The following is a 229,808-nucleotide window of genomic DNA, read 5'->3' on the forward strand; positions in this document are numbered from 1 at the left end:
TGGCGCCAGAAGTCCCGCCTGCAGGACGCCCGCGTCACGTTTCTGCCGGCCGTGAACGAGGACCTCGCCGCGACCGCCATCCTCGGCTCTCAGCAGGTCGAATCCGACCCGGCGGCGCAGGTGCGGGGCGTGTTCGGGCTGTGGTATGGCAAGGGCCCGGGCGTGGACCGCGCGGGCGACGCGCTGAAGCACGGCAATGCCTATGGCTCAAGCCCGCATGGCGGCGTGCTGGTGGTGGCGGGTGATGACCACGGCTGCGTCAGTTCCTCGATGCCGCATCAATCGGACGTGGCGTTCATGGCCTGGTTCATGCCCGTGCTGAACCCCGCCTCGGTGGCCGAGTTCCTGCCGTTCGGCGAATGGGGTTTCGCCGCGTCGCGCGCAACGGGGCTGTGGGTGGGATTCAAGGCCGTCTCGGACGTCGTCGAAAGCGCGATGTCGGTGGACCTGCCCGCCGACCGCGTGTTTCGCGCGCCCGACCTGCCCCGCCATGCCGACGGCCTGCACTACCGCTGGCCCGACCTGCCCGGTTTCCAGATCGAGGACCGGATGCAGGCCAAGACCCGCGCCATCCAGGCCTTTGCCGAGGCCAACCCCATCGACCGCGCCGAATACGCCCTGACGAACGCGCGATTCGGCTTTGTCACCACCGGCAAGGCGCATCTCGACCTGATCGAGGCCCTGCGGTTGCTGGGTCTCGACCGGGACGCCTGCGCACGGCTGGGGATCGACCTCTACAAGGTCGGCATGGTCTGGCCGCTGGCCCGCCGCGACGCCCTGCGCTTTGTCGAGGGCAAGGACGAGGTCATGGTGATCGAGGAAAAGCGCGGCATCATCGAGAGCCAGTTGAAGGAGTATTTCTACGACTGGGACGGCCAGAAACCGCACCACATGGTCGGCAAGACCGACGAGACCGGGCAGCGACTGGTGCCCTGGACCGGCGAGCTGTCGCCGCGTCTGCTGCTGCCGCTGATCGCGCGGCGGCTTCACCGGCTGTTCCCCGATCAGGACTTTCCGGCCCGGGCCCGGGCGCTGCTGGCGCAGGCGCCGCGCCTGTTGCAGGTCCCGGGTGCGACCCGCACGCCGTATTTCTGCTCGGGCTGTCCGCACAACACCTCGACCCGGGTGCCCGAGGGGTCGCGCGCCCTGGCGGGGATCGGGTGCCATTTCATGGCCAGTTGGATGAACCGCGAGACGACCTCGCTGATCCAGATGGGGGGCGAAGGGGTGAACCATGCGGCCGCGAGCCGGTTCACCGGGAAACCCCATGTGTTTCAGAACCTTGGCGAGGGGACGTGGTATCATTCGGGGTCGATGGCGATCCGTCAGGCGATCGCTGCCGGGGCGAATATCACCTACAAGATCCTGTATAACGACGCGGTGGCGATGACCGGCGGGCAGCCCGTGGACGGGCCAGTGAGCGTGCAGGCGATCGCCGCCGTGTGCCGGGCCGAGGGCGTGCAGCACATCGCCCTGGTGTCCGACGCCATCGACAAGTTCCGCCGCGCCGATTTCCCCGCCGGGACCCGTTTCCACGACCGCGCCGAAATGGACGCCGTGCAGCGGGACCTGCGCGGGGTCGAGGGCGTCTCGGTGCTGATCTACGAACAGACCTGCGCCACCGAAAAACGCCGCCGGCGCAAACGTGGCACCCTGCCGCCGGCGCCCCGCGTGCCGATCATCAACCCGGCCGTGTGCGAGGGTTGCGGCGATTGCTCGGTCGCGTCGAACTGCCTGTCGGTGGAACCGGTCGAGACCGACCTGGGCCCCAAGCGGCGCATCAACCTGTCCACCTGCAACAGCGACCTGTCCTGCCTGGACGGGTTCTGCCCCTCGTTCGTCACCGTCGCGGGGGCCGCGCGCCGCAAACCCGCGCCCGACGCCCGCCCCGACCTGGACGCGGCGCTGGCCAGCCTTCCGCTGCCCGATCTGCCCGCCCGGTCGGTCTGGGATCTGTTGGTCACCGGCGTCGGCGGCACCGGCGTCGTCACCGTGGGCCAGATCGCCGCGATGGCCGCGCATCTGGAAGGGCGCGGCGTCTCGGTCCTGGATTTCACCGGATTCGCGCAGAAATTCGGCCCGGTTCTCAGCTATCTGCGAATCGCCGCCCGGCCCGCCGATCTGACGCAGGTGCGCATCGACGCGGCCTCGGCCGATGCGCTGATCGGCTGCGACATCGTCGTGTCCAGTTCGCCCAAGGCCTCGGCCTGCCTGTCGCCCGCGACCCGCGCGGTGGTGAACCTGGCCGAGATGCCGACCGGCGACATCGTGCTCGATCGCGACGCCTCGCTGCGGGTTCCGGACCGGGTCGCGGCGCTCTCGGGCGCGGTCGGCCAACTGGGCACGCTGGACGCCGGCCGCCTGGCCGAGGGGTTGCTGGGCGACACCGTCTTTGCCAACATGATGATGCTGGGTTTCGCGTGGCAGTCGGGCCTGGTCCCCGTAGGGCTCGACGCCTTGCACCGCGCGATCGACCTGAACGCGGTCGCGGTCGCGGCGAACCGGCGGGCCTTTGCGCTGGGCAGGCTCGCGGCGGCGGACCCGGCGGTCTTCGCCGAAAAGCCCGCCCCCGTCGAATCCGCCGACGCGCTGGTCGAACGCCGCGCGGCGGCGCTGACGGCCTATCAGAACGCAGCCCTTGCCACGCGGTTCCGCAATGCCCTGACCCCGGTTCTGGGCGACGCCGATCTGACCCGCGCCGCCGCAAACAGCCTGTTCAAACTGATGGCCTACAAGGACGAATACGAGGTCGCGCGCCTGCACCGCGATCCCGCCTTTGCCGCGCGGATCGCGCGGGATTTCGGACCCGACGCGCGCCTGACCTACCACTTGGCCCCGCCCCTGCTGCCCGGGCGCGACGGGCGCGGGCGGCCGCGCAAACGCCGCTTCCCGGGCTGGGCTATGGGACCTGCCTTTGCCCTTCTGTCGCGGATGAAGGGGCTCAGGGGCACGGTTCTGGACCCGTTCGGGCATACCGCCGAGCGGCGCATGGAACGCGATCTGATCCCCTGGTTCGAGGGGGTCATCGGCCAGGCCGCCACGCTGGCAAGGAGCGACCGGCGCAACGACGCGCTGCGCGTGTTGCAGGCGCCAATGGGGATGCGCGGCTTTGGTCCGGTCAAGCGGGCGGCCGTCGAACGGGTCCAGGTCGAGGTGGCGGCGCTGCTGCGCGATCAGACCCAGGTGTAGCCGAACACCAGCCCGAAATCGCGCGCCGCCAGCGGGTGGTTGCCGCGTCGGGCCCCGCGCAGCCACAGCCGGCCGTGCACCTGCGTGTCGTCGAACCGCGCCGCGCTGGCAAAGGCGGCGGACTGGGCCCAGAAGCCGCCCAGAAACTCGGACCCGGTGAAATCCACGGCGCCCCCCTGGACCCGCGCAAAGTCCGCGTTGCCAAAGCAGATGAGGTCGCGGAAATCGCCGGCCGGCAGGAGCGCCGCGTCGAATCGGGCGATGCCGCGGAACTCGGCGCCCCGGAACGCGGTGGCGTCGTCAAAGCGCGCGCCGTCGAAGCGCGCGTCGTTGACGAACAGCGCGCCCGAAAAATCGGCCCCCGCAAAGTGACAATTCGAGAACCAGCTCAAACCCTCGAACCGGGCACCGCGTGCGCACACCGGCGCGCGGAATCGGGTGCCCGTGAAATCCGCCCCGCGCAGGGTCAGTCCGCTCAGGTCCAGGGGTTCGTCCACCGTCAGGCCGCGCAGGTCCTCGGCCTGGCCGTGGACCCAGGGGCGTCCGAGCGCGGCGCGGATCTCGGCGGCCCGCATCACGCCAGCGCCGGTTCGGCCAGCGCGATCACCGCCTCGGCCCAGGGATAGGCCAGATCGTCGGCCATGTCGTCTCCCGAGGCGTCATGCGTGACGCGCGCGCCCAGCAAGGTCGCGCCGGCGGCCAACATCATCTCTTCCAGGCGTTTGCCGCCGAAATTGAACGTCTCGGGGTATTCGCTGTCGCCCATGCCGAACACCGCGAACTGCACGCCCGCAAGATCCGGCGCCTGCGCGGCCATCGCCGCGCCGAACGGTTGGGCCGAGGCCGGCAATTCGCCGTCGCCATAGGTCGAGGTGACGATCAGATACAGCGTGCCCGTGTCAAACGATGCGGGCGCGAAATCGCACAGGTTGGTCACCGTGACATCGTGGTCGGACAGATGCGCGGCGATGTCCTCGGCCAGCATTTCGGCATTGCCGGTTTCGGTTCCATAGAGAATGGCGATCTGCATCAGTGTTCTCCCGTCTGGCGTGCGAGGCGCAGCATCCCCGCAAGATCTGTCATCTTGGCGCGCACCCGGCCCTCGGGCGCGGCGGCGCGTTCGGCGGCGTCGATGCGCAGCCAACCGGCGTAATCGGTGGCGCCCGCAAGCACCAGGCCAGGCCGACCCGGTCCCTGCGGCAAGTCGGCGGCGATCCGGGCGGCAATCGTCTGGGCGTCGGCGCGGTTCTCGGGGATCGTGCCGCGCGGGCCACGCCGCACCCAGCCGACAGCATAGAGTCCCGGCCCCAGCACGCCGTCTTCGGACGGGGCCCAGCCTGGCGCACCATCGAAGCCGATCGCGGTCAGAACCGTGTCGGCCTCCAGGGAGGTGCCATCGGCAAAGGCGACGCCCTCGACCCGGTCGCTGCCCAGAATGCGCGTCGGAACCAGGCCAAAGCGGAAGGTCAACCGCTTGCGCGCGCCCTCCGGGGCGTGGCCGTCGATCGCTTGCAGGGCCTCGACGATCTTGCCCTCGCCCGTCAGGTCGCGCACCGCGATCGCACAGCTTTCAAGCCGGCCGAGTTCCTTCAGCATCACCGGATCGAACTTGGCCGCTTCGGCGCGCGAACGGCCGACGATGGTGATCTCCTCGACCCCGGCGCCCGGGTCCAGCGCCATGTCCGAACCGTGGAACTCGTCTGGCCGCTTGGCCAGGATCCGCACCAGGTCCACCGCGACATTGCCGTTGCCGATGACCACCACGCGGCGACCGATCTGCGGAACCGGTTCGCCCGGAAAGCCGTTCCAGGCGCGTGTCACGGCACCCGAACCAAAGACACCGGGCAGGTCCTGCCCCGCGATGCCCAACCCGCGGTCCTGCGACAGACCGGTCGCCAGAACCACCGCGTCATAGGCATCGCGCAGCGCCTCAAGCGTCACGTCGCGGCCCAGCGTGACATGGCCCGCAAAGCCGATACCCTGGCGTTCGAACAGCCGTTCGAACTGCCGGATGACGCTTTTCGTTCCCTGATGATCCGCCGCCACGCCGTAGCGGATCAGGCCATAAGGCACTGGCAAGGCATCGAAAATCGTGATTTCGGCATCCGGGCGCGATTTCGCCAGCGCCTGGGCGACATAGCAGCCCGAGGGGCCGGCCCCGATGATCGCGACGCGGGGCATCACAGCCTCGCCCAGGGGTGCGGGCGCCCGGTCAGATCGACGTAGAGCGACTTTTGCGCCATGTAGGCGCGGATCCCCTCGCGCCCTTTCTCGCGGCCCAGCCCGGCGTCCTTTTCGCCGCCGAACGGGGTCGAGATCGAGAATTGCTTGTAGGTGTTGATCCACACCGTGCCCGTGGTGATCGCGCGCGCGACGCGATACGCGCGGGGAAAATCCCGCGTCCAGATCCCGCAGGCCAGGCCATAGGCGTTGTCCTCGGATTGGGCGATCACGTCCGCCTCGTCGTCAAAGGGCAACACGGCCAGAACCGGGCCGAAAACCTCGTCGCGGCAGAGCGCGGCGGTGTTGGGCAGGCCCGCCAGGATCGTCGGCAGATAGTAGCTGCCCTTTTCGAACTCCGCGCCCTCGGGGGGGGCGCCGCCACACAGGACCTCGGCGCCGTCAGCCAGGGCACGGGCGACGTGACCGGCGACCGCGTCGCGGTGGTCGTGATGGATCAGCGGCGCGACCTGCGTGTCCGCGTCGAACGGGTGGCCCACCACCAGCCGCCGGGTCGCCGCGACCAGCCGGGCGACGAAATCGTCGAACACCGCGCGCTGCACGAACAGCCGCGAGCCGGCGATGCAGCTTTGCCCGGTCGAGCTGAAGATCCCGTAAAGAACCCCCGCGACGGCAAGGTCCAGATCGGCGTCGGCGAACACGATGGTCGGGGATTTCCCGCCCAGTTCCAGCGACACCGGCATCAGCTTTGCCGCCGCCTGCGCGGCGATGCCGCGCCCGGTCGTGGTGCCGCCGGTGAAGCTGATCTTGCGCACCAGGGGATGCGCGACCAGCCGGTTGCCGACCGCGCGCCCCGATCCGGGCAGCACCGAGAACAATCCCTTGGGCAGCCCGGCCGCGTCGATGATGCGCGCAAGCTCCAGCGCCGTCAGGGGCGACCAGCTTGCCGGTTTCAGCACCACCGCGTTGCCCGCCGCCAGCGCCGGCGCCACCTTCTGGGCGTCCGAGGCGATGGGCGAGTTCCAGGGCGTGATCGCGCCGACGACGCCCAGGGGCTCGTGCACCGACAGCGTCAGATAGTCGCCGCGCGGCACGGTCATCGTGTCGTCCAGCGTTTCCAGCGCGGCGGCCATGTAGCGGAAGGTTCCCGCCGCCGAGCCCGCCAGCGCCGCCGTCTCGCGCAGGGTCTTGCCCGTGTCGCGGCTCTGGATCTGGCTGATGCGCTGGATGTTGGCCTCGATCCCGTCGGCGATGCGGGTCAGCAGCCGCGCGCGCTCGTGCGGACGCAGGGCGCGCCAGGCGGGGTCGGCCTGGGCCCGCGCGCCGGCTTCGATCGCGGTATCGACCTGCGCCGCGCTGGCGCCCGCGAGCACCCGGTTCACATCGCCATCGGCGGGAAAAACAGATGTGATTTCATCGCCCTCGCCCGCCACCCACTGGCCGGCCAGAAACAGGCGCCCGTCCGGAAGTTCGGTCATATCGCCACCTTGCGGGTTCGGTTCAGGACCGCGCGCGCGACGGAATAAACGGTCGTCACCGAGGTCTTGGGATTGTCCGGCGAGGGGTTCCCCTCGATCCGGATGGTATAGTTCGCGGCGCCGGCGCGGACGGTGTATTCGTGGATGTTCCTGGTCACCTCGGGGTCGGCGATCAGGCGCACCTGCGTCGCCTCGAACCCCAGACCGGCCAGCGCCAGGGTCGCGGCGACATTGGCATTCTTGGGGTATTGCGTGGCCGCATCCCGGGCGTTGCCGGTGAAAAAGACCGCTTCACGGGTCAGCGCGGGCAGGTCCAGAAGATCCTCGGCCGGGGTGCCCGACCAGGCCATGGGCGGCTTGCGGCCCGAATAGGTGACGCTTTCGATCCCCGAGGGGCGCAACGCCGACAGGATATCGACCCCGCCGATGGCGCCCGCGGGCAAGGTGATGCGCGTGCCGCCCTCGGCCGCGGCCCGTTCCACCGCATCGAGCAGCGCCGCGTCCGCCAGCGCCCCGATCGAGACGATCAGAACCTCGATCCCGGCGCGCAGCACGGCGGTGGCATGGGCTTGCACGGCGGCGTGGCCCGCGCATTCGACCACCAGGTCGGGCCGCGCCTGGATCAGTGGCGCCGAATCCGTGTAAACCGCGCTTTCGCCAGCGAAATCCTGCGCCAGGGCGGTGCGGGTCGCGTCGGCGAATTCGGGCAGGGACACCACGCTGACGCGCGAGATGGCGGCGTTTTCGCGCGCCAGGACCCCCATCAGCGTGCGGGCGATGTTGCCATATCCAATGAGACCCAGATGCATCACGCCACCTTTCCCGCGGCGCCCGCCGGCGGTCCGGCGAAGCTTTCGGCAAAGGGACCGATGGCCAGCATGTCCACCTCGATCAGCACGGGGCCGGGTTCGGCCAGCGCCGCGTCCAGCGTGGCGGCGAAATCGGCGATCGCGGCGACCTTGCGATGCGCCAGCCCGATCGAGGCACAATGCGCCCCGAAATCAGGCGTGTGCAGCGCGGAATAGTGATACCGGCTGTCGTATTGGGCGTCCTGGATGTTGCGGATGACGCCATAAGCCTTGTCGTTCATCAGCACATAGACCAGCGGGGCCTGTTCCTCGACCGCGGTGATCATCTCGGCGATGCCCAGTTGCGTGCCCCCATCGCCCAGCAGCACGATGGCCTTGCGGTCCGACGCGAGGGCCGCGCCGATTCCCATCGCCACCCCCTGCCCGATGCCGCCCCCCAGCGCGTGCACGCCCAGATGCGGTTCGGCGACCCGCACATAGCGGTTGCCAAAGGTCGAGTTCGAGATCGTCACGTCGCGCACCCAGGGGTGCCGCCCCTCGGCCACGCGCTCGCACAGGGTTTCGGCCAGCGCCTCGTAGGGGCCCAGCCGGCTGCGCAGCGCGCCTTCGGACTGGGCGCGCGCGGTGGCCACGTCAAAGGCCAGGTTCGGGTCCACCTCGAGCCGGGCGGGCAGACGATCCAGCAGGCGGCGCAGGGTTTCGGCGGCATCGCCGTGGGCGAACAGGTCCACCGGATAGTTGCGCCCGCCCTGGCTGGGTTCGGCGTCGATCTGGGCCAGCGGCCGCGGCAGGCGCATGGCGTTGTTCAGCGTCTCGTTGCCCCTGAGGCGCGAGCCGACGACCAGCATGAAATCCGAACGCGCATACAGCGCCTGCGCCTCGGGGGTCATGTTGAAGGCCCCCAGATTGGCCGGGTGATCCTCGGGCACGATGCCGCGTCCCTGGGTCGAGGTGACACAGGCGAACCCGCGCGCGACCAGTTCGCGCGCCTCGGCGCAGGCGCCGCGCGCCCCCCCGCCCAGCCAGAGGATCGGGCGCCGGGCCTTCAGCACCATCGCCGCCAGCGCGTCCAGCGCCGCGTCCGAGGCCCGGGGCCGCTGCGGTTCCGGCGCGAACACCGGGGCCGCCCCCTCCATCCGGGCGCGCTGCACGTCCACCGGGATTTCCAGCGCCACCGGGCCGGCCGGGGCCGAAACCGCCGCCGAAACCGCCGCCGTCAGCGCGCCGATGGCGCCGCCCGCGCTCCACATCCGCACATAGGTCTTCGAGATGCCCTTGAGCATCTCGTGCTGGCGCGGCACATCGTGGATCGGCGCACGGTCGCGGTCGGCAAAGGCCAGATCCACGGTCGAGGTGATGTGCAACAGCGGCGTGCCGGCGGTCAGGGCCTCGACCTGGGCGCCGGCCGCGTTGCCCGCCGCCGTTCCCGTCGAGGTCAGGACCACCCCCATCTTGCCCGACACCCGCGCATAGGCGTCGGCCATGTTCATCGCCCCGGCCTCGCCCCGGGCGGGAACGAAGCGGATGCGCCCCTGGCGCGCCACGGCGTCCAGGATCGGCATGTTGTGGATCGAGATCACGCCGAACATGACCTCGGTGCCGATCTCGGCCAGATAGCGGGCGATGAATTCGCCGACGGTCTCGACCGTCACGCTGGTGTCCATTTTCATCGCTTCCCCCCTCAGATGTGACGCGACAGCCCGCCCGAAACCTCGAGCTGGGCGCCAGTGATGTAGCTGGCCGCCCGCGAGCCCAGAAAGGCGATGGCGGCGGCGGCTTCTGCCGGATCGCCCAGACGGCCCAGCGGAATACCTTTGGATCGGGCGAGATCGCCATACCATTCCTCGCGGCTGACCGACTGGTCGGCGCGGGCGGCAAAGCGGCGGGTCCATTGGCCCGAACTGACAAGCCCCAGCAGGATCGAATTGACCCGCACCTCGGGTGCCAGCTCGATGCTGAGGGATTTCAACAGGTTCTGCACGCCCGCGCGGGCCGACGCGGTGCAGACCATGTGCGGTTCCGGCTGGGTCGCCAGCAGGGAATTCACCGCGATGATGGCCCCCCGGGCGGCGCGCAGCATCGGCAGGAAGGCGCGCGTCGGGTTGATCTGGCTGAACAGCTTCAACTCGTATTCGGCGCGCCAATCGTCGTCCGAGGTGTCGGCAAAGGTGCTGACCCGGCCCTGACCGGCGTTGTTGACCAGCAGGTCGCAGCCGCCAAAGCGTGCCTCGACCGCGGCGGCAAAGGCGTTGACGCTGGCCGCGTCCAGCACGTTCACGGCCTGCGCCAGCACCCGGTCGGCGCCAAAGTCGCGGACCAGAACCGCCGCCACGTCCATCAGACGCCCCTCGCCGCGCGCGCAGAACGCGACCGAGGCCCCCTGCTCGAGCAGCAGCCGCACCGTCGCCAGCCCGATGCCCGAGCTGCCGCCCGTCACCACCGCGACCTGTCCCTCATAGGGCGGTTTCATGCCTTTGCCCCTTTCGCAAGTTCGGGAAAGCCCGGATCGGGGCGGCCCTGCATCACGGTGCGTTGCGCTGTCGTCGGCGCCCCGGCCGTCATCCACTGATCCATCTTTTCCGGCACGTCCCGCGGCCAGACCTGGGCCTGATGCGTGGCCTCGTCGATCTGCTGCAACTCGCTGGTGAACTCGATGCAGAACCCCGAAGGCGAGACGAAATAGGCAAACGGGTTGTTGCCCGGCCCGTGACGGCCCGGCCCCCAGGTGGGCACGATGCCCTTTTCGCGCATCCGCCCGATCGAGCGCATGAATTCATTGATCGACGGCAGCTCGAACGCGACATGGTTCACGCTGGCATAATGGCCGCGCACCAGCGCGATCGAATGGTGGTCCGAGGCACAGCGCAGGAACACCATCTGATCGGCGCTGTAGTCGGACACGCGAAAGCCCAGCGAGCGAATATACCAGGCTTCGAGCCCCTCCATGTCGGCGGTGTTCAGCACCACATGGCTGACCTTGCGCGGGCGCGCCCAGTGCGGGGCCTCGGGCAGGCTGCGGGCCTCGGCGCGGAATCGCAGACGGCGATGGTCGGGATCGAGGATCTCGAACCCCCAGCCACCGACCCAGTCGTCAAAGGCGGCGGGCGCGCCCAGCACGGTGGCGCCCTCGGCGGTCGCATGGGCGTGCAGGCGCGCGACCTGGTCGCGGTCGTCCATGGCGAAATCGACATGGTCGATGCCATAGACCGGCCCGTCCTTCAGGCCATAGAGAAAGGCGTTCGTGCCGGTGCCGCGCAGCCAGACGGTGCCGGGTTCCTCGGCTGCCAGGTCAAGACCCCAGCTGTCGGTATAGAACGCTTTGGTGGCCGTGATGCCGGGCGCGCGCATGACGATGCCACGCAGGGCACCCACAAGATGGTCGCTCATCGGATTGCTCCTGTCGGGGCGCAGGCAGCCTGCGCGAGAAGGGTTTCGGCCAGCGCCCTGGGCGCCTGCAACGGCAGCGCGTGGCCACAGTCGGGCACCAGGGTCAGCCCCGCGGGGTTCGGCAGGGCGGCATGGGCGCGCCGGGACTGTTCGGGCGGGGTGACGATATCCTCGGCGCCGACGATGACAGCCGTGGCTGTGGACAGGCTTGCGCAATCGGCCGCCAAATCGCCCGAGGCCAGCATCCGCATGGCCTGTGCATAACCCGGAAGGGTCACGCTCTTCATCGACGCCTCGACCGCCGCAACCAGGGCGGGATTCGCCTCGGGTCGGTGGATCAGGCGCGGCGCGCGGGATTTCGAAAATTCAACCGGACCAAGAGCTTGAAGATCATCGATCCGTGCCTGGTGACGCGACGCCAGGGTTTCCCCCGGGCTCACGCCGCCCCCTTGCGCGCAGGACACCAATGTCAGGCTTTTCAGCGCCTGTGGATAATTTCGTGCATAAGATGCGGCGATCAGCGTGCCGAGGGAGTGCCCGACACAATGAAAGTCTGACAATTCAAGAGCATTTGTCAGGCGTTCCAGCGCGGCGGCGTAGTCCCGCGCGACGGGCCAATCCTGCGCCAGCGGGGCCGAGGCGCCGTAGCCCGGTGCATCCCAGGCAATCAACCGCCAGCCGGGCAAATGCGTGGCCAAGGCCTGCCAACCCGCCGCGCGCGAGCCGATGCCATGCAGACACACCAGCACCGGCCCGGCCCCGGGGCGCTCGCGCCAGGCGATGCCGCCGGTGTGCTGATCGCGCCAGTCAGCCATTGAACACGAACCCGTTGTTCACCGGCAACACCTGGCCGGTCAACGTCAGCGCCGCCTCCGAGGCGAGGAAGACGATGGTGCCCGTGATCTCGTCCGCGGCCTGGGGGCCGGGAACGGCCCGGCCCTCGGCATAGAGACGGTGCCGGGCCTCGGGGACATAGTCGGTGCTTTCGGTGGTCAGGATGCCCGGCGCGACGCAGGTCACCCCGACGCGGTCCTTGCCCAATTCGCGCGCCAGGGACCGGGTCATGGCCATCACCGCCCCCTTGGACGCGGTATAGGACAGCAGGTTGGGCGCGCCCCACAGCGCGGTATCCGACGCCACGTTGACCACCCGCCCCGACCCCGAAGCGCGCAGCAGCGGCGCGACCGCCCGGGTCATCAACCAGGTGCCGCGCACGTTGACCCGCATCACCCGGTCCCAGAGTTCGAGCGCGATGTCCTCGAATCCCATGCCGCCCACATCGGTCGCGACGGCACCGTTGTTGACCAGCGCGTGCAGCACGCCCTCGCGCTCGGCGATCCGCGCGGCCAGCGCCTCGATCGCGGCGGGATCGCCCAGATCGACGGGTTCGGCCCGGCCGCCGACCTCGGCCGCGGTCGCCTGAACCCCGGCCAGGTCGATGTCGGCCAGCACCAGCCGGGCGCCCGCGGCGGCACAGGCGCGGGCGATCTCGCGCCCCAACCCGCGCGCCGCGCCGGTGATCAGCAAGGTGCGCCCGGCCAGCGTCATTCCGCCGCCACCTGGGCCTGCTCGGCCTCGATCTGCTCCTTGGCGGCGCGCGTCAGGATCTGGCGAATGCGGCTGACGCCGACGTCGTGCTGATACAGCATCTCGCGGCGGCGCGCGTCGTCCGGCATCCCCTCGAGCATGACGCGGTCCTGTTCCAGGACGTTCCAGTGATGCTCTTCCAGTTTGGCGCGATAGAGGAACCGCCAGCTCGAGGCCGCGAGGCCCGTCACCTTGCGCAGCCGCCAGAAGAAGACCTTGCAGGTGGTGGCATCGACCGGCGTCGCAAAGCCGACGATGCGCATGTTGCCCCCCGGCCCGGCGGCGGGCGGATAGGGAATGTCCAGGAAGCAATACATGTTGCCCGGATGCACCACGAATTCCGACCAGTCGAAATTGTCGCCGACCTGCCCCACGCGGGTGATGTGGAACCCGTGCTCGGTCTTGTCCAGCTTCATCAGGTCCTGCTTGGAACCATAGGCCAGAGTGAAGCTTTCGGAATGCAGGTAGCAGCCGTGCATCGGGTCGGCGAGGTTGTCCAGCGCGTAGCGGTAGTTCGCTTCCCAGACCGAGGTGCACAGGAACCCGGTCCATTCGCCGCCGGTCAGTTCGGGCGGCATGACCAGTTCGGGCGGTTCGGGCTGGGTCACCGAGGGGACATAGACGAAAACCGCGTCCGAATGTTCGGTCACATGAAAGGATTTCAGCGCCTTGCGCCCCTCGAGCGCGCATTCCGGCATGGCCGGAACGCGCACCACCACCCCCTCGCCATCGACGACGACGCCGTGATAGCGACATCCGATGTTGCCTTCGTGGATCTCGCCATAGCTGAGCGGGGCACCGCGGTGGGGGCAAAAATCCTCGATGCACTTGATCGTGCCGTCAACCGACCGCCACAGAACCAGTTTCTGGCCCAGAAGGACGGCGCCATAGGGGCGGGTCGATTTGATCTCGACCGATTTGGCGACGGGATACCACTGGCCCAGCAGGCCGGTATTCACGCGGTCTTCGATCAGGGCTTTCTTGTCGGGAAGGGCGGTCATGGGAACACCTCTGGCGAGAGTTGCGGGCGGCGGATGGGCCGGTTGCCCATCCGGCGGGCTTTCCAGGGTCGGAAGGGGCGGCACGCCCCTTCGCTTTGCGATCAGCCGGCGGCCTTGGACCCTTTGGGGCGCGGAATCTTGGCGACAGGATGCTCGGGCGGATAGGTGGGCGTCACCGGCTTGGGGTTGCCGATCAGGACGCACATCAGCGCCTCTTCGATCCCTTCGTTGCGCAGACCGCGATAGACACCCGGCGGCACCGACACCAGGTCGCGTTCGGTCAGCACGGTTTCCACCATCTCGCCCTTGTGCTCGATGAAGAAGCGGATCTTGTGGCCCTTGAGGATGAAGAAGATCTCCTCGGCGTCGCGGTGGATGTGCAGCGGCCCTTCGCAACCGGCGGGCAGCACCATGGTGGAAAAGGTGAAATGCTCGGCCGGAACCACGTTTTCGTCGGCATCGACCCCGGTCGCGCCAGTGCCGACATAGCGCATCTGCGCGCGCCGATAGACCGGGTCGTAATCGGCCTGGAATTTCAGCGCGTCCCAGTCGAGGGTGCGGGTCGCATAGGTCGCGGTGCGGCTCTGGATCCAGCTTTCCAGCGTCTTGCCCTCGGGGATGACCACGTCATCGGGTTCGATCGAGGGGAATTTCATGGGAGCGGTGCTCATGGGTGACTCCTGCGGTTTCGGAGGGGGCGCGGCGGGCTTTCAGGCCTGGCCGCGAGGGAATTCAGTGGTCCTTCTTGGGGATGTAGTGCAGCAGCCGCTCTTCCGCCCAGACCAGGACCGAATAGAGCGCGATGCCGATGATCGTCAGCAGCACGATGGCGTTGAACACCATCGCCGCGTTGGCCTGCCCGCCGCCGTAGCTGATGAGAAAGCCAAGCCCGGTGTTTCCGCCGACCAGTTCGCCCACCGTCACGCCGATCACGGCCAGCGTCGAGGCGATGCGCAGCCCCGCCATGAGGTTGGGCAGGGTCGAGGGGAATTCGACCTTCTTGAAGATCTCCCAGCGGGTCAGCGAATAGGCGCGCGCCAGGTTGACCATGTCGCGGTCCACCGTCTTCATCGCCGCCAGCACGTTCACCAGGACCGGAAAGAAGACGATCAGCACCGTGACCAGCAGCTTGGGCGTGGAATTGTAGCCGAACCACATGATGAACAGCGGCGCAAAGGCGACCTTGGGGGCGATCTGCAAGGCCAGGATATAGGGCGACAGGACGCGCTCCCAAAAGGCGGACAACCCCAGCAGATAGCCGATCGCCGCGCCCAGGCCCGAACCGATGGCAAAGCCCAGGACGGTGAAAATCGCGGTCGAGGCCAGGTTCGCGATCAGATTCTCGCGGCGATACATCCGGCCCAGTTCCGTCAGCATGTCGGACACCGTGGGAACGATGTATTTGGGCACACCCAGCGCCGGCGGCAGAAACTGCCAGACCAGCAGCAGCAGGGCCAGGATCGCCACGGCGACGAATTTCTGCGTGGTGGCTTGCGACATCGGGGGTCCTCGGAAGGCTTGGGGACAGGCAAGGGAACCCCGCCGCCATCGGTGCGCGATGGCGTGACAGCGGCGGGACGCGAGGGTGCGTGGCTCAGTTCGCGATGAACTGGTTGGTGTAGGCGTCTTCCACCGGGACGGCGCCGGTCACCAGATCGTTCGCGACATAGAAGTCGTCGGCGGCCTGCAATTGCGCCGGATCGAAGGCTCCCAGCGGGCGGTCCCCGTCGGGCGCGTAGACGCTGTCCACATACATGCGCATGATGCGTTCGATCTGATCGACGGCCTCGGCATGGCGCGGCACCAGCGTGACATAGTCGAGCGCGGCCTGGTGCGGATCGGCCATGATGTCACGCACCGCGTGCAGCGTGGCGTTGACAAATCCCTGCACCGCCTCGGGGTGGCTGGCGATATAGGCGTCCGAGGCGATGATCGCCTGGGCCTGCGACGGGAAGTAGTTGCGCGCGGGCGTCACGGTCAGCGGCACGCCGGCGTCCTCGATCGCGACGATCCATTCCGGCACGCCCGACATCGCGTCCAGGGCTCCGCCGATCATGTTCTGGATGATGCCGCCCGGGCCAAGCGCCTGGACGTTCGCGTCCGACCGGGTGATCCCCTCGGTCGCAAGCACCGCCACCAGGTTGTAGAAGGTCGTGTCCTGGAAGCCGATCACGCCGATGTCGCGGCCACGCAGATCGGCCACGCCGTTGATGCCGCGATCGTTGCGCCAGGCGATCTGGGTGATCCCCTGCCCGCCCAGCAGCGCGACGCCGCGAATGGCCAGCCCGTTGGCGCGCACGATCAGCGCGGTGTCGCCCATGCCGCCGCCCAGGTCGGCGTTGCCCACGGCCACCTGCGTCGCCACGTCGGCGCCGCCCTGCCCGGTGCGGAAGGTCACGTCCAGCCCCGCGTCGGCGTAATAACCCTTGCCCAGGGCCAGTTGGAACGGCGCAAAGGCCGGCAGGAAATCGGGCGCCGGGAACAGGTAGGTCACCGCCGTCTGCGCGGACGCGGCAAAGGCCGAAACCGCCAGTGTGGCGGCGGCGGCAAGGCCAAGGATCGTCTTCTTCATGGTTCGTTCTCCCGTTGGTTGGTCTTGAGGGGGTCAGGCCGCGCGCTGATCGAGGCGCAGCAGCGTGAAGATCTCGCTGGCGTGCTGATGAATTTCGGGCATCTGGCGGCGATGCAGCGGGTGCGCGCGGTCCGGCAGGTCGATCGGGATCTCGCGCATCACGGTGCCCGGACGCTCGGACAGGACCAGCACCCGATCGGACATGATGACGGCCTCGGACAGGTCATGCGTGATCAACAGCGTGGTAATCCCGGCCTCCTGGATCGTTTCCGCGAAACTGTTCTGGATCAGCAGCTTGGTCTGCGCGTCCAGGGCCGAGAACGGCTCGTCCAGCAAGATGATCGCGGGGTCGATCGCCAGCGTGCGCGCCAGCGCCGCGCGCTGCCGCATCCCCCCCGACAATTGATAGGGATAGTGGTCCTCGAACCCCTTCAGGTGGCAGCGGTCCAGTTCGAACAGCGCGCGCTCGCGGCGCTCGGCCTTGGGCACGCCGCGCGATTCCAGCCCGAATTCGACGTTCTTGATGATGGTCCGCCACGGCAGCAGAAGGTCCTTCTGCAACATGAAACCGACATGCGGGTTGGGTTTGGTCACCACCTCGCCCGACACGCGGACCTCGCCGCCGGTCGGTTGGTAAAGCCCCGCCGTCATGCTGAGGATCGTCGATTTGCCACAGCCCGAGGGGCCGACGACGGCGACGAATTCGCCCTCTTCGACCTTGAAATTGATGTCGCGAACGGCGGTCAGGTCCTTGCCGTCGGGCAAGGTGAAGGTCTTGGTGACGCCCTTGAACTCAAGCGCCATACCCGTGCTCCAGATAGGCGGAGTCCAGATCGGCATTCAGCGCGGCCAGCTCGGATTCGAGCAACCCGAGGTCCCAGTCGCTGCGCCCCGACAAGGGCGCGACCAGGCCACGCGCCTTCAGACCCTCGGCGACCCGGGCGAAATCGGCGCCCTTTTCGGCCAGAAGCTCCATCATCGCCTCGGCCAGCGCGGTTTCGGCAGCGGTCAGCGGACGGCCCAGCGACTGATGGGCCAAGGCCGGGCGGCTGGTGTCACGGGCGCGTTGCGAAAGGCGGTCCTTGAAACTGTCCATCGTGGCTCCTCCGGTCTCAGGGCGTGGGCGTCGGCCCATGTGTTCATATATTAACAGCATGTTCATTATTGGCTGGCTAGCGGCGCGGGTCAAGAAAAAAACCGGGCCCGCCACACATTCCTTCATAACCTGCTCAAATTCCAAGCGTCCCGCGCGGATTGCGGCGGACGGACGAAGCCCCTATGCTGGAATCTGTTCAATATTGAAGGCTTTGACCGTGCCCGATACCGATCTGTCCGAGACCGACACCGAGTCCGGCCCCGAGTCCGCCGCCTATTCCGTTCCGCCGGTGCACCGCGCGTTCACCCTGCTGCGCCACATCGCGGCCGGGGGGCGGTGCCGCAATGCCTCGGCCACGGCGCGCGAACTGGGCATCAACCGCACCACGCTGATCCGCCTGCTGCACACGCTGGAAGCCGAGCGGATGATCGAATCGGTCGATGACGGGCTGAGCTGGCAACTGGGCCCGGGCATGATCGTGCTGGCGGCCGAGGCGCTGAAGTCGCGCGATGTGGTGCGGGTGGCGCAGCCGGTCATGGCGCGGCTGGCGGCAGATCTGGGGCTGTCGTCGCACCTGGGCGTGCTGGACGGGCGTGACATCATCTATCTGCTGCGCGAGACGCCGAACACGCATCTGGTGTCCAACGTGCGCGAAGGCTCGCGCCTGCCGGCGCACGCGACCACCGTCGGGCGGGTGCTGCTGGGCCATCTCGCGCCCGAGGATCTGGACCGGCTTTACGGTGATGCGGTTCTGGCCCGGGCGACGGACAAGACCTCGACCACGCTGGCGGCGCTGCGCGCGCAGATCACCGCCGACCGGGCCCGGGGCGCGGCCTGGAGCGCGGGCAATTTCGAACGCGGCATCGGGTCTTGCGCGGCCGCGATCCGCGATCATCGGGGGCGGGTGGTGGCGGCGGTCAACGTGACCGGGCCCGAAGACCGCTTTGCACCCGACACGCCCCAGGCCGCGCTGATCGAAGCGCGGGTGCGCGCGGCGGCCGACGAGATCTCGCGCGGGTTGGGTCATTCGGGGTGACCCGCGCGGGGGCCCCGGCCGAACCGCCTGACGCGCAAGGACGCACGCAATTTTGCCCAAGAGGTGCCGCATGACCCCTGCCCTGCAAAGCCACGCAACGCTTGCCCTCTGCCGTCTGGCACCGGTGATCCCGGTTCTGGTGATCGAGGACCCGGCCCACGCGGTCCCGCTGGCGCGGGCGCTGGTCGGGGGGGGGCTGCCGGTGCTGGAGGTGACATTGCGCACGGATTGCGCGCTCGAGGCGATTTCCCTCATGGCGCGGGTGCCCGGCGCGCGGGTCGGCGCGGGCACGGTGCTGGGCGCCCATGACGCCGAGCGGGCCCGCGCGGCGGGCGCGACCTTTGCGGTGTCGCCCGGATCGACGCCGGGGTTGGTCGCGGCGTGCACGGCACTGGACCTGCCGCTGTTGCCTGGCGCCGCGACGGCGAGCGAGGTGATGGGCCTGCTGGAGCAGGGCTATCGGACGATGAAGCTGTTCCCGGCCGGACCGGTCGGGGGGCCGGACCTGCTGAAGGCGCTGCACGGCCCCTTGCCGCAGGCGATCTTCTGCCCGACGGGCGGGATCGGGGTGCAGAATGCCGGGGCCTATCTGGCGTTGCCGAACGTGGCCTGCGTGGGGGGCAGCTGGGTGGCACCGAAACCGGCCATGGCGGCGGGCGACTGGGCGGCGATCGAGGCGCTGGCCCGCACGGCGTGCGCCTTGCGGGTGCCGTAGAAAAGGGGCGGGAGACGGGGGGCGGCACGCCGCCCCTTGGGGCACGCCCCCCTTGAAAATCCCCGTCGCCAGCACCGCCCCCGCTGCATCGCGGCCGTCAATCGAAGCGGCCGCCCCGACCTGCACCTTTGGCGAAACGGGCGGCACCGGCGGTGCCCTCGGTCAGGGCCATTCCGGCGCTGCGCCATTCGCGGCGCAGCGCGGCCGCCAGGTCGGCGGGCGCCATCCGGGCGGACAGGAAATCGGCGCGGAGGCAGCCTTGCGGGAACCGGCACAGCGCCTGGGCGAGATCGAGTGCCTCGGCCAGCGCCCGACCGGGCGCGCTGACGCGGTCGGCCAGTCCGATCCGATGGGCCTCGGGCGCGGCGACGGGGCGGCCGGTCAGGATCAGATCGTTCGCGCGGCCCTGCCCGACCAGGCGCGGCAGGCGCACCGTGCCGCCGTCGATCAGGGGCACACCCCAGCGGCGGCAGAAGACGCCGAATTGCGCGTCGTCGGCCATGACCCTGAGGTCGGACCAGAGCGCAAGCTCCAACCCGCCCGCGACCGCCGACCCTTCGATCGCCGCGATCACCGGTTTTGCCAGCATCAGCCGCGTGGGTCCCATCGGCCCTGCGATCGGTTGCGTGAGCGGGTCCCAGTCACCGGGAATGTCGAGCCCTGCGATCCAGCCCGCGCCGTCGCCGGCCGAGACGGATTTCAGATCGAACCCGGCGCAGAACGACCCGCCTGCGCCCGTCAGCACGGCGACATCCACGCCATCGTCCGCATCGAAGGCGCAGAGCGCCTCGAAGAGCGCGCGCGCCAGCGCCGGGTTGACGGCGTTGCGCGCCTCGGGGCGCGCCAGTGTGACAATCCGCACCCGGTCGCGGGTTTCGAGCGTCAGCATGTCAGACCTCCTCGATTTCCAGCACGCCCTCGACGGCGCGCAGCGCGGATTTCAGCACCGGGGTCACCGGAACCTTCAACCCCGGGTCGATTTCGATCTCGCCACCGTCCTCGGGGTTGGGCACGCACAGGATCAGCGGGCCAAAGGCCTTGCGCGGGGCTTGCGCGGTCTGCGAAAGGATCGCGCGCAGCTCGTCGAGCGCCGCGGCCGTGTCGAGCCGCACCTTGAGCCCGGCGGCGCCCGCGTCCGCGACCAGATCGTCGATCGGCATCGCGCCGCGCGCCAGCAGCTTGAGACTGTCGCCCTCCATCGTCGCCTCGACCGTCAGCACGACGTTCATGCCCGGCTCGAGGTAGGCGCGCGCGGCCTCGAGCGTTTCCGAGAACACCGTCACCTCATAAAGACCGGTCGGATCGGACAGTTGCACGAAGGCAAAGCGGTTGCCGCGCGCCGACTTGCGTTCCTGGCGCGACGAGACCGAGCCGGCCAGCTTCCGGACCGTGCCGCCGGCCTGCGCCAGCCGCGTGAGTTCGGCCAGCGTCACGACATCCTTGCGCTTGAGCGCGGCCGCGTAATCGTCCAAGGGGTGCCCCGACAGGTAGAAGCCGATCGCCGCGTGTTCCTGCGTCAGGCGATCCATCGGCAGCCAGTCGCCCTTTGGCCCCAGCCGCGGCGGCGGCAGGTCGTCCCCGCCGGCAAAGAGCGACGACTGACCCGAACCCGCGGCCTCGTGCACCGCCGCCGAATAGGCGACCAGCCCGTCCAGCGCGTCGAACACGCGCTTGCGCGAGCGATCCAGCGCGTCGAAGGCGCCGGCGCGGGCCAGCATTTCCAGCGGCCGCTTGCCGACCCGTTTCAGATCGACCCGGGCGGCGAAATCGGTCAGGTCGGCAAAGGGGCGGTCCCCGCGCGCCTGCACGATCAGCTTCATCGCCTCGACGCCGACGTTCTTCAGCGCCCCCAGCGCATAGACCAGCGCGCCGTCCACCACGCTGAAGGTCGCCAGCGAGCGGTTCACGCAGGGCGCGACGACGGTGATGCCCATGCGGTCCACCTCGCGCTTGTAGACGGCCAGCTTGTCGGTCAGGTGGATATCGCAGTTCATCACCGCGGCCATGAATTCCACCGGGTGGTTCGCCTTGAGCCATCCGGTCTGATAGCTGACCACGGCATAGGCGGCCGCGTGCGACTTGTTGAAGCCATAGTTCGCGAATTTTTCAAGCAGATCAAAGACCTCGCCGGCCTTTTTCGCGTCGATTCCATGCGTCGCCTTGCACCCCTCAATGAACTTGGGACGCTCCTTGGCCATTTCCTCGGCGATCTTCTTGCCCATGGCGCGGCGCAGCAGGTCGGCGCCGCCCAGGCTGTAGCCGCCCATCACCTGGGCGATCTGCATGACCTGTTCCTGATAAACGATGATGCCCTGCGTCTCGGCCAGGATGTGGTCGATGGTGGGGTGAATCGATTCCAGCGGTTTCAGCCCGTGCTTGACCTCGCAATAGGTCGGGATGTTCTCCATCGGGCCGGGACGATAAAGGGCGACCAGCGCCACGATATCCTCGATGCAGGTGGGTTTCATGCGCCTGAGCGCATCCATCATGCCCGAGCTTTCCACCTGAAACACCGCGACCGTCTTGGCGTCGGAATACAGCTTGTAGGTCTTGGCGTCGTCCAGCGGGATCGCGTTGATCTGGTTCTCGGCCCCCTTGGGCGGATCATAAAGCGCGACACCGCCGGGCCCCACATGCAGATCGCGCCCCGAGGTGTGAATCAGGTCGATCGCGTTCTGGATCACCGTCAGCGTCTTCAGGCCCAGGAAGTCGAACTTGACCAGTCCGGCCTGTTCGACCCATTTCATGTTGAACTGCGTCGCCGGCATGTCCGACCGTGGATCACGGTAGAGCGGAACCAGCGCATCCAGCGGCCGGTCCCCGATCACCACCCCCGCCGCGTGGGTCGAGGCATTCCTGAGCAAGCCCTCGATCTTTTCGGCATAGTCCAGCAGGCGCGCGACGACCTCTTCCTTGGCCGCCTCGCGCAGGCGCGGTTCTTCGGCCAGCGCCTTGGTGACCGAGACGGGCTTCACCCCTTCGACCGGGATCATCTTGCTGAGCTTGTCCACCTGGCCATAGGACATCTGCAACACGCGCCCGACGTCACGCACCGCGGCCTTGGACAGAAGCGCGCCGAAGGTGATGATCTGGCCGACCTTGTCGCGGCCGTATTTCTGCTGCACGTAGCGGATCGTTTCCTCGCGCCGGTCCATGCAGAAGTCGATGTCGAAGTCGGGCATCGACACCCGTTCGGGGTTCAGGAAGCGTTCGAACAGCAGGCTGTAGCGCAGCGGATCGAGGTCGGTGATCGTCAACGCATAGGCCACCAGACTGCCCGCCCCCGAGCCCCGCCCCGGGCCCACCGGAATGCCGTTGTCCTTGGACCATTTGATGAAATCGGCGACGATCAGGAAATAGCCGGGAAAGCCCATCTGCTCGATGATGCCCAGCTCGAATTCCAGGCGCTTCTCATACTCGGCGACGCTGACCGCATGGGGGATCACCGCCAGCCGCGCCTGCAAACCTTCCCAGGCCTGCCGGCGCAGTTCCTCGACCTCGTCATCGGCGAACCTGGGCAGGATCGGCGCGCGCTTGTAGGCCGCAAAGGCGCAGCGGCGGGCGATCTCGACGGTGTTTTCCAGCGCCTCGGGCAGGTCGGCGAACAGCGCCGCCATTTCGTCGGGCGTCTTCAGGTAATGCTGGGGCGTCAGCCGGCGGCGCGGTTCGGCCTGATCGACATAGGCCCCTTCCTTGATGCACAAGAGCGCGTCATGGGCCTGGAACATGGCGGCATCGGGGAAGTGCACGTCGTTGGTCGCGACCAGCGGCAGGTCCATCGCATAGGCCATCTCGATCAGCGGGCGCTCGGTCGCCTGCTCGGCCTCGGTCAGGGCGCCGCCCTCGCCGGGGTGCCGTTGCAGTTCAACATAGAGCCGCCCCGGATAGATCCCGGCCAGTCGCGTCATCAACGCCTGCGCCTGGGCCTCGCGCCCCTCGCGGATCTCGCGCCCGATCAACCCGTCCGGCCCGCCCGACAGGCAGATCAGCCCTTCCGAGTGCCGCGACAGTTCGTCGGGGGTGACATGCGGCAAGGACCCGTCGGTGCGCAGATACAGGCACGAATTCAGCGCCATCAGGTTTTCATAGCCGCGCTCGGTCTGCGCCAGCAGGACCACCGGCGCGGCAGGGCGCGGGCGCTCGCCCGGCTGGCCCGGCGGCAGTTGCACGTCGATCTGGCACCCGACGATCGGCTGCACCCCGGCCCCCAGCGCCGAGACCGAAAACTCCAGCGCTGCGAACAGCGCGTTGGTGTCGGTGACGGCGATCGCGGGCATCGCGCGCTTCTCGCACAGCTTGATGAGGGACTTCAGCGGCACCGCGCCTTCCAGCAGGGAATACTCGGTGTGGACACGCAGATGGATGAATCGGGGATCGCTCATGTGCGCAGCTTATCCAGAGGGCAATCGGACGCAAGCCTGCCCTGATTTTCAACAGATCAGCGAAAATGCTTCTCGCCTTGGCCACCAGTCTGTGCTTGCTTGCAGGCCGGTCCCACTGTTCACTCGGATCAGGGACCACGGCTTACCCGAGGCTTTACGCCGCATCGGGCCGGGGGGCCAGTCCCAAGAACCGGATGACGATGACCAGACAGCGGCGGAACAACGCATGAGCGCGATCAGCTTTCTTCTGAACGGCACCCCGGTCACCCTGACCGACCCGCCTCCGACGCGCACGCTGCTGGACTGGCTGCGCGAGGAGCGCGGTCTCAAGGGCACCAAGGAAGGGTGCAACGAGGGCGACTGCGGCGCCTGCACGGTGATGGTGTCCGATGGCCACGGCCGCCGCGCCCTGAACGCCTGCATCCTGTTCTTGCCGCAGCTCGACGGCAAGGCGGTGCATACGGTCGAGGGGCTGCGCGCCCCCGACGGCGCGCTGCACCCGGTGCAGCAGGCGATGGTGGACCACCACGGCAGCCAATGCGGGTTCTGCACGCCCGGGTTCGTGATGTCGATGGCCGCGGGCCAGATCAACGGCGTCACCGATCACGACACCAACCTGGCCGGCAACCTCTGTCGCTGCACGGGCTACGCGCCGATCGTGCGCGCCGCCGAGGCCGCGTCGCAATCGCCCGCGCCGCAGTGGCTGCGCGAGCAGACCGATCCCGCATTCATCGCGCAACGCCTGCCCGGGGCGCCCGCGGGCGGCACCAACCCGCGCACCGCCGACGAGTTGGCCGCATGGTATCAGGCCAACCCCGACGGCCGGCTGATCGCCGGCGCGACCGACGTGGGCTTGTGGGTCACCAAGCAGTTGCGCGACCTCGGGCCCGTCGCCTTCATCGCCGGGATCGACGACCTGCGCGGCGTCACGGTCCGCGAGGACGAGATCCGCATCGGCGCCACGACGACGCTGGCCGACCTGCTGCCCGCCATCGCGCCCCATCACCCGGGCTTCGCCGCGATGCTGCGCCGCTTTGCCTCGGCGCAGGTCCGCGCGGCGGCGACGCTGGGCGGCAACATCGCCAACGGCTCGCCGATCGGCGACAGCCCGCCCGCGTTGATCGCGCTGGAAGCCCGCCTGCACCTGCGCAAGGGCGACAGCCGCCGCACGATCCTGCTTGAGGATTTCTTCCTGGACTACGGCAGGCAGGACCGCGCGCCGGGCGAATTCGTCGAAGCCATCAGCATTCCGCGCGGCCCTGCCGGTCAGCCCGACCGGCTGAAGTGCTACAAGCTTTCGAAACGCTTCGATCAGGACATTTCCGCGGTGCTGGGGTGTTTCGACATCGCCGTCGAAGCCGGGACCGTGACCCGCGCCCGCATCGCCTTTGGCGGCATGGCGGGCATCCCCAAGCGCGCCGCCCGGGTCGAGGCCGCGCTGACCGGCCAGCCCTGGACCGAGGCCGCCGTGCGGTCCGCCCTGCCCGCCTTTGCGCAGGATTTCACGCCGCTCAGCGACATGCGCGCCTCGGCCGAGTACCGGCTTGGTGCCGCGCGCAATCTGCTGTTGCGATATTTCCTTGAAGATCAGGGTATTGCCACCAGCGTTCTCGAGGTCGAGGCATGAGCATTCACAAACCCCACCCGCATGACGCCGCGCCGCTCCATGTGACCGGCGAGGCCCGCTATGTGGATGACATCCCGACGCCGGCGGGCACCCTGCACCTGGCGTTCGGCCTGTCCACCGTGGCGCATGGCGACATCACCGCGCTGGACCTTGCGGCGGTGCGCGCCGCGCCCGGCGTGGTCGCGGTGCTGACCGGCGCCGAGATCGGCCACGCCGACTGCTCGCCCTCGAACAACGACGAACCGCTGCTGGCGCTGGGCACGGTGCATTACGTCGGCCAGCCGGTGTTCCTGGTGGTCGCCGACACCCATCTGAACGCCCGCAAGGCGGCGCGGCTGGGCAAGATCAGCTATGCCGAGAAACCGGCGATCCTGACGTATGAGGACGCGCTCGCGGCCAACGCCCGGTTCGAGGACGGCCCCCGCATCTGGCAGCGCGGCGACGCCGAGGCGGCCATCGCGCGGGCCTCCCGGGTGATCGAGGGGCGGCTCGACATGGGTGGGCAGGAACATTTCTATCTCGAGAGTCAGGCCGCCCTGGTCAGCCCGCAGGAAGGGGGCGACATGCACGTCGTCTCCTCGACCCAGCACCCGACCGAAATCCAGCACAAGGTCGCCCACGCGCTGCACCTTCCCATGCACGCGGTCCGCGTCGAGACCCGGCGCATGGGTGGCGGTTTTGGCGGCAAGGAAAGCCAGGGAAACCATCTGGCCGTGGCCTGCGCGCTGGCCGCCCGGCTGACGGGCCGGCCATGCAAGATGCGCTACGACCGCGACGACGACATGGTGGTCACCGGCAAGCGCCACGATTTCCGCATCGACTATCGCGTCGGCGTCGCCGAGGACGGCCGCGTGCTGGGGATCGCGTTCACCCATTACACCCGCGCCGGCTGGTCGATGGACCTGACGCTGCCCGTGGCCGACCGCGCCATGCTGCACGCCGACAACGCCTATTGGCTGCCCGATGTGCGCATCGAAAGCCACCGGTTGCGCACCAACATGTGCTCGGCCACGGCTTACCGCGGCTTTGGCGGGCCGCAGGGGATGCTGGGGATCGAGCGGGTGATGGACCATATCGCCCACGACCTGCGCCTGGACCCGCTGGCCGTGCGCAAGGCGAATTTCTACCGCGCTGCCGCCACCGCCTGGACGGGCCCTGGCACCGCGAAACGCTTTGGTGGGGCGCACAGCCCGCAGCCGCCGGCAGACAGCGGGCCGCAGACCACGCCCTACGGCCAGCCGGTTGAGGATTTCATCCTGCACGAAATGGTCGCGCAGCTTGAGAAAACCGCCGATTACGCCGCGCGCAAGGCCGCGGTGGCCGACTGGAACGCGTGCAACCCGGTGCTGAAAAAGGGCATCGCGCTGACGCCGGTCAAGTTCGGGATCAGCTTCACCCTGACCCATCTGAACCAGGCGGGCGCCTTGGTGCATGTGTATCAGGACGGCTCGATCCATCTGAACCACGGCGGCACCGAAATGGGCCAGGGCCTGTTCCAGAAACTGGCGCAAGTGGCCGCGCATGGCTTTGGCGTGCCGCTGGACGCCGTCAGGATCACCGCCACCGACACCGCCAAGGTGCCCAACACCTCGGCCACCGCCGCGAGCAGCGGGTCGGACCTGAACGGCATGGCGGTCAAGGCCGCCTGTGACACGATCCGCGACCGGATCGCCGCGCATCTGGCCGAACGCTACCAGGTTCGCGCCGATCTGGTGCGCTTCGGCGACGGGGTGGTGATGGTCGATGACCACGAGATCAGCTTTGCCGAGGCCGCGAGTTCGGCCTATCAGGCGCGGGTCAGCCTGTCCGCGACCGGGTTCTACGCCACGCCCAAGGTCGCCTGGGACCGCATCCAGGGCCAGGGGCGGCCGTTTTTCTACTTCGCCTATGGCGCGGCGTGCAGCGAGGTCGTGATCGACACCCTGACCGGCGAGAACCGCATCCTGCGCGTCGATATCCTGCACGACGCGGGCGCCAGCCTGAACCCGGCGCTGGACAAGGGCCAGATCGAGGGCGGCTTCGTCCAGGGTGCGGGCTGGCTCACGACCGAGGAACTGGTCTGGGACGACAAGGGGCGGCTCAGGACGCACGCCCCCTCGACCTACAAGATACCGGCCTGCGGCGACCGGCCCCGCGTGTTCACCGTGGATCTGTGGAACCACGAAAACCGCGAGGACACGATCCACCGATCAAAGGCCGTGGGCGAACCGCCCTTCATGCACGGGATCTCGGTGCTGATGGCGCTGTCCGACGCCGTGGCGGCCTGCGGCGACGGCACGCGCTATCCCGACCTCGACGCGCCGGCCACGGCCGAGCGGGTTCTGGCCGCCGTGGCCCGCCAAAGGGGCCTTGCATGAGCCTGGATCGCCCCGCCCTGGGGCGCGCGCTGGCCGCGCATGGCGCGGTGATGCGTGTCGTGATCTGCGCGCATCAGGGGTCCGCGCCGCGCGAGGCCGGGACCGCGATGCTGGTCTGGGCGACAGGTCAGGACGGCACCATCGGCGGCGGCGCGCTGGAATTCGAAGCGACGCGCAAGGCCCGCGTGATGCTGGCCGAAGGCGCCGCGCCGCGGATCGAACGGATCGCCCTGGGCCCCGCGCTGAACCAGTGCTGCGGCGGTGCGGTGACGCTGGGTTTCGAGCTGTTCGCCGACCTCTCGGGCGTGCCGGAAACCGGCCTTCACGCCCGGCCGCTGGCGCGCGATGCCGCGCCCGAGATGCCGATGCCCCTGCGCCGTGCGCTGAGGGCCGCGCGCGGCGAGGGGGTGGCGGGCCTGCGCTTTCTCGACGGCTGGCTTGCGGAACCCGTGATCGACCCGGCGCGTCCCGTGTGGATCTGGGGCGCGGGCCATGTCGGGCGCGCCCTGGTGCAGGTGCTGGCCCCCCTGCCCGGTCTGGCGCTGACCTGGATCGACACCGCGCCCGACCGCTTCCCCGACCCCGTGCCCGACGGCGTCCGGGTGTTGAGCGCGGCCAACCCCGGCGCTCTGGTGCCCCAGGCCCCGGCCGAGGCGCAGCACCTGATCCTGACCTTCAGCCATGCACTGGATCTGGACCTGTGCCACCGGCTGCTGGGCCACGGCTTTGCCGCGTGCGGGCTGATCGGGTCGCATTCGAAATGGGCTCGGTTCCGCAGCCGCCTGTCGGCGCTGGGCCACGACCCCACCCGCATCACCAGCCCGATCGGCGACCCCGCCCTGGGCAAGCATCCGCAGGCCATTGCCATTTCCGTCGCCGCCGCGATCCTGCAGCGGTCCACCCCAGCCCTCGCCCGGGAGATCGCGTCTTGAGCACCCCCCTTCTGTCCATCCAGGGCCTGACCAAGGTCTATCCCGGTGTCGTCGCCAATTCGGACGTCAGTTTCGACATCGGCGAGGGCGAGGTCCACGCCCTGCTGGGCGAGAATGGCGCGGGAAAGTCCACACTGGTCAAGGCGATCTACGGCCTGATCCGCCCCAACGAGGGGCGGATGCTGTGGCGCGGCCAGCCCTATGCGCCGGGCGCCCCGGCGCAGGCGCGCGCCACCGGCGTCGCCATGGTGTTCCAGCATTTCAGCCTGTTCGACGCGATGGACGTGGCCGAAAACGTCGCGTTGGGCATGGACAACCCGCCGCCGATCCGCGAACTGGCCGCGCGCATCACCGAGGTGTCGCACAATTACGGCCTGCCGCTCGATCCCTCGCGGATGGTCGGCGACCTGTCGGCGGGCGAACGCCAGCGGGTCGAGATCATCCGCTGCCTGTTGCAGAACCCGCAGCTTCTCATCATGGACGAGCCGACCTCGGTGCTGACCCCGCAAGAGGTCGAGATCCTGTTCAAGACCCTGCGCCAGCTCAGGGCCGAGGGGCGCTCGATCCTCTATATCTCGCACAAGCTGGAAGAAATCCGGTCCCTGTGCGAGAACGCCACCGTCCTGCGCCTGGGCAAGGTCGTGGGCCGCGCCGACCCCCGGCAGGAAAGCGCGCGGTCGCTGGCCGAGATGATGGTCGGCCAGAGCCTGCACACCCCCTCGCGCGAGCCGGCGCAACCCGGCAAGCTGCTGCTCGAGGTGCGCGACCTGTCGGTCGCCTCGCCCGCCGCCTTTGGCACCGCGCTGAAGGGCGTCTCGCTCAAGGTGCATGCGGGCGAGGTGCTGGGCATCGGCGGCGTCGCGGGCAACGGGCAGGACGAATTGCTGGGGGCGCTGTCGGGCGAATTGCGCGCCCAGAGCGATGCGGTGCGGATGGCGGGCGAACCCGTCGGCCACATGGGGCCGACCGCACGCCGGGCCATGGGCCTTTTGTGCGCGCCCGAGGAACGCCTGGGCCACGCCGCCGCGCCGGACATGAGCCTGACGGAAAACGCCCTGTTGACGGGGGCCTGGCGTGAAAAGCTGGTGAACCGGGGCTTCATCAACTGGCCCAAGGCGCGCAGCTTTGCCGAAACGGTGATCCAGCGGTTCGACGTGCGCACGCCCGGCCCGCATGTGGCGGCGCGGGCGCTGTCGGGCGGCAATCTGCAGAAATTCGTCATCGGCCGCGAGATCTTGCAACGCCCCTCGGTTCTGGTGGTGAACCAGCCGACCTGGGGCGTGGACGCCAGCGCCGCGGCGGCGATCCGGCAGGCGATCCTGGATCTGGCGCAGGCCGGCGCCGCGGTCGTGGTCATCAGCCAGGATCTTGATGAACTGCTTGAAGTCGCTGATAATTTCGCGGCGCTGAACGGCGGCCGCCTGAGCGCGCCGCGCCCCGTCAAGGGGCTGACCATGGACCAGATCGGCCTGATGCTGGGCGGAGCTGCGGAAGGAGAGACCAATGCTGCGGCTTGAGAAACGGCCTTCGCCATCCAGGGCCTGGAACTATGCAACCCCCATCGTCGCGGTGCTGCTGACGATGATCGCCGGCGGCATCCTGTTCGTGATCCTTGGCAAGAACCCGTTCGAGGCAATCAAACTGATTTTCTGGGACCCGCTGTTCAGCGAACAGTTCGCGGCCTATTCGCGCCCGCAACTGCTGGTCAAGGCCGGGCCCCTGATCCTGATCGCGGTGGGGCTGTCGGTGGGCTTTCGCGCCGGCATCTGGAACATCGGCGCCGAGGGGCAATACATCATCGGCGCGCTTTGCGCGGCCGCGGTGGCGCTGGCCTTTTACCCGGCCGACAGCGTGCTGGTCTTTCCGCTGATGATCCTGGCGGGCGCGGCCGGCGGTTGGGCCTGGGCGATGATCCCGGCGATCCTGAAGACGCGGTTCAACACCAACGAGATCCTTGTCTCGCTTCTGCTGGTCTATGTCGCCGAGAAGCTGCTGGCCGCCGCCGCCACGGGGTTCATGCGCAACCCCGATGGCGCCGGTTTCCCGGGCTCGCGCAACATCCACCAATATGGCGCCGCCTCGAACATGGAGCTGATCGTGAATTCCGGCCTGCATTGGGGCGGGGTCGCGGCCTTCGTCGCGGTGCTGTTCACCTATCTCCTGCTGCAACGCCATATCCTGGGCTTTCACGTCCAGTTGGCGGGCCAGGCGCCGCGCGCGGCCCGGTTCGCGGGCGTGGCGCCCGCGCGGCTGGTGCTGATGTGCATGGGGCTGTCGGGGGCCTTTGCCGGCATGGCCGGGATGTTCGAACTGGCAGGACCGGCGCGGCTGATCTCGATCGACTTCAACGCAGGCTACGGCTTTACCGCGATCATCGTCGCCTTTCTGGGTCGCCTGCACCCGATCGGCATCGTGCTGGCGGGGATGCTGCTGGCGCTGACCTATATCGGCGGCGAACTGGCGCAATTCATGCTGAACCTGCCGGCGGCGGCGATCCAGGTGTTCCAGGGAATGCTGCTGTTCTTCCTGCTGGCGCTGGACGTGCTGTCAAACTATCGCATCCGGCTGGCCGCACCCAGCCGCAGCCCGGAGGGCGCGTGACATGGATTTCGGAGCAATCAACCCGGTCGTTCTGGTCGCCTCGCTGATGGTGGCGGCGACGCCGATCCTGCTGGCCGCGATCGGCGAACTGGTGGTGGAAAAGGCGGGCGTCCTGAACCTGGGGGTCGAGGGGATGATGATCACCGGCGCGGTGTCGGGCTTTGCGGTGGCCGTGACCACCGGCAGCCCGACGCTGGGGATGCTGGCGGCGATCGTCGCGGGCGCCGCCCTGTCGCTGATCTTTGCCGTGCTGACGCAGGTGCTGATGGCGAACCAGGTCGCCTCGGGCCTGGCGCTGACGCTGTTCGGGCTGGGGTTCTCGGCGCTGTTGGGGCAAAGCTTCGTCGGCATCGTGCCGCCCCGCACCGAAAAGCTGAACTTCGGCTTTCTCAGCGATCTGCCGGTGGTGGGACGGATCCTGTTCAGCCATGACGTGCTGGTCTATGCCTCGATCCTGCTGACCGCGGCGGTCTGGTACTGGCTGACCTACACGCGGGGCGGCCGGGTCCTGCGCGCGGTGGGCGAGAACCACGATTCGGCCCACGCGCTGGGCTACAAGGTCCGCCGCGTGCGCATTCTGGCGATCGCCTTTGGCGGCGCCTGCGCGGGGCTGGGGGGCGCCTATCTGTCGCTGGTGCGTGTGCCGCAATGGACCGAAGGCATGACCGCCGGCGCCGGCTGGATTGCGCTGGCATTGGTGGTCTTCGCCTCGTGGCGGCCCTGGCGCGCGCTGCTGGGCGCCTATCTTTTCGGCGGAATCACCGTGCTTCAGCTGAATTTGCAGGCTGCGGGCTTTCAAATCCCCGTGGAATATCTGTCAATGTCGCCGTATCTGATCACTATCCTCGTGCTTGTCGTTATGTCGTCGAGTCGAGCGCGGACCACGCTGTCGGCCCCCGGGTCGTTGGGTCGGTCCTTCCATGCCGCCGGGTGACCCCCGGTATCACGAAACGGGCCTTGCCCGGAAAACAGGGAGTATGTTCATGAAACGCAGAGAACTTCTGGCCACCTCGGCCGCCGCGCTGGGTCTCGCCGCGCTGACCGGCTCGGCCGCGCGGGCCCAGTCGCCGCTGAAGGTCGGGTTCATCTATATCGGCCCGCCCGGCGACTTTGGCTGGACCTATGGCCACGACCACGCGCGCCTGGCCGCGCAGGAGCATTTCGGTGCGGCGGTCGAAACCAGCTATGTCGACAACGTGCCGGAAGGCCCCGACGCCGAGCGCATCATGACGCAAATGGCGCTGTCGGGCGCGCAGCTGATCTTCGCGACCTCGTTCGGGTATGGCCCGTCGATGAACGCGGTGGCCGCGCGGTTCCCGAACATCGCCTTCGAACACGCGGCCGGCTATCTGCAGGAATCGCCCAACGTCGGGCTCTACAACGCGCGCTTCTATGAGGGCCGCGCGGTGATCGGCACCATCGCCGGCCGCATGACCCAGTCGAACAAGATCGGCTATATCGCCTCGTTCCCGATCCCCGAAGTCATCATGGGCATCAACGCGGCCTATATCCACGCCAAGAAGGTGAACCCCGACGTCGATTTCCGCGTCGTCTGGGCCTACACCTGGTTCGACCCCGCGCAGGAAGCCGCCGCCGCCGAGGCGCTGATCGAACAGGGCTGCGACATCCTGATGCAGCACACCGATTCGACCGCGCCGCTGACCGTCTGCCAGCAGCGCGGCGCGCTGGGCTTTGGCCAGGCGTCGGACATGCAGCACTTTGCTCCGGACGTGTGCCTGACCTCGATCGTGGACAACTGGGCGCCCTATTACATCGAGCGCATCCAGGCCAAGCTGGACGGCACCTGGAGCGCGGACAACGTGTGGCTGGGCATCCCCGAGGACGCGGTGACCTTTGGCCCGTTCAACGACCGCATCCCGGCCGAGGTTCAGGCCGAGGCGAACGCGCTGATCGAATCGATCCGCGACCGCAGCTACCATCCCTTCACCGGTCCGCTGAACAAGCAGGATGGCTCGGCCTGGCTGGCCGCGGGCGAAGTGTCGGACGATGGCACGCTTCTGGGCATGAACTTCTATGTCGAGGGCATCCAGGGCGAGATCCCCAGCTGATCCCACCCACCCGAACGCCGACGGAGGGGACCCGCCCGGGTCCCCTTTTTCATGGGCGGGCGGGGGTTTCGCCCTCGGCCGGCAGCCTTCCAGGCCGCAGCCCTCGGGCGACCGGGCGCGGCGCTGACGCGCCGCGCGCAGGGGGCTTTGCGCCCCCTCTGGGCTGCGCCCATTCACCCCCGCAGGATATTTGGGGCACAAAGACGGCACGGGCCGGGCCGCGCGGCGCGGGGCCTCTTGACCTTTCCGCCTGTGGGCGCAGGTTCAGGGGACCCACTGCAAAGGAAACGCGATGTCCACCGAAACCCCTTATGTGCCGCCGAAGGTCTGGACCTGGGACCAGCAGAGCGGCGGGCGCTTTGCCAGCATCAACCGCCCGATCGCCGGGCCGACGCATGACAAGGACCTGCCGGTCGGGGCGCATCCCTTTCAGCTGTATTCCCTGGGCACGCCCAACGGGGTCAAGGTCACGGTGATGTTCGAGGAGCTTCTGGCTGCCGGGCATTCGGGGGCCGAATACGATGCCTGGCTGATCAACATCAACGAGGGCGATCAGTTCGGGTCGGGCTTTGTCGGGGTGAACCCCAATTCGAAGATCCCGGCCCTGATGGACCGCTCGGGCCCGGAGCCCGTGCGGGTGTTCGAGAGCGCCTCGATCCTGATGCACCTGGCGGAACGGTTCGGGGCGTTCCTGCCAGCCGCGGGCCCGGCCAGAACCGAGGTTCTGAACTGGCTGTTCTGGCAGATGGGGTCGGCGCCCTATCTGGGGGGCGGGTTCGGCCATTTCTACGCCTATGCGCCCGAGAAATGGGAATACCCGATCAACCGCTTCGCGATGGAGGTGAAGCGCCAGCTCGACGTTCTGGACCGCCGCCTGGCCGAGACGCGCTACATCGCCGGCGACGCCTATACCATCGCCGACATGGCGATCTATCCCTGGTATGGCCGGCTGGTCGAGGGGGGCGCCTATAACGCGGGCGAGTTCCTGTCGGTGCAGGACTATACCCATGTCGTGCGCTGGGCGGCCGAGCTGGCGGCGCGGCCGGCGGTGCAGCGTGGCAAGCGGGTCAACAACAGCTGGTCCGAGGACGGCGTGCGCGAGCGCCATTCTGCGGCGGACCTGGACTGAGGGATCGCACAAAGCGCAACCAAAAGGGCCGGGGTTTCCCCCGGCCCTTTCGTCTGTCCGCCTTGGGCGCGGATCAGCTGCAGCCCGAGGTCGAGCCGCAGGTGTTGCACTTCATGCAGGTGCCGTTGCGCACCAGCGTGTAGTTGCCGCATTCGCCACACGGGTCACCCTCGTAGCCTTGCATCTTGGCCTTGGTGCGGGCGTCCATGCTGACCGACGCGAAGGCTTCGATCGAGGTTTCGCTGCGTGTCGCCACGGCCAGCCCGCCCAGCGGCGCAATGGCCTGCGGGGCCACGACCTCGACGCTGCGGGCGGTGGCACCGCCGCCTTGCAGCACCACCAGTTCCTGCGGCAGGCGCTTGCGCAGATACCCGGTCGAAGAGATCTGGCGCAACACCTCGAGCCCGCGCGAGGCGGCATCGTCGGACACAACCGAGACGTTGTTCTTTTGCCCTTCCTTGTCGCCCGCGCCGAGATCGTCGAACGAGGCGCCGGTGGGCTTCACATGCGCCAGATCGGTGCGGTCCAGGTAGCTGATCGCCAGTTCGCGGAAGATGTAGTCCAGGATCGACGTCGCATTCTTGATCGCCTCGTTGCCCTGCACCATGCCCGCCGGCTCGAACCGGGTGAAGGTGAAGGCGTCCACGAATTCCTCGAGCGGGACACCGTATTGCAGGCCCACGGACACGGCGATGGCGAAGTTGTTCATCATCGCCCGGAAGCCCGCGCCTTCCTTGTGCATGTCGATGAAGATCTCGCCCAGGCGGCCGTCCCCGTATTCGCCGGTGCGCAGATAGACCTTGTGCCCGCCGACGATGGCTTTCTGGGTGTAGCCCTTGCGGCGCTCGGGCAGCTTCTCGCGGCCGCGGGCGATTTCCTTGACGATGACCTTTTCGACGATCTTCTCGGCGATGACGGCGGCCTTTTCCTGGATCGAGCCGGTCAGCAGGATTTCCTCGGCTTCTTCGTCGTCCTCGATCAGGGCGGCGGCCAGCGGCTGCGACAGTTTCGAGCCGTCGCGATACAGCGCGTTCGCCTTGACACCCAGGGACCACGACAGTTCGTAGGCCGCCAGCGTTTCCTCGATCGAGGCCGAGTTCGGCATGTTGATCGTCTTGGAAATCGCGCCCGAGATGAACGATTGCGCGGCCGCCATCATGTGGATGTGGCTGTCCACGCTGAGATAGCGCGTGCCCTTCTTGCCGCAGGGGTTGGCACAATCGAAGACGCTGTAATGCTCGGTCTTCAGGTGCGGCGCGCCTTCCAGCGTCATGGTGCCGACGACGTGATCGTTCGCGGCCTCGACCTGGGCACGCGAAAAACCGAGATGCTTCAGCAGGTCAAAGGACGGATCGTTCAGCTTGGCCGCCGGGATGCCCAGCGTGCCGGTGCAGAACTCGGTCCCCAGGGTCCATTGGTTGAACACGAAGCGGATGTCGAAGGCCGTCGCCAGAGCGGTTTCCAGCTTCTTGATCTCGGCCGGGCCGAACCCGTGGCCGATCAGCGCCGTGTGGTTGATGTGCGGCGCCTGGCCCAGGCTGCCGTGACCGACGGCATAGGCGACGATTTCCTCGATCTGGGCGGGCTTGTAGCCCAGTTTCGCCAGCGCGGCCGGAACCGACTGGTTGATGATCTTGAAATAGCCGCCGCCGGCCAGTTTCTTGAACTTGACCAGGGCAAAGTCGGGCTCGATGCCGGTGGTGTCGCAATCCATCACCAGGCCGATGGTGCCCGTGGGCGCGATCACCGTGGCCTGCGCGTTGCGGTAGCCATGGGCCTCGCCCAGGGCCAGGGCCTCGTCCCAGGCGTTGCGGGCCAGCGCCACCAGATGCGCATCGGGGCAGTTGGCGGCGTCCAGTGTGACCGGGGCGACGTTGACCCCCTCGAAATCCGTGGCGCCGTGGGCGGCGCGGCGGTGGTTGCGGATCACGCGCAGCATGTGTTCGCGGTTGCGCGCAAACCCCGGGAAGGCGCCCAGTTCCGCGGCCATCTCGGCCGAGGTCGCGTAGCTCACCCCGGTCATCACGGCGGTCAGCGCGCCGGCCATCGCCCGGCCCGCGTCGCTGTCATAGCCCAGGCCCATGTTCATCAGCAGGCCGCCGATATTGGCATAACCCAGGCCCAGCGTGCGGTAGTCATAGCTGCGCTGCGCGATTTCCTTGGACGGGAACTGCGCCATCATCACGCTGATTTCCAGGGTGATGGTCCACAGCCGCGTGGCGTGCACATAGGATTCCGCGTCGAAACCGCCGTCGGTGTAGAACGTCAGCAGGTTCATCGAGGCCAGGTTGCAGGCCGTGTCATCGAGGAACATGTATTCCGAACAGGGGTTCGAGCCCCGGATCGCGCCATCCGCCGGGCAGGTGTGCCAGGCGTTCACGGTGTCGTGGAACTGAATGCCCGGATCGGCGCAGGCCCAAGCGGCGTGACCCACCTGTTGCCACAGGTCGCGCGCGGACACGGTCTTGGCGACCTTGCCGTCGGTGCGGCGCAAAAGCTCCCAGTCGGCATCGTCCTTGACCGCCTTCAGGAAGGCGTCGGTGACGCGGACCGAGTTGTTCGAATTCTGCCCCGAGACCGAGGTATAGGCCTCGCTGTCCCAATCGGTGTCATAGGTCGGGAATTCGATCGACGTATAGCCCTGCCGCGCGTATTGCAGCACGCGGTTGGTATAGGTGTCGGGGATCATCGCCTTCTTGGCCGCGCGGATCGCTGCCTTCAGGCCCGGGTTCTTCACCGGATCGACCGCGTCCTCGCTGGACCCGTCCCAGGCGCGAATGGCGGCGAAGATGTCGTTGAGGCGCGCTTCATGCGCCTTGGAACCGGCGACCAGCGAGGCGACCTTCTGTTCCTCGATGACCTTCCAGTTGATGAACTGTTCGATATCGGGGTGATCCACGTCGCAGATCACCATCTTGGCCGCGCGGCGCGTGGTGCCGCCCGACTTGATCGCCCCGGCCGCGCGGTCGCCGATCTTCAGGAACCCCATCAGACCCGAGGACTTGCCCCCGCCCGACAGCGTCTCGCCCTCGGCGCGCAGGCTGGAAAAGTTCGTGCCGGTGCCCGAGCCATACTTGAACAGACGTGCCTCGCGGACCCACAGATCCATGATGCCGCCCTCGTTCACCAGGTCGTCCGAAACCGACTGGATGAAGCAGGCGTGGGGCTGCGGATGTTCGTAGGACGACTTCGACTTGACCAGCTTGTGGGTAAAGGGATCGACGTAGAAATGCCCCTGCGACGGGCCGTCGATGCCATAGGCCCAGTGCAGGCCGGTGTTGAACCACTGCGGGCTGTTCGGCGCAGCCATCTGGCGGGCCAGCATCACGCGCATTTCGTCGAAATAGGCGCGGGCATCCGTTTCGGAGGTGAAATAGCCGCCCTTCCAGCCCCAATAGGCCCAGGCCCCGGCCAGACGGTCGAACACTTGCTTGGCCGAGCTTTCGCCCGTGAACCGCTCGCCTTCGGGCAGGTCGGCCAGCGCCTTGTCGTCGGGGACCGAGCGCCACAGGAACGCCGGCACGCCCTTTTCGGCGACGCGCTTGAGCCGCGCGGGCACACCGGCCTTGCGGAAGTATTTCTGCGCGATCACGTCCGAGGCGACCTGCGACCAACCTTCGGGCACCTCGACCTGATCGTTGCGGAAGACGATCTTGCCGTCGGGGTTCCGGATTTCGGAAACCGTCGTCCTGAAGGCCAGCGCCGCATAGGCGTCCTGGCCCTCGGCCGTGAATTTGCGCTCGATTTTCATGTGCCCTGTCCCGTGTGGTCTCTGTCGTTCCGACGGGCCCTTCGACGATATGGCGGGTCGCGGGCGGCGTCAGGCACAAGAAGACCGACCGCGGCGCAAAGGACGCCACGTCGCGCAACACCCTGAAAAGGCGTTGTCGAACCGGAACTCTCTGTGTTTCTCTGCCCCTGCGAGCCTTACTATATCTAGTGGCCCTTTTGTCAGCTTCCACAATCTGACGTATGTCGCGCCGCCGTGCAACGCCATTTTTCACGGGTTCGTAACGTTTTTCCGCTTGACCGGAAGCCACTCTCTCAGGGCGGGAACGACTCAAAGATTAACGATCGGCGTTTCCCCAATGATCCGGGACACTTGGCGAAACATGCTGACGCGGCGCATGAAAAACCCCGGCACATCGGGTGTGCCGGGGCTCGCGTTTTGGGTGATGCAGCTTTGCCTCAGTTCATGGCGGCGTCGGTGACGACATGGGTCCAGGCGCCTTCGGGGGCGCGGGTGATCACCGGGTCCGAGCCGCCGCCCAAGAGCGTATCGACAGTGCGCTGATAGGCCGCCTCATCCAGTTCGCCGGTCGAGCCCTCGGTCAGCAGAGCCATCTCGCGGACCATGCGCACCTGATGCTCCATCGTTTGTGCGCCGGTTTCGTCATTGTCGAGAACGATCTCGGCAGCCGCTTCCGGATTCGCGAGCGCCCATTGCCAGCCGCGCATCGAGGCACGGACGAATCGCGCCATGCGGTCGACGAAAGCCGGGTCCGACAGGTTTGCCTCGTTCACGTAAAGGCCGTCCTCAAGCGTTGACACGCCGTAGTCGTCATAGCGGAAAATCACGAGCTGGTCCGGGGTGACGCCGGCATCCATCACTTGCCAATACTCGTTGTAGGTCATCGCCGTGATGCAATCGGCCTGGCGTTGCAGCAGCGGATCGGCACTGAATCCGATGCGAAGAATCTCGACCCCGTCTTCGCCGCCGGTGGTCGGAATACCGAGCTGCGACAGCCAGTTCAGCAGCGGAATCTCGTTTCCGAAGAACCAGGTCCCAATCCGGTGCCCCCGGAAATCTTCGGGCGTCGTGATACCCGAATCAGCCCAGCAAACCAGCATCAGGCCAGATCGCGCGACGGGCTGGGCAATGTTGACCACCAGCGCCCCTTGCTCGCGCGCCGCCAGCGCCGAGGGCATCCAGTCAACCATGACATCCGCGCCGCCACCCATCAGCACCTGCACGGGTGCGAGATCGGGACCGCCGGGGAGAATCGTGACGTCGAGGCCTTCGTCCTCGTAATAGCCGTTGTCCAGCGCGACGTAGTACCCGGCGAATTGGCCTTGCGTCACCCATTTCAGTTGCAGCGTCACCGGGTCGTTTGCGCTGGCCATTCCCGCCAGCATCGCCAGCGCCGAGGTCAGCCCCGCAAGTTTCAACTTCGACATCTTCCACCTCCTTGTTGCCCGGCTTTGCGCCGGAATTACCTGCTGCGCTGCGACGGGTGCCAGAATGTCACCCGCCGTTCGAGCAGAGCCCAGACGCCGTAGAACAGCGTGCCAAGCAGCGCTGCCACGGCGATTTCGGCCCAGACCATGTCAAGCTGCAAGCGCCCGACCTCGGTCGAGATGCGGAACCCCATGCCATAGGTCGGCGAGCCGAAGAATTCGGCCACGATCGACCCGATCAGGGCCAGGGTTGCACAGATTTTCAGCCCGTTGAACACAAAGGGCATGGCCGCCGGCAGTCGCAGCGTGACCAACGTCTGCCACCAGCCGGCGGAATAGGTGTGCATCAGGTCGCGCTGCATCGCGTCGGTCGCGGCCAGCCCCTGCACGGTGTTCACCAGCATCGGGAAAAACACCATCGCCACCACCACCGCCGCCTTGCTGGGCCAGTCGAACCCGAACCACATGACGAAGATCGGCGCCGTGCCGATGATCGGCAACGCGGCCAGGAAGTTGCCCACCGGCAACAGGCCGCGCCGCAAAAACGGGTAGCGATCCACCACCAGGGCGAACACGATCGCGGTGCCGCAGCCGATGGTAAAGCCCGCCAGCGCGCCCCGGCCAAAGGTCTGCACCAGGTCGATCCACAGCGTGTCGGTCGAATCGGACAGCCGCGCACCGATCTCGCTGGGCGCGGGCAGGATGACGCGCGGCACATTCAGCGCGTCCACCACCACCTCCCAGATCCACAGCACCGTCAACCCGAACAGAACCGGGGCTATGAGCGCCAGCAGCCGCCCCCAGGGCCCGGGCCGCCGCGGCAGCGCGGCGACCCGCGAGACCAGCAGCCAGGCGCCCAGCCAGACCGCCACGACCTCCGCCCAGAAGGCCCCGCTCTCGGCCCCGGACTGGTGCAGCGCCAGCCCCGCCGCCGCGACCACGAGCGCGTTCCACAGCGCCAGAAGACCCAGCGCGCGCCAGCCCCGGCGGCGGCAGGCGTCAAGCGCCGAATCGATCACCAGCGCCAGCACCAGCGCCCCCAGCACCGCAACCGAGGGTTCGGCCCCGGCCGCGACCGGCACCCAGCACGCGGTCAGGACCGCCAGCGCATAAGCGACGCGCAACCCGGTCATGGTGCCATCCCCATCCGCTCGAGCACGCGCTTTTCGATCAGCGCGACGATCCAGACCAGCCCCGCCGCAAGGATCGCGGCGGCAAAGAGCGCGGCCCAGATCTGCACCGTCTGGCCATAGTAGCTGCCGCTGAGCAGCCGCACACCCAGTCCGCCCTGCTGCACCGGCAGCTCGCCGACGATGGTGCCGACCAGCGCCGCCGCCACGCCCACCTTGAGCGAGGCAAAGAGATAGGGCATCGACGACGGCAGGCGCAGCGTGCGGAACACCTGCCCGCCCGAGGCCGACCAGGTCTTCATCTGGTCCAATTGCATCGCATCGGGCGCGCGCAGGCCCTTGACCATCCCCACGACGACCGGGAAAAAGCTGAGATAGGCGGCGATGATCGCCTTGGGGATCAACCCCGAGATCCCCACCGAGTTCAGCACGACGATGATCATCGGCGCCAGCGCGATGATCGGGATCGTCTGGCTGGCGATGGCCCAGGGCATGACCGAGGCATCCATCGCCTTGTTGTAGACGATGCCGATCGCCAGCAGGATGCCCGCGCCGGTGCCGATGACAAAGCCCAGCATCGTCGCGCTCAGCGTCACCAGCCCGTGGTAGACCAGGCTGCGATTGGACAGGCTGCCCGACCGCCACAGGCCGCGCCGACCGGTGAATTCCTCGACCACGGTGGAATTCCACAACTCCTGCACCACCTGATGCGGGGCGGGCAGCACCGGGCGGTCCTGGCGCATCGTGTTCGCGACCAGGGTGCCAAAGGGCAGATCGGTGCCCGCGCGCGCGGCCTGGTCGCGTTCCCATTTGGCGTTCATCGGGATGACCAGCAGATACCACAGGCCCAGCAAGGTCAAGACGACGGCAAGGACAGGCAGGCTGCGTCTCATTCCCCCGCCTCCCCGGCTGCGACCACCGGCATCGCCAGCCGCATCGCGACGCTGCTGCCGGTGCCCCGGTCGGTCAGCCGCGCGCCAATGGCGACGATCTCGCCGGCAAAACTGTCGGGGATGCGGAAATCGAACAGATAGGCGGGTTGAATGGCGGTGCCGTCGCCCTCGACCGGGGTTGTCAGGCAGGGGCCGTCCTGCACCACCTGCCCCTCGCCATCGCGAGTCAGAAAGGCGACATGGCAGTCCAGCGTCGCGTGCTGGTCGTTCAGGCCCATGCCGGCGGCGAACAGCACGAAACTGACGACCTGGCCGGCGGTGGCAACGCTCATCTCGGGCAGATCGTCAGGGGTTTCGCGGGGTGTGTTCCAGGCCGACAGGAAATCCGCGCCGTCCATCGGCAGCAGCGCCGCCACGCCGATCAGGTCGCCGTCGCGACCGATCTCGCGGGTGGTGAACCCCTGCGCCAGGGCCGGCCCGGCCAGCAGCAGGACAAGGGCAAGGACCAGCCTACGCATCGCTGTCATACCCCGCCCGCAACCCCTCGCGCACCCGGTGCGCGATGGCGATGAACTCGGGCGTGTCGCGGATGTCGAGCGGACGCTCGCGCGGCAGGGTCGAGTCGATGACATCGGTGATCCGCCCCGGGCGCGGGCTCATCACCACGATTTTCGTGGACAGATAGACCGCCTCGGGGATCGAGTGGGTGACGAAGCCGATGGTCTTTTCGGTCCGCGCCCAGAGCTTCAGCAACTCCTCGTTCAGACGGTCGCGGACGATCTCGTCCAGCGCGCCGAAGGGTTCGTCCATCAGCAGGATATCGGCGTCAAAGGCCAGGGCCCGCGCGATCGAGGCCCGCTGCTGCATCCCGCCCGACAACTGCCAGGGAAATTTCTTCTCGAAGCCCTTCAATTCGACCAGCTCCAGAACCCGCGCCGCGCGCTCGGCCTGGTCGGCCTTGGAATACCCCATGATTTCAAGGGGGAGCTTCACGTTCCCCTCGATCGTGCGCCAGGGATACAGTCCGGCTGCCTGAAATACATAGCCATAGGCGCGGGCCTTGCGCGCGGCCTCGGGGGTCATTCCGTTGACGGTCAATCGCCCCGAGGTCGGCTGTTCGAGATCCGCGATCGCGCGCAGAAGTGTCGTTTTCCCGCAGCCCGAAGGGCCGATGAAGCTGACGAATTCGCCCTTGGCGACGGACAGGCTCACGTCCTTGAGGGCGTGCACCGGCCCGTCGTTGGTGTGGAACGTCAGGTTGAGGTCTTGCGCCGAGATCACGGGCGCGGGAACGGCCGCCTGCATCACACCCCCGTCGCCGGAATGCCGCTGCGCTGAACGGGCCGCGGGGCGGTCAACGCCTTCCACGAGGACAGCGCCTTGTTCACTGTCGCGTTGGGCTCGCGTTTCACGAACTTGCCGTGGCCTTCCTCGGTGCGGATCTCGCCGTCGTGCACGGCGACCTTGCCCCGGGTCAGCGTGAAGCGCGGCAGACCGGTGACCTGCTGGCCCTCGAACACGTTGTAATCAATCGCGGATTGCTGGCTGGCGGCCGAGATCGTCTTGGATTTGCCGGGGTCCCAGACCACCAGGTCGGCATCCGCACCCACCAGAACCGCGCCTTTTTTCGGATACATGTTCATGATCTTGGCGATGTTGGTGCTGGTCACGGCGACGAATTCGTTCATCGTCAGACGCCCGGTCGCCACGCCATGCGTCCACAGCATCGGCATCCGGTCCTCGAGCCCCCCGGTGCCGTTCGGGATCTTGGAGAAATCGCCCACGCCATAGCGTTTCTGATCGGTGGTAAAGGCGCAATGGTCGGTCGCCACGCACGACAAGGTCCCCGCCTGCAACCCCGCCCAAAGGCTGTCCTGGTGCTTCTTGTTGCGAAACGGCGGCGACATCACGCGGCGCGCGGCGTGGTCCCAGTCGGGGTTGAAGTATTCGCTTTCGTCCAGCGTCAGGTGCTGGATCAGCGGCTCGCCCCAGACGCGCTTTCCGGCCTGCTTGGCGCGGCGGATCGCCTCGTGGCTTTCCTCGCACGAGGTATGCACCACATAAAGCGGCACGCCGGCCATGTCGGCGATCATGATCGCGCGGTTGGTCGCCTCGCCCTCGACCTGCGGCGGGCGGGAATAGGCATGCGCCTCGGGGCCGATGTTGCCCTCGGCCAGCAGCTTTGCCGTCAGTTCCGCCACCACGTCGCCGTTCTCGGCGTGAACCAGCGCCGTCGCCCCCAGTTCCGCCAGCCGCTTGAACGAGGCGAACATCTCGTCGTCGTTCACCATCAAGGCGCCCTTGTAGGCCATGAAATGCTTGAAGGTGTTGATCCCCCGCTCGCGCACGACGGTCGCCATCTGGTCGAACACCGGCTCGCCCCACCAGGTCACGGCCATGTGGAAACTGTAGTCGCAATTCGCGCGGGTGGATTTGTTGTCCCACATCTGCAACGCATCGAGCAGCCCCTGCCCGGGGTTGGGCAACGCGAAATCGACGACCATCGTCGTGCCGCCGGCCAAGGCCGCGCGCGTGCCGCTTTCGAAATCGTCGCTCGAATAGGTGCCCATGAATGGCATCTCGAGATGCGTGTGCGGATCGATCCCGCCGGGCATGACATAGCAACCCGTCGCGTCCAGTTCGGTCGTTCCGGTCAGCCCCTGGCCGATCTCGGTGATGACGCCGCCCTCGATGCGCACATCCGCCTTGTAGGTCAGGTCGGCGGTGACGATGGTGCCGTTGCGAATGACCGTGCTCATGTCCTCTCCCCTTCTATACCGATGCGAAACAATCCAGCGCGCGCCCGTGCACGCCAATATCCAGTGGCCCGAAGTCGCTGTCCACGCACAGCGCGAAACACCCGGGCCCGGGCAGGAACAACACGCTATAGCACCCGTCCGACCGGGTGACCGTCCAGCATCGCCGCTCGATCCCGCCGGAAAACGTCACCGTCACCGCCCGGTTGCGGCGCACGCGGCGGTCCTCGAACGCGGCCAGCGTCATCCTTGCGGCCCTGGTCGAGGCATCGAACGCGTCGATCTCGGCCGCGATCAGGTCCGCGATCCGCGCTGTGGTCCCCTCGTCGTCCCAGGCCCGTCCCATCTTTGTGCCTCAAATATCCTCCAGGAGGGTCCGGGAGGATGGAAAATCCTCCCGGTCGGGGCGTGGGGGCCAGCCCCCACCGGCGCGAGGCCCCCTCGACGGGGGCCGAGCGCCGCGCGCCCCGTCAGCCGACGACCTCGGCCGTCTCCAGAACCGCGTGCAGCAAAACATCCGTCCCGGCCGCCGCCCAATCCTTCGAGATCTCCTCGGCCTCGTTGTGGCTCAACCCGTCCACGCAGGGGCACATGATCATCGCCGTGGGCGCGATGTCGTTGATCCAGCAGGCGTCATGCCCGGCGCCCGACACGATATCCATGTGCGAATAGCCCAGCCGCTCGGCCGCGCTGCGCACCCGCGCGACGCAGGTCTCGTCAAAGGCGGGCGGATCGAACTGGCCGACGATCTGCGCGTCGAAGCCGACGCCGATCCCCTCGCAAAGCTGCGGTGCCCGCGCCATCAACTCGGCCACCATCGCGTTCAGCGTGTCCAGCCGATGCGTGCGCATGTCCACCGTGAACACCACCCTGCCCGGGATGATGTTGCGGCTGTTGGGATAGACGTCGATATGACCGATCGCCCCCACCGCGCCGGGCTGGTTCTTCATGGCGATCTCGTGCACCAGTTCGGTCACCAGCGCCAGGCCACGGCCCGCGTTCCTGCGCATGTGCATCGGCGTCGAGCCGGTGTGGCTTTCCTTGCCCGTCACCGTGCATTCGATCCACCTGAGGCCCTGGCCATGCGTCACCACGCCGATATCCTTGCCCTCGGCTTCCAGGATCGGCCCCTGTTCGATGTGCAGTTCGTAAAGCGCGTGCATCTTGCGCGCGCCGACCGCCTCGTCGCCCTTCCAGCCGATCCGCGCCAATTCGTCGCCGAACCGCTTGCCCCTGGCATCCACCCGGTCATAGGCCCAGTCCAGTGTGTGCCGCCCGGCGAACACGCCCGAGGCCAGCATCGCCGGGGCAAAGCGCGTGCCCTCCTCGTTCGTCCAGTTCACCACGACGATCGGGTGCCTGGTCTTCACCCCCAGGTCGTTCATCGTGCGCACCGCCTCGAGCGCGCCCAGAACCCCCAGCACCCCGTCGTATTTGCCGCCGGTCGGCTGGGTGTCCAGGTGGCTGCCCATGTAGACCGGCAGCGCCGCCGGGTCCTCGCCCGGGCGGGTCGCGAACATGTTTCCGATCTGATCGACGCCGACGGTCATCCCCGCCGATTCGCACCACCGCCGGAACAGGTGCCGGCCCTCGCCGTCCTCGTCGGTCAGGGTCTGGCGATTGTTGCCACCGGCCACGCCGGGGCCGATCTTGGCCATCTCCATCAGACTGTCCCACAGCCGGTCGGGGTTGATGCGCAGATTCGCGGCGGGCGCGGTCATGGTCTCTCCTGTCGGTTGCGGGCGATCTGTCGCCGCCCTTGGCGGGGAATCGGCGCCGGGCGGACCCGACGCCGTGGCAAGTCAGTCCAGCGCGTCGAGCACGTCCTTGATCGTGCCCACCAACTGGTCGATGTGCGCCTTTTCGATGATGAGCGGCGGCGACATGGCGATGATGTCGCCGGTGGTGCGGATCAGGATGCCCTTTTCATAGGCCTTGAGGAAGGCATTGAAGGCGCGCTTGGTGGGCGCGCCCGGCATCGGCTCGAGTTCGATCGCGCCGATCAGGCCAAGGTTGCGGATGTCGATGACGTGGCGCGTGCCCTTCAGGGAATGCAGCGCCTCTTCCCAATAGGGCGCAATGGCGGCGCAGCGATCGAACAGCCCCTCGGCCTTGTAAAGCGCCTGTGTCGCCAGCCCGGCCGCGCAGGCGATGGGCGACCCGGAATAGGTGTAGCCGTGGAACAACTCGATCATGTGCTCGGGCCCGGTCATGAAGGCGTCGTGCACCGCCCCCGTCGCGAACACCGCGCCCATCGGCACCGTCCCCGAGGTCAGCCCCTTGGCCGTCGTCATGAGGTCGGGCATGACGCCGAAGTAATCCGCCGCAAAGGGCGTGCCCAGACGGCCGAACCCGGTGATGACCTCGTCGAAGATCAGCAGGATGCCATGCTTGCGGGTGATCGCGCGCAGCCGTTCCAGGTAGCCCTTGGGAGGCAGGATCACCCCCGCCGACCCGGCGACGGGTTCGACGATCACGGCGGCGATGGTGTCGGCCCCGTGCAGCGCGACGATGCGTTCCAGTTCGTCGGCCAGATCGGCGCCGTGTTCGGGCAGGCCCCGGGCCCAGCGGTTGGGATCGCCCAGATAGGTATGGCTCATGTGATCGACACCGTTCAGAAGCGTGCCGAAGACGCGCCGGTTGTTCACCAGCCCCCCGACCGAAATGCCGCCGAACCCGACCCCGTGATAGCCCTTTTCGCGGCCGATCAGCCGCGTGCGCGACCCCTCGCCCCGGGCGCGGTGATAGGCCAGCGCGATCTTCAGCGCGGTATCGACCGATTCCGAGCCCGAATTGGTGAAGAAGACGTGGTCGAACCCTTCGGGCGCCATGCCGACCAGAACGTTCGCCAGTTCAAATGCCGCCGGATGGCCCATCTGGAAGGCCGGCGCATAGTCCAGCTCGGCCGCGGATTTCTGGATCGCCTCGACGATCGTCGGGCGGCAGTGACCGGCGTTGCAGCACCACAGGCCCGCCGTGCCGTCCAGGATCTGGCGGTTGTCGTGGCTGGTGTAGTGCATGTCCTGCGCGGCGACCAGCAGACGCGGCGCCTGCTTGAACTGGCGGTTCGCGGTGAACGGCATCCAGAACGCCGACAGGTCATTGGGGGTCGAAGGGTGATCGAGGCTCATCGGTCTCTCCAGCGGCCCGGGCGGGCCGGGTTGTCACGGCGCGCGCCGGGGCCTATTCTCGGGCCGAAAACCGGACATGGGGCACCGGGCACAGATCGGACGCTAACAGACCTGACCAACCAGTCAAGGTTATTTCGGGACCGGCGAAGCGGGGGGAGCAGGGCGCGCATGGCTCAGAGCGAGGGCGCTGAAAAATCGGGCACGCGCGCCGAAATGCGCGAGGAAACCGAGCGACAGATCCTCGACGCGGCCGAGGTCGTCTTTGCCGAGGCCGGCTTCGGCGGCGCGACGATGCAGGCCATCGCGGACGCCTGCGGGCTGCCCAAGGCCAACCTGCACTACTATTTCGCCTCGAAGGAAAAGCTGTATCGCCAGGTGGTCGAGCGCATCTTCATGGTCTGGCTGGAGGCGGCCGACAGTTTCGAGACCGAGGCCGCGCCCGAGGTCGCGCTGCGCCGCTATATCGCGCGCAAGATGCAGTTGTCGCGCGAACATCGCTATGGGTCCAAGGTCTGGGCCAGCGAGGTGATGCACGGCGCGCCCATCGTCCAGGACTATCTGGAAACCACGCTGCGCACCTGGACCGAGACCCGTATCGCCGTCATCCGGCGGTGGATCGACGCCGGGGCAATCCGCCCCGTCGATCCGCGCTGGCTGCTCTACATGATCTGGGCGACGACCCAGCATTACGCCGATTTCGCCCATCAGATCGAGGTTCTGAACCATGGCGCGCTGTCCGATGCGCAATGGGCCGACGCCACCGACACGGTGTGCGGTATCATCCTGCGCGGCATCGGCCTGACGGGCGGGTGCGCCGACCGATGACCACACGCATCCAGCGCCGCAACCGGCGCAAGATCCTCGACGCGGCGCTCGACGTCTTTTCGGCCCAGGGTTTTCGCGGCGCCACGCTGGACCAGATTGCCGGCGTCGCGGGGCTGTCGAAGCCGAACCTGCTGTATTACTTCGACAGCAAGGAAACCATGCACCGCGCGCTGCTGGACAATCTGCTGGATGTCTGGCTGGCCCCGCTCCGCGCGCTTGATCCCGCGGGCGATCCGCGCGCCGAGATCATGGGCTACATGCGCCGAAAGCTGGAGATGTCGCGCGACTATCCGCGCGAAAGCCGGCTGTTCGCCAACGAGGTCCTGCAAGGCGCGCCCCGGCTTTCGGACGCGATCGCGGGCGATCTGAAGGCGCTGGTCGATGCCAAGGCCGCCGTCATCCGCGGCTGGAGCGCCGAAGGTCGGCTGACCGCGGTCGATCCCTATCACCTGATCTTCTCGATCTGGGCGCTGACCCAGCATTACGCCGATTTCGATGCCCAGATCCGGTTGATCCGCGGCGACACCGACCCGATGGCGGGGGCCGAGGCCTTTCTGGACACGCTGTTCACGCGCCTGCTGACCCCTTGAACGCCTCGCCGTGCGGCAATGGCTGCGCTTGCTCTCGGCACGCGATTTCGAAAGAATGGCGCCACAAACGGAAAGGCGCGTCATGAGTTTCCTGTGCTCCCTGCCCCTCGCGGCCTCGTTGCTCAGCCTGTGCGCGCCGCCGGCACCCTTCGCCACCGGCTATGTCGAAGGGGAATTCACCCTGGTCGCGCCCGTCGCCGTCGCGCAGGTGGCCGAGGTCGCGGTGGCGCGCGGCGATCGGGTCCCCGCTGGGGTGCGGCTGGTAACGATGGAATCGCGCGACGCCGAGATCGCCCTGGCCGAGGCCGAGGCCAATCTCGCCCGCGCCCAGAGCGCCCTGACCGATCTACTGCAAGGCGCCCGCCCCGAGGAAATCCGCGTGATCGAGGCCAATCTCTCGGCCGCGCGCGCCCGCCTGGCCGAGGCAACGCGCCAGCGCGACCGGCTGATCGGGCTGGCCGACCGGGGTGTCGCCTCGGACGCCCAGCGCGACGACGCCGAAACCGCGGTGCAGGTGGCCGAGGCCTCGGTCGCGCAGATCGAGGCGCAGCTTTCCGTGGCCCGCCTGCCCGCGCGGCCCAACGCCATCGCCCAGGCGCAGGCCTCGGTTCATGCCGCCGAGGCCGCCCGCGACCGCGCCGACTGGGCGCTGGGCCAGCGCGCCCTCAGGCTGTCGATGCCGGTGACCGTGGTCGATGTGATCCGCCAGCCCGGCGAGATCGCCGGGCCCTCGGCGCCGGTCTTGTCGGTGCTGGGCGACGGCGCGGTCAAGCTCAGGCTGTATGTGCCCGAACCCTCGTTCGCGCGGATCCATGTGGGCGATATGTTGCAGGTGCACTGCGATGGCTGCGCGCCCGGCATCACCGCCCGCATCACCTATATTTCCGACGAGCCCGAATTCACGCCGCCGGTGATCTATTCCCTCGAGAACCGCCAGACCCTGGTCTATCTGGTCGAGGCCGCGCCCGTGGGCGGTGACCTGAAGCCCGGGCAGATCGTCGATGTCGCGCTGCCCGGCGACCCTGCATCCGGCGCCATGGAATGACCCCCGCTTCCGGCTCCACCCCGCCCGCCGCACAGACCGAGGCGGCGATCACGGTCACCGGCCTGACCAAGCGGTTCGGCGACCGCACCGTGGTGGACAACGTGACGATGGAGGTCGCGCGGGGCGAGATCATGGGTTTTCTGGGCCCCAACGGTTCGGGCAAGACAACCACCATCCGCATGATGTGCGGCCTCTTGGAACCCGACGAGGGCCAGGGCCGCGTCCTGGGCCTGGACATCCGCCGCGCACGCGGAGCGATCAAGCGGCGGGTGGGCTACATGACGCAGAAATTCTCGTTCTACGAGGACCTGACGATCGAGGAGAACCTGCGATTCGTCGCCGGGCTCTACGGCATGAAACCCGCGCGCCGGGTGGTCAGCGACACGCTCGAGGATCTGGGCCTTCTCAGTCGCAAGGGGCAGTTGGCGGGCAAGCTGTCGGGCGGCTGGAAGCAGCGCCTGGCGCTGGCGGCCTGCGTCATGCACAAGCCGGACCTGCTGATGCTGGACGAGCCGACCGCGGGCGTCGATCCCAAGGCCCGGCGCGAATTCTGGGACGAGATCCACCGCCTGGCGCACGACGGCCTGACGGTGCTGGTCTCGACCCACTACATGGACGAGGCCGAGCGCTGCCACCGCATCGCCTATATCAGCTATGGCCACCTGATCGCCCGGGGCACCGTGGCCGAGGTGGTGCGCGACGCGGGGTTGACGACGATGGTGCTGACCGGCGCCGGCGTCGGCGAGGCCGCGCGGCGGTTGCGCGGCGCCCCGGGCGTGGATCAGGTGGCGCCGTTCGGGGCCACGCTGCACGTGGTGGGCCGCGACGGCGCGGCGCTGGCCGCCACGGTCGCGCGCGTCGCCGCCGAAACGGGCTGTGCCGCCGCGCCCTCGGAAACCAGTCTCGAGGATGTGTTCATCCAGCTCATGGGCACCGCGCAGGACAACATGGCATGATCGGGCGGTTCTTTTCCCTCGGGCGGCTCAGGGCGCTGCTGGTCAAGGAAACGATCCAGATGCGCCGCGACCGGCTGACCTTTGCGATGATGCTGGCGGTGCCGCTGGTGCAGTTGGTGCTGTTCGGCTACGCGATCAACACCGATCCAAAGGAACTGCCGGCCGCGCTGGTCGCCCCGGTGCAGGACCGCTTCACGCGGGCGATGGTCTCGGCGCTGGAACTGACCGGGTATTACCGGTTCATCGCCCCCAATGCCACCGCGACCGAGGCCGAGGCGATGATCGCGCGCGGCGATGTCAGCTTCGTCGTCACCGTGCCGTCGGACTTCGGCCGGCGGATCGAACGCGGCGACCCCGCGCAGATCCTGATCGAGGCCGACGCCACCGACCCCTCGGTCGCCTCGGGCGCGATCTCGACCCTGTCCACCGTCGCGCAAGAGGCCCTGCAACGCGAGGCCGGCACCGGCCCGCCCCCGGCGATCCCCCTGGGGATCACCGTGCATCGCCGCTACAACCCCGAGGGCATCACCCAATACAACATCGTCCCGGCCTTGTTGGGGGTCATCTTGCAGTTGACCATGGTCATGATGACCTCGATGGCGCTGACCCGCGAGACCGAACGCGGCACGATGGAGAACCTGCTGTCGATGCCCGCCAGCCCGCTCGAGATCATGCTGGGCAAGGTGCTGCCCTATCTCGGTGTCGGGGCGGTGCAGGTGATCGTCGTGCTGGTTGCGGCGCGGGCGATGTTCGGCATCCCCTTTGTCGGCTCTCTGGCGCTGATCCTGGGTGGTGTCCTGCTGTTCGTATTGGCGCTGGTGATCCTGGGGTATCTCATCTCGACCGTGTCGCGCACGCAGATGCAGGCCATGCAGATCACCTTTTTCTTCTTCCTGCCGTCGCTGATGCTGTCGGGATTCATGTTCCCCTATCGCGGCATGCCCGGCTGGGCGCAGACCCTGGGCGAGATCTTTCCCCTGACCCATTTCCTGCGCCTGATCCGGTCGGTGATGCTGAAGGGCGCGGATGCCGCGACGGTGGCCGATTCGCTCGCGGTGCTGACGCTCTTCGTGCTGGTGTTCTCGCTGGTCGCGCTGCTGCGATTCCGCCGCACCCTGGACTAGGCCGCCGCCCGCGTCGGCGGCGCTAGTCCTCGTCGCCGCCCTCGCCCGGTGGAACCGTCGCCGCCAGGTGATCGACCAGCCGGAACAGCACGTCGAAGAACACCGCGCGATCAGCCGGGGCGATGTCCTGGAACCAGGTGTCGTGGCGCGCGGTCATCGCCTTGCGCACCGCCACCGCCAGGCGCACCCCCTCGGGGGTCAGAGTCAGCCGGTTCGCGCGCCGGTCCTCGGTGCTGCGGCGCCGAATCAGGACGCCGCGTTTCTCCAGCCGCTGCACGACCCGCGTGACCGCCGATTTCTTCAGCACCAGCGAGGCCGCCAGATCGTTTTGCGTGACGCCGGGGTTGGTATCCACCACCGCCAGCACCCCGACATCCCCCGCGTCCAGCCCGAACTCGGCCCGCAGATCGTCGGCCGGCGCGCGCAGCAGGAAGCGCAGGCTGCGCGTCAGGAACGGCAGGTCGCCAGCCAGCCAACCGGCGCGCACCACCGCCCCCGACCGAAAGCGGAACGCCCGGTCGTCGCTCTCGTGTGGCTGTGTCGTATGATCGTTGCCCATGTCCGCACCCTGCCCATCGGGCCGGTCCGGCGCAAGGGCCCAACAACCGGTTTGACGCCCGGTGACGGTCGTTGTTAGCGTGGTTCGTTCCAAGCGAGTCGCCCGATGCCCGCCCAGATCCTGCTCTTTGGCCACGGCGTGCCGCTGTCCGATCCGGTGCTGGCCGGTCTGGCGGTGCGCGACGTGACACGCCTTTACCGCGCGCCGATCCCCGGCAGCCGGGTGGCCCCGCTGCTTGAGCCCTTTCTGGACCCTTTCGTGCGCGCCTTCCTGCTGGGGCTCGAGGCTGGCGCCTTTCAGGACGCGTCGCTTGTGGTGATCTGGCGGCAGGGCGCGGGCGCGCTGCATGCCTACCGCTACGCGCAGGAACTGCGCCGCCTGGGCCTGGTGCCGGCGCTGCCCAGGCTGCACCTGTGGAACCGCACCGGAGGCGAGACCGAGGCCGCGCGCGCCTTTGACGCCACCCAGGACGCCGCGCTGGCCGCGCTGACCGCCGGCCTGCCGCGCGGTCCCGTGCTGGACCGCGAGGGGCCGCTGGCGGTGCTGGACGCGCGCCAGGCGGCGGGGCTGATCTCGGGCAGTCTGGCCTTTGCGCATCGGCTCAAGGCCCGCGCGACGGGCCTGCCCGCCGCGACCGAAACCGCGGGTCAGACCAGCGGCCCCCGGCTGGCGCTGGCCGGGGCGCCCCTGGGCAGCGACCGGCTGCACCGCTGGCTCGATCGACAGGGCCAGTTGGTGCTGGACCTGCAAGGCCCCGACGTGCCCAACCGCTACCCGCTGGAGCGGATGCTCGAACGGCGCGGGGTCGAAATCCTGGTCTGGCAGGTCGATCCCCACGACGACCTGCACGGCTGGAAGGCCCCGGCGACGCACGCGCTTTGCCGCCGACTGGGCATCCGCTTTGTCGATCTGGGCTATATTCCCGCCTTTGCCAGCTTTCGCGACCTGCCCGAGGTGTTGCCGTGACACTGTCCTGCACCGCTCAGGCGGCCGCCTATCAACGCGACTGGACGAAAAGCCTGCGCGCCCGTCTGGCCGCCGGCGAGGCCTATGCCTTTGCCAATGCCGACACCCCGCTCGAGGTGTTCCACGCGCTGGGAATGCCGGTGGTGGTGAACCAGTGGTGGTCCTCGGTGATCGCCGCCAAGCAGCTCAGCGCGCTGCATCTCGATGCTTCGGAACGGGCCGGGTTTCACGGCCGGCTGGCCAAGTATTCCGCCCTGCCCCTGTTCGCCGCGCAGGACGGCCGCCCCGAATCCCAGCCCTGGGGTGGCCTGCCCCATCCGGGCCTGCTGTGCGCGCGCGCCAGCGCCGACGACCACCCGCTGATCTTTGCCGAATGGGCGCGGCTGACCGGCGCGCCGCTGCGCATCCTCTCGGCTCCCGGCCATGACGCGCCCGCGCCGGACTGGTGGACGCCCCTGCGCGACCCATGGGAGGACGAGGTCGGCACCGCGCGCCTGGACCTGATGGTGGCCGAGATCGCCGATCTGACCGCCCTGGCCGAAACGGTCGCAGGCCGCCGGACCGAGGACGGGGCGCTGGCCGCGCTCATGGCGCGCATCGACCGGCAGGAGCGGCTGTTCGACGAGACCGCGCAACTGATCGCCGACGCCCCGCGCCTGCCCGTCCGGATCTCCGAGATGATCCCCAATGTGATGATCCCGCAGTGGCACCGCGGCAGCGACTGGGCGCTGGCCCATGCCACCCGCTTCCGCGACGCGGTGGCGGCCCGCATCGCCGAGGGCGCGGCCGTCTGCCCCGATGAGCGCGTGCGCATGATGTGGATCGGCGCCGGGCTTTGGTTCGACACCGGTTTCTATACCCGGTTCGAGGACCAGGGCGCGGTCTTTGCCTGGTCGATGTATCTGCCCTTTGCCGCCGACGGCTACCTGCGCGCCGACCATGGCGACCCGATGCGCGCCCTCGCCGCGCGGGTCATCGACCTGAACGAACACCTGCACCAACCGCCCTGGGCTGGCGCCTGGCACGTCAAGGAGGCCTTGCGCCACCGTATCGACCTGGCGGTCATCATCGTGCCGGCCAGCGACCGCCCCTCGGGCTATGGGACGAATTTCATCGCCCGCGCCCTGAACGAGGCCGGAATCGCCTGCGTGATGATCGACGCCGACATGGTCGATGCGCGCGCCTGGGACGGCGAACGCGCCCACCGCCTGGTGTCCGAGGCGATCGACCGGGTCTTGCAAAAAGGTCGTTGACAGAGTCATCAAATAGTTCATCCTGTGAACCAATGCGGAGGACAGGATGACGACGCCACAGGCCCTGGCCGGTCTCAAGGTTGCGGATTTCAGCCATGTGGTGGCGGGTCCCCTGGCGACGCATTTCCTGGCCCTGAACGGCGCCGAGGTCACCAAGATCGAACCCCCTCGCGGCGACCCGTTGCGCAACTATACCCTGGACCCCGCCCAGCGCGGCCTGTCGCCGGCCTTTGCCGGGATCAACGCGGGCAAGCGGTCGCTGGTGCTGGACCTGAAGACCCCGCAGGGGCGCGAACGCGCCGAGGCGGTCATCGCCGGCTCGGACGTGGTGGTCGAGAATTTCCGCCCGGGCGTGATGGCGCGGCTGGGCCTCGGGGCAGAGGCGATGCGGGCGAAATACCCGCATCTGATCTGGTGCGCGGTGTCGGGGTTCGGGCAGACCGGGCCCATGGCCGATGTCGCGGCGATGGACCAGATCGTGCAGAGCCTGTCGGGCGTGATGCTGCTGTCGGGCCTGCCCGACGACCCGGCGATGCGCGTGGGCTTCCCGCTGGTCGATACCTTCACCGGGCTGCTTGCCGCCTTTGCCATCCAGACCGCGCTCTTGCAGCGCGAGCGGGGGCTGGTGCAGGGGCAGGAAATCGACGTGGCCATGCTGGACGCGGCGCTGGTGATGATGCTGTCGGTCGTGAACCCGCTGCTGATCGCGGGCGAGGAACCGGCGCGCACCGGCAACCGCGGGTTCAGCCGCGCGCCGACCTCGGACACGTTCGCCTGCGCCGAGGGCGCGATCACCCTGGGCGCGGTCGAGGACGGGCATGTCGCCCGGACCCTTGAGGTTCTGGGCCTGGGCGACCTGCTGGCGCGCCCCGAATTCGCCGACCGGGCGCAGCGGGCGGCCCATGCCGATGCGCTGGCTTCCCGCATGGCGGCGGTGCTGGTCACCCGCCCCGCCGCCGACTGGGAGGCCGCGTTTCGTGCCGTGGGCATTCCCGCGGCCCGGGTGCAGACCGCCGCGCAGGCGCTGGCGATGCCGCAACTGGCCGGGCGCGACCTGTTCCTGACGCTGCCCGACGGGCGGCGCATCCTGAATGCGGGGTTCCGTTTCCGAACGGGCGGCCCCGGAACGACCCGCCCCGCCCCCGCGCTGGGGGCGATGGCGGACCAAGACGCAGCATCGTGATCCAAGGGAGGAGGATACAGCATGACCAAGGCACTGACCCTGAGCGCGGCCCTCGCCGCCGCTCTGACCATCGCCGGCACCGCCGGCGCGCTGGATTTGCGCCTGTCGGTGGAAACCCCGCCAGGCCATGTCCGCAACCAGGCGGCCGAACATTGGGCGCAGGCGATCCATGACTTGTCGAACGGCGAGATCACGGTCGAGGTCTTCCCCTCGGGGCAGCTCTACAACTCGGCCGATGCGATCCGGGCGCTGGCATCGGGCGCGCTGGACATGTCGATTCAGGCCTCGCCCACGCTCAGCCGGCTTGAGCCGAATCTCAGCGTCATCACCCTGCCGATGTTCTTTGGCGCCTCGGTCGATCAGGTGCGCGGCGTCCTGGACGGCCCGTTGGGACAGGAATTGTGGGCGATGCTGGCCCGGCGCGGCATCACCGTGCCGACCGGCGGCCAGTTCGAATTCGCGCCGAACAACACCGCCTACACCACCGAGCCCGCGTCCAGCTACGAGGACCTGGTGGGCCGCACCGTCGCCACCCCGCCCAGCCCGGTGGTGGTGCAGATCATGGGCGCGATGGGGATCAACGGCGTCGCCACCCCGCGCACCGAGATCGTGCTGCAACTGACGCAGGGCCAGATCCAGGGCCTGGGCTCGGTCACCGACCTGACCATCTCGGGCGGTCGCCTGTGGGAGGCGGGCATCCGCTACGCCTTCAATGACAACGCCGGCTGGGGGGTCTACATCCCGCTGGTGTCGTCGCGCGCGCTCGACGCGATGACCGAGGCCCAGCGCCAGGTCGTCAACGACGCCTGGGCCGAGACCGTCGGCTGGGCGCGCGACGAAGCGGCCCGCGAACTGGCGCAGGCCCGGGCGACGAACGAGGCGCAGGGCATCACCTATGCCGACCCCTCGGAAGAGACCGTGGCGGCGATGCGGGCGCGGATGATGGACCTGCAAGGCGAGATTGTCGCCGCCTCGGGCATGGACGCGGATTTCGTCGGCCGCGTGCAGGCGTCGCTGAGCCAGTGAGCCACCGGGACCCCGGTGCGCCGGTGCGCCGGGGTCCCCATTCTTGCCGGAGCCGGGCATGATCGACCGAATCCTGACGATCTGGTCGCGGATCGAAACCGCGCTGATTGGCCTGCTGGTGCTGTGCGCGTTGGCGACCTTCCTGGGGGGCGCCGCGGTGCGGGTGCTGGCGCCGCAGCACGCGGTGGACTGGGCCGAGGAGATCGCGCTCTATTTCATCATCTGGGCGACGGCACTGGCGGGATCGACCCTGGCCGCCGAGGGACGCCACATCAACACCGAAATCGCCCTGTCCGGCCTGCGCCCGCCGGCGCGCCGGGCGGTCACGCTGGCCACCGGCGTGCTGACCCTGGCGTTCTGCGCCGCCGTCGCCTGGTATGGCTGGGAGGCCTTCCGCTTCTCGCTGATGCTCGATGACCGCTCGGCCTCCAGCCTCAGGGTGCGGCAGGCCTGGGCGCTGTTCCTGGCGCTGCCCCTGGGCATGGGCCTTTTGGTCGTCCGCATCCTGCTGCTGGCCCTGACGGGTCGCGCCATCACCGGCAACGAAACCCAGGGGGGCAACTGATGGAGGCGATCCTGGGTCTGGGCGGCATGTTGGTGCTGATGGCCCTGGGCGCGCCGGTCTTCGTCGCGCTGGGCACCGCCGCGCTGGTCATGCTGGCGTTCGAGGGGCGGCCGCTGATGGATGCGGCGATGACCTCGATCTCGGGCATCAATTCGACGACCTTCCTGGCGGTGCCCTTTTTCGTGATGGCCGCGACCTTCATGCAGCGGGGCGGCATCGCGCGCATCATCATCGACGCGGCCGAGGCCTGGGTCGGCCACATGCGCGGCGGGCTGGCGCTGGTCTGCGTGCTGGCGACGACCCTGTTCGCGGCGATCTCGGGCTCGTCGGTGGTGACGGCGATGGCGATGGGCACATTTCTGATCCCGGCGATGGTGGCGCGCGGTTACGACCGGCCCTTTGCCCTGGGCACGGTCGGGGCCTCGGGCACGCTGGGAATCCTGATCCCGCCGTCGCTCAGCATGATCCTCTATGGACTGATCGCCGAACAATCGGTGCCGCGCCTGTTCCTTGCCGGGGTCATCCCCGGGCTTATCCAGGCGGCAATCCTGGCGGTGGTGGTCATGGTGCTGTCGCGCAAGCGCGGCTATGCCTCGGGCACGCGGGTCAGCCGGGCCGAGTTCCTGCGCCGCAACCTGCGCGCCGTGCCGGCGCTGTTCATCCCGGTGTCGGTGTTCGTGGGCATCTACACCGGCATCACCACGGTGACCGAATCCGCCGGGGTCGCGGCGGTCGCTTCGGTGCTGATCGCGGTTCTGGTCTACCGCGAGATCACCTGGCGCGACATCTTTCCCATGGCCGCCGAGGCGATGAAATCGGCCAGCGCCGTGACCTTCATCGTGATGTTCGCGATGCTGTTCGCGCACTGGATCACCGGCAGCGGCATCCCGACGCAACTGGTCCGCTGGGCGGTGGGCGTCGGGCTGGAGCCCTGGCAATTCCTGATCGCGCTCAATCTCATCATGCTGGTGATGGGGATGTTCCTGGATGCTGTGGCGGTGCTGCTGATCGTCACGCCGATCGTGCTGCCGCTGCTGGGGTCGCTGGGCATCGACCCGATCCATTTCGGCATCGTGCTGATCGTCAACATGGAAATCGCCTTTCTGACGCCGCCGATCGGGCTGAACCTGTTCGTGCTGTCCTCGATCGCCAAGGCGCCGCTGTCCGAGGCGATCCGCGGCATCGTGCCCTTCATCCTGGCGATGATCGCCTTCCTGCTTCTCGTCACTTATGTCCCGGAGGTCTCGCTATGGCTGCCGACGACGGTCTTCGACCGATGATCCCGCATGATTGGGACCCGACCGGCCCGGCCAGCCTGGCCGATCCGCAGGCCGAGCTCGCGCGCCTGCGCCGCGATTGCCCGGTGGCGGGCTCGCACAACTGGGGCGGGTTCTACACGCTGACGCGCCATGACGACGTGATCGCGGCCTCGAAGGACCCCGAGCGGTTCACCGCGACGGTCCAGACAGTGATCCCCGCCTCGCCGCGCAAGGGGCTGCCGCGCCTGCCCCTGCAAAAGGACCCGCCGGAATCGATGCGGTACCGCAAGGGGCTGAACCAGTTCTTCAAGGAGAACCGGATTCGCGCCATCGAAGCCCCGATGCGCGCCCTCGCCGAGGGGCTGGCGCGCGATCTCGCCGCCGCCGCGACGCCCGAATTCGGCACCGGCTTTGCCGCGCCCTTTACCGTCGGCTCGCTGTGCATCCTGGCCGGCATGGACCTGTCCGAGGCCGACGAGCTGGGCCGGCTGGGGCACGACTATGTGGCCGCCGTGCAAGGGGGCGACATGGCCACCGCCGGCGCCATCAGCCGCGCGATCGACGGCTTTGCCCTGCGGCTGGTCGCCGACCGTCAGGCCGCGCCGCGCGACCCCGAGACGGACATCGTCTCGGGGCTGATGGCCTTTGACCCCGACGGCGGCCCCTACACGACCGAGGAACTGGCCGGCATGGTGCGCCTGATGCTGATCGGCGGGCATGTGGTGCCGCGCAACTTCCTGTGCTCGATGGCCTGGCATCTGGCGGGCGACGGCGCGCTTCAGGCCAGGCTGCGCGCCGACCGCCTGGACCGCCGCCTGCTGATCGAGGAGATGCTGCGGTGCTATTCGCCCAACCAGGCGCTGGTGCGGGTGGCAACGCGGGACACGCGGATCGGCGGCACTTTGATCCCGCAGGGCTGCCCGGTGGCGCTGAATTTCCTCAGCGCGAACCGCGACGAAACCGTCTTTGACGATCCCATGCGCTTTGACGAGACCCGCAATCCGAACCGCCACATCGCCTTTGGCATCGGGCCCCACATGTGCCTGGGGCTGTCGGTGGCCAAGTTGCAGGCGCGCATCACCCTCGATGTGCTGGCCGCCCTGCCCCCCTTCACGATCGGCGCGCGCGTCCAGTGGGCCCGCTGGACCGAATACGGCGTCACCCGACTGGAGTTGACCTTCGCATGAAACCCGCCGACTTCATCGTCCCCGAGACCGAGGATTTCGACAGCCCCCACGCGCTGTTCGCGGAGCTGCGCGGCCGTTGTCCGGTCGCCTGGGCGAACGAGATGGGCGGCTTCTGGGCGGTCACCCGACACGCCGACATCTGCCGCGTGCTGACCGACTGGCAGACCTTTACCACCACGGTGCAGAACGTGGTGCCCCCCGTCGCCACCACCCAGCGCCGCCCGCCGCTGCATCTGGACCCGCCGGGCAACATTCCCTACCGCAACGCGATCCTGCGCTTTCTCAGCCCGAAACGGATCGACGCATGGCGCCCGGTGATCGCGGACATGGTGGCCGAGCACCTCGACCCGTTCCTGGACGCCGAGGGCGGCGACATCTGCGCGGATTTCTCGTTCACCCTGCCGATCGCGCTGCTGGCCGCGTTCTTCCGGCTGGCCCCCGAACAGGCCGCGGAAATCCGCCGTGTCGGGGCCGAGTTCAACATGGCGCTGCAACGCCAGGACTTTGACACGCTGCGCGAACGCTCGGACGCGCTTTATCAGATCGCCGCCCGGCTGATCGCGGACCGCAAGACCAACCCGCAGGACCCCGACCTGGACCCGGTCTCGAACCTGCTGGCCGTGCGCATCGACGGCGAATCCCTGCCCGACGACAAGATCCTGGGCGCGCTCAGGCAGTTCCTGCTGGTCGGGATCATCGCCCCGACAACCTTCATCGGCTCGATGGCGATCCACCTGGCGCGCCACCCCGAACACCACGCCGAACTGACCGCGAACCCGGATCTGGTGCCCGTCGCGCTCGAGGAACTGCTGCGGCTCTACACCCCCTATCGCGGCTTTGCCCGCACCGCGCGCCACGACGTCGAGCTGGGCGGCAGGACGATCCGCGCGGGCGACGCGCTGGCCGTGGTCTTTACCTCGGGCAACCGCGACGGCGCGGTCTTTCCCGACCCCGACACCTATCGGCTGGACCGCGCGGACCCCGATCTCGTGACCTTCGGGCGTGGGCCGCACATGTGCCCCGGCGCGCCGCTGGCGCGGGTGCTGCTGGCCGAGGTGCTGCACCAGATCGTCACCAAGAGCCGGCGGCTGGTGCTGAACGGCCCGCTGGAAATGACGCGCTGGCCGGAATACGGGCCGTTGACGGTGCCTCTGCGCGTGCTTCGATAGGTTCGGCGCATCCCCCACCTTGCCCGACCCGGGTTTCTTTGCCAGAAGGCTGACAGAACGAGGTGGGGGACGTCCATGACACGGGTGATGATTGCCGGCGGCGGGATCGGCGGGCTGACGATGGCGCTGACGCTGCACCAGATCGGCGTGCGTTGCGTGGTCTTCGAATCCGTCCGCAGCCTGAAGCCGCTGGGCGTGGGGATCAACCTGCAACCCAACGCGGTGCGCGAACTCTACGACCTGGGCATCGGCCCCGAGGCACTGGACAGCGTCGGCGTCCCGGCAAGGGAATGGGCGCTGGTCGGGCGCAACGGCAACGACATCTACGCCGAGCCCCGGGGGCTGGACGCGGGTTATCACTGGCCGCAATACGCCGTGCACCGGGGCGATTTTCACATGCTGCTCTATCGCACCGTGATCGCGCGCCTGGGGGCCGAGGCGGTGCAGACCGGCCGCCGCGTGACCGGCTATCGCAACAACGCCGACGGCAGCGTCACCGCCATCTTCGACGACGGCTCCGAGGAAACCGGCGCGATGCTGATCGGCGCTGACGGTATTCATTCGGCGGTGCGCGCGACCATGCACCCCGCCCAGCCCCCGATCCACTGGGGCGGCGCGGTGATGTGGCGCGGCGTGACGCGGGCAAAGCCCATTCGCACTGGCTCCAGCTTTGTCGGGCTGGGAACCCACCGCCACCGGATGGTGATCTATCCGATCTCGCACCCCGATGCCGACGGCACCGCACTGATCAACTGGATCGCCGAGGTCACCTATGACGATCCGTCGGCGCATGAGACCACGGGCTGGTTCCGGCAGGTCGGGATCGAGGACTTCCGCCACCATTTCGATGGCTGGCGCTACGACTGGCTGGACGTGCCCGCGCTGCTCGATGGCGCCGAGATCGCCTATGAAAACCCGATGATCGACCGCGACCCCGTAGACACCTGGCGCGACGGCAACGTGGCGCTGATGGGCGACGCGGCGCATGCGATGTATCCCACCGGCTCGAACGGCGCCTCGCAGGCGATCATCGACGCGCGCGTGCTGGGCGCGAAACTGGTGGCCGAGGGCGTGACGACCGCGGCGCTGGCCGCCTATGACGCGGCGCTGTGCGGGCCGGTGTCGCAGTTGATCCTCAGGAACCGGGGCGCGGGGCCGTTTGGCCTGCTCAACCTGGTGGACGACCGCTGCGGCGGCGCGTTCGACGACATCGACACCGTCATCCCGCCCGCCGAACGGGCCGCGTTCATGGCGGGCTACAAGGCCGCCGCAGGCTTCGCCATCGAGACCCTGAACGCCGCCGCGCCGACGATCCCGGCCGGGGCGCGCGCCGGCAACGGGTTGGCGACGACGCGCTGAGGCCCGGACCCGGCGGCCGCGGCCGCGCTCAATCGGGGAAGTGGCCGGCAAACACCCGGGCGGCGTGTTCCATGCCTTCGGCCAGCGACGCGTGGAAATTCGCGAACAGGGCAAGGCGATCGCGCGTTTCGCCGGCGCCGTCCGGCAGGGTCCGGGCGATGTGGCCGACGGTTTCGGACATGTGGCGCATCCGGGCCGAGATGCCGTCCAGAAGCGCCTCATAGGGCTGGGCCGCGACGCGGAAGTAATCCTGACGATCGCCGCTGACGTTGAACTTTTCCACCAGCCCGCGCTGGATCAGCGTGCGTGCGTTCACGCTGACGCTGCCCCGGCTGACCCCCAGGTCGGTCGCGAGATCGCTGAAGGACCGCGCGGTTCCGTCGAACATCAACAGCCCCAGGATCCGCCCCGAGATCGGCGACAGCCCCTGCCCTTCCAGCGCCTGCCCCATGAAGGCGACGAATTCGGCGCGTTTTTCCGCGATCTGCTGATCCATTTCACCCATCCGTGACATGAACCGCTATAGAACCGGCTTTACGTTCATTCAAGACTGAACGCTTCTTGACGGGCCGTCCGATCCCGCCTATTTGCGTTCAGTTCAGAATAAACTTGGACAGCCGGAGTCCCCGATGCGCCTGTTGACCGCCCTTCCCCTCCGGCTGGCCGCCGTGGCCCTGTTCGCCCTGGGCCCCTGCCTGCCGGTGCTGGCGCAGGACCAGGCGCCCGCCGTGACTGTCGCCACCGCGCAGGAGCGCCCGCTACGGCGCATCGTTCCGGTCTCGGGCACGCTGATCGCCCGCAACGAGGTGCTGGTCTACCCCCATGTCGCAGGCTTCGCGATCACCGAACTCAACGCCGAGATCGGCGACCGGGTCGAGGCCGGCGCGGTGCTGGCACGGATCGACGACCGCACCCTGACGCTGCGCGTCACCCAGGCCGAGGCCGCGCTGGCCAGCGCCCAGGCGGCGATGCACCAGGCCGAAAGCCAGGTCGCCGCGACCGAGGCGCAGTTGCGCCAGGCCAACCAGGTGCTGGACCGGGTGCAGCGGTTGCGCGAAAGCGGCGCGGCGACGCAATCCTCGCTGGACGAGGCCCAGGCGGCGCAACAAGGTGCCGAGGCCGGCGCCCAGTCCGCGCAGGACGGCGTTCAGGCGGCGCGCGCCGGGCTTGAACAGGCGCAGGCCGCGCGCGACGTGGCGCGGCTGGACCTGGCCAACGCGGCGATCACCGCGCCGGTCGCGGGCATCGTCTCGGCCCGCAACGGACAGATCGGCGCCATTGCCGCGTCGAACGGCGAGCCCATCTTCCGCCTCATCGAGGGCGGCGAGGTCGAGGTTTCGGCCGAGGTGATCGAAACCGAACTGGTGCTGCTGCACGACAACGACCCCGCGACCCTGGTCATCGCCGGGCTGGCCGACCGCGCCGGGCACCTGCGCCGCATCGCGCCCGTGGTCAACCGCACCAGCCGCCTGGGAGAGGTCCGCATCGCCATCGACGACAGCGAGGGGTTGCGCCCCGGGCTCTATGTCGGCGGCCATATCGTGACCGAGAATCGCACCGGGCTGGCGGTTCCGGCCGGCGCGGTGCTGCGCGACGGCAACGGTGCGCATGTGCTGCTGCTGGGCGCGGACAACGCGCTGATCCGCCGTGCGGTGGACCTGGGCCTGACCTGGGACGGCTGGCAAGAGATCATCCGCGGCCTGAACGCGGGCGACGAGGTCGTGGCCCGCGCCGGCGCCTTCTTCGGCGAAGGCGACGTGGTGCGCCCGATCCGGCCCGACACGGCCGACACCCAGGCGACCGGCGCCGCGACGGGGGCCACGGAATGAACCTTTCGACCTGGTCGATCCGCAACCCGGTTCCGCCGATCGCGTTGTTCGTGGTGCTCTGCGTGGCGGGGCTGGTCAGTTTCTCGCGCCTGCCGGTGACCGAGATGCCGAACGTGGACCTGCCGGTGGTGCTGGTCGATGTCGCCGCCCCCGGCACCGCCCCCTCCGAGATCGCCTCGCAGGTAATCCAGCCGATCGAAACCGCGGTCAGCGACATCGCCGGCCTGCGCCACATCGAGGCCATCGCACGCGACGGTGGCGGGCATCTGACGATCCAGTTCGAGTTCGGCACCAACACGGACCGCGCGCTCAACGACGTGAAGGATGCCGTCACCTCGGCGCGCAGCCAGATGCCGGACACGGCCTCGGACCCGGTGGTGCAGCGGCTGGATTTCACCGGGCGGCCGATCCTGACCTATGCCGTGGCCGACCAGACCCGCAGCATCGAGGAGCTGTCCACCTTTGTCGATGACGTGGTGGCACGCGCGCTTCAGGGTGCGGACGGGGTCGGCAGCGTCTCGCGGCTGGGCGGCGCCGACCGCGAGATCCGCGTCGATCTCGATCCCGACCGGCTGCTGGCGCTGAACCTGACCGCAAGCTCGGTCAGCCAGCAACTGGCGCAGACCAATCTCGACCAGGGCGGCGGCCAGGGCGATCTGTTCGGCGCGCAATACGCAATCCGCGCGCTGGGATCGGCGCTGACGCTGGACCAGTTGGCCGAAACGCCGATCCGTCTGCCCACGGGCGACACGGTGCGGCTGAACCAGTTGGGCACGGTCACCGACGGCGCCAGCGAGGCGACCAGTTTCGCCCTCTACAACGGCCGCCCGGTGGTGGCCTTTGGCGTGTTCCGCGCGACCGGGGCCAGCGACCTGGTGGCCGCGGCCTCGGCCGAGGCCAAGCTGGACGAGCTGCGCGCCCTCTATCCCGATACCGAATTCTCGCTGATCGACGATGCCACCGTCCACACCGAGGCAACCTTCGAATCCGCGATGGAGACCCTCTACGAGGGGGCGCTGCTGGCGATCATCGTCGTCTTTCTGTTCCTGCGCGACTGGCGCGCGACGATCGTTGCGCTGATCGCCCTGCCCCTTTCGGCGATCCCGACCTTCATCGTCATGGACCTGCTGGGCTTTTCCCTGAACACGATCAGCCTGCTGGGCATCACGCTGGTGGTGGGGATCCTGGTCGATGATGCGATCGTCGAGATCGAGAACATCGTCCGGCACATCCACATGGGCCGGCGCGCCTATGAGGCCGCGATGGAGGCCGCGACCGAGATCGGCACCACGGTGATCGCGATTTCCATGACCATCGTCGCGGTCTTTGCGCCGGTCAGCTTCATGGGGGGCGTCGCGGGCGAATTCTTCAAGCAGTTCGGCCTGACCGTGGCGGTGGCGGTGCTGTTCTCGCTGGCGGTGGCGCGTCTCATCACGCCGCTGTTCGCGGCCTATTTCATGAAAAGCAAACCCGACGGGCACGCGGTCAAGGACGGCGTCATCATGCGGACCTATCTGCGCACGCTGGGCTGGACGCTGCGCAACCGCACCATCACGCTGATCTTCGGACTGCTGATCTTCGGCGCATCGATCTATTCGGCGACGCTGCTGCCGCAAGAGTTCATCCCCGAATCCGACACCGGGCGCGCGGCCGTCGCGGTGGAACTGCCGCCCGGCACCACCATCGCCGAGGCCCGCGCGGCGGGGCTCGCGATCACGCGCCGCATTCTCGAGGTGCCCGAAGTCCGGCGCGCCTTTGTGGACGGGTCTTCGGCGACCAGCTTCACCGTGCAGGTGAACTATGGCGACAAGTCCGAACGCAGCCGCGATTTCCGCGCCATCAACGCCGATCTGGAACGCCATCTGGCGGACCTGCCCGACATGCGGCTCTATGTTCTGGCGCAAGACGCGCAGCGCGACATCACGATCAACGTGCTGGCCGACACCGAGGCCGGCGCGGCCCAGGCGGCCGGGGCGCTGCTGTCGCAGATGCGCGCGCTGCCGTTGATCCGCCATGTGTCCAGCGAGGCCGCGCTTCTGCGCCCCGAGATCCAGATCACCCCCGACCCCGAACGCGCCGCGGAACTGGGTGTCACCTCGGCCACGCTGGCCTCGGCCATCCGCATCGCGACGATCGGCGATCTGGACACCAACCTGGCGCAATTCGACGCGGGCGACGAGCGCATCCCGATCCGCGTGCGCCTGAACGAGGCGACGCGCACCGACGTCTCGCGCCTGATCGGGTTCCGCGTTCCGTCCGCAAGGGGCACGATGGTGCCACTGGGGGCCATCGCCGAGGTGCGCCTGTCCTCGGGCGTGTCGGTGATCGAACGCTACGACCGCCGCTACCGGGTGTCGATTCAGGCCGATCTGGCACCAGGCGCCTATCTGGGCCCGGCGACCGCCGCGATCGAGGCCCTGCCCGCCGCCACCCACATGCCTGACGGGACCGAGATCCAGCCCTCGGGCGATGTCGAGACGATGAAGGACATCTTTTCCAGCTTCGCCCTGGCGATGGGCTCGGGCCTGATGCTGGTCTATGTGGTGCTTGTGCTGCTGTTCAACAGCTTCATCACCCCCCTGACCATCATGCTGTCGCTGCCCCTGGCGATCGGCGGCGCGATCTTTGCGCTCTATCTCTATGGATCGGGGATCGGCCTGTCAGTGGTGATCGGCTTCCTGATGCTGATGGGGATCGTCACCAAGAACGCCATCATGCTGGTCGAATTCGCGCTCGAGGGCGTCAAGGGGGGCATGGACCGCGCCACGGCGATGATCGACGCGGGGCACAAGCGCGCGCGCCCGATCGTCATGACCACGATCGCGATGGCGGCGGGCATGGTGCCCTCGGCGCTGGGAACCAGCTCGGGGGGCGAGTTCCGCGCGCCGATGGCGATCGCGGTGATCGGCGGGCTCTTGCTGTCCACGGCGCTGTCGCTGCTGTTCGTGCCCTCGGTCTTCAGCGTGCTCGAAGGGTTGAAGGACCGGATGCGCCGGTTGCTGCAATGGATGCTGGGCGGCGACAGCCTGTCGTCGCACCGCCGCCACTGACGGGACCGGGCCACCGCCTCCCCCGGCGGGGTCAGCGCAGAAGCCCCTCCATCGGGGCGATGGCGCGGCTGTCCGGAAAGACCGCAGCCTCGACAAAGGCCGGGGTCAGGCCAAGGTGCCGGATCAGGATCGCCTTGAAGATCCCTTCGTAGGCGTTGGCGGCCAGGACGTCGCGGTCCTCGAACAGGGCCGCGTCGTTCAGCCCGGGCCAGCGCCCGGCGATCCGCCCGCCGCGCACCGCGCCCCCCGCCAGCATGGCCAGCCCGCCGGTGCCGTGGTCGGTCCCCCCTGAGCCGTTCTGCGCGGCGGTGCGGCCGAATTCGGACCCGACCATGACCACGGTTTGCGCCCAGGCGGGGCCCAGCCGGTCGGCCAGCGTGCGCAGCCCGTCCGCCAGCGTCTCCAGCATCCGTTCGAGCCGCCAGGCTTGCCCGGTGTGGGTGTCCCAGCCTTGCAGCTCCATCACCGCGATGCGCGGCCCGTCGGCGCGCGCCAACAGATCCCCCGCGGCCCGCGCCGCCACCGAAAAGGCCCGCCGATCCCCCTGGGCACCGGCGGCGCCCATGCCCATGTCGGGTTCCGGCGCGCCCCGCGCGTCGCCCAGCGCCGCGGCAAAGAGCGGATCGGCCTGATAGACCTGCGCCAGGCGGGCCAGGAAATCCTCGTCCAGGTCGGGCAGTTGTTCATCCACCCAGGCCTGCACATGCGCCGGCCCTTGCAGGATCAGCGGCACCGCGGGCCCCAGCGCCAGCCCCAGCCGCCGGTCGCCCCCGTTCAGCCCCAGGATCGCCCGGTTCAGCCAGCCGTCGCGCGCCCCGAACGGCTGGCCCGAGCCGTTCTCGAGCATGTTCTGCCCGTCGAAATGGGACCGCTCGCGGTATCCGGTCGCGGCGGCGGGGACGAAACCGAGCGTGCCGTCCTGCCACAGAGGCATCAGCGGCGCCAGCGCGGGGTGCATCCCGAAATACCCGTCCAAAGACAGCACCTGATCGGCCTGCAACGCCAGCCCGGGCCTGAGCCGGTGATAATCGGCGTCGGCAAAGGGCGCCAGCGCGTGCAACCCGTCGAGCCCGCCGCGCAGAAAGACAAAGACAAAGCGGTTGTCGGTGGGCGCCGCGGCAAAGGCCAGCCGCGAGGCGGCCAGCGAACCCAGAAGCCCGGCGGCCCCGGTTCGCAGAAAGGCACGGCGGTTCAGCATTCGGTCACCTCCTCTGGAATTCCGGGCTGGTCCAGATCATCGTCAGCCCCGCGTCCTGCGAGGGGGCGCGGAACACCCAGGTGCGGGTCGCATCGCGCGCCACGGGGCCGATGGTGGCGTCGAACGCCTGTCGCAGGTCCTGCCCGCCCGCGCGCCGGGCCGCGAACTGATGCGCCCATTCCAGCCGGATCATCACCGTTTCCGGCCCGATCCAGTCCGACGCGCGGTCCCCCCAACCCTGCGGCGAGGGCGCCAGATAGGGGAACTGGCCCAGCAAGCGCAGCGGGCGGAACAGGTCGGGCACCTGCGGCGTGGCGTTTCCGGCCGCGCGGTTCACCGCCAGGACGAACTCCTGATGCGACTTGACCTTGGCCAGCGGATCGGCCCAGGCGGCGTCGAGCGCGGCGATCGCGCGCGTCACCTCGGCCAGGTCGCCGTCGCTGTCCAGATAGACCCGGGTAATGCGCGCCACGGCCTGGGGCGGCGGATCGTCGGCCACGAAATGGCGCACCAGCTTGGTCGCCAGGTGCTGCGCCGTCGCCGGGTGGCGCGCGAGATCGTCAAGGATGCGCGGCACCTCGGCCTCGCCGTCCTCGGGATAGGTGCGGCCCAGGATGGTCTTGGGCCCCGGTTCATGCTGTCGCGGGACAAAGACGAAGCGGCCGTGAATCTCCTCGCCCCCGCCACGCCTGAGGCCGCCATGGCTCCACCCGGTGAGGGCCAGCGCGAACTGGATCACGTCATCCTGGGAATAGCCGCCATCGACCCCCAGCGTGTGCAGCTCCAGCACCTCGCGCGCGAGGTTCTCGTTCAGCGTGGTTTCCAGCCCCTGCTGGCGCATCCGCACCGCGCCCGAGGCCGATCGCGGCCCGATCGAGGACGGATTGTCCAGATAGATCAACATGCACGGATGGCGCACCACGGTCTTCAGCATGTCCGCGAAACGGCCAAAGACATGGGGACGGATCGCCTCGCGCACATAGGCGGGGATCATGTTGGCGATCGGGCCGCGGCTGCGCGACACGGTGAAATGGTTGGCCCAGAAGCGCACCATCCGTTCGCGCAACGGCGCGGGCGTGGTGACCGCCAGCGCCGCCGCGGCCAGGACCTCGTCGCGGTAGGCTTCGAACTGGCGCTGGTTCACGGCGCGCAGGGACCCGTCGCGCGCCCGCCGCGCGGTCGCGTAATCGGCGATCATCGTCGCGCTGGGGGCAAAGCCGGCCAGCGCCGCCGGCAGGCCCGCCGACGGCACGATCTGCGCCCCCACAAAGCCGCGCGGGTCGCCACCGATCAGCGCCGCGTCGCCGGGCCCCGCGCCCATGCCGAACCGGTTGAGCGCGGTGAAACTGTCGATGTCGCGCATGGAGGCCTCCGGTTTTCGTGCTCAGTCTATGTCAGTCGGCCCCGCGCGCACAGCCCGCCGGCGAACACATTTGCGCGGGCCGGGCGGGCGGCGTATGGTGGCGCAGATCCAGATCCGGCGGAACGATGACCCAGACGATCCTTATCCTGAACGGCCCCAACCTGAACCTGCTGGGACGGCGCCAGCCGGACGTCTACGGCCGCGACACGCTGGACGACGTGGCCCGCGACTGTGCCGCCGTGGGCGCCGAGTTCGGGCTTGAGACCCGGCTGTTGCAATCGAATTGGGAGGGGCAGATCGTGGACTGGATCCACGAGGCCCGCGAGACCGCCGCCGGCATCATCATCAACCCGGCGGCGCTGACGCACACCTCGATCGCGGTTCTGGATGCGCTGCACGCCTTCGAGGGCCCGGTGATCGAGGTCCATATCAGCCAGGTGCACAAGCGCGAGGCCTTCCGCCACCAGTCCTATGTCAGCCTCCGCGCCGACGCGGTGATGGCCGGGTTCGGCATTCACGGCTATGCGCTGGCGATGCGGCATATGGGGCGGCTGCTGGCCAATCCCGATGAAAAGAATCGGGATTGACACCGCGGCCGGCCCGACGCATGGTGCGGCCAGCCCAGCCCCCTCGCGATGTCCCTGCGTCGAGCCAGCCCGGCACCGCCGCATCGCCCCGCGCCGGTCTGCGCCCCTTGCCAAAGGACCCTACCCGATGACCCGCCTTTCCGTTTCCACCCTTGCCCTTGCCGCCGCTCTGGCGCTGCCCGCCGCCGCCGCCCGCGCCGTGACCGAGGCCGAGGTCGCCGCGACCTATGGCGCGCTGGGCGAGGCCGTCTTTGCAGACACCGCGACGGCCGGCGCGGCGCTGCAATCGGCGGTGCGCGCGTTCCTCGCTGCCCCGTCGGCCGAGGGGCTGGCCGCTGCCCGCGACGCCTGGAAGGCTGCCCGCGTGCCCTATCTGCAAACCGAGGTGTTCCGCTTCGGCAACCCGCTCGTCGATGACTGGGAGCCGCAGGTGAACGCCTGGCCCCTGGACGAGGGGCTGATCGACTATGTCGATCGCAGCTATCTGGGCGGTGACGACAACCCCGCCGCGCGACTCGATGTGATTGCCAATCCGCAATTCTCGATTTCGGGGCACGCGGTCGATGCCAGCGTGATCGACGCCCATCTGCTGCGCGACGTGCTGCACGATGCCGAAGGGGTCGAGGCCAATGTGGCCACCGGCTACCACGCCATCGAATTCCTGCTCTGGGGGCAGGATCTGAACGGCACCGACGCAGGCGCGGGCGACCGGCCCTGGACCGATTATGCCACGGGCGATGCGTGCACCCATGGCCATTGCGACCGGCGCGGCGCCTATCTGGCGGCTGCGACCGGGCTTCTGGTGGACGATCTGCAACAGATGGCCGCGAACTGGGCGCCCGGCGGACCGGCGCGGGCGCGGGTCACCGACGACCCGGCCGTGGGACTGTCGGCGCTTGTCACCGGCATGGGCAGCCTGTCCTACGGCGAATTGGCGGGCGAACGCATCCGCCTGGGCCTGATGCTGAACGACCCCGAGGAAGAGCAGGACTGTTTCTCGGACAACACGCACAACAGCCACTATTACGATGGGCTGGGCATCCAGAACGTCTATCTGGGGCAGTATACCCGTCTCGACGGCACCGTGGTCACGGGGCCCAGCCTGTCCGCGCTGCTGGCGGCGACCGACCCGGCGCTGGACCAGTCGATGCGCGACGCGCTGGCGACCTCGGTCGGGGCGCTGCACCACATGGTCACGGTCGCCGTGGGCGGGATGCCCTTTGACATGATGATCGCTCCCGGCAACACCCAGGGCGAGGCCGTCATCATGGCGGCGGTCGATGCGCTGGTCGATCAGACGCGGGTTCTGGAACGGGTGATCGACACGCTGCACATCGGCGGCACCCGCATCGAAGGGTCGGACAGCCTGGACTCGGGCGGCGCCGTCTTCCACTGACGCCGACCCGGTTATCCAAGGGGGACACGACATGTCGCGAACCGGCCTCTTGCGGACGCGGGTCTGGCTGACGCGGGCTTGGCTGACGGTGGCGCTGCTGCTGGGCACCCTGCCCGTGCCGGCGCCGGCGCAGGCGCAGGACCTGCGAGACCTGCACCTGAACGCCCTGCCCCGCACCCCGTCCGAGGCCGCGCGCGTGGCCACGGTCGTCGCCCCGCCCCAGGACCCCACCCAGCCGCAACGCTTCGCGCGGCGCTCGGGCGGGGCGGCGACGGTGCGGGTGCGTCCGGGCACGGATGCCTTCTCGCAACCCTCGGCCAATCTGGCGTTCGAGGACCAGATGCGCTTTCGGCTGGGCAACGGGCTGTTCACCCGACTGTGGGTTTCGGCGCCCTCGTCCACCATCGCCTCGGACGGTCTGGGCCCGATGTTCAACGCGCGCGGATGCCAGAGCTGCCACCTGATGGACGGGCGCGGGCACCCGCCGGTTGCGGGCACGGACGGCGCCATGACGATGTTCCTGCGCCTGTCGATCCCCGCGCCCCAGGGCACCGCCGGCCCCTCGGGCATTGCCGATTGGCTGGCCACCCTGCCCGACCCGGTCTATGGCCGGCAATTGCAGGACCTGGCGATCCAGGGCCAGACCCCCGAGGGCCGCGTCGCCGTCACCTGGACCGATGTCCCCGTCACGCTCGAGGGGGGCGAGGTGGTCACCCTGCGCCGCCCGGACTGGCGGGCCGAAGGGTTGCAATACGGTCCCCTGGCGCCGCACGCGATGCTGAGCGCCCGGGTCGCGCCGCAGATGATCGGACTGGGCCTGCTCGAAGCCATCGCGACCGAGGACATCCTGGCCCTGGCCGATCCCCTCGACGCGGACGGCGACGGGATCTCGGGGCGGCCGGCGATCGTCTGGTCGCCCGAATTCGACGCCCCGATGCTGGGCCGATTCGGCTACAAGGGCGGCAGCGCGACGGTGCGTCAGCAAAGCGCGGCCGCGTTCCTGGGCGACATGGGGTTGTCCACCACCCTGTTCCCCGACGGCCAGGGCGAGTGCACCGAGGCCGAGGTCGATTGCCGCGCCGCCCCCGATGGCGGCGACCCGGAACAGGGCGGGGTCGAGGTCAGCGACGAGGCGCTCGATCTGGTCACCTTCTACGCCCGAAATCTGGGCGTGCCGGCGCGGCGCGACCTGGACGACCCCGAAGTGCTGCGCGGGCGCACGATCTTTCACCAGTTGCAATGCGCGGGTTGCCACCACCCCGCCTTTGTCACCGCCCGCTTGCAGGACCGTCCCGAGCAGAGCTTCCAGCTGATCTGGCCCTACACCGACCTTTTGCTGCACGACATGGGCGAAGGTCTCGCCGACAACCGCCCCGAGGGACGCGCCACGGGCCGCGAATGGCGCACGCCGCCGCTGTGGGGGATCGGGTTGACGCGGCAGGTCAGCGGGCACAGTTTCTTCCTGCACGACGGGCGCGCGCGCTCGCTGATCGAGGCGATCTTGTGGCATGGCGGCGAGGCCCAGGCCCCGCGCGACGCCGTGGTCGCCCTCGCCCCCGACGACCGCGCCGCCCTGATCCGATTCCTGGAGAGCCTCTGACATGCGCCTGCCCCTCGCCCTTTGCCTTCTGGCCAGCCCTGCCCTAGCCGATGCCGGGGCCGTCATGGACCGCCAGATCACCCCGGGCACGGCCGCCTTCACCGCAGCCGCCGCGACCCTGGCCCAGGCGGCCGGGGACGATTGCCTGCCCGCCAGCGTCGCGCCCGCCTGGAACGGCGCCTGGGACGCCTGGCTGGGCATCGCGCATTTCCGGCTGGGCCCGCAGGAAAACGCCGCGCTCGACATCGCCTTCTGGCCCGACGACCGCGGCACCGGGCGGCGCACCTTGGCACGCATGATCGCGGCCGGCGACCCGATGGGCCAGACCCCGCAGGGGGTGGCGCAGATCTCGGCCGCGGCGCGCGGTTTGTCGGGCCTGGAAACCCTGCTTTTCGACCCCGATTTCAACACCTACGCCACCGGCAGCTACAGTTGCACGCTGGTCGCCGCGTTGGCGCAGGACCTGGCCACGCAGGCCGCCGACCTTGAAACCGCCTGGGCCGCCTATGCGCCGCTGCTGCGCGCGCCCGGCGCGCCCGGAAACGCGACCTACCTGTCCCCGCGCGAGGCAGACGGCGCGATCTTCACGCAGGTGATGGCCGGGATCGAGTTCGACGCGGACCAGCGGCTGGGCCGTCCCATGGGCACGCCCGACCGCCCCCGCCCCGGCCATGCGGAAAGCTGGCGCGCCGGCCGCAGCCTGCGCAACCTCGTTCTGTCCCTCGATGCGCTGCGCCTGACCGCCGAGGCCCTGTCGGACGCCCCGATCGACAGGGTTGAGGCCGCGTTCGACACCGCCGCCTATTTCGCCGGGGCAATCAGCGACCCCGGATTTCAGGATGCCGCCGATCCGATGGGCCGCCTGCGGCTGGAATCCCTGCAAGGGCGCATCGCCGCGATCGGCGTCGCGCTGGAGCAGGATATCGGCGAACCGCTGGGCATCGCGCCCGGCTTCAATTCCCTGGATGGCGACTGACCGATGACCCGACGCAGAACCTTTCTCGCCGGCCTGCTGGCCGCAACGGCCCTGCCGGCGCCCGGCTGGGCCGATGTCGGCGCGCCGCGCTGGCTGGCGTGCGCGCGCGACCCGGGCGGCGCCTTTGCGCTTTATGGGATCGCGGCCGATGGTGCCGATACGTTCCGCCTGTCGCTGCCCGCGCGCGGTCATGCCGGTGCCGCCCACCCCCACCGCGCCGAGGCGGTCGTCTTTGCCCGCCGCCCGGGCAGCTACGCGCTGGTGCTCGATTGCGCCTCGGGTGCGGCGCTGCGCCAACTCGCGCCGCCCGCGGGAATGCAGTTCAACGGCCATGGCGCCTTCACCGGGGACGGGGGCCTGCTGTATACTGTCGAACAGCGGGCCGAAGACAGCGTGGGCTTCCTGGGGATCTGGGACGCCGACTACCGGCGCCTGGGGCAGATTGAAACCGGCGGCATCGGCCCACACGAAGTGCTGCGCCTGGCTGGCGACGTGTTCGTCGTGGCGAACGGCGGGATCGCCACGGCGCCTGACGATCGGACCAAGCTGAACGTGCCGCAGATGGCACCCAACCTTGCCTATATCGAACACGACGCCCTCGCCGAGACCGTCGCGCTGGAGCCCGGGTTGCACTTCAACTCGATCCGGCATCTGGCGCATGGGCAGGGCGTGACCGCCTTTGCCATGCAATGGGAGGGCGCGCCCGAGCGGACCGTGCCGCTGCTGGGCCTGCACCGACGCGGCGCGGCGCCCGTTCTGGCCAGCGCGCCCGCGACCGAACAGGCCCGGATGCAGGGCTACGCGGCGTCCTGCGCCTGGTCGGGCGACACCTTCGCCATCACCTCGCCGCGCGGCAACCGGCTGCATCGATTCACGGCAGATGGCCGCTTTCTGGGCGCCACCGAACGCACCGATGTCTGCGGGCTGGCGCCCTGCGACGGCGGCTTTCTCACCACCGACGGGCGGGGCGGCTTGCTCAGCATCCAGGCCGGTGTGCCGCACGCGCTGGGGCTGCGCGACCGGGCGTGGGACAACCACATCGTGACGCTGTGAGGCGGTTCTCGGCCAATCTCGGTTTCCTGTGGGCCGACCTGCCCCTGCCGCACGCGATCCGCGCCGCCCATGCGGCGGGTTTCGACGCGGTGGAATGCCACTGGCCCTATGCCACCCCGCCCGGAACGCTGCGCGCGGCCCTGATCGAGACCGGGCTCGCGATGCTCAGCCTCAACACGCGGCCCGGGGACACGGGGCGCGGCGACTTCGGCCTGTCCGCCCTCAAGGGCCGCGAGACCGAGGCCCGCGACGCGGTGGACGAGGCCTTGCGCTATGCCACCGAGACCGGCACGCGGGCGGTGCATGTGATGGCCGGCCGCAATGGCGACCTCGACACCTTCCTGGCCACGCTGGCCCATGCCTGTGACGCCGCCCTGCCGCTGGGGCTGACGATCCTGATCGAACCGCTCAACCGCTTCGATGCGCCGGGCTATCTGCTGGAAACCACCGATCAGGCGGCGGCGATCCTCGACCGGCTTGCCCGGCCCAACCTCAGGATCCTGTTCGACTGCTACCACGTCGCACGAACCGAAGGCGATGTGCGCGCGGCCTTTGATAGACACCGCAACCGCATCGGCCATGTGCAATTCGCCGCCGTGCCGGATCGCGGCCCGCCGGACCACGGCGCCATCGACTACCCGACGCTGCTGGCCCGGCTCGACTGGCCGCTCCCGTTCGGCGCCGAATACCGGCCCTTGGGGCCGACCGACACCACCCTCGGCTGGATGGCGGCGTGTCGATAGAGGCGCGGGGGGATTTTCAAGGGGTCCCCATGGACCCCTTGAAGCGGGGGGTTCGGGGGGCAGCCGCCCCCCGACGCCCGACAAACCCGACGCCCGACAAACCCCGATTCCTGGCGCGACGCTAGACCTGGCGCGCCTCGTTCAGCCACTCGGCCGTGGCCTTGATGCCCCCCAGCGGGAACAGATGCACCCGGTCGATCAGGCTGCCGGGATGCGCGGCCTTGTAATCGGCGACCTCGGTCAGCAACTCGGTCGGGGCAAAGGGCACCAGCAGTTTCGACAGGTCCAGCGCGCGTTTTTGCAGCACCGCCATCGACGGGCCGACACCGCAGGCGACGGCGTATTTGATCAGCGTCTGCAACTTGGTCGGGCCGGCCGCGCCCAAATGGATCGGCAAGGTCACGCCCATCGCCGACAACCGCTCGGCCCAGGCGATCACCGGCCCCGCGTCAAAGGCAAACTGCGTGGTAACCGCCATCGCGATACCGGTGCGCGCGGCGAAATCCTGCTTCCAGAGCAACGCGCGGTCCACCTCGGACGTGCCGCCCTTGCGGTCGATGTCCTTGTTGCCCTCGGGGTGGCCGGCGACATGCAGACGGCTGTAGCCCAGGTCCTGGAACACCCCCGTTTCCAGCATGTCCAAGGACGAGGCGAACGGCCCCGCCGGCGTCGCGTCGTTGCCCGCGAGCACCAGCGCCTGTTCGGCCCCGGCCGCGCGATAGCGCGTCAGACGGTCCACCAGCGCCGCATGCGAGGCGATCGCGCGCGCGGGCACGTGCGGCATCGGCGCGAACCCGTCCGCGGCCAGCCTGCCGACGGTCTCGGCCATCTCCTCGACCGAGGTGCCCTCGATATGCGCGACATAGACCCGGGTGCCGGCGGGCAGCAGCGGGGCGAAGCTGTCGATCTTGGCGGCGGTGCGGGGCATCACCTCGATCGAGGCCCCGTCGAGGAAACCCGCCAGAGTCTCGCTCTTGTCGGACGCGCCCTTGTTTGAGCGCAGGTTGAACAGGGCCATGTCGTCCTCCTTCAGACCGTCATGCGGGGGGAAATGCGATCGGCGGCGAAACTGTCCGCCAGCCGGGTCAAGGCGATCGTGGCGACGACCCCGCCGGTGACGAACGGATCACCGTCGAGATAGGCGCGCGCGGCCTCGGGGGTGGCGGCCTCGATCAGGCCCCAATGGCCGATGGCGACGCCCGCGTCATCCCACAGGGCCGAACCGTGGATCACCGACACGCGCCCTGCGCCGCCAGAGCGATTCCAGTCGCGATGGGCCGGCCTGAGCCGGTCGCGGGCGCCATCCATGCCAGGATGGTGATCGCAGCGCATCAGGAAGAACATGCACACACTCCTTCAGCCACGCCGGAACCGCCTCCGGCCGTCAGCCAGGCGACCCTCGGCAGGTTTCGCGTCGGTCAGTCCCGCAGGAACGGGACCAGGATGTCGGCCACCGCCCCGGGCCGTTCGACGGGGGCAAAATGGCCCGCGTCCTCGATGATTTCCAGCCGCGCCCCGGGCAGCAGCGCCAGCATGTCCTCGTGCTGGGCGACCGGCGACCACTGGTCGTGCCGGCCCACCATCAGCAGCACCGGACACGCGACCTGCCCCAGCGTCGCCGCCGCGTCGGGGCGGTTCACCAGCGCCCGGATCTGGCGGGCGTGCAGTTCGGGCGTCATGCGCAGCACCATCGCCCTGAGCCCGTCCATCAGCGCGGTGTCGGTCTGGTTCCCCTGCCAGACCATGGGCGGCAGCCAGCGGTCGGCCAGGGCCCGCATCCCGTTGTCAAAGGCAAAGCGCACGATCTCGTCGCGCTTTTCCGTCTCGCCCGCGCGCAGAGGGTGGATGCCGGTGTCCAGCAGCGCCAACCGCTCGATCCGGTCGGGGGCGAGACGCGCCATTTCCATGGCCACCCGCGCGCCCATCGAATGCCCGGCCACGCGCAGCGCGCCCGGGTGGCGTTGCAGAAGATCGCGCGCCATCTGCGTCAGGTCGTCCTGCGTGGACAGGTCCGCCACCTCGGCCGGCAGGCGCGCCAGAACGGCCTCCCAGCAGAAGCGGTCGCACAGAAGGCCGGGGATCAGCAGCGTCGTCGTCATGGCTCAGTTGATCATCGTATCGGGCAGATACAACGAGATCTGCGGGAATATCACCAGGATCACCAGCGTGACGATCATGGCCAGCCAGAACGGCACCACGCCCCGGAAGATCGTGTTCAGATCGACATTCGGCGCCACCGACTTGACGATGAACACGTTGACCCCCACGGGCGGCGAGATCAGCCCCATTTCCAGCGTCAGCACCACCAGAACGCCGAACCAGATCGGATCAAAGCCCAGTTGCTGGACGATCGGGAAGAAGATCGGCATGGTCAGCACCAGCATGGCAAAGCCTTCCAGGAAGCACCCCAGCACCAGGTAGCAGGCCAGGATCAGGCCCAGGACCGCCAGCGGCGGCAGGCTCAACCCGATCAGGAATTCGCCCAGCGCCTGCGGAATGTGGCTGAGCGCGAGGAACGGATTGATCATGTGCGCGGCGATCAGGATCAGCATCACCGTGGCGGTCGTCGTGACCGAGGATTTTGCCGCCGCCCAGAACGCCCGCAAGGTCAGGGTCCGGGCCACCAGGCCGATCACGATGATGAGCCCGGCCCCCACGGCCGAGGCCTCGACCGGCGAGAACACGCCCGTGTAGATGCCGCCGATGGTGATGAGAATGACCGCCAGGATCGGCACCGCGCCGATCATCGCGCGCGCCTTTTCGGACAACGAGGTGCGCGGACCGGCGGGGCCCATCGCCGGGTTCACCCAGCAGATCGCCGTCACCGTCAGCACGAACATCAAGAGCAGCAGCAACCCGGGCAGGACGCCCGCCAGGAACAGCCGGCCGATGCTTTGCTGGGTCAGGATCGCGTAGATCACGAACCCGGTCGAGGGCGGGATCAGGATCCCCAGCGTGCCGCCCGCCGCGACCGCGCCCGTGCTCAGCCGGGGGTCATAGTTGAAGCGGTCCATTTCCTTCAGCGACACCTTGCCCATGGTCAGCGCCGAGGCGACCGACGAGCCCGACAGCGCCGCGAACCCGCCGCAGCCGATCACCGTGGCCGAGGCCAGCCCGCCCCGCACCGATCCGATGACGGCATAGGCCGCATCATAGAGCCGCCGGCTCATGCCGGTTTCGGTGGCGACGTTGCCCATCAGGATGAACAGCGGCACCACGACCAGTTCCGCACTGGTGGACAGCGTGAAGCTTTCGGTGGCGAGATAGCTCATCGCCGCGTTCCAGCCGTTCAGGATGGAGATCCCCACGAAGCCAACCGCGAACATGGCAAAGGCGACGGGAATGCGCAGGGCCAACAGGACGAACAGCGCGCCCATGCCCCACATGCCGATGGCAAAACCGCTCATGTCGCGTGATCCCCGGTGGCCGTTTCCCTGACAACCCGTCCGCCGGTCAGCAGCACCAGAAAGCGCAGCGCCATGCCGAAGGCGGTAATCGCACTGGTCGCGACGATGTAGTATTTGAACCAGGCAAAGGGCAAATAAAGGATGTTGGTGGACTGGTGCAGCATCACCGACATCCGGGCGCTGAACCACATGTTGTAGGCAACCCCCGCAAAGATCGCCGCGCCCACCAGCGCCGCGGCCAGATCGCCCAGCCGGATCAACCAGCCGGGAAAGGCGCGCTCGAACACGTCAACGGCGATATGCCCGCCCTGACGGTCGCAGAGCGCCATGCCCCCGAAGACCAGCACCAGCATGGACATCTGCGTGATGTCCTGCGCACCGGTCAGCGGATGGCCGAAATAGCGCCCGGTGACGTCGATCAGGATCACCACGACTTCGGCGATCAGACCCACCGTCCCCAGAACCGCGGCCAGGGCTGTCGCCCTGGCCGCAATCATGTCGAGGATGCGAAGCACCTCAGTTTCCGCCCTGCATCACGGCCAGGACATGGGCGCCGTCATCGACCGAGGCGACGACCTGGTCGCGCACCGGCAGCGTCAGCGCGCCAAAGGCGGCGGCTTCGTCCGCGCTCAGGGTGTAGACGGTGTTGTCACCGGTCGCGCTGATCTGGTCGATCACCTGCTGCGCGCGGGCGTTCCAGCCGGCTTCGGCCGAGGCCGACAGCGGGCGCCCGGCGATCGCGTCGAGCGCGGCGCGCTGCCCTTCGGGCAGGCTGGCGTAGCGGTCGGCGTTCATCACCAGATAGAACGAGATGCGGCCCAGCGGCGCGCCCAGCGTGTAGCTGTTGGCGACTTCGTCCAGACGGAAGTCCCCGATCGCCGAGGCGCCGGTGATGACGCCGTCGATGAGGCCGGTCTGAAGCGCGTTGTAGATCTCGCCCGCGGGCATCTGCACCGGGGTCGCGCCCAGGGCCTCGACCGCGGCGGCGGCCGCCGAACCCGACACGCGGATCTTCAGCCCGGCCACGTCGGCGGGGGTGCGGATGTCGTGGTCGCGCATGATGAACACGTTGGGTTCCGACAGCCACAGCGCCAGCGGACGGGTGCCGGGGAACTCGTCGTTCAGCAGGCCCGCGTCATAGGCGTTCCACAGCATGTCATAGCCGTTCATGCCCTCGGGCAGCGCGCCGGGCAGCTCGGCGATCATCGTGCGCGGGAACTGCGACGAGGTGTAGCCCTCCAGCCCCCAGACGATATCGGCCACGCCGGTCAGCGCGCGGGCGTATTGCTCCAGCGGGCCGGCCCCCAGCTCGCCGCCGGGATACACCTGGATCTCCAGGCCCGAGGCCTGCGTCGCGGCGATCAGCGGTTCGATGGTCGAGGCCGTCAGCGTGTGCTGCGGCGGCACCCAGTGGGCCAGGCGCAGCGTGTCGGCGCCGGCCGGCGCGGCCAGCATCGAGGCGGCAACAGCCGCCGCACCGGCGGCGCGAAGGGTCGAGAAGTCGAGCATTGTATTCCTCCCAGGTATCGGGGCCTTGCGCCCCGGATCGAAAGACTTGCGTCCGGGTTCACTATGACCGAGTTCGCAAACCCGCCAAATCGTTTTCGCGGCGTGCGACATAAGGAAACACTATTATTGACCCGGATCGACGGGGTCGCCCAGAACGGCGGGGGACGCGCCCCCGCCGCAGGGTCTCGATGCTCAGCTGCGCGTGCGCCAGCTGTCCGCATAGTTGACGCGGGCCTCGGCCGAATAGGGCGTCGGCGCCACGCGCACGCGGATGTCCGCCTGCTTGTGCTCTTCAGTCGAGGTCTTGCCGGTCGGCGTCGGCTCGCCCCATTTCAGCGTCAGCACGTCGCCCACCTGAACGTCGTTGCTGACCACACCCAGGCTGAGCAGGCAGCGTTCGTTGAAGCTGTAGCCATTGAACATCGACATGCCGACCATCTTGCCCGCGTCGTTGACGATCATGTCGGCCGAGGACGAGGCATAGTTGGGCTGCGGGAAGTCGATCCACTTGTAGGGGGTGCCCTGCTCAAAGGACGAGGCGATGACCTTCAGCACGTCGTCGCGGTTCCACTCGAAGGTCACCTTCTTGCGCTTGGGTCCTTCGGCCTTGATCTTCTCCAGCGCGGCCTTGCCGACGAAGTCATCCTTCTTCCAACCGATGTAGAAGTCATAGCCCAGTTCGAACGGGTTGACGTAGTAGTCCTCGATGTTGTCCGAAACGAACGAGCCGCCGATCGCGCCCGCCGCTTCGTACATGTCGGTGCCCAGCCATTCGCGATAGGCCTTGGTCATGCCGTCGCCGGTGTAGATGCCGGGCAACGGCGAGGGAATCCAGCCCGATTCCAGTGTGTTGGTCGAATAGGCGCGGCTACCGCACTGGACCAGGTTGACGCCGGCGTCGCGCGCAGCCTGCAGGATGGTCGAGTGGATGTAGTCCTTGTCCTTGTAGGGACCCCAGACTTCCAGCCCCGGCGCGCCGGACATGCCGTGACGCAGCGCCTGCACCTTTTTCGAACCGATGTTGATCCATTCGACGTGGAAGAACTTGATGTCCGGGATCGGGCCGCCGTTCATCTTTTCAAAGATCGCCGGCGCATCGGGGCCCTGGATCTGATAGCGGTAATGCTCGCGCAGCACGCGCTCGCCCTCGGGGCGGCTGGGCGAACGGGGGTCATACCGCAGGCGCACGTTCCAGCTGCCATAGGCGGCGGCGAACATCAGCCAGTTAGAGGTCGGCGCGCGGCCGACCAGGATGTATTTGTCCTCGCGCTCGCGAAAGATGATGTGGTCGCCGATGACGTGGCCGGCGGGCGTGACGGGCACATAGTGCTTGGCGCGGTTCAGCGCGAAGTTCCCGAAGGCGTTGATGCCGTGATGGGCCAGGAACTCGGTCGCCTGCGGCCCCTCGACGATCACCTCGTCCATGTGGTGCGACTGGTCGAACAGCACCGCGGACTTGCGCCAGGCCTCCTGTTCGACGCGCCAGTTCGAGAATTCGGGCGCGACGACCGGATAGACATACATGCCGATCTTCGAATTGCGCAGCATTTCGACGGTCTTGCCGCCATTGGCCGCGATCAGGGATTCCAGGCTCGTGACAGCCATGTCGATTCTCCTCCAGGTGATAATGTATACACCCTGCGTTCAGGTTCAGCGAAACGCAAGAAAAATCGCCTGCATTGGCGGCGATTCGCTGAAATTTGTATGCATGATCCGTCAGCGCACGATCAGCGACAATCCGGGGACCCCGTCCGAGGCCTGCAAATCCGAAACGAAGGTGTCCTCCAGGTTGCCGCGCGCGATTCGCGCGTGCTCGCGGGCGATCGCCTCCGCCCGCGCGCCCTCGCGCGCCTCGATCGCCTGGACCATCGCCCGGTGCTGCGCCTGCGCCTGGATCAGCGACCGATGCGACCGCGCATTTTCCGCCTGCCCCAACACAAAGGCCGAAGGCGAGGCAAAGGGCAAAGACTTGACCCGCTCCAACTCGCGCAGGATCACCGGGCTCTGGCACAGGCCGGCCAGCCGGGCGTGAAACTGTCCGTTCAACTCGCTGTAGACGTCGAAATCGACCTGATCGCCATCGCGCGCGAAACACTGGTCCAGACGATCCAGAAGACCCTTGATTTCTTTTATTTTCAAAGGGTCGGCACCCTGTTCGGCGGCCAGCCGAACCGCCGTCCCCTCCAGAACGCCGCGCAACTCGATGGCGTCGGTCACGTCGCGCAGAGTAAAGCTGCGCACCTGGAACCCGCCCCCCGAGGCCCGCTCCAGCAGCCCCTCCTCGGCCAGCCGCGACATTGCTTCGCGCACCGGCGTGCGCGAAATCTGCAACTCCTCGGACAGCGCGACCTCGTAAAGCCGGGTGCCGCCGGGCAGACCGCCGTGAATGATCTTCTGGCGCAACTCGTAGGTCGCGCGCTTGGTCAGATTGACGCTTTTCGATTCCGTCATGCCCGCGGGACCCCTCTATGTATACACGCAATGTATACAACGCCCGCGTCAGCGTAAACATGTCCCTGCGCCCTCGGGGTCGAAATCCGCGAAGGGGGGGATTTTCAAGGGGTCCCCCGGACCCCTTGAAGCGGGGGGTTCGGGGGGCGGCAGCCCCCCGCGCCTACGGGGCCTAGCGGGCCTTCAGCCGCGCAGAACCGTCCAGCCGCACGCATTCTCCATTCAGATAGCGGTTCGTCGCCATGAAACAGACCGTGTCTGCGAATTCCGTCGGATCGCCCAGGCGCTGCGGAAAGGGAATGTCCGCCGCCAGCGCCTTTTGCGCCTCTTCGGGCAGGGTGTGCAGCAGCGGCGTCAGAAAGATCCCCGGCGCGATCACGTTGACCCGAACCCCGACCCGCGCCAGTTCCCGTGCGATGGGCAGCGTCATGCCGACGATCCCCCCCTTCGACGCCGAATAGGCGGCCTGCCCGATCTGCCCGTCAAACGCCGCGACCGAGGCGGTGTTGATGACCACACCGCGCTCGCCGTCTTCCATCGGGTCCATCTCCGCCATCCGCGCCACGGCCAGGCGCAGCACGTTGAAGCTGCCGACCAGATTGACCGTGATGGTGCGCTGGAACGCCTCCAGCGGCAGCGGCCCGTCGCGGCCCAGCACCCGCCCTGCGGTGCCGATGCCGGCGCAATTGACGACAATGCGCGGCGCGCCATGGGCGGCCGAGCCCCTGTCCAGCGCCGCGCCCACATCCGCCTCGGACGTCACGTCGCCCGCCGCCGACACGCCGCCGATCGCCGCCGCGACCGCCGCCGCCTTGTCGCCGTCACGGTCCAGGATGCAGACGCTGGCGCCGCGCGCCGCGAGCATCCGCGCCGTCGCCTCGCCCAGCCCCGAGCCGCCGCCCGTGACCAGCGCCGAAGTTCCCTCGATCCGCATCGCTTACCCTTTCTTTCCGTCGATGACCCGCTTGTCGCCGGCATAGAGCGCCGCGACCAGATCCTTGCGATGACTGCGCACCGCGCGCTGGTTGACCGAGCCCTTGTCCGTCACCTCGCCCTTGTCCAGGCTCAGCGGCGCCACCAGCATCATCACCCGCGGCACGCGCAGCGAGGACCCGGTGGCGGTGGCGTTGTAGGCTGCCAGCCGCTCGGCGATCACCGGGCGCAGCGCGGGGTGGCTGAACAACTGCTCGTCGGGCAGGTCGGCGCCGCCGGGCACCAGCTTCTCGATCGCCGGGCGGAACGGCACCAGCAGGGCCCCCAGCGAATCCTCGCCCTCGCCCACGATCACCGCGTCGCGCGCCAGTCCACCCAGCGCGTCCGTCAGTTTCGCGCGCAAGGCGCCGACGCCGACCCAGGTGCCCGTGGACAGTTTGAAATTCTCGGCCACGCGGCCATCGAACATGAAGCCTTTGGACGGGTCGCTTTCATCGACGAACTTGAACGCGTCGCCCAGGCAATAGAACCCTTCCTCGTCAAAGGCTTCAGCCGTCAGCCTGGGGTTGCGCCAGTATCCGGGCGTGACGTTCGGCCCCTTGACGCGGGCCTCCCATTTGCCTTCGGTCGGGACCAGCTTCAGCAGGATTTCCCGGGCCGGAACGCCGATGCAGCCCGCCGGCGCGGCCGGATCGGTGTTGAACAGCGCAAAGGGCGCGGTCTCGGTCGCACCCAGGCCGGTGGCCAGCAGAATACGCTCGCCGGTGGATTTCACCGCCAGCCGCTCCAGCGCATCCCAGGTGTGCCGGGCCATGGCCGCACCGGCGTAGTATTTCAGCTTGAGGTTCTGGAAAAAGGCGTCGGCCAGCGCGGGGTCGGCCTCCATCGCCTCGACCAGCATCTCGTAGCCGAAGGGGACGTTCCAATACCAGTTCGGCCTGACCTCGCGGATGTCGCGGATCGTGTTGGCGATCATGTCCCGCGTCGGACGACCGGAATCGTTGTAGAAGGTGCCGCCGTTGTAGATGGCGGTGTTGAAGCACAGGTTGCCGCCGGCGACGTGGTTCCACGGCGACCAGTCCAGGATGACCGGAGGTTCGTCGCGCAGATAGGCGTAGCAATCGGTCATCTGTTCCATGTTCACGCACATCATGCGCTGGGTCTGGATCACCGCCTTGGGTGACCCCGTGGTGCCCGAGGTGAACAGGAACTTGGCGATCGTGTCGGGCCCGGTCTCGGCGCGCGCGCGGTCCACGGCGTCGGTGGCGACGGTCGCCAGCAGCGCGTCCCAGCCCAGCGTGATCCCCGGCCCGCTGCGGCCGATCAGCGGCAGCCCCGCGAACACGGCGGCGATGGCGGGGGCGAAGGCGGTGGTGTCCTCGGCGAAGACGGCGCCGGGGGTGATCTGGTCGCGCACCGATTCGAGCTTTCCGAACCCGTCGCCCGCGGTCGCATAGGCCGGCGCGATGGCCGAGGACGGGATCCCTACATACTGCGCCCCCAGCGCCATCAGACCATGCGCGATGGAATTGCCCGACAGGATCACCAGAGGCCGGTCTGTCGTCAGCCCGAGGTCCAGCAGCGCCTGGCCGATGGCCCGGATGTGACCCAGCATCTGCGCATAGCTGACCCGGCGCCAGGGCCCGTCGCGGCCGTCGCGTTCGGCCATCCAGACGTGATCGGGGCGGACATCGACCCAGTGGTGGATGCGGTCCGACAGGCGCGCGGGATAGTCGCCCAGAGGCCCGTTCTGCCAGACCAGGACAGAGCCGTCATCGCGGCGTTCCCAATCGACATCGGGCGACCAGAGCTTGACGGGGCGCAGCGGTGATTCTTGCATGACGATCTCCTCCCGGCTCATAGTTTACTAGGAAACTTTTTCCACGGATAGCGATGATTTTGTTTACTCGGATACTTTTTGCAAGGATACTCAGTTTCAGAATCGACGCAACAACCAGCAAGACGACGGGCCCGGCGATGAAATATCTGACACTCGAATACGACGGCGACGTCGCCATCGTGGGCCTGAACCGCCCCGAGAAACGCAACGCCATCTCGGACGCGTTCATCGAGGAACTGGACACCGTCGTAACGCAGGTGAACGGGCGCGCGAAAGCTGCGGTGATCTTTGGCCATGGGCCGCATTTCTGCGCCGGTCTCGATCTGGCCGAACATGTCAAGAAGACCCCCTTCGAGGGGGTCCACGGCTCGCGTCGCTGGCACGAGGTCTTTGCGCGCATTCAACGCGGCAAGATGCCCTGGTTCGGCGCGCTGCACGGCGCCGTGGTGGGCGGCGGGCTTGAGCTGGCGTCGTCGCTGCATGTCCGGGTTGCCGACGCGACCGCCTTTTTCGCCCTGCCCGAGGGCCAGCGCGGCATCTTTGTCGGCGGCGGGGCCTCGGTGCGGACGGCGCGTCTGATGGGCGTGTCGCGGATGACCGATCTCATGCTGACCGGCCGTTCGATCGACGCCGACACCGCCGAACGCTGGAACACCGTCAACTATGTCGTCCCGGCGGGCGAGGCGCTGGCCAAGGCCGTCGCGCTGGCCAAACACGCGGCGACCAACGCCGAAATCTCGACCTACGCGATCCTGCACGCCCTGCCCCGCATCAACGACATGGCGACCGAGGACGGGCTTTTCGTGGAAAGCTTCATCGCCTCGTTCACCGCCACCTCGCCCGAGGCCGAAGAGCGCCTCAACGCCTTCCTGTCGAAGCGCGCGGGCAAAGTGACCAATCCGAACGGATGAGCGGATGAACGCACTCTACCCGACGCCCGAGGACGACACCCTGGACCTGGGCGCGCTGCCGCGGTCGCTGGGGTTCATGCTGCGCCTGGCACAGATCAGTTCGTTCGCACATTTCTTTCGCGAATTCGCCGATTGCGACGTCAAGCCCGGAGAGTTCACGGTCATCTGGGTGATCGGGCTGAACCCCGGCGTCAAACAGGGCGCGCTGGCCCGCACCTTGCACATCAAGCCTGCGCACATGACCAAGCTGGTGCAGCGCATGGTGCGCGACGGGCTGGTGCTCAGGCAGATCCCGCCCGAGGACCGCCGCTCGGTCCGTCTGTCGCTGACCCCCGCCGGCGAAACGCATCTGAACCGCCACCGGGCCAAATTCATGGCCGTGCACAGCGCCGAACGGATCGGCCTGACCGAAACCGAGGCCGCCCAGTTGCTGGCGCTGTTGAACAAACTGACATTGCAAGAGGCCCCCGAATGCCTGTGAACCTCGACGAGATCGTCGCCATCGACTTCCACACCCACGCCGAAGAGCCCTGCGACAGCTGTCGTGACGACGGCTACAACGAGTTCCAGGCGGGCATGGCGGCCTATTTCAAGAACCCGGCCGGCGCCGACGGAATGCTGCCCTCGGTCCAGGAAACCGCGCAGTATTACCGCGAGCGCAGGATCGCCGCGGTGATCTTTCCGGTCGATGCCGAACGCGAATCCGGCTTTCGGCGGTATCACAACGAGGAAGTCGCGCAGATCGCGGCCGAAAATGACGACATCCTGATCCCCTTTGCCTCGATCGACCCGCACAAGGGCAAGATGGGCGTGCGCGAGGCACGCCGCCTGGTGCGCGATTTCGGCATCAAGGGGTTCAAGTTCCACCCCACCTTTCAGGGCTTCTACCCCAACGACCGCATGGCCTACGATCTCTACGAGGCGATCGCCGACGAGGGCGCGATCGCGCTGTTTCACACCGGGCAGACCGGCGTCGGATCGGGGATGCGGGGCGGCATGGGGATGCGGCTGAAGTATTCGAACCCGATGTATCTGGACGACGTGGCGGTCGATTTCCCCGACATGCCGATCGTTCTGGCGCATCCGTCGTTCCCCTGGCAGGAAGAGGCCTTGTCGGTGTGCCAGCACAAGCCCAATGTCTACATCGACCTCAGCGGCTGGTCGCCCAAGTATTTCCCCGAGATCCTGGTGCGATACGCGAACTCGATGCTGCGCAAGAAGATGCTCTTCGGATCGGACTGGCCGGCGATCACGCCGGACCGCTGGCTGGCCGATTTCGAGAAAGCCGGTTTTCGGGACGAGGTGCGCCCCCTCATCCTGAAGGAGAACGCGAAGAGGCTCTTGAAACTCTGAGCGATCGGGCGTTTTTTTTGGGAGGAAGACCATGATGAAACTGACCAAACTTGCCGCGCTGACGCTTGCCGCGTCGGTAGTGGCGCTGTCGGCCGGCGCGCAGGAACGCGTGCTGCGCATCGCCCCCGCGGCGCCGCCCGCGCACCCCGCGAACGGCGTGCTCTACACCAACTTCGCGCAGTATCTGCCCGAGGAATCGAACGGCCGTCTGGGCACCACCATGCTTGGCCCGGAAGTCGTGAACCTGGGCCAGATGAAGGACGCCCTGCAAAGCCAGGTCGCCGAAGTCGGCAACTTCCTGCCGCTCTATTTCCCGGCGGAACTGCCGCACATGTCGCTGGCGGGCGAACTGTCGCTGACTTCGGGCAACAGCCAGGCCGCGGCCGCCGCCATGACGCAGTGGATCGTCGAATGCGCGCCCTGCCAGCAGGAACTGCACAACTTCGGCTTCGTCTATCTGGGTTCGGGCGCCTCGGACGTCTACGAGATCCTCTCGACCCGTCCGGTGCATTCGGTGGCCGATCTTCAGGGCCTGCGCCTGCGGTCGGGCGGCAGCCCCTGGGCCCGCTTCGCCGAGCACTTCGGCGCCGTGCCCGCGCAGATCTCGGTCAACGACACGTTCGAGGCGATCAGCCAGGGCGTGGTGGACGGCTCGATGGCGTCCATCGCGGACCTGATCTCGTTCCGGCTGGTGGACGTGATCCACAACGTCACCTTCCTGCCGCTGGGCCTGTATCAGGCGACCTCGAACTTCATGACCTCGGGTGTCACCTGGTCGGAACTGTCGGTTGACGACCGCGCCGCGATGGCCCGGGCCGCGAACCGTGCCAACGCGGACTTTACCGACCGCTGGGGCCGCTCGATGCCGCAAGAGGCCGAGGCCGCCGCGCAGGCCGCCGGGATCGAACTGTATCACGCCGACGCCGATTTCGTGAACGCGGTGACCGAATTCATCGCGACCGAACCCGCGACCGCCGCCGCGATCGGTGTCGAACGCTATGGCATCGCCGATGCCGCCGATCGCGTCGCCCGCTTCCAGGAGCTGTATGCCCACTGGCAGTCGGTCGCCGAATCGGTGAACAGCGACCCGGTGCAGATGGCCCAGCACGTCTATGACGAGGTCTGGTCGCACGTCGATTTCTCGACCTACGGTCAGTAACGACGCCAGGCGCCGCCCCCGAATTCCCGGGGGCGGCGTCGTGACCCAACGGGAGTTTCCGATGAACCGTCTGGAACGGATCGAGGACGGCGCGCTTGCGCTGCTGGCGGTGCTGGGGGCGGTGGCGACGCTGGCCCTGATGATGCACGTCGCCATCGACATCACGCTGCGCAATCTTGCGAACTATCCCATCCCCGCCACCTTCGAGGTGGTCACCAACTATTACATGGTCTCGCTTGCCTTCATCCCGCTGGCCTGGGTCGAAAAATCCGGCGGCATGGTGCAGGTCGAGATCCTCGAAGGGTTCCTGAGCCCGCGCATGAAGCGGATCTCGGACCGCATGGTCTCGCTGATCTCGACGCTGGTGTATGCGGTGCTGGCCTGGGTCACGTTGCAGGTGGCGCTGCGCAACGCGGCCACGGGCAGCTACCTGATGGCCAACAGTGTCCGCGTGCTGACCTGGCCGGCCTACTGGATCCCGCCCGTGGGCTTCGGCCTGGCCGCCCTCACCACCTTCATCCGTCTCGTCTCGCCCACGAAGGATCCCCGCGTATGAGCGTTACCGTAGGATTTGCCGGCGTCGCCGTGCTGTTCGTTCTGCTGGCGCTGCGCGTGCCGGTGGCTATCGGCCTGATCGGCGTCTCGTTCGGCGGGGTGGCCTGGATGCTGGGCTTCACCCCGGCGATCGGCATCATCTCGAACACACCCTTTTCGTTCATCGCGAACTGGACGCTGTCGGCGGTGCCCATGTTCCTGCTGATGGGCTTCATCAGCTACCACGCCGGCCTGACCGCCGGCCTGTTCGAGGCCGCCAAGGCCGTGCTGCGGCGGGTGCCCGGCGCGCTGGCGATCTCGTCGATCTTTGCCTGTTCGGGCTTTGCCGCGGTCTGCGGCTCGTCGCTGGCGACCGCCGCCGCGATGGGCCGCATCGCCATCCCCGAGATGGTGCGCTCGGGCTATTCGCCCAGCTTCGCGGCGGGTTCGATTGCCGCGGGTGGAACGATCGGCGCGCTGATCCCGCCGTCGATCCTGATGATCGTCTACGGTGTGTTCGCGCAGACCTCGATCACGCAGGTCTTCGTGGGCGGCATCACCATCGGCATCGTCACCGCGCTGTCCTATGCCGTCATCGTGCTGCTGACCACCTGGCTGCGCCCCGACATCGCCCCGCCGCGCCCGCTGGACGCCGACGGGTTGAACACGCTCGAAGCGATCGTCAAGATCTGGCCGGTGCTGCTGCTTATGGCCATGGTGTTCGGCGGGCTCTTTTCGGGCGTGTTCACCGCGACCGAGGCCGGCGCCGTCGGCGCGCTGGGGTCGCTGGTCATCGGCCTGGTCACGCGGCGGCTGAACTGGGCGATCTTCCGCATCTCGATGATCGAGACGCTGCAAACCTCGGCGTCGCTGTTCATCATCGGCATCGGCGCGTCGATGTTCACGCGCTTTCTGGGCCTGACCGGGCTGTCCAGCTTCCTGACGCAATTCGTCGCCGGGGCCGACCTGGGGTTCGTGCAACTCATGCTGGTGGTGGTGATCATCTACCTGGTCCTGGGCATGTTCATGGAGCCCTTCGGCGCGATGATGGTCACGCTGCCGGTGCTGCTGCCGATCTTTCAGCAAGAACACATCAACCTGGTCTGGTTCGGCGTGTTGCTGGTCAAGCTGCTGGAAATCGGCATGATTACCCCGCCGGTGGGGATGAACGTGTTCGTCATCCGAAACGTCGCCAGCCAGTATGCGACCGTCACCCAGATCTTCAAGGGCGTGATCCCTTTCCTGGCCGCCGACCTTGTGGTGGTGGCGATCTGCATCGCCTTCCCGTCCCTGATCCTCTATCTGCCGAGCCTGATGTGACCTACCGTTCCGACGTCGATGCGATGCTGGACGCCCTCGCGCGCACGCCCAACTGGGCGCGCGTGCGCGGTGCGCTGGACGATGCCACCGTAACCTCGATCCTGACCGAAGCCGCGAAAGTGGCCGAAAGCGCCGTCGCGCCGGTCAACAAGACGGGCGACCGTGAGGGCGCGCGCCTGATCGACGGGCGCGTGCGCCTGCCCGCCGCCTTTCACGCGGCCTTCGACGCCGTCGCCGAGGGGGGGTGGCTGGGCCTCGAACAGGCCGAGGCGTTCGGCGGCATGGGCATGCCCTTGACGCTGTTCGCCGCCGCCAACCCACTGTTCGAACGCGCCGCGCCGTCGTTCATGATGTCGGTGGGCGGCACGCGCTCGGCGGCGCTGTTGCTGACGGAATGGGCCGAACCGGCGGTGCGCGACGACTGGGTGCCCGCTCTGATCGCCGGGGACCGCTGCGCGACGATCTGCATTTCGGAACCCGGCGCGGGCTCGGACCTGGGCCGCATCCGCACCCGTGCCGAGCGCGACAGCGACGGTGACGGCTGGCGGGTCAGCGGCCAGAAGATCTGGATCAGCTTCGGCGACCACGACCTGCGCGCGCGGATCGGCCATTGCCTGCTGGCCCGCACGGGCGACCAGCCCGGCACCCGGGGGCTGAGCCTGTTCCTGGTCGAGCGCGGGCCCGGCGTCACATGCGAGCGCATCGAGGAAAAGATGGGCCTTCACGGCTCGCCGACCTGCGCCTTGCAGTTCGACAACGCCCCGGCCCGGCTGATCGGCGAGGAAGGGCGCGGCCTGCCGCAACTGTTCACCATGATCCGGCACATGCGGCTGAGCGTCGCCTGCCAGGGGCTGGGCACCGCGCTGGCCTGTCACGACGTGGCCGCGACGCACGCGCAGGACCGCCGCCAGGGGGGTAACCCCAAGGAACCGCCGGTGCCGATCATCCAGCACCCCGATGTGCGCCGCCAGTTGATCGCGATGAAAAGCCGCATCGATCTGTTCCGGCTGGCGCTTCTCGAGGCCGCGACCTCGGCCGATCTCAGCGCCGAGGATGCGGACCTGGCGCGGCTGAACGCCTGGATGCTGCCGCTCATCAAGAATTTCGGGGCGGAACTGGGCTTCGATACCGCCGGGCAGTCGATCCTGGTGCTGGGCGGCGCCGGGTTCACGCAGGATTACCCGCTGGAGCAGGCGCTGCGCGACAGCCGGATCTTTGCCATCTACGAGGGCACGACCGGGATGCAGGGGCAGGATTTCTTCCTGCGTCAAACGCTGAGCGACGGTGGCGCGGCGCTGGCGGTCTTTCTGGCCCGCGCCCGCGCCGAATGCGCCGCGCAGCCCCGGTCGCTGGCCGTGATCGAGGATTTCGCCGCCTTCATGGACCGCGTCATGGCCGAAACCGACCGCGAACGGCAGGCCTGGATGGCCGACGCGGTGCTGCGCGCGGGCTGGGTGGCGGTGCAGGCCTGGATGGCCGCGCGGATCGCCGAGACGCCCGAGGCGCGGCATTTCCTGGCCTCGGCGCGCGCGCAACTGGCGCTTCACGTCGCCGTGGCCGATGGCCCCGTTGCGAGCCCGGCCGCCTGACCCAATCCCTGCCCGACCTGGCGCAGGATCGCCACGACCTGATCCTGCGCCGCGGTCGGCAGCCAGTCCTGGCGCAGCGTGATGCCGATCGGCCGCATCGAGCCGGGCAACCGCACCGCCAGCGGCTTCAGGGCGCCCAGGGCGATCTCGGCCCCGGCCTGCAAGCGGCTGATGCAGCCGATATGATCCGTCATGCCCAGCAATTCGCGCATCAGGATGGGTGAGCTGCTCTCGATGATCGCGGGCCGCGCGCCGGCGGGCAGCGGCGCCATGAAGCGTTCGAAATGCGCCCGCGACGGCGTCCCCTCGGGCGGCAGAACCCAGGGATGGCGGGCCAGCGCCGCAAGATCGGGCACCGCGTGGCCGACCAGCGGGTGCCCGGGCCGCGCCACCAGCACCAGGTCGTCGGTGAACAGCGCCTGTTGCACCACATCCGCGACCGGCGCGGGATCGCGCAGCGCGCCGATCAGCAGGTCGATCTCGCCCCGTCTGAGGCCGGCCAGGAGGTCGTCATAGGGCCCGTCCAGAACCGCGACCGGCATCGTCGGGCGCAACCGGCGGAACTCGGCGATGACGCGCGGCAACACGATCGAGCGTGACAGCGGCATGGCGCCGATGACGATACGCCCGGCCTCGCGCCCGGACAGTTCGGCCAGCTCGGCGGCGGCCTGTTCCAGTTCGCGAAAGCACAGCCGCGCCGCGTCGGCCAGCGCCTGCGCCGCGCGCGCCGGCTGCATCCGCTTGCCGGCCCGGTGAAACAGCGGGCGGCCGGCCTCGGATTCCAGCTGCGTCACTGCCCGGTGGACGGTCGGCTGCGACAGCCCCAGGCGCTGCGCCGCCAGCGTGAAGTTCTCGGCGTCGCGCACCGCGATCAACGCCGTCAACTGGGCGCGCGTCGCCGTCAGAACCAGCCGCGGCGCCAGCGTCGTCAGCGCGGCATCGAGCCGCCCCAGCGCCCGGCGAACGCGCAGGCCATAGGCGCGGCCGGCCTCGGTCGGACCGGCGGCCTCGCGACCGTGATGGATCAGTGCCACGCCGGCCTCGGATTCCAGCCGCGCCAGCGCCTGCGAGGCGGCAGGCTGCGAAATGTTGCACGCCCGCGCCGCCGCGGTGATCGTGCCCTGATCCAGCACCGCCAGAAACACCCTGAGATGGCGCAGGCTGGGCGTCATGGATCGAGCCCGCGCAACAACCCATCCGCCCGCGCGGGGAACCCGTCCTCCATCGCGACCTCGAGCGTGGCGATCTGGTCCTGCCACGCGGCGGTGGCGCTGGCCATGCGGTCGGGCAGCCCCAGTTCGCGCAGCGTGCGGGCGACCTCGCGCATCTCGGCGGCGCGGCGGCGCCCGTGCACGGCCATGCGTTCCAGATTGTAGGCACTGCGCGCCGTCCAGTCGAAGCCGGGGTCGCTGGCCTGGAGACTGGCCAGCACCGCCGCATCGGCGCCGGCCCGGCGCGCAGCCAGCAGGCATTCGGCGGTCAGGGCCTCGATCCCCTTGATCATGACCGATCGCAACATCTTGACGGTCGAGGCCTGCCCCACCTGGTCCCCGGCCTCGTGCGGCGACATGCCCAGCGTGCGCAAGGCCGCGGCCGCCGCCTGCGTATGGGGCCCCGCGATCAACAGGGGCACCGCGACCCGCGCGGGGTATACTGGCGCCATGATCGCCACATCGACATAGCGCCCGCCCGCCGCTTCGATCGCCCGGGCGGCCCGCGTCTTGGTGCCGGGCGAACAGGAATTGCCGTCGAACCACAGCGCCCCCGGCGCGAGATGCGGGGCGCATTCCTCGGCCGCGGCCTCGGCGCGGTCGGCGGTGACCAGGCACCAGACCAACCCCGCGCCATCCAGTGCCCCGGCCCGGTCGGTGCCGCGCACGCCCTGGGCCCGCATGGCATCCTCGAGGCCGGGTTTCACGTCAAAGCCCCGGACCCCGGCCAGCCCGCCGCGCGCGAACGAGCCGGCAAAGGCGCGCGCCGCCTCGCCGAAACCGATGAAGGCCAGCGTGTCCGCCATGAGGTCCCCCCTGCGTTGCCCTGGAATCGACTATAGCACGCCCTTATGCCCGTGCACGGCTTTCCGATTTGCCAAGCGCGGGCCCGATCCGCAATCTTCCGGCAAGCTTCCGGAGGAGACATCATGTCGCAGAACAAGACCGCGCTCATCGTCAGCGCCCATGCCGCCGATTTCGTCTGGCGCTGCGGCGGCGCCATCGCCCTGCACGCCGAACTGGGCTACAACGTCACCGTCGTCTGCCTGTCCTATGGCGAGCGCGGCGAAAGCGCCAAGCTTTGGAAAGAGGGCAAGACCCTGGACCAGGTGAAGGCGATCCGCAAATCCGAGGCCGAGGCCGCCGCCAAGGTGCTTGGAGTGCACGATCTGGTCGAATTCGACCTGGGCGACTATCCGATGGACTTCACCCGCGAGACGCGCATGAAGCTGGTCGATGTGATGCGCAAGGTGCAGCCGTCGTTCATCATGTCGCATTCGAAATGGGACCCCTACAATTCGGATCACATGCAGACCACGCAGATCGTGCTGGAATGCCGCGCCACCGCGCAGGCCTGGGGCCATAACCCGGGCGAAAAGGTGCTGGGCGCGCCGCAGGTCTACCTGTTCGAGCCGCACCAGACCGAACAGATGGGCTGGAAGCCCGACGTGTTCCTGGACATCACCTCGGTGTGGGACAAGAAGCGCGCGGCGATGGAGGCGATGAACGGCCAGGTCCATCTGTGGGACTTCTACACCCGCGCCGCGCAGCAGCGCGCCAACCATTTCAAGCGCAACTCGGGCGGCCAGGCGGGCGGTCGTGACTGCAAATACGCCGAAGGGTTCGAATCGATCTTTCCGCGCACGGTGGACGTGCTTTGAAACGCGCGTCGCGCGGGGGCAAGCGCCGCGCGGCGTGACCGCGCACAGGCCGGCAAGCGGCCTGTGCGAACCTACTTCAGGCGAAAGGGCAAAGCATGGGCGTAGTCGTTCAGAAGATCGAGCGCGCGGACACGGGGCTGATCGAGGCCCTGGGCCGCGCCGGTGTCGCCACCGTGCACGAGGCGCAGGGGCGCACCGGGCTGATGGGCGCCAGGATGCGGCCGATCCAGCAGGATCTGACGATCGCGGGCAGCGCGGTGACGATCTCGGCGCCGCCTGGCGACAACTGGATGATCCATGTCGCCATTGAACAGTTGCAGGCGGGCGACGTGATGGTGCTGGCGCCGACCTCGCCTTGCGACATGGGTTATTTCGGCGACCTTCTGGCCACCAGCGCGATGGCGCGCGGCTGCCGGGCGCTGATCATCGACGCGGGCGTGCGCGACACGCGCGACCTGCGCTCCATGGGGTTCGGCGTGTGGTCCACCGCCGTATCGGCGCAAGGCACGGTGAAGGAGACGCTGGGATCGGTCAACGTGCCGGTGGTCTGCGCGGGGGCGCTGGTCAACCCGGGCGACGTGGTGATCGCGGATGACGACGGCGTCGTCATCGTGCCGCGCGCGAAGGCGGCCGAGGTGCAGGCGGCGGCGCAGAAGCGGCTCGATGCCGAGGAGGCCAAGCGCCAGCGGCTGGCCGCGGGCGAGCTGGGCCTCGACATCTATGCGATGCGGCCGCGGCTGGCGGACAAGGGGCTGACCTACATCTGACGGAGCGTCGGGGGGCTGCCGCCCCCCGAACCCCCCGCCCAAAGGGGGTTTTCCACCCCCTTTGGATACCCCCGAGGATATTTCGGGCACAAAGAGGAAAGGGCGCGTGATGGATCCGGTGCTGGACGGCATTCCCTGTCTGTGGATGCGGGGCGGGACCTCGAAAGGGGCGTATTTCCTGGCGTCGGACCTGCCGGCAGACGCGGCCCTGCGCGATGCGCTATTGCTCAGGATCATGGGCAGTCCCGATCCGCGGCAAGTGGACGGGATCGGCGGCGCGGACCCCTTGATGTCCAAGGTGGCGATCCTGGCGCCACCCTCGCGCCCGGATGCGGATCTGGACTATCTGTTCCTTCAGGTCTTTGTGGATCAGGCGTTGGTCTCGGATGCGCAGGCGTGTGGCAACATCCTGGCCGGGGTCGGCCCCGCGGCCATCGAGCGCGGACTGGTGGCGGCGCGCGGTGACGAGACGACGGTGCGCATTCACATGCTGAACACGGGCGAAGTATCGACCGCGCGGGTGCAGACCCCGGACGGGCGCGTGCGTTATGACGGCGACGCGCATATCGACGGGGTGCCCGGCACCCACGCGCCGATTCCGCTGATGTTCCAGAACATCGCCGGGTCGATGTGCGGCGCGCTGCTGCCCTCGGGGTCGGCGGTGGATGTCATCGACGGCGTGCGCTGCACGTTGATCGACAACGGCATGCCCTGCGTCATCATGGCGGCCGCCGATTTCGGCCTGACCGGGCAGGAAAGCCGCGAGGCGCTGGACGCCAACACCGACCTGAAGGCGCGGCTCGAGGCGATCCGCCTCAAGGTCGGGCCGATGATGGCCCTGGGCGACGTGACCGAGAAGTCGGTGCCGAAGATGACCCTGGTGTCGGCCCCCGCGCAGGGCGGCGCGATAAACACGCGCAGTTTCATTCCGCACCGTTGCCATGCCTCGATCGGGGTCTTTGCCGCGGTCAGCGTGGCCACCGCCTGCACCCTGCCCGGCTCGCCCGCCGCCGCCCTGGCGCGGGTGCCCGCCGACGGGCGCTTTCTGATCGAACACCCGACCGGCGCGGCCGAGGTGCTGATCGAAACCGACGCGCAGGGCCGCGTGACCGGCGCCGGCACGTTGCGCACTGCGCGCAAGCTGTTCGACGGGCGCGTCTTTCCGCGCGCGTGAAGAGGCTTGCGCAGCGCGGCAGGACGCGGAATAAGGGCGCGCAACCCACCCCGCGCATTGCCCGGACCCCCATGCCTGACACCGCCTGGATCGACCGCTTCGAGGGCCTCGCCAAGCTGCCCGAGTCGATCCGTGCCAGTCTGGCGGATCGCGGGCACATGCTGCATGTCGCCAGGGGCACCGTGCTGTTCGCACCGGGGATGGAGCCGATCAACCTGCTGCTGCTGCTGGAGGGCACGGTGCGGGTTCAGCAAAGTTCGGACAGCGGGCGCGAGATCGTGCTCTACCGGGTCGAGGCGGGGGAAAGCTGCGTGTTGACCTCGGCCTGTCTGCTGGCGCACGAGGATTACGCGGCAGAGGGCGTGGCGGAAACCGACGTGACCGCAGTCGCCATCCCGCGCGCGATCTTCGACGATCTGGTGGGCCGGTCGCGGCAATTCCGGGACTTTGTCTTTCAGGCCTATGCGCGGCGCATGACCGACCTGTTTCGCGTCATCGACGAAGTCGCCTTCGGGCGCATCGACGTGCGGCTGGCGGAACGCCTGCTGGCCCTGGCCCGGGGCACCGGCGCCGTGCAGGCCACGCATCAGCAACTGGCGGCAGAGCTGGGCACCGCGCGCGAGGTGGTGTCGCGGCAGTTGACCGAATTCCAGCGCCGGGGCTGGATCGGCCAGTCGCGCGGGCTGGTGACGCTGACCGATCCCCAAGCCTTGGCGACGGTGGCCGCCCCGGGCTGAAGCGCCGGTCCGAGGCCCCGCCCCTGCCCCGGGTTCGGGCCCCGGGTTCGGGCCCGGCCCATCGCGGTGCGGCGAGATCATTCATACATTTATTTTCTTGAATGTGACAAACTCACTGACCGCGACCGGCATAACCTTTACCTCAGCCCCAGCTTTTCGGACCGCGCCCGCGCGCGCGGCCGGGATTTCCCCTTTTGCCGATGAGGAATGCATGGATCCGAGGAAAATTTCCGACCTGTTGTCGGTCAGCCCGCAGATTGCGCCCGAAGATGTCGCCAAGGCCCGCGCGGCGGGGTTTCGCGCCATCGTCTGCAATCGCCCCGACGGCGAAGGGGCCGATCAGCCCAGCTTCGAGGAAATCGAAGCCGCCGCGCGCGCGCAGGGCATGGAGGCGCGCTATATCCCCGTGACCGCCGGCATGGTGCGCGATGACGACGCCGAGGCGATGGGCGTCGCCATGCGCGAACTGCCGGGCCCGGTGCTGGCCTATTGCCGCACCGGCACGCGCTCGGCCACGCTGTGGTCGCTGAGCGAGGCCAGGACGCGCCCGATCACCGACATCCTGGCGATGACCAAAGCCGCCGGCTACGACATGAACGGTGTCGCGCGGCGCATCGCCAATGGCGGCAAGACCCCCACCGACACGGGCGACGCGAAATTCGACGTGGTGATCGTCGGCGCGGGCGCCGGCGGGATCTCGGTTGCGTCCAGTCTGAAGGCGCGCAAGCCCGATCTGGACATCGCCCTGATCGATCCGGCCGACATCCACTATTATCAGCCCGGCTGGACCATGGTCGGCGGCGGTGTGTTCGACGCCGCGGTCACGGCCCGCACCATGGGCGAGTTGATTCCCCGCGGCGTGCATTGGATCAAATCCGCCGTCGCCGCCTTTGAGCCGGCCAACAACGCGGTCATCCTGGACGGGTGCCGGGTGGTGAAATACGACCGGCTGATCGTGTCCCCGGGGTTGAAACTGGACTGGGGGCGGATCGAGGGGCTGGTGGAAACCCTGGGACGCAATGGCGTCACCTCGAACTATCGCTATGACCTGGCGCCCTATACCTGGGAGCTGGTGCAGGGGCTGAAATCGGGCCGGGCGATCTTTTCGCAGCCGCCGATGCCCATCAAATGCGCGGGTGCGCCGCAAAAGGCGATGTATCTCAGCGCCGACGCCTGGTTGCGGCGCCGCGTCCTGAAGGACATCGAAATCCAGTTCAACAACGCCGGCGGCGTGCTGTTCGGGGTCAAGGATTACGTCCCCGCGCTGGAGGGCTATGTCGCGAAATACGGCATCAAGACCAATTTCTTCCACACGCTGATCGCCGTGGACGGGCCGGGCCGCACGGCGACCTTCCGCGTCGCCAGGCCGGACTCCGAGCCCGAGACGGTGACCACGGACTTCGACATGCTGCACGTCGTGCCCCCGCAGGTCGCGCCCGATTTCATCCGCGTCTCGCCCCTGGCCGACGCGGCGGGTTGGGTGGATGTCGATCAGAACACCCTCAGGCACAAGAGTTTCGACAACATCTGGTCGCTCGGCGACGTGATGAACGCGCCCAACGCCAAGACCGCCGCCGCCGCGCGGATGCAGGCGCCGGTCGTGGCGCAGAACGTGGCCGACGACATCGACGGCAAGGGCCCGACCTCCAGCTACAATGGCTATGGCTCGTGCCCGCTGACGGTGGAGCGCGGCAAGATCGTGCTGGCCGAATTCGGCTATGGCGGCGTGCTGTTGCCCAGTTTCCCGAAATTCGTGATCGACGGCACCAAACCTTCGCGCGCGGCCTGGCTGCTCAAGGAAAAGCTGCTGCCGCCGGTTTACTGGAAGGGGATGTTGCGCGGCAAGGAATGGATGGTGAAACCCGAAAAGATCACCGCCCGGACCTCGTGAGGCGCCCCGACCCGATACCCCGAGACTGAAAGAAAAGACCATGTCCTTCCGTTTGAGCCAATATGTCCCGGTGCTGGACTGGGGCCGCACCTACAACCGCGAGGCGCTGTCGAACGACCTCGTGGCCGCCGTGATCGTGACGATCATGCTGATCCCGCAATCGCTGGCCTACGCGCTGCTGGCCGGCCTGCCGCCCGAGGCCGGGATCTATGCGTCGATCGTGCCGATCATCTTCTACGCGATCTTCGGCACCTCGCGCGCGCTGGCCGTCGGGCCGGTCGCGGTGGTGTCGCTGATGACCGCCGCCGCGATCGGCAACATCGCCGAGACAGGCACGATGGGGTATGCGCTGGCGGCGCTGACGCTGGCGTTCCTGTCGGGCGCGTTCCTGTTGTTCCTGGGGGTGTTCCGGCTGGGGTTCCTGGCGAATTTCCTCAGCCACCCGGTGATCGCGGGTTTCATCACGGCCTCGGGCATCCTGATCGCGTCGAGCCAGTTGAAGCATATCTTCGGCATCAGCGGCGGCGGGGACAACCTGATCGAGGTGCTGGAATCGCTGTTCGCGCATCTGGGCAACACCAATCCGATCACCCTGGCCATCGGGATCAGCGCCACGGCGTTCCTGTTCTGGGTGCGCAAGGGGCTGAAACCCCTGCTGCGCAAGGCCGGTCTGGGGCCGAAACTGTCCGACATCCTGACCAAGGCGGGCCCGGTCGCGGCGGTCCTGGTCACGACGCTGCTGACCTGGGGGCTGGGCCTGGCGGATCGCGGCGTGTCGGTCGTGGGATCCGTGCCGCAATCGCTGCCACCGCTGACGATGCCGTCCTTCTCGCCCGATCTGCTGAAGCAACTGCTGATCCCGGCGATCCTGATCTCGATCATCGGCTTCGTGGAATCGATCTCGGTCGCGCAGACCCTGGCTGCGAAAAAGCGTCAGCGCATCAATCCCGACCAGGAGTTGATCGGCCTGGGCGCGGCGAACCTGGGGGCGGCCTTTACCGGCGGATACCCGGTGACGGGCGGTTTCGCGCGTTCGGTGGTGAACTTCGACGCGGGCGCCGAAACCCCGGCAGCCGGCGCCTATACCGCGGTGGGCCTGGCGATCGCCGCCGTCGCGCTGACGCCACTGGTCTATTTCCTGCCCAAGGCCACGCTGGCCGCGACGATCATCGTCGCCGTCCTGTCGCTGGTGGATTTCTCGATCCTGAAGAAGACCTGGGGCTATTCGCGCGCGGATTTCATGGCCGTCGCGGCGACGATCCTGCTGACGCTGGGGTTCGGGGTGGAGACCGGCGTGTCGGCCGGCGTCGTGCTGTCGATCCTGCTGCATCTGTTCAAGACCTCGAAGCCGCATGTGGCCGAGGTCGGCCTGGTGCCCGGCACGCAGCATTTCCGCAACGTGCTGCGCCACAAGGTCGAAACCGATGACCGGCTGCTGAGCCTGCGCGTGGACGAGAGCCTCTATTTCGTGAACGCCCGCTTTCTCGAGGACATGATCCAGGACCGCGTCACCCGCGACGGGCCGATCCGCCACGTGGTGCTGATGTGCTCGGCGGTGAACGAGGTGGATTATTCCGCGCTGGAAAGCCTGGAATCGATCAACACCCGTCTCAGGGATCTGGGCGTCGGCCTGCATCTGAGCGAGGTGAAGGGCCCGGTCATGGACCGCCTGCGCAAGTCGCATCTGATCGATGACCTCAACGGGCGGGTGTTCCAGTCGCAATTTGACGCCTGGCGCGTGCTGACCGGGGCGCCCCGTCCGGTTCCGGCGGCGGCCGAGTGAGCAGGCACCGGGGGGCTGCCGCCCCCCGGACCCCCCGCCCCAAGGGGGTTTTCCACCCCCTTGGGAATCCCCGGGAGGATATTTCCGGCACAAAGAAACGGACCGGGGTCTCAGTCGAGGCCCCGGTTTTCGTTGGCCTGGGCCATCCAGTCGGCCAGGGCCGGGTTGGCCCGGGCGGCGGCATCCGAAAGCGCGGGTTGCGCGTTCGCCGAAAGGGCGGGCGGCGGCGGCGGGCTGCCGGCCTCGCGGCGGTAATGGGTTTCGCGCGCACCGAAGTAGAAGGCGACGACCGCGCCCAGAAGCCACCACAGCGGTTCGGGCACTGTCGCAAGGCCGCTCATGCGCAGCGTGAAGCCCGCGGGATCGGCCATCGCATAGACGAACAGCCCCAGCGTGCCCAGCGCCAGCGCCGGGCGCGGCAAGCGGTTCAGCCCGTTCACGAAGGCGTCGAACCGCCCGCCGCGCCCGTGCTGGAATTCGGCCGCATAGGCGGCCTGGGTCGCGGCAAAGGCGTCATGGCCCAGTTCCATCTGCCGTGTGGCGTTGGGACGAAAGGCATCGGCGACCTGGGTCACGGCCTGGCCGGCCTCGACCAGCGAACCGGGGCGGAAGAGCCCGCGCAGCAGCGTGCGGATCAGGCCCATGACGCGGTCCTCTGGCGATGCTCGGCCTCGGTGAGGTGATACCGGGGGGCAATGAATTCCTCGGCGCGCAGGATCCAGCCGCCCTTGCCGCCGTCGCGGCGGCGCGCGTAGCGTCTCGAGGCCGGGCGGTGATCGGCGAGGCTGTAGTAATAGTCGCGCCGCGCGATGCCATAGGCATCGGCGATATGGTCGGGGGCGGCGCGCGCGGCCGCCTGCGCGGCGCGGATCGTCTGTGGCCCGATGACCCCGTCCACATCGAGGTCATAGCCCATCGCGATCAGCAGCCGTTGCAGCACCCGCACCGCGTTGCCGCCGGCATTCACATACATGTCGAAAACCGAGGGTTGCAGACCCTCGGGCAGCGCGGCGACGCCGGGGCGGCGATAGTAATGGTCGAGGAATATCTCGATCGCCTGCGCACGCGTCAAGGCGCGCACGTCGGCCTCGGTCACCTGCCCGTCGCGGGTCAGATCCAGCCCAAGGCGCCGCATGGTGTGGATGGTCACGCCGAAATTCGTGGCACCGCCCGGGTCGTTGGGGTCGTTCACATAGCCGCCCTCGCGGGCGACGATCTCTTCGGCCAGGTCGCGCGGTGTGCGCATGGCACCCTCCATTTCCAGGGAAACGGAGGCGAGGATGCGCGCGCAGGGCTAAGGGGGGCTGAGGGCTGCGTGCGTTGCGTCAGGTGCCCGAGGCCGGCGCGGCGGCACCCGTGGCGCCGTAATTGCCGTGATATTCGCATTCGGGGTGCCCCGCGGCGGCCGTGCTCTGCCCGTTGGTCGCCAGCGAATCCGCGACTTCGCGGGGCATGTAGGTCTCGTCGTGCTTGGCCAGGATCTCGGTCGCCTGAAAGACGCCGCCCACCAGCCGCCCGGTGGCCACGGTGCCCTCGTTCTCGCCGAACAGGTCGGGCAGGATGCCGGTGTAGCGCACATCCACGGTCGAGCAGAAATCCGTCACCCGAAACGAGATTTCCTCGCCCTGGCCGCGCACCAGAGAGCCCACCTCGACCATGCCGCCCAGGCGGAACACCTCGTTCGGGGTGGGTGGATCGGCCTGCACCTGGCTGGGCGAACGGAAGAAATTGATCCCGTCCTGAAAGGCGTAGATGATCAGCGAGGTGCTGAGAACCAGCGCCACCGCGGCGATGAGAATGATCTGCACGCGGCGCCGTTTCTTCAGGTTCTTCAATCCGGCCATCGGTGTCCTCCTGCTTGCGAGGGGGAGATAGGCATGCCGCCGCCCCGGGGCAACGGGCCCAAATGCCGCATCATGCGGCGCGGAAGGGAATCCGGCGGCGCAGGAATTGCGTCGCCTTGTGGCCGACCGCGACAGGATCGCCGGTGGTCAGAAAGGCGCTCTCGGTGCCGGGGCCGATCATCTCGGGGTGGCGCTTGAGATAGTCGTCGAGACTGGCCGCCACCAGATCGGGCTGGGAATAGACCTGCACATCGGGGCCGAGGGCGGCGCGAAAGGCGTCCTCCATCAGCGGGTAATGGGTGCAGCCCAGGACGGCGGCCTCGGGGCGGGGCATCCGGCGATGCAGGGCCTCGACATGGGAATGCACCAATGCCTCGGCCAGGATCATGTCGCCCTGTTCGATCGCATCGACCACGCCGCCGCAAGGCTGGGCCTCGACATCGACACCGATCGCGCGAAAGGCCAGTTCGCGCTGAAAGGCGCGGCTGGCGACGGTCGCCGGGGTGGCGAACAGCGCGACATGCTTGACCGCCACCTCGCGCGGCGGGGAATTGTCGCCCCATTGCCGTTCGGTCAGGGCCTCGATCAGGGGCACGAAAACGCCCAGCACGCGCTTGCCCTGCGGGATCCAATGTTCCTGCATCCGCCGCAGCGCCGCGGCCGAGGCCGTGTTGCAGGCCAGGATCACCAGATCGCACCCTTCGTCGAACAGGCGCTGCACGCCGGCGGTGGTCAGGCGATAGATGTCGTCTGCGTCGCGCGTGCCATAGGGCGTGTTCGCGTTGTCACCGAAATAGACGAAGGGCACGTCTGGCAAACGCTTGACCAGCGCATCCAGAACCGTGAGCCCACCGAGCCCGGAATCGAATACGCCTACTGCCATCTGCTGCCTCTATTGCCGGTAATGCGCCTCGAATTCGTGGCCCAGGCGGGCCGGGTCCGAGACCGTCGGCGACAAGTCATACGTCCTGCGACGCAGAAAATCCATGACCTGTTTCGCATCTGACACCGATGTGCGCAGCGCCTCGGCGGGGATCGGTTCGCCCACCGACAGGCGCACCGTGCTGTCCGTCCTGGCCGCGAATTCCCGCACCAAAAGGCCCATGCGCAGGGTCGTGCTGAGATGGCTGGCAACCTGGAACAGCCGCGAATTCTGCCCCTCGAAGCAGATCGGCACCACGGTGGCGCCGGATTTCGCGATCATCCGCGCGGTAAAGCCGCGCCAGACCGGATCCATCGCCTCCGCAAAGGGGCGCGCGCCCGTCGCCACGGTGCCGCCCGGAAAAATGCCGATCGCACCCCCCTGGCGCAGGTAGCGGATCGCAGCGGCCCGGGTTTCCAGATTGGCCGCCTGCGCCGCGCGGGTTCCCGCAAAGTCGATCGGCAGGATCACGCGGCGCAGGTCCTCGGCGCGCTGAAAGACCTGATGCGCCATGATCCGGAATTCGCCCTGGCGCACCGCCGACAGGATGTGCCCCAGGACCAGACCGTCCAGAATGCCGAACGGGTGGTTCGCGACCAGCACCAGCGGCCCGTCTGCGGGAATCGCGCCCAGCGAGCCCCGGATCACATCCAGCCTGAGGCCGAAGCGCTCCATCATCACCCGCCAGACATCGCGCCCCTGCGCCACATCGCCCTGATACCCGGCGGCGCGGCGCATCAGGGCCAGCCGCCCGGTGGCGTTCTCCAGCGCGCGGATCACCAGGCGCGCGGGCACGGACCCGGTGGAATGGGCATAGGTGAAGTCGCGCGTGACGTCCCGCGTGGGGCGCACGGCGGGCGGCTTGCGGGACAGGGTGCGGGGCGGGGTGTCGTGCAGCGCAAAGGTCATGGGGCAACCTCGGTTGGATTGCCCCTGCCCTAGCAACCTTGCATGACACTCACACGACGGCGATCATTCGGCCGCCATCCGTTGCGGCGCGCCGCCTTTCGCCAACGCATCGAGGATCGCCGCACGCCGTTCGGCCGCCCGCGCCGCATTCGCGGTCTTGACCGGACCATAGCCCCGGATCGACAGCGGCAGCAGCGCCAGTTCCATCAGCAGATCGCGGGTCGCCGGCCCGAGGGTTGGCAGATGCGCGCGCATGTCGCCCTCGAACTGGCGGATCAGCGCGCGCTCCTCACGCCGCTCGGCGCTATAGCCGAACGGATCGAACGGCGTGCCGCGCAGCGGTTTCAGCACAGCCAGCAGCTTGAACCCGGTCAGCATCCAGGGCCCAAAGGCACGCTTGCGCGGCCGTCCGTCCGGCCCCGTGCCACCCAGAATCGGCGGTGCCAGATGAAAGGTCATGGAAAAATCGCCCTCGAATGTTTCGCGCGCCATCTCGGCGGTCTGCAAATGAAGCCGGGCGACCTCGTATTCGTCCTTGTAGGCCAGAAGCTTGTAATAGCCCTGCGCCACGGCGTCGCGCAGCGCCGGGTCCTGCACCGTATCGACCAGCGCGAGGAACCGTTTTGTCAGACGTTTGTTCTGATAGGCGGTCAGCCGCGCGGCGCGGTGCGCGACGGGATCGGGGCCCCGGGCGGGGGCCTCGGGGTGCAAAAGCGCGGCCGCGTCTTGCGGACGGGCAACCGCCCAGCGGCCGATGTCAAACGCCCGCAAATTGCCGTCAACCGCGGCCCGGTTCAGGCGGATGGCCTCGCGGATGGCGTCCAGCGGGATCGGGATCAGCCCCTGCTGCCAGGCGCCGCCCAGCACCATCATGTTGGAATAGATCGAATCGCCCAGCGTCACGCGCGCCAGTTCCGACGCATCGAACAGCGCCAACCGATCCCTGAGACGCGCTTGAAGAGCGACCTCCAGATTATTGATAGGCAACCGGAATTCCGTGTTCCTGGTAAAGTCGCCGGTGATGATTTCGTGGCTGTTGACCACCGCGCCGGTGCGCCCCGTGGTCATCAGGCCGACCGTCCTGGCGCCCGCCGTGACGACCAGGTCGCCACCGATCACCGCGTCCGCCTCGCCGACCGCGACGCGCACCGCGCTGATGTCTTCGGGCCGGTTGGCGAGACGCAGATGGATATGCACCGCGCCCCCTTTTTGCGCCAGGCCCGCCATCTCCATCATGCCCGCGCCCAGCCCGGCGATCTGCGCCGCCTGCGCCAGGACCGCGCCCACCGTCACCACCCCGGTGCCTCCGACACCGGTGATGACGACGTTGTGGGTGCCTTCGATGACGGGAAGGTCTGGCATTTGAAGGTCAGGCAATTCCAGCGCGCGGGTCGCGCCCTTGCGCACCCGCGCCCCGGTCAAGGTGACGAACGAGGGGCAGAACCCGTTGAGACAGCTGAAATCCTTGTTGCACGAGGACTGGTCGATCGCGCGCTTGCGCCCCAGTTCGGTGTCAACGGGCACGATCGACACGCAGTTGGATTGCACGCCGCAATCACCGCATCCCTCGCAGACCTCGGGGTTGATGAACACGCGCTTGTCGGGATCGGGGAACTGGCCCCGCTTGCGGCGACGGCGCTTTTCGGCGGCACAGGTCTGCACATAGAGCAGCGCCGAGACCCCTTCGGTCTGCGCCAGGCGCTCTTGCACGGGCATCAGCTCGGCGCGTTCGTGACGCTCGATCCCGGGCGGGAACTTGCTGAAATCGACGTCTTCCTTGGCGTCGTAGACCAGCACCACGGGGTTCACCCCCATCGCCACCAGTTCGCGCGCGATCTGGTCGGCGGTCAGCCCCCCCTCGTTCCGCTGACCGCCGGTCATGGCGACGGCGTCGTTGAACAGGATCTTGTAGGTGATCGTCGTTCCCGCGGCCAACGCGGCGCGGATCGCCAGCAGGCCCGAGTGGTTGAAAGTTCCGTCCCCGAGGTTCTGGAACACATGCTTGCGTGTCGAGAACCGGCTTTCGCCGATCCAGTTCGCCCCCTCGCCACCCATATGGGTGAAGCCCTGGGTCGCGCGGTCCATCCATTGCACCATGTAGTGACAGCCGATCCCGGCGTAGGCCCGGCTGCCCTCGGGCACCTTGGTCGAGGAATTGTGCGGGCAGCCCGAACAGAACCAGGGCGTGCGCTGCGCCAGGTCCTGCGCGTTGTCGGCGCGCCGTGCCTCGGCCAGACGATCGAGCCCGGCGCGGATCCGGTCGGTCTCGCGCCCTTCCTCGATCAGGATCTCGCCCAGCTTCTCGGCGATCATCACCGGATCGAGCGCATAGCGCGTCGGGAACAATTCGACCTGCCGGCCGTGTTCCCAACTGTCGCCCTTGTGCCAGCCATAGACCCGCCGGCCCCGGCGGTCGTCAAAGATCGCCTCCTTGACCTGCACCTCGATCAGCTTGCGCTTTTCCTCGACGACGACGATCAGCGACAGCCCTTCGGCCCATTCGTGGAAGCCCTGCATGTCCAGGGGCCAGGGCTGGCCGACCTTGTAGGTGGTGATGCCCAGCCGCCCGGCCTCGGCCGCGTCGATACCCAGAAGCCCCAGTGCGTGCACCAGATCGAGCCAGTTCTTCCCCGCCGCGACCAGGCCGATCTTTGCCCCGGGCTGGCCCCAGACACGCCGGTCCATCCGGTTCACGCGCGAGAAGGCCTCGGCCGCGAACCGCTTGTAGTCGATCATGCGCGCTTCCTGCGCCACCGGCGTGTCCTGAAGCCGGATGTTCAACCCGCCGGGCGGCATGGTGAAATCAGGCCGCACCAGGGCCATCCGATGCGGATTGCCATCGACGACGGCCGTCGCCTCGATCGTGTCCTTCATCGTCTTCAGCCCGACCCAAAGCCCGGAAAACCGGCTGAGTTCATAGGCATAATGGCCGTAATCCAGGATCTCCTGCACGCCGGCCGGCGAGACGATGGGCATGTAGGCGTCGATCATCGCCCAGTCCGACTGATGCAGCACGGTCGAGCTTTCGCCCGTGTGATCGTCGCCCATGGCCATGATGACGCCGCCCTTGGGGCTGGTGCCGGCCATGTTGGCGTGCTTCATCACGTCGCCCGAGCGGTCGATGCCGGGCCCCTTGCCATACCACAGCGCAAAGACCCCGTCGTAGCGCCCCTCGCCGCGCAACTCGGCCTGCTGGCTGCCCCAGATCGCGGTGGCGGCCAGATCTTCGTTCATGCCGGGTTGAAAGGTGACCTGTGCGGCCCTCAGAAAGGGTTCGGCCCGCGCCATCTGCAAATCGACCGCGCCCAGCGGCGAACCGCGATAGCCGGTCACATAGCCGGCCGTGTTCAGCCCCGCCGCCGCGTCGCGGGCGCGTTGTTGCAGCATCAGCCGAACCAGCGCCTGGGTGCCATTCAACAGGATCGGCGATTTCTCAAGATCGAACTTGTCGTCGAGACTCACAACTTGCTTGTTCATCGGGCACTCTCCCCTGTGCTTGCCGATCTGTTGGGATGGGACCGAGTATAGGTCAAAAATGCTGACCTTCAAAGCCCGTTGCGACATTTCTTGTCTTTCCCCGGTTGCGCATCTGCCCTAGAAATATCCGCGAACCCCTAATCCCCTTCAGTTGTCAGATGGGTCCCCGATGGACTGGGACAAGCTCAGAATCTTTCACGCGGTCGCCGATGCGGGCAGCCTGACCCATGCCGGCGACGCCCTGGGGCTGAGCCAGTCTGCGGTCAGCCGGCAGATTCGCGGGCTGGAAGAGTCGCTGGGAACCACCCTGTTCCACCGCCACGCACGGGGACTGATTCTCACCGAGCAGGGGGAATTGCTGTTCGACGCCACGCGGTCGATGACCAAGCGGTTGGAAACCGCCGCCGCGCGCATCCGCGACAGCGAGGACGAGGTCTACGGCGAATTGCGCGTCACCACGACGACCGCCTTTGGCACGCTCTGGCTGGCGCCGCGCCTGCCGATGCTTTACGCCAAGTATCCCGAATTGCGCATCGACCTGATGCTCGAGGAGCGAGTCCTCGACCTGCCGATGCGCGAGGCCGACGTGGCGATCCGCATGAAGGAGCCCAGCCAGGCCGACCTGATCCGCAAGCGCCTGATGGGGGTGCGGATGCGGCTGTATGCCAGCCCCGAATACCTGCGCCAGAACGGCACCCCGACCGCCCTGCCCGACATGAGCGATCACCGCCTGGTCTGCCAGCACGCCGCCGCCCACCAGGTCGCCGCCGGCGCGGCGCTGGTGCGCGAACTCATGACCTATGCGGTGCGATCGACCTTTACCGTGAACAATTATTTCGGCGTGTTGCAGGCGGTGGTCAACAATCTGGGCGTCGGCGTGCTGCCCGACTACCTGACCGAGGATTTCCCCCAGCTGGTGCGGGTCTTGCCCCATGTGGAAAGCGCCGAAGTGCCGGTGTTCCTGGCCTATCCCGAGGAACTGCGCCATTCCAAGCGGGTGTCCGCGTTTCGCGATTTCGTGCTGGACGGCGTCATCGCCTATCGCCGCCAACGCTCGGCCATGAGCGACGAATGACGCCGCTGGCGCGGGTCCGCCTGACCCCGGGCGTGAGACATGCATGCAACGCATCGCGGCTATGATGCAGGCGCAGCAAAGAAATTGTTGAACGCATGTAGTGATTCGACTATCTCTATAGGCGAGATACATGGCTTTGGCCTGTATCTTTACCTCCCTGTTGGACTTGGGCCGAGCACTCGCTCGGCCTATTTTTTTTTTGTCCTTTACGCGCGCCCGGGGACTTTGTAGCCAGAAAAGACCGGTCCTCAGCGACCCTGACCAGGGGATGATCTCACCATGGCTCAAGACTTGTCCTGCCGCTGCGGGCATATGGGCTGGAGCGTCGAAACCGGCGCGGGCGGCACGCATGTGATCTGCTATTGTGCGGATTGCCAGACCTTCGCCCGCCATTTGGGCCAGTCCGAAACCGCGCTGGACGCGGATGGCGGGACCGAAATCTTCCAGACCCTGCCGGACGCCGTTCGCATCACGCGGGGCGCCGACTCGCTGGCGTTGCTGCGGCTGGGGCCCAAGGGGTTGATGCGCTGGTATGCGGGCTGCTGCAACACGCCCATCGCCAACACCCTCGCCAACCCGCGCACCTTGCCCTTCATCGGCATGATCCTGCCCCCGGGGCAGCCGGGCTTTGGCGCCGTCACCGCCCGGGTCAATACCGCCGCCGCGCGCCACCCGGTCGCGCAGCACGGGTTTGCCGCCACCGGCGCCGCCCTGCTGGGCCGGGCGCTGAAGGCGCGGCTGACGGGGCGGACCGGATCCCCCCTGTTTACCGCCGACGGCGCGCCCTGCGTCGCGCCGCGCGTCCTGACCCGCGAAGAGCGCGACGCCGCGCGCCCCTGAGGCCTTTTCCCCGGCCCCGGCATGGCCTAAGAAGCGCGCAGCACCCAGCCAGAGGACGCGCGCCCATGCAAGAGCCCGCCATCACCGACGACCTGATCGCCGCACACGGTCTGAAGCCCGACGAATACCAGCGCATCCTCGACATCATCGGCCGCGAGCCCACGTTCACCGAACTGGGCATCTTCAGCGCCATGTGGAACGAGCATTGCTCCTACAAATCGTCGAAGAAATGGCTGCGCACCCTGCCGACCAAGGGCCCCCAGGTGATCTGCGGACCGGGCGAGAACGCCGGCGTGGTCGATATCGGCGATGGTCAGGCGCTGATCTTCAAGATGGAGAGCCACAACCACCCGTCCTATATCGAGCCGCACCAAGGCGCGGCGACCGGCGTGGGCGGCATTCTGCGCGACGTGTTCACCATGGGCGCGCGGCCCATCGCGGCGATGAACGCGCTGAGTTTCGGCCTGCCCTCGCACCCCAAGACCGCGCATATCGTCAAGGGCGTGGTCGAGGGGATCGGCAGCTACGGCAACTGCTTCGGCGTGCCCAACGTGGGCGGCGAGGTGCGCTTCCATGCCAGCTACAACGGCAACTGCCTGGTCAACGCCTTTGCGGCGGGGCTCGCAGAGACCGACCGGATCTTCTACTCGGCCGCCTCGGGCGTGGGGATGCCGGTGGTCTACCTGGGCGCCAAGACCGGCCGCGACGGTGTCGGCGGGGCGACCATGGCGTCGGCGGAATTCGACGACACGATCGAGGAAAAGCGCCCCACCGTGCAGGTCGGCGACCCGTTCACCGAAAAGCGCCTGCTCGAGGCCTGCCTGGAGCTGATGCAGACCGGCGCGGTCATCTCGATCCAGGACATGGGCGCGGCTGGCCTGACCTGCTCGGCGGTCGAGATGGGCGACAAGGGCGGGCTGGGCATCAAGCTGCAACTCGACGACGTGCCCCAGCGCGAGGCCGCGATGACGGCCTACGAGATGATGCTGTCGGAATCGCAAGAGCGCATGCTGATGGTCCTGCACCCCGAGAAAGAGGCCGAGGCCCGCGCCGTCTTTGAAAAATGGGACCTCGATTTCGCCATCGTCGGCGAAACCATCCCCGAGGACCGCTTCCTGATCCTGCACGGCAATGCGATCAAGGCCGATCTGCCGCTGTCCAAGCTCAGCTCGGAAGCGCCCGAATACGACCGCCCCTGGGTGCCGACCCCGGCCGCCGCGCCGATGGACCCGGTGCCGCAGATCGACCCCGTGGACGCGCTGCGCGCGCTCATTGCCAGCCCGAACTATGCCCACAAGGGCTGGGTCTGGGAGCAATATGACCACATGGTCATGGCCGACACCGTGCGCGCGCCAGGACTGGGCGCGGGCGTGGTGCGGGTGCACGGCACGGACAAGGCCATCGCCTTCACCAGCGACGTGACGCCGCGCTATGTGCGGGCGAACCCGGTCGAAGGCGGCAAGCAAGCGGTGGCCGAGGCCTATCGCAACCTGACCGCCGTGGGCGCGCGACCGCTGGCGACGACCGACAACCTGAACTTCGGCAATCCCGAAAAGCCCGAGATCATGGGCCAGTTCGTCGGTGCGATCCAGGGAATCGGCGCGGCCTGCGCGGCGCTGGACATGCCGATCGTGTCGGGCAACGTGTCGCTTTACAACGAGACCGACGGCAAGGGCATCCTGCCGACCCCGACCATCGGCGCGGTGGGGCTTCTGGCTTCGCTGGACGAGCTGATCGCAGGCCGGCCCGAGTCCGGCGATTTCGCGATCCTGATCGGCGCGACGACGGGCCACCTGGGCCAGTCCGCGCTGCTGGCCGAGGTGTTCCACCGCGAGGACGGCGACGCGCCCGCCGTGGACCTGGACGCCGAGCGCCGAAACGGCGAATTCCTGCGCGCGAACCGGGCGCTGGTCAAGGCCGCGACGGACCTTTCGGACGGCGGGCTGGCGCTGGCGGCCTTCGAGATGGCCGAGGCCGCGGGCCTGGGGCTGACGCTGGACGAGGGCGAGACCGGGTTCCTCTTTGGCGAGGACCAGGCGCGCTATCTGCTCGCCTGCGGCTTTGACCAGGCCGAGGCGCTGATGGTCGCGGCGGCGTCGGCGGGCGTGCCGGTGCAGACCGTGGGCCGCTTTGGCGGCGAGACGGTCAGCCTGGGCGGGTCCACGGCGCCGCTGCGCGATCTGTCGGCGCTTTATCGCGGGGCATTCGAAGCCGCCCTGGGGTGAGCAGGCAGCGGGGGCTGCCGCCCCCGCACCCCCGCCCAAAGGGGGTTTTCCACCCCCTTTGGATACCCCCGAGGATATTTCCGGCACAAAGAAGGCGCCTGCGATGCCCCCGGGGCACGGTATTTCCTGGTCCGAAAACGAAACCGGGGGGCCACTGGCCCCCCGGTTCGATGGATCGTTTCGCGCCCGATCACTCGATCATGGGCAGCAGTGCATCGATCGACTTTTTTGCGTCACCGTAGAACATGCGCGTGTTTTCCTTGAAGAACAGCGGGTTCTCGATGCCCGAATAGCCCGTGCCCTGGCCACGTTTGGACACGAAGACCTGCTTGGCCTTCCAGCATTCCAGCACCGGCATGCCGGCGATGGGGCTGTTGGGGTCTTCCTGCGCGGCCGGGTTGACGATGTCGTTCGAGCCGATGACGATGGCGACATCGGTGTCGGGGAAGTCCTCGTTGATCTCGTCCATTTCCAGGACGATGTCGTAGGGAACCTTGGCTTCGGCCAGCAGCACGTTCATGTGCCCCGGCAGGCGGCCCGCCACAGGATGGATGGCGAAGCGCACGGTCTTGCCCTTGGCGCGCAGCTTGCGGGTCAGTTCGCTGACCGATTGCTGCGCCTGCGCCACCGCCATACCGTAGCCCGGGATGATGATGACGCTGTCGGCGTCGTTCAAGGCCGCCGCGACACCGTCGGCGTCGATGGCGATCTGTTCGCCCGAGATTTCCATCGCCGGGCCCGTGGTGCCGCCAAAGCCACCCAGGATCACCGAGATGAAGCTGCGGTTCATCGCCTTGCACATGATGTAGCTGAGGATCGCGCCCGACGAGCCGACCAGCGCGCCGACGACGATCAACAGGTCGTTCGACAGCGAGAAGCCGATCGCCGCCGCCGCCCAGCCCGAATAGCTGTTCAGCATCGACACCACCACCGGCATGTCGGCGCCACCGATGCCCATGATCAGGTGATAGCCGATGAAGAAGGCCATCAGCGTCATCAGGATCAGCGTCCAGCTGCCCGCGCCCTGGAAATAGAGCACCAGCAGGATCGCCGAGATCAGCGCCGCGCCCGCGTTCAGCATGTGGCCGCCGGGCAGTTTGCGGGCCTTGCCATCGACCTTGCCCGCCAGCTTGCCATAGGCGATGACCGACCCGGTGAAGGTGACGGCGCCGATGAAGACGCCCAGGAAGACCTCGATCTTCAGCACCGCCAGTTCGGCTGCGGTCTTGTGCGCGATCTTCAGGGCGAATCCGCCCAGGCCCTGCTCGTTCAGCCAGGCGGCCATGCCGGTCGCGCTGAGCGTGGTCGGCGCATCGGCCATCAGCGCGGCGACGCGCACCATCTCGATATGGGCGTTGTAGCCGATGAACACCGCCGCCAGACCGACCAGCGAGTGCATCGCCGCCACCAGTTGCGGCATCTCGGTCATCTGCACGCGCTGCGCGACGAACCAGCCGATGGCGCCGCCGGCGGCGATCATCGCCAGCGAGACGCCCCAGTTGCCCGCGCCTGGGCCGGCCAGCGTGGCGACCACGGCCAGAGCCATGCCGACGATGCCATACCAGACCGCGCGTTTCGCGCTTTCCTGGCCCGAAAGCCCGCCCAGCGACTGGATGAAAAGGACCGCCGCGACGACGTAAGCGGCCGTTGTGAACCCGTATTCCATTGAGGCGCGCTCCTTACGACTTCTGGAACATGGCGAGCATCCGCCGCGTCACCATGAAGCCACCGAAGATGTTGATACCGGCCATGAAGACCGACAGCGCGGCGAGGATCACGACCAGCCAGCTGCCCGACCCGATCTGCATCAGCGCGCCGAGGATGATGATCGACGAGATCGCGTTGGTGACCGCCATCAGCGGCGTGTGCAGCGAATGCGACACGTTCCAGATGACCTGGAAACCGACATAGCAGGCCAGCACGAAAACGATGAAATGCGCCATGAAGCTGGCTGGCGCAAAGGCCCCGGCCAGAAGCAGCGCCGCGCCGCCGACGGCCAGCAGGGTGACCTGGTTGCGGGTCTGCGCCTTGAAGGCGGCGACTTCCTGCGCGCGCTTCTCCTCGGGCGTCAGTTCCTTGGGCTTTTCCTTTTTCTGGACCGCGATCGCCTGCACCTTGGGCGGCGGCGGCGGGAAGGTGATGGCACCGTCGTGCGTCACCGTCGCCCCGCGGATCACGTCATCCTCCATGTTGTGGACGATGACACCATCCTTGCCGGGCGTCAGGTCCGACAGCATGTGCCGGATGTTGTTGGAATAAAGCGTCGAGGCCTGCGTGCCCATGCGGCTGGGGAAGTCGGTGTAGCCGACGATCGTCACGCCGTTGTCGGTGACGATCTTCTCGTCCTTGACGGTCAGGTCGCAGTTGCCGCCGCGTTCGGCCGCAAGGTCCACCACGACCGAGCCGCGCTTCATCAGGCGCACCATGTCCTCGGTCCACAGCTTGGGCGCGGGGCGGCCGGGGATCAGGGCGGTGGTGATGACGATGTCCACGTCGGGCGCGAGTTCGCGGAACTTCTTGAGCTGCGCTTCGCGGAACTCGGGGCTCGAGGGGGCGGCATAACCGCCGGTGGCGGCGCCGTCCTGCTGCGCGCCCTCGAAATCGAGATAGACGAACTCGGCGCCCATCGATTCGATCTGCTCGGCGACCTCGGGGCGCACGTCGAACGCCAGCGTGATCGCACCCAGCGAGGTCGATGTGCCGATCGCGGCAAGCCCGGCCACACCGGCGCCGACGACCAGCACCCTGGCGGGCGGAACCTTGCCCGCCGCCGTCACCTGCCCGGTGAAGAAGCGGCCGAAATTGTTGCCGGCCTCGATCACCGCGCGGTAGCCGGCGATGTTCGCCATCGAGCTGAGCGCGTCCATCTTTTGAGCGCGCGAGATGCGCGGCACCATGTCCATGGCGACGACGGTCGCGCCGCGCTCCTTGGCCAATTCCAGCATTTCCGCGTTCTGGGCGGGCCAAAAGAAGGAAATCAGCGTCTGGCCCTGGCGCAGGCGCGCGATCTCGGCGCGTTCGGGTTCGCGGACCTTGACCACCACATCGGCCGCGTCGAAAAGCGCGGCCGCGTCGGGCGCGATCTCGACCCCGGCGGCGACATAGGCCGAATCCTCGAAACCCGACGCCGCACCGGCACCGCTTTCCACGATGCAGGCGTGACCCAGTTTCTGCAATTGAAGCGCCGAATCCGGCGTCATCGCGACCCGGTTCTCGCCCGGGAATATCTCTTTCGGTGCCCCGATCTTCACGTTGGTCCTCCGTTTCAAGGGCCGGGCGAGGCGCCGCCCGATAGTTTCGTGCCGCAGGTGCATACCCCGCGCAAGATTATTTCACAAGGTGGTGAGCGCAATGGTCCTGAGACGAAAGGTCACGCAATTGTCGCATCCGCGCGCCGGATTGAGGCAGATCAAGGTCGTCCTCGCGCAATTGGTGTAGGACAACCTCGTGTTTTCCAAAGGAGTTCCGGCATGACCGACACCGCCGCCGCCAGCCCGACCGAATCTGCCACGCCCGAACCGGTCGAAACCGGATCGCAGCCGGTTGCGACTGACGTTGCGTCGGGGGCCGACGGGGACGCGCTTCAGCGCCAGACCGCGCCAAGCGGTGCGGCCTCGCCGCGCGACGCCGTGCGCCTGGCCGCCGAAAAGGGCGGGCCGATCAGCCCCGAGGTGCTGAAAACCGCGTTCGAAAGCGCGCATTACCCCTATCCGCACAAGATGGCGCGCAAGCCCTACGAGGCCGAGAAGGCGCGCTTGCAGGCCGAGTTGCTGAAGGTCCAGATCTGGGCGCAGGACACCGGCCAGAAGTTTGTCATGCTGTTCGAAGGGCGCGACGCGGCCGGCAAGGGCGGCACGATCAAACGCTTCACCGAACACCTGAACCCGCGCTTCGCGCGCGTCGTCGCGCTGAACAAGCCGACCGAGAGCGAGCGCGGCCAATGGTATTTCCAACGCTATATCGAGCATCTGCCGACCGCGGGGGAAATGGTGTTCTATGACCGCAGTTGGTACAACCGCGCCGGGGTCGAACGGGTGATGGGTTTCTGCACGCCCGAGGAATACCTGGAATTCATGCGCCAGGCGCCCGAGTTCGAGCGGATGCTGGTGCGTTCGGGGATCCGACTTTACAAGTTCTGGTTCTCGGTCACACCGGACGAACAGCGCCGCCGCTTCGCGGAACGCGAGACCGACCCGCTGAAACGCTGGAAACTGTCGCCGATCGACAAGGCCAGCCTGGATCTGTGGGACGAATACACCGCCGCGAAGGAAGCGATGTTCTTTTACACCGACACGGCCGACGCGCCCTGGACCATCATCAAGTCGAAGGACAAGAAGCGCGCGCGGCTGAACGCGATGAAGCATTTCCTGTCCACGCTGGACTATCCCGGCAAGGACCCCGAGGTGGTGGGCAAGCCCGATCCGCTGATCGTGGGGCACGCGCGCCATGTGATGCGCCACGCCGATTTCTGACGCTGTGCGATCGGGCGCGACGAGACCGGGCGCGGCGTGAGGGCGCGCGGGGGACGGGCGGGGGTTTCGCCCTCGGCCGGCAGCCTTCCAGGCCGCAGCCCTCGGGCGACCGGGCGCGGCGCTGACGCGCCGCGCGCAGGGGGCTTTGCGCCCCCTCTTCGCTGCGCGAATTCACCCCCGCAGGATATTTGGGGCACAAAGAAGCGGGCCGGGCTTGCCCCCGGGGCCCCTATGGCGGCAAAAGCGGGGAATGCGCCCCCTGCCCGCCCTTCGCGCCGATTGTTCCGCCTGCGCCGCGTTGTGCTGCATGGCGCTGCCCTTTGACGCAGGCGAGGCCTTTGCGCGAGACAAGCCGGCTTTGCATCCCTGCCCGCATCTTGACGGCGGATTCGGCTGCACGATTCACCACCACCTGACGGGGGCAGGCTATCGGGGCTGCGCGATTTACGACTGCAGGGGCGCCGGGCAGCGGGTGATGACCGAGGTTTTCCCCGGCGCGGACTGGCGGCGCGATCCGGGCCTGCGCGCGCCCCTGGCCGAGGCCTTTGCGCGCTTGCGCGGCATTCACGATGCGCTGGAGCTTCTGGAGGCCGCCGGGGCCCTGGTCCTGCCGCCCGGGCTGGTCGCCGAACGCCGGGCGCTGGTCGCGCTGTTTCACCCGCCCGCGGACTGGACGCAGGCCGGGCTGGCGGATTTCGACCTGGCGGCCGCGCGCCGTCGCCTGGCAGGCTTTCTGCGGGCGCTCAAGGACCATGTCCCGGGACCGGGTGCGGGCTAGCGCCCCTTGCACCCTGCCGTTGCGGGTTTTACATCTGTCCTCAGACCAAGGGAGACCCCGCGCATGGCCATGTCGGCAACCGAAATCGAAACCCTGCTGCGCGAATCCTTTCCCGCAGCGACGATCACCATCACCGACCTTGCGGGCGATGGGAACCACTACGCGGCGGAAGTGATCGACCCCAGCTTCAAGGGCAAGAACCGCGTGCAGCAGCAGCGCGAGGTGTATGCCGCCCTCAAGGGCAAGATGGACGGCGCGCATGGCGAATTGCACGCGCTGGCTCTGACGACCAAAGCCCCGGACTGACCCCTGTTCCGCGGCCGCTGCCGGCCTATCTGATCCCTATCCCCTATTGCGCGGCGCTGGCCGCGCCTGCGAAAGGACGAACCATGAGCGCCAAGGACACGATCCGCCAGACGGTCGACGGCAATGACGTCGTGCTGTTCATGAAGGGCACCAAGACCATGCCGCAATGCGGCTTTTCCAGCCGCGTGGCCGGGGTGCTGAACTTCATGGGCGTCGAGTACGCCGATGTGAACGTGCTGGCCGATCCCGAGATCCGCCAGGGCATCAAGGATTTTTCGGAATGGCCGACGATCCCGCAGCTCTATGTGAAGGGCGAATTCGTCGGCGGCTGCGACATTGTGACCGAGATGACCCTTTCGGGCGAGCTGGACGCGCTGTTCGACGCCAAGGGCGTGGCCTACGACAAGGACGCCGCCGACAAGATCCGCGAAGCCAACGCCTGACAGGCCGCCGCCAACCGCGAGGGGACACGGGCCGGTGCGTCGCGCGCCGGCCCTTTGTTCATGCCTGCTTTGACGGGCACGGCCACAGGGCGCAATGACGTCAGCGCGATTCCAACTGATCGGCCAGGGATTCCGCCCGGGCGGCGAGCTCGGACAGCGATTCCACGGCCGAGGCCGGGATGGCGGGAACCTCGATCCGTTCGCGCGGTGCGGACCGCAGGCGGGCGATCTCGGTCTGGGCGGCGGCGAGCTGATCCTCGGCGGCGCGGGCGCGGTCCTCGGCGCCGGCGGTCTTGTCGGCCAGCATGAGCCCCGCCATGAGCAGCATCCGCGATTCCGGCAAGCGGCCAATCTGACCGATCAGCGCGGTGGCCTCGGCGTCGAGCATGGCGGCGGCGGCGCGCAGGAAGTCTTCCTCGCCGGGTTGGCAGGCGACCTCGAAACTCTTGCCGCCGATGGTGATGGTTTCCTCGGGCATGGCTGGTCCTCTCTCAGCGCGTCTCGGCCGCGAGCAGCGGCTTCAGTTCGGCCAGGATCTCTTCCATCTCGGCCATTTCGGCGCGGCGCTCGGCCTGAAGGGCCTCCAGCTCGGCCGAGATCGACTTGTTGATGAGCGTCGTATCGGGGAAGGATTCGACCTGCGCGTCGCGCAACCCGGCGTTGGCCTCGATCAGCTTGGCATTGGCCTTTTTCAGGCGCAACATCTCGAGGCTTTGCAGATCGAGCTGTTCGGTCAGCCGCGCGAGGCGGCGTTCCAGTTGGGCGATCGTCGTCTCCTGGCGCTGCTTGACCTGCTGCACCCGCTCATTCAGTTGCGCATTCGCGGCACGTTCCTTTTCCAGCGCCTCGCGCAGGCTGGACACCACCGCCAGTTGTTCGGGATCGGGCGCGGACTCGGGGCGCGCGCCCAGTCCGAACACGCCGGACTTGGCTGGTCTGGCCGCCGCGGCACCCTTCTCGACCTGCCGGGCGATCCGCTCCAGCGCATCCGAGAGCCGTTTTTCCACCGGGGCCAGATCGCTCATCCATCTCTCCACAACTATGCCCGCACAGCCTCGCGAATCACAAGCTCGTGCCGCGCGGGTCGTTTTTCAGGCAGAATAGGGCGAAACATCGGGGTTTCCAACCAATCAGCGACGACCGGGCCGCCTGTGTGCTTGAACTCGCACCCCAGCCTGATAAGACGCCCGCAATCGCCCTCTTTCGAAGGAATGCTGCCTTGGAAATCGCTTCGCTTCGCGCCCAGCACCCCGATCACTGGCGTCTTGCCACCGCCATCCGTGTGCTGGCCATGGATGCCGTCGCCGCGGCGAAATCCGGACACTCGGGGATGCCGATGGGCATGGCCGACGTGGCCACCGTGCTGTTCCGCAACCACCTGAAATTCGATGCCAAGGCCCCCCATTGGGCAGACCGCGACCGGTTCATCCTGTCGGCGGGGCACGGCTCGATGCTGATCTATGCGCTGCTGCATCTGACCGGCTACGAGGACGTGACGCTCGATCAGATCCGCAACTTCCGCCAATGGGGCGCGATCACCGCCGGGCACCCGGAATACGGCCATGTCTCGGGCGTCGAGACCACCACCGGGCCGCTGGGCCAGGGGATCGCCAACGCGGTCGGCTTTGCCATGGCCGAGGCCCACCTGCGCGCCCGCTGGGGCGCCAAGATCCAGAACCACCACACCTATGTCATGGCCGGCGACGGCTGCCTGATGGAGGGCGTCAGCCAGGAGGCGATCGGCATCGCCGGCCGTCACAAGCTGTCCAGGTTGATCGTGCTGTGGGATGACAACGGCATCACCATCGACGGCGCGGTCGCGCTCAGCGACAGCACCGACCAGCGTGCGCGGTTCCGCGCCGCGGGCTGGCGCGTGCTGGAATGCGACGGTCACGACCCCGAGGACATCGACCGCGCCATCACGGCCGCCAAGACCTCGGCCCGCCCCGTGCTGATCGCCTGCAAGACGCATATCGCGCTGGGCTCGTCAGCGCAGGACACGTCAAAAGGCCACGGCGCGCTGACCGACGCCAAGCTGATCGCCGACACCCGCGCCGTCTATGGCTGGGAGCATGGCCCGTTCGAGATCCCGGCCGACATCAAAGCCGAATGGGAGGCCATCGGCACCCGCAACACGGCCGATCGCGAGGCCTGGGAAGCGCGCTTTGCCGCCCTGCCTGCCGGGCGCCAGGCGGAATTCGTGCGCATCTTCACCCGCGAGATTCCCAAGCGCCTGCCCGCCGCGATCCGCGCCGTCAAGAAGGCCGCGATCGAGTCCCCCAAGGCGATGGCCTCGCGCGCGGCCTCGGAAATCGTGCTCAAGGCGGTCAACCCGATCGTCACCGACACATTCGGCGGCTCGGCCGACCTGACCGGCTCGAACAACACCCGGACCGAGGATCTGGGCGTGTTCGACGTGGACAACCGCAAGGGCCGCTACATGTATTGGGGCATCCGGGAACACGGCATGGCGGCGGCGATGAACGGCATGGTGCTGCACGGCGGCGTGCGCCCCTATTCCGGCACCTTCATGGCCTTTACCGACTACGCCCGCCCCTCGATGCGCCTGAGCGCTCTGATGGGCCTGCCGGTGGTCTATGTGATGACCCACGATTCGATCGGCCTGGGCGAAGACGGCCCCACGCACCAGCCGGTCGAGCATCTGGCCATCTCGCGCGCCACCCCCAACACGCTGGTGTTCCGCCCCGCCGATCTGGTGGAAACCGCCGAGGCCTGGGAATGCGCCCTCTATCAGGTCGAGACCCCCTCGGTCCTGTCGCTGAGCCGCCAGAACCTGGCGCCGGTGCGCGACACCCATGTGCCGCGCAACCTGACCGCCCAGGGCGCCTATGTCCTGGCCGAGGCCGAGGGCAAGCGCCAGGTGATCCTGATCGCCACCGGCTCCGAGGTCGAGATCGCGCTCAAGGCTCGCGATCTGTTGCAAGCCGAGGGGATCGGCACGCGCGTGGTGTCCATGCCCTGCATGGAGCTTTTCGCCGCCCAGCCCGAGGCCTATCGCCGCCGCGTGCTGCCGGCGGGCCCGGTGCGGATCGGCATCGAGGCGGGCGTGCGCGCCGGCGGCTGGGACCGCTGGCTGCTGGGCGAACGCGGACGCAAGGCCGATTTCGTCGGCATGACCGGCTTCGGCGCCTCGGCCCCCTACGAACGCCTGTATCAGGAATTCGGCATCACCGCCGAGGTCGCCGCGACGAAGGCAAAGGCCCTGCTCTGAGCCTCGGACACCCGGTGGCACCGGCATGAGAAACGCCGCCCTCAGGGGCGGCGTCTGTCGTTTCGGGGTGCTGGGATTGCGGGGGAACGGGGATCGGACAGACCGGGTCTTAACGCATGGGTCCCGGTCGCGTTCCGGGCGGGACACCGCGCGACTGCGCGCGCGGCGCGAGGCCCCTCGACGGGGCCGAGCGCCGCCCCCACGACTACAGCAGCGCGCGCTCGTCCAGCGCCTTGGCGATCTCGGCGCGCACCAGCTTGCGCACCTGCAAGGTGATGCGCTCACCCAGTTGTCCGTGCAGTTCCTCGCGCACGATCTGCGCGACCAGCGCGCGCAGCGCCGCCTCGTCGATCACCGTCTCCAGGACCGCGTCGGCCTCGCCACCCTCGTCCGGCGCGACGGCCTCGTCGGCCCGCTCCGCTTCGCCCTCGGACGGTGCGACCGAGGCGACGACAGGGACCACGTCGGGGGTCACGTCATCGGGGGTCCCGTCGGGGGTCACATCGCCACCCGACTCGGCGTTGCCCGTGTCCGCCAGGGACAGGCCCACCTCGGTGGCGGCGACCGGCGAGGGTCCCTCGGCAGCGTCATCGGGTGTCGCGTCCTGCGGCCCCTCGCCCCGGTCCCTGGCCGCGTCGGTCTCCGGCGCCATGGCGCCGGTGGCCGGTGCCCCGGGCTGGGCCTTGCGGCTGCGATGGTTGAAGTTGAGCCGCCCATACAATTCCGTCACATTCGAGACGCGCGGCGCCTCCTCGACGGCCTCGCCCTCCCAGGCCTCGCCGCTGGCGGAAACCGCGGCCTCGAGTTCGGCGATCGTGGCCTCGAGCTTGCCGAAATCGGGTTCGGGCAGGGTCAGGTCCCCCTCGGCCCGGAGGCGCCGCGCGTCGCTCCTCGGCGCACCGTTCGGGCTGTCCGCCGGCGCGGCCGTGGCGGCGGGGATCTCTGATTCCGGGGCGGCGCTATCGGTCGCGACGCGCTGCGCCTCAGTCAGGATCAGCCGCCCGGCCTCGGCCCCGCGCGTGCCTTCCTGCGCCACCAGGCGCCGGATCGAGGTCAGGACATCCTCGATCTCGCGGTTCGTCATGGCGTCCGACATTCCGTTACCCCTGCTCGTTTTGGCGCACAGGATAGCGCCGCTCGGGCGTCGAAACAACATCCGATCAGGATGAACGATCCGTCAACGGCCGTTGGGCGGATCTCAGCGATCCACCTGCGGGCCGAAACGGCCCATGATGCGGTCCAGGCGGCGGCCCTGCTCGGACGGCGTCTCGCGCGGGGGTTCGCGGCGCAGGGTCGCGGAATAGGCCTCGACATCATAGGTCGGGATGCCCAGCCCCAGCGACTGCACCGTCAGTTGCCCGGTCGATTGCAGCAGTGCGTAGGCGGCCGTTTGCAGGCCGGCGGCGGCATAGATGCGGGCACTGCGCGCATTCAGCAATTCCTGCTCGGCGTTCAGCACATCGAGCGTGGTGCGCGAGCCCAGCTCGGCCTCGGCGCGCACGGCGTCATAGGCCGATTGCGTCGCGCGGATCTGCTGATCGCTGGCCAGAATCGTGGCGCGCGCGATCTGCACCTGCGCCCAGTTCGCGGCAACGAGTTGCTGCACGGTCGCGACCGTCTGGTTCAACGCCGCGCGCTGCGCCTCGGCCCGGGCGACCGCCTGCCGCTCGGAGGAATCGAGCCGCCCGGCGTCGAACAGGTTCACCTGATAGTTCAGCGACCCCGAGAAACTGGTGGCACCGCGTTCCGGTGTGCCGGAATAGCGGCCAAAGCCGGTCTGCGCCTGGATCGAACCGGTCAGCGTTCCCAGCCGCTGCGTCTGCACGATCTGCGAGGTCAGGTCGGCCACCGCGACCAGGTGCTGGGCCTGGGTAATCGACGGGTGATTGCGGCGCGCGGTCTCTTGCGCGGCCTCGAGCGAGGCGGGCAGGCGCGGCAGGCGCGGCGGCGGCGAGATGTTCTCGGGGTAGGCGCCGATGGTCAGGCGATACTGCTCGCGCGCGATCGCCACGTCGCCCTGCGCCGTGGCCAGGCTCGACCGCGCGGCCGCCAGCCGGGCCTCGGCCTGGGCGACATCGGTGCGCGTCGAATCGCCCAGTTCGAACCGCTCGCGCGCGGCGCGCAACTGCTCGCTGATGAGCGAGACGTTGTTTTGCTGAAGCTGCAAGGCCTGAAGCTTGCTGTAGAGCCCCAGATAGGATTGCACCGCCCCCATCAGCACGTTCTGTTCGATCGCCGACAACGCCGCGCGGGTGGCCAGAACGGTCTCGTGCGTGGCGTCCACGGCCAGCCGCCCGCGACCGAAATCCAGCAGCGGAATCGTCGCCTGCAAACCCAGGCTGAGCTGGTAATCGGGCGACCCGGTGGTGCTGGACAGGGCCGTCGCGGCAAAGTTCACCACCGGATAAAGCGCGGCGATCGACTGTTGCACGTCTTCGTCGGCGGCGCGCAGCAAGGCGCGGTTCTGATCCAGCAGGTTCGAATTGCGATAGGCCGAGGCCAGCGCGTCGGCCAGCGTATGCGCGCCCGCCGGCAGGGCCAGGGCCGAAACCACGCCAAGCGCGACGACGGCCGCGCGAATTCGTGTCAGAACGCCCATCGCGCCCTCCTTGCCAGTTGCGGCACTCGCCCCCCCGGGCCAGGCCCCGCGTGCCGCCCAGGCGGGCGGCGCGCCGCGTTACAGCGCGAAGACGCGCGCGGCGGTGAAACCGTCCAGCACCGGCGCTGCGGCGTTGAACACGTCCCGCCAGCGAATCGTTCCGGCGTGCTTGACCCCCAGCCGCATGGTGCCCAGCGCCCCGTCGAGGAACAGCGCGGCGACGCGCCCGCCCTCCTTGAGCTGCGCTTCCAGCGGTTGCGGGAAGACCTCGATCCCGCCCTGGACGACGATCGCGTCATAGGGGCCGTGCGCCGGGGCGCCATCCGCCAAGACGCCACGTTCGACGACGACATTGCTGGCGCCGATCGCCTCGAGCGCCGCCTCGGCGTCGTCGGCAAGCGCCGAATCGGATTCGAGCGCGATCACCGCCTCGGCCATGCGGGCGATCACGGCGCTGGAATAGCCCGTCGCCGACGCCACATCGAGCACCAGTTCGCTGGGCTTGATGTCCAGCGCGTCCAGCATCTTGGACAGCGTGCGCGGGTCCAGCAGGACGCGCCCGCCGCCCAGGGCGACGTTCTCGCCGACATAGGCGACCTCGGCCAGTGAACCGGGCAGGAAACGCTCGCGGGGAATGGTCAGCATGGCCTCGATGATCGGCAGCTTGGTCACGTCCGAGGGGCGCACCTGGTTGTCGACCATCATCGTCCGGCGTGCGGCGAAATCGGGCATCGAATGGCTCCGTCTGGGTCTGTCGGCCCCTCTTGCCACAGGGGCCGGGACCTTGGCAATGCGCTGTGCCCGGGCGCGCGTGCCGCGCGCGGGCGGTGTGGCTTCCTCGCACGCGGCGGCGGGCGATTCAAGCGGAATGTTCAGTTTCGACTGAACGATCAGACACGAGATCAGGATTCGGCCGGAACCGTCACGCCCCGCTGCACCGCCGGGCGCGCCAGGAACCGCTCGTACCAGGCGGGCACGTTTCGCAGCGCCTGCCAGCCCACAAGATCGGCGGCCTTGTAATGTGTCATCAGCGTGCGCACCCAGGGGCCGACGGCGATGTCGGCGATCGAATAGTCGCCAACGATCCAGTCTTTCCCTTCGAGCTGACCATCCAGGACCTTGAGCAGGCGCTCGGTCTCGGCGCGGTAGCGTTCGACCGGGCGGCGGTCCTCGATCTCCTTGCCGGCGAAGGCGTGGAAATAGCCGAACTGCCCGAACATCGGCCCCACGCCCCCCATCTGCCACATCAGCCATTGCAGCGTCTGCAACCGCAGGACCGGGTCCGTTGACAGGAATTTTCCCGTCTTTTCCGCCAGATAGACAAGGATCGCGCCGCTTTCGAACAGCGCCAGGGGTTGGCCGCCCGGACCGTCGGGATCCAGGATCGCGGGGATCTTGTTGTTCGGATTGAGGGCCAGGAATTCCGGCGTGAACTGGTCGTTGTCCGCAAAGCTCAGCCGGTGCCCTTCATAAGGAAGGCCGGTTTCCTCCAGCATGACGCCGACCTTGACGCCATTGGGCGTGGGGATCGAATACAGTTGCAGCCGGTCGGGGTGTTGCGCGGGCCAGCGGCGGGTGACGGGATGATCGAAAGCGTCGGACATGTCAGGCTCCGGGGAATGGGCGCACGAGTTTCACCTTGATTTGAAGGCGCGCGCAGGCATTGTTCGCGATACGGAAAGGTAAACCAGCTTCGCCCGGGGGGTTCAAGGCGCGTTCCGTCGCGCCTCCGTCAAGGGGGGAAGACAGGGATAAAGGGACAAGGCGTGTTCAACGAATTCAAGACCTTCATCGCCCGCGGCAATGTCATGGACATGGCCGTGGGGATCATCATCGGCGCGGCCTTCACGGCCATCGTCACCTCGCTGGTGGGCGACCTGATCAATCCGATCATCGGGTTGTTTACCGGCGGCATCGACTTTACCAACCAGTATGTCGTCCTGGCCGGGGATGTGCCGGCCGACGCCTCGCTGGCCGCCGCGCGCGAGGCCGGGGCCTCGGTCTTTGCCTATGGCGCTTTCCTGATGGCGGTCATCAACTTCCTGATCGTCGCCTGGGTGGTGTTTCTGATGGTCAAGGCCGTGAACACCCTCAAGGATGCCGCCAAGCGCGAGGAAGAGGTCGCCCCCGAGGCCCCCGCCGCGCCCGCGGGCCCGACGCAGGAAGATCTGCTGGCAGAAATCCGCGATCTGCTCAAGGCGCGCTGACAGCGCGATGCAACGCGTGCGGCAGGCCCCCGGAACGGGGCCTGTTCGCGTTCCGGCCGCCGGCTGACGGCTGGCGCCCGGGTCAGGGGATCTCGGGACCCGGGACCCCGGGTTGCGCGGTGCCGGCGGGGCCAAAGACTTCGTCACCCGCCCGCCACTGGGCCCAGAGACCGGCGATCGTTTCGTCGCCTTGCTGGCGCAGGCCCAGAACCTCGATTCCGATCAACGCACTGACCCGCCAGGCATCGCGCGCGGCGCGGCGCGCCTGCTGGCCGGCGCCCAGCATCTCTTCGATCGCACCGGCGGCCAGCGCAAAGGGCAAGGCCAGCGACAGGGCGGGCAAGCCGGGACGAACCTGCGCCAGCTCGGCCGCCAGGTCCACGGCGATCACGCGCGCCGGCTCGCCGTGAACCAGAAGCCGCGTCACCACCGCCTCGGTCAGGTCGTCAATCGCTTGCGCATCCCACACCCGAACTCACCCTGTCACAGCGCGCCGCGCACCCCGGGCGCGGCAGCGGACCCTTCTACACCGATTCGCCCGATGTCGAAACCGTCAGGGCCGCGCGGTCAGCGGCTTTCTGCGGTGTCGTCGTCCTCGTCCAGCGATTCGCGCACGCCGCGCGCCGGGGTCTGGACGGTGTAGCCCGCCCACCCCATGCCATCGCCGGGTTGCGGCAGGGCGGACTGGTCCTCGCGCAGGTGCAGGTGAACCTTGGCGATGAACAGCGCGGTGATGGGCGAGCTGAGAAACAGGAACAGCGCGATCAGCAGTTCGTGCAACGAGACCCGCCCCTCGGTCGCATAGACGAACAGCATCGAGGCGATCAACACGCCGCCCACCCCCAGCGTCGTCGCCTTGGTCGGGGCGTGCAAGCGCGTCATCGGGTCCGGCAGGCGCACCAGACCATACGAGCCGATCAGCCCGAAGACCCCTGCGATGACCAGGAACACGCTGACGGAAATTTCGGCCCAGAGCGGCAAGTCGGTCATGGCGTTATCCCCTCACTCGATGATGTCGCCGCGCAACAGGAAGCGGCAATAGCTGACGGTCGAGATGAAACCGACCAACGCAAACAACATCGACACCTCGAAGAAGATCGCCGAACCCAGCGCAATTCCCAGCAGGATCAGCAGGGCGATCGCGTTGATGGTCATGGTGTCCAGCGCCAGGATCCGGTCGCTGGCCTGCGGCCCCTTGACCACCCGCCACAGGTTCAGCAGCAGGCCCAGGGCAAAGCAGCCGATGGCGAAGCTCAAAGCATAGAGGATCATTCGAAGATCTCCTTCAGGCGGCGTTCGTAGCGGGCCTTGATGTCGTCGCGCACGGCATCGGGGTCGGGCGCGTGCAGGCAATGGACCAGGATCGCGTGACCATCCTCGGACAGGTCGCAACTGACGGTGCCCGGCGTCAGGGTGATGGTGCCGGCCAGCACGGTGATCGCCTCGGCGGCGCGGATTTCCAGCGGCACGCAGACCCAGGCGGGGCGCAGGTCGCGCCGGGGCTTGAACAGCACGATCAGCGCCACGTCGATGTTGGCCTTGACGATGTCGTAGATCACCACGACCACGTATTGCGCCACCAACAGCGGCCGACCGAGGCGCGGCATGTCGGGCCAATAGGGCCGCGTGACGGCGGGGATCGCCAACCCGAGAAGGGCCGCGAAGACCAGCGAGTTGATCGCCACCGAGTTCACCAGCAATAGCCAGGTCGCGGCCAGGGCCAGGGACAGCAGCGGGTGGGGAAAGAGGCGCTTGAGCATCTCAGTGTCCCTCTTGCGTGGCGCTATGGGCCGGAGCGGCATGATCGGCGCCGTGAACCTGGTCGGCCAGGGCCTGCTCGCGCGCGGCCCGTGCGGCGCGCTCTTGCGGCGTGCCCAGAACCGCGTCGATATAGGCCTCGGGCGTATAAAGCTGCGCGGCGGTGGCCCGGGCATAGCGCGAAACCGGACCCGCCAGGACCGTCAGCGCCACGATCAGCGCGATCAGCACCCCCAACGCCGCCTGCCCCCAACCGGACAGGGCCCCGTCCTCGGGGGTGAAATCGTCGGCCACGGGGGCGGCGTTGTCAAAGGGTTTCCAGAACAGCGCCGAGCCCGCCCGCGCATAGCCCACCAGCGCGATCAGCGAGGTGCCCAGCACCAGCGCCCAGCCCCAGACCCACCAGGACTGGTCGCGGATCGCGTCCAGGATCATCAGTTTGCCCAGAAAGCCGGACAAGGGCGGCATCCCGACGGCGGCAATGGCCGCCAGGAAGAAGAACGCCGCGACCAGCCCGCCGCCCGGCATCGGGGCCTGTGGGCTCAGCGCCGAATTGCCGCGCCGCGCGCGCACCTGATCGACGACCAGGAACATCGCCCCCGCCGTCAGCGTGGAATGGATCAGGTAATAGAGCGCCGCCGCGGTCGCCGTCTCGGTGAAGGTGCCGATGGCCAGAAACAGGGTCCCCATCGACCCGATGGCGGCAAAGGCGGCGATGCGCGCCAGCGTCCGCCCGCCCAGCACGCCGATCATGCCGACGCTCAAGGTGACCAGCGCCGCCGGCACCAGCACGCCGGCGACCAGCCCGTCCATGGCCGGCAGCGTGTCGGGGAAGATCAGCGTGTAGACGCGGAGCACGGCATAGGCGCCGACCTTGGTCATCACCGCGAACAGCGCCGCCACCGGCGCGGGCGCCAGCGCATAGGTGTTGGGCAGCCAGAAATGCACCGGGATCAGCGCGCCTTTCAGCACGAAGACCAGCAGCAGCAGCGCCGCCGTCACCCGGACCAGCGCCGCATCGCCCGCCGGCAGCATCTGCGCGCGCTCGGCCAGGTCGGCCATGTTGAGCGACCCGAACACCGCATAGAGCGTGCCCAGCGCGAACAGGAACAGGGTCGATCCCGCCAGGTTGAAGATGACGTATTGCACGCCGCCGCGCAGCCGCATCCGCCCGCCTGCGTGGGTCATCAGGCCATAGGACGCGATCAGCAGAATCTCGAAGAACACGAACAGGTTGAAGATGTCACCGGTCAGCATCGCGCCGAACAGTCCCATCAGCTGGAACTGATAGAGCGCGTGAAAATTGCGCCCCCTCTGGTCCCAGCCGGTGGCCACCGCATAGGCCAGCACGATCAGGCCCAGCACCGCCGTCAGCGCGACCATCAACGCGCTGAGCCGGTCCAGAACCAGCACGATGCCGAAGGGCGCCGGCCACGAGCCCAGTTCGTAACTTTCGACGGTGCCGTTCGCCGCCGCGACCAGCAGCGCCAGCGTCAGCGCAACCAGGACCGCGCTGGACGTCAGGCCGGCGACGCGCTGCAACAGCCGGTCGTGGCGCATCGTCAGGCCGATCATGGGGCCTACGATGGCGGGCACGACGATGGGGGCAATGATCCAGTGTTCCATCCCGTCGCCCCTTTATTGCGCGTGATCCGGGTCTTCGCCCGGTTTCTCGATGTCGATGGCGTCGGTGCCGGCGTTCAGGTAGCTGCCCAGCGCCATGATGACGACCAGCGCCGTCATGCCAAAGGAAATGACGATCGCGGTCAGCACCAGGGCCTGCGGCAACGGGTCGGTCATGACCTCGGCCGCGCCCAGGATCGGTGGCGCGCCGGCCAGCAACCGCCCCGAGGCAAAGATGAACACGTTGACCGCGTAGCTGAGCATCGACAGCCCCAGAACGACCGGAAACGTCCTGAGCCTGAGCAGCAGATAGACCCCTGCCGCGGTCATGGCGCCGATGGCGATGGCGACGAGCAGTTCCATGTCAGCGCTCCTCCCCGGTCTCGCGCCGGGTCTCGGCGTCGATCGTCGGGCTGCGTTCGATCATCGGGTCGATGTCGGCCGCAGTCAGGTTGATCCCCTCGCCCGCCCGCAAGCCGATCCGGCTGAGGCTGGCCAGCGCCAGCATCACCGCGCCGATCACCGTCAGGAACACCCCCAGATCGAACGCCGCGGCGCTGGCCAGGTGGATGTCGTCCAGCGGCCAGACGTGCACATGCACATTGGTCGAGGTCAGGAAGTTCCAGCCCAACACCAGGCTGGTGGTGCCGGTCAACACCGCGATCAGCACCCCCAGCGAAATCATCCCGTGATAGGCGAACCGCTGGCGCGCCTGGCTCCAGGCAAAGCCCGAGGCCATGTATTGCATCAGCAGCGCGATTGCCACGACCAGCCCGGCGATGAACCCGCCGCCCGGCTGGTTGTGCCCGCGCAGGAAGATGTAGACCCCGACCGTCAGCGCGATCGGCAGCGCGACGCGGGTCGCGACCACCATCATCAGCGGGTGGCGGTCATGGGCCTGGGGCATGTCGGGCTGCCAGTTCAGCAACCGGCGCGAGGCCGGGCCGCGCAGGATCACCTCGACCAGGGCGAAGATGATGAGCGCGGCAATGCCCAGCACGCTGATCTCGCCCATCGTGTCGAAGCCGCGGAAATCCACCAAGATCACGTTGACGACGTTGTTGCCCCCGCCCCCGGTATAGGAATTGGCGATGTGATAGTCGGCGATCGTCGGCAGGCTCATGTCGCGGGTCAGGATCGCATAGGCCAGCCCGCCGATCCCGCCGCCCGCGACCAGCGCAATCGCGCCGTCACGCCAGCGCCGGAACGCCCCCGATTCCACCGGGGTTTCCTTGGGCAGGTAGTTCAGCGCCAATAGCAGCAGGATGATCGTCACCACCTCGACCGTGAGCTGCGTCAGGGCCAGGTCGGGGGCCGAGAACTGCACGAAGGTCATCGACACCACCAGCCCGCAGATCGAGATCACGATCAGCGAGACAAAGCGCATCCGGTGCACCAGCACCACCCCCGCCGTCGCCACCATCACCAGCGTGAAGAAGATCAGCTCGACCGGACCGACCGGCAGCAGCGGCCGGGTGCCGGGGGCAAAGTCGCCGCCCAGAAAGGCCCAGGCCCCATAGGCCACCACCACGACCGAGAAGATGCCCAGATAGCGCGAGATCGCGCCATCGTGCAGCGTATCGGTCAGCGCCGTCGCGCCGCGCGCCAGCGGGTTGACGATGCCGTCGAAGATCGCCTTGGCCTCGGGTCGGGGCGCGGCATCCCAGAGCGGCGCCAGCGGCCGCTGGAGCATGAGCAACACAAAGCCCGCCGCCACCGCGATGCCCGACATGATCAGCGCGGGCGTGACACCGTGCCACAGCGCCAGGTGCACATGCGGATGCCCCCCAGTGACCGCGCCCGCGATCACCGCGACCAGATGGCCCACGGTCTGCTGCGGGAACAGCCCGATGACGACCACCAGCACCGCCAGCAGCGCCGGCGGGGCCCACAGGCCAAAGGGCGGGTCGTGCGGATGGCCGGGATAGTCGGTGCGCTCGGGCCCCAGAAAGGTGTGCGCCACGAATCGCAGCGCATAGGCGACCGAGAAGACCGCCCCCAGCGTCGCCGCCACGGCGATCCAGGTGCCGGTATCATGCGCGGCCTCGAGCATCATTTCCTTTGACAGGAACCCGTTGAACAGCGGAATCCCCGCCATCGAAAGCGCCGCCACGGTGCCGATGGTGAAGGTCACCGGCATCAGCCGGCGCAGCCCGCCCAACAGCCGCAGGTTGCGCGTTCCGGCCTCGTGATCGACGATACCGGCGGTCATGAACAGCGCCGCCTTGAAGGTCGCGTGGTTGATGATGTGGAACACCGCGCCGATCGCGGCGTATTCGGTGCCCAGACCCAGAAGGAAGGTGATGAGCCCCAGGTGGCTGACCGTCGAGAACGCCAGCAGCGCCTTCAGGTCGTCCTTGAACAGCGCGATCACGGCGCCCAGCACCATCGTGACCAGCCCCGCCCCGGCGACCAGCCAGGTCCATTCCGGCGTGCCCGACAGCACCGGCCACAGCCGCGCCATCAGGAACAACCCGGCCTTCACCATCGTCGCCGAATGCAGATACGCCGAGACCGGCGTCGGCGCCGCCATCGCGTGCGGCAGCCAGAAATGGAACGGGAACTGCGCGGATTTGGTGAACGCGCCCAGCAGGATCAGCAGCAGCGCGGGCAGGTAGAGGTCGGATTGCCGGATCGCCTCGCCCCGCGTCAGAATCACGTGGATGTCGTAGCTGCCCGCGATCTGCCCCAGGATCAGCATTCCGCCGATCATCGCCAGCCCGCCCAACCCGGTCACCGTCAGCGCCATGCGCGCGCCCTGCCGCCCCTCGGGCAGATGCCGCCAAAAGCCGATCAGCAGGAACGACGACAACGAGGTCAGCTCCCAGAAGATCAGCAAAAGCAGGATGTTGTCGGACAGAACGATGCCCACCATCGCACCCTGGAACAACAGCAGATAGGTGTAGAAATTGCCCATCGGATCGGATTTCGACAGGTAGAACCGTGCATAGGCGATAATCAGCAGCCCGATGCCCAGGATCAGCAGGGCGAACAGGAACCCCAGCCCGTCCAGCATGAAGTTGACGTTGAGCCCCAGCGCCGGAAGCCAGGTGTAGCCCTCGGTCAGGACCTCGCCGCGCAGCACGGCGGGGGCGTTCATCAACAGGCCGATCAGCGCCAGGCCCGTCACCGAAAAGGTGATCGTCGCGCAGGTGTTGCGGCCCGCGCGGATCATCAGGCCAGGCAGAAGGGCGCCCAGGAAAGGTAGTGCCGCGATCAAGGCAAGGGACATGCCGGTTCCGTTGTCTGAGGGCGGCCCGTCATAGGGCGCCGGTGATCGGAGACGGGCCTCCCAGACCCGTGAGGCCCTACCTTCGAAACCGGGGGCGCGGTGTCAAGCGAAAGTGACCGAGGCCGCGTTAACGGCCGCGTTATCTGCCCCGGCGCCATGCAAAAGGGCGGCCCAGGGGGCCGCCCTTTCGTCAATCGGCGTGCCGATCAGGCCAGCGCGAGGTTGGTCGCCGACTGGCGGCCGTCGCGGCTGGTTTCCAGGTCAAAGGTGACCTTCTGGCCGTCGTCCAGGCCGCGCAGGCCGGCGCGCTCCAGCGCGGTGATGTGCACGAACACGTCCTTCGAGCTGCCTTCGGGCTGGATGAAGCCATAACCCTTGGTGGCATTGAACCATTTCACGGTGCCGTTGGCCATCGTGAGAACTCCTGTCTTGATGCTGCCCACGGAATGCGACAGCCCGGCGCAGTCAAATCGGGATCGAATGCGCGGGTGTCCGGGAAGACAAGGCAGAGTCGATAGAGATAACGTCGCACCCCCCTTTTGCCTGAAATGCGGTTTTTCCACAAGAGGGTCGTGCCGGCGCCGGCGCTCAGGGGCAGACGCCGCCGATGCTCAGATACCGACCCGAGACCCAGCCGTTCGGCGACGGCGCCCCCCAAAGCGGCTGCATGCACCGCCCGCTCATGCACTGAACCCGATACCAGCCGCCGCTGCGATCCCAGACCGAAATCTCGTCACCGAGATACAGCTCGCCGATCTGCGTGTTCTGGCTGCCCGGCCCGCTGCGCACCGCCAGGAACCCGTTCCCGGCGGCATGGTTGTATTGGCTCAACGGCCGCACGCCGGTCACATGGCCCGTGCAGTCACCCGCCAGCGCGGGGGCGGCGGACAGCGCCAGGGCAAGCGCGGCGGCCAGGGATGCAATCTGTGTCATGGGTGCCTCCTTTCGATGTGTCGGGACTCTGCCACGGATGGCATGCGCGCACCTTGACCGGGGACAAACCGGCCGGCGTCAACACTTCATAAACCCTCTTTCCGCTAGGGTCGGGCAAAGACACGGAGTCGGCCATGACACTCTTTCGCCTGCTGTTCGTGCTGCTCTGGCTGACCGCCTTGCCCGCCTGGGCACAGGGGCCCGAACTGTGCGAAGCCGCCGCCAGCCGGGCCGCACGGGAAACCGGCGTGCCGGTGGACGTGTTGCAGGCGATCGCGCTGACGGAAACCGGGCGGATGCAGGGCGGTCGCCTGCGCCCCTGGCCCTGGACCGCCAATGCCGAGGGGCGAGGCCACTGGTTCGCCACCCGCGACGAGGCCCGGACATTCGCGCGCCAGTTGCTGGACCGCGGCCAGCGCCTGTTCGACCTGGGGTGCTTTCAGATCAACTGGCGCTGGCACGGCCAGGAATTCACCCGGCCCGAGGATCTTCTGGATCCCCTCACCGCCGCGCGCTACGCCGCCCGCCACCTTGCCGCCCTGCATGCCGAGTTCGGCTCGTGGGAGGCGGCGGCCGGTGCCTACCATTCCCGCACCCCCCAGCACGCCGCCCGCTACCGCACCCGCTTCGCCGCGGTGCGCGCCCGCCTCAACGCAACCGATGCCCGGGCCGATGCCCGCGCCAGCCCGCGCACGGGTCCCCGCCCGGTCCTGCAACCCGCCGCACGGACGGGCACCGCCCCCGACACCGGCCTCGCGCGGGCCAACGCCTACCCGCTGTTGATGGCCCGCGCCGATCCTTCGGGCCATGGCGTCGGCCCCGACGCGATCGCCCCGGGCGCCTCGCTGGTGCCCGCCACCCTGCCCCCGGCCCGACCGCTGTTCGAGATCCGCCCATGACCTTTTCCGCCGCGCGCCTGTTCCAACCCACCGTGCTGCTCGCCCTGGCGCTGATGGCGGTCATCGTCATGATGATCCTGCCGATGCCGTCGTGGATGCTGGACATCGGACTGGCGGCCTCGTTCGCGCTGGCGATCCTGATGTTCACCATCACGCTGTTCATCGAACGGCCGCTCGACTTCTCGATCTTTCCGACCGTTCTGCTGGCCTCGCTGATGTTGCGCCTGTCGCTCAACGTATCCTCGACCCGGCTGATAATCGGCCAGGGCCATACCGGGCCACAAGCGGCGGGATCGGTGATCCAGGGGTTCGCCAGCTTCATCATGGGCGGCAGCGTGTTCCTTGGGGTCGTGGTGTTCAGCGTGCTGCTGATCGTCAATTTCATCGTCATCACCAAGGGCGCCGGCCGCATGGCCGAGGTCGGCGCGCGCTTTGCGCTGGACGGGATGCCCGGCAAGCAACTGGCGATCGACGCCGACATGGCCGCCGGCGCCATCTCCCACGCCGAGGCCAAGGCCAGGCGCGAGCGCGAGCAACAGGAAACGACCTTTTTCGGATCGCTGGACGGGGCGTCCAAGTTCGTCAAGGGCGACGCGGTCGCGGGGTTGCTGATCACCTCGATGAACATCGTCTTCGGCCTGCTGATGGGAACGCTCGTGCACGGGATGCCCATCGGCGAAGCCTTTGAAACCTATGCCATCCTCACCGTTGGCGACGGGCTGGTCAGCCAGATCCCGGCGGTCATCATTTCGATCGCGGCGGCGCTGCTGCTGGCGCGGGGCGGCGCGAACGGCGCGACCGATACGGCCCTGATGGCGCAGCTTGGTCGCTACCCGGCGGCGCTGGTCACCGTGGCGCTTCTCATGGCCCTGTTCGCGCTGGTGCCGGGCCTGCCCTTCCTGCCTTTTGTGGCCGGCGCCGCCATCCTGGGCACCGCCGGCTGGTTCGCCCATCGCCACGCCACCCGTCCCGACGACCCGATCGACGATGCGCCGGTCGCGAAACTGGCGACGCTGGGCGATGTGCTGGACCTCGACGAGATTCACGTGACCTTTGCGCCCGACCTGGTGCCGATGGTGCTGGACCCGGCCACCGGGCTCGATGCGCGGATCGTCAACATGCGCAACCATATCGCCCGGAATTTCGGCCTGATCCTGCCCGAGATCCGGCTCACCGACGACCCTGCCCTCAGGCCCGGCGAATACGCCATCCTGGTGCAGGGCGTCGAACAGGCGCGCGACCGCCTGCACCCCGATCGTCGCCTCGCGCTGCTGCCGGACGGGGGGCGCACGCCCCCCGGGCTGGACGGTCTGGACGTGCACGAGCCGGTCTTCGCCGCCCCCGCGCGCTGGATCGCCCCCGCGGACGAGGAAGCCGCGGCGCTGGACGGGTTGACCGTGGTCGGCCCGGCCGAGGTTCTGGCGACCCATCTGCTCGAGGTGCTGAAAACCAATTTCGCGCGGCTGCTGTCGCTGCGGGGGCTCAGGCGGATGCTGGACGAGATGACGCAACTGACCGATCCCCGCCGGGCCGAGGCCAACCGCCGCCTGATCGACGAATTGATCCCCGACAAGGTCCCCGTGGACCTGCTGCTGTCCGTGCTGCGGCTCTTGCTGGATGAGCGGGTGTCGATCCGCAATCTGCCGATGATCCTGGAATCCATCGCCGAATTGCGGGTCCAGCAGATGTCGCCCGAGGCCGTGTGCGACCATGTCCGGCAGCGGCTGGGCTTTCAGCTGGTCGCCGGGCTGAAACGCGCGGACGGCACCCTGCCGCTGGTGCAGCTCGCCCCGGAGTGGGAGGATACCTTTGCCCGCTACCAGATCGAGGGCGAACGCGGCGGCACGGACATCGCCCTGCCGCCGGCCGATTTCGGCAAGCTCGCGAACGCCCTCGCCCAGACCTTTGCCGATCTCGCCGACAAGGGCACGCAGGCGGCGCTGGTCTCGCCCGCGCGCCGGCGACGGTTCCTGCGCACGGTCATGGCGGCGCGCGACGTGCCGGCGCCGGTCCTCGCCTTCGAGGAAATCGGCATGGAGGCCCGCCCCGCCCTGGTCGGGCAGGTTGCGGCATGACCCCCGATCTGATCGCCGCGTTGAGCGCGCTCCTGGAGCAGGCGCAGGCATGGCTGGCCGGCGGCGGGCTGGTCTTTGCCCGCGTCGGCCCGGTCTTTGCCCTGGCCCCGGTGTTGGGCGAACGCGCGATCCCGGTGCGCATCCGCCTGGTCGCGGCGCTGGCGATGACCGCCGTCGTCGCCCCGGCCGTGGTCGGCGCGGTTCCCGTGCCGCAGCCTGCGCCGATTCCCGTCGCGCTGTTCCTCATGCAGGAAACCCTTGTCGGCCTGATGCTGGGGCTGGCCCTGCGGTTCCTGATCATGGCGTTGCAGATGGCCGGCACCATGGCCGCGCAGGCGACCTCGTTCTCGCAGGCGTTCGGCGGCGCGGGCGTCGATCCGCAACCGGCGATCGCCCATCTTCTGGTCGTGGGCGGGCTTGCGCTGGCGGCCATTGCGGGTCTGCCCGAGCGGTTGGCGGCGCTGCTGGTGCTGTCCTATGACCTGTTCCCGCCCGGCCACTGGCCCACCCCGTCGGCGCTCGCGACCTGGGGAACGACCCGGGTCGCGCACGCCTTCGCGCTGGCGTTTTCGCTGGCCGCGCCCTTCGTCATCGGGGCCGGGCTCTACAATCTGGCCCTGGGCGCGATCAACCGGGCGATGCCGCAACTCATGGTGTTCTTTGTCGGCGCGCCGGCGTTGACGCTGGGCGGGCTGGCCCTGCTGGTGCTGACCGCGCCCTTGATGTTCACCCTGTGGGCGCCGGCCTTGTCGGCGGTGCTGGCCAATCCGGTCGCCGCACCATGAGCGCCGAGGATGACGGCGCCGACCGCCCGCACGAAGCCTCGCAGCGCAAGCTCGACGAGGCGCGGCGCAAGGGTGACCTGCCACGCACCGCCGATGTGACCGCCGCCGCCGCCATGGCCGGGTTCCTGGCCCTCACCCTGCTGCCGGGCGGCTGGGTGCCGCCTCGGCTGGGCACGATGGGCATGGCCTTGCTCGACCGGGCAGACGCGTTGGGCCCGGCTCTGCTGGGGGGCGGCACGGCGATGGCGGGCAGCGTGCTGGGCGCCACGGCGCGGGCCATGGCGCCGGTGCTGGTGATCCCCGGCCTTCTGGCATTGGCGGCGCTGATCGCCCTGCGTGGCCTGGTGCTGGCCCCGGACAAGCTGATGCCGAAACTGTCGCGCCTCTCGCCTCTGGCGAACGCGCGCAACAAGTTCGGCGTTTCGGGGTTGGTGGAATTCGCGAAAAGCGTTGTGAAGTTGGGGATTTACGCCAGCCTTCTATGGATCTTTCTGGCCCTGCGCCTTCCCCGGCTGATCGCCACGATGAGCCAGAGCCCGGGACAGGCCAGCGTCGAGATGCTGCAACTCATGGGCGAATTTCTGGGCCTCGTGGTGCTCATCATGGTGGTGATCGGCGGGCTCGACTATCTCTGGCAGGTTTTCGACCACCGGCGCCGTCAGCGCATGAGCCACCAGGAAGCCCGCGAGGATCACAAGGAATCCGAGGGCGATCCCCACATGAAGCAGCAAAGGCGCCAGCGGGCGACGGAAATCGCCACCAACCAGATGCTGGCCGAGGTGCCGCGCGCCGCCGTGGTCATCGTCAACCCGACGCACTACGCCGTGGCCCTGCGCTGGACGCCCGAGAGCAAGGGGGCCCCGGTCTGCGTGGCCAAGGGCGCCGACGAGATCGCCGCCCGCATCCGCACCGCCGCGACCGAGGCCGGCGTGCCGATCCATTCGGACCCCCCGACGGCCCGGGCCCTCCATGCCACGGTCGCGATCGGCGCCGAGATCGCGCCCGAACACTACGCCCCCGTGGCCGCCGCGATCCGTTTCGCCGAGACCATGCGCGGCAAGGCGCGCGCGCAACATCCGCCGCGGCGTCCGCGATGAGCCCGAGGCCGGATCCCGCGGCGCTGGCCAGACTGGCGCAATTGGCGGCGATGAAGCGCGACGCCGAACTGGCGCGGCTGGCGGGTGTGGCACAGTCGCGCGCCCGGCTGCAATCCGCGGTCGATGCGCTGAAACGGACCGAGGCCCCGCTCGACGCCGACGACACCGACCCGGCGCTGGTGCAGGCCCGCCTGGTGCACCGTCGCTGGACCGAATCCCAGCACCGCCGCCTCAACCAGCAACTCGCCCTGGTGACGGCGGACTGGCTGCGCCAACGCCCGGCGGCAGCCCGGGCCTTTGGCCGGGCGGCCGTGCTCTCGGAATTGACGACCCGGGTCGAGCGCCTGCGCGCTGCGACAAAGCCGCCACCCTGAGCTCCCGCACCACAATGCCCCCACCCCGTCCCGCGCGCGCACGGGGATTTTCAAGGGGGGCGTGCCCCCCTTGAAGCTGGGGGTTCGGGGGGCGGCAGCCCCCCGACCGCACCACTCTGCTAGGCGGGCATGCGCTGTTCGACGATCTCGGCCCACCACGAACACCCCGCGGGAATGGCGTTGTCGTCGAAATCATAGGCCGGGTGATGCACCATCGCGGTGTCGCCATTGCCGACAAGGATGTACGCGCCGGGCCGTTCCTCGAGCATATAGGCGAAATCCTCGCCACCCATGACCATCGGCGCGGGCGCGCACCCGCCCGCGACCTTCTCGGCCACGCGCGCCGCAAAGGCGGTCTGTTCGGGACTGTTCACCATCACCGGGTAGCCGTTCACATAATCGACCTGCGCCGTCGCGCCGAACGCGGCGCACAGGCCCTCGGTGATCGCCTTGATCCGCGTTTCGGCCAGCGCGCGGGTCGCGGCGTCCATCGTCCGCACCGTGCCGCGCAGCTCGACGTGCTGCGGGATCACGTTGTAGGCCTCGCTTTCCGTCCGGAACGAGGTGACGGACACCACCAGATGGCGGATCGGGTCGTGGTTGCGGCTGGCAATGGTTTGCAGCGCGCTGACCAGTTGCGCGGCGACCACGGTGGTATCGACCGTGTCCTGCGGTTTCGCGGCGTGGCCGCCCTTGCCCTCGAGCTTGATCGTGAACACGTCGGTCGCGGCAAAGAACGCGCCCTCGCGGATCGCGAACTGACCCACCGGAAGGCCAGGCATGTTGTGCATGCCATAGACCTCCTGGATGCCCCAGCGGTCCATCAGACCGTCGTCGCACATGGCCTTGCCGCCCGCGCCGCCTTCTTCGGCGGGCTGAAAGATCACCACCACGGTGCCGTCGAAATTGCGCGTCTCGGCCAGGTATTGCGCGGCGCCCAGCAGCATCGCGGTGTGGCCGTCATGGCCGCAGGCGTGCATCTTGCCCGGCGTTTTCGAGGCGTGCTCGACGCCCGAGGCCTCGAAGATCGGCAACGCGTCCATGTCGGCGCGCAGGCCGATCACCTTGCCCGAGGTGTTCGCCTTGCCCCGGATCACGCCCACGACGCCGGTGCGGCCGATCCCCTCGGTCACCTCGTCCAGGCCAAAAGCGCGCAGCTTCTCGGCGACGATGCTGGCGGTGCGGTGGGTGTCATACAGCAGTTCGGGATTCTCGTGGAAGTCACGGCGCCAGGCGGTGATGTCGGGCAACAGTTCGGCAAAGCGGTTCTTGACGGGCATGGGGTCCTCCGGGCTCAGTTCGACAAGGGCATCCGCTGTTCCGCGAGGGTCGCGAACCAGCTCGATCCCGCGGGGATCGCCTCGTCATTGAAGTTGTATTCGGGGTGGTGCAGGTCGGCCGAGGGGCCGTTGCCCAGGATGATGAAGGCGCCGGGGCGCTCGGCCAGCATTTCCGAGAAATCCTCGCCCCCCATCGACGGCGGCAGGTCCAGCGGTGCCTGGCCGGTCACCGCCTCGGCGGCGGCGCGGGCGTAATCGGTCGGGTCGGCCGCGTTGATGGTCGGCAGGACACCGTCGAAATAGGCGAAATCGACCTCGGCGCCATAGGCGGCGGCGGTCGATTCGGCGATCGCCTTCATGCGGTCGCGCACCAGCTCCTTGGTCGGAACGTGGAATGTGCGCACCGTGCCCGTCAGCTTGGCCGAGGCGGGAATCACGTTATGCGCCTGGGTTTCGGTCTGGAAGCCGGTCATCGACACGACCGCGGGCTGCAAGGGATCGACATTGCGCGACACGACCTGCTGCATCGCCATGACGATCGCCGCGCCGGCCAGCGTGGAATCGACGCTGACATGGGGTTGCGCGCCGTGGCCGCCCTTGCCGCGCACGGTGATCTCGAAAAAGTCCGCGGCCGCCAGCATCGGACCTTCCTTGATTGCGAACTGCCCGACGGGGATGCCGGGGAAGTTGTGCAGGCCATAGATCTCCTGAATGCCCCAGCGATCCATCAGGCCGTCCGCGACCATGGCACGGGCCCCGCCGCCGCCTTCTTCGGCGGGCTGAAAGGCCAGCACCACGGTGCCGTCGAAATTGCGCGTCTCGGCCAGGTATTTCGCCGCGCCCAGCAGCACCGCCGTGTGCCCGTCGTGGCCACAGGCGTGCATCTTGCCCGCGTGGGTCGAGGCATAGTCGGCCCCGGTCGCTTCCAGGATCGGCAGCGCGTCCATATCGGCGCGAAAGCCCAGAACGCGGCCCGAATCGGTCCGCCGCCCCTTGATGACGGCGACGATACCGGATTGGCCCACGCCCTCGGTCACCTCGTCCACGCCGAATTCGCGCAGCAAGCCGGCCACCTTGGCGGTGGTGCGGGGCAAATCGAACCGGAGTTCGGGATGGGCATGCAGGTCCTGCCGCCAGGCGGCGATTTCGGGCTGCATGTCGGCAATGCGGTTCTTGACGGCCATGTCGGTTACTCCAGTGGCATACGGCGTTCGGCGAGGGTGACGAACCAGCTGCATCCCGCCGGGATGGCGTCGTCGTCGAATCGATAGGCCGGGTGGTGGCACATCGGCGTGTCCCCGTTGCCCAGCAGCATGTAGGCGCCGGGCCGGGCCTCGAGCATATAGGCGAAATCCTCGGCCGGCATGGCGGGTTTCACGTTGCGATCGCAGGCACCGGCGACCTCTTCGGCGCAATCGGCGGCAAAGGCGGTCTGTTCGGGGTGGTTGACGGTGACGGGATAGCCCCAGTCGTAGCGGATCTCGGCGGTCGCGCCATAGGCCTGCGCGGTGGCCGGCACCAGGTCCATGATCCGGTCATGCGCCAGTTGCCTGAGCGCGGGATCGAGCGTGCGCACCGTGCCCTGCAACGTGACGGTGTGGGCGATCACGTTCGAAGCGACCGAATCGGTGTGAAAGCTGCCGACCGTCACCACCACCGCGCCCAACGGGTCCATGTTGCGCGCGACGATGGATTGCAGCGCGACGACGATGTGGCTGGCGACCAGCGTGGTGTCGATCGCCATATGCGGCACCGCCGCGTGCCCGCCGCGGCCGGTGACCGTGACCGTGAATTCGTCAGCCGAGGCCAGCAGCGCGCCCTCGCGGATCGCGAAACTGCCGGTCGGAAGGCCGGGCATGTTGTGCAGGCCATAGACCTCTTGCACACCCCAGCGGTCCATCAGACCGTCATCGACCATCGCCTTGCCGCCGGCGCCGCCCTCTTCGGCGGGCTGAAAGGCCAGGACCACCGTGCCGTCGAAGTTGCGCGTCTCGGCCAGGTATTTGGCCGCGCCCAGCAAGATCGCCGTGTGCCCGTCATGGCCGCAGGCGTGCATCTTGCCCTCGGTCTTGGACGCAAAATCGAGGCCGGTGATCTCGTTGATCGGCAGCGCGTCCATGTCGGCGCGAAACAGCGTGACCTTGCCCGAATCCGTCCGACGCCCCCGGATGACCCCGACCACGCCCGAGCGCCCGATCCCCGGCACGACCTCGTCGCAGCCGAAGGCCTCGAGGCGCCGTGCCACCAGCGCCGAGGTGCGGGGCAGATCGTAGAGCAGTTCGGGATGCTCATGCAGATCGCGGCGCCAGGCGGTGATTTCGGGGTGCATCTCGGCGAGACGGTTGCGAACGGGCATGAAGCTCTCCCTGGTCTTTGGTTCACCTGTGAAGTTGGTCCGTTCCGGGCCCGAGAGCAAGCCCCCTCACAACGCCGGACCCGGCGTCAGGCGGCTGCCGTCCGAAAACCGGGCCAGCCGGAAGCGATGCAGGTCGTGCGCCGCGCCGCGCCCCGTGACCAGATCCGCCAGCACCCGGCCCACGGCGGGACCGATGCCGAACCCATGCCCGGACAGTCCGGTGCCCAGCGTGAGCCCCGGAAGCGCGGCCACCCTGTCCAGGACCGGCACGACATCGGGCATGGTGTCGATCATACCCGCCCAGGTCGCGCGCAGCGGCGGCCGGCCCAGGGCGGGAAAGGCGCGGCCAAAGGCGATGGTCGCGGCCATGAGGGCGCGGGCGTCCGGTGCGGGATCGAGGGTGCGCATCCGCTCGAACGGGCCGGGGCGATCCGCGTCCCAGCGGCGCGGCGTGGTCCAGGCGTCGGGAAAGCCGCGCGGCGCGGCGGGCCGCAGCCGCGTCGAACGCCAGCTTGCGCGCAGGACCGTCGCGAAAGCGCGGGCGTGGCGCAGGGCGTCGGGCCCCAGGTGCATCCCATGCGAGGCCCCGGGTGCCAGCGTAACGCCACCGTCGGCGCGCCGCCGGACCGCAAAGGCGTCGTCCACCGCCGCGCCGTCGAAGGGCGCATCCAGGGCCCCGGTCGCCGCGACCGAGGACAGCACCGCCAGCTGTGGCAGCGCCACGCCGTGCGCGCGCAGGAACAATGACGACCACGCCCCGCCCGCCAGCACCACCGCGTCGCAGCGGATGCGCCCGGCCTCGGTCACGACTCCGGCGACGCGGCCGGCGGCGATGTCGAGGGCCCGCACCGCGCAACCCTCGCGGATCGTGACCCCGGCCTGCGCCACCGTCCGCGCGATCATCGGCACCGCGACCCAGGGTTCCGCACCACAGTCGCTGGCGGTGTGCAGCGCCCCGCACCAATCGGCGGCCGAGGGGATCAGCGCCCGGGTTTGCGCGCGCGTCAGCATCCGGCTGTCCAGCCCGTGGGCCCGCGCATGGACCAGCCAGTCGGCATGGGCGGCCGCGTCGCGCGGGGTCCGCGCCAGATAGGTCACGCCGACGCGCCGAAAGCCCAGCCCGGGGCCCAGCCGGTCGGACCAGCGCGCCCACAGGCGCCGGGCCTCCAGCGCCAGCGGGATCTCGGCCGGATCGCGGCCCTGGGTGCGGATCCAGCCCCAGTTGCGGCCCGATTGCTCGGCGCCGACGCGGCCCTTTTCGCACAGCACCACCGACAGCCCCTGCCCCGCCAGTTCCCAGGCCGCCGACACGCCCGCGATGCCGCCGCCGATCACGACCACGTCGGCGGCGGCCGGCAGCGGTCCCTGATGCTCGACCCCGGCGCCGGGGTGAAAGGGAAAGTCGCTCACACGAAGAACCGCGCGAGAAACGCCATGAACCAGCGGTCGATGGCCGCGTCCGCGGTCGCAAGCCGCCGGTCCTGTTCGTCCCGATCCTGCGCGCCGGGCGCATCCCAGGGCGCCATCGGATGGGCCTGCCAGCGGCGCATCCGCGCGGCCGTCACCTCGGGGTGGAACTGGAACGCCCAGGCCGAACCCAGCCGGAACGCCTGGTTGGGATAGAGCGCGCTCGACGCGAGCCGCGTCGCGCCCTCGGGCAGGTCGAACCCATGGCCGTGCCATTGCGGCATGACCACGGGTCCGGGGAACAGCGCCGCCCCGGCCTCGGTCGGGGTGAGGTCGTAATAGCCGAATTCCTTGACCCCCTGCGGGTGCGGGCGCACATCGGCGCCATGCGCCCAGGCGATGCACTGCGCCCCCAGGCACAGACCCAGAAGCGGCACGTCCCGCGCCACCGCGTCGGCGGCGAATGCGTGTTCGTCCGCGAGATAGGGATAGAGGTCGGTCTGGTAGATTTCCTGCGCGCCGCCATAGATCACGGCCGCGTCGAACCCTGCGGCCGAGCGCGGCACCGCGTCGCCCGCATGGGGGCGGATCACGCGGTAGTCACGCCCCGTCCGGTCCAGGAACATCCGCACGCGGTCCGGTTCGGGACCGTCGTCGAAATTCTCGATCAGCAGGATTCGGCTCATTGGCAGAGATCGGCGATCAGCTTGTCCATGAAGGCATCGCCCGCCGCCAGTTGCGACACCTCCAGGAATTCGTCGGGCTGGTGCGCCTGGGCGATGTCGCCCGGCCCGCAGATCACGGCCGAATAGCCGCGCACCTGGAACTGCCCGCCCTCGGTGCCGTAGCTGACGACATGCAGGCCGTTGTCGCCGGTCAGGCGGCGGGCCAGGGCCTCGGCCGGGCCGTCGTCCTCAGGGGTCAGGGGCGGCACCCCAAAGGCCGGGGTCATGGTCACGCCGGCCTCGGGGCGGATCTTCTTGATCCGCGCGTCCAGTTCGGCCCCGGCGGCCAGCATCTTGTCCGCCCATCCGGTTTCGCCCGGCACCGCGCGCACGCCCAGCATGAAATCGCAGGTCTTTGCCGTGATGTTGTTCGCCGTGCCGCCGCTGATGGTGCCCACGTGCAGCGTCGAATAGGGCGGATCGAAGGGGGCCGCCAGCACGCTGGGTTCCGCCGCCGCCATCGCGTCGTTCATGTCGTTCGCCCACTGGATCAGCCGCGCCCCCTCGTGGATCGCGCTGACGCCATAGGGCTGCAACGAGGAATGGACCTCGAACCCTTCGATATGCACCCAGAAGCCGGTGCCGCCCTTGTGGCCGGTCACGACCTTCATCATCGACGGTTCGCCCACGATGACCGATTCCGCGCGCGGCAGGTCCGACGCCTTGAGCGCCTCGACAAGCTCCACGACGGCCATGCAGCCGACCTCTTCGTCATAGCTGAGCGCCAGTTGCAGAGGGCGCTTCAGGGGCGCGTCCTTGGCCTTGACCATGGCGGCGATGGCCATGGCGTCGAAGCCCTTCATGTCGCAGGTGCCCCGTCCGTAGAGCTTGCCGTCGCGTTCGACCATTTCGAACGGGTCGCTGGACCAGTTCTGCCCATCGACCGGCACCACATCGGTGTGCCCCGACAGCGCCACGCCGCCGGGAGCGTCCGGGCCGATGCCGGCAAAGAGATGCGCCTTGGTACCGCAAGGCGACATCACCCGCTGGCTGGCGATGCCGTGCCCGGCCAGATAGTCCTGAACCCAATCCACCAGCGGCAGGTTGGTGTCGCGGCTGACGGTCGGGAACGCGATCAGCCTGGCAAGGATCTCGCGGGTCGTCAGCGTCGGGGTCTGGGGCATGGTCTTCTCCGGTTGAAAGCCGACGGGGTCGGCGCGCGTCGGCGCATGGGGTGCATCCTCGCCGCGCCGAGCGCACAGCGTCAAGGCCCCCGTCACCCCCTCCGCAACCCGGTGTGACGTCACGTCACGACGGCACCGGGGCGGCCTGCGCAGGGCTTGCGATCAAGCCGGGGCAGCGCGAAAGCCAAATTCTACAACTGCATAACAGGGCGGTTTTCATCTTGCGAGGTTGAAAGAATATTGCCAAGCTTCAAAAAAAACATGGCCCGACTCAAAAACGCTGGCGGGCCAATAACAAAACGGGGAGTTGCGCATGCCCGATGGGGCTACGCCGGTTCTTGATGTCAAGAACCTGAAAACGGTTTTCAGCACGCGTTCCGGCGAGGTTCATGCCGTCAATTCGGTCAGCTTCAATCTGAAGCCAGGCGAATTGCTCGGGGTGGTGGGCGAATCCGGATCGGGCAAATCGGTGACGATGATGTCGCTGTTGGGGCTTTTGCCCTCGCCTCCGGCCGAGGTGCGCGACGGCACCGTCATGCTGGGCGACCGCGACCTGCTGAAGATCGGCGAGGACGGTCTGCGCCAGGTGCGCGGCCGCGAGGTCGGCTTCGTTTTCCAGGACCCGATGACCTCGCTCAACCCGGTGTTCACCGTCGGCTTCCAGATCGCCGAACCGCTGCGCAAGCACCTGGGCATGAGCCGGGCGCAGGCGCGTGACCGCGCGGTCGAATTGCTGGAGCTGGTTGGCATTCCCGACGCGCGCCGCCGGCTGGGAGATTATCCGCACCAGTTCTCGGGCGGGATGCGCCAACGGGTGATGATCGCCATCGCGCTGGCCTGCGACCCCAAGGTTCTGATCGCCGACGAACCCACGACCGCGCTGGACGTGACCATCCAGGCGCAGATCCTGGAGCTGGTCAAGGAGCTGCGCCACAAGCTGGGCATGGGGATCATCTGGATCACCCACGACCTGGGCGTGATCGCCGGGATCGCCGACCGGGTGATGGTGATGTATGGCGGCCAGGTCGCGGAACAGGGCCCCGTGCGCGAGGTCTTCGCGAACCCGGCGCATCCCTATACGCGCGCACTGTTGCAGACCATGCCCAAGCTGCATGGCCCGCGCGAGGCCAAGCTGAAGGTGATCGAGGGCCAGCCGCCGATCCTGGGCCGGCATCCGACCGCCTGCCCGTTCATGGCGCGCTGCGCGCACGCGTTCGACCGCTGCGCGCAGGAAAATCCCGCCCGGCGCGACATCGGCACCGGCCATGACGTGGCCTGTCACTGGGATCACCGGGGGGGCACCGCATGACGACGGACAAGCGCAAGCTCGTCGAGGTCAGGGACCTGAAGATGCATTTCCCGATCTTCGGCGGGTTCATGCGGCGTCAGGTCGGCGCGGTCAAGGCGGTGGATGGCGTGTCCTTCGACATCTTCGAGGGCGAGACGCTGGGCGTCGTCGGGGAATCGGGCTGCGGCAAGTCCACGGTCGGCCGCGCGGTGCTGCGGCTCTACGAGGTGACCGACGGCTCGGTCGTGATCGACGGCGAGGACATCGCCACCCTCAGCCCCGAGGTGCTGCGCCGCAAGCGACCGACCATGCAGATGGTGTTCCAGGACCCGCAGGCGAGCCTCAACTCGCGCATGACGGTGGCGGGGATCATCGGCGAGCCGCTGGACGAACATACCAACTGGTCCCGCGCGAGAAAGCTCGAACGCATCTACGAGCTGATGGATGCCGTCGGCCTGAACCGCGATTTCGCCAACCGCTACCCGCACGCCTTTTCCGGCGGGCAGCGACAGCGGATCGGGATCGCCCGCGCGCTGGCGCTGAACCCCAAATTCATCGTCTGCGACGAGCCGATCGCCGCGCTCGACGTGTCGATCCAGGCGCAAGTCGTCAACCTGCTCGAGGAATTGCAGGCGGAATTCGGGCTGACCTATCTGTTCATCAGCCATGACCTGTCGATGGTGCGCCACATCGCCGACCGGGTGGCCGTGATGTATCTGGGCAAGATCGTGGAAGTGGCGCCCGTGCAGGTGATCTACGACGATCCGCGCCACCCCTATACCGAGGCCCTGCTGTCGGCCGTGCCCGAGCCCGACCCGTCGCTGGAACGGCGCAAGGATCGGATCGTGCTGAAGGGCGACGTGCCCTCGCCCGCCAATCCGCCCAAGGGATGCAATTTCTGCACGCGTTGCCACAAGGCGTTCGATCTGTGCCATCAGGTCGAACCCGCGACCGTGGAAGTGTCGCCCGGCCATTTCGTGGCCTGCCACCTGATCGACAAGAATTCGACCGCCGGAAGAACCGGCGGCGCCCGTGTCGAGCACGACGAACCAAATATCCAACAAGGAGAGGATGCATGACTCGCAGAATGGCCCTGTTCGGGGCGGCTGCCGCATTCGCCATGACGCCCCTGGCGGCGATGGCTGAGCGCGGCGATAGCGGCCACCTGAACCTGATTTACTGGCAAGCGCCGTCCATCATGAACCCGTATCTGTCGGGCGGCACCAAGGAACAGGAAGCGTCGAGCATCGTGCTGGAGCCGCTGGCGCGCTACAACGAGCGCGGCGAACTGGTTCCGTGGCTGGCCGAAAGCATTCCGACCGTGGAAAACGGCGGCGTGTCCGAGGACCTGATGTCGATCACCTGGCGCCTGCGCGAGGGCCTGCTGTGGTCCGACGGCACCCCGGTGACCTCGGCCGACGTGGCGTTCACGGCGCAGTATTGCATGTCGCCCGATGGCGGCTGTGCCCAGCTTCGCAACTTCAACGACGTCGAATCGATCGAAGTGGTCGATGACCGCACCGTCACCGTCCACTTCTCGGTGCCCAAGCCCGTGCCCTATGGGCCCTTCGTTTCGGCGACCTCGCCCATCATCCAGCGCGCGCAGTTCGAGAACTGCCTCGGTGCCAACGCGCCGACCTGCACGGACGCCAACTTCATGCCGATCGGCACGGGCGCGTTCCGTGTGGTGGAATTCCGTCCGAACGACGTGATCCAGATGGAGGCCAACCCCAATTACCGCGATCCGGCGCTGCCGCATTTCGCGACGCTGACGCTCAAGGGCGGCGGTGACGCGGCCTCGGCCGGCCGTGCGGTGATGGAAACCGGCGAGATGGACTACGCCTGGAACCTGCAACTGGCGCCCGACGTGATCGCGACCATGGCCCAGGGTGGCCACGGCGTGCCGATCTCGGCCTTCGGCACGCTGGTCGAACGGATCGAGATGAACCTGACCGATCCGTCGCCCGACCTGCCGCCGGAAACCCGCTCGACCCGCGCCGCGCCGCATCCGTTCCTGTCGGACATCCGCGTGCGTCAGGCGCTGTCGATGGCCATCGACCGCCCGCTGCTGGTCGAAGTCGGCTACGGCCAGGCGGGCCGCGTTGCCTGCAACATCGTGCCGAACCCGCCGGTCTTCCGGTCCGAGGCCAACGAGGGTTGCGCGGTGCAGGATCTGGACGGCGCCCGCGCGCTGCTGGATGCGGCCGGCTGGGTGCCCGGTCCCGATGGCATCCGCGTCAAGGACGGTCGCCGGCTGGTGGTCGATTACCAGACCTCGACCAACGCCGTGCGCCAGGACTTCCAGGCGCTGATCCAGCAGTGGTGGCGTGAGATCGGCGTCGAGGCCAACCTGCGCAACGTGAACGCCTCGGTGTTCTTCGGCGGCGACCCCGGTTCGCCCGACACGTTCCAGAAGTTCTATGCCGACGTGGAGATGTATGCGAACAACTTCACCGGCACCGACCCCGAGAACTATCTCGGCGCCTGGCGCTGCGACCACGAGCCGCGTCCCGCGACCCAGTGGCAGGGCGAGAACATCAACCGCTTCTGCGATCCGACGTATGACGCGCTGCACCTGCAAATGGCGCAGACCGCCGACATCAACGAGCGGGGTCGCATCGGCCGCGAACTGAACGACATCCTGGTCCAGAACTATGTCGTCGTGCCGCTGGTCGACCGGGGCCGCGTGGACGCGCACGCCAACTCGCTGGGCGGCGTGCTGCTGAACGTCTGGGATTCCGGCCTGTGGAACATCGCCGACTGGTATCGCATCCAGTAATCCCGTGATCCCTGCCCGCCTCCGGCCCCTCGGGCGCCGGGGGCGGGTCGCTTCCTCTTGCGGCCCGTCCTGGTCTGGCCCTGCCTGCGGCGGATGGCACGGGCCGAACCGAGAACGCTGAACAAAGGCGCCCCCATGTTCAACTACACGCTGCGACGGATCCTGCTGGCCATTCCGACGCTTTTGTTCATCGCTCTGATCATTTTCCTGCTGCTGGAACTGTCGCCTGGCGACCCGATGGCGGACATGCCGCTGACCATTCCGCCCGAGGTGCGCGAGCAGATGCGCCTGGCGCTGGGCCTGGGCGAGGCGTGGTATATCCGCTTCTTCAAATGGCTCTACCTGTTCACCATCGTCGAACCCAGCCACATGCTGGCCACGCTGACCGGCATCGACAGCCTGGCGATCGAGGGGCAGCGGATCATCTCGTTCCAGACGCGCTCGCCGGTGGCCGACATCATCTCGCAGCGGCTGCCGCAAACGCTGTGGGTGGTCGGGCTGAGCTATATCTTCGGCATCCTGATGGCGGTGCCGATCGGGGTCTATTCGGCCTACAAGCAATACGGCTGGTTCGACCAGGCGGGGACCTTCGTGTCGATGGTGGGCTTTTCGCTGCCGACCTTCTTCACCGGGCCGCTGCTGATGCTGATCTTCTCGATCTGGCTGGGCTGGTTCCCGATCATCTACGACACCACGCTGGTGGTGGACAGTTGGCACCACTTCCTGCTGCAGTTGCGCCAGATGGCGATGCCGGTCTTCGTGCTGACGCTCTACAACGTGTCGCAGATCACCCGCTTCATGCGCGCCTCGATGCTGGACAACCTGCCGCTGGACTATGTGCGCACCGCCCGCGCCAAGGGCATGACCGAGCGCGTCGTGGTGCTGCTGCACGTTCTGCGCAACTCGATGATCCCGGTCGTCACGGTCATCGCGCTGGGGATCCCCACGATCTTCACCGGCGCGATCATCACCGAAAACATCTTTCGCGTGAACGGCCTGGGGCAATTGCTGATCACCGCGATCTATGCCTCGGACGTGCCGATGGTGCTGACGCTGTCCGTCGTCTTTGCCATCCTGATCGTCGGCTTCAACCTGATCGCCGACCTGCTCTACGCCATTCTCGACCCGAGGATCCGCTATGACTGATACCGCCGCCTTCAAGCCGCCGCGCAACCAATGGTGGGACGTCTGGGATCAGTTCAAGGTCCACAAGGGGGCGATGATCGGGTCGATCGTGTTCCTGGCGATCGTGCTGTTCTGCTTTGTCGGCCCCTACCTGTGGCCTTATGACGCGACCTATATCGACATCCGGTCGCGCAACCAGGGGTTTTCGGTCGCGCATCCGTTCGGCACCGACCAGTTGGGGCGCGACATCTTCGCGCGGATGATGAAGGGCGGGCAGGTCTCGTTGGCGGTGGGTATCGTGGGCATGGTCCTGTCGGTGTTCATCGGCACGCTGATCGGGGTTCTGGCCGGGTATTTCCGCCGTCTCGACGGGCTGCTGATGCGCCTGACCGACCTGTTCCTGGCGCTGCCGCTGTTGCCCTTGCTGCTGGTCATGTCGATGCTGCTGCGCCAGCCCCTGAGCGCGGCCTTCGGGGTCGAGACGGGGATGTTCCTGCTGATCGTCTCGGCCATCGCGATCACTTCGTGGATGCGAACGGCGCGGGTGGTGCGGGGCGACGTGCTGACGCTGAAGGAACGCGAGTATGTGCTGGCCGCGCGCTCGATCGGGACGCCGCCCCGGCGGCTGATCGTGCGCCACATCCTGCCCAACGTGCTGTCGCCGGTGATGGTCTCGGCGACGCTGATGATCGCCACGGCGATCATCACCGAAAGCGCGCTGAGCTTCCTGGGGATGGGCTTTCCGCCCGATTTCCCGACCTGGGGGCGGCTGGTCGCGGATGGCGTGGACTATCTGCAGCAATACCCCTCGCGCGCGTTGCTGCCGGGGATCTTCATCTCGTTGACGGTGCTGAGCGTGAACTACATCGGTGACGGCCTGCGCGACGCGCTGGACCCGCGCATCCGGGGACGCTGAGACAGGGCCCTGCCCCCCGCCCCCGCGGCGGTGGCAAGCGTGGCGGCGCGAGACCTGCGGGTCCGGGGGCGGTTTCGCCCTCGGCCGGAAGCATTCCATGTTCCCGCCCTCGGGCGACCCGGGGCGCGGCGCTGAAGCGCCGCGCCCGGTCCCGCGTCACCGCGGCCCCTGCGCGCGATTGATGCGGCGGATATGCGTATTTCCGACAAGGTGAGACGGCATTCAGTCGCGAACGGGCGGCCGGAGGCGGCGCGACTTTGGCATCACGGCGCCGGGGGGCGTCAGGCGGCCCCTTTCCTTTCCCCCGCGGGCGACTTAGCTGATCCGCGGGGTTTGCGGAGGCGGTGTGATGGCGATCTTTCTGGGCGTGGACACGGGTGGCACTTTCACCGACGCCGTGCTGCTGGACGAGGGCGCGCAGCGTGTCATCGCCTCGGCCAAGGCGCTGACCTCGCGGCCGGATCTGGCGCAGGGGATCGGCGGCGCCATCGACGCCGTGCTTGCGCAGGTCCCAGCGTTGCCTCCATCGGGGATCGCGATGGTCGCGCTCTCGACGACGCTGGCCACGAATGCGCTGGTCGAGGGCCAGGGCGCGCCCGCCGCCCTGGTGATGATCGGCTTTGCCCCCGGCGACCGCGACCGCGCCGGGCTGGGCGAAGCCCTGGCCGGCGATCCGCTGATCGAGATCGCGGGCGGGCACAATCACGCGGGCAGCGAGGAGCGTCCGCTGGACCACGCCGCGCTGGACGCGGCGCTGACGGCCCTGCCCCCGGGCACCAGCGCGGTGGCCGTTGCCAGCCGCTTTGCCACCCGCAACCCCGCGCACGAGATCGCGGCCCGCAGCCTGATCCGCGCCCGCACCGGCCTGCCGGTGACCTGTTCGCACGAATTGAGCGCGGGTCTGAACGGGCCCAAACGGGCCCTGACCGCACTGCTGAACGCGCGGCTCATCGCCATGATCGACCGTTTGGTGCGGGCTTGCGAAACGCATCTGTCCGCGCGCGGGATCGCCGCGCCGCTGATGGTCGTTCGGGGCGACGGCGCGCTGGTCTCGGCGGCGCTTGTGCGCGAACGGCCGATCGAGACCATCCTGTCCGGACCCGCCGCCTCGATCGCCGGCGCCGCCTGGCTGACCGGCGCGACCGAGGCGCTGGTGTCGGACATCGGCGGGACCACCACGGATGTCTGCCTGCTGCGCGACGGCCGCCCCGCCATCGACCCCGAGGGCGCCCGCGTCGGTGGCTGGCGCACGATGGTCGAGGCTGTCGCCATGCGCACCACCGGGCTGGGCGGCGACAGCGAGTTGCACGTCCTGGCCGGGCTCGACGCCGGGCTGCGGCTGGGTCCGCGCCGGGTGATGCCGCTGTCGCTGGCCGCGCATCTGCATCCCGCGCTGGTGCACCGGGCGCTGGACACCGCGCTGGGGCGCGAACCGGCTCCGGACGAAAGCTGGCGTATCGCGCTGCCCCTGTTCACCGCCCTGCCCCCAGGCCTGCCCCCGCGCGAGGCCGCGCTGGCAGAGCGGCTGCTGGCGGGGCCGCAGCGGCTGACCGACCTGATCCACGCCAGGGTCGAGGCCCCCGCCCTGACGCGCCTCGTGCAGCGCGGCCTGGTGCTGTTGTCGGGCCCGACCCCCACCGATGCCGCCCATGTGCTGGACCGCCAGACCGGCTTTGACCGCGACGCGGCGCACAAGGCGTTGACGCTGCTGGCCCGCCAGCGCGGCGACAATGGCGAACGCCTCGCCCCCGATGCCGAGGCGATGGCGTATCGCATCGTCGATCAATTGACGCGCCAGACCGTCGATTGCCTGCTGGAAACCGCCTTTGCCGAGGACGACACCCCCTGGGCGGAGCCGCCCGAAACCCTGGCCCGCCACAGCCTGACCCGCACCGCGCTGCACCGCCGCGCCGCCGGCCTGGTCCGGATCGAGGCCCGGCTGGGCGTGCCGGTGATCGGATTGGGGGCCTCGGCCGGGTGCTGGTACGGCGCGGTCGGCGAGCGCCTGGGTTGCCCCGTGCTGGTGCCCGACCATGCCGGCGTCGCCAATGCCGTCGGCGCGGTCGTCGGACAGGTGTCGATGCCGGTCGAGGGCCAGGTCACCAGCCCCGCCCCGGGCGAATTCATCGCCCATCTGGGCAGCGGGCCGCAACGGTTCGGTGACCCCCAAGCGGCGGTGCGCGCCCTCGAGGACGATCTGGGCCAACAGGCCCGCGCCCGCGCCGTCGCCGCCGGCGTCGAGGATCCGCACCTGATCACCACGCGCGAGGATGCCGGCGCCGAGGTCGAAGGCCAGCGCGTGGTGATCGAGATCCGCCTGCGCGTCACCGCCTCGGGACGCCCAAGGATCGCCACCGGCTGACGCTTGCAGCGCCCCCCGCCCCGGGCTAGAACGCCGCAGACGGATGGGTGGCCGAGTGGTTTAAGGCTCTGGTCTTGAAAACCAGCGTGGGTGAAAGCCCACCGTGGGTTCGAATCCCACCCCATCCGCCATCATCCCTGTTGCGAACACAGACAGGCGCCCATCGCGGCGCGGAAATAGTTGTGTTTTCAAAGGGCTTTGCCTCCCCCATGCGAACCTCTGAGACTGTGCGCCAGGCTCGTTCCGGGCTCTGAACGGCGCTCCGTCTCTGTTCGGGCGAACCTCGCCGTATTCGGTTCGGTCGAATTTTTTCACGCTTTTCCAATGGCCTGAGCGTTAACCCCGCCAAAACTTCGCCCCCTGTTTCTATCGCCTTCGTGGGGAACAGAGCCGCGACGGGCGGTAGGCGCAGCCGCTGGGTGCGCAGGCCGAATGCCGCGTAGCGGTGCGGGTGATTTGCCCGACAAACTTCGTGACCCGTGCGCGAAAGTGGCCGATCGAGGTTGAGCTGTCTGCGCGCATGTTTTCGATAATCTCCTATAGACAAGCTCGATAAAGTCCGATAGGAAATTGCTTATGAACAAGCCATCGACCGATCTCGACCAATTGCGTGCTGTCGAAGCGGAGCTAGAGCGCCGCCTCTTCGAAGTCCGTCAGCAGATTTCCCACTCTGGGCGGAAAACCGAGCAAGTCTCTGGTGGCCGGCGCCGCCCCCTGCGCGAGGTTATGCTGGACCTTCTTGCTGAGGCTCAAGTCCCGCTTAACTCGCTCCTGATCGCGAGCATTTTGCGCCCGCTTCAGGGCCTATCCGTCGCATCGACACGCTTCGGGACGCTGTCCAACGACGAGGCGAAGTCCTTCGGCTCGTCGCGGGCGAGGCCTGTGTACCTGTGTCACTGCCTGAACCACGATGACGGGCAAGCTGTGAAGCGGTTCTGGGCACGATCCGACTGGCCCATTTCTCGGCGTATCCTCGGTCCGATGTCAGGGCGCGTACTCTTTCTTCAAGGCGCTGGCTGGACTATCGAGCTCGCCCGCGAAGCGAGCCTTGGAGAGCTTCCTGTCGCAAACGGCGAAACGCTGAACTTCGTGGCCGCTGATCAGGCGCGCGATGCCGGGCTCAAGGTCAAGCGCGGCGAGTTTCCCTATGACGATTGGCTGGAGGGCCTGCGCGATCTTCTCGGGCGATACAGCGTTGAGGATGAGGCGGTACGAGCGGCGGCGGCAGCGGAACTGTCGAACCAGTTGTCCGAACGTGAGCTTCTGTTCGGAGCTCGGCAGCCAGTGGTTGCTTCCCTTCCTGGTACCAAGGCGGGTTGGGGAGAACAGCTGTGAGTGTCAAGGGCAGCACCGCTCTTGTCCGCCTCGCCGGTAACCCCGCCTGCGAAATCCTCGGGGCAATGGTGATGCAGGAGGGGTCCGAGAGGCGCTTCTACGAACAGGTCGTCGGCCAGCCGTACGACAGGGAATTCGGCGAGCGCCAATCGTCCAAGCGCCGCGGAGCTCAGTTCGAACGAAATGCCTACGCGGGCGACACCCGTCTCCCGCGTGAAACTCTCAGTCCGTTAATCGATGTTGCCCCGGATGACATCCGGGTCCGCAACCTTATCGATGAATACCCCGGAACCAAGGATGACGCACGCATCGCGCGGCTCAACATCACCCGCAAGATCCTGCAGACAAGTATTGGCGGCGGTACCTTCCCGCACTTGATCATTCAGCCGCAACTGCTCATCCCGACCAGTCCCGGTCCAAGGCCCTACTTCTTTATCGCCCCGGATCTTCTGATTTGGTCGGCTCGACACGGTTGCTACCTGCCAGGTGATCTCAAGTCCTTCATTGTGCGCGAGAACGAGGTATCGAAGGGCGACCTCGCACGTGTCCGTCTGCAGCTCGGCGCACAAGTATTGGCCCTCCGTCATGAATACCATCGACTTGGCCTTATGGCGCTCCCGCCAGCGCAGGGGGTGCTCATGTTCTCTAAGCCAAACAGCTTGAGTCCGCATGCACCGCGTATCGAAGACCTCGGTGGCGCGGTCGAGGCTGTCCACATTGGAATCGACGCTTTCCTGCGCCATCGCCAGCGGATCGATGCACTCCGCGCAGGTGCAGCACCACATACAGTCGTCGCGGACCTCGATCCAAACTTTCAGGACGCCTGTCTCGCGAGTTGCGTGATGGCTCAATGGTGCCGCGACCGGGTCGCAGGTCGGGCTGCCGATCTCGGGGATGTCGCTTCAGAGGTGCTGGAAGACCTGCCCCTCGACCACCTGATCGGCTTGATGGAGGGCCGCGTCCAGCCTTCTAGCGAGCACGAACAGATAATCGCGGAACGGCTGCAGGCTATCGCCGAGCAACACCTTGTCGGGAGGGTGGCATGAGCGCGTTTGAGGAGTCTTTGCAGCGGGTCATTGCCCGTCATTCGAGGCGCGCGATCTCGAAGCGCACTTCAAGCAGCATCTCGCCTGATCCGGCAATCGCGATCGGAATCGCGACGATCAAGATCGTGACGGAAGAACATATCCAGGCGGTCGCATTCGGCTCGTTCGACACGGCGCCCCAAGTGGTGGAACGTCTGGATCCAATCGGACGCGACGTGACCGATCTACTTCCGTTCGCGCACTTCGTGAACGGTGTCGCGGACCGGGCGCTCCGGCGCGCCGAAGATCGCCATCCTGCCGCAGGAGGACCGCGCGTGAGCCTCCCCATCATCACGGCCGATCAGCGACTGGCAGAGACGCGGGGCGTCAAGGGCGTGATCTTCGGCCACTCAGGGATCGGCAAGACCAGCCTGCTCTGGACGCTGGAAGCCTCGACCACGCTGTTCTTTGACCTCGAGGCGGGCGACCTCGCCATCGAGGGGCTCCATATCGACGTGGTCCGACCGCGGACCTGGAAGGAGTGTCGGGACTTCGCGGTATTCATCGGCGGCCCGAACCCGGCGCTCCGGGCCGAACAGCCTTATAGCCAGGCGCATTTCGACGAGGTGTGCGGTCGGTTCGGCGATCCGCGCGTCCTCGCGAAATACGACACCGTCTTCATCGACTCGATCACCGTGGCCGGGCGGCTCTGCTTCCAGTGGTGCCGCGGTCAGCCGGAGGCGCATTCGGAGAAGACCGGCAAGCCGGACGTGCGCGGCGCCTACGGGCTGCACGGGCGCGAGATGATCGGCTGAAGTGCTTCGAACTCAAGGTGGATAAGGGCTAGCTGAACCAGCGGATCAGGCTGCCCCGATCGGCAGTGTAGGCAGCCCAAGTGTCCAACCCGCTGAGAAGATGCTCCTGCGGGATAGGGACGAAGCTCGGCGGTTTCCTCGAAGCCAGGCTGATAGACCCTCGCTGCGCCGCCGAAGACGGAAAGGCGCTTGCCCAACCGCTCGGTCAGACGCCAGGCGGCATCCGGACGGGCCAGAGCCACATGCGCCAGCCCCGTCAGCACACCCGCGAGCTTCTCGGCTTTGATGTACGGGGCAGATGCGCCGTCGGCCAAGGTCAGCACAATGGTTGGGAGCAGGCGGCCGGGATCGGTGAGGTGCTCGATCAGCGCTTCGGCGTCTTCGCCGTCGGCGTACACCGCTGGAGTTGCAGACGCTGCCTGCGAGCCAACCACCAGGCCGCACTTCTCCGCGACCTGCTGCACAAAACCCGGCACCGCCGGGTCAATGGAGAAGTCCTCCTCGGGCGTAGCGACCAGAAGGCGGGTGCTAAACTGAGCCTGCTTGCCCGGGACATGGCCGAGAACGACCTCGGTCGTCCACGCGCGCCCCGGTACGGTCTTGTCGGGGTCGTGGATCCGGAAGGCCCAGAGGTCGGATGCTCCGGCGCGGAGCCGGATGGCAGAGGGGTCGCGGCCAGGCAGCGGCAGCTCGAAGCTTTCGCCGTCCCAGGCCTCGCGTGGAAGGCGCTGTCCCGCCCGACGCTGAGCCCAGCGCAGCACCTCGCCAGCGGCCTTGTGCGCAACCGCATCGGGGTCTTCGCCCGGCATCCATCCGGCGACGCGCAGCACCTCGTGTTCGCGGACGATCCGGGGCATGCGGCTCGCCAGGTGCGACAGCGCTTCGGTCATGCTGTTGCTCATGCGGCCACCTCGGGGGTCTTGTTCGGGGCCGGGGCCGGACCCGAGGACAGCGCCGAAAGGTCGAGGTCGGACACCCGGATCTCCCCGGTCATCAGCTTGTGCAGCAGCGCCTTGAAAAGTTCGTCGAGCACGGCGCGCTTGCGGCGGTGCAGGTCGATTTTTCGGTCGATGGCGTCGAGGATGGCGACGATCTCTCGCTGTTCATCCAGTGTCGGAGGCACGGGAACAGGGAAGGCCTTCAGCTTGGTGCTGTTGATGCACGCCAGGTTGGTGGTCTTGTGAGCCACCTTCAAGAAATAGGCTTTGCCGTAGGGGCTCTGAGCGAGATAAGCGAAGAACTCGGGAACGAGCCTGTCGCGGTTAGGCCGCACTGCGAAGACGTGGTTCCCTTTCTGACGTCTTCAAAGATTGGACATGCCCAACGACAGGCCGCCGTCCACGACCAGCGCGGTGCCCGTCACCCATTCGGCGCAGGCCATGTAGGCGATGCCCTCGGCCAGTTCGTCCTCGGTCCCGATCCGGCCCAGCGCGTGCGAGCTTTCGAGCGCCTTCATCCGCACGCGCTGCTCGTCCTCGGTCACCAGACCGGCGCGGATGTTCAGTTCGGTGGACACGGCGCCCGGGATCACGCAATTGACCCGCACGCCCTGCGGGCCCAGTTCGGCGGCCAGAACCTTGGCCAGAACCTCGACCGCGCCCTTGGTCGCCGCATAGGGCGAGGCGCCGGGATAGGCCAGGCGGGTATGGACCGAACCCAGGAACACCACCGCACCCTGGCGCGCGCTCAGATGCGGCAGGGCCAGGCCGGTCAGGATCATGCCCGAGACCACATTGCTGTCGAAAACCGCGGTCAGTTGCGCCCGGGTCAGGGTGGCGATGGGTCCGCGCAGCATGTTGCCGGCGTTGTTGACCAGCGCATCCAGCCCGCCGCCATGGGCCACGGCCGCGGCAACCAGCCGGGCGCAATCGGCGTCCCGGGTGATGTCGGCGACCTCGTAATGGCAAAGCGCACCGATGCTGTCGGCAACCGCCTTGAGCTTGTCCTCGCGCCGACCGCAGATCGTCACCCGGGCGCCGTGGCGGGCGAAGTGGCGCGCCGTTCCCGCGCCGATGCCGGATCCGCCCCCGGTAATCAGCACGGACATTTCGCTCATCGGTTTCATGCAGTCGTGTCCCCCGTGGTGCCAGCGGCCCAGCGCGCGGCGCGGGCGATGAAAAGGGCCTGCCCCGGCTCGATCACCGAGGCGAAGTCGTGGCCCGTGGTCAGCGTCACCGCCCGCCCATGGACCCAGGCCAGCGGAAAGTCGGCCCCGGCGCTGTGGCCCTGGGCCAGCACCGTCACCCCGGGATCGAGGCGCAGCGCGCGGTAGTGTTCGTCCGTCACGGTAAAGGGCATCAATCCCCTGGTCACGGGATGGCCGGGCACCGGCATCGCGGTCACGGGCTCTGGGTCGGGCGCGTGAAAGCTCTGCCCCCAGACCCAGCCGCCGCCCAGCATGTCCAGCCAGCCGGGCCAGTCGTCGAAGCAGATGCAACCGGTGTGCAGGGCCATCAACCCGGCGCCCCGGGCGACATGCGCCTCAAGCGCCGCGATCAGGTCGGGTTGCGTCCGATAGGCCCAGTCGTCGCGGAACGGGTCGTATTTCGCGTGGCCCTGCATCCGCCAGCGCAGCGCGTGAACCACCACCAGATCGGCCGGCGCCGCCCCCAGCGCAGCGGCCAGTTCGTCCGGGTGGGTGACGACCTCGCACATGAACCCCTGCACTGCGAGGATCCCGGCCAGCGCCGCGCCGCTCCGCTCGAAATCGTGGAAGATGCCGCCGCTGAGGATCACCGCGCGCATGGCCTCATTCCCTCGGCAAGGCGCGCAAGAGGCTGTGGGTGACGCCGCCGTCAACGACCAGTTGGTGACCGTTCACATAGCGCGCCCGGTCGCTGGCCAGATACCACACTGCCTCGGCGATATCCGCGACAAGACCCAGTCCGCCAAAGGGCACCGCCCCGCCCCGCACCGCCCGCACCCGCGGGTCGGCGTAAAAGGGCGCCGACATGCCGCCGTCGATGAAACCGGGCGCGACGCAGTTGACCCGGATACCCAGCGGGCCCCATTCCACCGCCATGTGTTCCGTCAGCTTGGCGATCGCCGCCTTGGCCGCCGGATACGCGCCCGAGCCCGGCCCAGGCGTCACCGCGTTGATCGAGGTCATGTTGACGATGGCCCCGCCCCTGCCGGCATCGCGCAACGCGCGCGCGGCGATGCGGGCGCAGGTGAAGGTGCCCATGACGTGAACCTCGAGCACCTTGCGGAACTGCGCCGGGCTCTGGTCTATCAGCGCGCCGAGCGACAGGATGCCGGCGTTGTTGACCAGCACATCGGGGGTGCCAAAGGCGTCGAAGGCGGCCTGAACCGCGCCCTCGTCGGTGACATCCGCGACCAGCGCCACGGCGTCCGGCAGTGCCTGGGCGGCGGCGGCGGTGGTGGCGGGATCGAGGTCCAGCACGCCGACCCGGTAGCCCTCGGCCGCAAAGGTCTGCGCGATTCCGGCGCCCAGGCCCGCCGCCCCGCCGGTGATGATGACGGATTTCCGGCTCATTCGGCGGGCTCTGGGTTCAAAAGGACGGGATACGAGGAAAAGTTCTGCCGCTGCGTGCGGGTGTCCTGCACGGCCGGGTTTTCGGGGTCCGGGCGAACGTCGCGCGCCAGCAGGGACCGCACCAGTTGCGTGACGATGCCGTATTGATGCGTGGCGGGGTCCGTATCGGGGCCCGCCGGCAAGCCGCCGTCCAGATCGCGGCCAAGACACATGTGCATGCCAAAGCCAAAGGTCAGCCCCCAGCGCGGCACCCCCTCGGGCGCGGCGCGATCGGGGTCGAAGTCATCCGCCGTCGCGCCAAAAATGTCCTGCTGGCGGTTGGCGGCAGCGAAATTCAGTTCCACCCGGCCCTCGGCGGACCGCGGGCACGACCCTTCGGGCCGACGCCAGGCGACGGGGCTGGCCGGATGCAGCCGGAAGCTTTCGTGCACGCAGCGTTGCAGATAGATCGGGTCCTGCCGCAGACGCGCACGCGCCGCCACATCGGGCCAGCGCAGGAAGATCTCGTGCAGCGCGTGGACGGTCGAATTGGCCGTGGAATGCGACCCGGCCTGAAGGAAAAAGGCCATCTCGCGCAGGATCACCGCATCGCTGAGCCCTTGCTTTTCGCGGTCGCGCAGCAACAGCGTCAGCACGTCGCGCGGCAAATCGGCGTCGCCCTGGTCGAGCGCCGCCTGACGCCGCGCGATCGAGGGGGCGAGAAACGTCTCGCGCAGGTCTTCCAGCCCCGCGCGGACCTCGGCGCGGACCGCGTCCTTGTCGCGGGTCGAATGCACCAGCGTCGCCCCTTCGGAAAAGATCTTGACCAGCCTGAGCAGGCGCTCGGTCTCGTCGGCGGATTTCTCGGGCCGGTCGATCCCGGCAAAATCGGCGGTCAGGTTCATCGTCACCCGGTAGCCGAAATCCACCAGGTCCATGCGCCCGCCCGCCGCCAGCGGCCCCAGGACCTGCGCCAGAGCCGGCGGAAAGACCTGCGCCTCGTAATACGAGAAATAGTCCTTTCGCAGGATCGAGAATTCCAGCACCCGCCGCGCGTGATGCGCCCGCCCGTGCAGCGTCAGCAACACGTCGTCCATGACGACACCGCCCTCGTCATAAAGCGCCTGCCGCATCGAGCGATCCGCGAGGACGCGCGTGATTTCCTTGTAATTGGTGATGACCGTTCCTGTCATGTCGCCCCATCCCCCCCCCGCCGCCGTCTGGCGTTGATCGTGTCCGGCCCCGAGGGAACGCGGTGCCCGGCCACCATGGACCCGGACGCGTCGGCGCCGGGCGGCATGGCCGGACCGCTCCTCCCCAAGCGGTGATGAGGGCGAGTGTTCACGAGCCCCAAGACATGGTCAATTTCAATATTCTTAGATGTATCTTCTGAAAAACAGATACCTTGCCGCGGCCGCTCCGATGCCGCGGCCGGGCGTCAGGGCCGCACCCTTGGCCAGCCCTCGCGGATCGGATCCGTCCCGTCCCAATGCGCCGCCGCCGCCGCGACCTGCGCGAAGATCGAGCGCCGCTCGGGCCCTTTTCGGGTGATCTCGAAGACCACATCGGGATCGTCGGGGTGCTCCAGATAGGCGAAGGGGCCATAGGCTGAGCGGCCGTCCTGGATCGTCACCCAGCCTCGGGCCTGCGCCCGGGCGACGGCACCGTCAAAGTCCTCCTCCCACGAGGACACATGCTGAAGCGGCGCGTGGTCCGGAAACCGCGCCAGCCATTCGGTGTAGATGCTGGGCTGGGGGCTGACCTGCTGGATCAGTTCGACCTGATGGTCGCCGCTGTTGGCCAAGGCGGCGTGCATCTGCATCCGGATGTCGTGGCCGCGATAGCGGCAGGACGGCAGCACGACGTTGCGCGCCACGAACCACGGCCCGATGCCGGCCTTGTCGGACAGAAACCGCAGATGCGCGTCGATGTCGCGCACCACATAGCCCGATTGCCGGATCTCTCCGAATACCCTGCTCATGACCTGCAAACCCCCGGTTCGTTGCGCGTGCCCGGGCGTGATCCATCGATTTCGATAATTTCGAAAGCGATATTTTTCGGCCCCGCGCCGGGGTCAGGCGGCCGGCAGGCGATCCGCGCGCAACCGCCCGGCGGCGGCCCAACTGGCGGCGGCCATCAGACCCGCACTCGCCAGGCACAGCGGCAGACCGCCAAGCTGATAGCTGACGCCGGACAGCAGCGTGCCAATCAGGCGGCCGGCGGCGTTCGCCATATAGTAGAAGCCGACGTCACGGGTGATGCGATCGGCGGCGCCGAAGGCCAGGATCAGGTAGGAATGCAGCGACGAGGTGACGGCAAAGACAAAGCCGAACAGCATCAGCCCGCCCACCAGCAACCCCGTCAGCCAGGGCGCCGTGCCGCCGGCCAGCGCCGCCGCGGCGGCCAGGACCAGCGGGATCGGCACCAACAGGCCCGACCACCGGATCGCGTGCCGCACAGAGTCCGCCAGCGGCTGCCCCGCCCCCCCCAAGAGACGCGGCGCCAACGCCTGGACGGCCCCGTAGCCGATGACCCACAGCGCCATGAACCCGCCGACCAGGAAAAACGCCGCCCGCGACGCGTCGGGTCCGTCCGGGGACAGGGCGGCCTCGAAATAGACCGGGATGCCGACCACGAACCAGGTGTCACGCGCACCGAACAGGAACATGCGGGCCAGGCTCAGCCGGTTGACCCGGGGATCGGCCGAGCGCCAGCCCGACCAGCGATCCGCACCCTTCATGCGGCCGGGCAAACCGGCGGGCAGGAACAGGACAACGGCGACCAGGATCAGCGCCAGGACCGACGCCATCGCCCAGATCGCCCGGGTGAAGCCCACCGAGGCCAGCAGCGCGGCGCCCAGGAAAAAGCCCAGCCCCTTGACCGCGTTCTTGGACCCGGTCAGGGCGGCTACCCAGCGAAACAGCGCGCCCTCGCCCGGTGCCAGCAGCTTGACGGCGGATTTCGAGGACATCTTGGCCAGGTCCTTGGCCACGCCCGACACCCCCTGCACCGCCATCACATAGAAAACCGACGCCCCGATGCTCCACCCCGGATCGAGCTGCGTCAGCGCCAGCAGCGCGCCGATCTGCAACGCCAGCCCGCCGTGCAGCGTCGTCGCCAGGCCAAAGCGCGCCGCCAGCCAGCCCGCGCCCAGGTTCGTGGCGATGCCCGCGACCTCATACAGCACGAACAGCCAGGCCAGTAGCACCGGCGAAAAGCCCAGGCCGTTGAAGTGCAGCAGCACCAGCATCCTCAGTGCGCCGTCCGACAGCATGAACGCCCAATAGGCCGCCGTCACGGCCGCATAGGCGCGCAGGGTCGGGGCCACGCTCATGACCCCGCCGCGACCATGCGGGCGATGTCGGCCAGGCGGCAGGCATAGCCCCATTCGTTGTCATACCAGGCAAAGACCTTGACCTGGGTGCCGTTCACCACCAGCGTCGAGGGGCCGTCGATGATCGACGAGCGCGGATCGTTGGTGAAATCGCTGGACACGAGCGGGCGGGTTTCAAAGCCCAGGATGCCTTTCAGCGGTCCCTCGGAGGCGGCGCGAAACAGGGCGTTCACCGCCTCGGCGCTGGTCTCGCGCTCGACCTCGAACACGCAATCCGTCAACGAGGCATTGAGCAGCGGCACCCGGACCGCGTGGCCATTCAGGCGCCCCTTCAGTTCGGGGTAGATCAGCGTGATCGCCGACGCGCTGCCGGTCGTCGTCGGGATCAGGTTGGTCAGCGCCGCGCGCGCCCGGCGCATGTCCTTGGCCGGTCGATCGACGATCGTCTGGGTGTTGGTCACATCGTGGATCGTCGTGATCGTGCCATGGCGGATGCCCAGCGCCTCGTGGATCACCTTGACCACGGGCGCCAGGCAGTTCGTGGTGCAGGACGCCGCCGTCACCAGCCGTTGCGTGCCGTCGTAAAGCGCGTGGTTCACGCCATAGACGATGTTCAGCGCGCCGCCGTCCCTGACCGGGGCGCTGACCACGACGGTTCGCACCCCGGCCGCGTGATACGGGGCGATTCTGGCGGCGGTCTTGAACACGCCGGTGCAGTCGATGACCAGATCGACGCCCAGCGCGGCCAGAGGCAGGTCCTCGATCCGGCGTTCATGGGTCAGGCGGATTGGCTGGCCGTTCAGCACCAGCGCCCCGTCGCCGGCGGCGACCGGCGTGCGCCAGCGGCCGTGCACGCTGTCGAACTCGATCAGCAGCGCGTGTTGTTCGGCGTCCCCGACCGGGTCGTTCAGCAACACGATCTCGCCCCCGGACCCGGTATCGATCAGGTTGCGCAGCACGAGCTTTCCGATCCGGCCGAGGCCGTTCAGGGCAATACGGGGCATGGGTCAGTCCTTTGAGATGGCATCGACGCGGCTTTGCACCGCCAGCCGGTCCAGACGGTCCAGCGGCAACGCGACAAAGGCCGCGATCCGGCGGCGAAGGGCGGCATAGGTCTGCGCGAAGGCCAGCGCGCGCTCGGCCTCGGTGCCCGGGGCGCTGACCGGGTCGGGCAGGCCCCAGTGGCCGGTGATCGGCTGGCCGGGCCAGGGGGGGCAATCCTCGGCCGCGGCGGTGTCGCAGACGGTAAAGACGAAATCCATCCGGGGCGCGCCGGGGGCCTGGAACCCCAGGATCGACTTGGAGGCAAGGCCCGACACATCGTGTTCGTTGCGCCTGAGAACCTCGATCGCCATCGGGTTGGGGCCGGGGCCGGGCCGGGTGCCGGCGGAATGGGCGACGAAGCGCCCCTGCCCCAGGTCGCGCAAGAGCGCCTCGGCAAAGAGCGAGCGCGCCGAATTGGCCGTGCAGAGGAACAGGACGTGGCGGGGGGCATCGCTCGGGGGCCGGACCTCGGGCATCAGGGGGGCCGACAGGCCGGGCATCAGGTCGGGGCGCCCGCGCCCGACATCAAGGGCAAGATAGCCGATCAACCCCTCGGCCCGGTCGAGCGCGATGGAATAATGGAGCGACCGGCCCCGGCGTTCGACCCGCAGCATCCCGGCGGAAGTCAGGTCCGCCAGATGGTGCGACAATGTGTTCGGCTTGAACCCCAGCGCCGCGGCGATCTCGGTCGGGCGCGCGCCACGCGGGGCAAAGCGCATGAGCAGACGGTAGACCGCCAGGCGATCCGGGTGGCCGAGGGTGGCAAAGGCTTGGGCGGCGTCTGACTGTTCCATAATTCCCGAATACAGGAATTATTTCGCAAGTCGAGTGACGTTTTGATGACAGCCGCGCCTCAGCCCGGAAAGGCGCCGCGCGTGCGGTTGGCAAAGGCGACCAGCGACAGCATCACCGGCACTTCGACCAGCACCCCCACCACGGTTGCCAGCGCCGCGCCGGAATTCAACCCGAACAGCCCGATCGCCACCGCCACCGCCAGTTCGAAGAAATTCGACGTTCCGATCAGCGCGCAGGGCGCCGCAATCCGGTGCGGCACCCGCCAGGCCCAGGCCCAGGCATAGCCCAGTGCGAAGATGCCATAGGATTGCAGCACGATCGGCACGGCGATCAGCGCGATGACCAGGGGCTGCGCCAGAAGGACGGGCGCCTGAAAGCCGAACAGCAGCACCACCGTCAGCAAGAGCCCCAGCACCGAGGCCGGCTTGATCCGCGCGATGAAACCGGCGACCGCGCCCTCCCCCCCTTGCACGATCAGCGCCCGCCGCGTCAGCATCCCGGCGATCAGCGGGCTGACGATATAGAGTGCGACGGACAGGATCAGCGTCGCCCAGGGCACCGTGATCTCGGTCACGCCCAGCAGGAAGGCCACGATGGGCGCAAAGGCGAAGACCATGATGAGATCGTTCACCGACACCTGGACCAGTGTATAGGCCGCATCGCCGCGCGTCAGTTGCGACCAGACAAAGACCATGGCCGTGCAGGGCGCCGCGCCCAGCAGGATCAGGCCGGCGGTATAGTCGCGTGCCGCCTCGGGCGCGATCCAGCCGGCGAACAGATGGTGGAAGAACAGCACCGCCAGCGCCGCCATGGTGAAGGGCTTGACCGCCCAGTTCACCACCAGCGTGATGATCAGCCCGCGTGGACGCCGGCCGACCGCCGACACCGATCCCAGGTCGATGCCGATCATCATCGGATAGACCATCGCCCAGATCAGCACCGCCACGACCAGATTGACCGAGGCGAACTCGACCCCGGCCAGCGCCGCGAAGAGGCCCGGAAACACCGTGCCCAACGCAAGCCCCGCCAGAATGCCGAGAGCGACCCACAGGGTCAGCCACCGTTCGAACAGACTCATGCCGCCCCCATCGCACAGGGCACGGCAAGGGTCGCCGCGCCGGTCCAGGGTTCTTCGATAGACGCGCGGCGGGCGCGTGGCAACGACCCTGCCCCGGCCTGATCGCGACCCGACCCGACCCCACCGGCGCGGGTTATTCGGCGACGAAGCGCGCGACCTGCGTGTGGTAGTGCTGCAAGGCCGGTTCGTTGCGGCCAAAGACAAAGGCCTCGTTCGCCTTGGACGCCAGCGTCTTCTGGATCTGGAAGCCCATGTTGTAATCCTCGTCGCGCACGGCCTTGAGGGTCATCTGGCTGAAGGCTTCGGTCGCGGCCTTTTCGGCGTCGGTCCGCGGCACGCGGGCGGTCATGATCGACTGCCGGGTGATCGTCGTGTCGGGGGTCGGCCCGGGGAACACCTGGCTGACCAGGCAATGGTCGCCCACCACGCCCGAGATCGAGGTGTTGGGAAACACCGAATGGATGAGGCGGATGTGTTCGGACGGATCGCCCCAGTCGCCTTCGGGCTTTTTGGCGATCTCGATCAGGGACTTGCGGCCAAAGACCAGGCGTTGGTGCGGGCCATAGGTGTCGTGCAGCATCAGGTTGCCGACGGTGTATTTGCCAACCGTCTCGGCGTGCAGCGTGTTGTGGTGATAGGCCTCCAGGTAGCCGTCCCAGCAGACCTTCCATCCGGGGCCCTCGATCTCGCGCTGGGTGTGCAGATGCCAGTTCGCCAGATCGAGCGTTTCCAGCTCATAGGCGAAATCGCCCAGCCAGGCGTCGATGTCAAAGGTCTTGCCGGGTGTCAGGCAGACCCAGACCAGCCCCGCCTTCTCGACACAGGGCAGCTCGCGCAGGCCCAGCCTGGTCACGTCCACGTCGCCAAAGGTCTTGCCGCCATACATGCTGACCAGCTTGCCCTTGGTGTCGTAGACCCAGGCATGATAGGGGCACGAGAATTGCCGGGCCTGCCCGGTGCCATTGGCGCAGACCGGCGCACCGCGATGGCGGCAGGCATTGAGAAACGCGTGCGCCACCCCCTCGCCGTCGCGGGTGACGATCACCGGCGTGCCGCAGACCTCGGTCGCGCGGTAGCTGTTGGGCGCGGCGATCTCGATCGACAGCACCAGGGCCAGCGGCTTTTCGCGAAAGATCCGGTCAACCTCGCGGCGATAGCGGTCGGGGTCGGTATAGGCCGAGACATCCAGCGCATAGGTGGACGGCGCCTGATCGGTGGAGCGGTTGACGAAATGGGCGACGGCGCGGCGGGCCATGTCCATCGTTTCCTGCATCGGTCGGGTCATGACGATCTCCCTATTGGGTGCGGCGGCCCGCAAAGGCCCGCCAGGTGTCGGTCTTCTCGGGGTAGTCGGCGGCGATGCGCCCCTGGGCCACCACCACGCGGTCGGGCCGCGCCAGGGCTTCGGCGTAATCCGCCGCCGGAACGTAGTAGAAGAAGTTCAGCACCCGCCGCGCGATCCGCCAGCAGTCCCCGTCACGGCGATAGGCGTCGTCGTAGCGCAGCGCCGCCACGCTCTGGACCCCGTTGGGCGTGGTCTCGGCATGGCAAAAGATGGTGCCGGTGGCCTCGGTATCGGACAGAAAGCGGATGACCGGGTCATGGGTCCAGTGGAACCCCGGGCCGCGGATCGCCAGAACGCGCTCGAACAACGCCACGATCGCCGCGCGGCCGCTGGCCTGCATCGAGCCGTTGGGCGTGTCCAGCACCGCGTCCTCGGTGAACAGGCTGCCCAGAAGGTCCAGGTCGCGGACATCGCAGGCGACCGCGTATTGCGCGCTGAGTTCGGTGATGGCGTTGCGCGCCTCAAGCCGCGCCACGCGGGATTCCAGGCTCAAGCTTTGGGTCATCGGCACTCCTTACCGCTGATAGACGAGATCGGGCAGCCAGGTGGCCAGCCCCGGAAACACGATCAAAAGGACGATCAGAACCAGCATCGCCCCCAAAAAGGGCGTCGCGCCGATGCAGACATCGCGAAACGGGGCGCCGGTGCTGCGGATGCCCTGCACGACGAACAGGTTCACGCCGATCGGCGGGGTGATCAGCGCGGCCTCCATCAGCAGCACCACGATCACGCCGAACCAGATCGGGTCGTAGCCCATCGAGGTGACCAGCGGAAAGACGATGCCGATGGTGGTCAGCATCATCGAGAAGGTCTCCATGAACATGCCGATGACCAGATAGAAGACCACCACCACGACCATCAGTTGCCAGGGTTGCAGACCCAGGTCCGCGACCAGTTGCGTCGCCGCCTGGATCGCGCCGAAATAGCCCACCACGATGTTCAGGATCATCGCCGCCAGGATGATGAGCATGATCATCGAGGTCGTGCGCACCGTGCCCTCGAAACTGTCCAGCAGCATCCGGGCGCTGAGGGTGCGGTTGGCGGCGGCCAGGATCAGCGACAGCACCACCCCGATCGAGGCGGCCTCGGTCGGGGTGGCAAGCCCGGCATAGATCGTGCCGATCACGCCCAGGAAAATCACCATCGGCGGGCCCAGATCCTTGAGCGCGCGCAGCCGCTCGCCCCAGCTTGCGCGCACCGGCTGCCCGGCCAGCCCCGGGCGCATCACGCACAGCCCGCCGATCACCGCCGAAAAGAGCGCGGCCAGCAGCAGCCCCGGGATGATCCCCGCCATGTAGAGTTCCGGCACCGAGGATTGCGTCAGCACCCCGTAGACGATCAGCGTGACCGACGGCGGTATCAGGATGCCCAGCGTGCCCCCGGCCGCGATCGAGCCGAGGAACAGCGCCTCGTCATAGCCGTTGCGGGCGATCTCGGGATAGGCGACCGTCCCGATGGTGGCCGAGGTCGCGACGCTGGAGCCCGACGTCGCGGCAAAGATCGCCGAGGCGCCGATGTTGGCGTGCATCAGGCCGCCGGGCAGCCAGGAAATCCATTTCGCGACCGCGCCATACATCCGCGCGGCGATGCCGGACCGCAGGTTGATCTCGCCCAGCAGGACGAACAGCGGGATCGACAGCAGCAGATACTGGCTGGATTTTTCCCACAGGAAGCCGCCAAAGGTGCGTTGCAGCCGGCCACCGTTCCACAGCGCGTCCATGACGATCGCCAGATCGCCCAGGATCGCCGCGACCGGCAGCGACAGCGCGATCAGCAGGCCCAGGCCCAGGATGAAGCCGAGGCTCTTCATGCGTCCCGCTCCGCCGTGCCCGAGACATGCGGAATGCCGGCGATATGGCCCACCCGCCGCACCTGCCCGCCCATGAGCAGCACCAGCACATAGACCGCCAGGAACACCAGGCACAGCAGAAAGAAGGCCAGCCCCGCCAGCCACAGGGATTGCGGGATCCAAAGCGGCGTCTGCAACGCCGTGCGCGCGCGCGATCCGAACAGAAGCGTTTCGTCCAGCGTGGCCCAGGCGCGCCAGGTCAGCACGCCGACAAACCCCCCCAGCGCCAGCAACGATGCCAGGTCCAGCCAGGCCCGCACCGTCGCTCCGAGGCGTTGATACACCACGTCGATCCGCACATGGGCGCGGTGAAACAACACATAGGCAAAGCCCCAGGTCGTCGCCACCGCAAAGACGTATTCCGAGATTTCGTAGATCGCCGGTGTCGAGATGCCGAACAGGTTGCGGCTCAGCACATCCGCCGTGGTCGCCAGCGCGATCAGCAGATACCCGGCGCCGAACAGCCAGACACTGAACCGCGAGACCCGGTAGAGCCCCGAATAGACCGCCTGCATCGTGTTCTCCCCTTCGATACCCCGGCCCCTGCGTTCCAGGGGGCCGGGGCCGCGCGGACCCCCGTCAGGGCGTCGCGGTGTAGCCGACGATCGGGCCGATGGTGGCGTTCCAGGCCTCGGCGCAGCCGGGCGAGCGCGCCTCGCAGCGTTGCGCCCAGGTGCCGATCACACCGCTTTCGATGCTGGCGCGCAACTGTTCCATACCCGACTGGGACATGGTCATCTGGCGCAGATGCCCGGGCTCGCCGCGCGGGCACGGCCCGTCGGCCAGGCAGTTGATGCCGTCGGTGTCGTCGCGCGCGGTCGCGTCCCACATCTGGGTCTCGAGCCCCGCGACCTGGGTTTCGATCAGGCTGCGGTCGGCGTCGGTAAGGGCGTTCCAGGTGTCGTTGTTCACCGCCAGGAACGAGGCCGTATACCCCAGCGCGACCTGAAGGTCGGTGGTCGTGCCTTGCTGCCAGCTTGCGCTATAGGCCGACAGCACGCCCGTCGCGCCGCAATCCAGCGCGCCGCGTTCCAGGCTGGGCAGCACCTCGCCAAAGGCCACGGCGACCGGGACCGCGTTCAGCGAATGCGTGATGAAATCGGTCGCCGAGGCGCCGAAGCTGCGGATCTTCAACCCCTCGAAGAAGGACAGATCCACCTGATCGGGCGTATCCGCCGGGAAGCGGCAGATCAGATGCGTCTGCGGCCAGGCGTAGAGCATCAGGATGTGCGAATTGAAGAGGCGCTGGAACTCGCCCTCGAGCACCGGGCGATAGGCCTCCATCACGCGGTGAAAAGTCGCCAGGTCCGGCGTCACGCCGACCAGGTCCGCACCCTCGATCACCGGGCTGTCGGCGGCAACATACAGGAACACCCCGTGCGCGAAATCGAACGCGCCCGAGCGCAGCTCGCGCATCACGGTGGTGCCGTCCATGCCCAGTTCGGTCAGCGGCCTTGCGGTGGCGGTCAGCCGCCCGCCCGAGGCCTGGGGCAGCGTCTGGTTCCAGAACGGCCCTTCGTGATCCTGCCAGGGCGCAAGACCGCCCCAGGTGCCAACCACCGCAAAGTTATGGCTCTCCTGCGCCGAGGCGCTCAGCGCCAGACCGGCGGCCAATGCCGCGCCCAGCGCACCGATTTTCAGTCCCGTCATGAGTCCCTCCCAGACCTGGCGTTCCTTGTCGCTGCCCGTCTCGACGCGCCGGGCGGGGCCGCGGCGGGCGAATCTTTGGGCGTGTCCATATTGTATTGATTTCGATAAATTCGAAAGCAATAATTTCTCCGCAAGGGACGCGACCGGACGGGGCCGGACGCGACCGGATGGGGCCAAGCCGTCAGGCGGCGCCTTCCGCAAGGCCTGCCAGGACCCGCCGGCGGACAAAAGGGAGAGAGACATGGATCTGGGACTGACGGGCCGCTCGGCCATCGTTTGCGGCTCGACCCGGGGGCTGGGGCGCGCCTGCGCAGAGGAACTGCTGCGCGCCGGCGTCACGGTCGTGGTCAACGGCCGCAGCGCCGACAGCGTCGAAACCGCCGCACGCGAGATGCGCGCCGCCACGGGCGGCGAGGCGATCCCGCTGGCCGCCGACCTGAACACCGAGGGCGGCCGCGCCGCCCTGCTGGCCGCATGCCCCGCGCCCGACATCCTGGTCAACAACAACGGTGGCCCGCCGTTTCGCGATTTCCGCGCGCTGGACCGCGCGGCGCTGGAACAGGGGCTGGCGATGAACATGCTGGCCCCGATCCAGTTGATCCAGGCGGTTCTGGACGGCATGGCCGAGCGCGGATTCGGCCGTATCGTCAACATCACCTCGGTCACGGTGAAGATGCCGGTGGCCGGGCTCGACCTGTCCAGCGGCGCGCGCGCCGGGCTTACGGCCTTTCTGGCCGGGATCGCGCGCACGGTCGCGCACCGCGGCGTCACCATCAACCAGATCCTGCCGGGCTATTTCGCCACCGAGCGACTGCGCGAGGGGTTTCGGGCCTCGGCCAGGTCCACGGATCAGCCGATCGAGACCGTCGAGCAGGCCTGGACCGATCAGGTGCCCGCCGCGCGGTTGGGCGACCCGGCCGAATTCGGCAAGACCTGCGCCTTCCTGTGCAGCGCCCATTCGGGCTATATCACCGGACAGAACCTGCTGATCGACGGCGGGCTGTTCCGGGGCACGTTCTGAGAAAGGACCCCCGCCATGATCGTCGAACAACGGATCTATCGGTTCAAGCCGGGCGCGGTGCCCGATTTCATGGCCCGCTACGAGGCGCGCGGCCTGGCGCTGCAAAAGCGCGTGCTGGGCAATCTCATCGGCTATTTCGTCACCGAACTGGGGCCGCTCAACGAGACCGTGCACCTGTGGGGCTACGACAGCCTCGACGACCGCGCGCGGCGCCGCGCGGCGCTGATGGCGGACCCCGACTGGCGCGCCTTCCTGGCCGAGATCCTGCCGCTTCTGGAAACCCAGGAAAGCCGCATTCTGCTGCCGACCGCCTTTTCCCCCATCGGCGGCGCGGGTTGAACCGCACCGCCGCCGGGCGCCGGGCGCGCGCTCAGTGCAATTCCTCGACATGCAGCCCCGCGGGCGCGGCGGGCGGGCCAAAGGCCAGGTCGCGCGTCAGCCGCACGCCGCCGATCTGCGCAAGCCGCCAACCGGGGATCGGCTTGCGCGGGGGCGGTTCCGACAGGTCCTTGTCCACGCCGTCGATCATCACCCGGGTGATGTTCGCCGGATCGCCCAGCAGGGTCAGGTCGTCCTCGACCCGGCCGTTCACGACGATCAGGTCGGCCTTGTATCCGGGCAGGACCGCGCCGATTTCCCCCATCATCCGCATCCCGAAGGCGCTTTTGCGGGTGCCGCATTCGATGGCCTCCAGCGGCGAGAGACCGAAGTATTTCACGAAGACTTCCATCTCGCGGTAATGCCAATCGCCGTAGGGCACCAGCGCGAAACCGGCCTCGGAGCCCGTCAGCAGGGGCACGCCCGCCTTGTGCGCGGCGGCAAGGGTCGGCGCGCTTTCGGTGATCTCGCGTTCGAACAGCGCGATCAGGTCGGGCGAGGTGCCGATCCGGGCGCCGAAATCGACCATGTTCGCCTGAAAGGTCAGCGCCGGCACGATCGGCACCTTGCGCTCGACCACGGCCTCGAGCGCGGCCTCGTCCATTCCGGTGGCGTGCAGGATGAAATCGAACCCCGCGACGGCGGCGCGGCGCGTCGCCTCGGCGCCCCGGCAATGCCCCATCACCGGGGTCATCAGCTCATGGGCCGTGTCGCAGATCAGCTTCAGTTCCTCGAGCGTCCAGACGCACATCTCGCCGCGATGCGCCTGACGTGGCACGATGCCGGTGACGTGGACCTTGATCCAGTCGGCGCCATGCTTGATCTGGCGGCGGACCTCGCGGACGATCTCGTCCCTGGAGTTGACGACCATGTAATAGCCCGTCACCCCCTCGTCGCGGATCAGCCGCCCGGCGGTGCCGCCGACGCCCGTGATCAGCGCATAGGCGCCGCAGGACATGCGCGGCCCCTCGAACAGGCCCGCGTCGATGGCGTCGCGCACGTCGCCCATGTTTTCAAAGGTCGAATCCGGGTCCACCATCGCCGTCACACCCGCGCGCAGCAGCTTGCGCGCGTTGTAGGCCGCGATCAGCGCCGACAGGCCGTTGCGCCGCTGGTGGAAGATCTCGGCGTTCGATCCCGCGTCGTCAAACGCCAGATGGCAATGCGTGTCGATGAGCCCCGGCATGACCGTCTGCCCGGCCGCGTCGATGCGCCTGAGGTTCGGCCGGTTGCTGGCCCGGGCGTCGGCCTCGGCGCCCGTGGCGGCGATGCGTCCCCCTTCGACCAGGACCGAGCCCGCGTAGGCCGGCGCCCCGGTGCCGTCGATGACCCGCCCGCCGGTGATGATGAAATCCGTCATGCTTCCTCCTGCGTCAGGCGCAACAGGCGCCGTGCGTTATCGGCCAGCTTCGCCGCCGGCCGGTGCGCGCCCAGATCCTCGGGCGCGTCCCAGCCGGCGAAATTGGTGCCGAACACCAGCCGGTCGTCGCCAACCATGTCGGTCAACAGCGCCAGCGAGGCGTCCTTGTTCAGATGGTTGTCGAACCACAGCCGCGCGACGCGTTCCTCGAACGCGCCGTCATGGCGCAGATGCGCCGGCGACCAGGGCCGCTTGCGCATCGCCTGCGCCATGCGACCCGCCAGGAACGCCGTGGCGCCGCCGCCATGGCTGAGGCAGAGATCCAGCGCCGGGTGCCGGTCCAGCACCCCGCCGTAGATCAGCCGCGCCACCGCCAGCGTTTCCTGCGCGGCGAAGCCGATCACCACATCGAGATCGTATCCCTTGAGGTTCGCATCCCCCGCCGGGCCGTCGATTCCCGCCGGGCCCGGATGCAGGAACAGCGGCACGTTCAGCCGCACGCAGGCCTCGTACAGCCGGTCCATGGACGGATCGTCCAGCCGGTGCGGCATGTCGGTGCCGATGTAGCCGCCCAGCAGGCCCAGCGTGCGCACCGCGCGCTCCAGTTCCTCGACCGCGGCGCCAATGTCCTGCATCGGCAGCGCCGCAAAGCCCGCCAGGCGCGCGCCATGCGGGGCGATCCGTGCCGCCAGCGCGTCGTTGTGCGTGCGGCAAAAGGCGATCGCCCTGGGCGCGTCGATGAAATGCAGATACGTCAGCGGGTTCGGCGACAGCACCTGATAGTCGATCCCGGCCGCGTCCAGGCGGGCCAGGCGCACCGCGACATCCATGAACGGGCTGCCCTGGTAGCGCACGCCATCCAGCCGATACCCGCCGACGCGGAACCAGGGCGCATCCCCGTCCTGCCCGCCCATCTCGGGACCCAGCGCACCCGCCGCGCCAAAGCTTTCGGCCAGAACCACATGCGCGTGAACGTCGATCACGCGCGCTTCGGTTGCTCCTGCCACTGGCTCCCCCCATGAGACAGAATTCATTTCGATTTGAATATAATCGAATTCGATGCATACTGTCAAACTTGGAAACGGGCGGTTTTGGTGGCAATGGCGGCGCGAGCCGAATATGACGCGGGCGTGGACCAAGGAGCTGACGACATGGTGAAGGCCGACCTCCCCTTGCTGGAGAACCGCGTGACGTTCCTGACGCACCGGATCAACGCCCGCCTTCAACAGGTCAGTCACCCGGTGATTTCGCCCGTGGGGCTGGATCTCTACAGTTCGCGCATCCTGTTCGCTCTGGACCAGAACGGCCCGATGAAGGTGGGCCAGCTTGTCGAGCTGATGGCCCTGCCCCAGTCCACGCTGTCGCACCAGTTGAAACGGATGGAGAAGAACGGTCTGGTGACGCGCACCCGGTCGGATCATGACAACCGCACGGTCGAGGTCGCCGCCACCGACCAGGGCATCCGCGCCACCCGCGTCTGCACCGCGCTGAGCGACGCCATCGCGGAACGCCTGAACGCGGCCCTCGAACCGACCGAGATGAAGGCGCTGATCGACGGGCTCAATCGAATCTTCGACGCCCTCGCCGACATGCCGACCCTTGCCGAACGCTGCGCGGAACTGGTCGCGGAACGCTGACGCCGCGGCCGAGGTTCGGGCCTGGCCTGGGGGCAATCCGCGGGGATGCGGGTCTTGACGCTCACGCGCCCCGCGGGGTCATGTCCACGCTGTGGCGGCTGGCCTGCCCGCCGGCCGATCGCAAGGCCCCCAGAACCGGCGCCACGTCCAGATAATCGCGGCCCTGCGCCACCACCACATGGTCCTGCCCCGCCCACCGGTCGTTGGTCGGATCAAAGGCCACCCAGCCATTGGCCGGCCCGGCCCAGGCGCGCACCCAGGCGTGCATCGCATCCGCCCCCTCCAACCGGGGTTGGCCCGGCGGCGGCTCGGTGCGCAGAAACCCCGAGACATAGCCCGCCGGCACCCCCAGTTCCCTGAGCGCGGCGATCATCACATGGGCAAAGTCCTGGCACACCCCCCGGCGCTGTGCAAAGGCCTGCGCGGGGCCCGTCTCGACCGAGGTGGCGGCGGCATCAAAGCGCATTTCGGCATGGATCGCCCGGCCCAGCGTGCGCACGGTGTCGATCACCGTTGCGCGCGGGCGGGCCAGGTCGTGCGCGAAGCGGGCGATCTCGGGCACCGCCGGCACCCGGGCCGAAGGGCGGCGGAAATGGTGCGGCGCGTCCGGCCCCAGGTCGCGGTCCAGGGCCAGCACGCCGGCCAGATCCGCCAGCGCCGGCGACAGGTCCGCCAGGGGCGCCGGACTGAGCCGATCCACCACCAGCGAGACCGACAACCGCAAGCCCGCGATCGGCGCGTGCCAGACCGCCGCGGTGGTGGCATTGCCAAAGAAATCCGTCCAGTCGCGGCATTCGTCCGGGGCCGGGTCGATCCGCAGGCTGCGCGACAGCACCCGCTGTTCCCCCGGCAGGTCCGGCGGCGACAGGCGCATCAGCGTGCGCGACCGGTCCGAGCGCGCGGCATAGGCGTAGTCGATGCCGAGGGCGATGTCGTAGATCATGCCGCCCCCTACCGCAGATAGGCGTCGGTCAACAGGTCCGAGATCCGCGCCAGGTCACGGCGCAGGCGGCGCAGGCGGGCCTCGGTCACCTGTTCGGGCGCCAGGACGCTGACCAGCGCCTCGAGCGGAACCAGCGCCCGCGACAAGGGCGCGAGGCGGCCGTTCTCGAGCGCGCCCGGCATGGTCGCGGCCTGTTCGCGCAGGACCCGCAACTGGAACAGGATCGCGCGCGGATTGTCCCCGTCCAGCGCCAGCAGATCGACCACCGTGTCGCGCGATGTCTCGACCGCGTAGCGGCGGCGGTGGGTGATGGTGCTGTCCGCGACCTCGACCGCCAGGTCCAGCGACCCTTCGGGGGCGCCCGCGCCCGCCAGCCCGATCAGCAGCGTCGCCAGCGCATCGGCGCGTTCCAGCGCCCGGCCGAAGCTGAGGAACCGCCAGCCCTGGAACCGATACATGTTGTCTTGCACCAGACCGGAAAAGCCGGTGATCTTGCGCAGCAACACCGACATGCCGCGCGCCGCGTCGTCGCCCGGCCGGATCGCGCGCAGCGTGTTCTCGGCGGTGCGGTGCAGATCGACCAGCGCCGCCCAGCCATCGACCGAGAAGCGGTCGCGCACCTTGCCCGCGCAGGTCCGCGCCGCGCCGATCCGGGCCAGCAGCGCATCGGGCATGGGCTGGCCGGGGTCGATGCCGTAGCCCGGCAGAAAGGCCTCCATGCGCCTGAGCAGCGGATCGGCGGGGTTGTCGGTCGTGGCCAGCCGCGTGTGATAGGCGCGGATCAGGCGGATCGCATCCTCGGTCCGTTCGACGTAGCGGCCCAGCCAGAACAGGTTGTCGGCCGCGCGCGCGGGCACGACGGCCGGACTGGCACGGCGAAAGACGGCGCCGGGCTGCGGGCGCAGGGACAGGTTCGGCACCGGCTTGTCCGAGACGATCCACACATCCGCCACCGACCCGCCCTTTTGCATCGCCAGCGCGGTCGCATCGCCCGCCCTGCCGATGCGCGCATACCCGCCGGGCATGAAGCGCCAGCCCCGCGCGGTGCGCGCCGCGAAAACCCGCACGGTCATCGGGCGCGGCTCGACCCGGCCCTGCGCCAGCGGCTGGCCCTCGGCGGTGACCCAGGCCGGGGTCGTGGACAGCGCGACGGTTTCCTGCCCGACGTAGCCGGGCGCCGTGGCCTCGGACCAGTCGTCGGGCAGGCCCGGCGAGGCCCCGTCGGCGTCGAAGGGCAGGTCCGACGCCAGCGCGGGACCGACCAGCATCCGCGCCGCGTGGCGTTGCACATAGGCGCGCTCCTCGGGCCCGCCGCACCACCAGGTGGCGATGTTCGGCAAGGCCAGCGGCTGGCCGGTCAGAACCTGCGCGATCCGTGGCAGGAAGGCCATCATCGCGCGCATTTCCAGGACGCCCGCGCCCAGTGCGTTGACCATCGCCAGGCGTCCTTGACGCACTGCCTCGACCAGGCCGGGGGTGCCGATCCGGCTGTCGGCATCCAGCTCCAGCGGGTCGGCGAACTGTGCGTCGATGCGCCGCCACAACACGCCCAGCGGGTGCGGCCCCTCGATGGTGCGGATCTTGGCGGCGCCGTTCTCGACCAGCAGATCCTCGCCTTCGAGCAGCGGCAGGCCCAGGTAGCGGGCGATATAGGTGTGTTCGTAATAGGTGTCGTTCGAGGGGCCCGGCGTCAGGATCGCCGCGCCGCCATCTTGCGACAGGTCCGCCAGCGCGGTGCGGAAATCCTGAAAGAACCCGGCCAGCCGGTGGATATGCGCGCGCGGAAAGCGTTCGGGAAAGATGCGCCCGGTCGCCATGCGGTTTTCCAGCGCGAACCCGGCCCCCGAGGGCGCCTGCATGCGGTCGCCCAGCACCAGCCACGAGCCATCGGGCGAGCGCCCGATCTCGAACGCCAGGTAGTGCAGGAAATAGCCTCCCCGCGGCACCACGCCGACCAGCGGGCGCAACCAGTGCGGCGAGGCAGCGACCAGCGCGGCCGGCAAGTGCCCCTCGGCCACCAGCCGGCCGGGGCCGTAGAGATCCGCCACCACCCGTTCCAGCAGATCCGCGCGTTGCGCGAGCCCGTCGCAGATGGTCTGCCATTCGTCCTCGTGCAGGATCACCGGGACCGGCGCCAGCGGCCAGTCCCGTTCGGCCAGGGGATCGGCCGAATACTGACGGTAAAAGACCCCGGCATCGCGCAGATAGTGATTGCCGCGTTCGAACCGCGCGCCGATCTCGTCGGCGGACAGCCGGGCAAAGCGGTCCACGAAGCGCCGCCAGACCGGGCGCATCCGCCCCTCGGCGTCGAACAATTCGTCGGCCACGCCGGGAATGCGGCGGTAGCCGGCGAACAGGGGCGTGTCCGGGCTGGGCAGAGGGCTGGGCATCAGGGCCTCTCGGGCGTCAGGACAGGCCCGGCGGCCGCCTGAGGTCCAGCGTCAGCGGAAACTCGGGGTGCGGCGTTTCGGGCGCGGGGCGATACTGCCCCGGTGTATGGCCGGAAGGTTCGAACCGCGCAAGCCTGCGGGCCTCGGCCTCGTAGGCATTGACGGGAAAGGTGTCATACGCCCGCCCGCCGGGATGGGCGACGTGATAGGTGCACCCCGCCAGCGCCCGCCCCGTCCAGTCGTCATAGAGGTCGATCACAAGGGGCGTGTTCACCGGCAACACCGGGTGCAGCGATTCGGGCGGTTGCCAGGCCTTGTAGCGCACCCCGCCGACGCTGACGCCCGCCGTCGCGGTGCGCGTCAGCGGCACCGGCCGGCGGTTCACCATCAGGCGGAACCGGTCCTGATGCAGCGTCGTCAGCTTCAGTTGCAGGCGCTCGACCGAACTGTCGGTGTAGCGCACCGTGCCGCCGATGGCGCCGGTCTCGCCCAGAACGTGCCAGGGCTCCAGCGCCTGACGGACCTCCAGATGCGCGCCCTCGGCCTCGATCTGGCCGCAGAAGGGAAAGCGGAACTCGGCCTGGGCCTCGAACCAGACCGGATCCAGATCGAAGCCGTGCCCGCGCAGGTCGCCCAGCAGGGCGAGCAGGTCCTCCCACAGGAAATGGGGCAGCATGAACCGGTCGTGCAGCACCGTGCCCCAGCGCACCGGGCGGCCCTCGACCGGCGCCTTCCAGCACCGCGCGATGATCGCCCGCAGCAGCAATTGCTGCGCCAGGCTCATGCGCGGATGGGGCGGCATCTCGAATCCGCGAAACTCGACCAGACCCAGGCGGCCGGTCGGGCCATCGGGCGAATAAAGCTTGTCGATGCAGATCTCGGCGCGATGGGTGTTGCCCGTGACATCGGTCAGCATGTTCCTGAGCAGTCGGTCCACCAGCCAGGCCGGCGGCAACGCCCCGCCATGCACCGGGTCGCCGATCTGCGCCAGCGCGATTTCCAGTTCGTAAAGCGTGTCGTGGCGGGCCTCGTCGATGCGGGGCGCCTGACTGGTCGGGCCGATGAACAGCCCCGAGAACAGATAGCTGAGCGCGGGATGCCGCTGCCAGATCAGGATCAGCGATTTCAGCAGGTCGGGCCGGCGCAGGAAGGGGCTGTCCAGCGTCGTCGCCCCGCCGACCACCACATGGTTGCCGCCGCCGGTGCCGGTGTGGCGCCCGTCGATCATGAACTTGTCCGCGCCCAGGCGGGACTGTCGCGCCGCGTCATAGATCGCCTCGGTGGTGGCGACGCATTCGTCCCAGCTGTGGGCGGGGTGAATGTTCACCTCGATCACGCCGGGATCGGGGGCGACGCGGATCACGTTCAGGCGCGGGTCGTTCGGCGGCGCGTAGCCTTCGATATGGATGGGCAGCGACAGTTCCGCCGCCGTCGCCTCGGCCGTGGCGATCAGGTCGAGGTAATCGTCCAGCGTGTCGCACGGCGGCATGAACAGACACAGGCGCCCGTCGCGCGGCTCCAGCGCCATCGCGGTGCGCACATGGCCGCCGTCCGGGTCCACGCCGTCGCCCAGGTGCAGGTCCTGCGGCTGATAGGCCTGGCGCGGAGTGGTTTCGGTGGCGCCGGGACGGGCCGCCTGCGTGTGGCCCGGGCTGAGGGGCGGACGCCGCACGGCCGCGTCGGCCTCGTCCCGGGCGATGCGGGCCAGTTCGTCCTCCACGGCCTTGCGGCGTTCGGCCCGGCGCGCCTCGAAATCGGGCAGCGGACCCACAGGCGCGGTCGGATCGGCGGGAAAGGCATAGGGGTATTGCGCGGGCGGCACATAGGGCAAGGCGCCCAGCGGCAGGCGAAAGCCCACCGGGCTGTCACCGGGGATCAGGAAGATCTTGCCGCGCCGGGGTTTCCACAATTCGGACCGCCAGCGCGCCGGCCGATCGGCGGCCTGCCACCACCGCTGGATGGGCAGCACATAGCCCGACGGTTCGGTCAGGCCCCGGTTGAACACGCGGGCATAGCGCGCGCGGTCCTCGGGGTTCTTCAGGCGCGCATTCTCGGGGGTGACGTTGGGCGGCAGGTTCGCTTCCTTGAGGATCCATTCGGCCGGGTCCTCGAAGGCCGGTTGCGCAAAGCCGGGATCGAGGCCCAGGTTCTTTGCAAAAGCCGACAGGAAGGCCCCCGCCTGTTCCGCGCCGACCGCGGGCGCGCCGGTCTCGCGCGCGACCAGATCGGGGTTCTGCCAGACCGGCACCCCGTCGCGCCGCCAATAGAGCGAGAAGGTCCAGCGCGGCAGGCTTTCGCCGGGATACCATTTGCCCTGCCCGTAATGCAGGAACCCGCCCGGCGCGAAGCGGCTGCGCAGGCGGCGGATCAGATCGTCCGCCAGCCCGCGCTTGGCCGGGCCGACGGCCTCGGTGTTCCATTCCGCGCTTTCAAAGTCGTCCACCGACACGAAGGTCGGCTCGCCGCCCATCGTCAGGCGCACGTCGCCCGCCTCCAGCTCGGTATCGATCCGTCGGCCCAGTGCGTTGAGCCGGTCCCAGGCCTCGTCCGAGAAGGGTCTGGTGATGCGCGGATGTTCCGCGACCCGCTGGACCGTCATGTCGAATTCGAAGTCGGTCCTGGGCGTTCCGACGGCGGAAAACCCGCCCGAAATCGGCGCGGCGTTGCGGAAATGCGGGGTCGCGGCCAGCGGGATATGGCTTTCGCCGGTCAGCAACCCCGAGGTCGGGTCCAACCCGATCCACCCCGCGCCCGGCAAGAAGACCTCGCACCAGGCGTGCAGGTCGGTGAAGTCGCGCTCGGTCCCCGAGGGGCCGTCGAGCGATTTCACGTCCGGCGTCAACTGGATCAGATAGCCCGAGACAAAGCGCGCCGCGAACCCCAGATGGCGCAGCACCTGCACCAGCAACCAACTGGAATCGCGGCAACTGCCCGACTGGCTGCGCAGCGTCTCCTCGGGCGTCTGAACGCCGGGCTCCATGCGGATCGTATAGTTGACGGTGTTGGCGATGCGGGCGTTCAGCGCAACCAGCAGATCCACCGTGCGCGTGCGGCTGAAATCCAGCGACCCGATCAGTTGCGCCAGCTTCGGCCCCTCGGGCTCGGGCGTGCGGTAGATCGACAGGTCCTCGCGCAGGTCCTCGGGGTAGTCGAAGGGCCAGAACTCGGCGCTGTCCTCGACGAAAAAGTCGAACGGGTTGTAGACCGTCATGTCGGCGGTCAGATCGACCTCGATCCGGAATTCGGTCACGGGGTCGGGGAACACGAAGCGCGCCAGCCAGTTGCCATAGGGGTCCTGCTGGTGGTTCACGAAATGCCCGCCGGGGCTGACCTTGAGCGAATGCGCGATCACCCGGGTGCGGCTGTGCGGGGCCGGGCGCAGCCGGATGATCTGCGGGCCCAGCGTCACCGGCCGGTCATAGGTGTAATGCGTCAGGTGATGGATCGAGGCGAAGATGGCCATGCGCGGTCCCCGTGGGTGTGTCGCCACCATGTTAGGGGCCTGCGCGCCAACCGCCAGCCCCAAGCGCCGTTTCGGGGGGCCGGACCGCCCGATCGGCGGGCAACGGCCCGAAAAAGTGGCACAGGCTGTGCGCAAGGCGCCGCCGCCGGGGGTCCGGCGGCGGCGCGGGTCAGGTTGCGGGGCCCGCCCTCAGGGGATCAGGCGGGCGATGATCTGGTCCGCGGCCTCGTCGGGGGTCATCGCCGTTGTGTCGATGCGGATCTCGGCGTTGTCGGGCGCTTCATAGGGGCTGTCGATCCCGGTGAAGTTCTTCAACTGCCCCGCGCGCGCCTTGGCATAGAGCCCCTTGACGTCGCGCTGTTCGGCCACCGCAAGCGGCGTATCCACAAAAACCTCGAGGAATTCGCCGGGCTGCATCATCCCGCGCACCATGTCGCGTTCGGACCGGAACGGCGAGATGAAGGCCGTGACCACGATCAGCCCCGCGTCGGTCATCAGCTTGGCCACCTCGCCCACCCGGCGCACGTTCTCGACGCGGTCGGCTTCGGTAAAGCCGAGGTCCTTGTTCAGACCGTGCCGCACGTTGTCGCCGTCCAGCAGGAAGGTGTGCCGGTTCATCCGCGCCAGCTTGCGCTCCAGGGCATTGGCGATGGTCGATTTGCCCGACCCCGACAGGCCGGTCAGCCAGACCACGGCGGGTTTCTGGTGCTTCATCGCCGCGTGGTGGTCGCGGCCGATGTCGGTGGCCTGCCAATGGATGTTCTGCGCCCGCCTGAGCGAGAAGTGGATGATCCCCGCCGCAACCGTCCGGTTGGTCAGCTTGTCGATCAGGATGAACCCGCCCAGATCGCGGCTTTCGGCATAGGGCGCAAAGGGGATCTCGCGGTCGGTGGTCAAGGTCGCCACGCCGATCGCGTTCAGGTCCAGCGTCTTGGCCGCCAGGTGCTCCTGGGTGTTGACGTTCACCTCGTATTTCGGATGCCCGACCTTGGCCGAAACCGTCTGCGCGCCGATCTTCATCCAGTAGGCGCGGCCCGGCACCATCTCGTGCTCGTCCATCCAGATGATCGCGGCCTCGAACTGGTCGGACACTTCGAGCGGAGCCTTGGACGCCGTGAGGACCTGCCCGCGCGAGCAGTCGATCTCGTCCGTCAGGGTCAGCGTGACGGATTCGCCCGCCACCGCGATCTCCTTGTCGCCGTCGAAGCTGACGATCCGCGCCACGCTGGATGTCTTGCCCGAGGGCAGAACGCGCACCGCGTCGCCCGGCCGCACCACGCCCGAGGCAATGGTGCCGGCAAAGCCCCGGAAATCGAGGTTCGGACGGTTCACCCATTGCACCGGCAGGCGAAAAGGCTTGTCCTGGTCGGCGGTCGCATCGACCTCGACCGCCTCAAGGCAGGGCAGCAGCGCCGGGCCGCCATACCAGGGCGTGTTCAGGCTGAGGCCGGTGATATTGTCGCCCTTGAAGCCCGAAATCGGGATCGCGGTAAAATCGGCGATGCCGATCTGATCGGCGAATGCGCGGTAGTCGCTGACGATCCGCTCGAATGTCGCCTGGTCATAGTTGACCAGATCCATCTTGTTCACGGCCAGCACCACATGGCGAATACCCAAGAGGTTCACCAGATAGGAATGCCGCCGGGTCTGCGTCAGCACGCCCTTGCGCGCGTCGATCAGGATCACCGCCAGATCGGCGGTCGAGGCGCCGGTCACCATGTTGCGGGTGTATTGTTCGTGCCCGGGCGTGTCCGCGACGATGAATTTGCGCTTTTCGGTCGCAAAGAACCGATAGGCCACGTCGATCGTGATGCCCTGCTCCCGCTCGGCCGCCAGACCGTCCACCAGAAGGGCAAAGTCGATCTCCTGCCCCTGGGTGCCGACGCGCCGGCTGTCCGCTTCCAGCGCGGCCAGCTGGTCCTCGAAGATCATCTTGCTGTCGTAGAGCAGCCGGCCGATCAGCGTGGACTTGCCGTCATCCACCGACCCGCAGGTGATGAAGCGCAGCATGGTCTTGTGCTGGTGGGTTTCCAGATACTGCTCGATGTTCTCGGCGATCAGGGCGTCGGTCTTGTAAACGGGATCGGTCATCAGAAATAGCCCTCCTGCTTCTTCTTCTCCATCGAGGCGGCCTGATCGTGGTCGATGGCGCGGCCCTGACGTTCGCTGGTGGTGGTCAGCAACATTTCCTGGATCACCTCGGGCAGCGTCCGGGCGGTGCTTTCCACGGCGCCGGTCAGCGGGTAGCAACCCAGCGTGCGGAACCGGATCGAGCGCATCTGAGGCGTCTCACCGGGTTTCAGCGGAAACCGGTCGTCATCGACCATCAGGATCAGACCGTCGCGTTTCACCGTGGGACGCGGGGCCGAGAAATAGAGCGGCACGATCTCGATGCCCTCGAGATGGATGTATTGCCAGATGTCCAGCTCGGTCCAGTTCGAGATGGGGAACACCCGCATCGACTCGCCCTTGGTCTTGCGCGCATTGTAGAGGTGCCACAACTCGGGGCGCTGGTTCTTGGGGTCCCAGCGGTGATTGGCCGAGCGGAAGGAAAACACGCGCTCTTTCGCGCGGCTCTTTTCCTCGTCGCGGCGCGCGCCGCCAAAGGCCGCGTCGAAGCCGTAGAGGTCCAGCGCCTGTTTCAGCCCCTCGGTCTTCCACATGTCGGTGTGCAAGCTGCCGTGGTCGAACGGATTGATGCCGCGCTCCATGGCCTCGGGGTTGTGATAGACCAGCAGCTCCATCCCGGCCTCGCGCGCGGCCTTGTCGCGCAGTTCGTACATCGCGCGGAATTTCCACGTCGTGTCCACATGCAGCAGCGGGAACGGCGGCGGCGCGGGGTAGAACGCCTTTTTCGCCAGGTGCAGCATCACCGCACTGTCCTTGCCCACCGAATACAGCATCACCGGCTTTTCGGCCTCGGCGACGACTTCGCGCAGGATATGGATGCTCTCGGCCTCGAGCCGCTGCAAATGGGTGAGGGTCCTGACCGACATGCCCGTGTCCTTTGAATTGCTTCTTGACGGGCAGATAGCGCGGCGCTTATGCGAAGGAACCTCCCATTTGGGGGGTTATTACTTCACAACCGCCTGAGATCCCGCCCGTGACCAGCCCCAGCGAAGAAACGCGGGTGATCCGCCAGATCTACGCGGCCGCTGCCCGGCCCGCCGCCGACTGGCAGACCGCGTTGACCACGCTGGGCGCCGTGCTGCGCGCCGAGGGCACCTGCCTGCTGATCGAAAGCGCCGGCGCCGCGCATCGCTTCGCCACCGGAACGCCACCCGCCCTGCCCGCGCCCGAGGTCCTGCGCGCATTGCGCGACGACCGTCTCTATGCGCACGGCGACCTGGGCCAACCCGGCCCGCCGCTGCGCCTGATCGCCGTGTCGGCCCATGCCGACGCGCGGGCCTGGCTGGGGGTGGGCCACGCGCAGACCGACTTTCGCGCCGCCGATGGCGCCCTGCTGGGACGCCTGGCGCCGCATCTGGCGCAGGCGGTGGACCTGTGGCTGGACCGTCAGGCCGACGAGGCCCAGGCCCGCCAGACCACCGACCTGAGCCGCGCGCTGGGGGCCGGCTGGCTGTGGCTCGATCCCGCCCTCAGGGTGATCGAGGCCGACGCGACCGCGCGCGCCCTGCTGTCCGACACGCCGGCCCTGCGACTGGCGGCGGGTGGGCGGCTGGACGCGGGCGACGGGCTGGTCGCACGCGACCTGCGCCGGGCGATGGATCAGGCGCTGGCCGGGCGCGCCCAGCGGCTGACGCTGGCGCAGCCCCCGGCGCCGCTACATCTGGCCCTGTTGCCGGGGCTGTCCGCCCCCGCGCCGGGCCTGCGCCCGGTGGTGCGCGGGGTGCTGCGGCGCGCACCCCGGGCCGGCGCGCTGGACCCCGACGCGCTGGCGGGCGCTCTGGGGCTCAAGCGCAGCGAGGCCCGCCTGGCGGCGCTGATCTGCGACGGCGCGACCCTGGCCGAGGCCGCGCAGACCCTGGGCTGGACGCTGGAAACCGCGCGCAGTTGCTCGAAACGGATCTTCGCGCTGACCGGCACGCACGGACAGCCCGATCTGGTGCGCCTTGTGCAGACCGGCACCGTCTGGTTCACCCCCTAGCGTCCCGAAACACCGAACAGCGCGGCCAGCCCGCCGGCATCCAACCCGCCGGCCCGACCGATCACCACCACGCCGGGACGCGCGCCCTTGGGCGGCGGGGACAGCCGCACCCGCGCGCCGACGCCCTGCACCAGCCGCAGCGCGCCCGTGTCATCGACAAAGACCCCCTTGGCCCTGAGCACGCCCAGCGCCGGATCGGCCAGGCCCCGCGCCAGCGCACGCGCGTCGAGCGGGCGCGCCGGGCGAAACAGCAGGCTGTCGTGGCCGGGCGTCTCGGGCGCGGCCGCGTCCTCGCCCAGACGCGGGCGCGGCCCGAGGATCAGCGCGGGCGGAACCCGGCCCTCGACGGCCTCGACCACCGCCGCCGCCGGGTGCAGGGCCGCGACCAGCGCGCGCGCGCGGTCCAGACCGGCCGCCCCCGCCAGATCGGGCTTTGTCAGCACGATCAGGTCGGCCTGCTCGATCTGGCGACGAATCGTATCGCCCAGATAGGGGTCCTCGGCGCGCGCGGGCGCGGTTTCGGCATCGACCAGCACCACCACCGCCGCCAGCGCGACATCGCGCATCAACGACAGCGCGCCCGCCAGCGCCCCGGGCAGCGCCACACCCGAGGTTTCGATCAGCAACTGGTCGGGCCGGGGATCACGGGCGCAGAGGGCGCGCAGGGTCTCGCCCAGATCGTCACCGACCGTGCAGCAAACGCAACCACCCGCCAGGGTCATGAGGTCCTCGTCGCGGGCCTCGATCAGGTCGGCGTCGATGGGCAGGTCCCCGAAATCGTTGACCAGAACCGCCAGACGCTGGCCTTCGGCGTGGCGCAGCAGATGGTTGACCAGCGTCGTCTTGCCCGCGCCCAGATACCCCCCCAGCAGCGTGACGGGCAGCGGGCTTTCGCTCATACCGTGCCCGCCTGGAACGCCACGCCGCCCAGCACCGTGCCCCAGACCCGCACGTCCTTCAGCGCCTCGGGGGCGACGGCGGTCGGGTCCTCTTCGAGCACCGCGAAATCGGCCCGTTTGCCGGTCTCGATCGAGCCCAGCTCACCGTCCAGATGCAGCGTGTGCGCCGCGCCCAGAGTGATCGCGCGCAAGGCCTCGTGCACGGTGATGCACTCCTCGGGCCCCAGCACGCGCCCCTCGGACGAGATCCGGTTGACCGCGCACCAGGCGGTGAACAGCGGTCCCAGCGGCGTCACCGGCGCGTCGCAGTGAATCGCCAGCGGGGCGCCCGCGTCCAGCGCGGTGCGGCAGGCGTTCATGCGGCGCGCCCGCTCGGGTCCGACGGTCTGCGCATAGTGCTGCTCGCCCCAATAATAGATGTGGTTCGCGAACAGGTTCACGCACATCCCCAGACGGGCCGCCTGCCTGAGCTGGGCGGCATCCGCCAACTGGCAGTGCTGCAAGGTGAACCTGTGGTCCGGGCTCGGATGCTTTTGCAATGCGGCCTCAAGCGTTTCGAGCACAAGCTGCGTCGCCTGGTCGCCATTGGTGTGCAGATGCACCGGCACGCGTGCCGCCAAGGCGCGTTCCAGGATCTCGGTCAGATGTTCCGGCGCGATATACCACAGCCCGTTCGGCGCCCCGTTGAAATACCCCGGCCAGCGCAGGCGCGCGGTGAACCCCTGGATCGAGCCGTCCACATGGATCTTGATCCCGCCCAGCCTGAGCTTGTCGTGCGACAGCCCGGCGAGGCGCTGGACCTCGGCGATCAAGGCCTCGGGCTTCATGCCCAGGAAGGTGCGGAAGGGCACCAGCCGCACCGGCCAGTCCGGCTGTTGCGTGACGGCAACCATCGAGACCACGCCGGGTTCGGGCAATTGCGCCGCCAGGTCGGTGATCGTCGTCGTGCCGGTGCGCACGCACAGACGGGAAAAGGCGCGCAGGTCGGATTCGGCGTTGGTGGCGATGGCCTCGGCCATGCCGACGTGGCGGGCGATGGCAAGCCGCGCCTCGGGCCCCAGCAGGATGCCGGTGGGCAGCCCGTCCTCGCCCAGCGGATAGCTTTGATGATTGATCCCCTCGCGCAGCAACCCCGCCATCTCGAGCGCGACCGAGTTGGCCACCAGGATGTGACCCGAGGCGTGCAATACCGCCACCGGCCGCGTGGTCGAAACGCGGTCCAGTTCGTGGCGCGAGAACACGGCCCCCGGCATGTAGAGCGGGTCGAACTGCCACCCCGCAAGCGGCGCGGCGGGGTCGGACAGCGCCGCTTCGGCCGCGCGCAGACGGTCCAGCACCGCATCGACGGATTTCAGCCCCGACCAGACCTTGCCATCGGGATCCATCCGGTCGAACCAGCCGCAATAGACGCGGTTCCAGGCCGACCCTTCCATCGTGTGGGCGTGCCCCTCGACGAAACCGGGCATCAGCACCTTGTCCGCGAAGCGTTCGTCCAGCGCATAGGCACCCCACCCGGCCAGATCCTCGAGCGAGCCCGCCCCCAGGATGCGCCCCTCGCGCACGGCGACATGCGTCGCCTCAGGGCGATTCGGGATCATCGTCAGGATCTTGCGGGCCTTGAAGATGGTGATGTCGGACATGGCGGGCGCACCTTTGCGGCATGGAGGGGTGCCCCAGCCTACGCCCTCACCCGCGACAAGGATGCGACCAGAAACCCGCGATCAATGAGTCCAGACCTGGCGCCGGTTGGTGGCGAAATTCTCGCCGTATCCCTGCGGCCGGATGTTCGCCGCGCGCTCTTTCGGTTGCTGCACGACGTAATCGATCCGGTTCGCCTTGGCGTAGGCCTCGGCCTCGGCCTGGGTGGCAAAGCGCAGGCGCACCTGGGATTGCGTGTCGCCCGATCCCGTCCAGCCCATCAGCGGGTCGGTGGCGCGCGCCTCGGCCGGGGCGTAATCCAGCACCCATTGCCGGGTGCGGGCCATGCCCGATTGCATCGCGTTGCGGGCGGGGCGATAGATGCGGGCACGCATGGCCGGTCTCCCTTGTTCTGCGGCTGCTTTATCGGGGATTCGCGCCCCCGAGGCAAGAGGGATAGCCCACACCGACGCGCCCCTTGAACCGGAACAAAATAAGCACAATTCTAGGCAACGCGCCGCAAGCCGAGGTCCCCGATGCACAACAACCGCCCCGATGTCCTGAACGACATGCCCCTCGCCGCCGCCCCGCGCCGCGAGAAGCTGGAGGGCGGCAAGCGGTTCGTCATGCAGACGCCGTTCCAGCCGGCGGGCGACCAGCCCACAGCCATCGCCGAACTGACCGCCGGCGTGCGCGAGGGCGAGCGCAACCAGGTGCTGCTGGGCGCGACCGGCACGGGCAAGACCTTTACCATGGCGAAGATCATCGAAGAGACCCAGCGCCCGGCGATCATCCTGGCGCCCAACAAGACGCTGGCCGCGCAATTGTATGGCGAGTTCAAGGGCTTCTTCCCCGAAAACGCGGTCGAATATTTCGTCAGCTACTACGATTACTACCAGCCCGAGGCCTATGTGCCGCGCACCGACACCTATATCGAGAAGGAATCCCAGATCAACGAGGCCATCGACCGGATGCGCCATTCGGCCACGCGGGCGCTGCTGGAACGCGACGACGTGATCATCGTGGCCTCGGTCAGTTGCATCTATGGCATCGGCTCGGTCGAGACCTACTCGGCCATGACGCAGGACCTGGTCGTGGGGCAGATCTACGATCCGCGCCAGGTGATCGCGGAACTGGTGTCGCAGCAATACCGGCGCAACGATGCCGCGTTTTCGCGCGGGGCCTTCCGGGTGCGCGGCGACGTGATCGAGGTCTGGCCCGCCCACCTTGAAGACCGCGCCTGGCGATTGTCGTTTTTTGGCGAGGAACTTGAGGCGATCATCGAATTCGACCCGCTTACAGGTTCGAAAAGTGATACGTATGACAAAATCCGGATCTACGCGAACAGCCACTACGTGACCCCCCGTCCGACGCTGCAACAGGCGATCAAGGGCATCCGCGAAGAGCTGTTTCACCGTCTCAAGCAGTTCAACACCGAGGGCAAGCTGCTCGAGGCGCAGCGGCTGGAACAGCGCACGAATTTCGACCTCGAGATGCTCGAGGCGACGGGTGTGTGCAACGGGATCGAAAACTACTCGCGCTATCTGACCGGCCGCGCCCCGGGCGAGCCGCCGCCCACGCTTTTCGAATTCATCCCGGACCATGCCCTTGTTTTCGCGGATGAATCCCATGTCTCGGTGCCGCAGATCGGGGGCATGTATCGCGGCGACTTCCGGCGCAAGTCGGTGCTGGCGGATCACGGGTTCCGGCTGCCGTCCTGCACCGACAACCGCCCCCTCAAATTCGAGGAGTGGGACGCCATGCGTCCGCAATCGGTCTTTGTCAGCGCCACGCCCGCAAGCTGGGAAATGGAGCAGACGGGCGGCGTCTTCACCGAACAGGTGATCCGGCCCACGGGTCTGCTGGACCCCATGGTCGAGATCCGCCCCGTGTCGATGCAGGTCGATGACCTCCTGGACGAGGTGCGGCGCGTCGCGGCCAAGGGGCTGCGCGTTCTGGTCACCACCCTGACCAAGCGCATGGCCGAGGATCTGACCGAATACCTGCATGAACAGGGTGTGCGGGTGCGCTACATGCATTCCGACATCGACACGATCGAACGCATTGAAATCCTGCGGGATTTGCGGCTCGGGGCGTTCGATGTCCTGGTCGGGATCAACCTGCTGCGCGAGGGGCTGGATATTCCCGAATGCGGCCTCGTTGCGATTCTGGACGCCGACAAGGAAGGCTTCCTGCGGTCCGAAACCTCGCTCATCCAGACCATCGGGCGGGCGGCGCGCAACGCCGATGGACGGGTCATCATGTATGCCGACCGCATGACCGGCTCGATGCAGCGCGCCATAGACGAGACCAACCGCCGCCGCGTCAAGCAGATGGCCTATAACCAGGAACACGGCATAACCCCCCAGACCGTCAGGAAAAACGTCGAGGACGTGCTGGCCGGCCTGTGGCAGGGCGACACCGATCAGTCGCGCGTCACCGCCAAGGTGGACAAGGTTCTGGTCGGGGCCAACCTGGCGGCGCATCTCGATGCGCTACGCACCGACATGCGCAAGGCCGCCGAGAACCTGGAATTCGAAGAGGCGGCCCGCCTGCGCGACGAGATCAAGCGCCTGGAAGCGGTGGAACTGGCCGTCGCCGACGATCCCCTGGCCCGGCAATCGGAGGTGGACGAGGCGGTCCATGAGGCGGTGAGCAAGCGGGGGCGGTCCACGGCGGGCAAGGCCGGCTCGAACGCCAAATCGGCGGCCAAGGGCAAGGGCCGGCGCCGCTAGGCCCGGGTCGGAACCGCACGGGGGGCAAGACCGCAAGGGGGCAAACGGGCGCGGGGCCTAATCGAACAGGATGATATCCTCGCCCGGGGGCTGGATCGGCACGCAAAGGCGGGGCAAGGGCTGGTCCGGCGTGGCCTGGTGCAGCCGCGGATGGGGCGGCGCGGCCCTGGGCGACAGCGCGGGGCGGATCGGCATCCCGTCCTGGCGGGTGGCGTTGCCGGCCAAACGCTGGCGGCGGGTGGCCAGCGGGTCGTCGGCGCCGGCCCCATCGGGGCCCGTATCCGTGCCCAGCGAGTGCGCCTTGACGATCCGAAGATGTCGGGTCTGCCACAGCCGCGGATCGCTTTGCACCCAACCCGGAAGCCGGTCCTGCAACAGGACCCGCCGGCTGTGGCGCGCGACGACAACCTCGGCCCCTGAGGATCGCAAGGGCACCTCACCGGCAAGGAAGGCCGCGCGCAACTCGGCCGCGCGGGCCTCGAGCCGCCGGATATCGGCCCGCAACGCCAGGAATTCATCGACCGGGTGCATGATGCCCTCCCATCCCGCATAGAACGCGCATCGAGCCTAGGCGCGAAAGGTTAACGAACTCTGACCTTGCGTCTGTTGCGGTGTCGGCTATGCCCCCGGGTCATGGCCCTGCCCCCTCAGCCCCGAATCGCCGTGGTTCTCGGCGCTGCCGTCTGGCCGGGCGGCACCCCCTCGCCCACGCTGCGGCGGCGGGCCGCCCATGCCGTCGCGCTGTATCACGCCGGACGGGTGGACGCCGTGCTGGGTTGCGGCGGCACCGGACGGCACGGCCCGGCCGAAGCCGTGGTCATCGCGCGCCTTTGCCGCGACGCCGGGGTGCCCGACAGCGCGATCGGGATCGAGGACCGATCCGCCACCACGCGTGAGAACCTGACCCATGCGCGCGCCCTTTTGCCCCGGGGCGCGGCGGTGGTGATCGTCACCGACCCCTACCACGCGCCGCGCGCGCGCCTGCTGGCGCGTCAACTGGGCCTCGCCGCCACGCATAGCTGCCCTGCCGCGCGCCGGATCGGCCCGCGCCAATGGCTGCGTCACCTCCCGCGCGAGGCGCTGGCGCTGATCGCGACCCTGCTGCGGCTGCGTTAGCGCAGCAGGTGCACCGCGCATGTGGCGTGGCGCGCGACGCGGGTCGCGGTCGCGCCGACCAGCGTCCGGTCCGAGCGGTGCGAGGCCAGAACGATGCAATCCACGCCCTCGGCCTGCGCGAAATCGAGTAGCGCACCGCCCGGCTCGCCTTCGATCACCGCGACATGCGCCTGGTCCAACCCGGCCGCCTGCCGCGCCAGATCTTCGCGGATGGCCTCACGCAACTCGTCGCGCCAGCCCTCGGGCATGTAGTCGATGGCGTAGAAAGGCACCTTTTCCATCACATGCACCAGCAAGACCACCGCGTCGCGGGCCGACAGCGCCCGCGCGATCTGCAACTCGCGGCTGATGTCATAGCCAGGCTCATAGGCGACGGGGACGAGGATGCGGGTATACATGGCGTGTCCTTTCAGGCGCTGGATGCGGGGAACGGCCCCCCTGGGGATGTAGGCCACGGACGGGCGGGCCCCAAGGGCGCGGCCCCTCAGTTCTGCGGGATCAGCACCGAAAGGCCCAGCATCCGCCAGACCTGCATCCCGCCGCGATAATAGCCGATGTGATCGGCGGGAAAGCCGGCCTCGATCATGCGGCGGATGGCGGTGGGGGACTGTCCGCACCACGGCCCATTGCAGAACAGCACGACCCGGTTGGGGGCGTCGCAGGCAAAGCCGTCGAAATCGACCTGGCAGCCCAGCAGATCCAGCCGGTCGGCGGCTTCGGTATAGGGAATGTGGATGGCGCCCGGGATGGTGCCGCCCAGATAGTCGGCGCGCACGCGGCTATCGACGACGATCACCGCCGGATCCTCGAGCGCGGCGATCAGTTCCAGCTCGCCCAGCGTGGTCACCCCCTCGGCCGGGGTCATCGGCTGGATGCAGAAATTCGGGCAAGGCCGCGAGGTGCGCGCCCATTCGCCCGTCACCTCGTGCGCGTTGTCCTGAATGCGCGCGATCTCGACCGGGCCGGCGTCCGTCGCGACGGTGACCGAGGCGCGATCGGGGGTGATCCCGACGGGATCGGCCAGGGCCGCGCCGGCGGTCGCGGTGGCCAGAACGGCGGCGGTGAACAGGATGTGACGCATGGAACCCTCCTTCGACTGCGGCCCCCAGCCTAGCAGGCCGGGGCCCCGGGCCAAAGCGGGAATGCCCGCGCGGATCAGTCCTCCATCGCCTCGAGTTCGTCGATGAAGCCCGAGATCATGGTCAACCCCTTGTCCCAGAACGCCGGGTCCGAGGCGTCCAGCCCGAAGGGCGCCAGAAGCGCCTTGTGGTGCTTGGAGCCGCCGGCGCTGAGCATGTCGAAATATTTGTCCTGGAACCCGTCGGGCGCGTCCCGATACGCCGCGTAGAGCGCGTTCACCAACCCGTCGCCAAAGGCATAGGCATAGACGTAGAACGGCGAATGCACGAAATGCGGGATATAGGACCAGAAGGTTTCATACCCGTCCATGAAGTGGAACACCGGACCCAGGCTTTCGGCCTGAACCGACATCCACAGCGCGTTGATGTCATCGGGCGTCAACTCGCCCTGCCGGCGGGCGGCGTGCAGCTTGCATTCGAAATCGTAAAAGGCGATCTGCCGCACGACGGTGTTGATCATGTCTTCGACCTTGCCAGCCAGCAGGGTCTTGCGCTCGGCCAGGGTCCGGGCGTTCGCCAGAAGCCGCTGGAAGGTCAGCATCTCGCCAAAGACCGAGGCGGTCTCGGCCAGGGTCAGGGGCGTTGCGGACAGAAGCTCGCCTTGCGCGGCGGCCAGCCGCTGGTGCACGCCATGCCCCAGCTCATGCGCCAGGGTCATCACGTCGCGCGGTTTGCCCAGGTAATTGAGCATCACATAGGGGTGCACGGTGGTCACCGTGGGATGGGCAAAGGCGCCGGGGGCCTTGCCCATCTTCACGCCGGCGTCGATCCAGCCCTTGTCGAAGAACGGCTGCGCCAGTTCGGCCATGCGCGGATCAAAGGCGGCATAGGCGGACATCACCGTCTGGCGTGCCTCGGCCCAGCCGATGGTGCGCGGCGCCTCGATCGGCAGGGGCGCGTTGCGATCCCAGATTTCCAGCCGTTCCAGCCCCAGCCATTTGGCCTTGAGCGCATAATAGCGGTGCGAGAGGCGCGGATAGGCGGCGACAACGGCGTTGCGCAGCGCCTCGACGACCTCGGGCTCGACATGGTTGGACAGGTGGCGGCCATGCTGCGGCGTCGGCATCTTGCGCCAGCGATCCGAGATTTCCTTTTCCTTGGCCAGCGTGTTGTGGACACGGGCGAACAGGCGGATGTTGCCGTCGAACACCCGTGCGAGCGATTGCGCGGCGGCCTGGCGACGGGCCCGCGCCGGATCGGTCAGCAGGTTGAGGGTCGCCTCCAGCGGCAGCGGATCGTCGAGCCCCTCGACGGTGAAGCTGAGGCCGGCCATCGTCTCGTCGAACAGCCGGTTCCAGGCGGCAGCGCCGACGGTGGACTGGTCGTGCAGGAATTTCTCCAGTTCGTCCGACAACTGGTGCGGCCGCATCGCGCGCATCCGTTCGATCACCGGGCGGTAGCGGCCCAGCGCCGGATCGGCGGTCAGCAGAGCCTCCATCGCCGCGTCGTCGATGCGGTTCATCTCCAGCGAAAAGAACACCAGCGGCGTGGTCGCCACCGTGACCCGATCCTGCGCGTCGGCCATGAACTTGGCGCGTTCGCTGTCGGTGGTCGCCTGGTAATAGCGCAGCCCGGCATAGGACATGAGCCGCCCGGCAGTGATGTCGATCGCCTCATAATCGCGGATGCAGGTGAGCATCCCGGCCGCGTCCAGCGTCGCCAGCTTGCCCTCGTAGGCGGTCGCGAAATCGGCGCAGGCGGTGTCCAGCCAGTCGAGATCGCGCGCGACCTCGGGTGCGTCGGGCGCGGGATAGAGGTCGCTCAAGTCCCATTCGGGCAAGGCGCCCAGACCCGCGCCCGAGGGTTCGACATCGAAAAGGCGCGTATCTTGCAGGGCGGGCAGTCGAAACATCGGGGATCTCCGGGCTGGGTTGCCCGGGATGTAGCGGCAAGACCCGCGCAAGACAACCCGCGCGGGGCCTCTGCGGCGATGCGCCGGTCAGCGGCGCACGGTCAGATAGGCCTCTTGCGCGCGATTGAACGTGTCGGCCGCCTTTTGCGTGGCATCGGGATCATCGCCTCGGGCCGCCACCAACTGCCAGGCCACATAGAGCAGGTCGAGCGACTTGCCCATCCCGTCAACGTCGCCGTTCGCCATCGAGACGTCGAAGTCGTCCGCGAACCGCTGCATGAAATCGACGATCTCGGGCGAACGATACTGATCCAGTTCGGTCTGGACGGCCGTCGCGTCGTCGGCCGTAAGGGACTGAAGCTGATAGTCCGAGGTCGCGCCCGATCCTCCGCCACCGCACGCGCCGGAAAGGCCCGCAAGATCGTTGAAGGACGTCGAGCCTTCGGGCGTGCTCAGACCGCGGGCTTGCATTTCGTCGTTAAAGATCGACGCACGGTCCAGAACGCTGTTGATATAGTCGTCGGTTTCGTTCATCGCGCGGAGGTTTTCGACCTTGACGGACACTTCTGCATAGCCCGCCAGAAGTTCACTGTCAGACAGGTTCCCGACTTCCGAGGCGAAGCTGTCCGCCTCCCCGGCGAGATCGCCGGTCAGAACCTGCAACGTGTAGTCACCGGCGCAGTTTCCGGCGACCGTGGCCCCGGTCAGGGCCGCATTGATGGCCTCGCCCAAGGCATTGGTGCCGGACCGGACGGCCCCCACCGAGGCGACGCCGATCCCGACGATCGCAGCACTGAGAACCACCCAATCGACCGCGACCGCGCCACGATCGCAGAAAAGAAAACGTCGAATCACGCGCACCATTTGAAAACCCGCTCCTACACACGGAAACCCGGTGTATGAGCAGGAATTCAGGCAAATTAATGGCTGCGGTCAGCTTCTGCGGCGGCCCCGGCGTTCGCGCCCACCGCCGTGATTGTGGGTGGGATCGCCACAGCCCACGGGCTCGGTTCCGTCCGAGGCGGAACTGAATGGACCCAGCGCGGCGGTGATCTGCTCCAGCGTCGGACGCTCGCCGATCGGGCGGGTGTCCAGCGCCTCGCGCATGGCGCGCAGGTGCTCGGGCATCGTGCCGCAGCAGCCGCCGATGATCCGGGCCCCGGCGTCGCGTGCCAGCACCGCGTATTCGGCCATCAGCGCGGGCGTGCCGTCATACTTGATCGCGCCATCCACATATTTCGGGATGCCCGCGTTGCCCTTGGCGATGACCGGCAGTTCGGGGCCCAGCGCCAGGAAACCCAGGACGGTCCGCATCAGGTCCGACGCGCCGACGCCGCAGTTGGCGCCAAAGGCGACCGGCGGATAGTCCAGCTTGCCGACCAGCTTCACGAAATCGGCCGAGGTGACGCCCATCATCGTGCGCCCGGCGGTGTCGAAGCTCATGGTGCCGGCCCAGGGCATCCCCGCCAGTCGGCAGCCCTCGGCGGCGGCGGCGTATTCCTCGGGCGCCGAGATCGTCTCGACCCACAGGATATCGACGCCCCCCTCCTTCAGACCTTCGGCCTGTTCGTGGAACATCTCGACCGCGCCGGCATGGGTCAGCGTGCCCATCGGCGCCATGATCTCGCCCGTTGGTCCCATCGAACCCGCGACCAGCACCTTGCGCCCCGCCTTGTCGGCAACCGCGCGGCCGATCTCGGCGCCGACGCGGTTCAACTCGCGCACCCGGCCCTGGGCGCTGTGCAGTTTCAGGCGGCTGGCGTTGCCGCCAAAGGTGTTGGTCAGGAACAGGTCCGACCCGGCCTCGACCGCCGAGGAATAGAGCGTGGTGATCCGGTCGGGGTGATCGACATTCCAGAATTCGGGCGCGTCACCCGAACTGAGGCCCATGTTGAACAGATTGGTCCCGGTGGCGCCATCCGCCAGCAGAAAGCCGCGTTCGGCCAGAAGGGCGGACAGGGGATCGGACGAAAGGGGCATCGGTGTCCTCGGCAATGCAAAACGCGCCGCAAGGCGCGGCGCGTTCCGGTTGTCGCACAGATCGGCGCGGGGCGCAAATGCGCGCGCCTCATGACGATGATGAAGGGCTCAGCCCTGCTTCAGCAATTCCCGCTGCGCGGCGTGCAGGAACTCGACCATGCGGGCGCGCACGGTGGCCTCGTCGGCCTTGCCCGCCAGGTCCTTGACCAGCTTGCGCACCACGTCCTCGTCGCCCTCTTCCTCAAAGTCGGCGGCGATCACCTCCAGCACATAAGCCCCTTCGGCGTCGCCCGACTTGCCCAGCAGGCCCGCGGCCCAGTGGCCCAGCGCCTTGTTGCGCCGTGCGGTGGCCTTGAACGCCATCTCGGCGTCGTGGGCGAATTTCGCTTCAAAGGCGTTTTCGCGGTCGTCGAAGGTGGTCATGGGCAGGGCCTCTTGCAGTCTTGCGTGGGGTCGTTTCCGACCCAGATATGGGGGCAGACGGCCCGCGCTGCAAGCACTGTTTGCAGTTGCGGCGACCCGACCGGGCGCTGCGCTTGCGGGGCGGGTGCGCATGGCGTATAGGCACGGCTGACTTCAGCCGCCCGCGCCTTGCCGCGGGCCCTTCGGGGAATCACCTGACATGGCGAGACGCACCAAGGTTTACGAGGGCAAGGCCAAGATCCTCTACGAGGGCCCGGAACCGGGAACCTTCATCCAGTATTTCAAGGACGACACCAGCGCCGGCGACGGCGCCAAGAAGGCCCAGATCGAGGGCAAGGGCGTGCTGAACAACCGGCTGTCCGAATATTTCATGACCGGGCTGAACGACATCGGCGTGCCGACGCATTTCATCCGCCGCATCAACATGCGCGAGCAGTTGATCCGCGCGGTCGAGATCATCCCGCTCGAGGTCGTCGTGCGCAACATTGCCGCCGGGTCGATCTCGAAGCGGCTGGGGATCGAAGAGGGCACGCCCCTGCCCCGCCCGATCGTCGAATTCTACTACAAGAACGACGCGCTGCACGACCCGCTGGTCAGCGAGGAACATATCCTGGCGTTCGGCTGGGCCACGCATCAGGACCTCGACGACATCGTCGCGCTGGCGCTCAGGGTGAACGACTTCCTGTCGGGCGTCATGATGGGCGTCGGCATCAAGCTGGTGGATTTCAAGATCGAGATCGGCCGCATCTATGACGGCGATTTCATGCGCCTGGTTGTCGCCGACGAGATCAGCCCCGACAGCTGCCGGCTGTGGGACGCCAAGACCGGCCAGAAACTGGACAAGGACGTCTTCCGCCGCGACCTGGGCAACCTGTCCGAAGCCTATACCGAGGTGGCCCGCCGGCTGGGCGTGATGCCCGCCTCGGCCGCCACGCCGATGACCAAGCCGAAACTGATGAACTGAGAGGCCCTGCGATGAAAGCGCGCGTGCATGTCATGCTGAAAACCGGCGTCCTGGACCCGCAGGGCGAGGCCGTGCGCCACGCGCTGGCGGCGCTGGGCTTTGACGGGGTCGAGGCCGTGCGCCAGGGCAAGGTGATCGAGCTGGACCTGGCCGAAACCGACCGCGCGGCGGCCGAAACGGCGGTCAGGGCGATGTGCGAGAAGCTGCTCGCCAACACCGTGATCGAACGCTACGAGGTCGAGCTGGTCTGAGGCTGGCACGAACGCGCGACGAAAAAAGGGGGGCGCTGCCCCCCTCTTTGCTGCGCAAATTCACCCCCCGGGATATTTCCGGCACAAAGAAGGGGGCCGGTCCGCCGCCCCCCCGGGGACCCTGGGTCAGATCACCGCCGTCGGGTCCGCAAAGCCTTGTGGCAGGATCAGGTTGTGGCGGCCCAGGGCCTTGACGTCGCGCTCGCCGCACAGCGCCATGGTCATGTCCAGTTCCTTGCGCAGGACTTGCAGCGCCGTGGTCACGCCCTGCTCGCCCATCGCGCCCAGCCCATAGATGAAGGCGCGGCCAATATAGGTGGATTTCGCGCCCATGGCGACGGCCTTGAGGATGTCCTGTCCGCTGCGGATGCCGCTGTCCAGGTGCACCTCGGTCGTGTCGCCGACCGCGTCCAGGATCGACGGCAACATGCGGATCGAGGACATCGCCCCGTCCAGCTGCCGGCCGCCGTGATTCGACACCACGATGGCGTCGGCCCCCAGCTTCTGCGCCATGACCGCGTCCTCGGGGTCGTTGATGCCCTTGAGGATGAACTTGCCGCCCCACATGTCGCGCAGCTTCTCGATCTTGGACCAGTCGAGTTGCGGGTCGAACTGCTCTGCCGTCCATTGCATCAGCGAGGCGGGGTCGCCGACACCCTTGGCATGGCCCACGATATTGCCGAAGAAGCGCCGTTTGGTGCCCAGCATCCCCATGCCCCAGCGCCATTTCGTGGCCAGGTTGACCATCGTCGGCAGCGTCAGCTTGGGTGGGGCGCTGAGCCCGTTCTTCAGGTCCTTGTGTCGCTGGCCCAGCAGTTGCAGATCCAGCGTCAGCACCAGCGCCGAACAGCCCGCATCCTTGGCGCGCTGGATGATGTTGCGAACGAAATCCTCGTCCTTCATCACATAGAGCTGGAACCAGAAGGGTTTGCTGGTGGCCTGCGCCACGTCCTCGATCGAGCAGATCGACATCGTGGACAGCGTGAAGGGGACGCCGAAGGCCTCGGCAGCCCTGGCCGCCAGGATCTCGCCGTCGGCGTGCTGCATTCCGGTCATGCCCACCGGCGCCAGCGCCACCGGCATCGCGACGTCCTGGCCGATCATCTCGGTCCGGGTCGAGCGGTTCGACATGTCCACGGCGACGCGCTGGCGCAGGTGGATCTTCTGGAAATCGGATTTGTTTTCGCGGAACGTCTGTTCGGTCCAGCTTCCCGATTCGCAGTAATCGTAGAACATGCGCGGGGCGCGCCGACGGTAGAGGCGGTGCAGATCCTCGACGGTGGTGATGACGGGCATGGGCGTCCCTCCGGAAATTGGTCAGGTTTTCTTACCGCCACACGGCGTTTCGCGCAAGCGCGGGGCGCAAGGAATTCTTGCCCGCGGCACCGATCTGGCCTATGTGCGGGCTCTCGATTGAACGGGGTATTCCGATGGCACACAAGGTCTTCATCGATGGCGAAGTCGGCACCACGGGGTTGCAGATCCGCGCGCGGCTGGAAAACCGCGCGGATATCGCCCTGGTCCAGGTCGAGTCCGCGCGCCGAAAGGACCCCGAGGCGCGGCGCGCGGCGCTGGCCGAGGCGGATGTCGCCATCCTGTGCCTGCCCGACGACGCGGCGCGCGAGGCGGCGGCACTGGCCGCGCCCCATGGCACGCGGCTGATCGACGCCTCGACCGCGCATCGGGTGGCCGACGACTGGGTCTTCGGCCTGCCCGAAATGGCCCCGGGCCAGCGCGCGGCGGTGGCGGCGGCGACCCGGGTGTCGAACCCCGGCTGCTGGTCCACCTGCGCCATTGCCATGATCCGGCCGCTGGTGCAGGCCGGGCTGATCGACCGGACCGCGCCGCCGGCGATCTCGGGCGTGTCGGGCTACAGCGGTGGCGGCAAGGCGATGATCGCCGAGTTCGAAACGGGCGCGACCCGGGGCTCGTTCCTGTATGGCGCGGCGCAGGGACACAAGCACCTGCCCGAGATCACCCGTCACGGTCTGCTGGCGCGCGCGCCGGTGTTCGTGCCCTCGGTCGGGCAGTATGCGCAGGGCATGGCGGTGGCGCTGCACCTGCCGGATCTGGGCGCGGCGGGCATGAAGGCCGTGGACGAGGCGCTGCGCGCGCATTACGCGGGCGAGCGGTTTGTCGGTGTCGTGGACCCCGCGGTGCACGAGCCCCGCGTGAACCCCGAGCGGCTGAACGGCACGAACCGGTTGGAACTCAGCGTGCACGGAAACGCCGCGACGGGTGCCGCCACGGTGATCGCGGTGCTCGACAACCTTGGCAAGGGGGCCTCGGGGGCGGCGGTGCAGAACCTGAACCTGATGCTGGGCGTGGACGAGGCCACGGGCCTTTGACCCGCATCGCATGGTGACCCGTATCGCGTAGGGTGCGTGCTAGCACGCACCCTACCAAAGGCTAGGCCCGATGCGCGCCCTCGGCGAGCGCGGCCACGAAGGCCAGGATTTCGGCCACAGGTTTGCCCTCGCCGATCAGCTTGACAATGGCCGAGCCGACAACCGCGCCATCCGCGACCGAGGCGATGGATTGCGCCGCCTCGGGGGTGGTGATGCCAAAGCCCACGATCACCGGCAGGTCCGTCGCCGCCTTGATCCGCGCAACCTCGGGTCCGACATCGGCGGCCTGCGCCACGGCGGCGCCGGTGATCCCGGTGATCGACACATAATAGACGAACCCCGAGGTATTCTGCAGCACCTTGGGCAGGCGCCGTTCGTCGGTGGTCGGCGTGGCCAGGCGGATGAAGTTGAGCCCGGCCGCCTGAGCCGGGATGCAAAGTTCCGAGTCTTCCTCGGGCGGCAGGTCGACGACGATCAGCCCGTCGATCCCGGCTTCCTGCGCCTCGACCAGGAAGCGGTCCACGCCGCGCGCGTAGATCGGGTTGTAATAGCCCATCAGCACGATCGGCGTGAGCGCGTCGCCCGCGCGGAAGGCGCGCACCATGTCCAGCACCTGGTCCATGGTCATGCCGCCATCGAGCGCGCGTTGCCCGGCGCGCTGGATTGTCGGGCCGTCGGCCATCGGGTCGGTGAACGGCATCCCCAGTTCGATGATGTCCACGCCCGCGCCCGGCAGGCCCTGCATCACCCGAAGCGAGGTCCCGGCGTCCGGATCGCCGCCCATCATGTAGGCCACGAAAGCCTTGCGCCCCTCGGCGCGCAGGCGGGCAAAAGTGTCGTCGATCCTGGTCATGCCGCTCCCCGTCGAATGCCGGACAGGGCTTGCACCGGCGGGCGCGGGAAATCAAGGCCCCTCGCGCCCCGCCCCCTTGCGCCAGCGGCCCGCGCGGTGCATGTCTCGGCCATGGACTGGATCAAGATCATACACATTCTCTGCGTCATGGGCTGGATGACCTCCATCTTCGCCGTGCCGCGCGCGCTGATCTACTGGAAGCGCGATTTTGCCGCGACCGGGCAGCAGGGGCCCCTGGGTGACCTGACCTACCGGCTCTATCGCTTCTCGGCCGGGCTGGGTGTGATCGCGGTGCTGACCGGGCTGTGGATGGGCTGGCAGGTCTGGCATTTCGTGCCGTGGATCCACCTCAAGCTCACGCTCGTCGCCCTGCTGGGCGCGCATTACGTCTGGACCGGCGTGCTGGTCGGTCGCGCCCGACGCGGCGTGTTCCGCGAGGGCGAGACCTGGCTGCGGGTCTTCAACGAGGTCAGCGTGATCGCCGTGATCGCCATCCTGTGGGTGGTGGTGGTAAAACCCTTCTGACCCTTGCCTCGCCCCGGCGCCTGCCCTAGAAGCGCGAGCGACAAACGGCGGAGGGTCCGATGGGTTTCAGAATGGGTATCGTGGGGCTGCCGAATGTCGGCAAATCGACCCTGTTCAACGCGCTGACCCGCACCGCGGCCGCACAGGCCGCGAATTTTCCGTTCTGCACCATCGAACCCAATGTGGGCGAGGTCGCCGTGCCCGACGCGCGGCTGGACGCGCTGGCCGCGATCGCGGGATCGAAGCAGATCATCCCGACGCGGATGACCTTCGTGGATATCGCAGGCCTGGTGCGCGGCGCCTCGAAGGGCGAGGGGCTGGGCAACCAGTTCCTGGCCAACATCCGCGAATGCGACGCCATCGCGCATGTGCTGCGCTGCTTCGAGGACGGCGACATCACCCATGTCGAAGGGCGCATCGACCCGGTCGCGGATGCCGAGACCATCGAAACCGAACTGATGCTGGCGGACCTGGAAAGCATCGAGCGGCGGCGCGCCAACCTGCAACGCAAGCTCAAGGGCAGCGACAAGGACGCCGCCGATCAGGACCGGCTGCTGGCGCTGGCGCAAAAGGCGCTGGAAGACGGCCGGCCCGCGCGCGCCGTCGCCGTGGCCGAGGACGACCAGCGCGCCTGGCGGATGCTGCAACTGCTGACCGCGAAACCGGTGCTTTTTGTCTGCAATGTCGAGGAATCCGCGGCCGCGAATGGCAACGCCCAGACCGCGCGCGTCGCCGCGATGGCCGCCGCCCAGGGCGCGGGGATCGTCGTGATCTCGGCCCGGATCGAGGAGGAGATCAGCCAGCTCGATGCCGAGGAAGCGGCGCTGTTCCTCGAGGAGATGGGGCTCGAGGAGGCCGGGCTGGACCGGTTGATCCGCGCGGGCTACGAACTGTTGGGATTGCAGACCTATTTCACCGTCGGCCCCAAGGAAGCGCGCGCCTGGACGATCGCCAGGGGCACCCTCGCGCCGCAGGCGGCCGGGGTCATCCACGGCGATTTCGAGAAGGGCTTCATCCGCGCCGAAACCGTGGCCTTTGCCGATTACGTCGCCTGCAAGGGCGAGGCGGGGGCCAAGGAGGCCGGCAAGTTCCGCGTCGAAGGCAAGACCTACGAGGTCAAGGACGGCGACGTCCTGCATTTCCTGTTCAACGCCTGACCCGCCCCGGTTCGGCGCACGCTCCGCAGGCAGCGGAACGAAGGGCGGGTTTCGCCCTCGGCCGGCAGCCTTCCAGGCTGCAGCCCTCGGGCGACCGGGCGCGGCGCTGACGCGCCGCGCGCAGGGGGCTTTGCGCCCCCTCTTCGCTGCGCGAATTCACCCCCGCAGGATATTTGGGGCACAAAGACGGGCACGGGCGCGCGCCATGGCGCTGTGGAACGCCCGACGCGGCTAGGAGCCCATCGGGGTCCAGGGCCAGGGTTTCTTGTCGCTGGCCGCCGACTGATAGCGCGCGGCCTTGGCCACCCAGGCGCCGACCATGCTGCCGAAATCGCCCAGTTCCTCGTTCGGGCGGCCCCGGTTCGCGATCATGATGACGATTTGCAGCACGGCGATCGCGAACAGAAGCGACTGCGCGACCGAGATCAGCATGGTGATGACGACGATCCACAGGATGCGCGGCCAGAGTTCGCGGCTGCCCGGCTCGAAGTCTTCCGTGTCCTCGTCGAAGCCGTTCGGGCGCATGGGCGCCTCCGTTGTCGTTGACCGGGTCCAGACTGCGGCATGGCGGGCGACAGGGCAAGGGGGTGATCGCGCGCCTGCCCCGGCCCTCGGCATGGCCTCGGGCGTTCGGCGCTGACAAGCGTCCACTGGACGCTTGTCCGGGCGCGCCTCACCCCGCGCGGTAGTTGGGGCTTTCGCGGGTGATCTGGACGTCGTGGACGTGGCTTTCCTTGAGCCCCGCGCCGGTGATGCGGACGAACTGGCAGCCGGTGCGCATCTGCTCGACGGTGGCGTTGCCGGTGTAGCCCATCGCCGCGCGCAATCCGCCCACCATCTGGTGGATCACGGTGCCGACCGCGCCCTTGTAGGGCACCTGCCCCTCAATCCCCTCGGGCACCAGCTTGTCCGAGGCCGCGTCCTTCTGGAAGTAGCGGTCGGCCGAGCCGCGCGCCATCGCGCCCAACGAGCCCATGCCGCGATAGCTCTTGTAGCTGCGGCCCTGGTAGAGGATGACCTCGCCCGGGGCTTCCTCGGTCCCGGCGATGGCCGAGCCGACCATGGCGCAACTGGCGCCCGCCGCGATCGCCTTGGCGAAATCGCCCGAGAACTTGATGCCACCGTCGGCGATGATCGGCACGTCGCCCGCAGCCCCCGCCGCGTCCATGATCGCCGTCAGTTGCGGCACGCCGACGCCGGCGACGATCCGCGTGGTGCAGATCGACCCCGGGCCGATCCCCACCTTGACCGCATCCGCCCCGGCGTCGATCAGCGCGCGCGTCGCCTCGGCGGTGGCGACGTTGCCGGCCACCACCTGGACGGCGTTGGACAGCGCCTTGACCCGTTCGACGGCCTCGGCGACCGAGGCCGAGTGCCCGTGCGCGGTGTCGATCACCACCAGGTCCACCCCCGCGTCGATCAGCGCGGCCGAGCGTTCATAGCCCGCGTCCCCCACGGTCGAGGCCGCCGCGACACGCAACCGGCCCAGCTCGTCCTTGCACGCCATCGGGTGCAGCACCGCCTTTTCGGTGTCCTTCAGCGTCAGCAGTCCCGTCAGCCGCCCCTCGCCATTGACCACCAGAAGCTTCTCGATCCGGCGTTCGTGCATCATGCCGCGCGCCGCCTCGCGGTCGGCGGGCTCGCGCAGGATCGCCAGGTTGTCGGCCGTCATCATCGCCCGCACCGGCGTGCGCGGATCATCGACAAAGCGCATGTCGCGATTGGTGACGATGCCGACCACGCGGCCGCCCGCATCGACCACCGGAAAGCCGGTGACGTTGTAGCGTTCGGCCAGCGCCTTGGCATCGGCCAGGGTCTGGTCGGGGGTCAGGGTGACGGGGTTGTAGACGATACCCGATTCGAACCGTTTCACGCGGCGGACTTCCTCGGCCTGCTGGTCCGGGGTCAGGTTGCGGTGGATCACGCCCATGCCGCCCGCCTGCGCCATGGCGATCGCCATGCGGGCCTCGGTCACGGTGTCCATCGCCGAGCTGAGCAACGGGATGTTCAGGCGAATCGACCGGGTCACCCGGGTCGAGACATCGGCCTGCGAGGGCAGCACGCTGGAGGCGGCCGGAACCAGGAGGACATCGTCAAAGGTGAGGGCCTCGCGAATCTGCATGGGGGACTCCTGTGTCAGGGGTGCATCGCTTGGCACGGCCCTATGGCACGGGATGCCCGGAAAGGAAAGGGGCGCCGCCGCCGCAGCCACGCGCCACGCGCGGCCCGGCCGGTCTGCGCCCTGAGGCGGGGGCCCGGTGACGCGCCCCCATCATGCGCCCCCATTCCGCCCGCAACGCTCACGCGCGCGTCAGAAACGCTTCGAACGCGGCGAGCGTGGCGTCCGAAACGTGGTGCTCCATCCCCTCGGCGTCGAGTTCGGCGGTCTCGGCCGGGACCCCCACCGCGACCAGGAACGACACAACCACCCGGTGGCGCAGCCGCACCCTTTCGGCCAGTTCGGCGCCCGCCTCGGTGAGGAACACCCCCCGATAGGGGCGCGACACCGCCAGGCCCTCGCGCTTGAGCCGCGCCATGGCCTTGGTGACGGTGGGATGCGTGACCCCCATGCGCTGGGCGATGTCGGTGATCCGCGCCTCGCCCATCTCGGCGGTCAGATCGCCGATCAGTTCGACATAATCCTCGAGCAGGGCAACCGACTGCGCCGAGCGGGCCTGCACGAAGCGGTCCGGCGCGGGGGGCGTGTCGTCGTCCAGCGGCAAAAGGGGGGCTTGCATCGGGTGGGGCATCGAGAAGGCATCGTGGGGCGGTAACGGGCGGGGCGCGTGGTGCGGTCGGTCCCCCACCCTAACCGCAGACGCCGCTCGACGCAAACGGGGCGTCACTCCTTTGCCCCTTGCACTTTCCGTAGCCTTGGCTACATTTCGCGCAACAAAGGTCCAGTCATGCAACCCGGAACACTCAGCGACCGCACCCGAACCACGCTGTCCCATGCCCTCGCCGGGCGCCGGGGCGGACTGCGCACCGCGCTGGCCGTCGCCGGGCCCGCGGTCATTGCCTCGGTCGCCTACATGGACCCCGGGAACTATGCGACCAACATCCAGGCCGGGGCCGGCTATGGCTACGGCCTGTTGTGGGTGGTCCTCATGGCCAACCTCATCGCGATGCTGTTCCAGGCGCTGTCGGCGCGACTCGGCATCGTCACCGGCAAGAACCTGGCGGAACTTTGCCGCGACGAATTCCCCCGGCCCGTGGTCTGGGCGATGTGGGCGGTGAGCGAGGTCGCGGCCATGGCCACCGACCTGGCCGAATTCCTGGGCGGCGCCATCGGCCTCGCGCTGCTGTTCGGCCTGCCGCTCATGCAAGGCATGATCGCGACGGCGGTCATAACCTACGCGATCCTGATGGTCGAACAGCGCGGATTCCGGCCGATGGAACTGGTGATCGGCGCCTTCGTGGGCATCATCGGGCTATGCTACCTGGCCGAAATGGCCATCGCGCCCGTGGACTGGGGCCAGGCCGCTCAGGGGCTGACCTCGCCCGACCTGCCCGATGCCACCGCGCTGACCATCGCCGTCGGCATCATCGGCGCGACCGTGATGCCACACGCGATCTATCTGCATTCGGGCCTGACCCAGTCGCGGGTCCAGGTCGCATCCCCGGACGAGCGACGCCGGCTTTTGCGGTTCTCGAACATCGAGGTCGTGCTGGCGCTCGCGGTCGCGGGCATGATCAATATCGCCATGGTCATCATGGCCGCCTCGGCCTTTCACCACGGCCACGCCGAGGTCGCCGAGATCGAGACCGCCTATCACATGCTCACGCCGCTGCTGGGCGCCGGCGCGGCGGTCGCCTTCCTGGTGTCGCTCATCGCCTCGGGGATCTCGTCCTCGGTCGTGGGCACGATGGCGGGGCAGATGATCATGCAAGGCTTCCTGCACATCCGCGTCCCGGTCTGGCTGCGCCGCCTCGTCACCATGGTGCCAGCCTTTGCCGTGGTGGCGATGGGCGTCAATGCGACCGAGGCACTGGTGCTCAGCCAGGTCGTCCTGTCGATCGCCCTGCCCGTGCCGATGATCGCCCTTGTGATCTTCACCGGCCGGCGCGACCTGATGGGCGACCACACGACCGGCCTCGCGATGCGCGGCGCGGCAATCCTGGGCTCCACGGTGGTGCTGACACTGAACCTGGTCCTGCTGACACAGACCTTCGGCCTGCTCGGCTGACAAGCCCCATCATCTTGTCCCAAATACGCACTTGGGGGTCTCCGAGGGGATCGGGGGGTTCTCAGGGGGGCGCGCGCGTCCCCCTGAGCGGGGGGTGCGGGGGGCTGGCCCCCCGCCCTTCCCTCACCCGCTCCCGTCAGACCGGCGGGCGCACATCGGCCGGGATCGGGCAGACATAGGGCGTCTCGGCCAGCCGCGCGGCGTGCTCGGCTTTCGCCTCGGCCAGCAGCGCGGGGTCCTCGATCAGCCTCTGGCCGCAGCGCGCCATCGCCAGACCGGCGTGGACCATCCCCTTGTGCGCGCCCGCGCTCTTGCCTTGCGCCGTCACCTGCCAGGAATGGCCCGGCGTGCCGATCGCCAGGGTCGAAACCAGCACCTCGGTCGTCGGCACCGCCCAGGTGACATCCGCCACGTCGGTCGAACCGACCAGCACCTCGCCGCCGGGCCGCAGCTTCACCACCCAGTCGCACAGCGGCGTGTCGGCGCGCGGCCGCTCGCGGATCACACGCCACGGCGTGGCGATATCCTCGGGGCTGAGCGTGGCCTGGATGGCACGGGCATAGGCGCGGTCGGCGTCGTCGAACGGCACGCCGCCGATCTCCTCCAGCACCCCATGCATGGTGCGGTCCATGACCTCGTTCACCAGGTTCTCGGACACCGCCGAGAACACCTTGCCCTCGACCTGGGTGCCGGTCATCAGCGCCGCGCCCCGGGCCACGTCGCGCACCCGGTCCACCAGGGCCCGCATGTTGGCCGAGGTCAGCGCCCGGATCGAATAGCGCACCACCGCCCGGGCCTGCACCACGTTGGGCGCCCGCCCGCCGGCGTCGAGATAGGCGTAATGGATGCGCGCGTCCTGCACCATGTGCTCGCGCAGATAGTTCACGCCGACCGACATCAGCTCGACCGCGTCCAGCGCCGAGCGGCCCAGGTGCGGCGACATCGCCGCGTGCGAGGACCGGCCGGTAAAGGTGAAATCGATGCGCGTGTTGGCCAGGCTTTCGGGGTCGTCCACGCGCGTCATGTCGTTGGGGTGCCAGGTGATCGCCGCGTCCACGTCGCGAAACGCCCCCTCGCGCACCAGGAAGGTCTTGGCCGCGCCGCCCTCTTCCGCCGGGCAGCCGTAGTAGCGCACGCGCCCCGGCGTGCCGGTCTCCTCCAGCCAGTCCTTCAGCGCGCAGGCCGCCAGCAGGGCCGCCGCGCCCAGAAGATTGTGCCCGCAGCCGTGGCCGTTGCCGCCCGGTTCCAGTTCGCGCTGCTCGGCGATGCCGGCGACCTGGCTCAGCCCCGGCAGCGCGTCGTATTCGCCCAGGATCGCAATCACGGGCCCGCCTTCGCCCGCCTCGCCCATCACCGCCGTGGGGATGCCGCCCAGCCCCTCGGTCACCCGAAACCCCTTGGCCTTCAGCATCGCCGTATGCTCGGCGCACGAGGCGGTTTCCTGATAGAGCGTTTCGGGCGTGCCCCAGACCCGGTCCGCCAGACCCGTCAGGTCCGCGCGGTGGGTGGCGATATGGTGCTGGATCGGGTGGGTATTGCGCATGTTAACCTCCTGCGTCGGGCCGAGTTCACCCGAACCCGCCGCAAAAGGCAATGGGCGGCGCCAACCGGCGCCGCGCCGCCGGGGGTCAGAGCCGCGCCTTCAGCCAGGCCCCGATGCGGCGGACCGCGTCCACGCCCTGCGGACTGGCCCGCCGGATCGACACAAAGGCATGGATCTGCCCGGGATAGGGCAGCAGCGTGACGGGAACCCCGGCCGCCTCGAGCGCCTCGGCATAAAGGCGGCCGTCGTCCCACAGCGGATCGTGGCCGGCGTGGACGATCAGCGCCGGCGGCTGGCCCGCCAGATGGGGCGACAGGATCGGCGCAAGGCGGGGATCGTCACGGTCCTGCCCCTCGGGCAGGTATTGGTCCAGATACCAGCCGACGCGCTCGGTCGGCAGAACATAGGCGTCGTGCATCGCGCGCATCGAAGGCGTGTCCATCCCGGATTCGACCGCCGGGTAGATCAGCACCTGCGCGATGGGCCGGGGCTGCCCAGCCAGCAGATGCATAAGCGCCGCCGTCAGATTGCCGCCCGCGCTGTCGCCCCCGACCGCCAGCCGTGCGGGATCGACGCCCCAGCGCCCGGGATCGGCGCAGAGCGCGCGCCAGGCGGCGGCACAATCGTCCAGACCGGCGGGAAACTTGTGTTCGGGCGCCAGCCGATAGTCCAGCGCGATGACCCGGAGTCCGGCTTCCAGCGCGATCTGGCCGCACAACCCGTCGTGCGTGTCCAGACCGCCCTGAACCCAGCCGCCGCCATGCAGGAACAGCAGGCACGGGCGGTCGGTCCGGTCGGGGTGGGTGTCGTAGATCCGCGCCGGCCGGTCGCCGGCAGCGCCGGGCAGCACGGTGTCGCGGCGCGTCACGCCCGCGGGACACGGCCGGTCGAATTTCGCTGCCAACAGTTGCAGCGACGCGCGGCTTTCGGCCAGTGTCGGCACGACACCGGGCTTTCGCACGCTGTTGAACAACTCGCCCACGGCCTGCGCCTTGGGGTCGATCCGCCGACCGTCCACGGTCCGCAAGCGGCCTGCGAACCAGAGCGCGGCAAAGGGTTCGGGCAGGCGGGTCAACGCCAACAGGCCCAGCAGTGTCAGTTTTCCCATCGGCGCCCTCCGTTTGCCGCAGTTGGCCATGGCCGGGCCCCGGGATCAAGGGCGAACCGCCCCGGAAAACCGTCGCAGGCGGCCCCGGGGCATACAGCAAAACGGCCCCCGATCGGGGGCCGTGCCAAATTGTCAGGGGCTGCGGGTCTCAGCCGATGATCGCGTTCAGCGCCGCCGAAGGGCGCATCACGGCCGCCAGCTTGGCCGGGTCGGGCAGGTAGTAGCCCCCCAGATCGCCCGGCGTTCCCTCGCCGGCGTGCAGTTCGGCCAGGATCGTCGCCTCGCCGTCGGCCAGGGCCTTGGCGATGGGCGCGAAATGCGCGGCCAGCGCCGGGTCCTCGGTCTGCGCGGCCAGGGCCTCGGCCCAGTAGCGGGCGAACCAGTAATGCGAGGTGCGGTTGTCGTTCTGGCCGACCTTGCCCTGGGGGCTGTCCTCGTTGTCCAGGACCTTTTGCGTCGCCGCGTCCACCGCCGCGCCCAGAAGCGCCGCCTTGGGATTGTTGCGGCTTTCCGCCAGGAAGTTGAAGCTTTCACCCAGTGCGCAGAATTCCCCCAGGCTGTCCCAGCGCAGGTGGTTTTCCTCCTGCACCTGCTGGACATGCTTGGGCGCGGTGCCGCCGGCGCCGGTCTCGAACATGCCGCCGCCGTTCATCAGCTTGACGATCGACAGCATCTTGGCCGAGGTCCCCAGCTCCAGGATCGGGAACAGGTCGGTCAGGTAGTCGCGCAGCACGTTGCCGGTAATGGTGACGCAATCCTTGCCCGCGCGGATGGTTTCGAGCGTGAAGCGGGTCGCGGCGCGCGGGTCCAGGATCGGAATGTCGATGCCGGCTGCCTTCAGCGCGGGTTCGACGTATTTGATCAGTTCCGCGTCATGGGCGCGGTTCTTGTCCAGCCAGAAGGCCGCCGCCCCCGTGGCCCGGGTCCGCGCGATGCCCAGCTGGATCCAGTCCAGGATCGGCGCCTTTTTCGCGGTGGCCGAGCGCCAGATGTCGCCCGCCTCGACCGCGTGCTCGTGCAGCACCTCGCCCGAGGCCAGCACGATCCGTACGATGCCTTTGGACGGGATCTCGAAGGTGGTGGGGTGGCTGCCGTATTCCTCGGCCTTTTGCGCCATCAGCCCGACGTTCGAGGCCGCCCCCGCCGTTGTCACGTCAAGCGCGCCGGTTTCCTTGAAATACTTGATCGTCTCGTCATAAACGCAGGCATAGGCGTTGTCGGGGATGCAGCATTTCGCATCCGCTTCCTTGCCGTCCGGGCCCCAGCCCTTGCCGCCGGCACGGATCACCGCCGGCATCGAGGCGTCGATGATGACGTCCGAGGGCACGTGCAGGTTGGTGATCCCCTTGTCCGAGTTCACCATGTAAAGCGCCGGACGCGCGGCCATCGCGGCCTTGTAGTCGGCTTCCAGCGTGGCGTTGCCGGCGATCTTGCGTTCCAGGTCGCCCAGGCCCGAATTCGGATTCCAGCCCAGCGCGTCCAGCGCGGCGCCGTGCCTGGCGATGAAATCCTCCAGCCAGACGCTGACGAAATGGCCGAACAGGATCGGGTCCGAGACCTTCATCATTGTGGCCTTCAGGTGCACCGAGAACAGGACACCCGGCGCGGTGGCGGCGATCTGCGCCTTGATGTAGGCCCTGAGCGCGCGCGCCGACAGGAAGGTCGCGTCCACGACCTCGCCCTCGGTGTATTTCAGGCCCGATTTCAGGACCGTCTCGGTGCCGTCCGCCGCGCTGAACACGATCGAGGCCCCGCCGGCCTGCGCCGCGGTGATGGTCGCGGCCTTTTCATTCGCAAAGAAATCGTCGCCCGGCATCGAGGCGACATGCGTCTTGGAACCGGCGTCCCATTTGCCCATGCGGTGCGGGTGCGCCTTGGCATAGGCCTTGACCGCCTTGGCGGCGCGGCGGTCCGAGTTACCCTCGCGCAGGACCGGGTTCACGGCCGAGCCCTTGACCGCGTCATAGCGCGCCTTGATGTCCTTTTCGGCGTCGGTCGCGGGTTCGACCGGGTAATCGGGCACCGCGAATCCCTTGGATTGCAGTTCCTTGATCGCGGCGTTCAGCTGCGGCTGCGAGGCCGAGACGTTGGGCAGCTTGATGACATTGGCCGAGGGGGTCTTCACCAGTTCGCCCAGCCAGGCCAGGTCGTCGGAGACGCGCTGCGATTCGGTCAGGAAATCGGGAAACACCGCCAGGATGCGCCCGGCGACCGAGATGTCGCGCGTCTCGATGCTGACCCCCGCCGCCGAGGCAAAGGCGCGAATGATCGGTTCGAGCGAGGCGCGGGCCAGTTCCGGGGCCTCGTCAACCTTGGTATAGATGATGTCGGGCGTGTTCGTGTCGGCCATCGCTGGGTCCTTCCTGAAACGGGGTCATCGGGACGGCCAGCACGGCCGGACCCGGGCGCCTGAGAATCGACCGGCAAGCCTGCGGCCGCCGCTCGTTGCCCGCTCTCTCGCGCAAATGCGGCGCTGCGTCAAGCCTATTGTGTGCAATGGTATACACTTCGGGACGGCGCCCCGCGCGCCCCGCCGGAAACGGCGCCGCGGCGCCCGCGCTAGGTGTCCTCGCGGCCCCCGAATTGCAGCGCGTGCAGGCGCGCGTAGCTGCCGCGCAGCGCCAGAAGCGTGGCGTGGTCGCCCTCTTCGATGACGCGCCCTGCCTCCATCACCACGATCTTGTCGGCGCGCCGGATGGTGGACAGGCGGTGCGCGATGACCAGCGTCGTGCGCCCCTGCCCCAGCCCGTCCAGCGCCTGCTGCACCAGCGATTCCGAGCGCGCGTCCAGCGCCGAGGTCGCCTCGTCCAGCAGCAGCACCGGCGAGGATCGGAGCAGCGCCCGCGCAATCGCCACCCGCTGCCGCTGCCCGCCCGACAACGCCGATCCACGCGGTCCGACCCGGGTATCCAGGCCCTGCGGCAGACCGGGCAGGAACTCGTCCACATGGGCGGCGCGGATCGCCTCCATCAGGCGATCGTCGGGCACGTCGGTGGCATTCAGAACGATGTTGTCGCGCAGGGTTTCGTCGAACAGCGCACTGTCCTGGGCAACCACGGCGAATTGCGCCCGCAGCCCGGCCAGGTCCATGCGGCGGATATCCTGTCCGCCCAGGGTGATGCGCCCCGACTGCGGATCCGCCAGACGCGTCAGCAGCGTGAAGACCGTGGATTTCCCCGCCCCCGAGGGGCCGACCAGCGCAGTCGTCTTGCCGGCCTCGGCCACCAGCGAAAAATCGTGCAGAACCGGGTCCGCGCCATAGCCGAAGGTCACGCCCTCAAAGCGGATTTCCTCGTGCCCCGGCGCGGGCAAGGGGGCGCAGGGCGCAGCGGGCTGGGTGATCGTCGGTTGCACCTGCAACAGCCGGTGGATCCGCTCGAGGCTGGCCAGCACGTTCTGCCATGCCCCCGACAGCGCGCCCAGCCGGCGCAGGGGCTCGAACAGAAAGGCGATGGCGGCAAAAAAGGACATGAATTCGCCCACCGTGCGCTCGCCGCCGGCGATCTGGCTGCCGGCGAAGACCAGCACCAGCGCAAAGCCGGGCGCGGCCACCAGATCCGACATCGACCCCATCGCCGCCTGCCCGCCCGCGGTGCGGGTGCGCGCCTTGACAAAGGCATTCAGCGTGTTGCGCAGGCGGCCGGTTTCATGCGCTTCCAGCCCGCCGCGCTGGATCGTCACGACGCCGTGGAAGATCTCGTCCAGCCGGGTCGAGGCCGCGGCCGAGGCCTCGCGCGCGGCGATGCCCATGCGGCGCACCTGCTTTTGCAGCAGCGCCGCCGGCAGCACCAGCAGCGGCGCGCCGGCCAGCGCGATCACCGTCCAGCGCCAGTCCGTCCACAGCGCAACCGCCAGCAGCGAGGCAATCGAGATCACATCGCGCACCAGCCCGGGCAGGATCTGCGCGTAAATCACCGCCAGTTCCTGCGTGTCGCCGCGCACGCGGTCGATCAGATGGCCTGGGGGGTGTTCATGGTGAAACGCCTGGTCCAGCCGCACCAGATGCTCGGTCATCTGCGCCTGTAGCCCGGTGGTGGTGCGTTCGGCCGTATAGGCCAGGATCGTCTTGTAAAGGAACGCGGTGGTCGCGCGGATGACAAAGGTCCCGGCAAAGGCCAGCGCGATCCACAGCACGCGCGCCGACTGCCCCTCGACCAGGACCTGGTCGAACATCGGCTTCAACAGCGCGCTCAGCGCCCCGACCATTGACCCGTCAAAGGCCATGAACACGAAGGCGATCAGAAGCCAGGGGATCTGCGCGCGGATATGGCCGGACCACAACCAGCGCGCCAGCATCCGGTCATGCGCGCGATCGCGGTTTCGGGACGGGTCCTGTTCGGGCATGAAGGGGGGCCTCGGGCTGGGGTCGCCCGGGTCTATAGCGCGTTCGCCCGGCAAGGGGAACCGCTGCCGCGCGGACGGTGCGGAGCCGGGGGCCCGGCCGGGCGGGGGAACAGGGGCGCGCCGGGCGCGCCCCTGCCGGTGTCAGCCCTCCATCGGGCGGAAGGCGCCGTTCCAGTAGGCCAGCGCGCTGACCTCGTCGGCCAGGCGGATCGCCCGGACCTCGCCCACGACGATCGAATGCGTCTCGCGGTCGATCATCTCGGCCAGGGCACAGTCGAAGGCAATGACCGCATCCTTGAGCAGAAGCGCGCCGGTTTCCGCCGTCACCCACTCGGCCCCGTCGTAACGGTCGGCGCCCTTGACGCCGCCGAAGCCGGCGAAGCGCTGCGCCAGCGCCTGGTGCCCCGCCCCCAGCGACGACCAGCCGAAGCAGCCGTAGCGACGGAACAAGGGCCAGGCCGAGGCCCCCTTGTTCACGCAAAACAGCACCTGCGCCGGGTCCGCGCTGAGCGACACGCCCGAGGTCACGACCAGCCCCGAGCGGTCCTCGCCCGTGCCGACCGAGATCGCCGTGCAATGGCCGATCAGGCGGCGCATCGCGCGGGTGAAGTCGCCGGTCATGTCAGCGAATCCCCGCCTTGGCCAGCAGCGGCAGCACCTCGTCGCGGAAATAGGGGAATTCGGCGACGTAATCGACGAAGGACAGCGTCGTGCCGGCGAATCCGGTCTCGTGCAGGGCGATCATCCGTTCGGCCACCTGCGCCGGCGTTCCGATCAGCGGGAAGCCGCCGTGGCCCAGCGCCATCAGGTTGCGGATCTGGGCCAGCAGATCGTGCGGGAAGCTTTGCGCATGGGCGAATTGCAGGTTCACCAGATTGTCCACCGCGGGCCAGTCGATCTGGCTCATGATCTGGTCGTGATACTCCTGCGCCTCGGCCTCGGTCGGGCGGCAGATGACATGGCTGAAGGTCAGCACGCCGATCTCGCGCCCCTTGGCCGCCGCCTGTTCCTTGAGCGCCTGGATCTCGGTTCTGGACCGATCCAGGTCGATCGCCGGGGTGAACAGGTAATTGGCGTTGCGGGTGGCGAATTCACGGCCGAGTTCGGACCCGGCGGCGTTCAGGATCGGCACCGCGCCGTTGACCGGCCAGGGATCGCCCTTGACGCCCTTCAGGTGGAAATTCTGGCCGTCCCAGTCGAAATGCTCGCGGCTTTGCCACAGCTTGCGGATCACGTCATACCATTCCTGCGCGTAGCCATAGCGCGTCTCGTGATCGTCGGGCAGGGTCAGGCCCAGGGCCTCGTATTCGGGCTTGTTCCAGCCCGCGACGATGTTGAGCCCGGCGCGCCCGTGGCCCACCTGATCCATGGTCGCGATCTGCTTTGCGACCACGACCGGGTGGTTGGCCGAGGTGTGGATCGTCGCGAACACCGTGAGGTTGCGGGTCGAGGCCAGCAGCGCCGTCGCCCAGGTGACGGTCTCCAGCACGCCGCCGTGGAAATCCGTCTCGCCGCCGTAACCGATCCAGCGGGCGATCGGCAGCATGAAGTCGATGCCCGCGTCATCGAGCATCCGCGCCAGCGTCAGGTTGTTTTCCCAGCTGTTGACCCAGCGTTCGGGCGCCTTGCTGACGGTCATGCCCGACGAGCAGTTCGTCGAGAACGTGCCCAGCTTGAACCCGGCCTTCTGCATCATCTTGTTCGTTGTCATTGGTCGTCTCCCGTTTTGGTTAGAGTTTTGATTCCAAGTTTGCCTTGATTTTTTATTTGAAACCTAAAATTCGACTCGGCCTTGTGTCAACAGAATTTGCGAGGCACCCTGCCCCCGCGGGCAACGGAGGCGAAGGTGACGCGAAAACCGGCAGACAAGAACGCACCGAGGCCCGGCACGGTCGCGCGGTCAACGGACGACCGGGACGCAGCCGTGCGCGAAACGGGCGTGCGCGAAACAGGCGGGCGCAAGGCGGCGCGCGGCGGCGCGGCACCGGATGGCAAGGGCGGCAAGGCGCTGGATTTCACCTGGCACCTGTCGGCCGATCCGGCCGAGATCGCGACGACCGAACTGGAATTCGCCCTGATGCGCAGTTTCGAAAGTTTCGGGCGCTGGCAGGCGGAATGCCTGATCTCGGCCTCGGGGCTGACGCTGAGCGGGCCCGAGAACGCGATGCTGCACATCATCCGCATGAACGACCGCGCCAAGTCGATCAAGGAACTGGCGCGCCTGACGAACCGCGACGACATCCCCAACATCCAGTATTCGCTGCGCAAGATGGTGGCCGACGGTCTGGTGGTGAAACAGGGCACCAGCCGCACCGGCGTGACCTATGGCGCGACCGAAAGGGGGCGCGCGGCGACCGACGCCTACGCCCGCATCCGCCGCGCTCTGCTGGTCGGCGAACTGGACGCGCTGCCCGATTTCGCCGCGCGCATGGCCGAGGCGACGCGGGTTCTGAACACCCTGTCGGGTTTCTACGAAGAAGCCGCGCGCGTGGCCGCGACCCATCGGCGCTGAGCCGCCCCCCGAGGCACGGCCAAAGGGGGGGCAAGGGGCTCGGCCCCCCGGGGCGGCTTGCGGCGGTTGGCGGCGGCTTGCGGCGGCTTGCCGGGCGCGTGCCTTTCGCCTAGACAGTCCGCAATCCGTCAGTCCAGAGGCACGCCATGCGTTTGAGCCGCTATTTCCTCCCCGTTCTCAAGGAAAATCCCGCCGAGGCGCAGATCGTCTCGCACCGGTTGATGCTGCGTGCGGGGATGATCCGCCAGCAGGCCGCCGGCATCTATTCCTGGCTGCCGCTGGGCTACCGCGTGCTGCGCCGGATCGAGCAGATCGTGCACGAGGAACAGCAGCGCGCGGGCCATATCCCGCTGTTGATGCCGACGCTGCAACCCGCCGATCTTTGGCGCGAATCCGGTCGCTATGACGACTACGGCCAGGAAATGCTGCGCATCAAGGACCGCCACGAGCGCGACATGCTCTATGGTCCGACGAACGAGGAGATGATCACCGACATCTTCCGCGCCCATGTCGGCAGCTACAAGGACCTGCCGCTGACGCTGTATCATATCCAGTGGAAATTCCGCGACGAGGTGCGCCCGCGGTTCGGCGTGATGCGCGGACGCGAATTCCTGATGAAGGACGGCTATACGTTCGACATCGACAAGGACGCCGCGCTGCACGCCTACAACCGCCACATGGTCAGCTATCTGCGCACCTACGAGCGCATGGGCTTGACCGCGATTCCGATGCGCGCGGCCTCGGGTCCGATCGGCGGCGACAACACGCATGAATTCCTGGTGCTGGCCCAGACCGGCGAGAGCGAAGTCTTCTACGACGACCGCGTGGTGGACCTGAAACTGGGCGAGCGCAGCGTCGATTACGATGACCGCGCCGCGGTCGAGGCGGTCTGCGAGGAATTCACCACGCTCTACGCGCGCACCGACGAGACCCACGACCCGGCCCTGTTCGACGGGATCCCCGAGGCCCACCGCAAGGTCGGCCGCGGCATCGAGGTGGGCCAGATCTTCTATTTCGGCACCAAGTATTCCGAACCGATGGGCGCCGTCGTCGTCAACGACAAGGGCGAGCGGGTGCCGGTGCACATGGGCTCGCACGGGATCGGCGTCAGCCGGTTGCTGGGCGCGATCATCGAGGCCAGTCACGACGACAAGGGCATCATCTGGCCCGAGGGGGTGACGCCCTTCCACGCCGGCATCGTCAACCTGAAGCAGGGGGACGGGGCGGCGGACGCGGCCTGCGAGGCGCTCTATGCCGCGCTGGCGGGGCATGGGCTGGAGGCGCTTTATGACGACCGCAACGAGCGCGCGGGCGCGAAATTCGCCACCATGGATCTGATCGGTCTGCCGTGGCGCATCACCGTGGGTCCGCGCGGGCTGGAGCGGGGCGTGGTCGAACTGACCAGCCGCCGCACCGGCGTGAGCGAGGACCTGTCCCCCGAGGCGGCGGTCGCGCGGTTGGTGCAGATCTACGCGGCACATCGGTGAGGGCGCGGCGGGGGCTGCCGCCCCCGCACCCCCGCTTCAAGGGGGGCACGCCCCCCTTGAAAATCCCCGTGCGTATTTCGGACAAGATGATGGGGCGCCGTGCGGATTGCCCCGTTCGCGTTGCCCGGGTCAGTCCCTGGACGCGGGCAGAACGGCCGGGAAGCTGACCCGGAACGAGGCGCCGCCCTGCCCCGGGACATAGGCGATCTCGCCGCCCAGATTGTGCATGATCTCGCGGCAGATGGCGAGGCCCAGGCCCGCGCCGCCGGCCTTGTGGGTATCGGTGAGACGGGCGAATTTCTCGAAGATCAGGGCCTGGCTTTTCTTGGGGATGCCCGCACCGTTGTCGGTGAAATCGACACTGACGTGCCCGGCGCGCCGGCGCACGGCGATGGTCAGTTCGGGTTCGGCCGCGTCGCAGTATTTGCGCGCGTTCGACAGCACGTTGATGAACACCTGCGTCAGGCGGCCCGTATCGGTGGTCAGGGCGATCTGTTCGTCCGCGGCCTGGCGCCGGATGGCAAAGCGCCGCTGCGGCTGGACCGAGTTCGACGCCATCAGCGCGCGGTCGATGAGATCGCCCAGCCGCGCCGACTGGATGTCGAACTTGACCTGACCGTTTTCCAGCACGCTGAGGTCCAGCAGGTCATCAAGCAGCCGCGTCAGCCGGATCGATTCGTCGTGGATGATGCGTGCGTAGCGGCCGGTTTCCTCGGCCGTCACCTCGTCATCCATGAGGATTTCCGAGAACGCCCGGATCGAGGTCATCGGCGTGCGCAATTCGTGGCTGATCTGGCTGAGGAAGCTGTCCTTCTGCACGCTCAGCTTCTGGAGCATCTCGTTCGCCTCGCGCAGTTGGCGGGCGGTGCGGGCGAGTTCCTCGGACTTGGCTTCGATCTGGGCGGAATGTTCCATGATCTGCGCGGTTTCCGAGGCGACGGCCATCAGGTCATCGACCGTCACCAGCCGCCCGCCGACGATCTGCGCGATCATCGCGTGCGCGGTCGCCGCGCCGACCGATCCGGCCAGTTCGCGTTCCAGCCGGTCCAGCACCTCTGGCGTGGGGTCGGGCAGGAAGCCGCCCTTGCCCTGGCGGCGCGCCTCGGCGATGAAGAAGCCCTGCGCCTCGGTCGCGCCGAGGATGCGCTGGGACATCGCCAGCAGGTCCTCGGCCTCGTTCTCGGCGCCCTCGCGCGACCAGCCTTGCGCGGCGGGGCGGCCCTCGTCGCGGGCGAAGTCGTAGACATTGACGAATTGCGCCGATTGCACGCGCTCGACCGGGCCGGGAAAGCTGACCAGCGAGCCCAGGATGAAAGCCGCCGCGTTCAGGCTGAGCGACCAGAAAAGCGCGTGCAGGAGCGGGTCCAGCCCCTCGACCCCGAACAGCGCGTGGGGGCGCAGCCAGGACAGGCCGAAGGGGCCCAGCGCCATGAGATCGGCGCCCAGCACGACGCCCGGACCAAAGGACGGCAGGAACAGCGTATAAAGCCAGGTGAGCGCGCCCACCACCAGCCCGGTCGCCGCACCGACCCGGCTGGCGCCGCGCCAGTAGAGCGCGCCGACCAGCGCCGGCAGCACCTGCGCCATGCCGGCAAAGGCGATCAGGCCGATCGCGGCCAGCGCCCGCGAGCCCCCGGAGACCGCGAAATAGAGATAGCCCAGACCCAGGATCACCCCGATCGACAGCCGCCGCGCGTTCAGCACCAGCCCGCGCATGTCGCCCGCATCCCGGGCCGGGCCCAGCGCGGCGCGCTGGCGCGAGGCCAGCCACAACGGCACGACGATATGGTTCGACACCATCGTCGCCAGGGCGATCGCGGCGATGATGACCATCGAGGTCGCGGCCGAGAACCCGCCCAGGAACGCCAGCATCGCCAGACCGTTCTGCCCCAGCGCGTGCGGCAGGGTCAGCACGAAGAGGTCGGGGTTCGCCCCCTCGGGCAGGCGTTCGAGCCCCAGCACCGCGATCGGCAGGACGAACAGGCTCATGCCCAGCAGATAGAGGGGAAAGGCCCAGCTGGCGGTCGCCAGGTGGCTTTCGTCGGAATTCTCGACCACCAACACCTGGAACATGCGCGGCAAGGTCATGATGGCGACGGCCGACAGAAAGGTCAGCCCCATCCAGCGCCCCGGCTGGATCGCCCAGGCGGGGCGGTCGGCGGCGGCAATGCGGGCCATGATGTCGGCGGGGCCCTCGGCCAGGCCCCAGACCACCCAGACACCCACCGCCAGCAGCGCGACCATCTTGACGACCGCCTCGACCGCGATGGCGGTGACGACGCCGTGGTGCTGTTCGTTGGCGTCCAGATTGCGGGTGCCGAAAAGGATGGTGAACAACGCCAGGCCCGCCGCGACCCACATCGCCAGTTGCCGCGGCGCCAGCGAGCTTTCGGCGGCAAAGGCGCCAAAGCTGAGGGCGATGGATTGCAGTTGCAGCGCGATATAGGGTGTGGTCGCAAAGACCGCGAGCAGGGTCACGATGACCCCCACCAGGTTCGATTTGCCATAGCGCGACGAGATCAGGTCCGCGATCGAGGTCACGCGCTGCGCCTTGCCGATGCGCACCAGTTTCCTGAGCAGCCACCACCAGCCGACGAAGATCAGCGTCGGGCCTATGTAGATCGTCATGAACTCGAGGCCCGAGCGCGCGGCGTAGCCGACCGCGCCGTAGAATGTCCAGGCCGTGCAATAGACCGACAGCGAGAGCGTGTAGACCAGCGGTGAGCGCAGAAAGCGCGGGCGGCGCCCGGCCTCGCGCAGGGTTTCGGCGCGGTTCTCGGCCAGCGACGCGATGACGAACAGAAAGACGACATAGCCCAGCGCCGCCGGAACCAGGATGTTGAGGGTCATGGCCCCTCGTCCCCGGTCGCACCCGCGGGCGGCGTCGGGACCTGGTCACGCCGCAACGCCCCGCGCAGCGGGCGCGCCAGCAGGGCGGCAACCGCGACCAGCACGAACCAAAGCGCGAAAAGATAGATCGCCTCGGCGGCGGTGCCGGTCTGGGTGGCATCGGGCCCGCCCCGGGTCCACAGCACCGGCAGCAGGACCAGCACGAAGCCCGCGACCGGCAGGATGCGCGCGCCGTCCATGATGCGGCGCCGGCGATAGGTCGCGCGTTCCAGGAACAGCGGGGCGCGGGGCGGCTTCATCGCCTCAGACCCCCACCAGTTGCCGCACCGAGGCCAGGAGTTCGGCATTGGCGAACGGTTTGGCCATGAACAGCGAGGCCCCGGCCCCCAGCGCCATGTCGCGCGCCGCGTGTCCGCCGCGGGCCGTCAGCAGGATCACCGGCAAGGCGGCGCTGGCCGGCCGGGCGCGCAGGGCGCGCAGGATGTCCAGGCCGCTGACGCCGGGCAGCATCAGGTCCAGGATCACCAGGTCGGGCGCCAGGTCGTTCACCGCCTGAAGCGCGCCGTGGCCCGTGTTCATCACCGTCACGGTCCAGCCGTCGCGGCGCAGGATGAAGCGGATCGCCTCGGAGATGTTGGGCTCGTCCTCGACCACCAGCACGCGGCGCCCGGCGCCGTGCCCGTCCCCCTTGCCCGCGACGGGACTGTCGGGCGCTCCACTGCCGTCCTCGGCCATGCGCTGGTTCCCCCCTGCCCTGGGATCGCCCGAAAGCGCCCCTCCGCGCCGACTATCGCGTCAAATCACGATCCTGTCAAAGGCCGCGGTCGGCGCGATCGCGGGGCCCGTCAGGCGCCGATGATCGAGGGTTCGCGCCGGGCCGCGCAGCCCGCGCGCGGGCAGATGCGGCAGCTCGATCCAAGGGCGAGCGCGGGCTCTTCGCCGCCCGTCTCGCCAAGGGCCGAGGCCGGGGTCAGCAGCATCGCGGCCTCCCACACCACGGGCGGCTCGAAGCGCAGCGGATCGCGGGCACCGGCGATCGCATGGGCGACGAACCGGGCGGGCGGCCGGCCGGCGAATTCCACCTGGGCGCGCAACGGGCGCTCGGGTTGCACCAGCGCTTGATAGAGCGGCCACAGCGGGCAGGCCCCGCCAAATCGCGGCAGGGCGAACCCCTCGACCGGGCGGCGGAAGATCAGCGTGCCCGATCCGTCGCAAACCGCCAGCCCGAAACGCGGCACGCCGGCCGCGGGTGGCAAGGTCGCCAGGCGGCGGAACACCTGCGCCAGGCTGGCGCCGAACTGGCGCGCCAGGACCTCGGGGGCGAAGACCGCGCCCGGCGCGAACATCGCGGTCAGCGCGGGCATCAGCCGGTCCAGCGGCAGCGCGCGGGCGTCGGCATGGGCGCGCCTGAGCCAATCCCCGGCCAGCGCCCGCGACGCCGCCGAGGCCAGCTCGGCCTGCCCCGCCGTCAGCCGCGACCAGTCCGGGGTGTCCGCGCCTCCGTTGGCACCGCCCGCGCCGTGATCCTCGACCGCTTCGACGTGGAAACCCTGCCGTTCCAGCCAGCTTTCCAGCTCCTCTTGCGGCGCGGCCAGGCCGGTCTCTTCGCCCGAGGTGTCGAGATAGGCCACCAGCGCCTCGGCGGCGGTGGCCAGGCGCACCGAATCCGCGTGCACGTTGGCGTGGAACCGCGCGCGCCACTCCGGGGCGAGATCCTCGGACTCGGCCAGGATCGCCGCGGTCGATTGCACCGCCGTCACCGCCGAGACGATCTCGTGCAGGGCGGCCGACAGGTTGGGGTCGTGCGCCATGCGGTCGGACAGGCGGCCGATGGTCCGCTCGTGCCCCTCGGCGCGGGCGTGCAATTGCGCAAGCAAGGCCGCCCAGCCCGGGAACCGGCCGACGAATTCCTCGGCCCGGTCGGTCTCGGGGGGGGCGTCGGGTGCGGCGCGGGCGGTCGCCGCGCGCAGGGATTCGACCAGCGCGCCACCGGCGGATTCGTCCAGCGCCTCGGGCGGGATCGACAGCGCGCGGGCGATCGCGTCCAGGATACGCGGGCTTGCCCGGCGGCGGTTGTGTTCGATCAGGTTCAGATAGGACGGCGAAACCCCGGCCAGCCGCGCCAGATCGGCCTGCCCGATCCGCCGCGCCGTGCGCAGCGAGCGGATGCGCGATCCCGACAGCGCGGATTTGGGCATGGGACTTGTCTCCGGGTTCGGCCTGTTACACCATGGGGCCGCCGCACAGGCAAGCGGCACGGCGCGCGCCGGGGCGTCCGGGCGGCGGGCGAATGGCACTTTTCAGGCGCCGGGGGCTGACGTATAACCCCGCGGCACACCGCAGACGATGCACGGGCGGCACCCCAAGGGACCCGTTGCCGCCAGCTCAACGAGGATGTCCATGAGCAAAGATCACACCACCGCAGACGTGGCCTTCATCCAGGCCCTCGCCGAACTTCTGAACGCCAACGATCTGAGCGAGATCTCGGTCAAGCGCGAATACGGCGAGAACGACACGCTCAACGTCAAGGTGGCGAAGCATGTCCAGATGATCGCCGCGCCGGCACCCGCTGCCTATGGCGCGCCCATGGCGGCGCCGGCTGCCGCCCCGGCCCCGGCCCAGGCCGCCGCCGCACCCGCCAGCGCCGACCCCGCGGAACATCCGGGCGCCGTCCCCTCGCCCATGGTCGGCACCGCCTATCTGGCGCCCGAACCCGGCGCCGAGGTCTTTGTCAAGGTGGGCCAGCAGGTCAATGCCGGCGAGACCTTGCTCATCATCGAGGCGATGAAGACGATGAACCACATCCCCGCGCCGTTTTCGGGCACGGTGAAGCGCATCCTCGTGACGGATGGCACGCCGGTCGAATTCGGCGCGCCCCTGATGATCCTCGAATAAGGACCGCCCGATGTTCGACAAGATCCTCATCGCGAACCGGGGCGAGATCGCGCTGCGCGTGATCCGCGCCTGCCGCGAGATGGGCATCGCATCGGTCGCGGTGCATTCGACCGCCGACGCCGACGCGATGCATGTGCGCATGGCCGACGAGGCGATCTGCATCGGCCCTGCGCCCTCGGTGGACAGCTACCTGCACATGCCCGCGATCATCTCGGCCTGCGAGATCACCGGCGCGCAGGCGATCCATCCGGGCTATGGCTTCCTGTCCGAGAACGCCAATTTCGTGCAGATGGTCGAGGACCACGGCCTGACCTTCATCGGCCCGCGCGCGGAACACATCCGCATGATGGGCGACAAGATCACCGCCAAGGAAACCGCCAAGGCGTTGGGGATCCCGGTGGTGCCGGGCTCCGAGGGGGGCGTGCCCGACATCGAGACCGCGCGCAAGGTCGCCGGCGGCATGGGCTATCCGGTCATCATCAAGGCCACCGCCGGCGGTGGTGGACGCGGCATGAAGGTCGCGAAATCCGAGGCCGACATCGAAGTCGCGTTCCGCACCGCGCGCTCCGAGGCCAAGGCGGCCTTCGGCAATGACGAGGTCTATATCGAGAAATACCTCCAGCGCCCGCGCCACATCGAGATCCAGGTGTTCGGCGACGGCAAGGGCAACGCGGTGCACCTGGGCGAGCGCGACTGCTCGTTGCAGCGCCGCCACCAGAAGGTGCTGGAGGAGGCGCCCGGCCCCGTCATCACCGATGCGCAGCGCGCCGAGATCGGTGCGATCTGCGCCAACGCGATCGGCAAGATGCAATATGCGGGCGCCGGCACGATCGAATTCCTGTTCGAGGATGGCGCCTTCTATTTCATCGAGATGAACACCCGCCTGCAGGTCGAGCACCCGGTGACCGAGGCGATCTACGGTGTCGATCTGGTGCGCGAGCAGATCATGGTGGCGTCGGGCAACACGCTGTCGTTTCGCCAGCAGGATCTGGAAATCCGCGGTCACGCGATCGAGGTGCGTCTGAACGCCGAGAAGCTGCCGAACTTCACCCCCTCGCCGGGCCGCGTGGCGACCTTTCACGCGCCGGGCGGGCTGGGCGTGCGGATGGATTCGGCGCTTTATTCCGGCTATCGCATCCCGCCCTATTACGACAGCCTGATCGGCAAGCTGATCGTGCACGGCCGCGACCGGCCCGAGGCGCTGGCAAGGCTGCGGCGCGCGCTGGGGGAGTTGATCATCGACGGCATCGACACGACGGTGCCGCTGTTCTTTGCGCTGCTGGACAACGAGTCCGTGCTGCGGGGCGAATACAACATCCACTGGCTGGAGAAGTTCCTGGCCAATGAGGCGGGTTGACGGAGGCGGCGGGGGGCTGCCGCCCCCCGCACCCCCTGCCCAAGGGGGTTTTCCACCCCCTTGGATCCCCCGAGGATATTTCCGGCACAAAGAAGACGGGGCGCGCGCCCATGCGATTGACGCCTGAGCTGGTTCTGCGTGCCTATGCCGGCGGCGTGTTTCCGATGGCCGAGACCGCGCAGGCGACCGAGATACACTGGTTCGAGCCCAGGCGCCGGGGCGTGATGCCGCTGGACGGGTTTCACATCGCCCGCAGTCTGCGCCGGACGCGGCGGCGCGGCGGCTTCCGGTTTCGCTGCGACGGCGATTTCGGCGGTGTCGTGGCGGCTTGCGCGGATCGGCCCGAGACCTGGATCAACGCCGACATCGAACGGGTGTTCCTGGAGTTGCACGCGCTCGGCCTGGCGCATTCGATCGAGGTTCTGTGCCCCGATGGCCGGTTGGCGGGCGGGGTCTACGGGTTGGCGATGGGTGGGGCGTTCTTTGCCGAAAGCATGGTCAGCCGGGTCACGGGCGGCTCGAAGATGGCGCTGGCCGAATTGGTCGCGCGGCTTGTTCGCGGCGGCTACCGGCTGATGGACACGCAGTATCTGACGCCGCACCTGGCGTCCCTGGGCGGGGTCGAGATCGCGCGCGCCGACTATCGCCGGCGGCTGGCCGAGGCGCTGGCCACGCCCGCCGATGCTGCGCACGCCTTTGCCCGCACCAATCCCGAGGCCCCGGACGGCGCCTTCTGGTCAGAGGAACCTGTGGATCGGAAGATGCCCGATCAGCCATGAGATCGCCCGCCGGGCGGTGGTGCTCTG

Annotated in this window: 206 protein-coding genes, 1 tRNA gene and 1 pseudogene (2 of these 208 cut by a window edge); 86 read left to right on the top strand and 122 right to left on the bottom strand. The window is 68.3% G+C overall.

The genetic code is table 11. From position 1 onward, the window contains the following. Positions 1–3,189, top strand: partial view of an indolepyruvate ferredoxin oxidoreductase family protein gene (locus tag H6900_13555; GenBank protein MCC0074304.1) — the 3' portion only. Its footprint begins 207 nt before the window's first position; the window shows 3,189 of its 3,396 coding nt (coding positions 208–3,396); its start codon lies beyond the left edge, outside the window; it ends in the stop codon at positions 3,187–3,189. On the opposite strand, the gene H6900_13560 is transcribed toward H6900_13555, so the two are convergent. The 16 genes from H6900_13560 to H6900_13635 form a co-directional block, all read right to left on the bottom strand. After that, on the bottom strand, positions 3,174–3,764 hold the full coding sequence (locus H6900_13560) for a pentapeptide repeat-containing protein (protein MCC0074305.1): 591 nt from the start codon (positions 3,762–3,764) through the stop codon (positions 3,174–3,176). The genes H6900_13555 and H6900_13560 overlap by 16 nt on opposite strands. Next, positions 3,764–4,219, bottom strand: a complete 456-nt coding sequence (locus tag H6900_13565) for a flavodoxin domain-containing protein (GenBank protein MCC0074306.1) — start codon at positions 4,217–4,219, stop codon at positions 3,764–3,766. The genes H6900_13560 and H6900_13565 overlap by 1 nt, the downstream gene beginning before the upstream one ends. Further along, entirely contained in the window at positions 4,219–5,370 is a 1,152-nt protein-coding gene (locus H6900_13570) for an FAD-dependent oxidoreductase (protein ID MCC0074307.1), read from the bottom strand. Before H6900_13570 ends, H6900_13565 begins: the two co-directional genes overlap by 1 nt. Then, a complete protein-coding gene (locus H6900_13575) occupies positions 5,370–6,848 on the bottom strand; it encodes an aldehyde dehydrogenase (GenBank protein ID MCC0074308.1) in 1,479 nt (492 codons plus the stop codon). The genes H6900_13570 and H6900_13575 overlap by 1 nt, the downstream gene beginning before the upstream one ends. Beyond that, a complete protein-coding gene (locus H6900_13580; GenBank protein ID MCC0074309.1) occupies positions 6,845–7,657 on the bottom strand; it encodes an aspartate dehydrogenase in 813 nt (270 codons plus the stop codon). The genes H6900_13575 and H6900_13580 overlap by 4 nt, the downstream gene beginning before the upstream one ends. Then, positions 7,657–9,327 carry a thiamine pyrophosphate-binding protein gene (locus H6900_13585; GenBank protein ID MCC0074310.1) on the bottom strand — a complete coding sequence of 557 codons (1,671 nt, stop codon included), beginning with the start codon at positions 9,325–9,327 and terminating at the stop codon, positions 7,657–7,659. The genes H6900_13580 and H6900_13585 overlap by 1 nt, the downstream gene beginning before the upstream one ends. A gap of 11 nt (positions 9,328–9,338) precedes the next feature. Next, on the bottom strand, positions 9,339–10,127 hold the full coding sequence (locus H6900_13590) for an SDR family oxidoreductase (GenBank protein ID MCC0074311.1): 789 nt from the start codon (positions 10,125–10,127) through the stop codon (positions 9,339–9,341). Then, entirely contained in the window at positions 10,124–11,044 is a 921-nt protein-coding gene (locus tag H6900_13595) for a VOC family protein (protein ID MCC0074312.1), read from the bottom strand. The genes H6900_13590 and H6900_13595 overlap by 4 nt, the downstream gene beginning before the upstream one ends. Beyond that, positions 11,041–11,859 carry an alpha/beta hydrolase gene (locus H6900_13600; GenBank protein ID MCC0074313.1) on the bottom strand — a complete coding sequence of 273 codons (819 nt, stop codon included), beginning with the start codon at positions 11,857–11,859 and terminating at the stop codon, positions 11,041–11,043. Before H6900_13600 ends, H6900_13595 begins: the two co-directional genes overlap by 4 nt. Continuing rightward, the gene (locus tag H6900_13605; protein ID MCC0074314.1) at positions 11,852–12,592 is read right to left on the bottom strand and encodes an SDR family oxidoreductase; all 741 of its coding nucleotides are present in this window, start codon (positions 12,590–12,592) and stop codon (positions 11,852–11,854) included. The genes H6900_13600 and H6900_13605 overlap by 8 nt, the downstream gene beginning before the upstream one ends. Next, a complete protein-coding gene (locus H6900_13610; protein ID MCC0074315.1) occupies positions 12,589–13,632 on the bottom strand; it encodes a Rieske 2Fe-2S domain-containing protein in 1,044 nt (347 codons plus the stop codon). The genes H6900_13605 and H6900_13610 overlap by 4 nt, the downstream gene beginning before the upstream one ends. A gap of 101 nt (positions 13,633–13,733) precedes the next feature. Beyond that, positions 13,734–14,303 (bottom strand): cupin domain-containing protein, encoded by a 570-nt coding sequence (locus tag H6900_13615; protein ID MCC0074316.1) that lies wholly within the window; start codon positions 14,301–14,303, stop codon positions 13,734–13,736. Positions 14,304–14,364: 61 nt separating this feature from the next. Then, complete coding sequence (locus H6900_13620) at positions 14,365–15,132, bottom strand: ABC transporter permease (protein MCC0074317.1); 768 nt, start codon at positions 15,130–15,132, stop codon at positions 14,365–14,367. Positions 15,133–15,226: 94 nt separating this feature from the next. Further along, a complete protein-coding gene (locus tag H6900_13625; GenBank protein ID MCC0074318.1) occupies positions 15,227–16,204 on the bottom strand; it encodes an ABC transporter substrate-binding protein in 978 nt (325 codons plus the stop codon). A gap of 33 nt (positions 16,205–16,237) precedes the next feature. Next, positions 16,238–17,008: an ABC transporter ATP-binding protein gene (locus H6900_13630; GenBank protein ID MCC0074319.1), complete on the bottom strand. Its 771-nt coding sequence runs from the start codon at positions 17,006–17,008 to the stop codon at positions 16,238–16,240. Further along, complete coding sequence (locus tag H6900_13635; GenBank protein MCC0074320.1) at positions 16,998–17,300, bottom strand: hypothetical protein; 303 nt, start codon at positions 17,298–17,300, stop codon at positions 16,998–17,000. The genes H6900_13630 and H6900_13635 overlap by 11 nt, the downstream gene beginning before the upstream one ends. Positions 17,301–17,358: 58 nt before the next feature. Here H6900_13635 and H6900_13640 point away from each other — a divergent pair, with 58 nt between their 5' ends. Both H6900_13640 and eda read left to right on the top strand, forming a co-directional pair. Next, a complete protein-coding gene (locus tag H6900_13640; GenBank protein MCC0074321.1) occupies positions 17,359–18,336 on the top strand; it encodes an IclR family transcriptional regulator in 978 nt (325 codons plus the stop codon). Positions 18,337–18,406: 70 nt separating this feature from the next. Next, positions 18,407–19,051, top strand: coding sequence for a bifunctional 4-hydroxy-2-oxoglutarate aldolase/2-dehydro-3-deoxy-phosphogluconate aldolase (eda, locus tag H6900_13645; protein MCC0074322.1), 645 nt, complete (start codon positions 18,407–18,409; stop codon positions 19,049–19,051). Positions 19,052–19,148: 97 nt separating this feature from the next. Here eda and H6900_13650 read toward each other — a convergent pair whose 3' ends face one another. Both H6900_13650 and dnaE read right to left on the bottom strand, forming a co-directional pair. Then, a complete protein-coding gene (locus H6900_13650; protein ID MCC0074323.1) occupies positions 19,149–19,940 on the bottom strand; it encodes a crotonase/enoyl-CoA hydratase family protein in 792 nt (263 codons plus the stop codon). A gap of 1 nt (position 19,941) precedes the next feature. Continuing rightward, on the bottom strand, positions 19,942–23,433 hold the full coding sequence (dnaE, locus tag H6900_13655) for a DNA polymerase III subunit alpha (GenBank protein ID MCC0074324.1): 3,492 nt from the start codon (positions 23,431–23,433) through the stop codon (positions 19,942–19,944). Between the two features lie 226 nt (positions 23,434–23,659). Between dnaE and xdhA the strand changes: the two genes are divergently transcribed. From xdhA to yghU, 8 genes are all read left to right on the top strand, one after another. Beyond that, positions 23,660–25,060, top strand: coding sequence for a xanthine dehydrogenase small subunit (gene xdhA, locus H6900_13660; GenBank protein MCC0074325.1), 1,401 nt, complete (start codon positions 23,660–23,662; stop codon positions 25,058–25,060). Further along, a complete protein-coding gene (gene xdhB / locus H6900_13665) occupies positions 25,057–27,417 on the top strand; it encodes a xanthine dehydrogenase molybdopterin binding subunit (GenBank protein MCC0074326.1) in 2,361 nt (786 codons plus the stop codon). Before xdhA ends, xdhB begins: the two co-directional genes overlap by 4 nt. After that, positions 27,414–28,349, top strand: a complete 936-nt coding sequence (gene xdhC / locus H6900_13670) for a xanthine dehydrogenase accessory protein XdhC (GenBank protein MCC0074327.1) — start codon at positions 27,414–27,416, stop codon at positions 28,347–28,349. The genes xdhB and xdhC overlap by 4 nt, the downstream gene beginning before the upstream one ends. After that, positions 28,346–29,866, top strand: coding sequence for an ABC transporter ATP-binding protein (locus H6900_13675; protein ID MCC0074328.1), 1,521 nt, complete (start codon positions 28,346–28,348; stop codon positions 29,864–29,866). Before xdhC ends, H6900_13675 begins: the two co-directional genes overlap by 4 nt. Continuing rightward, positions 29,853–30,950 carry an ABC transporter permease gene (locus H6900_13680; protein ID MCC0074329.1) on the top strand — a complete coding sequence of 366 codons (1,098 nt, stop codon included), beginning with the start codon at positions 29,853–29,855 and terminating at the stop codon, positions 30,948–30,950. Before H6900_13675 ends, H6900_13680 begins: the two co-directional genes overlap by 14 nt. A 1-nt stretch (position 30,951) precedes the next feature. Further along, positions 30,952–31,884 carry an ABC transporter permease gene (locus H6900_13685; protein MCC0074330.1) on the top strand — a complete coding sequence of 311 codons (933 nt, stop codon included), beginning with the start codon at positions 30,952–30,954 and terminating at the stop codon, positions 31,882–31,884. Between the two features lie 49 nt (positions 31,885–31,933). Next, positions 31,934–33,019, top strand: coding sequence for a BMP family ABC transporter substrate-binding protein (locus H6900_13690; GenBank protein MCC0074331.1), 1,086 nt, complete (start codon positions 31,934–31,936; stop codon positions 33,017–33,019). Between the two features lie 292 nt (positions 33,020–33,311). Beyond that, positions 33,312–34,148 (top strand): glutathione-dependent disulfide-bond oxidoreductase, encoded by an 837-nt coding sequence (gene yghU, locus H6900_13695; GenBank protein MCC0074332.1) that lies wholly within the window; start codon positions 33,312–33,314, stop codon positions 34,146–34,148. Between the two features lie 73 nt (positions 34,149–34,221). Here the strand turns inward: yghU and H6900_13700 are convergent, their stop codons facing one another. The 10 genes from H6900_13700 to H6900_13745 form a co-directional block, all read right to left on the bottom strand. Then, positions 34,222–37,899 carry a vitamin B12-dependent ribonucleotide reductase gene (locus H6900_13700; protein ID MCC0074333.1) on the bottom strand — a complete coding sequence of 1,226 codons (3,678 nt, stop codon included), beginning with the start codon at positions 37,897–37,899 and terminating at the stop codon, positions 34,222–34,224. Positions 37,900–38,336: 437 nt separating this feature from the next. Continuing rightward, positions 38,337–39,326: an ABC transporter substrate-binding protein gene (locus H6900_13705; GenBank protein MCC0074334.1), complete on the bottom strand. Its 990-nt coding sequence runs from the start codon at positions 39,324–39,326 to the stop codon at positions 38,337–38,339. 35 nt (positions 39,327–39,361) lie between these two features. Then, a complete protein-coding gene (locus tag H6900_13710; GenBank protein MCC0074335.1) occupies positions 39,362–40,459 on the bottom strand; it encodes an ABC transporter permease in 1,098 nt (365 codons plus the stop codon). Then, positions 40,456–41,349 carry an ABC transporter permease gene (locus H6900_13715; GenBank protein MCC0074336.1) on the bottom strand — a complete coding sequence of 298 codons (894 nt, stop codon included), beginning with the start codon at positions 41,347–41,349 and terminating at the stop codon, positions 40,456–40,458. The genes H6900_13710 and H6900_13715 overlap by 4 nt, the downstream gene beginning before the upstream one ends. After that, positions 41,346–41,867 carry a hypothetical protein gene (locus H6900_13720; GenBank protein MCC0074337.1) on the bottom strand — a complete coding sequence of 174 codons (522 nt, stop codon included), beginning with the start codon at positions 41,865–41,867 and terminating at the stop codon, positions 41,346–41,348. The genes H6900_13715 and H6900_13720 overlap by 4 nt, the downstream gene beginning before the upstream one ends. Then, complete coding sequence (locus H6900_13725; protein MCC0074338.1) at positions 41,860–42,654, bottom strand: ABC transporter ATP-binding protein; 795 nt, start codon at positions 42,652–42,654, stop codon at positions 41,860–41,862. The genes H6900_13720 and H6900_13725 overlap by 8 nt, the downstream gene beginning before the upstream one ends. Beyond that, positions 42,654–44,108 carry a dihydropyrimidinase gene (hydA, locus tag H6900_13730; protein MCC0074339.1) on the bottom strand — a complete coding sequence of 485 codons (1,455 nt, stop codon included), beginning with the start codon at positions 44,106–44,108 and terminating at the stop codon, positions 42,654–42,656. The genes H6900_13725 and hydA overlap by 1 nt, the downstream gene beginning before the upstream one ends. A gap of 13 nt (positions 44,109–44,121) precedes the next feature. Beyond that, entirely contained in the window at positions 44,122–44,451 is a 330-nt protein-coding gene (locus H6900_13735; protein MCC0074340.1) for a hypothetical protein, read from the bottom strand. Between the two features lie 124 nt (positions 44,452–44,575). Beyond that, positions 44,576–45,826 carry a Zn-dependent hydrolase gene (locus H6900_13740; GenBank protein ID MCC0074341.1) on the bottom strand — a complete coding sequence of 417 codons (1,251 nt, stop codon included), beginning with the start codon at positions 45,824–45,826 and terminating at the stop codon, positions 44,576–44,578. A gap of 81 nt (positions 45,827–45,907) precedes the next feature. Next, positions 45,908–47,236: an aspartate aminotransferase family protein gene (locus H6900_13745; protein ID MCC0074342.1), complete on the bottom strand. Its 1,329-nt coding sequence runs from the start codon at positions 47,234–47,236 to the stop codon at positions 45,908–45,910. Between the two features lie 168 nt (positions 47,237–47,404). Between H6900_13745 and H6900_13750 the strand changes: the two genes are divergently transcribed. From H6900_13750 to H6900_13770, 5 genes are all read left to right on the top strand, one after another. Then, entirely contained in the window at positions 47,405–48,061 is a 657-nt protein-coding gene (locus H6900_13750; GenBank protein MCC0074343.1) for a TetR family transcriptional regulator C-terminal domain-containing protein, read from the top strand. Further along, positions 48,058–48,651, top strand: a complete 594-nt coding sequence (locus H6900_13755) for a TetR family transcriptional regulator C-terminal domain-containing protein (GenBank protein ID MCC0074344.1) — start codon at positions 48,058–48,060, stop codon at positions 48,649–48,651. The genes H6900_13750 and H6900_13755 overlap by 4 nt, the downstream gene beginning before the upstream one ends. Before the next feature lie 82 nt (positions 48,652–48,733). Continuing rightward, positions 48,734–49,696 carry an HlyD family efflux transporter periplasmic adaptor subunit gene (locus tag H6900_13760; protein ID MCC0074345.1) on the top strand — a complete coding sequence of 321 codons (963 nt, stop codon included), beginning with the start codon at positions 48,734–48,736 and terminating at the stop codon, positions 49,694–49,696. Further along, positions 49,693–50,652: an ABC transporter ATP-binding protein gene (locus H6900_13765; protein MCC0074346.1), complete on the top strand. Its 960-nt coding sequence runs from the start codon at positions 49,693–49,695 to the stop codon at positions 50,650–50,652. Before H6900_13760 ends, H6900_13765 begins: the two co-directional genes overlap by 4 nt. After that, positions 50,652–51,776 carry an ABC transporter permease gene (locus H6900_13770; GenBank protein MCC0074347.1) on the top strand — a complete coding sequence of 375 codons (1,125 nt, stop codon included), beginning with the start codon at positions 50,652–50,654 and terminating at the stop codon, positions 51,774–51,776. The genes H6900_13765 and H6900_13770 overlap by 1 nt, the downstream gene beginning before the upstream one ends. A gap of 22 nt (positions 51,777–51,798) precedes the next feature. Here the strand turns inward: H6900_13770 and H6900_13775 are convergent, their stop codons facing one another. Then, positions 51,799–52,335, bottom strand: coding sequence for a winged helix-turn-helix transcriptional regulator (locus H6900_13775; GenBank protein ID MCC0074348.1), 537 nt, complete (start codon positions 52,333–52,335; stop codon positions 51,799–51,801). 105 nt (positions 52,336–52,440) lie between these two features. On the opposite strand from H6900_13775, the gene H6900_13780 reads away from it, so the two are divergent. The 9 genes from H6900_13780 (at position 52,441) to H6900_13820 (ending at position 62,302) form a co-directional block, all read left to right on the top strand. Next, entirely contained in the window at positions 52,441–53,301 is an 861-nt protein-coding gene (locus H6900_13780; GenBank protein ID MCC0074349.1) for a hypothetical protein, read from the top strand. A gap of 2 nt (positions 53,302–53,303) precedes the next feature. Next, positions 53,304–54,554 (top strand): 2-hydroxyacyl-CoA dehydratase, encoded by a 1,251-nt coding sequence (locus tag H6900_13785; GenBank protein MCC0074350.1) that lies wholly within the window; start codon positions 53,304–53,306, stop codon positions 54,552–54,554. 46 nt (positions 54,555–54,600) lie between these two features. After that, positions 54,601–55,737: a CoA transferase gene (locus H6900_13790; GenBank protein MCC0074351.1), complete on the top strand. Its 1,137-nt coding sequence runs from the start codon at positions 54,601–54,603 to the stop codon at positions 55,735–55,737. 21 nt (positions 55,738–55,758) lie between these two features. Then, the gene (dctP, locus tag H6900_13795) at positions 55,759–56,763 is read left to right on the top strand and encodes a TRAP transporter substrate-binding protein DctP (protein MCC0074352.1); all 1,005 of its coding nucleotides are present in this window, start codon (positions 55,759–55,761) and stop codon (positions 56,761–56,763) included. A 58-nt stretch (positions 56,764–56,821) separates the two neighbouring features. Next, positions 56,822–57,328: a TRAP transporter small permease gene (locus H6900_13800; GenBank protein ID MCC0074353.1), complete on the top strand. Its 507-nt coding sequence runs from the start codon at positions 56,822–56,824 to the stop codon at positions 57,326–57,328. After that, complete coding sequence (locus H6900_13805) at positions 57,328–58,608, top strand: TRAP transporter large permease (GenBank protein ID MCC0074354.1); 1,281 nt, start codon at positions 57,328–57,330, stop codon at positions 58,606–58,608. Before H6900_13800 ends, H6900_13805 begins: the two co-directional genes overlap by 1 nt. Continuing rightward, the gene (locus H6900_13810) at positions 58,578–59,774 is read left to right on the top strand and encodes a cytochrome P450 (GenBank protein ID MCC0074355.1); all 1,197 of its coding nucleotides are present in this window, start codon (positions 58,578–58,580) and stop codon (positions 59,772–59,774) included. Before H6900_13805 ends, H6900_13810 begins: the two co-directional genes overlap by 31 nt. Continuing rightward, a complete protein-coding gene (locus H6900_13815) occupies positions 59,771–60,943 on the top strand; it encodes a cytochrome P450 (protein MCC0074356.1) in 1,173 nt (390 codons plus the stop codon). The genes H6900_13810 and H6900_13815 overlap by 4 nt, the downstream gene beginning before the upstream one ends. An 87-nt stretch (positions 60,944–61,030) precedes the next feature. Continuing rightward, positions 61,031–62,302 carry a flavin-dependent oxidoreductase gene (locus H6900_13820; protein ID MCC0074357.1) on the top strand — a complete coding sequence of 424 codons (1,272 nt, stop codon included), beginning with the start codon at positions 61,031–61,033 and terminating at the stop codon, positions 62,300–62,302. A 28-nt stretch (positions 62,303–62,330) separates the two neighbouring features. Here the strand turns inward: H6900_13820 and H6900_13825 are convergent, their stop codons facing one another. Next, positions 62,331–62,798 carry a MarR family transcriptional regulator gene (locus H6900_13825; GenBank protein ID MCC0074358.1) on the bottom strand — a complete coding sequence of 156 codons (468 nt, stop codon included), beginning with the start codon at positions 62,796–62,798 and terminating at the stop codon, positions 62,331–62,333. 133 nt (positions 62,799–62,931) lie between these two features. Here H6900_13825 and H6900_13830 point away from each other — a divergent pair, with 133 nt between their 5' ends. After that, a complete protein-coding gene (locus H6900_13830) occupies positions 62,932–64,131 on the top strand; it encodes an efflux RND transporter periplasmic adaptor subunit (GenBank protein ID MCC0074359.1) in 1,200 nt (399 codons plus the stop codon). Then, positions 64,128–67,181: an efflux RND transporter permease subunit gene (locus tag H6900_13835; protein ID MCC0074360.1), complete on the top strand. Its 3,054-nt coding sequence runs from the start codon at positions 64,128–64,130 to the stop codon at positions 67,179–67,181. Before H6900_13830 ends, H6900_13835 begins: the two co-directional genes overlap by 4 nt. A gap of 31 nt (positions 67,182–67,212) precedes the next feature. On the opposite strand, the gene H6900_13840 is transcribed toward H6900_13835, so the two are convergent. Both H6900_13840 and H6900_13845 read right to left on the bottom strand, forming a co-directional pair. Next, positions 67,213–68,379 (bottom strand): DUF1501 domain-containing protein, encoded by a 1,167-nt coding sequence (locus tag H6900_13840; GenBank protein MCC0074361.1) that lies wholly within the window; start codon positions 68,377–68,379, stop codon positions 67,213–67,215. A 4-nt stretch (positions 68,380–68,383) separates the two neighbouring features. After that, positions 68,384–69,742 carry a DUF1800 domain-containing protein gene (locus tag H6900_13845; GenBank protein ID MCC0074362.1) on the bottom strand — a complete coding sequence of 453 codons (1,359 nt, stop codon included), beginning with the start codon at positions 69,740–69,742 and terminating at the stop codon, positions 68,384–68,386. A gap of 125 nt (positions 69,743–69,867) precedes the next feature. Here H6900_13845 and aroQ point away from each other — a divergent pair, with 125 nt between their 5' ends. The 5 genes from aroQ (at position 69,868) to H6900_13870 (ending at position 76,097) form a co-directional block, all read left to right on the top strand. Continuing rightward, positions 69,868–70,329 (top strand): type II 3-dehydroquinate dehydratase, encoded by a 462-nt coding sequence (aroQ, locus tag H6900_13850; GenBank protein ID MCC0074363.1) that lies wholly within the window; start codon positions 69,868–69,870, stop codon positions 70,327–70,329. A 127-nt stretch (positions 70,330–70,456) separates the two neighbouring features. Next, a complete protein-coding gene (locus tag H6900_13855) occupies positions 70,457–71,725 on the top strand; it encodes a peptidase (protein ID MCC0074364.1) in 1,269 nt (422 codons plus the stop codon). Positions 71,726–71,756: 31 nt separating this feature from the next. Next, the gene (locus H6900_13860; protein ID MCC0074365.1) at positions 71,757–73,325 is read left to right on the top strand and encodes a thiol oxidoreductase; all 1,569 of its coding nucleotides are present in this window, start codon (positions 71,757–71,759) and stop codon (positions 73,323–73,325) included. Position 73,326: 1 nt separating this feature from the next. Beyond that, positions 73,327–74,301 carry an imelysin family protein gene (locus H6900_13865; GenBank protein MCC0074366.1) on the top strand — a complete coding sequence of 325 codons (975 nt, stop codon included), beginning with the start codon at positions 73,327–73,329 and terminating at the stop codon, positions 74,299–74,301. Positions 74,302–74,990: 689 nt separating this feature from the next. Then, positions 74,991–76,097 (top strand): TIM barrel protein, encoded by a 1,107-nt coding sequence (locus tag H6900_13870; protein ID MCC0074367.1) that lies wholly within the window; start codon positions 74,991–74,993, stop codon positions 76,095–76,097. A gap of 121 nt (positions 76,098–76,218) precedes the next feature. Here the strand turns inward: H6900_13870 and H6900_13875 are convergent, their stop codons facing one another. The 10 genes from H6900_13875 to H6900_13920 form a co-directional block, all read right to left on the bottom strand. Then, a complete protein-coding gene (locus tag H6900_13875) occupies positions 76,219–77,115 on the bottom strand; it encodes a methylenetetrahydrofolate reductase (GenBank protein MCC0074368.1) in 897 nt (298 codons plus the stop codon). Positions 77,116–77,126: 11 nt separating this feature from the next. After that, positions 77,127–77,441: a hypothetical protein gene (locus tag H6900_13880; GenBank protein MCC0074369.1), complete on the bottom strand. Its 315-nt coding sequence runs from the start codon at positions 77,439–77,441 to the stop codon at positions 77,127–77,129. Positions 77,442–77,515: 74 nt separating this feature from the next. Then, a complete protein-coding gene (locus H6900_13885) occupies positions 77,516–78,196 on the bottom strand; it encodes an alpha/beta fold hydrolase (protein ID MCC0074370.1) in 681 nt (226 codons plus the stop codon). A gap of 3 nt (positions 78,197–78,199) precedes the next feature. Continuing rightward, positions 78,200–79,504: a TRAP transporter large permease gene (locus H6900_13890; protein ID MCC0074371.1), complete on the bottom strand. Its 1,305-nt coding sequence runs from the start codon at positions 79,502–79,504 to the stop codon at positions 78,200–78,202. Beyond that, on the bottom strand, positions 79,501–80,001 hold the full coding sequence (locus tag H6900_13895) for a TRAP transporter small permease (GenBank protein MCC0074372.1): 501 nt from the start codon (positions 79,999–80,001) through the stop codon (positions 79,501–79,503). Before H6900_13895 ends, H6900_13890 begins: the two co-directional genes overlap by 4 nt. Positions 80,002–80,020: 19 nt before the next feature. Then, positions 80,021–81,013, bottom strand: coding sequence for a TRAP transporter substrate-binding protein (locus tag H6900_13900; protein MCC0074373.1), 993 nt, complete (start codon positions 81,011–81,013; stop codon positions 80,021–80,023). A gap of 192 nt (positions 81,014–81,205) precedes the next feature. Beyond that, positions 81,206–82,618 (bottom strand): aminomethyl transferase family protein, encoded by a 1,413-nt coding sequence (locus tag H6900_13905; protein ID MCC0074374.1) that lies wholly within the window; start codon positions 82,616–82,618, stop codon positions 81,206–81,208. A 111-nt stretch (positions 82,619–82,729) separates the two neighbouring features. After that, entirely contained in the window at positions 82,730–83,464 is a 735-nt protein-coding gene (locus H6900_13910; GenBank protein ID MCC0074375.1) for a GntR family transcriptional regulator, read from the bottom strand. Positions 83,465–83,636: 172 nt separating this feature from the next. Continuing rightward, a complete protein-coding gene (locus H6900_13915) occupies positions 83,637–84,398 on the bottom strand; it encodes an SDR family NAD(P)-dependent oxidoreductase (GenBank protein ID MCC0074376.1) in 762 nt (253 codons plus the stop codon). Positions 84,399–84,401: 3 nt separating this feature from the next. Further along, complete coding sequence (locus H6900_13920; protein MCC0074377.1) at positions 84,402–86,237, bottom strand: feruloyl-CoA synthase; 1,836 nt, start codon at positions 86,235–86,237, stop codon at positions 84,402–84,404. 137 nt (positions 86,238–86,374) lie between these two features. Here H6900_13920 and H6900_13925 point away from each other — a divergent pair, with 137 nt between their 5' ends. The 7 genes from H6900_13925 to H6900_13955 all read left to right on the top strand — a co-directional run bounded on the left by H6900_13925 (position 86,375) and on the right by H6900_13955 (position 93,103). Then, complete coding sequence (locus H6900_13925; protein MCC0074378.1) at positions 86,375–87,148, top strand: crotonase/enoyl-CoA hydratase family protein; 774 nt, start codon at positions 86,375–86,377, stop codon at positions 87,146–87,148. A 4-nt stretch (positions 87,149–87,152) separates the two neighbouring features. Beyond that, complete coding sequence (locus H6900_13930; protein MCC0074379.1) at positions 87,153–87,629, top strand: MarR family transcriptional regulator; 477 nt, start codon at positions 87,153–87,155, stop codon at positions 87,627–87,629. Next, the gene (locus tag H6900_13935) at positions 87,626–88,501 is read left to right on the top strand and encodes an amidohydrolase (protein MCC0074380.1); all 876 of its coding nucleotides are present in this window, start codon (positions 87,626–87,628) and stop codon (positions 88,499–88,501) included. The genes H6900_13930 and H6900_13935 overlap by 4 nt, the downstream gene beginning before the upstream one ends. Before the next feature lie 34 nt (positions 88,502–88,535). Next, complete coding sequence (gene dctP / locus H6900_13940) at positions 88,536–89,660, top strand: TRAP transporter substrate-binding protein DctP (protein ID MCC0074381.1); 1,125 nt, start codon at positions 88,536–88,538, stop codon at positions 89,658–89,660. A 61-nt stretch (positions 89,661–89,721) separates the two neighbouring features. Then, on the top strand, positions 89,722–90,216 hold the full coding sequence (locus tag H6900_13945) for a TRAP transporter small permease (protein MCC0074382.1): 495 nt from the start codon (positions 89,722–89,724) through the stop codon (positions 90,214–90,216). After that, positions 90,213–91,514, top strand: coding sequence for a TRAP transporter large permease subunit (locus H6900_13950; protein ID MCC0074383.1), 1,302 nt, complete (start codon positions 90,213–90,215; stop codon positions 91,512–91,514). Before H6900_13945 ends, H6900_13950 begins: the two co-directional genes overlap by 4 nt. Further along, positions 91,511–93,103, top strand: a complete 1,593-nt coding sequence (locus H6900_13955) for an acyl-CoA dehydrogenase family protein (GenBank protein ID MCC0074384.1) — start codon at positions 91,511–91,513, stop codon at positions 93,101–93,103. The genes H6900_13950 and H6900_13955 overlap by 4 nt, the downstream gene beginning before the upstream one ends. On the opposite strand, the gene H6900_13960 is transcribed toward H6900_13955, so the two are convergent. Both H6900_13960 and H6900_13965 read right to left on the bottom strand, forming a co-directional pair. After that, positions 93,058–94,275, bottom strand: coding sequence for a LysR family transcriptional regulator (locus tag H6900_13960; protein MCC0074385.1), 1,218 nt, complete (start codon positions 94,273–94,275; stop codon positions 93,058–93,060). The genes H6900_13955 and H6900_13960 overlap by 46 nt on opposite strands. Continuing rightward, a complete protein-coding gene (locus tag H6900_13965) occupies positions 94,272–95,120 on the bottom strand; it encodes an NAD(P)-dependent oxidoreductase (GenBank protein MCC0074386.1) in 849 nt (282 codons plus the stop codon). Before H6900_13965 ends, H6900_13960 begins: the two co-directional genes overlap by 4 nt. A 123-nt stretch (positions 95,121–95,243) precedes the next feature. Here H6900_13965 and H6900_13970 point away from each other — a divergent pair, with 123 nt between their 5' ends. The 6 genes from H6900_13970 (at position 95,244) to sulP (ending at position 102,327) form a co-directional block, all read left to right on the top strand. After that, positions 95,244–95,975 carry a PIG-L family deacetylase gene (locus H6900_13970; protein MCC0074387.1) on the top strand — a complete coding sequence of 244 codons (732 nt, stop codon included), beginning with the start codon at positions 95,244–95,246 and terminating at the stop codon, positions 95,973–95,975. Between the two features lie 95 nt (positions 95,976–96,070). After that, positions 96,071–96,742 (top strand): 4-carboxy-4-hydroxy-2-oxoadipate aldolase/oxaloacetate decarboxylase, encoded by a 672-nt coding sequence (locus H6900_13975; protein ID MCC0074388.1) that lies wholly within the window; start codon positions 96,071–96,073, stop codon positions 96,740–96,742. 109 nt (positions 96,743–96,851) lie between these two features. Then, positions 96,852–97,916, top strand: coding sequence for a 4-oxalomesaconate tautomerase (locus H6900_13980; GenBank protein MCC0074389.1), 1,065 nt, complete (start codon positions 96,852–96,854; stop codon positions 97,914–97,916). A 71-nt stretch (positions 97,917–97,987) separates the two neighbouring features. Beyond that, positions 97,988–98,653, top strand: a complete 666-nt coding sequence (locus H6900_13985) for a Crp/Fnr family transcriptional regulator (GenBank protein MCC0074390.1) — start codon at positions 97,988–97,990, stop codon at positions 98,651–98,653. 211 nt (positions 98,654–98,864) lie between these two features. Then, the gene (locus tag H6900_13990; GenBank protein MCC0074391.1) at positions 98,865–100,544 is read left to right on the top strand and encodes a TIGR01244 family phosphatase; all 1,680 of its coding nucleotides are present in this window, start codon (positions 98,865–98,867) and stop codon (positions 100,542–100,544) included. 40 nt (positions 100,545–100,584) lie between these two features. Further along, a complete protein-coding gene (gene sulP, locus H6900_13995; protein MCC0074392.1) occupies positions 100,585–102,327 on the top strand; it encodes a sulfate permease in 1,743 nt (580 codons plus the stop codon). A 110-nt stretch (positions 102,328–102,437) separates the two neighbouring features. Here the strand turns inward: sulP and H6900_14000 are convergent, their stop codons facing one another. The 6 genes from H6900_14000 to H6900_14025 form a co-directional block, all read right to left on the bottom strand. After that, the gene (locus H6900_14000; protein MCC0074393.1) at positions 102,438–102,971 is read right to left on the bottom strand and encodes a holin family protein; all 534 of its coding nucleotides are present in this window, start codon (positions 102,969–102,971) and stop codon (positions 102,438–102,440) included. Continuing rightward, entirely contained in the window at positions 102,962–103,573 is a 612-nt protein-coding gene (locus H6900_14005) for a peptidoglycan-binding protein (GenBank protein MCC0074394.1), read from the bottom strand. Before H6900_14005 ends, H6900_14000 begins: the two co-directional genes overlap by 10 nt. Before the next feature lie 79 nt (positions 103,574–103,652). Next, entirely contained in the window at positions 103,653–104,162 is a 510-nt protein-coding gene (ccmE, locus tag H6900_14010) for a cytochrome c maturation protein CcmE (GenBank protein ID MCC0074395.1), read from the bottom strand. A 79-nt stretch (positions 104,163–104,241) separates the two neighbouring features. Continuing rightward, positions 104,242–105,054 carry an aspartate/glutamate racemase family protein gene (locus tag H6900_14015; GenBank protein MCC0074396.1) on the bottom strand — a complete coding sequence of 271 codons (813 nt, stop codon included), beginning with the start codon at positions 105,052–105,054 and terminating at the stop codon, positions 104,242–104,244. A 9-nt stretch (positions 105,055–105,063) separates the two neighbouring features. Continuing rightward, positions 105,064–106,002, bottom strand: coding sequence for a lysophospholipid acyltransferase family protein (locus tag H6900_14020; GenBank protein MCC0074397.1), 939 nt, complete (start codon positions 106,000–106,002; stop codon positions 105,064–105,066). A gap of 63 nt (positions 106,003–106,065) precedes the next feature. Further along, entirely contained in the window at positions 106,066–109,479 is a 3,414-nt protein-coding gene (locus tag H6900_14025) for an indolepyruvate ferredoxin oxidoreductase family protein (protein MCC0074398.1), read from the bottom strand. A 169-nt stretch (positions 109,480–109,648) separates the two neighbouring features. Between H6900_14025 and H6900_14030 the strand changes: the two genes are divergently transcribed. From H6900_14030 to purL, 3 genes are all read left to right on the top strand, one after another. Next, positions 109,649–110,554 (top strand): LysR family transcriptional regulator, encoded by a 906-nt coding sequence (locus tag H6900_14030; protein MCC0074399.1) that lies wholly within the window; start codon positions 109,649–109,651, stop codon positions 110,552–110,554. A 279-nt stretch (positions 110,555–110,833) separates the two neighbouring features. Continuing rightward, positions 110,834–111,394 (top strand): hypothetical protein, encoded by a 561-nt coding sequence (locus H6900_14035; GenBank protein ID MCC0074400.1) that lies wholly within the window; start codon positions 110,834–110,836, stop codon positions 111,392–111,394. 65 nt (positions 111,395–111,459) lie between these two features. Then, the gene (gene purL, locus H6900_14040; protein ID MCC0074401.1) at positions 111,460–113,619 is read left to right on the top strand and encodes a phosphoribosylformylglycinamidine synthase subunit PurL; all 2,160 of its coding nucleotides are present in this window, start codon (positions 111,460–111,462) and stop codon (positions 113,617–113,619) included. Positions 113,620–113,809: 190 nt separating this feature from the next. Here the strand turns inward: purL and H6900_14045 are convergent, their stop codons facing one another. After that, positions 113,810–115,285 carry an NAD(P)(+) transhydrogenase (Re/Si-specific) subunit beta gene (locus tag H6900_14045; protein ID MCC0074402.1) on the bottom strand — a complete coding sequence of 492 codons (1,476 nt, stop codon included), beginning with the start codon at positions 115,283–115,285 and terminating at the stop codon, positions 113,810–113,812. Between the two features lie 13 nt (positions 115,286–115,298). Beyond that, positions 115,299–116,870, bottom strand: coding sequence for a Re/Si-specific NAD(P)(+) transhydrogenase subunit alpha (locus tag H6900_14050; protein MCC0074403.1), 1,572 nt, complete (start codon positions 116,868–116,870; stop codon positions 115,299–115,301). Positions 116,871–117,248: 378 nt separating this feature from the next. Here H6900_14050 and ppk2 point away from each other — a divergent pair, with 378 nt between their 5' ends. The 4 genes from ppk2 to grxD all read left to right on the top strand — a co-directional run bounded on the left by ppk2 (position 117,249) and on the right by grxD (position 119,618). Next, positions 117,249–118,091: a polyphosphate kinase 2 gene (gene ppk2, locus H6900_14055; GenBank protein MCC0074404.1), complete on the top strand. Its 843-nt coding sequence runs from the start codon at positions 117,249–117,251 to the stop codon at positions 118,089–118,091. Between the two features lie 250 nt (positions 118,092–118,341). Further along, positions 118,342–118,869, top strand: coding sequence for a hypothetical protein (locus H6900_14060; protein MCC0074405.1), 528 nt, complete (start codon positions 118,342–118,344; stop codon positions 118,867–118,869). Between the two features lie 63 nt (positions 118,870–118,932). After that, positions 118,933–119,175, top strand: coding sequence for a BolA family transcriptional regulator (locus tag H6900_14065; protein MCC0074406.1), 243 nt, complete (start codon positions 118,933–118,935; stop codon positions 119,173–119,175). A gap of 83 nt (positions 119,176–119,258) precedes the next feature. Next, a complete protein-coding gene (gene grxD, locus H6900_14070) occupies positions 119,259–119,618 on the top strand; it encodes a Grx4 family monothiol glutaredoxin (GenBank protein MCC0074407.1) in 360 nt (119 codons plus the stop codon). 100 nt (positions 119,619–119,718) lie between these two features. Here the strand turns inward: grxD and H6900_14075 are convergent, their stop codons facing one another. After that, the gene (locus H6900_14075) at positions 119,719–120,096 is read right to left on the bottom strand and encodes a cell division protein ZapA (GenBank protein ID MCC0074408.1); all 378 of its coding nucleotides are present in this window, start codon (positions 120,094–120,096) and stop codon (positions 119,719–119,721) included. 13 nt (positions 120,097–120,109) lie between these two features. Beyond that, the gene (locus tag H6900_14080) at positions 120,110–120,643 is read right to left on the bottom strand and encodes a hypothetical protein (protein MCC0074409.1); all 534 of its coding nucleotides are present in this window, start codon (positions 120,641–120,643) and stop codon (positions 120,110–120,112) included. Between the two features lie 194 nt (positions 120,644–120,837). On the opposite strand from H6900_14080, the gene tkt reads away from it, so the two are divergent. Next, entirely contained in the window at positions 120,838–122,850 is a 2,013-nt protein-coding gene (tkt, locus tag H6900_14085) for a transketolase (GenBank protein MCC0074410.1), read from the top strand. A gap of 205 nt (positions 122,851–123,055) precedes the next feature. On the opposite strand, the gene H6900_14090 is transcribed toward tkt, so the two are convergent. The 4 genes from H6900_14090 to H6900_14105 all read right to left on the bottom strand — a co-directional run bounded on the left by H6900_14090 (position 123,056) and on the right by H6900_14105 (position 127,053). Beyond that, positions 123,056–123,946 (bottom strand): hypothetical protein, encoded by an 891-nt coding sequence (locus tag H6900_14090; protein MCC0074411.1) that lies wholly within the window; start codon positions 123,944–123,946, stop codon positions 123,056–123,058. Between the two features lie 102 nt (positions 123,947–124,048). Next, positions 124,049–125,431: a TolC family outer membrane protein gene (locus tag H6900_14095; protein ID MCC0074412.1), complete on the bottom strand. Its 1,383-nt coding sequence runs from the start codon at positions 125,429–125,431 to the stop codon at positions 124,049–124,051. A gap of 96 nt (positions 125,432–125,527) precedes the next feature. Then, positions 125,528–126,181 carry a protein-L-isoaspartate O-methyltransferase gene (locus tag H6900_14100; protein ID MCC0074413.1) on the bottom strand — a complete coding sequence of 218 codons (654 nt, stop codon included), beginning with the start codon at positions 126,179–126,181 and terminating at the stop codon, positions 125,528–125,530. A gap of 170 nt (positions 126,182–126,351) precedes the next feature. Beyond that, a complete protein-coding gene (locus tag H6900_14105) occupies positions 126,352–127,053 on the bottom strand; it encodes a glutathione S-transferase N-terminal domain-containing protein (GenBank protein MCC0074414.1) in 702 nt (233 codons plus the stop codon). A gap of 162 nt (positions 127,054–127,215) precedes the next feature. On the opposite strand from H6900_14105, the gene mscL reads away from it, so the two are divergent. Next, the gene (gene mscL / locus H6900_14110; GenBank protein ID MCC0074415.1) at positions 127,216–127,656 is read left to right on the top strand and encodes a large conductance mechanosensitive channel protein MscL; all 441 of its coding nucleotides are present in this window, start codon (positions 127,216–127,218) and stop codon (positions 127,654–127,656) included. A gap of 82 nt (positions 127,657–127,738) precedes the next feature. Here the strand turns inward: mscL and H6900_14115 are convergent, their stop codons facing one another. The 9 genes from H6900_14115 to H6900_14155 all read right to left on the bottom strand — a co-directional run bounded on the left by H6900_14115 (position 127,739) and on the right by H6900_14155 (position 135,202). Next, complete coding sequence (locus H6900_14115; GenBank protein MCC0074416.1) at positions 127,739–128,125, bottom strand: hypothetical protein; 387 nt, start codon at positions 128,123–128,125, stop codon at positions 127,739–127,741. Between the two features lie 98 nt (positions 128,126–128,223). Further along, positions 128,224–128,646, bottom strand: a complete 423-nt coding sequence (locus tag H6900_14120) for a Na+/H+ antiporter subunit G (GenBank protein MCC0074417.1) — start codon at positions 128,644–128,646, stop codon at positions 128,224–128,226. A 12-nt stretch (positions 128,647–128,658) separates the two neighbouring features. Then, the gene (locus tag H6900_14125; GenBank protein ID MCC0074418.1) at positions 128,659–128,928 is read right to left on the bottom strand and encodes a K+/H+ antiporter subunit F; all 270 of its coding nucleotides are present in this window, start codon (positions 128,926–128,928) and stop codon (positions 128,659–128,661) included. Then, positions 128,925–129,416, bottom strand: coding sequence for a Na+/H+ antiporter subunit E (locus tag H6900_14130; GenBank protein ID MCC0074419.1), 492 nt, complete (start codon positions 129,414–129,416; stop codon positions 128,925–128,927). Before H6900_14130 ends, H6900_14125 begins: the two co-directional genes overlap by 4 nt. Position 129,417: 1 nt before the next feature. Further along, on the bottom strand, positions 129,418–131,040 hold the full coding sequence (locus H6900_14135) for a monovalent cation/H+ antiporter subunit D (protein MCC0074420.1): 1,623 nt from the start codon (positions 131,038–131,040) through the stop codon (positions 129,418–129,420). Positions 131,041–131,052: 12 nt separating this feature from the next. Continuing rightward, positions 131,053–131,400 carry a Na+/H+ antiporter subunit C gene (locus tag H6900_14140; GenBank protein MCC0074421.1) on the bottom strand — a complete coding sequence of 116 codons (348 nt, stop codon included), beginning with the start codon at positions 131,398–131,400 and terminating at the stop codon, positions 131,053–131,055. A 1-nt stretch (position 131,401) separates the two neighbouring features. Then, positions 131,402–134,269 (bottom strand): monovalent cation/H+ antiporter subunit A, encoded by a 2,868-nt coding sequence (locus H6900_14145; GenBank protein ID MCC0074422.1) that lies wholly within the window; start codon positions 134,267–134,269, stop codon positions 131,402–131,404. Between the two features lie 206 nt (positions 134,270–134,475). Then, positions 134,476–134,682, bottom strand: coding sequence for a cold-shock protein (locus H6900_14150; protein ID MCC0074423.1), 207 nt, complete (start codon positions 134,680–134,682; stop codon positions 134,476–134,478). Positions 134,683–134,857: 175 nt separating this feature from the next. After that, positions 134,858–135,202: an SH3 domain-containing protein gene (locus tag H6900_14155; GenBank protein ID MCC0074424.1), complete on the bottom strand. Its 345-nt coding sequence runs from the start codon at positions 135,200–135,202 to the stop codon at positions 134,858–134,860. A gap of 134 nt (positions 135,203–135,336) precedes the next feature. Between H6900_14155 and H6900_14160 the strand changes: the two genes are divergently transcribed. Genes H6900_14160 through H6900_14180 form a run of 5 tightly spaced genes read left to right on the top strand, consistent with a single transcriptional unit; the run spans position 135,337 to position 140,432 of the window. After that, entirely contained in the window at positions 135,337–136,101 is a 765-nt protein-coding gene (locus tag H6900_14160; GenBank protein MCC0074425.1) for a transglycosylase SLT domain-containing protein, read from the top strand. Beyond that, positions 136,098–138,176, top strand: a complete 2,079-nt coding sequence (flhA, locus tag H6900_14165) for a flagellar biosynthesis protein FlhA (protein MCC0074426.1) — start codon at positions 136,098–136,100, stop codon at positions 138,174–138,176. Before H6900_14160 ends, flhA begins: the two co-directional genes overlap by 4 nt. Beyond that, positions 138,173–138,961: a flagellar biosynthetic protein FliR gene (locus H6900_14170; GenBank protein MCC0074427.1), complete on the top strand. Its 789-nt coding sequence runs from the start codon at positions 138,173–138,175 to the stop codon at positions 138,959–138,961. Before flhA ends, H6900_14170 begins: the two co-directional genes overlap by 4 nt. Further along, positions 138,958–140,058 carry a flagellar biosynthesis protein FlhB gene (locus H6900_14175; protein ID MCC0074428.1) on the top strand — a complete coding sequence of 367 codons (1,101 nt, stop codon included), beginning with the start codon at positions 138,958–138,960 and terminating at the stop codon, positions 140,056–140,058. Before H6900_14170 ends, H6900_14175 begins: the two co-directional genes overlap by 4 nt. Then, entirely contained in the window at positions 140,055–140,432 is a 378-nt protein-coding gene (locus H6900_14180; protein MCC0074429.1) for a hypothetical protein, read from the top strand. Before H6900_14175 ends, H6900_14180 begins: the two co-directional genes overlap by 4 nt. A gap of 119 nt (positions 140,433–140,551) precedes the next feature. On the opposite strand, the gene H6900_14185 is transcribed toward H6900_14180, so the two are convergent. From H6900_14185 to argE, 6 genes are all read right to left on the bottom strand, one after another. Then, entirely contained in the window at positions 140,552–141,712 is a 1,161-nt protein-coding gene (locus tag H6900_14185; GenBank protein ID MCC0074430.1) for an amidohydrolase, read from the bottom strand. Between the two features lie 14 nt (positions 141,713–141,726). Next, entirely contained in the window at positions 141,727–142,896 is a 1,170-nt protein-coding gene (locus H6900_14190) for an amidohydrolase (protein MCC0074431.1), read from the bottom strand. A 5-nt stretch (positions 142,897–142,901) separates the two neighbouring features. Continuing rightward, positions 142,902–144,068, bottom strand: a complete 1,167-nt coding sequence (locus H6900_14195; protein ID MCC0074432.1) for an amidohydrolase — start codon at positions 144,066–144,068, stop codon at positions 142,902–142,904. 66 nt (positions 144,069–144,134) lie between these two features. After that, positions 144,135–145,427 carry an FAD-binding oxidoreductase gene (locus H6900_14200; GenBank protein ID MCC0074433.1) on the bottom strand — a complete coding sequence of 431 codons (1,293 nt, stop codon included), beginning with the start codon at positions 145,425–145,427 and terminating at the stop codon, positions 144,135–144,137. Positions 145,428–145,474: 47 nt separating this feature from the next. Then, positions 145,475–146,161, bottom strand: a complete 687-nt coding sequence (locus tag H6900_14205) for a glutamine amidotransferase (GenBank protein MCC0074434.1) — start codon at positions 146,159–146,161, stop codon at positions 145,475–145,477. Then, on the bottom strand, positions 146,158–147,324 hold the full coding sequence (gene argE, locus H6900_14210) for an acetylornithine deacetylase (protein MCC0074435.1): 1,167 nt from the start codon (positions 147,322–147,324) through the stop codon (positions 146,158–146,160). Before argE ends, H6900_14205 begins: the two co-directional genes overlap by 4 nt. A gap of 313 nt (positions 147,325–147,637) precedes the next feature. Between argE and H6900_14215 the strand changes: the two genes are divergently transcribed. The 10 genes and pseudogenes from H6900_14215 (at position 147,638) to H6900_14260 (ending at position 158,966) form a co-directional block, all read left to right on the top strand. After that, positions 147,638–148,633 (top strand): ABC transporter ATP-binding protein, encoded by a 996-nt coding sequence (locus H6900_14215; GenBank protein ID MCC0074436.1) that lies wholly within the window; start codon positions 147,638–147,640, stop codon positions 148,631–148,633. Beyond that, a complete protein-coding gene (locus H6900_14220; protein ID MCC0074437.1) occupies positions 148,630–149,691 on the top strand; it encodes a dipeptide ABC transporter ATP-binding protein in 1,062 nt (353 codons plus the stop codon). The genes H6900_14215 and H6900_14220 overlap by 4 nt, the downstream gene beginning before the upstream one ends. After that, positions 149,688–151,391, top strand: coding sequence for a peptide ABC transporter substrate-binding protein (locus tag H6900_14225; protein MCC0074438.1), 1,704 nt, complete (start codon positions 149,688–149,690; stop codon positions 151,389–151,391). The genes H6900_14220 and H6900_14225 overlap by 4 nt, the downstream gene beginning before the upstream one ends. A gap of 135 nt (positions 151,392–151,526) precedes the next feature. Further along, positions 151,527–152,537, top strand: coding sequence for an ABC transporter permease (locus H6900_14230; protein MCC0074439.1), 1,011 nt, complete (start codon positions 151,527–151,529; stop codon positions 152,535–152,537). After that, positions 152,530–153,432, top strand: a complete 903-nt coding sequence (locus H6900_14235; GenBank protein MCC0074440.1) for an ABC transporter permease — start codon at positions 152,530–152,532, stop codon at positions 153,430–153,432. The genes H6900_14230 and H6900_14235 overlap by 8 nt, the downstream gene beginning before the upstream one ends. Before the next feature lie 349 nt (positions 153,433–153,781). Further along, positions 153,782–155,794 carry a hydantoinase/oxoprolinase family protein gene (locus H6900_14240; protein ID MCC0074441.1) on the top strand — a complete coding sequence of 671 codons (2,013 nt, stop codon included), beginning with the start codon at positions 153,782–153,784 and terminating at the stop codon, positions 155,792–155,794. Between the two features lie 41 nt (positions 155,795–155,835). After that, positions 155,836–155,925, top strand: a tRNA-Ser gene (locus tag H6900_14245). Positions 155,926–156,370: 445 nt separating this feature from the next. Further along, positions 156,371–157,129, top strand: coding sequence for a hypothetical protein (locus H6900_14250; protein MCC0074442.1), 759 nt, complete (start codon positions 156,371–156,373; stop codon positions 157,127–157,129). After that, positions 157,126–158,175, top strand: a complete 1,050-nt coding sequence (locus tag H6900_14255) for a hypothetical protein (protein ID MCC0074443.1) — start codon at positions 157,126–157,128, stop codon at positions 158,173–158,175. Before H6900_14250 ends, H6900_14255 begins: the two co-directional genes overlap by 4 nt. Before the next feature lie 314 nt (positions 158,176–158,489). Next, positions 158,490–158,966: pseudogene (locus H6900_14260) on the top strand (AAA family ATPase). Here the strand turns inward: H6900_14260 and H6900_14265 are convergent. From H6900_14265 to dctP (H6900_14340), 16 genes are all read right to left on the bottom strand, one after another. After that, entirely contained in the window at positions 158,936–159,871 is a 936-nt protein-coding gene (locus H6900_14265) for a hypothetical protein (protein MCC0074444.1), read from the bottom strand. The pseudogene H6900_14260 and the gene H6900_14265 overlap by 31 nt on opposite strands. After that, complete coding sequence (locus H6900_14270) at positions 159,868–160,242, bottom strand: restriction endonuclease subunit S (GenBank protein ID MCC0074445.1); 375 nt, start codon at positions 160,240–160,242, stop codon at positions 159,868–159,870. Before H6900_14270 ends, H6900_14265 begins: the two co-directional genes overlap by 4 nt. Positions 160,243–160,272: 30 nt before the next feature. After that, positions 160,273–161,034 (bottom strand): SDR family oxidoreductase, encoded by a 762-nt coding sequence (locus tag H6900_14275; GenBank protein MCC0074446.1) that lies wholly within the window; start codon positions 161,032–161,034, stop codon positions 160,273–160,275. Further along, positions 161,031–161,714: a ThuA domain-containing protein gene (locus tag H6900_14280; GenBank protein ID MCC0074447.1), complete on the bottom strand. Its 684-nt coding sequence runs from the start codon at positions 161,712–161,714 to the stop codon at positions 161,031–161,033. Before H6900_14280 ends, H6900_14275 begins: the two co-directional genes overlap by 4 nt. A gap of 4 nt (positions 161,715–161,718) precedes the next feature. Further along, positions 161,719–162,465, bottom strand: a complete 747-nt coding sequence (locus H6900_14285) for an SDR family oxidoreductase (GenBank protein ID MCC0074448.1) — start codon at positions 162,463–162,465, stop codon at positions 161,719–161,721. After that, complete coding sequence (locus H6900_14290; protein MCC0074449.1) at positions 162,462–163,637, bottom strand: cytochrome P450; 1,176 nt, start codon at positions 163,635–163,637, stop codon at positions 162,462–162,464. Before H6900_14290 ends, H6900_14285 begins: the two co-directional genes overlap by 4 nt. Positions 163,638–163,882: 245 nt before the next feature. After that, entirely contained in the window at positions 163,883–164,425 is a 543-nt protein-coding gene (locus H6900_14295) for a VOC family protein (GenBank protein MCC0074450.1), read from the bottom strand. Positions 164,426–164,518: 93 nt separating this feature from the next. Next, positions 164,519–165,778, bottom strand: a complete 1,260-nt coding sequence (gene arsJ, locus H6900_14300; GenBank protein MCC0074451.1) for an organoarsenical effux MFS transporter ArsJ — start codon at positions 165,776–165,778, stop codon at positions 164,519–164,521. Continuing rightward, entirely contained in the window at positions 165,775–166,782 is a 1,008-nt protein-coding gene (locus H6900_14305) for an ArsJ-associated glyceraldehyde-3-phosphate dehydrogenase (protein MCC0074452.1), read from the bottom strand. The genes arsJ and H6900_14305 overlap by 4 nt, the downstream gene beginning before the upstream one ends. A gap of 3 nt (positions 166,783–166,785) precedes the next feature. Beyond that, positions 166,786–167,616, bottom strand: coding sequence for a metalloregulator ArsR/SmtB family transcription factor (locus H6900_14310; protein MCC0074453.1), 831 nt, complete (start codon positions 167,614–167,616; stop codon positions 166,786–166,788). Positions 167,617–167,675: 59 nt separating this feature from the next. Continuing rightward, a complete protein-coding gene (gene arsB, locus H6900_14315) occupies positions 167,676–168,695 on the bottom strand; it encodes an ACR3 family arsenite efflux transporter (GenBank protein ID MCC0074454.1) in 1,020 nt (339 codons plus the stop codon). A 133-nt stretch (positions 168,696–168,828) separates the two neighbouring features. Next, positions 168,829–169,980 carry an aromatic ring-hydroxylating dioxygenase subunit alpha gene (locus tag H6900_14320; protein ID MCC0074455.1) on the bottom strand — a complete coding sequence of 384 codons (1,152 nt, stop codon included), beginning with the start codon at positions 169,978–169,980 and terminating at the stop codon, positions 168,829–168,831. Between the two features lie 10 nt (positions 169,981–169,990). Next, on the bottom strand, positions 169,991–170,545 hold the full coding sequence (locus H6900_14325) for a nuclear transport factor 2 family protein (protein ID MCC0074456.1): 555 nt from the start codon (positions 170,543–170,545) through the stop codon (positions 169,991–169,993). A gap of 9 nt (positions 170,546–170,554) precedes the next feature. Beyond that, positions 170,555–171,850, bottom strand: a complete 1,296-nt coding sequence (locus H6900_14330) for a TRAP transporter large permease (protein MCC0074457.1) — start codon at positions 171,848–171,850, stop codon at positions 170,555–170,557. Next, positions 171,847–172,404 carry a TRAP transporter small permease gene (locus H6900_14335; GenBank protein MCC0074458.1) on the bottom strand — a complete coding sequence of 186 codons (558 nt, stop codon included), beginning with the start codon at positions 172,402–172,404 and terminating at the stop codon, positions 171,847–171,849. The genes H6900_14330 and H6900_14335 overlap by 4 nt, the downstream gene beginning before the upstream one ends. A 64-nt stretch (positions 172,405–172,468) precedes the next feature. After that, complete coding sequence (gene dctP / locus H6900_14340; GenBank protein MCC0074459.1) at positions 172,469–173,539, bottom strand: TRAP transporter substrate-binding protein DctP; 1,071 nt, start codon at positions 173,537–173,539, stop codon at positions 172,469–172,471. Positions 173,540–173,780: 241 nt separating this feature from the next. Between dctP (H6900_14340) and H6900_14345 the strand changes: the two genes are divergently transcribed. Beyond that, on the top strand, positions 173,781–174,560 hold the full coding sequence (locus tag H6900_14345) for an SDR family oxidoreductase (GenBank protein ID MCC0074460.1): 780 nt from the start codon (positions 173,781–173,783) through the stop codon (positions 174,558–174,560). A gap of 15 nt (positions 174,561–174,575) precedes the next feature. Beyond that, positions 174,576–174,899: an NIPSNAP family protein gene (locus H6900_14350; GenBank protein ID MCC0074461.1), complete on the top strand. Its 324-nt coding sequence runs from the start codon at positions 174,576–174,578 to the stop codon at positions 174,897–174,899. A gap of 31 nt (positions 174,900–174,930) precedes the next feature. On the opposite strand, the gene H6900_14355 is transcribed toward H6900_14350, so the two are convergent. Together H6900_14355 and H6900_14360 are read right to left on the bottom strand one after the other, a co-directional pair. Then, positions 174,931–176,298: an amidohydrolase family protein gene (locus H6900_14355; protein ID MCC0074462.1), complete on the bottom strand. Its 1,368-nt coding sequence runs from the start codon at positions 176,296–176,298 to the stop codon at positions 174,931–174,933. Beyond that, positions 176,295–177,332, bottom strand: coding sequence for an amidohydrolase (locus H6900_14360; protein ID MCC0074463.1), 1,038 nt, complete (start codon positions 177,330–177,332; stop codon positions 176,295–176,297). Before H6900_14360 ends, H6900_14355 begins: the two co-directional genes overlap by 4 nt. A 117-nt stretch (positions 177,333–177,449) precedes the next feature. Between H6900_14360 and H6900_14365 the strand changes: the two genes are divergently transcribed. Continuing rightward, the gene (locus H6900_14365) at positions 177,450–177,935 is read left to right on the top strand and encodes a MarR family transcriptional regulator (GenBank protein ID MCC0074464.1); all 486 of its coding nucleotides are present in this window, start codon (positions 177,450–177,452) and stop codon (positions 177,933–177,935) included. Between the two features lie 61 nt (positions 177,936–177,996). Here the strand turns inward: H6900_14365 and H6900_14370 are convergent, their stop codons facing one another. From H6900_14370 to cysD, 5 genes are all read right to left on the bottom strand, one after another. Next, positions 177,997–178,878: a transglutaminase family protein gene (locus tag H6900_14370; protein MCC0074465.1), complete on the bottom strand. Its 882-nt coding sequence runs from the start codon at positions 178,876–178,878 to the stop codon at positions 177,997–177,999. 8 nt (positions 178,879–178,886) lie between these two features. Further along, positions 178,887–181,268 carry a circularly permuted type 2 ATP-grasp protein gene (locus H6900_14375; GenBank protein ID MCC0074466.1) on the bottom strand — a complete coding sequence of 794 codons (2,382 nt, stop codon included), beginning with the start codon at positions 181,266–181,268 and terminating at the stop codon, positions 178,887–178,889. A gap of 16 nt (positions 181,269–181,284) precedes the next feature. Further along, positions 181,285–184,731: a transglutaminase family protein gene (locus tag H6900_14380; GenBank protein ID MCC0074467.1), complete on the bottom strand. Its 3,447-nt coding sequence runs from the start codon at positions 184,729–184,731 to the stop codon at positions 181,285–181,287. 189 nt (positions 184,732–184,920) lie between these two features. After that, positions 184,921–186,822, bottom strand: a complete 1,902-nt coding sequence (cysN, locus tag H6900_14385; GenBank protein MCC0074468.1) for a sulfate adenylyltransferase subunit CysN — start codon at positions 186,820–186,822, stop codon at positions 184,921–184,923. Next, positions 186,822–187,727, bottom strand: a complete 906-nt coding sequence (gene cysD, locus H6900_14390; protein MCC0074469.1) for a sulfate adenylyltransferase subunit CysD — start codon at positions 187,725–187,727, stop codon at positions 186,822–186,824. Before cysD ends, cysN begins: the two co-directional genes overlap by 1 nt. Positions 187,728–187,834: 107 nt before the next feature. On the opposite strand from cysD, the gene H6900_14395 reads away from it, so the two are divergent. Beyond that, positions 187,835–188,839 (top strand): hypothetical protein, encoded by a 1,005-nt coding sequence (locus H6900_14395; GenBank protein ID MCC0074470.1) that lies wholly within the window; start codon positions 187,835–187,837, stop codon positions 188,837–188,839. Here the strand turns inward: H6900_14395 and H6900_14400 are convergent. The 3 genes from H6900_14400 to H6900_14410 all read right to left on the bottom strand — a co-directional run bounded on the left by H6900_14400 (position 188,836) and on the right by H6900_14410 (position 191,771). After that, complete coding sequence (locus H6900_14400) at positions 188,836–189,738, bottom strand: GTP-binding protein (protein ID MCC0074471.1); 903 nt, start codon at positions 189,736–189,738, stop codon at positions 188,836–188,838. The two genes, H6900_14395 and H6900_14400, sit on opposite strands and share 4 nt — an antisense overlap. Continuing rightward, positions 189,735–191,378, bottom strand: a complete 1,644-nt coding sequence (locus H6900_14405) for an amidohydrolase (GenBank protein MCC0074472.1) — start codon at positions 191,376–191,378, stop codon at positions 189,735–189,737. Before H6900_14405 ends, H6900_14400 begins: the two co-directional genes overlap by 4 nt. 81 nt (positions 191,379–191,459) lie before the next feature. Next, entirely contained in the window at positions 191,460–191,771 is a 312-nt protein-coding gene (locus H6900_14410; protein ID MCC0074473.1) for an ETC complex I subunit, read from the bottom strand. 141 nt (positions 191,772–191,912) lie between these two features. Between H6900_14410 and uvrB the strand changes: the two genes are divergently transcribed. Beyond that, on the top strand, positions 191,913–194,111 hold the full coding sequence (uvrB, locus tag H6900_14415) for an excinuclease ABC subunit UvrB (protein ID MCC0074474.1): 2,199 nt from the start codon (positions 191,913–191,915) through the stop codon (positions 194,109–194,111). Positions 194,112–194,168: 57 nt separating this feature from the next. Here uvrB and H6900_14420 read toward each other — a convergent pair whose 3' ends face one another. Next, a complete protein-coding gene (locus H6900_14420; GenBank protein ID MCC0074475.1) occupies positions 194,169–194,642 on the bottom strand; it encodes a hypothetical protein in 474 nt (157 codons plus the stop codon). A 102-nt stretch (positions 194,643–194,744) separates the two neighbouring features. On the opposite strand from H6900_14420, the gene H6900_14425 reads away from it, so the two are divergent. Next, positions 194,745–195,227: a YdcF family protein gene (locus H6900_14425; protein MCC0074476.1), complete on the top strand. Its 483-nt coding sequence runs from the start codon at positions 194,745–194,747 to the stop codon at positions 195,225–195,227. Here the strand turns inward: H6900_14425 and H6900_14430 are convergent. The 6 genes from H6900_14430 to H6900_14455 all read right to left on the bottom strand — a co-directional run bounded on the left by H6900_14430 (position 195,224) and on the right by H6900_14455 (position 200,621). Further along, on the bottom strand, positions 195,224–195,625 hold the full coding sequence (locus H6900_14430; GenBank protein MCC0074477.1) for a universal stress protein: 402 nt from the start codon (positions 195,623–195,625) through the stop codon (positions 195,224–195,226). The two genes, H6900_14425 and H6900_14430, sit on opposite strands and share 4 nt — an antisense overlap. 86 nt (positions 195,626–195,711) lie before the next feature. Next, positions 195,712–196,308 (bottom strand): rhodanese-like domain-containing protein, encoded by a 597-nt coding sequence (locus H6900_14435; protein ID MCC0074478.1) that lies wholly within the window; start codon positions 196,306–196,308, stop codon positions 195,712–195,714. 74 nt (positions 196,309–196,382) lie between these two features. Next, positions 196,383–198,218: a M3 family oligoendopeptidase gene (locus H6900_14440; protein MCC0074479.1), complete on the bottom strand. Its 1,836-nt coding sequence runs from the start codon at positions 198,216–198,218 to the stop codon at positions 196,383–196,385. An 87-nt stretch (positions 198,219–198,305) separates the two neighbouring features. After that, positions 198,306–199,082, bottom strand: a complete 777-nt coding sequence (locus H6900_14445) for a hypothetical protein (GenBank protein ID MCC0074480.1) — start codon at positions 199,080–199,082, stop codon at positions 198,306–198,308. Positions 199,083–199,151: 69 nt separating this feature from the next. After that, positions 199,152–200,198, bottom strand: a complete 1,047-nt coding sequence (bmt, locus tag H6900_14450; protein MCC0074481.1) for a betaine--homocysteine S-methyltransferase — start codon at positions 200,196–200,198, stop codon at positions 199,152–199,154. A gap of 108 nt (positions 200,199–200,306) precedes the next feature. Beyond that, the gene (locus tag H6900_14455) at positions 200,307–200,621 is read right to left on the bottom strand and encodes a DUF1476 domain-containing protein (GenBank protein MCC0074482.1); all 315 of its coding nucleotides are present in this window, start codon (positions 200,619–200,621) and stop codon (positions 200,307–200,309) included. A gap of 199 nt (positions 200,622–200,820) precedes the next feature. Between H6900_14455 and H6900_14460 the strand changes: the two genes are divergently transcribed. Continuing rightward, on the top strand, positions 200,821–201,585 hold the full coding sequence (locus H6900_14460) for a phosphoribosylaminoimidazolesuccinocarboxamide synthase (GenBank protein ID MCC0074483.1): 765 nt from the start codon (positions 200,821–200,823) through the stop codon (positions 201,583–201,585). Positions 201,586–201,596: 11 nt separating this feature from the next. Next, on the top strand, positions 201,597–201,836 hold the full coding sequence (gene purS, locus H6900_14465; protein ID MCC0074484.1) for a phosphoribosylformylglycinamidine synthase subunit PurS: 240 nt from the start codon (positions 201,597–201,599) through the stop codon (positions 201,834–201,836). Between the two features lie 126 nt (positions 201,837–201,962). Here the strand turns inward: purS and H6900_14470 are convergent, their stop codons facing one another. Then, complete coding sequence (locus H6900_14470) at positions 201,963–203,132, bottom strand: alpha-hydroxy-acid oxidizing protein (protein ID MCC0074485.1); 1,170 nt, start codon at positions 203,130–203,132, stop codon at positions 201,963–201,965. A 134-nt stretch (positions 203,133–203,266) separates the two neighbouring features. Here H6900_14470 and argC point away from each other — a divergent pair, with 134 nt between their 5' ends. Next, entirely contained in the window at positions 203,267–204,184 is a 918-nt protein-coding gene (argC, locus tag H6900_14475; GenBank protein MCC0074486.1) for an N-acetyl-gamma-glutamyl-phosphate reductase, read from the top strand. A 61-nt stretch (positions 204,185–204,245) separates the two neighbouring features. On the opposite strand, the gene H6900_14480 is transcribed toward argC, so the two are convergent. Beyond that, on the bottom strand, positions 204,246–205,037 hold the full coding sequence (locus tag H6900_14480; GenBank protein ID MCC0074487.1) for a tryptophan synthase subunit alpha: 792 nt from the start codon (positions 205,035–205,037) through the stop codon (positions 204,246–204,248). 111 nt (positions 205,038–205,148) lie between these two features. Here H6900_14480 and H6900_14485 point away from each other — a divergent pair, with 111 nt between their 5' ends. Further along, positions 205,149–205,562 carry a CopD family protein gene (locus tag H6900_14485; protein ID MCC0074488.1) on the top strand — a complete coding sequence of 138 codons (414 nt, stop codon included), beginning with the start codon at positions 205,149–205,151 and terminating at the stop codon, positions 205,560–205,562. A gap of 59 nt (positions 205,563–205,621) precedes the next feature. Further along, the gene (ychF, locus tag H6900_14490; protein ID MCC0074489.1) at positions 205,622–206,719 is read left to right on the top strand and encodes a redox-regulated ATPase YchF; all 1,098 of its coding nucleotides are present in this window, start codon (positions 205,622–205,624) and stop codon (positions 206,717–206,719) included. 231 nt (positions 206,720–206,950) lie between these two features. Here the strand turns inward: ychF and H6900_14495 are convergent, their stop codons facing one another. The 3 genes from H6900_14495 to mntR form a co-directional block, all read right to left on the bottom strand. Continuing rightward, positions 206,951–207,244 (bottom strand): DUF4389 domain-containing protein, encoded by a 294-nt coding sequence (locus H6900_14495; GenBank protein ID MCC0074490.1) that lies wholly within the window; start codon positions 207,242–207,244, stop codon positions 206,951–206,953. Between the two features lie 148 nt (positions 207,245–207,392). Beyond that, a complete protein-coding gene (gene guaB, locus H6900_14500) occupies positions 207,393–208,841 on the bottom strand; it encodes an IMP dehydrogenase (GenBank protein MCC0074491.1) in 1,449 nt (482 codons plus the stop codon). A 178-nt stretch (positions 208,842–209,019) separates the two neighbouring features. Next, positions 209,020–209,457: a manganese-binding transcriptional regulator MntR gene (gene mntR, locus H6900_14505; protein MCC0074492.1), complete on the bottom strand. Its 438-nt coding sequence runs from the start codon at positions 209,455–209,457 to the stop codon at positions 209,020–209,022. A 168-nt stretch (positions 209,458–209,625) separates the two neighbouring features. Between mntR and H6900_14510 the strand changes: the two genes are divergently transcribed. Further along, on the top strand, positions 209,626–210,906 hold the full coding sequence (locus H6900_14510; protein MCC0074493.1) for an Nramp family divalent metal transporter: 1,281 nt from the start codon (positions 209,626–209,628) through the stop codon (positions 210,904–210,906). Between the two features lie 136 nt (positions 210,907–211,042). Here the strand turns inward: H6900_14510 and H6900_14515 are convergent, their stop codons facing one another. The 6 genes from H6900_14515 to H6900_14540 form a co-directional block, all read right to left on the bottom strand. Beyond that, positions 211,043–212,449, bottom strand: coding sequence for an amidohydrolase (locus H6900_14515; GenBank protein ID MCC0074494.1), 1,407 nt, complete (start codon positions 212,447–212,449; stop codon positions 211,043–211,045). An 85-nt stretch (positions 212,450–212,534) separates the two neighbouring features. Continuing rightward, positions 212,535–213,557 (bottom strand): alpha/beta hydrolase, encoded by a 1,023-nt coding sequence (locus H6900_14520; GenBank protein ID MCC0074495.1) that lies wholly within the window; start codon positions 213,555–213,557, stop codon positions 212,535–212,537. A 148-nt stretch (positions 213,558–213,705) separates the two neighbouring features. Beyond that, positions 213,706–215,907 (bottom strand): NADP-dependent isocitrate dehydrogenase, encoded by a 2,202-nt coding sequence (locus H6900_14525; GenBank protein MCC0074496.1) that lies wholly within the window; start codon positions 215,905–215,907, stop codon positions 213,706–213,708. Positions 215,908–216,116: 209 nt separating this feature from the next. Further along, positions 216,117–217,853 (bottom strand): ABC transporter ATP-binding protein, encoded by a 1,737-nt coding sequence (locus H6900_14530; GenBank protein MCC0074497.1) that lies wholly within the window; start codon positions 217,851–217,853, stop codon positions 216,117–216,119. 189 nt (positions 217,854–218,042) lie between these two features. Next, positions 218,043–218,522, bottom strand: coding sequence for a flavin reductase family protein (locus H6900_14535; protein MCC0074498.1), 480 nt, complete (start codon positions 218,520–218,522; stop codon positions 218,043–218,045). A gap of 1 nt (position 218,523) precedes the next feature. After that, positions 218,524–219,612, bottom strand: coding sequence for an LLM class flavin-dependent oxidoreductase (locus tag H6900_14540; GenBank protein ID MCC0074499.1), 1,089 nt, complete (start codon positions 219,610–219,612; stop codon positions 218,524–218,526). Positions 219,613–219,978: 366 nt separating this feature from the next. Here H6900_14540 and H6900_14545 point away from each other — a divergent pair, with 366 nt between their 5' ends. After that, complete coding sequence (locus H6900_14545) at positions 219,979–220,413, top strand: winged helix DNA-binding protein (protein ID MCC0074500.1); 435 nt, start codon at positions 219,979–219,981, stop codon at positions 220,411–220,413. 146 nt (positions 220,414–220,559) lie between these two features. After that, a complete protein-coding gene (locus H6900_14550; GenBank protein MCC0074501.1) occupies positions 220,560–221,900 on the top strand; it encodes a proline--tRNA ligase in 1,341 nt (446 codons plus the stop codon). Between the two features lie 129 nt (positions 221,901–222,029). On the opposite strand, the gene H6900_14555 is transcribed toward H6900_14550, so the two are convergent. The 4 genes from H6900_14555 to H6900_14570 all read right to left on the bottom strand — a co-directional run bounded on the left by H6900_14555 (position 222,030) and on the right by H6900_14570 (position 226,948). Continuing rightward, a complete protein-coding gene (locus H6900_14555; GenBank protein ID MCC0074502.1) occupies positions 222,030–224,750 on the bottom strand; it encodes a sodium:solute symporter in 2,721 nt (906 codons plus the stop codon). Continuing rightward, positions 224,747–225,049: a hypothetical protein gene (locus H6900_14560; protein MCC0074503.1), complete on the bottom strand. Its 303-nt coding sequence runs from the start codon at positions 225,047–225,049 to the stop codon at positions 224,747–224,749. Before H6900_14560 ends, H6900_14555 begins: the two co-directional genes overlap by 4 nt. A 4-nt stretch (positions 225,050–225,053) precedes the next feature. Further along, a complete protein-coding gene (locus H6900_14565; protein MCC0074504.1) occupies positions 225,054–225,485 on the bottom strand; it encodes a response regulator in 432 nt (143 codons plus the stop codon). A gap of 110 nt (positions 225,486–225,595) precedes the next feature. After that, positions 225,596–226,948: a helix-turn-helix domain-containing protein gene (locus tag H6900_14570; protein MCC0074505.1), complete on the bottom strand. Its 1,353-nt coding sequence runs from the start codon at positions 226,946–226,948 to the stop codon at positions 225,596–225,598. A gap of 202 nt (positions 226,949–227,150) precedes the next feature. Here H6900_14570 and accB point away from each other — a divergent pair, with 202 nt between their 5' ends. The 3 genes from accB (at position 227,151) to H6900_14585 (ending at position 229,781) form a co-directional block, all read left to right on the top strand. After that, a complete protein-coding gene (gene accB, locus H6900_14575; GenBank protein ID MCC0074506.1) occupies positions 227,151–227,645 on the top strand; it encodes an acetyl-CoA carboxylase biotin carboxyl carrier protein in 495 nt (164 codons plus the stop codon). 10 nt (positions 227,646–227,655) lie between these two features. Continuing rightward, positions 227,656–229,002: an acetyl-CoA carboxylase biotin carboxylase subunit gene (accC, locus tag H6900_14580; GenBank protein MCC0074507.1), complete on the top strand. Its 1,347-nt coding sequence runs from the start codon at positions 227,656–227,658 to the stop codon at positions 229,000–229,002. 110 nt (positions 229,003–229,112) lie between these two features. Further along, the gene (locus H6900_14585; GenBank protein ID MCC0074508.1) at positions 229,113–229,781 is read left to right on the top strand and encodes a leucyl/phenylalanyl-tRNA--protein transferase; all 669 of its coding nucleotides are present in this window, start codon (positions 229,113–229,115) and stop codon (positions 229,779–229,781) included. Here the strand turns inward: H6900_14585 and H6900_14590 are convergent. Then, positions 229,740–229,808: the final stretch of a phosphatidylserine/phosphatidylglycerophosphate/cardiolipin synthase family protein gene (locus H6900_14590; protein ID MCC0074509.1), read on the bottom strand. It continues 1,464 nt past the right edge of the window; only the last 69 of its 1,533 coding nucleotides appear in the window; the start codon falls outside the window, past its right edge; the stop codon is at positions 229,740–229,742. The two genes, H6900_14585 and H6900_14590, sit on opposite strands and share 42 nt — an antisense overlap.

It is taken from the genome of Rhodobacter sp., assembly GCA_020637515.1.
Classification (GTDB): domain Bacteria; phylum Pseudomonadota; class Alphaproteobacteria; order Rhodobacterales; family Rhodobacteraceae; genus Pararhodobacter.

Coding starts and splice junctions, on each gene's coding strand:
- H6900_13710 (MCC0074335.1), bottom strand. CDS start 40,459: ATGACCGGGTTGCGCGTCGCTTATGCGCTGGCGGTCCTGACCGCGTGC.
- H6900_13605 (MCC0074314.1), bottom strand. CDS start 12,592: ATGACGCTGGCCGGGCGCACCTTGCTGATCACCGGCGCGGCGCGCGGG.
- H6900_14290 (MCC0074449.1), bottom strand. CDS start 163,637: ATGACAGGAACGGTCATCACCAATTACAAGGAAATCACGCGCGTCCTC.
- H6900_14525 (MCC0074496.1), bottom strand. CDS start 215,907: ATGGCCGACACGAACACGCCCGACATCATCTATACCAAGGTTGACGAG.
- H6900_14510 (MCC0074493.1), top strand. CDS start 209,626: ATGCAACCCGGAACACTCAGCGACCGCACCCGAACCACGCTGTCCCAT.
- H6900_14155 (MCC0074424.1), bottom strand. CDS start 135,202: ATGACACAGATTGCATCCCTGGCCGCCGCGCTTGCCCTGGCGCTGTCC.
- uvrB (MCC0074474.1), top strand. CDS start 191,913: ATGCACAACAACCGCCCCGATGTCCTGAACGACATGCCCCTCGCCGCC.
- yghU (MCC0074332.1), top strand. CDS start 33,312: ATGTCCACCGAAACCCCTTATGTGCCGCCGAAGGTCTGGACCTGGGAC.
- H6900_13575 (MCC0074308.1), bottom strand. CDS start 6,848: ATGACCGAACTTCCGGACGGGCGCCTGTTTCTGGCCGGCCAGTGGGTG.
- H6900_14350 (MCC0074461.1), top strand. CDS start 174,576: ATGATCGTCGAACAACGGATCTATCGGTTCAAGCCGGGCGCGGTGCCC.
- H6900_14520 (MCC0074495.1), bottom strand. CDS start 213,557: ATGGGAAAACTGACACTGCTGGGCCTGTTGGCGTTGACCCGCCTGCCC.
- H6900_14355 (MCC0074462.1), bottom strand. CDS start 176,298: ATGACGGATTTCATCATCACCGGCGGGCGGGTCATCGACGGCACCGGG.
- H6900_13960 (MCC0074385.1), bottom strand. CDS start 94,275: ATGACGCCCAGCCTGCGCCATCTCAGGGTGTTTCTGGCGGTGCTGGAT.
- H6900_13700 (MCC0074333.1), bottom strand. CDS start 37,899: ATGAAAATCGAGCGCAAATTCACGGCCGAGGGCCAGGACGCCTATGCG.
- H6900_14140 (MCC0074421.1), bottom strand. CDS start 131,400: ATGGAACTGCTCGTCGCCATCGCCATCGGCGCCATGACCGCGGCAGGG.
- H6900_13890 (MCC0074371.1), bottom strand. CDS start 79,504: ATGAGCGGTTTTGCCATCGGCATGTGGGGCATGGGCGCGCTGTTCGTC.
- H6900_13640 (MCC0074321.1), top strand. CDS start 17,359: ATGTTCATTATTGGCTGGCTAGCGGCGCGGGTCAAGAAAAAAACCGGG.
- H6900_13825 (MCC0074358.1), bottom strand. CDS start 62,798: ATGGATCAGCAGATCGCGGAAAAACGCGCCGAATTCGTCGCCTTCATG.
- H6900_13690 (MCC0074331.1), top strand. CDS start 31,934: ATGAAACGCAGAGAACTTCTGGCCACCTCGGCCGCCGCGCTGGGTCTC.
- H6900_13965 (MCC0074386.1), bottom strand. CDS start 95,120: ATGGCGGACACGCTGGCCTTCATCGGTTTCGGCGAGGCGGCGCGCGCC.
- H6900_14435 (MCC0074478.1), bottom strand. CDS start 196,308: ATGCGTCACATCCTGTTCACCGCCGCCGTTCTGGCCACCGCGACCGCC.
- H6900_13790 (MCC0074351.1), top strand. CDS start 54,601: ATGACGACGCCACAGGCCCTGGCCGGTCTCAAGGTTGCGGATTTCAGC.
- aroQ (MCC0074363.1), top strand. CDS start 69,868: ATGACCCAGACGATCCTTATCCTGAACGGCCCCAACCTGAACCTGCTG.
- H6900_13585 (MCC0074310.1), bottom strand. CDS start 9,327: ATGAAAATGGACACCAGCGTGACGGTCGAGACCGTCGGCGAATTCATC.
- H6900_13570 (MCC0074307.1), bottom strand. CDS start 5,370: ATGCCCCGCGTCGCGATCATCGGGGCCGGCCCCTCGGGCTGCTATGTC.
- H6900_13910 (MCC0074375.1), bottom strand. CDS start 83,464: ATGACGGAATCGAAAAGCGTCAATCTGACCAAGCGCGCGACCTACGAG.
- H6900_13870 (MCC0074367.1), top strand. CDS start 74,991: ATGGGAGGGCGCGCCCGAGCGGACCGTGCCGCTGCTGGGCCTGCACCG.
- H6900_14375 (MCC0074466.1), bottom strand. CDS start 181,268: ATGCCCAGCCCTCTGCCCAGCCCGGACACGCCCCTGTTCGCCGGCTAC.
- purS (MCC0074484.1), top strand. CDS start 201,597: ATGAAAGCGCGCGTGCATGTCATGCTGAAAACCGGCGTCCTGGACCCG.
- H6900_14105 (MCC0074414.1), bottom strand. CDS start 127,053: ATGTCCGACGCTTTCGATCATCCCGTCACCCGCCGCTGGCCCGCGCAA.
- bmt (MCC0074481.1), bottom strand. CDS start 200,198: ATGCCCCTTTCGTCCGATCCCCTGTCCGCCCTTCTGGCCGAACGCGGC.
- H6900_14305 (MCC0074452.1), bottom strand. CDS start 166,782: ATGCCCCGTATTGCCCTGAACGGCCTCGGCCGGATCGGAAAGCTCGTG.
- H6900_14295 (MCC0074450.1), bottom strand. CDS start 164,425: ATGAGCAGGGTATTCGGAGAGATCCGGCAATCGGGCTATGTGGTGCGC.
- H6900_14170 (MCC0074427.1), top strand. CDS start 138,173: ATGACCCCCGATCTGATCGCCGCGTTGAGCGCGCTCCTGGAGCAGGCG.
- H6900_14370 (MCC0074465.1), bottom strand. CDS start 178,878: ATGATCTACGACATCGCCCTCGGCATCGACTACGCCTATGCCGCGCGC.
- H6900_13780 (MCC0074349.1), top strand. CDS start 52,441: ATGCCCGCCCAGATCCTGCTCTTTGGCCACGGCGTGCCGCTGTCCGAT.
- H6900_13990 (MCC0074391.1), top strand. CDS start 98,865: ATGGATCCGAGGAAAATTTCCGACCTGTTGTCGGTCAGCCCGCAGATT.
- H6900_14325 (MCC0074456.1), bottom strand. CDS start 170,545: ATGACCCAAAGCTTGAGCCTGGAATCCCGCGTGGCGCGGCTTGAGGCG.
- H6900_13875 (MCC0074368.1), bottom strand. CDS start 77,115: ATGGCCCTGTTCAACCTGCGCTCAAACAAGGGCGCGTCCGACAAGAGC.
- H6900_13880 (MCC0074369.1), bottom strand. CDS start 77,441: ATGTTCTTCCTGATGCGCTGCGATCACCATCCTGGCATGGATGGCGCC.
- accB (MCC0074506.1), top strand. CDS start 227,151: ATGAGCAAAGATCACACCACCGCAGACGTGGCCTTCATCCAGGCCCTC.
- H6900_13725 (MCC0074338.1), bottom strand. CDS start 42,654: ATGCAGGCGGCCGTTCCCGCGCCCGTGATCTCGGCGCAAGACCTCAAC.
- H6900_13980 (MCC0074389.1), top strand. CDS start 96,852: ATGGATCCGGTGCTGGACGGCATTCCCTGTCTGTGGATGCGGGGCGGG.
- H6900_14215 (MCC0074436.1), top strand. CDS start 147,638: ATGCCCGATGGGGCTACGCCGGTTCTTGATGTCAAGAACCTGAAAACG.
- arsB (MCC0074454.1), bottom strand. CDS start 168,695: ATGAGTCTGTTCGAACGGTGGCTGACCCTGTGGGTCGCTCTCGGCATT.
- H6900_14460 (MCC0074483.1), top strand. CDS start 200,821: ATGGCGAGACGCACCAAGGTTTACGAGGGCAAGGCCAAGATCCTCTAC.
- H6900_13600 (MCC0074313.1), bottom strand. CDS start 11,859: ATGGCTGACTGGCGCGATCAGCACACCGGCGGCATCGCCTGGCGCGAG.
- H6900_14075 (MCC0074408.1), bottom strand. CDS start 120,096: ATGCCCGAGGAAACCATCACCATCGGCGGCAAGAGTTTCGAGGTCGCC.
- H6900_13855 (MCC0074364.1), top strand. CDS start 70,457: ATGACCCGCCTTTCCGTTTCCACCCTTGCCCTTGCCGCCGCTCTGGCG.
- H6900_13810 (MCC0074355.1), top strand. CDS start 58,578: ATGGCTGCCGACGACGGTCTTCGACCGATGATCCCGCATGATTGGGAC.
- H6900_13735 (MCC0074340.1), bottom strand. CDS start 44,451: ATGGGACGGGCCTGGGACGACGAGGGGACCACAGCGCGGATCGCGGAC.
- H6900_13900 (MCC0074373.1), bottom strand. CDS start 81,013: ATGCTCGACTTCTCGACCCTTCGCGCCGCCGGTGCGGCGGCTGTTGCC.
- H6900_14030 (MCC0074399.1), top strand. CDS start 109,649: ATGGACTGGGACAAGCTCAGAATCTTTCACGCGGTCGCCGATGCGGGC.
- H6900_13775 (MCC0074348.1), bottom strand. CDS start 52,335: ATGGGCAACGATCATACGACACAGCCACACGAGAGCGACGACCGGGCG.
- H6900_14585 (MCC0074508.1), top strand. CDS start 229,113: ATGCGATTGACGCCTGAGCTGGTTCTGCGTGCCTATGCCGGCGGCGTG.
- xdhA (MCC0074325.1), top strand. CDS start 23,660: ATGAGCGCGATCAGCTTTCTTCTGAACGGCACCCCGGTCACCCTGACC.
- H6900_14185 (MCC0074430.1), bottom strand. CDS start 141,712: ATGCCCGTCAAGAACCGCTTTGCCGAACTGTTGCCCGACATCACCGCC.
- sulP (MCC0074392.1), top strand. CDS start 100,585: ATGTCCTTCCGTTTGAGCCAATATGTCCCGGTGCTGGACTGGGGCCGC.
- H6900_14540 (MCC0074499.1), bottom strand. CDS start 219,612: ATGACAACGAACAAGATGATGCAGAAGGCCGGGTTCAAGCTGGGCACG.
- H6900_14445 (MCC0074480.1), bottom strand. CDS start 199,082: ATGGTGCGCGTGATTCGACGTTTTCTTTTCTGCGATCGTGGCGCGGTC.
- argC (MCC0074486.1), top strand. CDS start 203,267: ATGGCACACAAGGTCTTCATCGATGGCGAAGTCGGCACCACGGGGTTG.
- grxD (MCC0074407.1), top strand. CDS start 119,259: ATGAGCGCCAAGGACACGATCCGCCAGACGGTCGACGGCAATGACGTC.
- H6900_14555 (MCC0074502.1), bottom strand. CDS start 224,750: ATGACCCTCAACATCCTGGTTCCGGCGGCGCTGGGCTATGTCGTCTTT.
- H6900_14160 (MCC0074425.1), top strand. CDS start 135,337: ATGACACTCTTTCGCCTGCTGTTCGTGCTGCTCTGGCTGACCGCCTTG.
- H6900_13755 (MCC0074344.1), top strand. CDS start 48,058: ATGACCACACGCATCCAGCGCCGCAACCGGCGCAAGATCCTCGACGCG.
- H6900_14005 (MCC0074394.1), bottom strand. CDS start 103,573: ATGCGCACACCGCGCGACCTGGCCGAAGAGATCGTCGCCCGCGAGGGC.
- H6900_14310 (MCC0074453.1), bottom strand. CDS start 167,616: ATGGAACAGTCAGACGCCGCCCAAGCCTTTGCCACCCTCGGCCACCCG.
- H6900_14425 (MCC0074476.1), top strand. CDS start 194,745: ATGGCCCTGCCCCCTCAGCCCCGAATCGCCGTGGTTCTCGGCGCTGCC.
- H6900_13985 (MCC0074390.1), top strand. CDS start 97,988: ATGCCTGACACCGCCTGGATCGACCGCTTCGAGGGCCTCGCCAAGCTG.
- dctP (MCC0074381.1), top strand. CDS start 88,536: ATGAAACTGACCAAACTTGCCGCGCTGACGCTTGCCGCGTCGGTAGTG.
- H6900_14535 (MCC0074498.1), bottom strand. CDS start 218,522: ATGACCGGCGACTTCACCCGCGCGATGCGCCGCCTGATCGGCCATTGC.
- H6900_14045 (MCC0074402.1), bottom strand. CDS start 115,285: ATGGAATACGGGTTCACAACGGCCGCTTACGTCGTCGCGGCGGTCCTT.
- H6900_13815 (MCC0074356.1), top strand. CDS start 59,771: ATGAAACCCGCCGACTTCATCGTCCCCGAGACCGAGGATTTCGACAGC.
- H6900_14545 (MCC0074500.1), top strand. CDS start 219,979: ATGCGCAGTTTCGAAAGTTTCGGGCGCTGGCAGGCGGAATGCCTGATC.
- H6900_14025 (MCC0074398.1), bottom strand. CDS start 109,479: ATGAACAAGCAAGTTGTGAGTCTCGACGACAAGTTCGATCTTGAGAAA.
- cysN (MCC0074468.1), bottom strand. CDS start 186,822: ATGACCGATCCCGTTTACAAGACCGACGCCCTGATCGCCGAGAACATC.
- H6900_13635 (MCC0074320.1), bottom strand. CDS start 17,300: ATGGACAGTTTCAAGGACCGCCTTTCGCAACGCGCCCGTGACACCAGC.
- H6900_14175 (MCC0074428.1), top strand. CDS start 138,958: ATGAGCGCCGAGGATGACGGCGCCGACCGCCCGCACGAAGCCTCGCAG.
- H6900_14035 (MCC0074400.1), top strand. CDS start 110,834: ATGGCTCAAGACTTGTCCTGCCGCTGCGGGCATATGGGCTGGAGCGTC.
- H6900_14020 (MCC0074397.1), bottom strand. CDS start 106,002: ATGACCTTTGCGCTGCACGACACCCCGCCCCGCACCCTGTCCCGCAAG.
- H6900_14485 (MCC0074488.1), top strand. CDS start 205,149: ATGGACTGGATCAAGATCATACACATTCTCTGCGTCATGGGCTGGATG.
- H6900_14000 (MCC0074393.1), bottom strand. CDS start 102,971: ATGGGCCTGATCCGCACGCTGCTGCGCGGGCTCTTCCGCCCCGGTTCG.
- H6900_14365 (MCC0074464.1), top strand. CDS start 177,450: ATGGTGAAGGCCGACCTCCCCTTGCTGGAGAACCGCGTGACGTTCCTG.
- H6900_13840 (MCC0074361.1), bottom strand. CDS start 68,379: ATGCTGAACCGCCGTGCCTTTCTGCGAACCGGGGCCGCCGGGCTTCTG.
- H6900_13620 (MCC0074317.1), bottom strand. CDS start 15,132: ATGTCGCAAGCCACCACGCAGAAATTCGTCGCCGTGGCGATCCTGGCC.
- H6900_14135 (MCC0074420.1), bottom strand. CDS start 131,040: ATGGAACACTGGATCATTGCCCCCATCGTCGTGCCCGCCATCGTAGGC.
- ychF (MCC0074489.1), top strand. CDS start 205,622: ATGGGTTTCAGAATGGGTATCGTGGGGCTGCCGAATGTCGGCAAATCG.
- H6900_14190 (MCC0074431.1), bottom strand. CDS start 142,896: ATGGCCGTCAAGAACCGCATTGCCGACATGCAGCCCGAAATCGCCGCC.
- H6900_14150 (MCC0074423.1), bottom strand. CDS start 134,682: ATGGCCAACGGCACCGTGAAATGGTTCAATGCCACCAAGGGTTATGGC.
- H6900_13975 (MCC0074388.1), top strand. CDS start 96,071: ATGGGCGTAGTCGTTCAGAAGATCGAGCGCGCGGACACGGGGCTGATC.
- H6900_14515 (MCC0074494.1), bottom strand. CDS start 212,449: ATGCGCAATACCCACCCGATCCAGCACCATATCGCCACCCACCGCGCG.
- argE (MCC0074435.1), bottom strand. CDS start 147,324: ATGCCCCAGACCCCGACGCTGACGACCCGCGAGATCCTTGCCAGGCTG.
- H6900_14275 (MCC0074446.1), bottom strand. CDS start 161,034: ATGAAACCGATGAGCGAAATGTCCGTGCTGATTACCGGGGGCGGATCC.
- accC (MCC0074507.1), top strand. CDS start 227,656: ATGTTCGACAAGATCCTCATCGCGAACCGGGGCGAGATCGCGCTGCGC.
- H6900_13915 (MCC0074376.1), bottom strand. CDS start 84,398: ATGCGGATCGAGGGAACTTCGGCGCTGGTCACGGGCGGCGGCTCGGGG.
- H6900_14080 (MCC0074409.1), bottom strand. CDS start 120,643: ATGAGCGATCTGGCCCCGGTGGAAAAACGGCTCTCGGATGCGCTGGAG.
- dctP (MCC0074459.1), bottom strand. CDS start 173,539: ATGACGGGACTGAAAATCGGTGCGCTGGGCGCGGCATTGGCCGCCGGT.
- H6900_13590 (MCC0074311.1), bottom strand. CDS start 10,127: ATGAAACCGCCCTATGAGGGACAGGTCGCGGTGGTGACGGGCGGCAGC.
- H6900_14550 (MCC0074501.1), top strand. CDS start 220,560: ATGCGTTTGAGCCGCTATTTCCTCCCCGTTCTCAAGGAAAATCCCGCC.
- H6900_13740 (MCC0074341.1), bottom strand. CDS start 45,826: ATGACCGCGCCCGCCGCGAATCTGCGCATCAACCCCGACCGGCTGTGG.
- H6900_13970 (MCC0074387.1), top strand. CDS start 95,244: ATGTCGCAGAACAAGACCGCGCTCATCGTCAGCGCCCATGCCGCCGAT.
- H6900_13745 (MCC0074342.1), bottom strand. CDS start 47,236: ATGAGCCTCGATCACCCTTCGACCCCCAATGACCTGTCGGCGTTCTGG.
- H6900_14360 (MCC0074463.1), bottom strand. CDS start 177,332: ATGAATTCTGTCTCATGGGGGGAGCCAGTGGCAGGAGCAACCGAAGCG.
- H6900_13950 (MCC0074383.1), top strand. CDS start 90,213: ATGAGCGTTACCGTAGGATTTGCCGGCGTCGCCGTGCTGTTCGTTCTG.
- H6900_13930 (MCC0074379.1), top strand. CDS start 87,153: ATGAACGCACTCTACCCGACGCCCGAGGACGACACCCTGGACCTGGGC.
- H6900_14420 (MCC0074475.1), bottom strand. CDS start 194,642: ATGCACCCGGTCGATGAATTCCTGGCGTTGCGGGCCGATATCCGGCGG.
- H6900_13845 (MCC0074362.1), bottom strand. CDS start 69,742: ATGCGCGACATCGACAGTTTCACCGCGCTCAACCGGTTCGGCATGGGC.
- H6900_13705 (MCC0074334.1), bottom strand. CDS start 39,326: ATGTCGAAGTTGAAACTTGCGGGGCTGACCTCGGCGCTGGCGATGCTG.
- H6900_13905 (MCC0074374.1), bottom strand. CDS start 82,618: ATGGCTGTCACGAGCCTGGAATCCCTGATCGCGGCCAATGGCGGCAAG.
- H6900_13595 (MCC0074312.1), bottom strand. CDS start 11,044: ATGAGCGACCATCTTGTGGGTGCCCTGCGTGGCATCGTCATGCGCGCG.
- H6900_14145 (MCC0074422.1), bottom strand. CDS start 134,269: ATGTCCCTTGCCTTGATCGCGGCACTACCTTTCCTGGGCGCCCTTCTG.
- mntR (MCC0074492.1), bottom strand. CDS start 209,457: ATGCAAGCCCCCCTTTTGCCGCTGGACGACGACACGCCCCCCGCGCCG.
- H6900_14240 (MCC0074441.1), top strand. CDS start 153,782: ATGGCGATCTTTCTGGGCGTGGACACGGGTGGCACTTTCACCGACGCC.
- H6900_14480 (MCC0074487.1), bottom strand. CDS start 205,037: ATGACCAGGATCGACGACACTTTTGCCCGCCTGCGCGCCGAGGGGCGC.
- H6900_14565 (MCC0074504.1), bottom strand. CDS start 225,485: ATGGCCGAGGACGGCAGTGGAGCGCCCGACAGTCCCGTCGCGGGCAAG.
- H6900_14430 (MCC0074477.1), bottom strand. CDS start 195,625: ATGTATACCCGCATCCTCGTCCCCGTCGCCTATGAGCCTGGCTATGAC.
- H6900_13945 (MCC0074382.1), top strand. CDS start 89,722: ATGAACCGTCTGGAACGGATCGAGGACGGCGCGCTTGCGCTGCTGGCG.
- dnaE (MCC0074324.1), bottom strand. CDS start 23,433: ATGAGCGATCCCCGATTCATCCATCTGCGTGTCCACACCGAGTATTCC.
- H6900_13615 (MCC0074316.1), bottom strand. CDS start 14,303: ATGAGCACCGCTCCCATGAAATTCCCCTCGATCGAACCCGATGACGTG.
- H6900_14560 (MCC0074503.1), bottom strand. CDS start 225,049: ATGAAGCCGCCCCGCGCCCCGCTGTTCCTGGAACGCGCGACCTATCGC.
- eda (MCC0074322.1), top strand. CDS start 18,407: ATGACCCCTGCCCTGCAAAGCCACGCAACGCTTGCCCTCTGCCGTCTG.
- H6900_14345 (MCC0074460.1), top strand. CDS start 173,781: ATGGATCTGGGACTGACGGGCCGCTCGGCCATCGTTTGCGGCTCGACC.
- H6900_13625 (MCC0074318.1), bottom strand. CDS start 16,204: ATGAAGAAGACGATCCTTGGCCTTGCCGCCGCCGCCACACTGGCGGTT.
- H6900_14570 (MCC0074505.1), bottom strand. CDS start 226,948: ATGCCCAAATCCGCGCTGTCGGGATCGCGCATCCGCTCGCTGCGCACG.
- H6900_13610 (MCC0074315.1), bottom strand. CDS start 13,632: ATGACCGCCCTTCCCGACAAGAAAGCCCTGATCGAAGACCGCGTGAAT.
- H6900_13830 (MCC0074359.1), top strand. CDS start 62,932: ATGCGCCTGTTGACCGCCCTTCCCCTCCGGCTGGCCGCCGTGGCCCTG.
- flhA (MCC0074426.1), top strand. CDS start 136,098: ATGACCTTTTCCGCCGCGCGCCTGTTCCAACCCACCGTGCTGCTCGCC.
- H6900_13560 (MCC0074305.1), bottom strand. CDS start 3,764: ATGCGGGCCGCCGAGATCCGCGCCGCGCTCGGACGCCCCTGGGTCCAC.
- H6900_14015 (MCC0074396.1), bottom strand. CDS start 105,054: ATGGCAGTAGGCGTATTCGATTCCGGGCTCGGTGGGCTCACGGTTCTG.
- H6900_13715 (MCC0074336.1), bottom strand. CDS start 41,349: ATGAGACGCAGCCTGCCTGTCCTTGCCGTCGTCTTGACCTTGCTGGGC.
- H6900_14265 (MCC0074444.1), bottom strand. CDS start 159,871: ATGAGCAACAGCATGACCGAAGCGCTGTCGCACCTGGCGAGCCGCATG.
- H6900_14090 (MCC0074411.1), bottom strand. CDS start 123,946: ATGTCGGACGCCATGACGAACCGCGAGATCGAGGATGTCCTGACCTCG.
- H6900_13685 (MCC0074330.1), top strand. CDS start 30,952: ATGGATTTCGGAGCAATCAACCCGGTCGTTCTGGTCGCCTCGCTGATG.
- xdhB (MCC0074326.1), top strand. CDS start 25,057: ATGAGCATTCACAAACCCCACCCGCATGACGCCGCGCCGCTCCATGTG.
- H6900_14130 (MCC0074419.1), bottom strand. CDS start 129,416: ATGCTCAAGCGCCTCTTTCCCCACCCGCTGCTGTCCCTGGCCCTGGCC.
- H6900_14470 (MCC0074485.1), bottom strand. CDS start 203,132: ATGCCCGTCATCACCACCGTCGAGGATCTGCACCGCCTCTACCGTCGG.
- H6900_13720 (MCC0074337.1), bottom strand. CDS start 41,867: ATGCGTAGGCTGGTCCTTGCCCTTGTCCTGCTGCTGGCCGGGCCGGCC.
- H6900_13925 (MCC0074378.1), top strand. CDS start 86,375: ATGAAATATCTGACACTCGAATACGACGGCGACGTCGCCATCGTGGGC.
- H6900_14335 (MCC0074458.1), bottom strand. CDS start 172,404: ATGCAGGCGGTCTATTCGGGGCTCTACCGGGTCTCGCGGTTCAGTGTC.
- H6900_13895 (MCC0074372.1), bottom strand. CDS start 80,001: ATGATTGCGGCCAGGGCGACAGCCCTGGCCGCGGTTCTGGGGACGGTG.
- H6900_14120 (MCC0074417.1), bottom strand. CDS start 128,646: ATGACCGACTTGCCGCTCTGGGCCGAAATTTCCGTCAGCGTGTTCCTG.
- H6900_14220 (MCC0074437.1), top strand. CDS start 148,630: ATGACGACGGACAAGCGCAAGCTCGTCGAGGTCAGGGACCTGAAGATG.
- H6900_14100 (MCC0074413.1), bottom strand. CDS start 126,181: ATGCCCGATTTCGCCGCACGCCGGACGATGATGGTCGACAACCAGGTG.
- H6900_13865 (MCC0074366.1), top strand. CDS start 73,327: ATGCGCCTGCCCCTCGCCCTTTGCCTTCTGGCCAGCCCTGCCCTAGCC.
- xdhC (MCC0074327.1), top strand. CDS start 27,414: ATGAGCCTGGATCGCCCCGCCCTGGGGCGCGCGCTGGCCGCGCATGGC.
- H6900_14380 (MCC0074467.1), bottom strand. CDS start 184,731: ATGGCCATCTTCGCCTCGATCCATCACCTGACGCATTACACCTATGAC.
- purL (MCC0074401.1), top strand. CDS start 111,460: ATGCAAGAGCCCGCCATCACCGACGACCTGATCGCCGCACACGGTCTG.
- H6900_13565 (MCC0074306.1), bottom strand. CDS start 4,219: ATGCAGATCGCCATTCTCTATGGAACCGAAACCGGCAATGCCGAAATG.
- arsJ (MCC0074451.1), bottom strand. CDS start 165,778: ATGAGCGTGGCCCCGACCCTGCGCGCCTATGCGGCCGTGACGGCGGCC.
- H6900_13680 (MCC0074329.1), top strand. CDS start 29,853: ATGCTGCGGCTTGAGAAACGGCCTTCGCCATCCAGGGCCTGGAACTAT.
- H6900_14455 (MCC0074482.1), bottom strand. CDS start 200,621: ATGACCACCTTCGACGACCGCGAAAACGCCTTTGAAGCGAAATTCGCC.
- H6900_13650 (MCC0074323.1), bottom strand. CDS start 19,940: ATGCTGACGCTCGAAACCCGCGACCGGGTGCGGATTGTCACACTGGCG.
- H6900_14530 (MCC0074497.1), bottom strand. CDS start 217,853: ATGCTGGCGCGCTGGTTGTGGTCCGGCCATATCCGCGCGCAGATCCCC.
- H6900_14280 (MCC0074447.1), bottom strand. CDS start 161,714: ATGCGCGCGGTGATCCTCAGCGGCGGCATCTTCCACGATTTCGAGCGG.
- H6900_13820 (MCC0074357.1), top strand. CDS start 61,031: ATGATTGCCGGCGGCGGGATCGGCGGGCTGACGATGGCGCTGACGCTG.
- H6900_14225 (MCC0074438.1), top strand. CDS start 149,688: ATGACTCGCAGAATGGCCCTGTTCGGGGCGGCTGCCGCATTCGCCATG.
- H6900_14205 (MCC0074434.1), bottom strand. CDS start 146,161: ATGAGCCGAATCCTGCTGATCGAGAATTTCGACGACGGTCCCGAACCG.
- guaB (MCC0074491.1), bottom strand. CDS start 208,841: ATGCAGATTCGCGAGGCCCTCACCTTTGACGATGTCCTCCTGGTTCCG.
- cysD (MCC0074469.1), bottom strand. CDS start 187,727: ATGTCGGTCAGGACCCTCACCCATTTGCAGCGGCTCGAGGCCGAGAGC.
- H6900_13630 (MCC0074319.1), bottom strand. CDS start 17,008: ATGGCGCTTGAGTTCAAGGGCGTCACCAAGACCTTCACCTTGCCCGAC.
- H6900_13835 (MCC0074360.1), top strand. CDS start 64,128: ATGAACCTTTCGACCTGGTCGATCCGCAACCCGGTTCCGCCGATCGCG.
- H6900_13885 (MCC0074370.1), bottom strand. CDS start 78,196: ATGACGACGACGCTGCTGATCCCCGGCCTTCTGTGCGACCGCTTCTGC.
- H6900_14400 (MCC0074471.1), bottom strand. CDS start 189,738: ATGAGCGAAAGCCCGCTGCCCGTCACGCTGCTGGGGGGGTATCTGGGC.
- H6900_14250 (MCC0074442.1), top strand. CDS start 156,371: ATGAACAAGCCATCGACCGATCTCGACCAATTGCGTGCTGTCGAAGCG.
- H6900_13860 (MCC0074365.1), top strand. CDS start 71,757: ATGTCGCGAACCGGCCTCTTGCGGACGCGGGTCTGGCTGACGCGGGCT.
- H6900_14065 (MCC0074406.1), top strand. CDS start 118,933: ATGGCCATGTCGGCAACCGAAATCGAAACCCTGCTGCGCGAATCCTTT.
- H6900_14180 (MCC0074429.1), top strand. CDS start 140,055: ATGAGCCCGAGGCCGGATCCCGCGGCGCTGGCCAGACTGGCGCAATTG.
- H6900_14060 (MCC0074405.1), top strand. CDS start 118,342: ATGCGCCCCCTGCCCGCCCTTCGCGCCGATTGTTCCGCCTGCGCCGCG.
- hydA (MCC0074339.1), bottom strand. CDS start 44,108: ATGAGCACGGTCATTCGCAACGGCACCATCGTCACCGCCGACCTGACC.
- H6900_14230 (MCC0074439.1), top strand. CDS start 151,527: ATGTTCAACTACACGCTGCGACGGATCCTGCTGGCCATTCCGACGCTT.
- H6900_14320 (MCC0074455.1), bottom strand. CDS start 169,980: ATGACCCGACCGATGCAGGAAACGATGGACATGGCCCGCCGCGCCGTC.
- H6900_14495 (MCC0074490.1), bottom strand. CDS start 207,244: ATGCGCCCGAACGGCTTCGACGAGGACACGGAAGACTTCGAGCCGGGC.
- H6900_14330 (MCC0074457.1), bottom strand. CDS start 171,850: ATGAAGAGCCTCGGCTTCATCCTGGGCCTGGGCCTGCTGATCGCGCTG.
- H6900_13765 (MCC0074346.1), top strand. CDS start 49,693: ATGACCCCCGCTTCCGGCTCCACCCCGCCCGCCGCACAGACCGAGGCG.
- H6900_14410 (MCC0074473.1), bottom strand. CDS start 191,771: ATGCGTGCCCGCATCTATCGCCCCGCCCGCAACGCGATGCAATCGGGC.
- H6900_13580 (MCC0074309.1), bottom strand. CDS start 7,657: ATGCATCTGGGTCTCATTGGATATGGCAACATCGCCCGCACGCTGATG.
- H6900_13750 (MCC0074343.1), top strand. CDS start 47,405: ATGGCTCAGAGCGAGGGCGCTGAAAAATCGGGCACGCGCGCCGAAATG.
- H6900_14195 (MCC0074432.1), bottom strand. CDS start 144,068: ATGCCCGTTCGCAACCGTCTCGCCGAGATGCACCCCGAAATCACCGCC.
- H6900_14405 (MCC0074472.1), bottom strand. CDS start 191,378: ATGTCCGACATCACCATCTTCAAGGCCCGCAAGATCCTGACGATGATC.
- dctP (MCC0074352.1), top strand. CDS start 55,759: ATGACCAAGGCACTGACCCTGAGCGCGGCCCTCGCCGCCGCTCTGACC.
- H6900_13800 (MCC0074353.1), top strand. CDS start 56,822: ATGATCGACCGAATCCTGACGATCTGGTCGCGGATCGAAACCGCGCTG.
- H6900_13920 (MCC0074377.1), bottom strand. CDS start 86,237: ATGCAAGAATCACCGCTGCGCCCCGTCAAGCTCTGGTCGCCCGATGTC.
- H6900_14235 (MCC0074440.1), top strand. CDS start 152,530: ATGACTGATACCGCCGCCTTCAAGCCGCCGCGCAACCAATGGTGGGAC.
- H6900_14440 (MCC0074479.1), bottom strand. CDS start 198,218: ATGTTTCGACTGCCCGCCCTGCAAGATACGCGCCTTTTCGATGTCGAA.
- H6900_13760 (MCC0074345.1), top strand. CDS start 48,734: ATGAGTTTCCTGTGCTCCCTGCCCCTCGCGGCCTCGTTGCTCAGCCTG.
- H6900_14285 (MCC0074448.1), bottom strand. CDS start 162,465: ATGAGCCGGAAATCCGTCATCATCACCGGCGGGGCGGCGGGCCTGGGC.
- H6900_13805 (MCC0074354.1), top strand. CDS start 57,328: ATGGAGGCGATCCTGGGTCTGGGCGGCATGTTGGTGCTGATGGCCCTG.
- H6900_14125 (MCC0074418.1), bottom strand. CDS start 128,928: ATGATCCTCTATGCTTTGAGCTTCGCCATCGGCTGCTTTGCCCTGGGC.